The following is a 230,686-nucleotide window of genomic DNA, read 5'->3' as shown; positions in this document are numbered from 1 at the left end:
ATAAATAACTGCTTATTTGATGACCTAAAGATTGGTTTTTGATGTGATGCTACCAAATAAAATTTGAATTTAATATAATAATTAGCTAATTCAATTTGTGTCTTATAGTGGGTATTTCGCCAAAAGTGGGGAAGAACCACATTCACCGAAACGTACAACTAAGATTACCGATTCAAATTGAAAACGAACTATTTTGACATCCTGTTACGATAGAAGTCTTATAAATTCCTATACTCATTAGGTGTATACCCAACACGATTTTTAAATAAGCGGCTAAAGTGTTGTGGATATTTGAAACCCAACTCAAACGCGATTTCATTAATGGTCTTGCTGCTATCAAAAATCTTATTTTTTGCAATCTCAATGATTTTGTTCTGAATATACTCTTGCGCAGATTTGCCAGTTTCTTTTTTTACCAGATCACCAAAATAGTTAGCAGATAAATGAACTTCATCTGCAAAGTAGCCTACAGAAGGCAGACCGATGCTATAGGGTTTTTCGGATGCGAAATAGCTATTCAGTAATTCCTCAAATTTTTGCAGTATTCCCCTATTGGCATTTTCCCTAGTGATAAACTGACGATCATAAAATCTCTCACAATAATTCAGAAAAAGCTCAATATTGGATGCAATTAACTTTTTACTATGCTTATCAACCGACTGGCTTAATTCATATTCAATTTTAGAGAAGCAATCAAAGACAATTTTCCGCTCTTTTTCAGATAGATGCAATGCCTCACTTGTGTTATAGCTAAAAAAGCTATACTCATCCAGGCTCTTGGCCAGAGGTGTGCCTACTATTAGATCTGGATGAAAGACCAATCCATGCCCCATCGGCTGATAAAAATCAACTTTATTTTCTACATCTATAACTTGTCCAGGGGAAATAAATACCAATGTTCCTTTATCATAATCGTAGTAGTTACAGCCATACTTTAAATCACCGCAATGTACTTCTTTAAGGAAAATGCAGTAAAGTCCGAAAGTCATCCGGGAACCGGTTCTTTCCTTCGCTTTTGAGAAATCAATAACACTCACCAGTGGATGTAAAGTTTCGTGGTTATTAAACGCATTGTACTCGCTTACCGTGTCAAAATTATAGGCCTTTTCCATAGCTATTGCTTTTTTGTTAATACAAAACTAACTATTCTAGTATAACAAAAACGGCAGACACGCACCAATCAGTAACATTGGTAGTAATATCCGTAATCGGTATACCAATTCACTCCATATCAAAGCTGAACTTTGTACCATTAAAAGTGTTGTATAGACATTGAGCAAATTTAATAAGAAATGAAAACAGTTAAATTGAACAACGGATTAGAAATGCCAATCTTGGGATTTGGCGTTTTTCAAATACCCGATGCGGCAGAATGTGAAAGGGCCGTTATTGATGCCATTGATACAGGCTACAGACTAATTGATACAGCAGCATCGTACTTAAACGAAGCAGCTGTAGGTAGCGCCTTAAAAAATAGTGGGATTATCAGAGAAGAATTGTTTATCACCACCAAACTCTGGGTACAGGATACAGGTTACGAAAAGACAAAAGCAGCATTTCAAAGGTCTCTTGAAAGGATGCAATTGGATTACCTGGATCTCTATCTCATTCATCAGCCCTACGGTGATATTTTTGGCTCATGGAGCGCTATGCAGGAATTATATCAGGAAGGAAAAGTTAGAGCAATTGGTGTAGCCAATTTCCAACCAGATCGAATGATGGACTTGATCATAAACAGCGGCTTCACTCCTGCCGTTAATCAGATTGAAACCCATCCTTTTCATCAACAGGTAGAGAATCAAAGATTTCTGGAGGAGAATAATGTGCAAATTCAATCATGGGGGCCTTTCGCAGAAGGTAAAAACAACATATTCCACAATGAGGTATTATCAGACATAGCTGCAAAACACAGTAAATCGGTAGCACAGGTCATTCTAAATTGGTTAACCCAAAGAGGTGTAGTTGCTATTCCCAAATCTGTTCGCAAAGAAAGGATGGCTGAAAACTTCGATATTTTTGATTTTGAACTCTCTGAGCAGGATATGCAATCCATCGCAGCTTTAGACGCCAACGCAAGCTTGTTTTTTAACCATAGAGATCCCGCAATGGTAAAATGGTTGAGCGAAAGAAAATTAGCTATATAACCCCAAGCAGCGATTAATAAAAACAGAAAATCTATACCTAAAATAAATAAGATGATACCAAAAAGAATATTAGGAAACAGTGGCCTGGAAGTATCAGCCCTTGGATTAGGCTGCATGGGATTAAGTTTTGGCTATGGTCCCGCAGCAAATAAACATGAAGCCATAGAGTTAATAAGAACTGCATTTGATGATGGAGTAACCTTTTTTGATACGGCAGAATGTTACGGCCCTTTTACCAATGAAGAGTTATTAGGTGAAGCGCTTGCACCCTTTCGGGAACAAGTAGTCATTGCCACCAAATTTGGTTTTCAGGATGGTGATTCAAAGAAAGGATTGGACAGCAGCCCTTCAAGGATAAGAGCTGTGGCAGAAGCATCCATGAAAAGACTGAAAACCGACTACATTGATCTCTTTTATCAGCATCGTGTTGACCCCAACATACCTATTGAAGAAGTTGCCGGAACTATTCAGGATTTGATAAAAGAAGGTAAAGTCAAACATTGGGGTTTATCGGAAGCAGGCGTAGAAACCATTCACAAAGCACATACCGTACAACCAGTTGCTGCATTACAGAGCGAGTATTCTTTATTCTTTCGGGAAACGGAAAAGGAGATCATACCTACATTGGAAGAACTAGGAATAGGCTTTGTACCATTCAGTCCATTAGGAAAGGGCTTTTTAACGGGAGCCATTGATGAAACAACAAAATTTGAAGCTACGGACTTCAGAAATATTGTTCCCCGCTTTTCGGAAGAAAACAGAAAAGCAAATCAGGCTTTGGTAGACTTGTTGAAATCTATCGCTATTGACAAAGATGCAACACCTGCACAGATCGCCCTAGCCTGGTTACTGGCACAAAAACCCTGGATTGTACCAATTCCTGGAACGACAAAAATACATCGCTTGCATGAAAACATCGGAGCCGCAACCATTTCGTTGTCTCCAGGCGATGTGCAACAAATCGACACGGCTGCATCAAAGATTTCCATACAAGGAGCGAGATATCCCGAAGCGTTACAAAATAGAGTAGGAAAATAAAATTATTTGAAATGAACAGGAAACTAATAAGATATATAGGCACATTAACATTATTATTGGCTACTTCAATATCGCTTAAAGCCCAGAACAGAGCACAGCCTTTAGCTATCGCTGAGCAAGGCAGTTTTGCCATAGGGGGAACAAAAACTACCGTACCGGGCAGCTTTAATTTGGATAGTGCATTGAAACCACAAGGCCAGACCTTTCATGGGGATCATGCTTATGCCTTTTATCAAATTCCAGTAAAAGCCCGTAAATACCCCCTTGTATTCCTGCATGGCGCCGGACAGTCTAAAAAAACATGGGAAACTACCCCTGACGGACGAGAAGGATTTCAGAATATTTTTCTTCGCAGAAGATTCCCTGTTTATCTGCTTGACCAGCCAAGGCGTGGTGAAGCGGGTAAAAGTTCCGTTGCAGCAACCATTAACCCTGCTGCTGACGAGCAGTTTTGGTTCAGCCAATTTAGGATCGGAAATTATCCTGACTACTTTCCAGGTGTTCAGTTTCCTAAAGATACTCCTTCATTAGAACAGTTTTATCGGCAAATGACTCCGAATACTGGCACATTTGATGGAAATGTGATCTCGGATGCCATCTCTCAACTGTTTAACAAAATTGGTGAAGGTATATTGATTACCCATTCCCAGGGAGGAGGACCTGGTTGGTCTACGGTCATCAAAAATAACAAAGTTAAAGCGGTTGTAGCTTATGAGCCTTACAGCGGCTTCATGTTCCCAGAAGGAGAACTACCTGCGCCGATAAAATCAGCAGGTCTTTTTGGAGAGTTGAAAGGCATGGAAATACCGCTGTCTGACTTCAATAAACTGACTAAAATACCCATTGTCATTTATTATGGAGATAATATCGCAAAAGAAGCTACTAAAATATGGAATAAAGATCACTGGCGTTCAGGACTTGAAATGGCGAAGATCTGGGCATCAACTATCAACAAACATGGGGGTGATGCAAAGGTGATACACCTGCCAGAAATCGGCATCAAAGGTAACACACACTTCCCGTTTTCTGACCTGAACAATATCCAGGTAGCTGACCAGCTCTCGAAATGGTTAAAGGAAAAAGGTTTGGATGAGTAATATTGGTAGCAATACCCGTAATACATCTACCATAAAATCCTTTTGTTCTTTGGAACTTTGCATAGCTAAAAGAAAGATATGAAACGGTTAAGGATATATGGCATACAGGTAATTACGCTTTTATTGATGATCACCTCGTGTTCAAGGGCTGGAGAACCAACAAAAGTAAAAGAAGAGCTACCGATAGATAAAGGTGACTTACTTAAAGATAAAAAAGTACTGATTGTCTATCTGTCACGCACAAAAAACACCAAAGCCGTTGCGGAGATCATCCATAAAAAAGTTGGTGGTAGCTTAGTGGCATTGGAACTGGTAACACCCTATCCGGAGCATTATCAGACAACGGTGGATCAGGTAGCTGCAGAAAATGCGAAAGGTTATTTACCACAGCTAAAAACAAGGATAGACAGTATAGAAAAGTACGATGTTGTCTTTATCGGTTTTCCTACCTGGGGAATGCAGTTGCCGCCTCCCATGAAAAGCTTCTTGAATAAATATGATCTAAGCGGAAAAATAGTAGTCCCCTTTAATACCAATGCTGGTTATGGCATTGGCAGCAGCTTTGAAACCATAAAAGAATTATGCGCAAACAGCAAAGTACTTGAAGGATTTTCAACAAAAGGTGGCGTGGAAAGAGACGGCATTTTATTCGTAATGGAAAACGAAAAAGAAACGCAGGTACAACTTGAAATACAAAACTGGTTGAAGAAAATAGGTCTAATTAGTTTATAAATCATAACAAAATGAAAAAAGCAATCTATTTTACAATTTTATTATTTGCTGTAGTTACAACTCAAGTAACTGCACAAGAACAAAGTATTTTTCCATTAGGAGAAAAGGCAAAAAACGTAAATCATACCGGAGACGTATGGCTTAGTGAATTAAATAAACCAGACGATGCCATCAATTCCCAAATATCCCTTGCCGTGTTTGCGCCTAACGCCAAACTCAACTGGCATACCCATTCAGGCGGACAGATATTGCTGATTACTGACGGTATCGGTTATTATCAGGAAAAAGGGAAGACTGTACAGATCGTACAGAAAGGAGATGTTGTAAAATGCCTGCCGAATGTAGAACATTGGCATGGATCAACCGCTAATAACGGTGTTACTTATTTAGCAGTCTCGCCAAAAAGTAAAACGACCTGGCTGCATCCTGTTACAGATGAGGAATATCAGAAATTGGAAAAACCAGCTGTATATGCCATGAACATTGAAAAGGAGCTTAAAGATCTCTCCAAGCAAAAATGGAACTGGATGGCCGACAAAAACACAAGTGAGCTTAGTAAACTCTTCCATGAAAAATCTGTGTTTGTTCATATGGGGGGATCATGGGGAAAACAACGTGAAATAGATGTGATTAAAAGTGGAGGTATCTGGTATAAGAAAGCCGATATCCACGATGTTTCTGTGAATGTAATTGGAAACACAGCTGTCCTGTTGAACAGGATTACACTTTTGGCAGTAGTAGGTGGTAATGAAGTCACCAATCCATTTATGGTTACTGAAGTTTATAAAAAAGAGAACAACAACTGGCAACTGGCATCCATGTCCTTCACGAAATTAGTAACGCCATAATAAACGGATATGATGATCAAAAAATTAATGAAGTCGATATTATTTATAATGACAATGATTATTGCAACCTCTGCAAATGCCCAAACTGGTACTAGTCAAAATTTAAGCGCAAAACAACAAGCTCTGGTACGCATTTCGGCGGTCACAGCAAAAGGTGACCTGTCAAAATTAAAAATTGAGTTAAATGCTGGCCTGGAAGCGGGTTTGACTATCAACCAGATTCGCGAGACTATCGTTCATCTGTATGCTTATGCGGGTTTTCCCCGCAGCATTCGGGGATTGCAGACCCTTATGACCGTAGTGGATGAACGCAAAGCCAAAAGTATTAATGATGAAAAAGGTGCAGAAGCCTCCCCTATCAATGACGGGCATAGCAAATACGAAAGAGGTAAGGCGATATTGGAAGAATTAACAGGTACATCAGAAACAGGATCGAAAACAGGATATGCAGCGTTCGCCCCTGAAATAGAGGTCTTTCTCAAAGAACATCTTTTTGCTGATATTTTTGAACGTGATGTGTTGACCTATACGGAAAGAGAGTTGGTAACTATTTCGGTACTCAGCAGCATTGGTGGTGTGGAACCTATGCTACGTTCGCATTTGAACATCTGTTTGAATGTTGGTCTATCCCCAAGTCAATTACAACAATTCGTAGGTCTGATAAGCTCAAGCATTGGTAAAGAAGAGGCGAAATCAGCACAGGCGATATTGGATGAAGTTCTGAAAAGTAGAAAGTAAAATATTAAAACTATGAAAAAGCTAACATCAATTATTGCATTAGCAATGTCAGTAGCGGCTACAGATGTTGTAGATGCGCAATCTACTCATAAGGGAAAACAACAAAATCCCTATACCCTGGTGTATGAAGGAGCTATTACTAAAAATGAAAAAGGAAAAGTAAATATTCATCCGGTGAAGTATAAACTGAATGGGATTGAAATTGCGGCGAATGTTTATACACCTGCAAATTACGATGCTTCAAAGAAATATCCGGCAGTAGCAGTCGCACACCCTAACGGTGGTATAAAAGAACAGACAGCTGGACTATATGCACAACGTTTGGCAGAGGAAGGCTACATAACCATTGCTGCCGATGCGGCATATCAGGGAGCAAGCGGCGGTGAGCCACGTCATACGGATAAACCTGCAAGCCGTATCGAAGATATTCATGGTATGGCTGACTTTATCATACAGTATGCAGGGGTTGATGCGAACCGCTTAGGTGTTTTAGGTATTTGTGGTGGTGGCGGTTATACTTTAAAAGCAGCACAGAGCGACAAACGTTTTAAAGCAGTCGCAACCTTGAGTATGTTTAATTCAGGTGAGGTAAGACGTAATGGCTTTCAGAATTCCCAATTAAATACTATTCAAGAACGTTTAAAACAAGCTTCAGACGCACGTGTGCAGGAAGCCGCAGGAGACAAAATAATTTATGCTGGTGTAGCGAGCATTACAGATGCAGAAATCGCTAAAACCACAACAGATTTGTATCGGGAAGGATACGAGTACTACTATAGAAGTCACGCACACCCAAATTCGACCTTTCTGTATACCATGAGCAGCCTGTTAGACTTGATGACTTGGGATGCAGCCACAAATATGGATTTAATCAATCAGCCTCTCCTGATGATGGCCGGTAGCAAGGCGGACACAAAATACATGACAGATGAAGCGTTCCCTAAAGCAACCAATGCAAAAAACAAAGAATTATTTCTGATTGAGGGAGCTACACATATACAGACCTATTGGAAGCCTGAATATGTGTCACAAGTTGTGTATAAATTGCTTAGTTTTTATCAAAAAAACCTTTAAAATCAAGATGATGAATATTAAACACACAACTATACTACTTCTTATAGGAGCAGCTTCATTATCATGTAATGAGCAAAATAAGTCGACACTTATCTCTCCATCCGAATCACAAGAATCAACTGTATTTGCAAAAGGAAAACAGGTAACTAATGATAACTTTACCGGAACCGTATGGTTGGAAAACTTAATTCAAGCTGACAGCCTTAACCAGAATTCTATAGGGAGCGTTACTTTTGAACCAGGAGCCAGAAGCAAATGGCATACCCATCCGGCAGGTCAAATATTATTAGCAATAGATGGTATTGGTTACTATCAGGAAAAGGGACAACCAAAGAAAATACTTCGTAAAGGCGATGCTGTAAAATGTCCGCCAGACGTTCCTCATTGGCATGGAGCAAGTTCAGACACCAAATTTATTCAGGTAGCGATAACAGGAAGGGAAAAAGGCGAAACTAAATGGCTAGAAGAGGTAACCGACAAGGAATATGAAAGTGAACCCAGCATTTAATAAATAAGACACAAAAATAGCACATTGTTCGCGTTAACCAGAGATGAAAGTTTTTTCACTTGGCCAGCCCCTCAATACAACAATTATATCTAAAAAAACAGGGTGCAGAATAGGGCATAAAAACCTTGATATATTATGGTTTTCTTTGATATGGTTTAATATGAAATAAACGAAAAAACCCTCTAAACTGTTACATTTAAAGGGTTTTTAATAGACTTTATGTCTTTGTTTCGTCGGGGTGGCAGGATTCGAACCTACGACCTCCTGCTCCCAAAGCAGGCGCGATACCGGGCTACGCTACACCCCGAACTGGTATCTTCTTTTTTACTGGTCATTATAAAACTACCTTTCCAGGTAATTTGTGTCGGGGTGGCAGGATTCGAACCTACGACCTCCTGCTCCCAAAGCAGGCGCGATACCGGGCTACGCTACACCCCGAACTGGTATCTTCTTTTCCCTTTTTCGAAGGGCTGCAAAGGAACGATAATTAAACTACATATCCTATTTTGCAAATCACTATTTCAGCGGAGAGGGCGGGATTCGAACCCGCGGTACCGTTGCCAGTACGACAGTTTAGCAAACTGTTCCTTTCGGCCACTCAGGCACCTCTCCTTTTCAATTCTTTTTAGAAAAACGCTCCTGTTTTTCGGGATTGCAAATATAGTAACTTCATCCATTGATCCAAAAAAAATTTACACATTTTGTAGGTAATCTATACGCACATGATAGATGCTCATAAGCATCGTCTTGAAGATCAGCTTTATAGTTTCTAAATCTTTTAAAGTAATATCGCAGTTATCTAATTGATTTTGTTCCAATTTATAGTTAATGATCCTTTCGACAAGATCATTTATGCTTTGAGCATCCGGATTTTTCAGGCTTCTTGAGGCCGCTTCGACCGAATCTGCGAGCATTAATACCCCCGTTTCCTTAGAAAAAGGGATCGGACCAGGGTATCGGAAGATGTTTTCATCCACAAATTTCTCCGGAGAATTCTTTAAAAAACTCTGATAAAAATAATCGACCCTGGTATTTCCATGGTGCGTTCTGATAAAGTCGATCACACTTTCCGGTAATTGATGCCTCCGCGTGATTTCAATTCCTTTATGGACATGTTTGATGATGATCTGAGCACTTTGCTCATAAGGCAGCTTATCATGCGGGCTAAGCGCAGTATTTTGATTCTCTATAAAGTATTGAGGATTCTCAATTTTACCAATGTCATGATACAAGGCACCCGCTCTTACCAGTAAGGAGTTCCCCCCTATTTTAAAGATCGCTGCTTCCGCCAGGTTTGCCACCTGTAAGGAATGCTGGAAAGTACCCGGTGCTTTAAAAGCAAGCTCTCTTAAGAGTTTATTATTGGTATTCGTCAATTCGATCAGTGCAACATCGGAAGTGATGCCGAACAACCTTTCAAAAGCATAGATCAACGGATAAGCCAGTAAGGACAACAGCACACTAATGATGAAAGGAATAAAATTAATCCACTCAATCTGATTGAACGACCCTTCCCTCAACAACCCAATCCCCACGAAGGACACAAAGTAGGCCGACAATATGAATAAAGCCGACAACAATAACTGTTCTCTTTTGATCAGGTTTCTGATGCTGTAAATCGCCACCATCCCGGAAGTGATCTGATAAAACACGAATTCAAAACTGTTTGGCACAAAGAACCCGGCAATCAGGATCACTAACAAATGCAGGTAAAGCGCCAGTCGGGTATCAAATAAAATCCTGATGATGATCGGAACGATACAAAAAGGAATATAATAGATGCTCGGCAGGTTCAGTTTAATCGCCCAGGTCAGACAAAGCAACATTGTGGTGATCACCAGCAATAATAAAGACAGTTGCCTGTTGTCGGCAAAGATGTCTTTCCTGAATAGTTTTAAGAAGAACATCAGTAAGCTGACGATAAAACCAACCAGTAGTATTTGTCCGAAGTAAACCAGTTTACTATCTCCGATAGTCTTGGTCTGCGCTTCGTAAGCTTCTTTAAAAGAAAGCAGTTTTTGGTAGATCTCATCATCCACCACATTATCCTTGGCAATGATCAGTTCTCCTTTCTGCACCATCCCCCTGGTGGTAGAGAGGCTGCTTACCGTATTGTTCTGCACAATGGTGGTCAGCTTTTCATCAAAAGTAATATTGGGGGTCAAATGATCTTCCACGAGGTTCACAATCATTTCTTTTACTTTCAGATTGATGGAATTGTAGTTTTTCTGAAAGTACTCCAGTGCCGATGGTACCGTAAACACATCCTGGGTACTCAAGTTCCTGCTGATGTTATTGGTCATCAAAGCAAAATCATAATACTTATTCCCTTTTTGATGTTTGGCATTCATTGCGATGATCCCCCGGGTATAAATGGCTTCCAGCAATTTAAAAGAAGAACTCTTATATCCTGCTTTTTCATTCTCTGGAAAAGTATTGGTTTTCCATTTCACATCAAATTCATTCAGATAAGCCTCCTCTACAGAATGGATCATCTCTTTATTCATCTTATAAATAGGAAGTACATTGTTCAGTGCGTCCTTTTTATCTGTAGTGACCTGCGGAGTGGTTTTGAGAATAGCAAAATTAAAAGGAGACACCAGGTCTTTATTCTTCCATATCTCTCCCTTTTCAAATTCATATCTGAACCGGGGCTGTTTTGGTAGAAACACCGTTATGATCAATACCGACAACACCATCATGATGTATTTGATGTTTGATGAATACTTACGGTAAAGCACCCTATGGGAATTCTTCTTGATTTTAGCCAAAATGATAATGATTGATTTCATTCAAAAATAATACAATTTTTCCTTTAATCAGGTTTCCCTTGTTTATCTCCATAATTATTCAGTACTTTATGATATCAAATCAATATCATTATGTATCAGGAAAAAATTATCACTCCCCCATCTGGCTACTTAACTTTCGTATTATTCCTGGCCTTGTTAGGCGGTGGAATTTTCGCATTAGCCACAGAACATTTTGCCATCGGAGCCATCGCTCTGGGCCTGAATTTCATCCTGGTACTCCCAGGACTCATCATCAATAACCCCAATGAATCCAAAGTGCTCACCCTTTTCGGGAAGTATGTAGGTACCGTGAAGACAGACGGTTTTTTCTGGGTAAACCCACTGACCGTTAAAAAGAAGGTTTCCCTTAAAGCAAGAAACCTGAACGGACATCAGATCAAAGTAAATGATAAACTGGGAAACCCAATCGAAATTGCTGCTGTAGTGGTATGGCAGGTTCAGGAAACGGCAAAAGCGATGTTTGCAGTAGAAGATTACCATCAATACGTAAACATACAAAGTGAAGCTGCTGTCAGACACCTGGCCAATATCTTTCCTTACGACAATTTTGAGGATGAAGAAGCAACCATTACACTGAAAGATGGTGCAGAGAAAGTAAGCAGCCTTCTGGAAGCAGAATTAAGCGAAAGGTTATCAAGAGCCGGAATTGAAGTGGTGGAAGCCAGAATTTCACACCTTGCCTATGCTCAGGAAATTGCCAGTGCCATGTTACAACGCCAACAGGCTACCGCAGTGATTGCTGCACGTAAACTCATTGTAGAAGGTGCAGTAGGTATGGTAGAGATGGCTCTGGAAAGATTATCCGAAAAAAACATCGTGGAACTGGACGAAGAGCGTAAAGCAGCAATGGTGAGCAACTTGCTTGTGGTCCTTTGCGGCGACCGCAATGTACAACCGGTAGTCAATACCGGAACGCTATACAACTAAATCAATAAAAAGGATTACCAATAAAGATATGTCTGAGAAAGATAAAAAGGCTTTTGTGCTGAGAATCAACCCCGCCCTGCTCAAAGAAATTGAGAGTTGGGCCGGGGATGAGTTCAGAAGCACTAACGGACAGATAGAATACCTGTTAAGTGAAGCCCTGAAATTGAAAAGAAAACGACGGGTAAACAAAAATGATACAGAGGGAGAATGTTAAAAACAACCGACTTTAACCAGCAGATGCCAGTAATTACTTAACTTTGCTTTTAACCAAAATTAAATGACATCAATGAGAGAAGTAGTTATCGTATCTGCCGTTAGAACCCCAATAGGAAGTTTTGGTGGTTCATTATCAGGTTTTTCGGCTACCCAACTGGGTGGTTTAGCAATTAAAGCCGCTGTAGAAAAAGCGGGCATCGCCCCTGCTGACGTTCAGGAAGTTTATATGGGCAATGTATTGTCTGCTAATATTGGTCAGGCCCCGGCAACACAAGCCGCAAAATTTGCCGGTTTACCGGATGTTCCCTCAACTACCATCAATAAAGTCTGTGCTTCGGGAACTAAAGCCATCATGCTGGCTGCACAAAGCATCGCCCTCGGACAAAACGACATTATCGTTGCCGGAGGTATGGAAAGCATGAGCAATGTTCCTTACTATTTAGATAAAGCAAGAAACGGATATCGTTTAGGTCATGGTCAGATTACCGACGGATTGATCAAAGACGGTCTTTGGGATGTATATAACGATTACCACATGGGTTCTGCCGCAGAGCTATGTGCTGCAGACTGCAACATCAGCCGCGAAGATCAGGATGCATTCGCTATCAGTTCTTATAAAAAATCGCAGGCTGCTCAGACAGAAGGCAAATTCGATTCCGAAATTATTGCCGTTGAAGTAAAAGACCGCAAAGGCGAAATCACCCTGATCAATAAAGATGAAGAGCCTTTCGCTGTTAAATTTGATAAAATTCCAGGCTTAAAACCTGTTTTCAAAAAAGACGGAACAGTAACCGCAGCCAATGCTTCTACTTTAAATGATGGCGCTGCAGCACTGGTTTTAATGAGCGCTGATAAAGCAAAAGAACTTGGATTAAAGCCATTGGCGAGAATCCTTTCTTATGCGGATGCACAACAGGCACCGGAATGGTTTACTACCGCTCCTGCAAAAGCAATTCCATTGGCCCTGCAAAGAGCAGGTAAAAAGATCACTGACGTTGATTATTTTGAGATTAATGAAGCTTTCTCTGTCGTTTCTCTTGCCAACAACAAATTATTGGAACTGGACGAAAACAAAGTGAATGTAAATGGAGGTGCCGTTTCTCTTGGTCACCCTCTGGGTGCTTCAGGTGCTAGAATCGTGGTGACCTTACTGGCTGTTTTAGCTCAGAATAATGGCAGCATCGGTGTAGCAGGAATATGTAATGGCGGTGGTGGTGCCAGCGCAATCGTTATCGAAAAATTAAACTAAATGGTGAAGGCTTCAAAACCTTTCCTGTTTGTCACGATCTTATGCTGCGCAATGACTACCGTCTATGCGCAGCATAGTTTTAACCTGACCAATATCCCGGGAATGACCAAATATCAGGATTCCCTTGTCAGCCTTGGTGACCGCGTTCAAAACGCAGAAAACAATACAGAACGCTTTGCATTAAATGCACAGTTCATTAAAACACTGGTCAACGCTCTGAAGACTCCCTCTTCCGCTGGTTTCCCTTTCGATTCCTTAAAAAGAATCTCCATACTCCCATCTCCCGATAAAACTTTCCGCATCTTCTCCTGGTCCCTTCCCCTGGATGATGGAACTTATCGCTTTTTTGGTGCCATACAAATGGCCACAAAAGATGGTAAACTAAAACTGTACCCCCTGATTGATGGTACGGAAAACCTGAAGGACCCCAATGCCATCACCAGCAACAAAAACTGGTATGGTGCCAATTATTATGAAATCGTCCCGGTCACATCCGGTGGCAAAACGCCTTACTATGTCCTGATCGGCTGGAAAGGAAACAGCGCCAAAACCTCCAAAAAACTGATCGATGTGCTCTCCTTTGAAAAGGGAGAACCTGTATTCGGAAAAGCCATTTTCGATCAGAAACAAAACCCCGGAAAAAACAGAATGATCTTTGAATACAATAAACTGAATTCGATGACCATCACTATGGAAAAAAGTATGAATATGATCGTTTTTGATCATCTTGCTCCTTTTAATCCGGAAATGAAAGGAAATTTTGAATATTATGCATCCGACCTCAGTTTTGATGGGTATAAAATCACTGGCGGAAAATTAAAACTCGTTGAGAATGTGGAACTAAAGAATGCTCCAAATGATAAGGATGAGTTCTACGTAGACCCTAAAAATAAAAAGATACAACCTATTAAGAAGCTTTAAACAATGATTACGGAGATTTAATCTATGCTAAAAGTTTGTGAGTTTGAGTCCGTGTGCCTATCTTGCGCGATGGTTTACTGCAAGAACACACAAAAATCCTACCGAAACATTCCCCTACCACCATATTTATTAATAAGAACTAACTGAACCTTTCTATAAATTATTACACAAAAAAACCAACACATGAATGCACAAAATTTGGACTCTCCAAATAACTTTTTTGAGAGTAAAGTACTAGGACATCCGGCGGGGCTGTTTGTTCTATTCTTTACAGAGATGTGGGAAAGATTTTCCTACTATGGGATGCGGGCATTGCTGGTGCTTTTTCTGACCTCTTCCATTATCGGAGACAATCCGGGATGGGGATGGCCACGAGCTCATGCATTGGCAATCTACGGTTCTTACACTGGTCTTGCCTACCTGACTCCAATCTTGGGTGGATACATTGCCGATAGAATCATCGGATACCGCTGGGCAGTTATTGTAGGCGCAGTCCTGATGACCCTGGGCCATTTGTCTATGGCCATCGAAATAGACCATATCTTTATGTATTTAGGCCTTTGCCTATTGGTACTTGGTAACGGTTTCTTCAAGCCTAACATGACCTCTATCATCGCTCAGATGTACAAACAACACCCGGAGAAAAAAGATGGTGCATACACCATTTTCTATATGGGTGTAAACTCAGGCGCCTTCTTAGGAATGCTATTGTGCGGATACATCGGAGAAAGTAAAGACTGGGGATGGGCTTATGGCTTCGGATTAGCAGGTATCTTTATGTTTATAGGAATGCTTCAGTTCTACTTTACACAAGGCATCTTCGGAAATATCGGACTGAAACCAGTTGAGAATAAGGAAGAAGAAGTTTCTGACAACCTGGAAGAATCCACAAGAAACCCATTCTCTAAGTTCGATCTGTTACTGATCGGCCTGATTTCAGTGATCGGCTTATCATGGATCATCAATGATCCGGTGTCTAAAATTACACACCTGAACCTGTTCGACTTCAAAGTAGGCAGCCTGGATGGCAGTAACTTTATGATCATGATCGCCTTAGTGCTCTTCCTGTTTATATTGGTAAAAAGGATTTCTCAGTATACCCCTGTATTAAGGGATAAAATGATTGCAGTAATCATCCTCGCCTTCATCACGATCTTCTTCTGGGCCTCTTTTGAGCAGGCAGGTGGATCGATGACGATCTTCGCAAAGGATTATACGCAACGCTTATTAACGGGTGATTCCAAAATCATTTTCAACGTAGTAAATACGCTGATCACCGTTATTCCACTAGTGATCATCTCTTACGTTTTATTGAAACTCTTCGCTAAAACTTTCGGTAAATATTCTATTGGTAATATCATCTTGGCCTGCGGATTCATCATCATCTGGGTGATCGTAATCTACATGCTTAAAAACCAATACAGCGAAGTGAAATCTGAAGTTCCTGCCACCTGGTTCGGAATCTTAAATTCACTGTTCATCATCAGCTGTGCACCATTGGTATCCAAAATCTGGGAAAGTAAATACAACCCTTCTGCAACCTATAAAAATGGTTTCGGAATGATCCTGTTGGGTATTGGATTTGCTGCCTTAGCATATGGTTCAAGCACCATCCCTCAGGGAGCAGCGGTAGCTTCAGTAAGCATGGCCTGGTTGGTCCTTGCCTATTTCTTCCACACCATGGGCGAACTATTTATCTCTCCGGTAGGTTTATCTTATGTAAGTAAGCTTGTTCCAGGCAGAATGATCGCCATCATGTTCGGAATCTGGTATTTAGCCATCGCCATCGGTAATAAAATTGCAGGTACAATGGGTGGTATGATCGATGAGATCACCTCTAAATACTCCATGACGACCTTCTTCCTGATCTTCACCTTCATCCCAATCGGATTAGGTCTGATCATCATGATGCTGACTCCGGTTCTAAAAAAATTAATGCACGGTGTAAAATAACAAAATCAAGCCTTTGGAACAATCCAAAGGCTTTTTTTGCTCAACAGATAAACTATAATTTAAGATATGCCAGAAAATCTTAGCCTCGAACAAATCCAGAATTTTAAAGGCAAATACCCCCGACAACTTTGGTACCTGTTCTTCTCTGAAATGTGGGAACGCTTCTGCTTCTACGGAATGCGTGGAATGCTTACCTATTTCATGGTCAGCCAATTGACCATGACTGATGAAAATGCCAACTTACAATACGGTGCCACACAAGCATTCGTTTATGCATTCACCTTTATAGGTGGTCTCTTTGCAGATAAAATCCTTGGTTTCAGAAAATCCCTTTTCTGGGGAGGTATATTAATGATCATCGGAAGTGCCATCTTATCTTATGACCCCCATCAGTTCTTTTTCCTTGGAATCAGCTTTACGGTAGTGGGAACGGGCTTCTTCAAGCCGAACATCTCTACCATGGTTGGTGCATTGTATAAAGGCAATGACCCTCGTCGTGATGCAGGCTTCTCTTTGTTCTATGCAGGTATCAATATCGGAGGTTTACTTGGAGGATATGCTTGTATTACCTTAGGAAAAACCTATTCATGGCACCTGGCTTTCGGCCTTGCCGGAATCGTAATGACGATCAGCTTACTGACCTTCATCTTCACTAAAAAGAGCCTTGGCCCTATCGGCCTTTCTCCATTTGAAGGGGATGATGTTCAGGAAACTTTAGCAGATGGCATCGATGGAAAAACAGCATCAGCACCGGTGACCATCACCAGCAAAGCTATTGGTAAAAAATGGTATGATTATGCAGTTTATGCAGGCTCATTGGCAATCATCCCGGTGATCATGATCATGGTAGCGAAAACTCAGTATACAGACTGGTTTATGTACATTATCGGTCCCGCAACCTTGGTTTACATCATTTATGAAATGACCAAATACACCTGGGCAGAAAGCAAAAAATTAATTGCAGCCATCATTTTCATCCTGTTCTCCATCGTATTCTGGGGCATCTATGAACAAAGCGGAGGCTCTATGGCCCTCTTTGCAGCAAGAAACCTGGACAACAAACTTCTTGGCGTAATTACCCTGGATCCAAACGGAGTAAACAACTCTGCAAACTCTTTCTTCGTAATCATCTTTGCCTTCGTTTTCAGTCTGGTATGGATCGGACTGGCAAAGAAAAAGATCGAACCAAATACCGTAGTGAAATTCGGATTAGGCTTCCTATTCCTGGCAGGAGGTTTCTTTATCTTGTACAGCACGAGATTCTTTGCAAATGCAAAGGGTATCGCTTCTCTGGATGCATTCACTTTGTCTTACCTGGTGATTACCTTCGGTGAGCTTTGCCTCTCTCCTATCGGTTTATCCATCATGACGAAATTATCTCCTGTAAAACTTCAGGGTGTAATGATGGGAATGTGGTTCCTGGCCGCGGCCTATGGTCAGTATGTAGCAGGTATTCTGGGCGCAAGTATGGCAAAAGCCGGTGAGAATGATACCACCGTACAAAAGCTGATCACCTTCACAGATGGTTACAAGCAGCTTGCATTATATGCATTAATCGCCGGAGTTTTACTGATTGTTATCTCACCACTGGTGAAAAAACTGATGCAAGAGGTCAATTAATCCGGTTAAATGATGTTTTAACATAAATTAACCCTCAGTATATGTGATATACTGAGGGTTTTTCGTTTAGAATCCATAATTTCGCTAACTAATTTATTTTACGTGTCAGATAGTCTAATTATAATACCAACTTACAACGAGAAAGAGAATATTGAAAAAATCGTCAGAAAGGTTTTTTCCTTGCCCTATTTCTTCGAAATATTAATTATTGATGATGGATCCCCTGACGGAACTGCCGACATTGTAAAAAAACTGCAACAGGAATACCCAGCGCTACACCTGGAACAACGCACAGGTAAACTTGGACTGGGAACAGCTTATATTCATGGTTTCAGATGGGCACTGGCACGCCCTCAATATGAATATATCTTTGAAATGGATGCCGATTTTTCACACAATCCGGATGACCTGATCCGTCTCCGTGAAGCCTGTGTAAATGGTGCAGACCTGGCCATAGGATCACGCTACGTTAACGGAGTAAATGTGGTAAACTGGCCAATGAACCGGGTACTGATGTCGTACTTCGCCTCCATGTATGTCCGCATCATTACCAGAATCAATATCCAGGATGCCACAGCAGGTTTTAAATGTTACCGCAAACAGGTACTTGCAACCATTCCTCTGGATAAGATCAAGTTCGTCGGCTATGCCTTCCAGATCGAAATGAAGTTCACCGCAATCAAATATGGCTTCAAAGTAGTAGAAGTTCCAATCATCTTTACCGACCGCACAGAAGGTACCTCAAAAATGAGCACAAGGATTTTCAGAGAAGCTTTTATCGGAGTGATTCAAATGAAAGTATGGAGCTGGTTCAGAAAGTACAACAGGTAACACCATTTTTGAAATATGTACTATCTCTGAGGTAAACACTACTCCCCCTTTGGAGGCTTACCGTCCCTCATCATCGTACCAAAATCCCAGTCTTTAGCCATCGCAGAAACAATCCTCACGATTCTTTTTGTTCTGGTAGGTTCTGTTTTTGCAGAGTTTAACCAGTTGATATACCAGTTTTGATGGGACTTTGGAAGTTTCAGGAAGCTTTTTAATAACTCGGGCTCATCGTCGGATAAACAAAGTTCCAGGTCCTCGGGGATCTCTATTTTGAAAGTCGTGTCTTCTTCAACGATCACCTCAACAACCCCGCCCTTTTCCTTTTTTAGCTTTTTACGTAATGTAGCGTTTAAGGAAATGATAAAATCGCCTTCTCCCATAGGAACAAGCGAAAGGCCTTCAACAGGAACCTGGTCCAGTTTTCCTTTCACTCTATAGCTCTTTTTGCAGTTTGCCTTGATTTCATTGGCGATAACGGAAGGGATAAAAATATAGGTCCAACCCGTTTTTTCGCCCATTTCTGCGAAACGCTCTATTTCTGCTTTGAAAGTTACCATAACAATAAAGGTAAAAAATGTTCGCTCTTAAAAAAAGAGGTGTTTTGTTCTGGCTGGAACCTTTGCCTGAAGGGGCAAAATTCCTAGGCCATCACATTAACACCTCTTTTTTTAAAATATTGCTCCTTTGCGGGGAGGCTAAAGCAGGATGTCGAAGCAAGGAGTGTTGAGCAGGATGATTGAGCAGGATGTCGAAACAGGGAGTATTAAGCAGGATTATTAAGCAGGATATCGAAAACAGCGCGTGTTAAGCAGAATGATTGAGCAGGATGTCGAAACAGGGAGTATTAAGCAGGATGTTAAAGCAAGACCCAAAGAGATTTTTCTTTAGGTCTTAATATTTTAGGCTTTAGAACTTTTCTTCAATGCCGAGGCCGAACAAAGCGAAGTCGTATTTCACAGGGTCAATTGGATCGAATTCCGATAGATGAGCAGTTAGTTCTACTGCAGTTTGCCAATCGGTTTGTTTTCTGTTGATCAATCCGAGTTTGCGCGCTACGCGATCTACATGGACATCGCAGGGACAGATCAAATCGGCAGGTTTAATGGTATTCCAGACACCGAAATCAACTCCTTTATTGTCCTTTCTTACCATCCAGCGTAAGAACATATTCAGGCGTTTACAGGTGGATTTTTGTAAGGGGGAAGAAACATGTTTGATGGTTCTTCTCGGGAAATCAGGAAGGCTGAAGAAGTACGATCTGAAATGGTTCAGGGCACGCTCCGTAGCTGGGACTTTCTTTAACTCGGATTGCAGACAGGCAGAAGAAGCGTATTGTTTTGACGTTGAGGAATCTTCTACCAGGTATTCTTCTCTGAAGATAGAATCCGGGGCCAGGAAGGCATCTTCAAGGGTATCGGATTGCTCGTAATGATGCTTGAAGAAAGATACGAAATACAACAGATCAGTATCATTGAAGGTCCGGTGCTTGAAGTTCAATAAGCGCTTCAGGTCGTCATCACTATGGTTTAGCATGAAGTCGTAAGGCTCATTATCCATACGCTGGAAGAGCTCTGTACATTTGTTGATGATCGTCTTGCGTTGCCCCCAAGCTAAAATTGCCGCAAAGAATGCGGCAATTTCAACGTCTTGTTTTTTAGAAAAACGATGTGGAATGCAAATCGGATCATTGGTGATGAAATTGGGCCGGTTGTATTGTTCAACTTTGTGGTCCAAAAAATCTTTAAGTTCCAGGAATTCCAATGTTTCTTATTTTAAAGCTTGTTCTAAATCTGCAATTAAATCATCGATATCTTCTACACCTACACTTAAGCGTAAAAGATTGTCTGTAACACCTACTTTTTCACGCTCTTCTTTTGGGATAGAACCGTGGGTCATGCTCACAGGGTGATTGATTAAAGATTCCACACCACCTAATGATTCAGCAAGTGTAAACACTTTGAATGAAGAAGCAACTCTGAATGTTTCCTGAAGATCAGCATCCTTCAAAGTGATGGAAACCATACCGCCAAATCCACGCATCTGCTTTTTAGCAATGTCATGGTTAGGATGATCTTCAAAACCAGGCCAGTAAATCTTATCTACTTTTGGATGGCTCTTAAGGAATCGTGCAACCTTCTCGCCGTTTTCACAGTGCGCTTTCATTCTCAGGTGAAGGGTCTTAATTCCTCTCAGTACCAGAAAGGCATCCTGAGGTCCCGGAGTAGCTCCACAAGCATTATAGATAAACCAAAGGTCTTTGTATAACTGATCATCATTTACCAATAAAGCACCCATTACGACATCAGAGTGACCTCCAATGTATTTTGTTACCGAATGCATCACGATATCAGCACCCAGATCCATAGGGTTTTGAAGGTAAGGAGAAGCAAAAGTATTGTCTACCGTAAGGATGAGTTTACGCTCTTTAGTGATTTTAGCAATCCCTTCGATGTCAATGATCTGCATCGTTGGATTTGTAGGGGTTTCAATCCATACCAACTTGGTTTTATCATTGATATATGGCAGCATGTTCTCTGGTTTTGATAAATCCAGGAAATGGAATTTAATGCCATACTTAGCGTATACTTTAGTGAAGATGCGGTAAGAACCTCCATAAAGATCATTACCTGTGATCACCTCATCTCCAGGCTGTAATAACCTTAGAACCGTATCCGTAGCACCCATTCCACTTGAAAAGGCCAAACCATGTTTTGCATTTTCCAAAGCAGCAAGGCAAGCCTCTAAGGCCTTACGCGTAGGATTCGTACCTCTCGAATATTCGAATCCCTGATGATCACCAGGAGATTTCTGCCAATAGGTAGAGGTTTGATATATGGGAGTCATTACTGCTCCGGTAGAAGGGTCAGGTTCCTGACCGGCATGTATTGCTTTTGTTGCGAACTTCATATGTTATTATTTTGCTCCATTTCTGCTTTAAACTGATATCCAAGGTGCTTGCCTGTAGGATATCCGCTTGCTGCCAGCATGGACTGTTTTTGATTTAAAGTTACTTCTTTTATTTGCGCAAATGGAGGAATCAGAAGATCCGAATCCAAACAGAACAAAATTGACCGTTCTATGATGTCTGTCAGCTTTTCGTCTGTCACCAGATTATTGGCAATATCCTGATACAGGAAATCCAATGCACCCTCTCCTTCTACCATAAAGTGTTTGTCTTTATTGATGAGGATACGTGCAATCAGGGATCCCTGATCTGCCAGACGGTTGTACTTAATGGAGTCAGCCAGGAAATTATGGATATAAATAACGCCACAATAACTCAAGGAAGGATCATCCTTAATGTATTTCGTCTGAAATATCGAATGGGTAGGTTCAAAGTTAAAAATATTGCTGTGCATAGATACCATCAGCATATCCCCGGAGAATTTAAGTTGAGCTTCAAACTTATTGTTCTCTTTATAATCAATTTCTACAGAAGTATCTTTTACACCATAATCGTGTTTCAATTTCCCTGCAGTCTTCGACAATTGCTTTTTTAACAACTCAAAAATCTCCGTTGTATTCCTGTAAATCGACTGTTTTAAAGAAGCTTTACATTCAAATTCTTTAAGTATTTTACCGTAATTTTCAGTATCCATTAATGCTGGTTTTTATTTACAACACATTATGCTGCATAAACAAATAGTTAATAAGCCCTGGCGAATAACACCCTTTGCTTAGATGGTTTGCCAGAATAAATACAAACACCATCTTCAAGCTTATTGTTTAAAGGAACACACCTGATGGTTGCCTTTGTCTCTTCTTTAATCTTCTGCTCTGTTTCAGGTGTTCCATCCCAATGCGCAGAAATGAATCCGGCTTTGCCATCCAACAATTCCTTAAACTCATCGTAAGAATTGGCATCTGTAGTATGTTCATCTCTGAAGGCAGACGCTTTATTGTAAATGTTCTCCTGAATCTCTTCCAGTAACTGAGCAATATGAATGTCCAGACCTTCCTGAATTACAGTTTGTTTCTCTCTTGTATCCCTGCGGGCAAGTTCAACAGTACCATTTTCCAGATCTCTTCCACCAATAGCCAAACGAACGGGCACACCTTTCAATTCGTATTCTGCAAATTTGAAGCCCGGACGTTGCGTGTCCCGATCATCGTATTTTACAGAAATACCCAGCTTCTTTAACTTCGGCATCAACTCATCCACAAATGCGGAAATCTTTTGCAATTCCTCATCACCTTTGTAAATCGGAACGATCACCACCTGAATAGGCGCCAGTTTCGGAGGCAATACCAACCCCGCATCATCACTGTGTGCCATAATCAAAGCACCCATTAAACGGGTAGAAACACCCCATGAAGTTGCCCATACATGCTCAATCTTTCCTTCTTTATTGGTGAACTTCACATCAAATGCTTTCGCAAAGTTCTGACCAAGGAAATGTGATGTTCCTGCCTGTAAAGCTTTCCCATCCTGCATCAAAGCCTCAATACAATAAGTTTCTAAAGCACCTGCAAAACGCTCATTTGCTGTTTTCATTCCTTTAACTACCGGAACGGCCATCCAGTTTTCTGCGAAATCTGCATAGACATCCAGCATTCTTTCTGTTTCTTCAACGGCTTCCTGCGCAGTAGAATGCGCAGTATGCCCTTCCTGCCAAAGGAATTCTGTGGTACGAAGAAATAAACGCGTACGCATTTCCCAACGCACAACGTTAGCCCATTGGTTGATCAGTAAAGGAAGGTCACGGTAAGATTGGATCCAGCCTTTGTAAGTGTTCCAGATGATGGTCTCGGATGTTGGTCTTACGATCAGTTCCTCTTCCAGTTTCGCAGTTTCATCTACGACAATATTGCCGTTTCCATCATTTTTAAGACGATAATGTGTCACAACTGCACATTCTGTCGCAAAGCCCTCCACATGGGAAGCTTCCTTCGAAAAATATGACTTAGGAATGAATAAAGGAAAGTAAGCGTTACTATGGCCTGTATCTTTAAATTTTTGGTCTAAAACAGCCTGTATCTTCTCCCAAATGGAGTATCCATAGGGTTTTATCACCATACACCCCTTTACAGAAGAATGTTCTGCAAGGTCTGCCTTTATAACAATGTCGTTATACCACTGGGAATAATCTTCGTTTTTACTTGTAATACCTTTGCTCATAACTATTTGGAACGTTTTTTGTGTAAGTTTGCTTGTAATGTAGGCTACAAATTTATAAATTTATACCTACAAAAAACGTGCACACACAAAGAAAACATATAGTTATGAAACCTAACCATTTATTCACCAGTATGCTGGCCCTGACAACAATTGTTGTTGCGTCCTGCTCTGCGCCAAGATATGCGCAGCAAAGCACTAATGAGGATGATGTTTACAACTCTACTGCTAAGGCGCAGATCTATACGCCTCAGGAGCGGCCGAGACAACAGGCATCTCAGAACAACTATGATCAATACGATCAAAGCGACGAATATTATGGCACCAGTGATCCTTATTATGATATGGATTACTCTTCCCGCATCAATAGATTCTCATACTCCAGTCCATGGAGATCATACTACGATCCTTATTTCGACAACTATTACGGATATGGTAACGGTTATGGCTACAATGGCTTTTCATTGGGCTTAAGCTTTGGTTCTTTATGGAACTCTCCATATTATGGATGGGGCAACTATTATTCACCGTTCGGTTATAATCCATGGGGATGGAATAACTATTATGGTGGTGGCTTTGGTGGAGGTTACTATGGCGGTGGCTATTACGGTGGCGGATACTACGGCGGAGGTTATTACGGTGGAACTTATACCGGCAGAACAACCAATGTACCCAGACCGTCTATCGGCAGAGAAGATGGCACCAGAACTTACCGTGGCGGATATAGCGGCCGTACCGGATCAGGTGCAGTCAGAAGTGACATGGATGGCAACGTAATCTCCCGCAGAACGAGGTCAGAAATGTACAATCCAAATGAGCGGACCAGCAGAGGATCAAGAGTTGATAACTCAGGTTCATCACGTGGAGAAAGAACATCAAGATCGGATGGCTACAGGCCAGAACCTCAAAGCAGACCTTCAAGAACAGAAGGATACAGACCGGAACCTCAAAGCAGACCATCATATACTCCACCACCAAGCAGAAGTGGTAGTGAAGGTGGTGGTGGCAGATCATCAGGCGGCGGTAACGGCGGCGGTGGTGGTGGTGGCGGAAGGTCATCACGCGCAGGCAGAGGCTAATTAAGAATCCCGATATTTAGGATATCGGGATTCATTTCCAAAATTCTATTTAACATACTAAATGAAAAAAATTATACTATCTGTAATAGCTACAGTAGCTACTACAGGGTCTTTATATGCTCAATACACTCCCGATGCCTTAAAATTCTCCCAAACCAATTATGGTAGCACGGCAAGATTTAAAGCAATGGGCGGTGCACAAATTGGAGTTGGTGGCGACATGAGCTCTCTGGGTGCTAACCCTGCCGGATTAGGCCTATTCACGAAGTCTGAATTCAGCCTTACTCCCGAATTCAATATCATCAAAGGGAATGCAGACTATCTGAATCAAAATACGAAAACCTCCAAAAATCAATTAAACCTGAATAATGTCGGGGCAGTTTTCTATAGTCCAACCTTTAAACCTAAAGGACAGGATGCACAAAAAGGACTCATCAGCGCTGTGTTTGGAGTAGGTTACAACAGGAACAATGATTTCACGGCAAATCTTGGTGCAAACGGAACGAATAAAGTCAATTCAATTGGAGATTTTTTTGCTGAAGAAGCCAACTATTTCAATAGAGCACCGAATAACCTCCCGAAAGGCAATATTGAAACCATGGCCTACGACAATTATGTAATCGGTTATGACAATACTGTCCCTGCTAACGGTTACTATAATGCCTCAAGAAATAATCAGAACGTATTGACCAACAGCAACCAACAAACTCAATCTGAATTGAGATCAGGATCTACATCAGAAATAAATGTTGCAGGAGCTTTAAACATTTCGAATCAGGTTTATATTGGTGCAAGTCTGGGCTTTGTAAGCACACGTTATGTGAACACGAAAGAATTTACGGAATCCGGCTTCAATGTTGATCAGAATTCTAAGTATGACTTATCTATGAGAACGAATCAGGAAACCAAAGGTTCCGGATTTAACGGACGTATCGGGGTAATTTTCAGACCAATCAGTAGTTTCCGTGTTGGTGCAACTTTCCAAACACCAACCTGGTTGTTTGTAGACGACAATACATCAGTAGTCTTAGATACCAGATATCCAAGTGGTCCTAACGCTGGCGTTTTCACAAACACGCCTAGCCAGTACCCTATGACATACAGACTCCGTACTCCTCTGAAAGGTTCTCTTGGAGCCAGCTATGTAATTGCAAACAAAGCAATTATTTCTGCAGATGTTGATTATACAGATTATTCTTCAATGCATTTCTCTATAGATCAGGATAACAATCAGTCTGTTATTGACAAACAAAATGCTGACATTAAAAAGAACTATACAGAAGCCGTTAATTACAGAATTGGGGCTGAATATAAAGTTGATAATGCATTTAGTTTAAGAGCAGGTTATGCCAATAACGGCAGTCCTATAAAAGATGATAAAAAATCTTATTTCGCAACGAAAATGTATTCAGGAGGTTTAGGGTATCGGGTAGGTGATTATTATATCGACGCAACTTATCAGCGAGTAGAAAGTAATACAGATATAGGAGCCTATACCTTAAATGATTTTTCAGAACCAGTAGCAAATATTGCAGTTGCCAGAAACAATGTGTTCTTAACTTTTGGCGTAAGATTCTAAAGATTTAGAACTCCTGTATTCAGCTACAACTTAGCCAAAAACACTTAAACAAAATAGCCGTATCACTCAGACAGTGATACGGCTATTTTGTTTATATACTATTTTATATAGTCCTGATTTACCTGAACAACGCTGAAAACCGTTCTTCAATATTCTTCTCTACTTCTGCATCTTTAATCAGTTCCGGCGCATGGTGAGGCTTTTTACGCGCGTCAATAATCACCGGACCAGTACAGCCCCAATGTTTGTTCTCTGTAAAAGCACCAATCCCATGGATATCTGAAGCAGGGTTACTTCTCGTAAAAGTAATCCATACCAGGTTATTTATATTTTCTGCAGCAAAGGCACTGTCATCGCATAACACGATTAAGGCAAAGCCATCAAGGTTCTGAGTCAACAGATGTTGATTTAATACTTCCATATCCTCGCTTGCTTGTCTTTGGTCCTGATAGGTTCCAGACTGGATGGTTAACACCCCTGGAATGGCAACACGAACCCCATTAAATGGTTCAGGAAGACTAAATCCGACAGGTAACTCATCTGACAATGTTCTCCGTTTTTCTCCTGCAGCAGCAAACACTACCTTAGAACCACTATTCAATCCATCACCACTATAATCTAAGGTATCAATCGTCGTATTGGTATGGAAATGCAGGTCAGTACGAAAATCTATCCTCGAAAGGATATGCTGCATAAACTTCGAAATGTCATGTGTATCCAGACTTTCATCGTCTTCCCTGGCTGCAATAAACAGGTATTTTGCCAGGCTCAATTGGTTCTTACCGAGAATATGATTTGCGATGGTCAGGATCTCCTGTGGCCTCCGCTCTTTAAGGAAAGGAGTATACCGTTCACTTCCAATCGCGAACAACAAAGGATGTACCCCTGCTGCATCTACTGCATTCAATTCCTTTAATCCATGAATTTCTTTTGGCAATGCCGATCCTGCAATTTCATGAATCAATGCACCAAAGCTGGTATCCTCCTGAGGAGGCCTTCCAACCACGGTAAAAGACCAGATGGCATCTTTCCGATGGTACACATTGTGCACTTTCATCAATGGAAAAGGATGCGTTAAACTATAATAGCCTAAATGGTCACCAAAAGGGCCTTCAGGTTTATTCTCTTGCGGATAAACAGTTCCAGTGATCACAAAATCAGCATCTGCAGAAATACAGAATCCTTCCTCATCATAAAAATACCTGAATCTTCTGTTACCCAAAGCACCGGCAAAAGTCATTTCGGACAATCCTTCCGGCAAGGGCATCACTGCAGCCAGAGGATGAGAGGGAGGGCCTCCTACAAAAATGCTCACCTTTAAAGGTTGTCCCTTTGCATTGGCCTTCGATTGATGTACGCCTATCCCCCTGTGGATCTGATAATGAAGTCCGATTTCCTGATCCTTTATATAATCATTACCTGCCAGCTGAATGCGATACATCCCCAGATTGGCATTCATGATCCCCGGTTTATCAATATCTTCGGTATAGACCTGCGGCATGGTAATAAAGGGACCGCCGTCCATAGGCCAGTTTACAATCTGCGGCAACGCACTGATCGTGGTTTTACTGAATGTAGATTTAAAAGTCTGTTTTAAAGGCAGCGCGGTTAAAGCGGTAAAACCTATTCCCGGAAGCTTTAAAGGATTCTTCAGCACTTTCATCGGGTCAGACCTCAGTCCTACCAGCTGTTCCACTTTATCCAGGCTATCCCTGAACATAAATTTAGAACGCTCTAAGGTTCCGAACAGATTAGATACTGCCGGAAAAGAGCTCCCCTTCACCTTCTCAAAAAACAAGGCAGGCCCCTGCTGTTCATATACCCGTAAATGAATTGCGGCCATCTCGAGATATGGATCTACTTCTTCTTTAATTCTGATTAAATGCCCGTGTTTCTCTAAATCGGCAACGCATTCTGCTAAACTTCTATATCCCATGACCTGCCAAAGATATTAAACAATTGTTGTTTGACATAAAGCCTTTAACTAGAAAAGACCATACATAAATGCATGGTCTTTTATCATTGGGGGAAGACGTATTATTTTTTACCGGCAAACGATCTCAGCATCCAGGTATTTTTCTCCTTAAATTGCATAAATCTGTTTACCATATCATTAGAGCCGTCATCACCTGCGGCATCGGTAGCATCTAATAAATCTCTTTCAATCTGTATCAATTGAGACATATCATCCAGAATGGCATCAACCATATCCAGGTCTTTCATTCCAATCGTATCTGCTTCTTTGATCGCTGACTCTTTGATATAATCAGAAAAACGACTATGAGGTGGTTTTCCCAAGGTCAGTACACGCTCGGCAATTTCATCAATAGTTAACTGGGCATTGGTATATAATTCTTCAAATTTGATATGCAGTGTAAAAAAGTTCTGCCCTTTTACATTCCAGTGACAGCCTCTTAATTTCTGGTAATGCATATGATAATTAGCCAGATAGTCGTTCAGCATGTCTACTACAGGTTTTACTTTTTTCTCATTTAAACTGATTTCTTTTGCGTCCATGGTATTTATTTTTTTATTTTGTTGTGATTATAGGGATCACATATATAACAGTAGGGGTTATAAATGGTTTTGAAAATTGTTATTTAGGCGTACAATACCACTTTGGAAAGAGCGTTTAATATTCAAAATTCCCGCTTTCTTTTATTATTCGTATAATTGCTCATTAAATTTAACAGAACATTAATGTATAAATATTATATAGTATCGCTATTTGCAGTGGTTTTAAACCTATCCGCTGCCAATGCCAATACCAACACAAGGGATTCTATAGGTGTAGAAAACCGCAATGGCAAAAAACTAATTGTCCATCAGGTCGTAGCTAAAGACACCTATTATTCTATCGGAAGAAGGTACAGCGTGACCCCAAAAGACATCATGACCTTCAACGACAACAAATTTTTACAAATCGGTGTCATCATTAAAGTACCTACCAACCTTCCTTTTGTGGCTGAACAGGCTCCGGTAAGAACAACTGCCGCTGGTAAAACAACTCCCGGCACTCAAAACAACACCTCTAACAACACTTCCAACAACACAGATCAAACCTTAGAAGGTGGCCTGATCGAACATGCTGTCCAGAAAAAGGAAAACCTGAATATGCTGGCAGAAAAGTATGGCACAACGGTAAATGAAATCAAAAGGGTCAATAACCTGAGAACAATTAACCTTCAGATTGGCCAGTTGTTAAAGATCCCTGCAACAAAATCAGCAGAAGAACAACCCACAGAAACTGCAAGTAATACAAAACCAAATACCACTCCTGTCACATCGCAACAATCTCCGGTTACCGCACAACAGACGCCAGTGATAGAGAACAGAAAAAAGGAAGAAGTACTCGTTCCTATTTTCCCTAAAAAACAACCTGCTACCACAACTACTCCTGCAACACAAACACAAACCCCACCGGCAACCACCTCTGCACCTTCAAATGAAGAACTGCTGGTACATACCGTTGCTTCTAATGAAACCATTTACTCCATTGCCACTACTTATAGAATGACAATGGATCAGCTAAAAACAAAAAACGGATTGATCAATAACTCACTTACTGTGGGTCAGAAATTATTAATCAGAGGACAGTATCCACCAAAACCACTACCTAATGCTCATAATGAAGTAGAAGGTACTGTTGATACTTTAAATTCTATAAAAAATCCTTCGTTGAGGTTACCGGCCAGCAGATATGGCTTAAACCAAATGGACGAAAAAGGAACCGGAATCTGGATCGCTGATCCGGATCTTGACCCTTCAAAAATGCTGGTATTACATCGCTCTGCTCCTATCGGAACAGTCATGAAAATTACCAATCCAATGAGCAACAGATCCACCTTTGCAAAGGTTGTTGGTAAATTTACAGAGAATGAGTCTACAAAAGATGTTATCATTGTAATGACCAAAGCCGTTGCTGATGCATTAGGCGCATTGGACAAAAGATTTTTTTGTAATTTAACGTACGGTGGACAAGACAATGAACAATAAGCCATTTATCATTGGTATTGCGGGGGGAAGTGGTTCCGGTAAAACCTTTTTTTTAAATTGTTTCTTACATCATTTTAAACATGATGAAGTTACCCTGGTTTCTCAGGATGACTATTACATTCCTGTGGGAGAAATGACCCAGGAAGAAAACAAACTATATAATTTTGATTTACCTTCTACCATTGATAACGAGCAGTTCCTGCTTGATATTAAGAAACTGGTAAAAGGTGAAGTGATCTACAAAAAGGAATATAATTTCAATAATCCTTTAGCAGTAACAAAAATTCTGGAGATTAATCCAGCTCCTATTATTATCGTAGAAGGCCTTTTCATTCTGCATTTCGAGGAGATTGCAGCAATGCTCGATCACCGCATATTTGTAGAGGCTGAAGATGCAGTTGCTCTGGCCAGAAGGATCAAACGCGATGGAATGGAACGTGGGTACTCTGAAGAAGATGTAACTTACAAATGGATCAACCATGTGGTTCCGGCATATCATGAATATTTATTGCCTTACAGAGGAGATTGCGACAAGATTATTGTCAACAATTTCGATACACCTGATGACATCATCAAAATCACAGATGAAATCTCTGCTGATTTAAAAGTAAAATACTGTAAACACAAACAGGAATAACATAAAAAGGGACGCAATTGCGTCCCTTTTCTATTTAACAATGAATATTTCTATTTTTAGTCAAAAATCATTTCCGGCACATTGTCATCCGCAAACAGTTTACCTGTAGTGGCCTGTCTGATGTAATCCACGCTCACACCCGGTGCCCTTTCAATCAGTTTAAAACCTCCTTCAGGAAGCACATCCAATACCGCAAGCTCAGTAACGATCTTTTTGATACAATTCACTCCCGTAAGCGGTAAAGTACATTTCGGCAATAACTTACTTTCTCCTGCTTTATTTACATGCTGCATCGCTACAATAATGTTCTTTGCAGAAGCCACAAGATCCATTGCTCCTCCCATTCCTTTCACCATCTTGCCCGGGATCTTCCAGTTCGCAATATCTCCGTTCTCAGACACTTCCATAGCCCCTAAAATAGTAAGGTCTATCTTCTGGCTCCTGATCATGCCAAAGCTCAATGCAGAGTCAAAGATCGAAGATCCTGGTAAAGTCGTAATCGTTTGTTTTCCTGCATTGATCAGATCTGCATCTTCTTCTCCTTCAAAAGGGAATGGCCCCATTCCCAGCAATCCGTTTTCAGATTGCAATACCACGTTGATTCCTGCAGGAATATAATTGGCTACCAATGTAGGAATGCCGATCCCTAAATTCACATAAAATCCGTCTTTGATTTCTTTTGCGATACGCTTCGCAATTCCGTCCTTATCCAACATACTAATAATTTAATAGGATTAATTTTTTGTTCTGACTGTTCGTTGCTCGATTCTTTTCTCATAACCGGCACCTTGAAATATGCGGTGAACGAATACACCGGGCGTATGAATATGATCAGGATCTAATTCTCCTGCTTCCACCAGCTCTTCTACTTCAGCAATGGTGATCTTTCCTGCCATCGCCATTACCGGATTGAAATTCCTGCTCGTCGACCTGAAGATCAGGTTTCCTGCGGTATCTCCTTTCCAGGCTTTAACAATTGCAAAATCAGCATCAAAAGCATATTCCATCAGGTAGTCTTTCCCATTAAAGTTTCGTACTTCCTTTCCTTCGGCCACTTCTGTACCTACTCCAGCCGGAGTAAAAATTGCAGGCATTCCATATCCGGAAGCCATACACCTTGTTGCCAATGTTCCTTGCGGAATCAGCTCTACTTCCAATTCCCCGCTTAGCAACTGACGTTCAAATTCTGCATTTTCACCTACATAGGAAGAGATCATTTTCTTCACCTGACGTTGTTGCAACATCAGCCCGATTCCGAAATCATCTACTCCTGCATTGTTGGATATACATGTTAAATCTTTTACGCCTTTCTTTACCAGAGCGGTAATGCAATTCTCAGGAATACCACAAAGCCCAAAACCGCCGAGCATTAAGGTATTCCCATTCTCGATATCGCTGATGGCTTCATCAGCACCCGAAACTACTTTATTGATCATATATAAGGTTTTGCTACTAAATTATAGTATAAAATGTGTTCCAACAATTTATTTGGCTATTTCTATAATTTTATCGTTATTCCCGGTGCTGCTCGCGATGTAAATCTTCCCGTCAGGCGACTGGCATATGGCTCTCAACCGGCCAAATTCATTAACTAAAAAGTCTTTTGCTTCCGTGATTTTATCGCCTCCTGCACTGAGCTTCAACTGCGTCAGCTTTGAAGCCTTCAGACTCACCAGTAACAAAGAGTTTTTCCATTGGGGGATATAATCCGAATTGTAATAAGAAATGCTCGCAGTGGCGATGGTAGGCGTCCAGGCAAACAATGGTTCCACTACATTATTGATGGCGCAGAAACCCTGCTCTGTTGTTGTATTGCAAAAGCCTTCAACATTAGGCCATCCATAATTCCTTCCTTTTACAATCAGGTTAATCTCGTCATCACTATTTGCGCCATGTTCAGAAGAATAGATCTTATCTCCTACCTGGATTAATCCCTGAGGGTTCCGATGTCCGAAGCTCCATAAAGGACTACCCGCATTGGGATTATCAGCAGGAATACTTCCATCCAGGTTCAAACGAAGGATTTTTCCGGAAAGAGAACCTGTGTTTTGTGCATTAGGGGCATTGCTTGCATCACCGGTACTGATCATCAGCTTCCGGTCAGCGGTAATCAGTAGCCTTGAACCATTGTGAATACTGGCCGCAGGAATCTGATCAATGATCGTTACAGGAGCACTAAGCGCTCCATTTGCATAATTAAAACGGACCACTTTTTCTCTGTAATTGCCACCGGTTGTATAATTATAGACCACATAAACCCATGGATTAGTCGTAAAATCAGGATGTAAAGCCATTCCCAATAAACCACCTTCTCCATTAGAGACTACTTCAGAAATCGTATGTAATAACGTAACTTTTCCCGTCTGAGGATCTACCCTGCTGATCCTTCCCGGCCGTTCAGTCATCCAGATCTGCTGATCCGGACCATAGATCATCTCCCAGGGATGAACCAGACCTGAACTCAATACACGGGTCTTTAATTCCGCATCAGGAAGGGGATTTCCCGTTCCGTCAGATTTACTTTTCTTACAGGCAGAAAAGCTAAGCAGAAGTGCAAAAGCACTGATGATCAAGGTTTTCATAGGACATTGCTTTTTTAATATAACAGCAATGTCCCAAATATGTTTACTTAATTGAAATATACGTAAGTGATGCCATCGCCTCCTCTGTCGGCATGCTCATCCTCTACCCGGTTTACCTGGCTATACTTCTTCAGGTATTCACGGATCAGCTTTCTTAAAATCCCGTCTCCTTTTCCATGGATCAGTTTAATGAAAGGAAAGCCCAGCATGATTGATTTGTCCAGGTATTTCTCCACTTCATGAAGCGCATTATCACCACGCATTCCACGCAGGTCCAGTTCCGCCGTAAAGTTTCCAATCGCTTCAGAGATACTTCCGGTGTAGGAGTTGTTCTGAATGGCTTTTTTAGCTTGTTTGTTGCTGATCTTATACACCCTGTTTTTCTTCAAAACAGAACGTAGATCACCTAAAGCCACCACCAGGTTATCCCGGTTAATTTCTAACACCTGACCAGTAGTTTCGCTGTTATTCAGCTGCACCCAATCGCCCACTTCTATAGGGGTATTCAATGGTACCGCCACTTCAGGTTTCTTTTCTTCTTTGACCTGATTTTGCACCATCACCTTTTGCAGGTTTTGTCGCAATTGCTTGGTCACCGTTTTATCTGCCTGATTTTCCTTGATCTCAGCAATCGTATTTTCTACCAGTTTGTTCGCATTCTTAATGATCGCCTGCGCTTCCAGCTTCGCTTCTTTGATGAGCACTTTCTTGTTCTCATCTAAAAACAGCTTCAGTTTCTCATTTTCAGCAACCAGGTTTTTCACCTTGTTCTGTTGCGTAGACAAATGCAGTTTCGTATCATAAATCTGCTTTTTCTCCCTTTCCAGATCTACCAGTAAACTGTCGATCCTGTTCTGGTTGGTTCCTGTTTTTGCCCTTGCCAGTTCCAGTACTTCCTTTTGAAGTCCGATGTTCTGTGCAATTTCAAAAGCATAAGAACTTCCCGGCTTACCGATTTCCAGGACATAGAGTGGCTTCATCTTATCGTTATCGAATAACATGGACGCGTTTTCCAGTCCGGGGGTATTGCCGGCAAAAAGTTTCAGGTTGGAATAGTGGGTAGTGATTACCCCCCGTACCTTTTTATTGTTCAATACTTCCAGTACCGCTTCCGCCATCGGCCCTCCAAACTGAGGATCAGTACCTGTTCCAAACTCATCGATCAGCACCAGTGTTTTCGGAGAAGCATGTTCTACGAAATAACGCATTTTCGTTAAATGCGCACTATAGGTACTCAAATCACTTTCTATGGATTGATCATCACCGATATCGGCAAAGATGTTTTCAAAAATCCCTACCTCACTTGATTCATGCACAGGAATCAGCAAACCTGATTGTACCATCAGCTGCAATAAACCTACAGTTTTCATACAGACCGACTTTCCTCCCGCATTGGGTCCTGAAACCAAAATAATTCTCAGCTCAGACGTGATGTGCATATTCAATGGCACCACCGTCTTTTTATCGGCCTTAAAGGAAAGGTACAACAAAGGATGACGTGCATTGATCAGTTTTGTTTTAGCCTCCTTGATCAGGACCGGCATATCGGCTTCCACCTCTATCGCAAACAAAGCCTTTGCACGGACAAAATCCAGTTTGGTCAGGAATCCATGATAAGACAACAACAAAGGCGTATAAGGCCTCAGATCAGTGGTCAGTGCAATCAGGATCTTGATGATCTCCCTGCGTTTATCAAATTCCAGATCTCTGAGCTTATTATTTAAAGTAAAGACTTCTTCCGGCTCCATATACACGGTCTGCCCGCTGGCCGACTCATCATGGATGAAACCTTTCATCTTTCTTTTATTTTCTGCCAGGATCGGAATACACATTCTTCCATCCCTGATGGTCAGACTTCCATCTGCCACCCAGTTGTTGCCTACCGCCTGCTTAAAAATGGAATCCATCCGCTTGCGGACATCCTGTTCTGCTTTGGAAATATCGCCGATAATCTGTTGCAACGTAGTTGAAGCATTCGGCTTAATTTTTCCTTTGGGATCAAGAACAGTCTCAATTCTTTTCAGGATATTCTTTTCAACAGGAAGGTGTTCCAGTAAGGCTTCCAGGTTGGGGTAAACTTCTTTTCTTTCTTCAAAAAACCTCAGTACCGAAAATACGGTTTGCAGTGAGGCATACATTTGGTGTAACTCATCTTCTACCAGATACGTTCCTTCTACTTTGATCTTATCAGCAAGGCTTTTAATATCAAAAAAGGTACTGATCTGTAAGGGTTCCTGGTTTTCCAGGATACTTTTAAACTCATTGGTTTGCCGTAAAAACTTATTGATCTGGTCATACTTCGTCATGACCTGCATTTTATCGACCATCTGCTGCCCCATCGGGCTTAAACAGTGTTTATGAATAAGTTGTCTGATCTCATTAAAACCCAAACGCTCTAAACAATTCTCAGGATATAACATACTTATATTAATATTTTATTTGGGTTCTGTATAAACCATCTTTGGTTGAATAATATCTATTTTCGCCTTCGTTGTGGTGTCTTTCAGGAGAAAACGGATTTTGTACTCGGGATTCGCTTTCATCAGTGAATCCGCACTCTTTTTCAGCGCCTGTTCCAGCCTGACTTTGACGTTCGACAAGGAGTCTGATTTTACAATCACATCCTTTTGCCTGCTAAGGTCGGCCACCACGTCTCCATAAATCTGATCCAGTACCTTAGGATTTTTGTAGTAATAAGCCATGCTCTTTGCATACATCGCAGAATCCGTATCGTACTTTTTATAAACGCCCTTATAATACGATGCGGCAACCTTCTTCGCTGAGTCTACACTTGGAATTGAGGATACATAACCATCAACCACATGAATATCACTCAACAATGCCGACATTTGGCCAGGTTGAATGATGTCTTTTGGAATACCGGGTTTGCAGCCTGAAATCAGTAAAAAAAGGAAGACGATATATAGAAAGTTTCTCATTATGCTTAAAACATCATTATTTCTTAGACAAAGTTCGCTAAGGTTCTTAATTTTACCAAAAATACTGATAAATGAGTATAGCAGATAACTTATTAAAATATAAAAACGAATTGGATGCGATCCCGGTGAAATTAATCGCCGTATCTAAATACCAGGAAGCGGCAGCAGTAACAGAAGCTTACGAAGCCGGACAAAGGGTATTTGGAGAGAACATCGTGCAGGAGCTGGTAGACAAGCAGGCGCAATTGCCACAGGATATAGAGTGGCACCTTATTGGTCATTTACAGACCAATAAAGTCAAATACATTGCCCCTTTTATCAGCCTGATCCAATCTGTAGACAGTTTAAAATTGTTATTGGAAATCGATAAACAAGCTGCAAAGAACAAAAGAGTAATCGACTGTTTGCTTCAGATCTATATTGCCGATGAAGATACCAAGTTTGGTCTTGGCTTTGACGAAGCGATCGAACTGTTGCGTTCAGAAGAATTTGCGGCCATGAAAAACGTCAGAATTGTTGGTCTGATGGGAATTGCCAGCAATAATGCCCTGGAAAAACAAACCCTGGATGAATTTACAGAACTGAAAGTTCTTTTTGATGGCATCAAACTGAGCTTCTTCAGAAAAGAAGACAGCTTTAAAGAGATCTCTATGGGCATGTCCGGAGATTATAAACTGGCCATAGAAGCCGGAAGTACCATGGTCCGTGTGGGCAGCAGTATATTTGGTAAAAGAAAAATTAAACACTGGAAAGAAGAAGCCTAATGAATAACATCATCATCAGAGTTGCCAGACAAGAAGATTGCGCCAGACTTTTAGAGCTGATCAATGAACTTGCCCTATATGAAAAAGCACCGGAAGAAGTAACCGTTACCCTGGCCGAGTTTATCGATGCCGGATTCGGTGCTACACCGGTATGGAAAGCCTTTGTGGCCGAAGATGATCAGCAGATCATTGGCTTTGCTTTGTATTACACCAGATATTCCACCTGGAAAGGTTGTCGCCTTTACCTGGAAGATTTCCTGGTTACCGAAAACTATAGAGGTAAAGGGGTAGGAAAAATCCTTTTTGAAACCGTGATGAAAGAAGCTCAGGAGAAAAACTATAACGGGATGACCTGGCAGGTGCTCGACTGGAATGAACCGGCCATCAATTTCTACAATAAATATGCTGCCCAGATTGAAACCGGTTGGTTAAACGCTTCCTTTTCAAAAGAGCAGATTGCAAAATAATCCGCTTTAAAGGCATGACCTTTGTAGGTAGAATGGTTGAAAAAACATAAAAAAGATCAGATGAAAAGACTTGGTGTATTATTGATTTCCTTAAGCGTGATCGCTTGCCAGAGTGAAAAGAAAACCACTGGACAGACAGACAGTACCAATGCCGGCACTACAAGCAGCAGTTTAACTTACAAATACGACAGCCTTCAGGTTTTCAGTAAGACGACTACGGCCATTGATAAAGGGAAAGCCGATACCGCTTATGCAAAAATTGTTTATCCCATATTTTCAAATGAGCAGTTAAACCAGCTGGTAGAGAAAAAAGCCATAGATGCGGCAGGAGATGTAGACAGTGAGAAACCAAAGACGTACAAAGAAATGGCCGCTTCTTTTGTGGAAGGTTTTGACAGCGTCAACGGAGAACCGGATATGGGACAGCCAGGAGCCTGGTTTCTTGACGATCAGACCAAAGTTTTAGTCAGCCAGCCTGATTACCTATGCCTGGAGCACAGCAATGTGAGCTATGCAGGTGGTGCCCATCCAAACAGTGCCATGGTATTCTGGAATTTTGATCCAAAGACCTTAAAAGAAATTACCCTGGAATCGCTGATCAAAGAAGGTGGCCTTCCTGAACTAAACGCCATCGCCGAAAAAATCTTCAGAAAAAATGAGAAGCTCAGTCCTACGGCCAGTCTGAAAGACAGCTATTTTTTCGAAAAAGATACGTTTAGCTTAAACCGCAACTTTACCATCACCAAAGAAGGTTTAAAATTCCTTTACAACCCCTACGAAATTAAAGCTTACGCTTATGGCAGCACTGAACTTCTTATTCCCTTCAGTGAGCTGAAAGCTCTTGCTAAACCTAATACATTACTCAGTCCGACACCATAACTATGCTCGTATTCAAATTTGGAGGCGCTTCTGTTAAAGATGCAGAAGGCGTGATCAATCTTGCGCAAATTGTTAAACGCTATCCCAAAGAAAAACTCCTGATTGTAGTCTCTGCGATGGGAAAAATGACCAATAAGCTCGAAGCCCTCACCCGCGCCTATTTACATGGCGAAGAGGAAGAAACGCATCAGCTTTTTGAAGAAGTAAAAGCTTACCATTTTGGCATTCTGGAAAAGTTATTCCCGGATCACCATCACCCGGTATATAATGATATTGCCAATAGTTTTGTAGAGATCGACTGGCTGATTGAAGAAGAGGCAACCGATGCCCCTGATTATATCTATGACCAGATCGTTTCCATTGGTGAAATCGTATCTACCAAGATTGTGGCCGCTTATCTGAACCTGGATGGCAGCAACACCAAATGGCTGGATGCCAGAAACTTCATTCAGACCGACAACAATTACCGGGAAGGAAATGTGAACTGGGAAAGGACGGAAGAAGAAATTCAGGACAACCTTGCTCCTGTTCTGGAATACCAGATCGGCGTTACACAGGGCTTTATCGGAGGCACAAGTGAAAACTTTACCACCACCTTAGGCCGTGAAGGATCTGATTATTCGGCTGCGATATTTGCATCCTGCCTCAATGCAGAATCACTGACCATCTGGAAAGATGTTCCTGGTGTATTAAATGCAGATCCTAAATGGTTTGATGAAACAGAAAGGATTCCACAACTGTCTTACCACGATGCGATAGAGCTGGCTTATTATGGAGCAACGGTGATTCACCCGAAAACCATTAAGCCAATCCAGAATAAAAACATTCCTTTATACGTACGTTCATTCCTTCATCCTGAAGCCGAAGGAACTGACATTACCGCGGCTGAAAATCAGTTACCTGTCCCTTCTTTTATCTTTAAAGTACAACAGGTCCTGATCTCGATCTTCCCTAAGGATTTCTCCTTCATTATTGAAGAGAACCTGAGCGATATTTTCAGTCTTTTCCATAAGCATAAAGTAAAGATCAATACGATGCTGAACTCTGCCATCAGTTTTTCAGTAAGCATTGATGAGGATGCAGAAAAATTACAAAAACTGATTGAGGAACTTTCTGTTCATTATAAAGTGAAATACAATACCGGTCTTGAACTGGTTACCATCAGGTATTATAACCAGCAAACCATAGATCGTGTAACGGTCAACAAGAACATTTTGCTGGAAGTAAAAAGTAGACATACCTGTCAGATTGTAATGAAAGACCAGGCTACTGCCTCCTAAATTAACAGATATTGAACGATCATATTTTAGATAGCGAAGTACAGCAATACATCAACCATCATTTAAATGACGATGTACATAAAATCGCTATGGCTAAAAGTCCCTTTCCTGAGGTCAGTTCGAAAGAGCTGGCCAATCAGATTGCAGCCAAAAATAAGTCGGTCAGGAAATTACCCGCCTGGTATCATCAGGAGCTCATCTATTACCCTTTGCTGTTGTCTATAGAACAATGTTCTTCAGAAAGCACTGCTGCTTATAAAGCCACATTAGCAACAGGAGAAACACTGATCGACCTGACAGGCGGTTTTGGCGTAGACAGCTTTTATTTTGCCAAAAGGCTGAAATCTGTTACCCATTGTGAGATCAACGAAGAGCTCTCTGCCATTGCGGCTCACAATGCCACTGCATTGAAGCAAACCAACATTCAGTTTCTGGCAACAGATGGCATTGCCCATCTTGAAAACAACGAGCTTCAATTCGACAACATCTATATCGACCCTGCAAGGAGAAGTCAGAGCGGAAAAGTATTTATGTTGAAAGACTGTACGCCGGATGTGGTGCAGCACCTGGACCTGCTCTTATCCAGGGCAAGGAGAGTCATCATCAAAACAGCTCCTCTTCTGGACATCAGTGCGGGCTTAAAAGAGCTTAAAAATGTGACAGAGGTCCATGTAGTCAGCGTTAGAAATGAATGCAAAGAACTGATCTGGATCGTCGAAAGAACAGCTGCTGAAAAAGTAAAGATCGTATGTACCACACTCAATGAAGAAGAAAAGACATTCAGCTTTTTCAAAGGAGAAGAAGATAGCGATGCGGAGATTACCGCAGCTCCTTTACAAAAATACCTGTACGAACCTGATACGGCTTTACTGAAGGGAGGAGCTTTCCAGCTCATTGCTTCCCGTTATCAGCTACAGAAGCTACATTCCCAAACCCAACTGTATACTTCAGACCATATCGTCCCTGAATTTCCGGGCAGAAGGTTCCACATCAACGGCCTTATTTCCGCTACGGAACTGAAAAAAGAAAAAGATCTGAGGGCTAATGTCATTGCCCGGAATTACCAGGATAAAGCAGAGCTTCTGGTAAAAAAGTATAAAATCAAATCAGACAACCACCGTTTCCTGATTTTCACTCAAAGTAAAAAGGACGGATACCTGATCATTGACGCTACGATCGAACAACACTACTAAACCACTAAGCTTCAAAAATTTAACACTTTTTAACATACTTTAACATTTTCAAAAAGCGATACTTTAATGATTTAGTTATTTTTGATTAACCGAAAATCAAAACCTTTAATCATGAAAAACTATCGTCAGCTCAATAACATTGTGGGCTTCCTCCTTTTTGGAATCGCCAGCATGGTCTACTGGCTTACCATGGAACCTACCGTAAGCTTTTGGGATTGCGGGGAGTTCATCTCCGCGAGTTACAGATTGCAGGTCGGCCATCAGCCAGGAGCCCCTTTATTCATGATGATCGGTAAATTATTTTCTGCACTCGCCATGGGCGATACCACGAAAGTTGCCTATTGGATCAACTTCAGTTCTGTTTTATTTAGCGGAGCGACCATCATGTTCCTCTATTGGACCATTACCGCATTGGCTTCCAAACTCTATCCAAAAGAAAAAAGCAAACTGGAAATGCTGGGTATCATTGCTGCAGGTGTAGTTGGTGCACTGGCCTATACTTTTTCAGATACCTTCTGGTTTTCAGCAGTGGAAGCCGAGGTGTATGCCCTCTCTACCCTCTTCACCGCTATCGTTTTCTGGGCGATCCTGAAATGGGAAAGTGATCTTGATAACCGCTGGCTGGTCTTCATTTCCTTCCTTGTTGGTTTATCCATCGGTGCACATTTACTAAGCTTACTGACCATTCCTGCAATTGTACTGGTTTATTATTTCAAAAAAACAAAGCAGGTTACCTGGTTAGGCACCTTAAAAGCATTTGCACTGGCCTGTCTGATTGTAGGAACAGTACAGATCGTGATTGTGCAATACCTCGTGTTATTTGCCGCTAAGTCTGACCTGTTTTTTGTCAATACACTGGGCTTTAGCTTCGGCTATGGAGCGATGGCTTTCGTTCTCCTGCTCATTGCCGCAATTAGTTATGGTATTTATTATTCGGTTCAGCATAAAAAATACAACATGAACCTGAGCCTGCTATGTCTGGCATTTATACTCTTTGGTTTTAGCTCCTATTTTGTCACCCTGATCAGGGCCAATGCCAAACCTAATATCAACCTATCCAATCCTGACAATCCTTTTTCTTTATACAGCTATCTTGGAAGAACCAATTATGGAGAAACTCCGTTGTTGTACGGCAAAACATTCGATGCGCAGCAAACAGACTACAAAGACACCGGAACAGAGTACCGTAAAGGAAAAGACAAATACGAAGTTTCCGGTAAATCCTTTAAAGTAAACTATGATAAAAACCTTCTTTTCCCACGTACCCATAGCGGGAAAGACGGACATGCGGCCTATTACAGGCAATGGCTGGGAATGGGAGAAAATGAATCTCCAACCTTTGCCCAGAACCTGAGTTTCTTCAGTTCTTATCAGGTCGGATTTATGTATATGAGGTATTTCTTATGGAACTTTGTTGGCCGTCAGAATGACATTCAGGGAAATGGAAGCCTAGATGCAGGAAACTGGATCAGCGGGATCAAACCATTGGATGGAATGAGACTGGGCTCACAAACTAATTTACCTGCTTCCATTAAATCCAATGAGGGACATAACGTTTATTATGGCCTGCCCCTGATCTTAGGAATTGCAGGGCTCCTGTTCCTGTATAGAAAGAACAGACAAGCCACTTTAGTGATCGCTACGCTCTTCTTCTTCACCGGACTGGCAATTATCCTCTACCTGAACCAGGATCCCTTACAACCAAGGGAACGTGATTATGCCTATGTTGGTTCCTTTTATGCCTTCTGCATTTTTATCGGCTTTGGGGTATTGGCACTGAAAGAAGCGTTACAACGTTTTGCTCCGGGCAGGTTAAGCCTGATTACAGCTTCCCTTGTCGCATTACTTGCCGTTCCGGTATTAATGGCTACCCAGGGATGGGACGACCATAACCGTTCTGCAAAAACAACAGCCAGAGACTGGGCCCGTAATTACCTGAGCTCATGTGCACCGAATGCCATTCTTTTCACCAATGCAGACAATGACACTTTCGCCCTATGGTATGCCCAGGAAGTAGAAGGAATCCGGACAGATGTCAGGGTGATTTGCATGCAATTTCTAAGTGACGATGATTACATCAATCAATTGAAAAAACAGGTCAACAATTCTGCTCCACTTCCGGTTACGATGCCAAGCGAGAAATATCAAAAAGGAGTCCGGGACTATATCCCTTATGTTGATTATGGATTTACCGACAGTGTAGAATTGAAAGACCTGATGGCCGTTCTGACCTCCGACAATAAAGCAGATAAATTAGAAATGGGCGACGGTTCTTTTGAGAACTTCCTGCCCAGCAAAAAGTTGAAGCTAAGTGTAGATTCTGATCAGCTGGTCAAAACAAAAACCATAAAAGCCGCAGATAAAGAAAAAGCGACTTCCAGTATGGAATGGACAATCGACAAGAAATTTATCGGTAAGGCAGACCTTGCAGTATATGACATCCTGGCCAATAACAACTGGAAAAGACCAATCTATTTTGCCACCTCTTCTACTCAGGACACCTATATGGGGCTGGACAAATACCTTTATATGGAAGGTTATGCTTATCGCCTCCTGCCATTAAAAAGAGACCCGAAAGACACCAGAGACAAATCTCAGGTCACCAATACTGAGGTGATGTACGAGAATGTAATGAACAAAATGGATCTTTCTGGTTTCAATAAAGCCAGTTATCTCGATGAACAAAGTCGGGCGATAGCTTTTGGGACCTGGTCTTCCAATAATACCCTTGCCTCAAACCTCATCAATGAAGGCAAAAATGAAGCAGCCCATGCCCTCATGATGAAAAGCATAAAAGACCTTCCATTAAGGAATTATGAAATAAGGGATACCTTAAACAAATTTGATGCAATCAGCATCCTGTACCATCTAAACGACCATAAACAGGCAAATATATTGGCCAAAGCAACCGTTTCTTTTCTGGATCAGGAGCTGAGTTATATTGCCACCTTAGCCCCGGATATTCAACGTGGCTATATCAGAAATATACAATGGGGCTTGTCTATATTAAATGGACTGGATCAGGAAACGGAGAAAAACAAACAGGCCGAGCTGAATAAAGAGATCAGGACCAAGTTCAAAAACTTCGAAACTATATTCACAAAATCATTAGGATAATCATAGAAAGAAAAGACCCTCCAAAAAAAGGGTCTTTTCTTTTAATTATTTCGACATGAAGGTTATGGACGACGGATTTGTGTAACTTCTGAATAACACTATTTAATCACAATCAAGTCTCCATCCACAAAGCCCGCTGCAATATGTTTCACACTAAAAAGATTTGTAGAAGAAAGCTCTGTAACTAATTCCTTTAAAATTCCCACTACAATTTTTAGAACTTCCTCCCATTCCAAACTGTATGGAACTTCAAAGTTGGGACACTTCCTTTGTTTAGGCTTAAAATCTTCTTCACATGCCCAATCACCATCTTCTTCGTCGTAAGATTTAGAGCCAACAAGCTCAAGACCATATGGCATATAAAGATTGAAACTTAATGCAATAATGTCTGAGGGTAATATTTCTGTTTTGTCAATCTCAATAAGCCAATTCTTAACTACATTTTTCAATGAGTCTATTTGATTTTTTTTCATGTTTATCCTTGTAAATTGTGAACATAGTTACCCCTCCTTATTGTGTATGAATATAATTAATATTTCATCATCACTTAAAGAAATCTATACAACTATTCCCCTGTATAAAGCCGCTCCGCAAGCGCCACATCTATGGTCTCTTCCGGAAGGATCTCCATAAAATATTCCAATTGCCATTGCTGGGTTTTCTTTGCCTGTTTATTGGTGGCCTCGTCCCAGGGGGGATAAACACGGATCGCCCGCTTACCTTCTTTCCTCTTATCACTGAGGACACCATGTTTAATCAGCGCTTCTTTAGGAAATACAAAATGCCCAAAGCACTGTTCTTTTCTTGTGCTCACCAGGAACAGATCAATTTCATCAGATGCCTGATAAGGCTCGATGGGGCCTGTCCCCTTTCTCTTCCAGAGCGTTACAAACTGACCGGTTTTAGTTGGGGTAATTTTGGCTACCCGAAACCGTACCGCTAATCCGTTGATTTTAAATGAACAAGCTCCATACTCGGCGCTTTCAGCTTCCGGAACTACCGGTGTAGTTTCAAAGCCAAGATGATCAAACACCAGTTCTTTAAGGATAAACAAATCAGGAGGTAAAATCATGGCGCGTTAATCTCGCCGCAATCGCGGCCTTGTTAAATAATTAACCCTGCAACAACCAATCAGATTGATGCAGGGTTATCCTATAAATTGAATAAATCTTATTTATTTGGCTGAGGTGTAGTTCTCAGATAAGGTTTGATCACTTTGTGTCCTTTAGGGAATTTAGCAGGAATATCTTCCGTTTTGATACTGTTCATCACTACTACATCATCACCATCTTTCCAGTCGGCAGGCGTGGCAACGCTATAATTTGCAGTCAGCTGAAGCGAATCGATCACCCTCAATACTTCATTGAAATTTCTTCCGGTAGAAGCAGGATAAGTCAGCATCAGTTTCACCTTTTTATCCGGAGAAATGATGAACAAAGAGCGTACAGTTAAAGTTTCTGATGCATTTGGATGAATCATATCATACAGGTCAGCTACTGTTTTATCTTCATCAGCTATGATCGGGAATTCTACATTTGTATTTTGTGTTTCATTGATGTCACTGATCCATCCTTTATGTGATTCTGCAGAATCTACACTCAGCGCAAGGACTTTCACGTTTCTTTTTTCGAACTCACCTTTCAATGCAGCTGTACGACCAAGTTCCGTAGTGCATACCGGTGTATAATCCGCAGGGTGAGAGAATAAAACACCCCAGCTATCTCCTAAGAATTCATAAAAATCGATCTCGCCAATAGAGGTATCTGCTTTAAAGTTGGGAGCTGCGTCCCCTATTCTTAAACTCATAATGTTGTGGTTTTAGGATATAAATATAATATCTACAAATTTAGTATACTTTTTAGAATAATTGCGTCTGTTTTGTAATATCTTCATCATTGTTTCCAAGAAAAGAAATCTCTGCAATCTGACTACCTAAATGCTCATTAAATGCTTTTATGGTATAGTTTGCCAGAATCGGGGTATCTTTCTCATCATGCTGATGCAGGAAGAAATAAACTTTTTCCAGCCCTTTTCCCATCCATATTTTGATCCGCTCTACCCATTCATCAATCCGGGCTTCGTCGGATGCCTTATGCTCCTGTCCGTTCCCTACAAAGCGGATAAAAATCTCAGGGGTGCTCAGTTCCATATGCACACAATCCCTTCTTCCGCTGGCATCAGTAATGACCGCACCTTTATTAAGTTTGGCCAGCATATCAAAAAGGCGGGTCCGGTTTGCTTCATCCGAAAACCATTCCGCATGTCTCAATTCTACAAATACCGAAAGATCTGTGGGCAGGTATTTCAGGAATTCTTCCAGCACCTCTATGTTTTTAGGGCCAAAGTTATCACCCATTTGCAGGAAACAGGGGCCCAGGTATTTTCCAAACTCAGAAATATTGGCCAGGAAAAGATCAGTAGGTTCTTCTGCCCCTTTGAGTCTTTTAATATGACTGATCGTTCTCGAAAACTTAGGACAGAACAAAAATCCGTTGTTCGAATTCTCATCGGCTTTTTCTTTCCATTTGCGGATCAGTTCCTGATTAGGGATGCTATAAAAAACAGCATTCAATTCTATTGAATTGAAGTGTTTTACATATTCGTCCAGAAAATTAGCTTCTTTGGTTTTAGGTGGATAAATCATGTTCACCCATTCCTTTCTCCCCCATTTCGCGCAGCCTACATAAAATTCAGGCTGTTTTGCCGGCTGCTTGCCCTTCAGGGTTTTTGCCGTTTGTTTCCCATCATCGGGTAAGGTGAAATCTACTGTGTGAAGCTCATTGTCGGAAACCTTTCCAAAATCCATATCCTTAGTCTTAAAATAAAATCAGCAATTGTTATCAGTAAAACTATGAAATTTCAGGAATTGTTTAAGGAATTTAACTTCTTTTATCTGTCCCTGCCTGATGGTATCCTCTACTGTCTTTGGGGGCCTCTTTCCTATCTAACATCCCATAATCTCTTGTCACCTGTGCAATTCTCAGCTGATAATCTTTAAAGACATAAGCCCTTCCTTTTGCCTGTGTTTCACGGTGCAACTCCAATGTTCTCCATTCCTGAATGGCTGTTTCGTTTTCCCAAAACGACAAGGACAAGATCTTTTCCGGGTGATAAATACTTTGAAAACGCTCAATAGAAATAAAACCGCTTATTTTTTCCAGTTCAGGTCTGAGTTTCAAGGCGAGGTCCAGATAAGTTTCTTTAAAACCATCAGCGGGAATCACCTCGAATATTACCGCAATAGCATGTGGATTCAAATACTTTCCCTGTGTTTCTGATTTCAGAAAATGAAGTGTTTCTTCATATAACTGATGGCGACTTTTTTCAAGATGCATCACATGCGTCCCTTTCTCAATCACCACATATTTTTTCTGAGGGGCCTGTTCCAGCTTACTAAATAACAGATCCGCATCTGCGGCATCAGGGTATTGATCCCATTCTCCCCTGATGAGCAGAACCGGAGTTTTTATATCGGCAGGTTGATAATATGATCGCCCATGCAACAAGTCCTCCAGATCCTGTAACGGCCCGGAAGGAAAACGTTCTTTCCATAACTCCGCCCAGAGTTGAAATATTTCAGATTCCAGTTGACAAAGCTTCCCTTCAGGCGTTAATATTTTCATTTCTGAGATTCTCTGATCAGCTGTCATTTGCACATAAGCATTTGAAATAACACCTCTCCCGGAAGAGCTACCTTCTCTTTCTGTAACCGGCGCAAACAAGACCAAACGGGCAAGTTTATCAGGGAATTTTGTAGCGTAAAGTGCCGCAACCGAAGCTCCCCAGGAATGACCGATTAAATAAACTTTAGTCTTTCCGCTTCTGCTGAGAATGAAATCAACGGCTTTATCTACATCTTTACAGACCTCAGTTGCCCTTCCCAATGGTTTTCCCGCGCGCTCATCTGTTTTCATTTCCGGGTAGCAGTCTGCATTTCCATAACCCAGGAAATCCAGGGCATAAACCTCATACCCCCTTTCTGTCAGATGGTCCGTCCAGGAGGAGTTGTTCATCCGGAATCCAAAAGACTGGGCAGATGGAAAAGAAGATCCATGCAGCATTAATACGGCATAATCATTGGAAACAACATTAGGGGCTTTGTAGCTCAGCGCAATCTTTAACGGAGCAATATGGCTTTCAGTAAGCAGGATTTCTCCTTCGTTCATTTTTATCATCTCTTTGGTATGATTAGGATTTATAATGAAGCAAAGTTGATAAATCACTACCTTTAACACTTCAATCTACACTTAACTATACCCGTATTCTACACTTAACTACACTCCTAATCAGATGAAACAGGAAATTGGATACATTACCTCATTGATTGGCGATCCTGTCCGGACAAAAATACTCTGGACACTGCTTGATGGCAGAGCCTATACCGCTACAGAACTGGCCCTTTGTGCAGACACTTCCCCACAAAATATAAGTATGCACCTGAGCAAACTCGTGCAGGCAGATTTGCTGGCAGTTGAAAGTCAGGGGAGACATAAATATTATCGGTTTTCCAGACCGGAAGTTGCCTATGCTATAGAAGCGATTGGTAACCTGATTCCTGATGAAAAACACAAAAAGATAACAGGAAATACGAACAATGCAGCGATAAAACATTGCAGAACCTGCTATGACCACCTGGCGGGTAAGGTGGGTGTATTACTTACAGAACAGCTGATTGAACAAAAACTGATTGAACCGGAAGGAGCGGTTTATCTGGTGACAAAGAAAGGGCGATCCTTCTTCTCCGAATTTAACATTGATACAGATGAACTGAAAAAATCGCGCAGAATCTTTGCTAAACCATGTTTAGACTGGACCGAAAGAAAACCTCATCTGGCAGGGGCACTCGGTGCTGCCTTTCTGGAAAAAATGCTGTTATCAGATTATTTCAGAAAGACTAAAGACTCCAGAGCAATAGTAATCACTGCTAAAGGCCGGGAGCAATTGTATGACCGGTTTAAAATCCAGGCATAAAACAAGTACGGAAGTTCATTATCGTGCATTTGTTAATTAACTTTTTTTAACAATCAACCTACTGATATTCAGTTTATTTTAGTGTTATGAAATCAAATATATTTCTTACGCTAACTCTTTTGATTTTTCCATGCATCACCTATGCACAGAAGAAATCTTTCCATCCGGCAGCAACAATCAGCGCCGATTCCGCAAAAAAAAGTATAGTGGAACTATTAGATGAACTGGGTAAAAAGCACCCTGGATTTTATCGGTACACAGATAAGGCTTCCTTTAATCATTACATTGATTCCAGCCTGGCCACGATTCAGGGCCCACAGGATCAACTTAGCTTTTACCACAAACTGAAGCCCTTAATTGCCCGTATCCGCTGCATGCATACCGGGCTTTCCCTTTCAGAGAATTACAGAAATTATCTTGACAAGACAGCCAATATGCTCCCTCTTGATCTTTTCTTTATCGGAGAAAGGGCCTATATCACGGGGAATTATTCGGGAAATCCTGATCTGAGTTTAGGAACAGAGGTTTTAAGCATCAATGGTAAAACCACAGCTGAGATTAAAAAGATCATGTTTGAGAACATCTCATCAGATGGCTTTAACGAAACCCTGAAGTACCAGATGATCAACAACCGCTTTGCAGGAAGTTATCGGTCTATTGTGGAGGTAAATCATCAATTTAAGGTGGTACTGGCTTCCGGTTCGGGTAAAAAGGACCTGATCTTAAATGCGGTTAGAAACGAAGCTATCCCTGTTCCCGAGGTGATGGATTTGAAGAACAAACCCCGGCTTGATTTGACTTACAATGAAGATGCTGCAATTCTCAGGATACACTCATTTGGAGAAACAGACATTAAAGAAGGACGTCAGAATTTCAAAAAATTCATCAGAAAAGCTTTTGAAGAGTTGCAAAACAAACAGATTAAAAATCTGGTGATTGATTTGCGCAACAATACCGGAGGTACTGATGTAAATGCGGCCTACCTCTGTAGCTATTTAATGAATAAACCCTATCGCTATTGGGATCGGATTGAGGTAACAGAACCCTTCGCCCTCAGTATTAAGGGATCGGCTAAAATGGTCTACGGTAAACCCATAAAAAAAGATTCTGTTTACTTGTGGCAAAAATCCCGTCTCAGTTCTGAGTTCGATTTTTTTGAACCACAACAGCCACAGGCCAATCCTTATCAGGGGAAAGTATATGTATTGATCAACGGGACTTGTCTTTCATCCTGTGCCGACCTTGCTGCTGTGCTCCAGTATAACAAAAGAGCCACATTTATTGGTGAAGAAACCGGCGGGGCTTATCAGGGAAACAACAGCGGATTGATCCCGGATACTAAAGTTAGTTTTGACATCAATGTGAACGTTCCACTATTAAAATACATCAATGCAGTAGATCAAACTAAGAATTACGGCCATGGTACTTATCCGGACCTGCCTTATGCGAGAACGATAAACGATATCCTTGAAAAGAAAGATCCAGAAATGGAAATCGCATTGAAAACAATCAGAGAAAAATAGTAGCAGGCCATAGAAGAGACACAAGACTACATACCTAAACCCAAATCGTTTCCCCCTGGCTACCAAAGGCAAAACCCCGAAACGCGTTACAGCATTTCGGGGTTTTCAATTTCTTTCGGGTTTCTTATTTATAAACCAGGTTCTTATTTATAAACTTTGATCATAAATACATAATCCTGAATCTTCTCTAACTGTTTGTTTCTGCTCAGGCCTTGTAAAGAGTTCCTTTTGTTAAAGGCTACTTTTTTACCCAGAGAATCATTAGGAATAGAATTTAAAGCTTCCTGAATGTATTTTGATTTAATGGCAAACGTTGCACCATCAACCTGTTTTTCTTTCGCAGAGATCACTCCGATGATATTTCCCTGATGGTCTAACAAAGGACCACCGCTATTTCCAGGGTTCACAGGAATAGATACCTGATATTGCGTCGTATCTCCGTTATAACCTGTTCTTGAGCTGATATAACCTTCGCCAAAAACCGCATCATCTTTAGGGAAGCCAAGGGTATATACAATCTCTCCCATTCCATTTCCACTTTGTTTTAAGCGGTAAGGCAGGTTAGAAAGCGGATTGAATGATTTATCAATGATTTTTAAGATGGCAAGATCGTATTGAGAATCTGATCTCACTACCTTAGCCTTATAAGAGTCTCCTTTATTGTCCTGAACATATACAGAATCAGCACCATCTACCACATGCAGGTTGGTCAGTAGATAACCGTTTGCAGTTAGAGCGAAGCCTGTTCCACCAAAATTAGCAGGTTTAACATTCTTAGGTGTATTGGCAGTAGTTTTAGAATTCATGATTCTGATCAGGCTGCTTTGAGAGTTCTTGATTTTCGCAAGCTCTCTGCTCACCAGTTCAACATTGCCAATTTGTTTGGTGTTTTGCTGAATTGAGTAAACAGTTACGATCGTTAATAAGATGAAGGAAGCCGCCACAGCGATTGCTGCTTTATTCTTACGCCATAAATTAACAATATAAGAAGGATGAGGTCTTAGCTCTTCGCTCAAGGTTTCTACATCGATCTCTGCATGTGCACGATCCATTTTAGCCTTTAAATCCAATACCTGAGCATAATCTCCTAAAGATTCCAGAAAAACTTTGTGCGCTACCACTTTATGGTCCACAGTGGGATCATTTTTGCGAAGCTGCTCAAATGCTGTTCTTTCTGCTTCGGAAAGTTTATCATTTAAATAATCCTCAATTATACCTTCTAACTCAATCTCGTTTCTCATATCACCTTTAAACTTGAAAAAACAATTTCTTCAACCGCTGCAAACATTTATATTTTTGAGTTTTGGCATTATCCGTATTGGTATAACCAAATTTCTCACATATATCCTGCATGGAGAGGTTGTTGATGTAAAAATCCTGAATAATCGTCTTGCAGGGTTCACCTAAATGAAGGAGGGCATCTTGCATCTTATCAAACTGCTTATCCTTTTCTTCATGCTGCTCCACATCTACCTCTACTGCCATTACATCCTCAAAGTCTGAAATGTTGCTGGTCTTCTTGCTTTGCTGTGAAAGCTTTTTCAACCAGATTCTTCTGCAAACTGAGTATATATAGGTTTTTAGTTTACTGCTCAATTCAAAATTGCCGCCTTTTATTTTATTGTATAAAACGATGATTCCTTCCTGATACACGTCTTTTGCATCATCTTCATCACCGTTATTATTCAGAATAAACTGTAAAACCATCGGGAAATACCCCGTATACAACTTATTTAGCGCATCTTCTGAGTCATTTAGTATCCCTAAAACTACCTCTCTATCTGTTGGAACTGAACTGCTTAACTTATTACTCACCAATTAATACATTTATACGTGAATGGTAACCCAATGATAGCCAAAAAAAAATTACTTTTTTCTTATCCACCACTTAATACAGTATTAACGTCAACAGTAACCCAAAACATCAATAAAAATTATTTTTATTTTTTTTTCAAATTGATGGGTTACCTTTTAATCTTTCCCGTATTAATCAGCAAAATTAATTAATTATTTAAAATAGAATTAAAATGAAAAACGCATTTAAATTTGGCTTTGTAGCTTTAGCAATCTCTTTATCAGTAGCAGCTTGTTCATCAGAAAAAAAAGGTGAATCAACTGATACTACTTTAACTGATTCAGGTGCAGTTACTACTACTGTTGATACTAACGTTGTTGACACTACTGTAAAAGACACTACTGTTAAAACTACTACAGTTGCTGTTGACACTGTAAAAAAATAAGCTGAATAAACTTATAACAAAAAAGGCGCTGGATACTTTCCAGCGCCTTTTTTGTTATACATGCATTTTACATTTCCAGTCTTCAGGCAAATAAAAGCCAGACCAGAAAAAAAATGATTTACGTTCCTAAGCTAATTTTGCTTTTAGCTCCGCATTCTTCTCCCGCTCCAGGTTCAACAAGGAGGTATAAAGTTCTCTGTTCTCTCCATAAACTGTTTTGAGTTCTTTCATGGCTTCTATGAGTACTTCAAGCGGGTTGATATTATTTGTTAACACCCCATTATTAACGTTATTAAAAATACTATCATCAGTAAATGTGTTAAAATAGTTTATTGCGGCTTGTTCGTTGAAATTTTCCAATACCTGGACCGGAATCTTAAGCACTTCCGCAATCGACTTTAGCAGATCTGGTTCTACTATTTCCCGGGATTCTATTAAAGATATCCTTTTCTGACTCCATTCCGGCCCTAACTGATCGGCCAGACCTTCCTGCCGTATACCCAACATTTCCCGAAATCTTTTTACATTTTTCCCCTGATGGGTTTGAGCTGCTGCATCTGTTGTCGTTTTCATGTCCTGTGAATTTTGTGAACTCAAATTTACCGACATGGCACAACGAAAACCATACATTAAAGAATATATATTTCATTTTGGAACACAAAATAAATAAAAAAGCAACCAAAAGAGCGTATTATGTGGTAGCAGCCCTGAGAAAAGCATATACTGATTGGCTGCTTACTTCAACTCAAAGGAATTCCTCCCAGAATAGATATTCAAATCTTCCGGTATACTTTTCCTAAACAAAAAACAGAATGTCCTTTATTAAAGAACTAAATCAACAGCTCCCATTCCGATTTTAATATCGCAAATTGATACTCATTGATCCATTTGTCATTTACAAAGCGATTTTCAATAAAATGTCCTTCCTTTTTAAAACCCAGACCTTCTAATAAGCTGATCATTTCCTTATGGTCTGTGTTTATATTCCAGACCACCCGGTTAACCTTTACTTTTTTAAATAAAAGAGACAGCGTCGAAGACAGAGGTTCCTTTACCCCTACTTGTTCGCCAGGAGAGGAATTCAGCCTGAGTTCTGCAATGCGGGCATCATGCTGACTGAGCGTTAACTCGCAGTCTGCGCTTAGTTTTTGACTAAATTCGTTCTGCAGCAAATGAATAAATTCAGGGATATCTTTAGTTTCCAGCTTGCTATCGTCTGTAATTTCGGCTTTACGGTCTAAGTTCAAAGAGCCCACATGTATGCTATTGGAAATTGCTCTCCCATCCTCTTTAGCAAAAGATATATAAGCTTCCATACGCTCATTTATATTTGGAGAATCGATAGCAATCACATCTTTTCCCTCCCCTCTTTTTGCCCCGATCAGATAGCAAGTGCTATCTTTTAAATCAGGAAAATAAATCACCAGCATCGCACGATCGTTATAATGCGCGCTTCCCGGAATGTCCGATGTTTCCCAGTTAAAAGTGATCTTCTCCTCATTTTGGCTGATGGTTGGATTAATAGCCACAGGAAGCGTTCCCATGCTCAGTAATACTTTGTCATAGTCCAGACTAATGTTTGGATATACTCCCTGAAGCGCATTCTTTTTATTGTAAGAAACGGCTTCATTGTACTCATTTCTATCCGTTCCGGCAACTGCAAGGCGAAATCCTACACGGATCGCATGAATGCAGGGACTGAGGATCTCGTTGACCACTGTCATCTTCTGGCAATTGGCTTTTCTTGCCGGAGTAAGCGGCTTTTCACTTCTACCAATCATTCTGATGACATATTTACCTTTTAAGGTATAACCTACCAGATTGCCCACTTTCCCGTGGAATCCGCCAAATACTCCATTTAATAACTTTCCCATTTTTGATTTTGTTTAATTAACTTATTTAATTGATTAAAAACAAGTTACCCATATTTTATAAATTATCAAAATCAATATGTTTTTCATATCGTAATCATATGAGTTATCCTAAAACAGACAATCTATTAACCCCGGAAACATCATCAAAAGGTCTGGCAGACCAATTATGGACCTATCAACCCCCTGTTATTGGTTAAATGACGGTCAATTGGAGGATAACGGATATAAAACTCATTTAAACCGGATCCAAACAGAATTTTGCTTGCTTATAGCTGGATTCCTAACCCCGGGATCTGGATTTTATTTATTTGTATTGCCACCACAACAAAAAAACGAAACGACTAAAAACAGTAATGGCTGCCTGACCTCTTCCCAATCCCTCTTCCTGATATATTTTAAAATTAATTTCAAATACGCGGGTTACCTTTTAAACATTAGCGTATTAATCTGTAAAATTGATTAATTACCTTAAATTAAATTATAATGAAAAACGCATTTAAACTTGGCTTTGCAGCATTAGCAATCACTTTATCAGTAGCAGCTTGTACAGAAACTAAAACTACTACTGGAACTGACACTACATTAACTGATTCAGGTTCAGTTGTGACAACTGTTGATACTACTGTAAAAGACACTACTAAAAAAGACACTGTTGTTAAAACTACTACTGAAGCAACTAAACCAGCTGCTCACTAGTATTAAATTACACTATACAAAAAAGGCTTTGGAGATATCCAGAGCCTTTTTTTTGTGCCCTGATTTTATTTTACACCCGCTTCAATTCCCTAAAACGGCTAAGAATGCGTAACTTCGCGCCTGTAAACAACCATAATATTCATGAATTTATCTCCACTTCAAGCTATTTCTCCAATAGATGGCCGTTATAGAAACACCACTCAAAGCCTATCTAAATACTTTTCTGAATCTGCCCTGATCAAATATCGGGTATATGTAGAAGTAGAGTATTTCATTTCACTATGTGAAACAGGACTACCGGGATTAGCTCAATTTGATAAAGCCAACTATGGAAAACTTCGCCTGATCCATGAACAATTCAACGATGAGCATGCACAGGAGATCAAAGACACTGAAAAAATCACCAACCACGACGTTAAAGCGGTAGAATACTTCATCAAAAAACAATTTGATGAACTGGGTTTCCAGGACTACAAAGAGTTTATCCATTTTGGATTGACTTCTCAGGACATCAACAACACCGCAATTCCATATACTTTTAAACTGGCCCTTAACGAAGTTTATTATCCGAACATTACCGGATTGATCAGCAGAATTAAAGAACTGGCTACAGACTGGAAAGACATTCCTTTATTGGCACATACCCACGGGCAACCTGCTTCCCCTACTAAACTGGGAAAAGAGTTCCTGGTATTTGCAGAACGTCTGGAAATTCAGTTAAACAACCTTAAAAACATTCCGAACAGCGCCAAGTTTGGTGGTGCTACCGGAAACTTCAATGCCCACCATATTGCTTACCCTTCCATCAACTGGGTAGATTTCTCCAACAACTTCGTAAATGAAGTACTGGGATTAAGCAGGGCACAACACACCACACAAATTGAACATTATGATCAGTTTGCTGCACAATGTGATGCTTTAAAACGAATCAACAATATCATCATTGACCTTGACCGCGACATCTGGGCTTACATCTCTAAAAACTACTTCAAACAAAAGATCAAAGAAGGAGAAGTAGGTTCATCGGCAATGCCACATAAAGTAAACCCGATCGATTTCGAAAATGCAGAAGGAAACGCAGGCGTTGCCAATGCTTTATTTGAATTCTTTGCCGCAAAACTACCGATCTCCCGCTTACAAAGAGACCTTACAGACTCAACAGTATTGAGAAATGTAGGTGTTCCAATGGCTCATACGGTGATCGCCATCGCTTCTACTTTAAGAGGTCTGAACAAACTGTTGTTAAACAATGAAGCCATTGCTGCTGATTTAGAAAACAACTGGGCAGTAGTAGCTGAAGCGATTCAGACGGTATTGAGAAGAGAAGCTTATCCGAATCCTTATGAGGCTTTAAAAGACCTGACACGTACCAATCAGAAGATTACTGCAGAAACAATGGCTACCTTTATTGATGGCCTGGCTGTCAATGATATCATAAAAGCAGAGTTAAAGCAAATTACTCCGTTTAACTACACCGGAGTGTTTTAAGATATAATGACCTAAAACAGACATCGATAGCTTAAATTGCATCTTTGAATTATTTATTTTTGTAAGAAAAAAAGACAATGACGATCAACGTATATACAGAACAAACCCCTAATCCTGCCACCATGAAGTTTATGGTCAATAAGTTATTGATCAATGGCAGTGAAGATTTTGCGACTAAAGAGAGTGCTGAGCATTCCCCTTTTGCGAAGGAACTGTTCAAGTTCAACTTTGTGAACGGTGTGTTTTTTGCAAGTAACTTTGTAACGATTACCAAAACAGAAGATGCAGAATGGCCGGATATCGAACCTCTTTTGAAAGAATTCGTGAAGGGTGCTGTAGAATCAGAATATAAGATCAAAGAAGAAACCAACGAAGCGGCTGCCGCTTTCGAAGGAACTGACATTGAAATTAAAATTCAGCAGATCTTACACGACTATGTACGTCCGGCAGTGGAGCAGGATGGCGGTGCCATCAGCTATAAATCATTTGAAGAAGGTGTCGTTACTGTTGAACTGAGAGGTTCATGCAGTGGATGCCCATCTTCTACCATTACTTTAAAATCAGGTATCCAGAACTTATTACAACGTATGGTTCCTGAAGTGAAAGAAGTGGTATCTGAAGCCTTGTAAAACAAGATCTTCCTTAAATAAAAGAGACCGGCCATTTACAAATGACCGGTCTCTTTTATTTTTGACCTTTTATACACGTAAAATATAGTGGTCTTATGAAATTTACGAAACAGGCTGTTTCATAAATGTTGTGCTCATTAGCTGTTAAAATGCGTCTTCATCGTGGCCAGAATATCCTCATGGATCAATCCGTTGCCGGCCAGTATTTCCCTCGTTTCCAGAAATTCATCGCCACCCGAAAAGTTCATCACATTACCTCCTGCCTGTTGCACCAGGTAAGCACCTGCAGCCACATCCCAGGCATTCAGATTATATTCAAAGAAAGCATCGAACCTGCCACAGGCCACATAAGCTAAATCCGTAGCCGCTGAGCCGATTCTTCTCAATCCGTGACATCTTCTCATCATTTCAGAAAAAAGCTGCATATACTGCGCCTGCTTGTCAAACTGATAATAAGGGAAACCAGTAGCCAATAAACTATCAGATAACGAGGTTCTGGTAGAAACCCGGATCTCTTTATTGTTCAGGTAAGCTGCCCCACCTTTATAGGTAAAGAACATTTCTCCCCTGTTGATCTCATAGACCACTCCGATTACCGGCTGATCATCTTCATAAAGGGCAACACTGATGGCGTAAGTAGGAATACCATGGATAAAATTGGTCGTTCCGTCTAAAGGATCGATGATCCAGTTGAACACTTCTCCCCTGCTGTTGATCGTTTCTTCTTCTGTAGTAAATCCTGCTCCGGGAACCAGTTTGGCTAAATTCCTCACCAATTGCTTCTCCGCTGTTTTATCTACATAGGATACCAGATCGTTCAGTCCTTTGAATTCCACTGCGCTTGCATCAAAATTCATGGACTCTTTGCGGATAAAATTGCCTGTCAGTCGTGTGATGGCAATTACTTTGGAACAGAGTAATTCGTAGTTCAAATCTTGTGTGTATTAATAATTTGCATGCTTTTCTTTATTCTTCACAGAATAGATCACAAGAAGCAGACCAGACAGGAATAAGATACTCGAGATCAATTCCGCCTGTGTGAAACGGATTCCCGCAACATCATATTTGGTATTTACTCTGATCAGTTCCACAAAGAAACGCTCCAGGCCATTCATCATCAGGTAAATCCCGAACATCATGCCCGGTAGTTTAATCTGGTGACGGATCTTCCAAAGAATAAGGAATAAGATAAAGCAGACAATCACCTCATAAATAGGTGTTGGATATACCGGAGCGGCTAACTCATGACAGAATTTGCCGACACATCCCGGAATAGGAATCCCTTCGTTGGCCACATTGTTTGGATAAGTATAAGCCCACATCCAATCAGGCAACCAGCTAAATGGCTTAGGATTAAGATTGGTAATTCCCCAATCCCCATCTCCCGACATATGGCATCCGATCCTTCCGACACTGTAAGCCAGCATCATTCCCGGACCGCCGATATCCAGCATGTGTAATACTTTTACATTGTTCTTTTTTGCGATGTATAACACTGCAGCACCACCGCAGATCAATCCACCGTAAAAGGTAAGTCCGCTGAAAGAAAGCAAACTTCCGATAGGGTCCTGAACAAAGGTATCCCAATGCTCCAGGTTATCGAATATTTTAGCGCCTAAAAAGCCCCATACCGCTGCCCAGACAATCATATTGCCCATCAGCTCATAAGGATGCTGAGTAACTTCTACTGTTTTTGGAGCTGCCAGTTTATGTCTGTTTTTTTCTTTGTGGTCCCAGTAAGCAAAAAGACCGGCAAAGAAAAGTCCGCCAAGCAGACTTCCTTTTGTAGAAAGCAATACCGTTTGAGCATCACTTACAAAAAGTTTATAATTTAATAAAGCATATACCAGTTTATAGCCGATCAGGAAACCAAAGATTCCGTTATAGATCAGTTCAACCGTTGTTGCCGGTTTACCGATCGTGATCAGTTTTTTTATCGGATGTAAGAGGCCTAACGCTTCTTTACGCTTAAATTCCTGGGTAAAGGCCCAGTAACCTGCGATAAAAGCAAGCGCCACAAAAACGCCAAATGTATTAAAAGGAAGGGGTACCTGAACGCCGAAGAGATACTCTATAAAATGAGATACGGTTGGAAACATACGGATAAAAAAAGTTTTATGCGAATATAGGATTAATGCGCTAAAACTTCCCCGGTTTCTGCAACTTCTACCTCTCCATCTGCAGTAAGTTCAATCAATTTCACTGTTTTGATCTCATTTACCATCACCGGGTCATATTTTGCTTTCACTTTCACATAGTTTTTAGTGAAACCATGCATGAACCCATCTTTCTGATCATCTTCAAAAAGCACCTCACCTACCGTACCAATCTGCGACTGGTAAAAGGCTCTGCGTTTTTTATCCGACAGGATGTGCAGCATTTTACTACGGTCTGCCCTGGTACTTCCGGCCACACGGCCTTTCATATCTGCAGCAGCAGTCTGCTCACGTTCAGAATAAGTGAAGACGTGTAGATAAGAAATATCCAGTTCGTTTAAGAACTGATAAGTATCTAAGAAATCTTCATGCGTTTCGCCCGGAAAACCAACGATCACATCTACCCCGATACAGCAATTTGGGATCAATGCTTTTATCGTAGCAACACGTTCGGTATATAGTTCTCTCTGGTAACGTCTTTTCATCAACCCTAAGATCTTATTCGATCCGGATTGCAATGGAATATGGAAATGCGGTACAAATCGTTTAGAATTCGCTACAAACTCAATGATCTCATTGCTGAGCAGGTTCGGTTCTATAGAAGAGATTCTGATCCTTTCAATGCCTTCGACTTCGTCAAGGGCCTTCACCAGATCAAAGAATTTATCTTCCCTGTTTCCATTTCTGATCCCGAAATCGCCAAGGTTTACCCCCGTCAATACGATTTCTTTCACGCCGCTTTCTGCGATTTGTGTCGCGCGGTTCACTACATTTTCTATGGTATCACTACGGCTTCCGCCACGTGCCAGAGGAATGGTGCAATAGGTACAAGGATAATCACAACCGTCCTGAACTTTTAAGAAAGTCCGGGTTCTGTCGCCAATAGAATAAGCGGCAATAAAGTTATGGTTTACTTTCTCAATGTTCTGCTGATGAATTACGGCTTTAGGTTGTTTGGTCAGGTCGGAAATGTATTCTACGATACGGAACTTCTCTGCTGCACCTAATACCATATCAACGCCTTCAATTTCGGCAATCTCCACAGGTTTTAGCTGCGCATAACAGCCCACAATGGTGATATAAGCATTCGGCGAATATTTCAGCGCTTCCTTTACCACCTTGCGGCATTTCTTATCTGCATGTTCAGTTACAGAGCAGGTATTGATCACATATACATCTGCCGCTCCGGTAAAATCCACCACTGAATAACCGGCATCGGTAAATAACCTGCCTATGGTAGAAGTTTCAGAAAAATTTAACTTACAACCCAGTGTATAAAATGCAACCTTCTTCATTAGCCCTGATAAATTTCATTAAGAATTTGCAAAGATAAGTTTTTAGATGGGATTATTCCTCATTCCAGCGGTAACTATCCATGTTAAGCCCTGCCAGGTCGATGACACGGCTAACCACCGTTTGAGCGACCTCTTCGATGCTCTTCGGAAGGCTGTAAAAAGAAGGACTTGCCGGACAAATGATCCCTCCTGCTTCCGTTACCGTCTTCATATTATTGATGTGAATGAGGCTAAAAGGCGTATCACGCACTACAGCGATCAATTTTCTGCGTTCTTTCAGGACCACATCAGCAGCTCTGCTGATCAGGTCATTTGAGATGCCATGGGCGATTCTTCCAAGCGTTCCCATGGAACATGGAATGATAATCATAGTGTCAAATTTTGCGGAGCCCGAAGCAAAGGGGGCATTGAAATCCATTTTTGGATAAAAAGTGAAGGGATAATTGTCGTACTCCTCATTGCCCAGTTCAAAGCGCCAAACCTCCTTCGCATTGTCGGACATCACTACGCCAACCTTTTCAATCTGATCAGACAGCTTCAGCAGGTTATCCAAAAGTAATTTTGCGTAGATCGAGCCGCTGGCTCCGGTGATGGCAACAATGATTTTCTTCTTATTCATAACGCCGGTAAAGGTACGGAACGCCTATCAACAAAAAAGGGTCGAAAATAAATTTCCGACCCTACATCTACCTATGAAAAACATACCCTCGAAAGGGTAAGCCCAAATGTAATTAACTTTTTGATTATATGAAAGTTTAAACACTTTTTTTTGCAAGTCAAATCTCTAAATAAAAGGATTGAAGCAACTTATTTTACAAAATACAAGTTTTTGTTGCTTAACGATGACCAATCTCCCCCCTCTTCTTTGTACTTCAGCATTAATTCGTTGGCTTTTCCGGCCTTTTGTAATGCATAAATTTTAACCGGGTGATATCCTGCTTTCAACCTCACTGTGGTAAAAATTTCTTTACCCGACGCATATCCAAAGTCCGCATCCAGTAATTCTGCCTCATGTAAGCGGACATAAGCCTTGCCTTTCGTCTGAAGAGAGAAAGTGTAAGTTCCGTCCTGAGGCGCTTTGAAGTAAGCTTTATATAAAACCATTCCTTCCGGAGCAGTCAGCGCTGCCGGATTCAGCAACTTTGAGGCTCCCTTTTTCTCCGCTGTTCTTCCTTTTTCGGACACGACATAGGAGAAATTTCCTTTAAAAAACTGCCAGCTTAAACCCGGGCTTATTGCTTTAGAAACTTTGGAAGCCGGAACCGCAGCCTGGTCATAAGGACGTGGCGCTTCTGCATCCACCCTTCTTCCCTGCAACACCTTTTCTTTCATCTCTTTCTGTATCTTTTGATAAGCCGGATCTGTGGCCAGATTTTTCGTTTCTTTTGGATCCGTAACGACATTATAAATTTCAAAGTCATCATCGGCAGATTTAACCTGATAACGTACGCCAACCAAATCGCCCATACGGATCATTTGCATCTGGTCTCTTTTTCTGCCCCTCCTGCTTTCCTCAAAAGATTTAAAATCAGGGGTTCTTCCTCCTTCTTTATATTCTACATAAACCTGTCCTGCTTCCTGTTTGCCTTTTCCTGTTAAGGAAGGCAATAGCGAGACCCCATCTGTTCTTGCCGGAGCAGGAATATTTGCGGCATCGGCAAAAGTAGCCATCCAGTCTGACAACATACTTGGTGCAGCAATGGTCTTTCCTGTGCCGATCCTTGCTGGCCAGGAGGCCAGTGTAGGCATTCTCAAACCTCCCTCCCAAACGTCTCTTTTAATCCCGTCAAAAGGCCCGAAGCTTGCAAAAAACTCAGGACTGAAGGGTACAAAACCTTTTGGAAGATAGGATTCAATGGAAGGCCCGTTATCTGAAGTAAAGATCACCAGGGTATTGTCTGCAATATTCAGGTCTTTAAGCAACTGACTTAAATCGCCGATCGCATCATCAATCCTTCTGTTGGCTGTAGCATAACGTTTATAAGTATCCGGCCAGGCCAGCTCAGGCGTGGCTGCATTCTGATCATCATCATAAGTAGCAGCAGCATAATCCGGGTGTACATATGTGTCAATCTCTCCGGAAGCAGTATTGATCATGCCACCCTTTGTTCCCGTCCATTGCAAGCCACCTTTCAATCCGGCTCCTTTTGGGTAAGCCTGGGTTGGCAATTCCAGGACCGCATGGGGAGCATCATATGCCAGGAACATAAAGAAAGGTTTTTTGGCATCCTTTCCCTGTTCATGGTCTACAATCCATTTTTTGGCATAGGCAGTCCATAAATCTGTAGTATAACATTTGCTCAGGCCTTCGGCAACATTGGTATAATTGTCCCAGATTTGTTTCTTGCCGCGGTATAATCCTTCATAAGGATAATGCTCATGGCCATCTGCATGTCTCATGTAACCAAAGAACTGGTCAAAACCTCTTTTTGAAGGATGTGCCGGCCAGTTGGGTTCCTCTTTTGTTTCGCCCTGTAAACCCCATTTGCCTATGGCTGCAGTCGAATATCCGGCTGCTTTTAACATCGTGGCAATGGTATGGTTGTCTTCGATCTGCTTGTCGAACTGATTATCCCTTACGCTTGCATTTCCCTGATTTACTCCGGTGATAAAAGAAGCCCGGGAAGGCGCACAAACGGGTGCATTGCTGTATTGATTGGTAAATTTAGCACCTGTCGCCGCCATCTGATCCAGGTGTGGGGTCAATTGAAAAGGCAGGTTATCTCCTTTCTTTTGTCGCTGGCTTTGGAAAAAAACGCCAAGATCACCATAGCCAAGATCATCCGTAAGGATGAAAATGATATTTGGGGCAGCAGGTTTAGCAGGCACAGCTTGTGCCAGTGTCCGGGAAGGCAGGAAAGAAATAGGGATCAGAAAGGCCATTACAGAGGCTTTCCAGGTTGTTTGCATCATGGTTTATCAGGTTTGTGTGTTGATAAATCAAAGTTATCAGTTTTTATGAAATAGCCTAGAACCGATAATAATTCAGCGAAATCGGCAATTATTAAGCAATATTGGCAGATTTAAGTGTAATTGTTAAATTACAAGGTATTTATAAAAGATTTTTATACTTTTATCTTTACCTAACCAAATATCATGAAGCCACAACTACTCAAAGTTTCAAACAACCTTGTGAATTCGTTCAGTGCGAGAAGAGATAAGGTTCCTTACATTAATAACCGATGGCATTACCATGCTGAGGTAGAGCTCATTTATTTTAAAAAAGGCAATGGCACTCAGTTTATCGGAGACAGTATTAAACGTTTCAGATCAGGCGATGTAGTCCTTGTAGGCGCACATCTCCCCCATTACTGGAGGTTCGACGACATCTATTTTAATGAAGATGAGAAGAACAATGCCGATGTGGTAGTGGTCCATTTCAATGAAAATTTCTGGGGAAACCATTTTTTAAACCTTCCGGAAAACAAAGCATTGAAGCTGACCCTGGAAAAAGCACAAAGGGGGATTCAAATCCCGGACAAGAACAAAAAAGCCATTGGCGAACTGATCGAGTCTATCTTGCTTTCTGAGGGTTCTAAAAGGATTATCCTATTGATGGAAGCCCTGCTGGCCATTGAAAACTGTACCCCAAACCACCTCCTTTCTTCTATTGGCTTCCGCCATGATTTTGAAGAAATTGAGAACGACAGGATCAATGCCATTTACAATTATTCCCTGGCCAATTTCAAGAGAAAAATCCAGATGGAAGAAATGGCTTCGGTGGCCAATATCAGTCCGAATTCCTTTTGCCGGTATTTTAAATCAAGGACCAGAAAGACCTACACTCAGTTTATCAGTGAAATCAGGGTCGGACATGCTTGCAAACTGCTGATTGAGGACAGCATGAATGTAAAGCAGATCTGTTATGAAAGCGGCTTCCATAATTTCGCCAGTTTTCATAAACACTTTAAAATCATTACCGGGAAAAGCCCATTAACTTATCAAAAGTCTTATTTGCAGAAATAGGCGAACACAAAACAAATACACACAAAACACATTCACAAACGAAACCCACACACAATTCTATGAACAAAAAGACCTTATTGTCTTTTCTGTTTTTGCTGGTGTTCCATCAGGAGAACAAAGCACAGGAAAGCAAATCCCAGGACAAGAACAACGCTAAAAAGATGGAATGGTTTACCGATGCGAAATTGGGAATATTTATCCATTGGGGTATTTACTCCGTAAACGGCATTTCCGAGTCCTGGGCATTTTTCAATAATTACATCAGTCATGATAACTATATGAAACAATTGGATGGCTTCAATGCCGCCAATTATAAACCAGAGGAATGGGTAAAACTCATTAAAGAAAGTGGAGCAAAGTATTCTGTCATTACCACGAAACACCATGATGGGATCTCTTTATGGGACACTAAAGCTCCTAATGCGACCACAACGATCAAACATAGCGCAGCAAAGAAAGACCTCATCAGTCCTTTTGTAAAAGCCTTAAAAGCTTCAGGATTAAAAACAGGACTATATTTCTCCCTGCCAGACTGGAGCTATCCGGATTATGACGGTTTCACAAGAGAACATAAAAGATATAAACTTGGAGAAGAACCGAAACGCTGGAACAAATACCTGAACTATTACCACAAACAACTGGATGAGCTATCTTCCAATTTCAAGCCTGACCTGATCTGGTTTGATGGCGACTGGGAGCATTCGGGTGAAGAATGGCAGGCACAGAAAGTATTAAAAGGACTCCGCAGCTATAATCCAAACATCATCATCAATTCCAGACTCAACGGCCATGGTGATTATGAAACACCAGAACAGGGAATTCCGGTGGTAAAACCAGCAGGAGATTATTGGGAACTATGTTATACCATGAATGATTCATGGGGTTACCAACCATATGATTATAAGTACAAATCCCCGAATATGATCATCAGAACACTGGTAGATTGTATCAGCATGGGCGGTAACCTTTTACTTGATATTGGCCCTAAAGCAGATGGCAGCATTCCGGAGCAACAGGTAAAAATCCTGAAAGGACTTGCCCGCTGGACTCAAAAACATGGAGAAGCCATTTATGGTACCCGTGCAGGACTTCCGGCCGGACATTTCAATGGGAAGACCAGTCTTTCCAAAGACCGCAAAACCTTATATATCTATGCAGACTGGGCTCCATATGATGGCATTTTGCGCCTCAATGGGATCCTTTCTAAGGTTAAATCGGCCAGGGTTGTGGGAAATAACAACAGTGTAGATGTCGATAAAAACGGAGCTAACCTGACTTTAAAGATCAACGCAAACTCCATCGATTCTGATGTTACGGTACTTGCCCTTCAGTTCAATGAACCTTTGAAACTGGAAGAAAAAACAAGCACGACTGTAAAGCTGTCTGACCAGAAAAAAGATCCTGCAATACCACAGATTGTAGCCATTACCAATGCCATACAGGATGGAAACAATCCTTTCTTAAATACAAAACTGGCAGTAGACGGATTAGGATTTGAAGCAGAAAAGAAAAACTTAAACCCAGAGGTTTACAACTGGATCACTAAAAATGCAGAAGGTTTGTTTCAGACAGGAAAAGGATTACCTGAAGGACATTATCAGGGCAATAGCGCCTTATCTGCAGATAAAAAAACGGTCTATCTTTTTGTAGAAGGGAAACCAAGCGGACCAATCGCCTTAAAAGGAATTAAGAACAAAATTGCCAGAATCAGGATTGTAGGAGAAGGAACAATGATGGAACCTGAGATCTATAATAAATTGTACTGGAGTGCGATTCCGGGAATTATTTATATCCCTGTTCCTGAAGAGCGTCTGGACAAAAACCTAACTGTGATCGCCGTTCTTCTGGATGGTCCTTTAGATTTATACAGAGAAAAAGTAGGTGCTATTGAAAGTAATTTATAGCCTTTAGTTTTAATACAAAAAAGCCGGATTGCGATTGCAATCCGGCTTTTTTGTATTGGTAATCGACTATTTTATTGACAATGCGCCACTCTGGTATGAGTAATGGCTATATTTTAGTAGCTCAATTTGAAAGTCGTCATTACTGCACCATGGTCTGATGGATACCAGACTTTATGGGTATCAAGTACTGCAGAACTTACAGGAACCAGCCCCTTTCCTTTATAATAAATATAATCAATCCGATCCTTAAAAGCCTGCTTAAACTGAGGGCTCCAGGTAATCCCCCGATGCTTTAAAGGATCAGGATAGATCACTCTGAAAGAATCTTTAAATCCGGCCTCTTCCATTAACATACCTGTTGGAAAAGGCATGATATGTCCTTTGTTCAAATGTTTGGTTGCCACTGTCCAGTCCAGATGAGAACCTGTATTAAAGTCGCCGCAGAAAATTACAGGGATTTCTTTACTGATATCAGAATTGATAGCTTTCAGAATTTTCTTTAACGTTCCGGCATTTGTCTCTGATTGTTTGTTCATCCAGGAGGCACTGTCTATCGCTACATTTTTCTCCAGGTCATCCCAGTAATCGAAAGGATAATTGAGCCAGTTGGTCACAAATAAAATCCTTTTTCCTGATCCCAGATTCACATGTGCACCACCATTGTAAAAAGACTGCATACCGGTAATCGTTTCTTCAATAGGATAACGGCTCATGATGGAAAGGTTGGTACTGCGCAGGTAGAAATAATAACCCAAAGCATCTGCAATGCGCGCACCGGAGCCATAGGTCTCCTGCATAGAAATTAGATCTGCACCTGAAGCTTTAATGACATCTACAATTCTGGCAGGGCCAACATATTTACCCGTCTCATTCCCTCCATGCCAGATGTTATAATTCATCACTTTTAACTCAGCAGGCACTTTAATTACTTCTGCCTTTTTTGAGGACCCAGCTGTAAAGGAAAGATAGGATTTCATGACCTGTTCGCTGCTCCAGGTAGTGTTGTAGACCTGAAGTTCATCGGCCATGCCATTAAAGGTTTCCCATTCGCTCAGGTCGCCGGAGGATTGACCTCCAACAGTCAGCACAGAACCTTTCGTTAACATACTGCTCAGTTCAGGCGTAAAATAGATGCCCACGTTTTTCCCGTCATAGTACAGCCTCAGCTCTTTTTGCTGCTCGTTAAAAGTAAAAGCAAGCTGATGCCATTTCTCATCATTGATCGCTTGTCTTTGCACAGTAGGGCGGTATTCATATTTACCTTTACCCTGGGCAGCAGCCCAGTACCAGGCTCCTCCTGCCTGCTTTCCCAATTCCCAGATGGTTTCTGTGCTGTCTTTCTTTTCTTTTTTGTTGGACAGGAAAATGTAAGCCTGATCATCTACAGCGGCCGCCTTAACCCAGATCAGTGTGGTCAGTGATCCGGAAACCGGAGTTGATGACAATTCTATTTTCAGCGGTTTTCTTTTTGCCGCAGTGGAACTCAGGTTTAAGGCATATCCTTTGATTCCTGTTGATTTGTCATAACCTGAAGTCCCCTCAAAATGCTCCTGCAGCAACAATGGCTCCTGGGCAGCAGCAACAGTCAGGCTAAATATCAGCGTGCCGGCCAGTATCATTTTTTTCAGGTACAGATAGTTATTCTTCATTCCTATATAATTTCTTTTTGCTATTTAATCAACCACATGGTGGCATTTGTATTATCTCCTTCAGGGTACTGACGGGCAACGGCAGCCTCTGCATTTTCTTTGTTATATTGAAATTCATTCAGAGGGTACAACCAGCGTTTTGGAACTTTACCTCCGTTTAACGTACCTGGGCCCACCCTGAAGGTCGGAATGCCTGTCCGCCGCTGTTCATAAAACGGCTCCCATCCCGAATTCATAAAGAAAGCTAAATATTTTTGCATCAGGATCATCTCCAGACCTTTTGCCGCATCATATTTTACCAACGCGCCATTCAGGTAATCAGTCGTTTTGCTCCCAGTAATTTTATAGAAAGCAAGAGAAGCAGTGATTCCATTGTTATAATGAGTTTCGGCATTACCAGAAGCCCATCCCCTTACGATCCCTTCTGCAATCAGGAATTCCTGCTCTGCATAACCCAATAAAATCATCGGCTCATTTATTGGTGCTTTAAGGTCTACATAACGTCTGGCAATTAAAGAAGATTTTGAGGCAGTACTCTGCTGATCGGCTGGAGACAGTCCTGCATCTACGCCATTATAACTTTCAAAAACACCTGCCGGCTGACCGGCAACAGGATCTGCAATTGAAAACAACCTTGGATCTTTACGTGATTTCAACAGATCTACATAAGATTGCTCTAAAGAAACCAGGGTAGCCACACTCAATGAACCCGCTGTAGGATAGTAATTGCTCACATCAGAGGCATTGTAAACAATTTGTCCATTGTCGGCAAGACCACTCATTAAGGGATACTTCGCGGGGTTACTCAATATGGCATTAAACTGATCTCTGATGTTAATTTTTGTACTTCCCTCCCGTTTAGACAGGTGAATTAAAATCCTCAGACGGAAAGCATTGACCAGCTGTTTCCATTGCTGGATATTTCCTTTGTAAATGATGTCGCCATCAATCTTTCCACTATTGGCCTGCAGCAATTCATTTGCCTGTTCCAGGTCCTGCAGGATTCCCACATACACCTCTTCCTGTGTATCATAGGCTGGTTTATCTACCCCCTGATCCATCATCATGGACTGACGGTATGGAATATCTCCAAAGGTTTCTGTAAGCCTGGAAAAGAGTAAGGCCCGAAAGAATTTACCCAATCCCTGGTAGCTGGCATTCCCCTGCCCGAGTTCCTCCATTTTTTTCACCTGCCTCAGGGTACTATAGCCCCCGAAATCAGCACGGTTCCAGTTGTAGTTAACCGACTCACTCGGACGTTCATAATAGGTCAGGTGTCGTACGGCGTAAGCAGCACTGATCGGATTCGCATTAAACACACTGTCACAAATTCCTGTCAGCAACAATGCCGGAGTGGCATTGGTTGGTTTATTGGGATTATTCAGGTAATGGTCGAACTTTTTACATGCTGTAAACAACAGGATGAAGGAAAGTAACCCTATAAATTTCTTTATGTTCATGATACTTAATCTTAAAATTTCAAATTCAGGTTAAAACCAATATTGCGTGTGGTGGGCTCTGCCAATGATAAACCGGAATAACCATCAGGATCCATGTAAGGCACTTTAGACCAAAGCATCAGGTTACGACCTACCAATGAAAAGCCCATACCTTTAAAAGGTGTTTTCTTTAGCAATGAGGATGGCATCTGATAACTGAGGGTTACTTCCCTTAATTTCACAAAAGTTCTGTCATAAAAATTGGCCTCATCGATCCCATTTGTATAGGTAGCGAATACCCAGTCGATGTAATTTACCGCTGTGGTATTTGGCGCAAAAGTTCTGGTATCACTGGTGATTTTTCCCTGGGCATCGTAAGTAACCTTACCTCCGGTTTGCTGCACGCCACCTGCATAATAAGTCTTTTTACCTGCATAAGCATCATCTCTGTAACCATTAGCGGTAGCAGGATGCATTCCTCCTTCAAACATTTTGGCTTCAAGTCCGTTTCTCATCTTTCCACCGATCCTTCCATCAAAAGAGAAACTCAGTCCGAAGTTGCGGTAAGAAAAACTATTGCCTATCCCAAACTCCCAGTCCGGATTTTCATACCCCATATTGACCCGTTGATTGATGTATTGAGGGATTCCGTTTTCATGAACGATCTGTCCATCCGGTGATCGCTGCCAGGCATAGCCTCTAAAAACATCACTACGCTCACCAACTTTTACCCCTCCTCTGATTTCTGCACCCCCATAGTATTCCAGCACGGTATTGCGTAACCTTGAATAGTTAGCTACCACATTCCAGCTGAAATCTCTTGTTTTTACAGGAGTACCACTAAGCACCAGTTCGATACCTCTTCGTCTGTTTTTATCTCCATTGATCTGATTGGAATTAAATCCTGTAGCTTCTGATAAAGGAATAAGCACCCGGTTATTCACCAGGTCGTAATTAAAATAGGTAAAATCCAGTCCTATTCTGTTCTTCAAAAAGCGAACTTCTGCACCATATTCCTGAGCAATGGTTTTATTGGGCTTAAGTCCTGGAGAAAACAACGTCCCGGGTAATGCCAGAGAAGGTGTTCCGGCCCAGCGCGAACCGATTAAATAACTGGTCAGCGTACTATAAGGCGAAACGTCGGTTGTTGCATTTGTCAATGCTCCTCTAAGTTTTACGAAAGAAACCGCCTCAGGTAATTTAACCATTTCTGAGACAATCAGACTCAAAGATGCAGAAGGATAAAAGTAAGAGTTGTTAGGTGCCTGAAGTGCTGAGGTCCAGTCGTTACGTCCGGTTAAACTCAGTGTCACCATATTTTTATAACTCAGGTCCATGTACCCGTAAACTCCATATACCTGCTTTTCATAAAGTTTATTTGAGGATTTAACGGGATCCCGGGAATTATCAAGGTTATACCATCCAGGCACACTCAACCCTCCGGTAGTTTCTGAAGCCAGTCTACTTTCCTGATCCAGCCTGCTGCTTGCACCGATACTGGCTGTTACATTGAAGTCCTTTAAAAAGGTCTTGGTATAAGTCAGCAATGCATCAGTAATAAACCGCATATTGTTATTTTTATTCAGGTCATAATTCCCGTAAGGAGCTGCACTTGTCCCATAATTGATATAGCTGTAAGGAATTTTATTGTCGGTACCAGCCTGATTATTGGTAATCCCGCTTCTGATCATGAATTTCAGGTCCTTATTGACCTCATATTTCAGGTTGGCCTGAGCCACAATGACATCATTGGTATACGCACGGGTCTTTTCGCCTGCTAAAAACCAGGGATTATTATACCAGCTGTAATTATAAGTCAATTGTTCCAGTCCTTCGCGTCCTGCTTTCCAGTAATTCTTTAAATCTGCGATATTGACCTCAGGGCCCATCCATAAGGAAATATTGTAGATCGGGTTGTCAGGAGAATATTCTGAATTCGGGTAATTAGGGGTGTATTGTTTATTATAGGATAAAGTTGCTTCTGCTTTTAGCTTGTCATTTACTTTAAGGCTCCCCCCAAGACTCAGTGTAGAGGAATTTAGTTTTGTTCCCGGCACCTGTCCTTTTTGATAGACCTGTGATACGGAGATCCGATAATCAGCACGCTCTGTAGTTCCTGCTAAACTTAAATTATGGGTAGTCAGCATACCATTGTCCAGAAAGCCTTTCAGGTTATCCTGGTTTCTCGTGATCCATGGCAGCGGAATCAGCTTACCTGTTTTTGGATCTGTCGGACTATTGTATTGCGGAATTTCGACAAAGCCACTTGCTGTATTGGGATCCCTCTGATTCAACTTAGGCCCCCATACATAACCGTAGGCATCGTTTACGCCACCACCTTTACCATCCACAAAAGCATACTCTCCGTTAAATCCCATCCCATAATCGCTTTGGGTTTTAGGGATCCGAAGAAAGCCTGCCTGAAACTGGGTGCTGGAATTATAGGCCAACTCCACTCCTGCAGCACCACCTTTTCCTTTTTTGGTGGTAATCATGATGGCTCCGTTTTGTGCCAGTGACCCATACAATGCGGAAGAAGCCGTTCCTTTGAGTACGGTTACATTTTCAATATCATCTGCATTCAGGCTCCACATGTCAAATCCTGCAGGTGTAGGAACCCCATCGATCACGATGGTTGTACTCTGTCCCCTTAGTTTAATGTCCGGATTTTCGAACAAGGTACTTTTGGTCTGGATCTGCAAACCTGCAACCTTACCTACCAGGTTATTTGCAATATTAGCCTCTCTGGCCACTTTCAGCGATTCTCCTTTTACTTCCTGTATCGAGTAAGTGACCTGTCTTTTTTCCTTGCTGATGCCCAGGGCAGTCACCACCACTTCATTCATCAGCTGCGCCATTGGTTTTAACACCACATTGAGCTGAGTCTGGTTGTTTACAGCAACATGCTGTTCTGTAAAGCCGATATAACGAAAAATCAAAATCCCATTTGCAGGAGCTTTCAGACTGAATTTTCCATTCACATCTGTCATCGTTCCTGTTTTAGGCCGGTCTTTGACCAATACAGAAACACCAGACAGTACACCAATAGAATCAGTTACGGTTCCGGAAACGGTAATGTCTTCCTGAATGTCCGATACCAGATTTTTTTCGGGAACTGTTGTGGTAATGGTAATCGTTCTGGCTATTTTTTTATAACTCAGTTTTCTGGAAACCAATAGTTCCTGAAGCACTTCATCCAGGGAGGCATTGCTGACCTGGATGGTTACCGGGCCGGACTCTTTGAGGAGCCTGTTGTTGTAAAGAAATTTAACTTTTGTTTGTCTGCCGATCTCCAGCAGCACCTTCTCCAATGGATAGTTCTTCAGGGAAAGGTTGACCTCCTGTCCTTTGCCTGCGGCCCAAAGGCCGGCAGTAAAAAATAAAACCAGGAATAAGGTCAGCTTCATGGTAAGGATAATTTTGTTGACAATTGGGTAATACACAGCACTGCCATATGGCTTTTTGCCATGACGGAAATAATTCATAATTTTGAATAGTTAAGGTTGTTTATTGTTACTCAGCTTTACACATCTTTACGGAGGTGCCGAAATCACCTCCGTTTAATTTAGCTCTGGTCGTCGCTATTTCTTCATAATTGTAGTTTTAGGTTCATATGTTTGGTTATTTAAACTCGATGGTTAATTCCTGCCTGTCAATTTCAAACCTGGCCTTGCAGATAGATTTTAACATCTCCAATACCTCCGACAGCTTGGCGTTTCTATCCACACTTCCTGTATATAGCTCTTTTGGAATGGTTCCTTTATAGTGTAATTTTAATCCGTACCAGTTGGCAACCTCATCCATGATGCGCTCAAAGCGATCATTTTTGAAATAAAAATAGCCATCCTTCCAGGCGGTGATCCGCTCAATATCCGCTTCACGGACCAGGATGGTCTGATCTGATGAATTCATTACCGCCTCTTGTCCCGGAATCAGTTTTACGGACTTGCCCTTTGCTGAAACCAATACCGAACCTTCTGTTAAGGTTGTTTTTATTTGATGATCATTGCCGGAGTTGATGTTAAATTCTGTTCCCAAAGCCTGTACCGTCATTTTCCCGACCTGTACCCTGAATGGTTTCTTTACATTCCGGGCAACCTGAAAGTAGGCCTCTCCTTCCAGAAACACCCTTCTTTCGCTGGCTTCAAAATGGGTAGGAAAACGCAGCACAGAAGATGCATTGATCCAGACCATTGAACCGTCTGGTAAAGTCAGCTGATAACTTCCGGCTTTAGGAACCATCAATGCATTCATCAACGCTTTCTCCGATCCGGTGGATTCCTTATAGGTTAACAAGCCATCTTTCCCCGCAATCACAGTTCCATCTGACTCCCGGACAGTGGTTTGATTTTTATCCAACTGCAGCGATTTGCCATCAGAAAGAATCAGTGTGGCCTTGTTTCCACCAGGCAATACATCATTGCTGTATCCGTACACATTGTCTTTGACGATCTGCGGGTTTGCCACAGCAAACCAGTTCCACCAGACAAAGCCAACCATCAGGAGGGCAGCCGCAGCACCGGTCAACCATGGCCACATTCTTTTCATTTTTCCGGATTGCGGTTCAGGCTGTTCTGTTTCCTTCCTGATGCTTTGCAACAAACGATGCTCTACCCTGTCGGCAAGTTGCCTCAGCTCTTCATCAGGCTCCCTTTTATTGTTCAGCTCAAGCTCAACCTGCTCCATCAATTCCTGCTCTGGATTTTCAGTATCAAAAGCATTTAAAAGTTGTTTTAAATCTTCTTCTGTATACTCATCTTCCAGGTAGGAAAGAAATAATCCGGATATGTTTTTATTCTTTTTCAATCTTTGATTTTATACTTATACGAACAACTCCAAAAAAGTCACTACGCCGATATGCTTTTTTTTTCAGGAATTTTATAATCCGCTGATTAAGAACAAAAGGCAGGAATTAAAATGAGGGCGATAAGGTAAGGCAGATTGGCAGGATTGTCCAGGTGTGATTTTAAATGTTTATTCGCTTTCACCAGATGATTACTTACCGTATTGGTGGATATCTGTAACAGCTGACTGATTTCTTCGTAAGATTTTCCTTCCAGCTTACAGAGTTTAAATACCAACCGGCTTTGTGGTGATAAAGTTTCCAGGGCTTTGGAAAGAAACGCCTGCCGCTGATGGTCGTCCATCATTTCTTCAATATGAGAATAACTGAGGTTCGCATTTAACATGAGGTGCTCCTGATAGGTTTTGTTCCTCGCTGCTTTCCGGAAGAAATCAATAACCATATTGTGGGCAATCCGAAAAAGGTAAGCGCGTAAAGACTGTTCAGGATCTAACTGTTCCCTGTTTTCCCAGATCTTGAGAAACAAATCATGGAGCAAATCTTCCGCTATAGAGGCCGACTTTACCAGACGCAGCAAATTTGGTGCGATCTGAAACTTATACTGATGATATAATGATGCAAAAGCTTGCTCATCCCCCTGCTTTAACCTGGCAACCAGTTCAGCTTCAGAAACTAATGGATCGGTCAGGACCATATTCTTCATTTGTGTTAGCGGCAAATTTATTCCTGTCAGACTTCCCCTCCCCCGGGATGTCGATTAAGCGCATCTTTTCCTTTTCTGAGACAATATATTTGGTTAGATCAGCAAACTGCCTGACCGCAAACATAATAAAAAACAGAAAGGATGGTAGCTATAAATTTACTAAATGTTTATTTAAGCCGCAAAGCTAGGCATCCAGCCGTTAAATCAATGTTAAGAAATAGCTTTGGGAATTTCATTTGGTCTGTTTGCTGCAGGCTTGCTCAGAAAACCTTCAGAAATTTATTTTTATTGATCAAATAAAGATTACTGTAGCATTTACCCAATCATATCCGTTTAAGTATCAACAAAATACAACCAGACATGAAAAAAGTATTACTAGCATTATTCATTACCACTTCGGGCCTGTATCTCTCCTGTAAAAAAGACAAGCCAGATCCGGTTCCATCTGAAATTACCGGTTATTGGAAGCTTACTGAAACCATGGAAGATATTGGAAATGGGAAGGGGAAATACATCAAAGCAACAGGTGAACCGAAATACCTGATCCTGGGAAAAGCTGGTAAAGTAGGAGGCAATGCACTCCAGGAGCAAATATCGAGTTTTAAGGTTCTGGACAGTGCAAGAATAGAATTCAACAATCAAAACGGGAGCAAGCCTATAGTTTTCTGGTACAAAGCTACTGCAGGTAATCTACAACTTAATCCCCCATGCATTGAAGGATGCGGCTTTCGGTTTGTAAAGAAATAACACCTATTTTATGCGATGGTCAGTCATGATTTGACATCATAAGACACCCGAGGGCTGGCCTTCGCTTAAAGATCATAAAGCCACTTATTCAGCTCGCTTTTTATATCTACGCCTTTTTTTTGCGATAGCATAAAATACCAATCTGTAACCGCTTCCCTGTCTTCAGTGTCTAAAGCCATTGGCTTGAGTATAGAGAGGCCCTTCAGCAATTGATCTTTTATTTTCCCTTTATCATTTATTGAGGCACTTTCGCAATACGCTATGTCATTTATAAGGGTATTGGTCAATAAGGAAAATTCATTTTGACTGATGTGCTCTTCATTTAATAGTACGGTGAAGCGGCCGGTTACCTGCTGTTTCATCTCTGCATAGGATGGCTCTTTTGGCTTAACCCATTTCTTTTCATATATCGCTGAAAGTTCCTTTTCGATACCCAGTTTTTTAATCCGGTCAATAGCCCCGTAAACATTTAGAATGGCCAGGTTGCTGTTATTGCTTTTATTTGCATGTTTACGCATTCCGGCAATCAGCATTTCCTTTAACTGCTCTTTCGAAATCAGGGAATCGTTTTTGATTTTGTTTACCGTATTGATCATCTCATCATACTCCGCCGCTGTGATGTCTTTGTCCAGGGCTAACCGCTTTTCTTTCTGTACCTGTGTGATTAAATCGGTCAGTTTATCCCCATCAGTCTGATAGTTTTCAAACCATTGATTCATCATATTGTTGGTATTCAACTGAATGGTCATATCAATTTTTGCAGGATCTCTCATCATCCGCTGACTGGTGATGCTGTGATAAGCAGATTGAATGATTGTAAATACAGATCGGTTGATTTTGATATTCTCAAAACTTTTCACACTCTCCAAAAACAATTGCTCAATCCCTTTGGTATCTATGTCCTGATGCAGCAGATAATGGTCTAAGTCCTCGTTCAGACGCTTACTTAACTGGCTTGCATCCTTCGCGCTGATCAGGTTTTCCTGCTGCAATTTCAACAGTTCATCCGTTATTTTTTTTCCATTCATACTGATGATTTCTGCTGTTTGTGTTACTCCTTTTAAACTGGTACTGTCCTCATTCTGATCTCCGCTGTTCATCTGGCAGGAAGTCAGAATTGCAATTAAAATTACAGGAATGAATTTGAGTTTTATATTCATCAGCATAGGACTATGTTTTGTTTAAAAGCTTACCGCATGGTCTTCCTGATAATCTCCTCCCGACCAGGCTTTTTTGCCCGACCAGTCTTCAGCAGGACTTGTCCAGAAAACATCATTTGCAGGTAATCCCAAAGGTAGGAAACCGACACTACATAAATACAAACTTCCGGTACTGATGTAAGATTCGGCCGCTGCCGGCTGATGTCCGCAGAACCCCAGTTGTAACCATCCGGTTTTACTAAACGTGCCTTTCATTTCGAACTGTCTTTTCATCACCGCTGTGAGTGCAGAGCGAACTTGTGCCGGACTGATCATCTTTGGCAGCTGACGGTTCAGAGCCAGCTGTGCCAATGGCTGAAATGCACCTACACGATAAACCACAGACCTTCCTATTGCCGGATAAGTAGCCTCCGGAGAAATCATGCGCTCCTGACATGCGGCATAGCGCTGCATTCTTTTCAGCATCAACTCATAATCCTCCTGCTTTGCCAATCCCTTATCCTTTAAAACCTTTAAGATATCCACCAGCATTGGCTGGATCACAAAACCGTTATAATAGTCAAAATGAAACTTTTCCCCATCGCCATACCAACCATCACCTTTGTACCATTCTTTATGTTTATCTATGGCATAAGTTACTTTTTCCGGGTTCCAGTTTTCTCCCACCTTTAAGAAAAAAACCTCCACCATTGCCGAGAATAAAAGCCAGTTACTTTGTCCCGGTTTAATCCACGCAATTGACTTAAAGCACATCACCACATAGTTTTTTACCTTTTCAGGAAGTGGTTCCCATAATTGCAATGGCGCCCGCAAAAAAGCATGTGCAAGAAATGCAGCATCTACCAGCAACTGAGATTCCTTACTGTATACAAAATCAGTCCGGTCCGGAGAATCAGGCATCACCAGATTCGCAATGCTCTTTCTCGCCATTTCGGCAAACTCCGCCCTTTTCTTTCCTTCAGCAGTCTCATCCGCAGGCAAGGACAACCATCCCGACAGCCCGGCAAGTGTACGACCCAGAGCTTCGAGATAAGTAACCTCTTCTACCTTCTTCCCGTAATTTGCAGGCTTCTCCAGCGGCATGTTTTTCTTCAGCTCTCCTTTGCTCAGGTTCTTCAATACAGGTTCCGCAATGCGGATCATAAGTTCCACCCAATATTCCCGGTCTGATTTGGCTGGAGCAAAAGTTTCAGGAATGGAGGCAATTGCTTTTCCGGGATTTACAAAGCCAAATAATCCTGCTAAAGGGGCAATCTTAAAAAAGTTTCTTCTTTTCATTCTTGATTAAATTTACAACTCTGTATTGAACCTTTTTATTCCTTTGCCCACTTTTACAGGTTCCGGATACTTACGGCTTGGGAAAGGATCATAATAATAGAGTGCGTCCTGCTCATATAAGGCCAAATGCCCTTTCAGGCGCTGCATAAATTTCTGAAAATCTTTACCTTCTTTTGGAGACCAGGCGGCTTCTGCCAGGGCAGTGATCCTTGGAAAAACCAGGTAATCCAGTCGCTGTTCCGTCTGTACGGTTTCTGTCCACAGGTTGGCCTGAATTCCCAGAATCTGATTTTTATTCCGGGCCTCGGATTGGTATTGATCTGCTGAAAAAGCATATACGTTTTCCAGCGGGTTATAGAGTTTACTCCATTTACGTCCGTAATTGTGGGTGCTGTCCTGTACAAAATCAAAATACAAGGGTAAGCGCGGGCATAAGACCGTTTCATATCCTTTATTGAGCGCTGACTTCAACACTTCCGGCTTGTCGTGTCTCCACCAAAAAATAATGGTTTTATCTTTTGGTAAATCGGCATCCGTCATTTCATCCCAGACCAATAGCTTAGCATTCATGCGGTACAGGGAGTCGGCCATTCGTTTCATGAAATAGGTTTCCACCTCTTTTGTTCCGGCAAGATTTTTATCCGTCATCAGCGCACGGATTTCCGGATCGGTAGCCCATTTTTGATTGCCATAGCTCACCTCATCCCCACCAAGGTGTACCATTGCGGAAGGAAACAGGACATTGGTTTCTTTGAGGATATTGGTCAGGTAAGTATAAGTTCCTTCTTTACCGGGATTAAAAGTAAATTCAGGATGTCCCGGAGCTCCGCCGCCACTAAATTCAGGGTAGGCTTTATTTGCGGCTGTAGCATGTCCGGGCATGTCTATTTCTGGTATTACTGTAATGAACCTTTTTGCCGCATAAGCCACCACTTCTTTCACCTGTTCCTGGGAATAATACTGCACAGGTGCAAATTCATTAACGTAATTACCAGCCCCTCCTACCAGGGCCAGTTTAGGGTATCTTTTGATTTCTAAACGCCATGCAGGCTCATCGGTAAGGTGCCAATGGAGTTTATTTAACTTATAGAAAGCCATCCAATCGATGATAGATTTGAGCTTTTCCATGCCAAAGAAATGTCTGGATTCATCCAGCATAAAACCTCTCCAGCCATAGGCTGGCTGATCTTCCATTTTCCAGCCTTTGAGGTTCAGGGTTCCTTTCGTGTTTTTGCTCTGCCGGATCACCTGTAATAAAGAAGTGGCTCCGTAAAATGCACCGGATGCTTCTCTGGCAGTAATGGTAATTCCATCTTTATTGATGTCCAGGGCATAGGCCCCTTCCGGGCTTTTCTTTTTTGCTGACAGTACAAACCTGATCGCAGGTTGTTTTACAGATTCCTGAGCTTGCAGCCCTAATGTCAGCTGCTGGGTTTTCAGTAATTCTTCCTGCAGGTACTGGGCAATTGGCCTTAGCGCTGCATCATTCAGAACAATTGGGGTATTTGACTGGAGTATAAACTGGCTATCTGTCTTTATTGCCGATACAGGCATTGGAATCACCGGACAATAATCCTGTGCAAACCCCATTCCCGGGCTGAGCAGCAACAATGCTGCAAGCAGGACTTTAGTTTTCAATTTCATCATTTGGTTTAGTTTACTTTGCCTGCCGGTCTTCTGTTGGCACCGATACGTTTGGTCAGGTCATCTCCCAGATCCTGCCTTGCTGCTTCGGCATACCCTTCAATTATTTTAACCATCTCCGGATAACTTGCCTGAACATCATATTGTTCTCCCGGATCATGGGAAAGGTTATATAGCGCCATTTTTACAGGAACATCAGGTTGTGGTCCAGGGTATCCGTTTTTTCCGGCTACTCCAACAGTATAGGTTCTGGAACTATGCGGAAATACCAGTTTCCAGTTTTTATACCGTACGGCTTTCAGGTTATTGACATCATAATAATAGTAAAACACTTCTCTGGGTGCTTTATCCGTCTTTCCGGTAAGCAGGGAAGAGAAATCTATGCCATCAATTTTGTTTTTTGGCAATGCTGCTTTTGCAATGGAAACGATGGTAGGCAGCAAGTCAATATTGACCATCAGGTTAGAGTTGACACTTCCTGCGGCTATTTTTCCCGGCCATCGGATGATACAAGGCACCCTTGTTCCTCCATCCCATGCCGTTCCTTTTCCTTCTCTCAATCCTCCGCTTGAACCCGCGTGATCACCATAGTTTAACCAGGGACCATTGTCGCTGGTAATGATGAGAATGGTATTTTCAGACAGTTTATTTTCATCCAGGCTCTTCATGATCTGACCTACCGACCAATCCAGTTCCATCACCACATCGCCAAACAATCCCTGCTCACTTTTCCCTCTAAACGCAGACGAAGCCGCTAAAGGAACATGAGGCATTGGTTGTGCCAGGTACAGGAAAAAAGGTTCTTTTTTATGGGTACTGATAAAATCAACCGCTTTTTTTGTCAGGGTTCCGGTTAGCTTTCCCTGATCTTCCAGGTTGTCATTATAGGCCACCACCTTATCTCCATCCAGAATAGGCAAACGCGGATACCTTCCCCTGTAAGTACTGGAATCCAGTGCTTTTCCATCGTAACCCACCGGCCACATGTCATGAGAATATGGAAGGCCGTAAAAACTATCAAAACCAAAATGAGTGGGCAGATAAGGTGCTTTTGAACCCAGGTGCCATTTTCCCAGCATCCCGGTTTTATAACCCGCCTTTTTTAATAAGGAGGCAATGGTTTCTTCGGAAGTGTTTAAAGCCGTTTTAGCTTCAGGACTTAAGGCATGGGCAAGGCTCAGCCGGTTTGGATAACATCCGGTAAGCAATGCCGCTCTTGATGGGCTGCACACCGCCTGTGCAGCATTAAAATGAGTGAGCCTCATTCCTTCTTTTGCTGCCTGGTTGAAATTGGGTGTAGGGATTCCACTCATTCCGTAAGGTTCGGTATCTCCGTAACCCATATCATCCATATTGATGATGATGACATTTGGACGGTTATTCTTTTTGTCCTGGGCTTTCAAAGAAAGCGCCAGGGCAAAAAAGCCGATGATCAGTAAAGGTCTTTTCATGCGTTTACCTCCCCATCCATCCGCCATCCACGGTCATTACTGTACCATGCATGTAGTTTGAGGCTTCAGAAGCCAGAAAAACAGTCGGACCTTTAAAGTCTTCCGCTTCCCCCCATCTTCCGGCAGGAATGCGCTCCATAATTGAGCGGCTTCTGTTTTCATCTGCTCTTAAAGCGGTGGTATTGTCGGTAGAAATATATCCCGGTGCAATCGCATTTACATTTACTCCTTTGGAGGCCCATTCATTGGCAAAAGCTTTAGTCAGCTGACCAATTGCGCCTTTACTTGCCGCATATCCGGGAACGGTAATCCCGCCCTGGAAAGTCAGTAATGAAGCGGTAAAGATCACTTTTCCACTTCCTCTAAGGATCATCTCTTTTCCGATTTCCCGGGTCAGGATGAAGGGTGCGGTTTGGTTTACAGCAATCACCTCATCCCAATATTCATCAGAATGTTCCGCAATTGGTTGTCTGAGGATCGTCCCTGCATTGTTCACCAGGATATCAATCACCTGATGTCTTGCTTTTACGGTTTCAATAAAGCTTTTCAAAGAATTGCGGTCGTTGAAATCACATTGATAAGCAGAAAAGTTTCTACCCAGTGCTTTTACAGATTTTTCAACTGCACTGTTTTCCAGTTCCAGACTGGCAGATACACCGATGATGTCTGCTCCTGCTTCTGCAAGGGCTTCGGCCATGGCTTTGCCAATTCCACGTTTACAACCGGTAACCAAGGCTACTTTACCTTTTAAATTGAATAAATTCAGTACTGACATTTGTTATATTTTAAGAATTGAAATTTATTGAACAGTTACTTTTAAAGGCTGTTCCAGTGCTTGTTTAAAATTGTTCAGGTAATCGAACCAGGCTGATGCGCTGGTGATTTCCTGTGCTTTGTTCCATGCTGCGCCATTGTAATATACGACAGCTGTTCCGTTTTTTGTGCTGGTCTGGGTTAACAATTGTTCATTGCTCACTTTCATTTTCAGCTTGGGGTCAGCCACAATGGTACCGACTCCGGTGATGCCATCGGCACCATGCTGAGGCTCCCAGTAGCCCATGATTCCCTGCTGCTCATCCAATAACAGTTTTCCGGGTTCTGCTCTTTTGATAATGCCTACTACTACTGGCAAATCCTCCGTTCCATCGTATTGATAACTGGCTTCTACCCTGTTCAGATGAGAACCGGCATCCAGAGAAATTGTCTTGGTTACTTTTACTGATCTTCCTTCTACATCCCAGTTGTCATAGATCAGCTGAAAAGTAAAGCGCAATGGTCCCTGATCCACAATTTTCCAGTTGCGGTAATTTTTAGGGTAATAGATTTTGTCTTTGATATAAGGGGCAATATCGCCTCCTCCAAGGGTAAGCCCCACATGGTAATAGTCATTGCCATCCCCATGATCTACATGGTACTCTCCTTTTTTGTAACGCTCATTTAAGATCATTCTGGTGGTCCGTTTACCCCAGATATCAACCCCATAAGCCATTTCTTTTGGTGTCGCTTCCAAAGCTTTACCATACATCCTGAAGGCTACTTTATCATTTTCCCAGGCAAAATCATCTTTACGTTCCGGAACATAACGCCCGAAGGTTTTCTGAACGGCTTTAGCCGCTTTTCCAGGAACAACAGACAATTTAACGGAAGCATTTGGTTGTACATCCAGTTGTACCAACAACTGTTGCGGACTTGTTTCTCCTTTGTATTCCAGCTGGAAAGGAACTTCTTTCTGAGCAGCGTTCAGGACTTTAAAATTTCCGGTATCGATGCCCGGGAACTTAGAAAGGATGCTTTTCCATTCTACCGCAGTTACCGCTCCGGTTCTTTTTAGTTTTGAAGTGTTCTGAATGGTGATGGTTGCCTTTCCATTTTTTGTTTGTGCAGACAGCACTACAGGCAAGGCAGAAAATGCACATATAAACAGGATTATCTTCTTCATTGGTTCATACGGTTAAAGGTGATAAGGCTGTTCAGAAATCTTTCCGAACAGCCTTATTAGGTTTTGTTATCTCAATTCAGTGATGGCACAGTGATCCATATCACCATAGTCCAGATTTTCTCCGGCCATTCCCCAGATAAAGGTATAATTGCTCGTTCCTGCTCCGGAATGTACCGACCAGTTTGGCGAAATCACCGCCTGTTCATTTTGCATCCAGATGTGTCTGGTTTCCTGTGGTTGTCCCATAAAATGACACACACTTTGTCCCTGGGGGATTTCGAAATAGAAGTAAACTTCCATCCTGCGGTCGTGGGTATGTGCAGGCATGGTATTCCAGACACTGCCGCTTTTCAGTTCGGTCATCCCCATCTGCAGCTGGCAGGTAGGCAATACGCTGTTTACGATCAGTTTATTGATCACCCTGTGGTTGGCTGTTTCTGCCGAACCAAGTTCTACCACCTCAGCCTCTGTTTTGGAAACTTTTTTTGATGGATACGTATGATGTGCCGGAGCGGAGTTGATGTAGAACTTTGCAGGGGTATTGCCATCTGCAGAAGCAAAACTCACTTCTTTAGTTCCCTTACCAATATACAATGCTTCTTTGAAATCGATTTCATAACTGATTCCATCGGCAACGACTGTTCCTTTACCACCAACATTGATGATGCCAAGTTCTCTTCTTTCCAGGAAATAGCTGGCCTTCAGGTTTTCCGGATTGGAAAGCAATACCGTTTCTTTTACCGGCATTACCCCTCCGAAAATATAGCGGTCGTAATGGGTTAACGTCAGGTGGATGGCATCTGCTTCAAAAAGCTTTTCCATCAAAAAATTATCGCGTAAAGCCTGGGTATCTAATTGTTTTCCTTCATTAGGGCTCAGTGCGAACCGGCTTTCAAAATGTGTTTGCATCTTATCTTTTTTATATTGTTAATATTTTGTTCTTCTTTTCCTGATTCAGTTACTCCTTCAGCTGACCAGATTTTGGCAGGTGTTCTTTGTTTAAACGCCTTATGATTTTAAGTACCAGTTTTTATAGCGGTGTAAAGCTTCCAGGAAGTAATAATCTGCATAGGTTAAAGGCACATCGATTTCCGATTTGTGTGGAATTGAACCTACGCTATGCATCAATAGAAAACCACCATTTTCGCCAAGTTTAGCACGATAAGCATCAGAAGAAAGCGAACGGATCATCTTTTCTGCAGCCGCAACATATCCTTTTGCTTCTTTTTTATCCGTGTATTGCGCCAGTTCCAGTAAGGCAGATGCATTTACCGCAGCAGCAGAAGCATCACGTAAAGCGTTTGGAATTTCCGGTGCATCAAAGTCCCAGTAAGGAACCAGGTCTTTCGGCAGGTGTGGATTGCTCAGGATAAATTTAGCGATGTTTTTTGCCTGAGTCAGGTAACGTTTATCTTTTGTAAAGCGGTACATCATGGTATATCCATACAGTCCCCAGCTCTGACCTCTGCTCCATGCAGATTCGTCAGCAGCACCTTGTGCAGTTTGTTTCTTTACCACTTTACCAGTTTTCATGTCATAATCCACTACGTGGTAAGAACTGAAATCCGGACGGAAATGATTTTTCAAAGTCGTGTTTGCATGGGTAATGGCCACCTCTTTGTATTTTTTATCTCCACCATGGTCACTCACCCAGCTCAGCAGCTCCAGGTTCATCATGTTATCGATGATCACTGGTCCACCCCATTTTTTGTTTGCATTCCAGGACTGGATCACTTTTGCTTCAGGACGGTATCTGGTGGTTAGTGAAGCGGCAGCAGTATCAATCGTTGCTTTGTCTTCCGGTTTGTTAAAAAGACGGTATGCATTTCCAAAGCTGCAATACATCATAAAACCAAGGTCATGGTTTCCGGTATAGTGTTTTTCTTTTTCCAGAATTCCCAGGCGGGCATTCGCTTCTTTCAGGGTTTCCTGATCTTTGGTATATTCATAGATATATAAAAGTGTTCCAGGGTAAAAACCACTGCACCACCATTTGGTATCACTTGTCTGAACCTTATTGGTTTTCGCATTATAAGTTTGCGGCATCACATCTGCCGGAACATTTTTAGCCAGCACTTTGTATTGCTGTTCCGCAAATTTAAACTGATCATCGATCAATTGTTTCATTCCAATCTTTCCAGCCTCATTCTGGGCTAACAAAACCATACTGTTCAGCATCAAACAGCTAAAAAAAACTCCAAGCTTTCGCATAATTATTTATTTATTTCAATTTGTATATTAAACACTTTAATCACCTTAACTCCTTTAAGAAGACATCCTTCGGATCAGGTCTACCGGAATGACATAAGGTTTTGCTTTAACCGCTTCACTTTCATGTCCGTTTTTCAGTAAATCCATCAATACTTCCACTATCTTTTTTCCAACCAGATCCGGGTGTTGCTCGATCGTAGATAAAGAAGGCGAAATAATGGAGGTCCGGGGATCATTCGAATAGCCGATCATTTTCAATGTATCGGGAACCGCGATTCCATTCTCTTTTGCAAACTCCAGGGCAGCGATAGCCGAAACATCGTTGGCAGAGAATAAACCATCAGGAACCTGTTCTCCTTCGAACATTCTGCTCATGGCTTCCCTGGCATTTTCGTGGGTTAATTCCTGATGGAACACCCAATCTTCATTGATCGGAAGTTTATGTTGTTCCATCGCCTTCCGGTATCCTGCAGTCCTGTCCTGATACAGGTTGGAGCTTAGTTTTCCGGAGATGTGTGCAATTCTTTTACAGCCTGTTTCAATCAGATGTGTGGTGGCCAGGTAACCTCCTCTGAAATCATCTCCTTTGATAAATGTAGCGTTGTAAGGGCTTAAAGGAACACGATCGTAAAAGATCACCGGAATTCCGCTATCCACCAGTCTGTCGAAATGGCTAAAATCTGTGGTCTGTAAGGTACAGGCTACAATTAGCGCATCTACTCTGGAAGAATATAAGATCTCTGCCAGTTCCTGCTCCATGCTGAGGAGGTCATTGGATTGGCAGATGATGAGGTTATAACCATGTTTATGTAAGCTGTTCTGAATCGTTGTGATGACTTCCGCATGGAAGAACATAGAAATACGGGGAACAATCAGTCCGACGGTATTGGTTTTATTGCTCCTTAATCCCGAAGCCATCTGGTTCCTTCTATAGCCGAGCTGAGCCGCCATTTTCAGGATGTCATTTTTCGTTTTCTCTTTGACATGAGGATGGTTATTCAGTGCCCTTGAAATTGTTGCCGGCGAGAGCTTTAAAGCTTCGGCAATGTCAAGAATCGTGTTCTCTTGTGGTTTTTTGTCTTTACTCATTAATAAAATTGAATTTCATTCGAAATTATTTGTTCCATAAAGGTGATGAAGCTATCATCAGCAGATTAAACAAAGGCAAGCTAGTCATTTCTGCAATAAAATGAAAACGTTTTCAGTAATTTAAGGGTGACAATATATCGTCCGTTATTTTGGCAATGTATTAAGCGGAATTGACGACAGGACTTTAAATCCCGCTTCAGTCAATATCAGGGCTGCAAGCGCCGTTCCTGTATTTCAGAATGGTTTTCCTAATTCCATCAAAAACAGCTATCTTCCGCCTTCAATAAGTGTTCTGACGTTATTTTCAGCGGAGAACCTCTTAATTTTACTTTATGAATGTAGGCCTTTTCATCCCTTGTTATATTGACCAGTTTTATCCGAATGCGGCAATTGCCACCTTAAAACTACTTCAGAAATTAGGGGTTAAGGTCAGTTACCCCATTCATCAGACCTGTTGCGGACAGCCGATGGCGAACTCAGGTTTTGAGCACCTCACCACAGGTTGTAATGAGCTTTTCATTAAAAACTTTGCGGAGTTCGATTATATCGTTTCTCCTTCCGGAAGTTGCGTTTTACACGTAAAAGAGCACCTGCACAGTCATGAGGAAGAAGAGAAAGCCCAGGGGGTAAGAAAGAAAGTGTATGAGCTGACAGAATTCCTCACTGATATCTTAAAGGTCGATAAGCTGACTGCGCGCTTCCCTCATAAAGTAGGCGTACATCAAAGCTGTCATGGTCAGCGCGGATTAAAGATGTCGCAGATGACTGAGCTGGTTGCTGAGCCTTTTTCTAAACCAATGCAACTGTTGCAGATGGTGCAGGACCTGGAGCTGGTAGAACTGAGCCGTCCGGATGAATGTTGCGGTTTTGGCGGAACCTTTTGCGTTGCCGAAGAAGCCATCTCTGTAAAAATGGGTAAAGACCGCGTGGCTGACCATGTTAACCATGGCGCACAATACATTACCGCCGCAGACATGTCTTGTCTGATGCATATGGAAGGGATTTTACGTCGTCAGAACAGCCAGGTCAAGGTTTTACATATTGCAGAGATCTTAAATGCAGAAGAAGTTTAAACACCCGAACAGATGAGCACAGGAACAAAAGACCACGCCGGATTAGCCGATATATTTAATGAAGACGAAGCACGTGTAGACTGGCATGATGAAACCCTGTGGTTTGTTCGTGCCAAGCGCGACAAAGCCGCACATACGCTTCCTGAATGGGAAGCCCTGCGGGAAAATGCTTCAAAAATCAAAGACAATGTGCTCTCCAACCTGCACGATTATTTATTGCAGTTTGAAGCAAAAGCCCAACAAAATGGCATTACCGTACATTGGGCTGCCGATGCAAAAGAACATAACGAGATTGTCACCTCCATATTAAAAGCACAAAGTGTAACCAGGATTGTAAAGAGTAAATCCATGCTGACTGAAGAGTGTCACCTGAACGAACACCTTCAGCAAAACGGAATTGAAGTGATCGATACCGACCTTGGCGAGCGCATTGTTCAGCTTGCAGAAGAACCACCGAGTCATATTGTACTTCCCTGCATCCATAAGAAAAAAGAAGAGATTGGCGAGTTGTTCCATGAACACCTGGGTACGCCTCAGGGAGAATCTGATCCTCAGTTTCTGACTGCTGCTGCCAGGGTTCACCTCCGGGAGAAATTCCTGACGCGTAAAGCCGCGATTACCGGTGTAAACTTTGCCATTGCCGAAACCGGAGAATTTGTCGTTTGCACGAACGAAGGGAATGCCGATATGGGTGCACACCTTGCCGATGTACACATTGCCTGTATGGGAATTGAAAAGATCATCCCCAAAAGAAAACATTTAGCGGTATTCCTGAGGTTATTGGCCAGAAGCGCTACCGGGCAACCCATCACCACTTATTCCAGCCATTTCAACAAGCCCAGAGCAGGGCAGGAAATGCACCTGGTATTGGTAGATAACGGACGGACGAAACAACTGGGAAGAGCAGATTTCCGCAATTCCCTGAAGTGTATCCGCTGTGGGGCCTGTATGAATACCTGCCCTGTTTACCGCAGAAGCGGCGGACATAGTTACCATACTGCCATTGCAGGGCCAATCGGCTCTATTCTGGCACCTAACCTCGACATGAAGGAATATGCAGACCTTCCTTTTGCCTCTACCCTTTGCGGCTCCTGCACAAATGTATGCCCGGTAAAGATCAACATTCATGAACAACTCTATAAATGGAGACAGGTGATCGTAAAAGAAGGTTATGCGGACAAGAAGAAGGCAGTAGCTATGAAGGCGATGGAATTTACGTTATCCCATCCTTTCGTTTATAAGAATGCAGGAAAGGCTGGTCGTTGGGTAATTAAACATGCGCCTTTTATGGTGAACAACAACCTTAACCTTTGGTACAAACAACGAGAGATGCCGGAGCCTCCAAAACAGTCTTTCAGCGAATGGTACAAGAAAAATAATAATGAATAGCAGAGCACAGATCCTTTCCCGTATAAAAGAAAACCAACCGGAATTAAGCAGTTTACCTGCTGACTTAACCGCTCCATTGCAATATCCCGACCCGGTAGAGGTATTCAGTACCGTATTGAGCAATATCGGGGGAACTACCGTTCCGGTAAAGAGTTATGAAGAGATACAGCAATATATAAAAACACAATTTGCCGATCAGAAAAGAATCATTTCGACCATACCAGAGCTTTCCGCAGTAACTGAAGCAGGTTGGGAAGGGCAAGATCCGCACAGCTATGAAGATATAGATATTGCCGTCATCAGAGCCCATTTTGGGGTAGCTGAAAATGCAGCGCTATGGGTGACTGAAGAATTGATGCAGCAAAGAGTGATTCCTTTTATTTGTCAGCAGTTAGCAGTGGTGGTTCAGAGGAAAGACATCTGTTCCAATATGCATGAAGCTTATGCGAAGGTAGCTGATGCGGTGTATGGTTTCGGGACTTTTATTGCAGGCCCTTCAAAGACTGCAGATATTGAGCAATCTTTGGTATTGGGTGCACATGGTCCAAAAAATATGACGGTATTTATTCTGGAGATGGCTAAAGATTAGTTCAGCATCAGTTCAGCTCTACCACGACGATCTCATTGCCATATAAATCCAGGCAATGAAGAAAGCGGAAGCTATCACCCAGCATTGGTTTCTTGTTGACGGAAACTTTATTCACGATCAGCTGCTGATAAAGCTCTATGATATCGGAAGTGTAAATCACCATCAGTGGTGCTCCTCCGGTTTGATGACCAACTCTTTGTTGCTGCTCCTCACCTACCGCCTGCATCAACCAGATGCCCAGCGCATGTTCTCCTTTAGTACCTAAATGAAGATACCGTTCTCCCTCTGGCGAAGTGGTATCGGATAAGCGATGAAAGCCAAAGTTCTTTTCATAAAATTTTGCGGCTGCGTCATAGTCATTGACCAAAACAATCATTCTTCCTAAATAATTCTTCATGATATAAAAATAATTATTTATTTATTAACTGCACCCTTAAAATATTCATTTCCATACAAATCAATGGTACATGGCCTGTTATTCAAAACAGCTTCAATCATCCCATTATACCCTCTCCAATAAGGTTCATTAGTCTTTGTCTGGATGATGCTGTCATATTTTAAGGGAAGGATTAAAACACCTTTATCATCCGAAATGCCGTATTTCGGCCCTATTTTCACGATATTAAGGTTTCCTTCAGTCCCATCTAATGTATAAAATTTATCATAGGTAGGTTTCAATATCACCTCCCCGTTTAGTTTCCTGATTCCGGTCTTTTTATTTATCGAATAGATAAAAACCTGATTATTTATATCTATTCGTGGCATATTATCACAAACAATTGGTAAAACAACCTGTGCTTTGGCGTTAAGGACACCCCATTTGTCTTTTAAACTTACATAAAACAAATCTGCCTTAAACGATCCGTCATTGATCGGAATTAGATCATCATAAATTGATGGAATAACTGTTTTCCCCTTGCTGTCGATTACCTTTTGCTTCCCCTTATAAATCACCTTTGCAAATTTCCCTGAAAGCTCAAGAAACTGATACATAGGCTTGACCAATTCATGGCCTGCAGTATTTACAATACCCTTTCTCAGGGTCTTGTCTCTCCCCAAAGAAACGACTGCCAATCCATCATGATTAAAAACACCTATTTCGCTATAAGTAGATTTTGAAAGCGGATTAAGCTGAGCATCTAGTAGTGCAACGCGATCATCACCTCCTTTAAAAGATCGGGTGATGTAGACTCCTCCCATCCCAACCATTTCTATATCATTATAAACCGGGGCCAATCGTGTTTTCCCCAAAGTATCAATTATCCCATATTTGCGTACCTTGCCTTCCAGCACCTGAATCTCTCCAAATTCTGATTGTGCAAACCCCATAGGTTTCTCCAGATAAACATATGGACTAAGGGCTTCCCCTGCTGCGTTAAACAAGGCATATTTATCATCCTGCTTCTTCACAAATAAATCAGGCAGCCGGCTTACACATCCATCATATTTTTCAGCATCATACACAAGATCAAGATTATTGTACCCCTGAAATGCTCCTTCTACCAGGAGAAAACCAAGCAATTTCTTATTTAGTCTTACATAAACAATACTGTCTTTGTAAATCTCAAGCCGGTCATAAATAGCTGGGATTTCCACTCTGCCATTCCGGTCTTTCATGCCATACTTAGTACCATCAATAAAAGAGAAAAAACGATTCTTTAGCCTTTCCGACTTTTTGATGGGTAATCCACGTGTAAATATGCTTTTATCGGGAACTTCATTTCCCATGGTGTCCAGGTAGGATTTTTCTCCATTTTTGATAAAACAAGCATGTTTACCCAACACAGAAGGACTAAAACTCCCCACCAGTTCGTATCTCCGCTCTTTAATCAATTCCTTAAACTTAGGGTCCGCAACATAACCTTTACTATCCGGACTAAAGGGCTGTGCGAAAACAGTAGAAACAGAGGACCATAAAATAGTCAGAATTATCATTAAAGACCAGTTGTACAACATGGTCTTAAAATTAGTGATTTAGTGCTTAGGCTGAACCGGCAAGGTGAAATAAAAATTACTTCCAATACCGGGTTCGCTGTTCAAGCCAATCTTCCCATTATGGCGGGCAATGATGTCTGCACAGAGGTAAAGGCCAATACCAAAACCGGAAGCATTTTTTACCTGCAGATCATCAATCCGATAAAAACGATCGAAAATCTTTAACGTGTGGTTGTTGTCTATTCCAATTCCATGGTCTATTACAGAAACCAACACTTCCTGATTTTGCAGTTTGGCCGAGACTTCCACTTTTCCTCCCTGAGGAGAATATTTAATGGCATTACTGATGAGGTTATCCATCACCTGGGTGATCTTATGGCGGTCGGCCATGATGAGCGGCAGTTCTTCAGCATCAAACGATACCGGATGGTTTTTCTCCTGAAACAAATAATCGCTTGCCACATCCTGAATGATCTGGTTCAGGTCGATCAGTTCCTTTGTCAGCTCGGTCTTATTGGATTCAATTTTAGACAAATCAAGAAAGCTATAGACCAGTTTCGTCATTTTATTGATCTGTCCTTCAATTCTCGTCCCAATGCTATTTACAAATACAGGATCGGACACTCCTTTTCCTGTTTTGAGTAGCTGAGCATAAGCCTTTAGGGAAGTCAGCGGCGTTTTTAACTCATGACTGGCGATGGCAATAAAGTCATTTTTTTGCATCTCCTCATGTTTACTTTCCGTGATGTCCATTACTGTCCCCAGCATCCTTAGTGGCGTACCTTCCTTACTAAACAACACTTTTCCCATCACTTTAATCCAGTAGATGACCTTGTCCGGACGAATGATCCTGGCCTGATAGTTATATTTCCCTGAGATCAGCGCGGTCTGAAAAGCGATTTCTACCGCTCCTGTATCTTCAGGATGGATGACAGCACGCAGTTGTTCATGACTGAGGTTTGTGACTCCGGGATAACCAAACAAATCGGCCAGACTGGAAGAATAAATAATCTCACGGGTTTGAAGGTTCAGGTCCCAGCTTCCAATCCCGGTAGCTTCAGAGGCAAGACGAAGTCTTTCTTCTGCATTTTCAATATCTTTTCTGGCGATCACCTGTTCGGTTACTTCGTTTGCCAGGGAAAGCATTCCGGTAATTTCCTTCTTTGGGCCATATACAGGTTCCAGATTCAGGTCAAAATAATAGGTTTCCATCACCCCGTTGCGGTCGTACGTGACCGGGGATTCCTTACTTAAATAAGGCACACCGGTATTGACCACCTGACTATAGATTTCCCTGTACCCTGCTTCCTGGAGCGAGGGAATTAACTCAAATATAGAATGCCCAAGCACCTCTTCAGGTGCTCCTTTGTTCCACATCTTACAAATGGCTTCGTTTGCATATTCAATGATGAAATCATCTTTTGAATACAAGGCCATCCCCATTGGCGCTTTCAGAAACATTTTATTGAGGCGTTGCTGCTGCAATACCAGATTCTCTTCGGAAGTAGCCGCCATTTCTTTGAGCATCACCTGAGCGGTTACATTGGTGGTTGTATTTACGATGTAACAGACCTTGCCTGCGGCGTTGAAAACAGGCTGATTGGAATTTGACCAGTAGAAAGGCTCCATTCTGCCTGTTTCACTGGAATAGATGTCGTATTTATAAATTGGGAGGTCTACTTTCTTTTTTGTCTTCATGACCTCGGTAATGGCCTTCAGTGCGCGTTCCTTTCCCGAGGGGTCCTTTGTATTGTCCGGAAAAACGTCAAACAGGTTTTGTCCAAGCAACTCCGCCCTGCTTTTCATGGAAATTTCTATAAACCGGTCACTCACCGCGAGAATGGTGTAATGTGGCGCATTGGCCTTAATCACAACAGATTGAGGGGAGTCCTTGAAAAAAGACTGAAACATTTCTCCTTTGTATAGAGAATCGTCCAGATCTTCTGAGTAAGCATTGTTCATATCTGTTGAAATTAACCTTTAGTCCAGATCAGGTGATGTACAATTTTTATGCCCAAAATCAGATCAATTTTATGATAATTAATCTGTCCATCGTTAACAATATCGTAATGTGGAGCTTAAAACGGGATAACATCACAAACCTACTTTTGTCGGATTGGAACCACCATATATTTTACAAAATAAGCCACATTTCCTTACCTGAAAAAAACCGTTCTATGAAAAGAAACATACTATTTGGTTTAATGTTAGCAGCCCTGATCAGCTGTAAAAAAGACAACGTACAAATACCGGTAGAGACGCCTGAAATCATTGTCAACGAAGATCCGAAAACCTTTGCCGAGATTGGCAGCATCGACATCGGTGATGAAGGTGCAGCAGAAATTACTGCCTTTGACCCGATCACCAACCGTTTATTTGTGGTGAACAATACCACAGGCAACAACAGGATAGATGTGATCGATTTCAAAGACCCAACAAAGATGACAAAGCTGAGTAGCATCAGCATCACTCCTTATGGTGGTCTGGTGAACAGTTTAAGTGTTCATGATGGAAAATTAGCAGCAGCCATTGAGTCGGTCAACAAAACTGATAATGGTAAAGTCGTTGTCTTTAAAACCAGTGATTACAGTGAAATTAAAGTGATTACCGTAGGTGCGTTACCAGATATGATCACCTTTTCTCCTGATGGCAAATACCTGTTAACTGCCAATGAAGGTGAACCAAGTCAAGATTATACTACAGACCCTGTTGGAACGATTTCCATCATTTCGGTGACTGAAAACTATGCAGTCAACACGATTGACTTTGGTGCTTTTGCCGGAAAGAAAGATGAACTTGCAAAAAAAGGATTCAGGATTTTTGGCCCGGGCAAAGATTTCTTAAAAGATATAGAACCAGAATACATTACCATTTCTGAAGATTCCAAGACGGCTTGGGTAACGCTGCAGGAAAACAATGCGATTGCTAAAATCAATATTGCAGCTAAAACCATTACCGATATCTTCCCATTAGGGTTCAAGGATTACAATGTGGCTGGAAATGAGATTGATCCCAGCGACAAAGACAATGCTAAAGTTTTAGGAAAATGGCCGGTAAAAGGCATGTATCAACCAGATGCTATTGCCTTATTGGAATCCGGTGGCACCCCCTATCTGTTTACAGCAAATGAAGGTGATGCCAGAGAGTATACGGGAGTAGGAGGCTATGTTGAAGCGAAAAGAATTAAAGATAAAGATATCAAATTAGACCCGACCGTATTCCCTACCGCAAGCATATTACAGAAAGACGAGCAGCTTGGAAGGCTAAACATCACACCGACTTTGGGAGATACCGATGGAGACGGTGATTACGATGAGCTTTACTCATTTGGTGCACGTTCATTCAGTGTGTGGAATGGCAATACCGGTGCTCAGGTTTACGATAGTAAAAATGAGCTTGAGCTCAAAGCCATAGCTGAAAATCTGTATGATGACCTAAGAAGCGACGACAAAGGGGTAGAACCGGAAGGAATTGCAATTGGAACTGTAGGAAATAAAAAACTGGCTTTCGTAGGAATGGAACGGGCTACTTCCCTGGCTACTTATGATGTCAGCAATCCTGCTGCACCTGTCTTTCTTCAGATATTAAAAACCGGTGTAGAACCCGAAGGAGTTCTTTTCATCTCCCCTAAAAACAGTCCGACAAAAAAGAGCCTGTTAATTGTCAGCAGTGAAAAAGATGGCGTAGTCAAAGTCTACACGCCTAAAACGATATAAAAAACACCATGATATAAGGTTGAAAACACGACCTATATTCAATTAAACCGTTGCGATGACCATTCATTGCAACGGTTTTTATTTTACATCCAAACTCCAGAATTCCTTCAAAATTGGCAGGCATCTTTACGCTATAAAACTTCCTTATAGAAAAATGCTACCTATGATGATTAAAATAAAGCACCTCCTTGTCCTATTGATTTTTCTTCCATTTGCGTCCTGGTCTCAGGTTCATACTGTGACTCTTTCAGGGACAATTAAAGATGCTAAAAGTAAAACCACTATTCCTTTTGTAAACGTCTTATTAAAAAATGCAAAAGACAGCAGTTTTGTAGCCGGAGGACTGAGCAATGACCATGGTCTTTTCAGTATGGAAGGCATAAAAAGCGGAAATTACTTATTAGCCATCTCTTATGTTGGCTACACCACCAGAATACAACCGGTACTATTGGGCAACCTCAGTAATTTTCAGGACCTTGGAATTATAGAACTTCAGGAAGATGCAAAAGCATTGAAAGAGGTGGTCATTAGTGGCCAGCAACAAGATGGACTGAATGCAAAGATGGACAAAAAAAGCTTTTCTGTTGCCGCAAATATCAGTCAGGCGGGAGGCTCGGTGTTACAGGCGATGAAAAACCTGCCAGGGGTAACCACTACTTCTGATGGAAAACTGGAACTCAGAGGAAGTGATAAAGTCGCCATATTGATAGATGGAAAACAAAGCGCCATCACTGGTTTTGGCGGACAAACCAGCTTAGACAACATTCCGGCATCCGCCATTGAACGTATTGAAATCATCAACAACCCATCTGCAAAATTTGATGCCAATGGCAATGCCGGAATCATCAATATCATTTATAAGAAAAATAAACAGGAAGGTTTTAATGGAAAAATCGGCTTATCTGCAGGTTTAGGCGCATTGTGGCAAAGGAAAGAGAACCTGCCTGGAATTCGTCCACAATACCAGGGTACACCAAAACTCAACCCTTCGTTATCGCTCAATTACCGAAAAAATAAGGTCAACACCTTTTTCCAGGGAGATTGGCTCTACACACAAACACTAAACAGAAATGAGTTTGCAGAAAGAACCTACGACAATGGGGAGCAGATTCAACAACAGGTAAAAAGAAACCGCATCACCACTTTTGCGACTGCAAAAACAGGGATGGACTGGACTATCAATGCAAACAATACCTTCAATGTATCGGCATTGTTTAACAGAGAAAAGATCACCGACCGTGGGGATATCCCCTATTTTAACAGCCTCAACATGGAACGCCTGAGGTTATGGCAATTTCTGGAGGATGAAGTGAAATATACAGCAACTGCTTCAGCAAACTATTCGCATCATTTTGAACAACCTGGTCATCAGTTAAATGCCAGCTTCAATTATACCTTTCACAGAGAGGATGAAAAATACTTCTTTACCAATATCATGCCTTCTTTTACCGGGGAAGATTCCTTTAAGCTCCTTTCTGATGAAAGGGTTTCAGACCTGAATGTGGATTATGTACGTCCTTTAAAATACGGCCGGATTGAAGGAGGCCTGAAGTTCCGCAGCAGAAGCATTCCTGTAAACATGCAGTTCTTTCCAGGCTTAAATTCGCCTTTAGATGTCAATGCCGGAGGTTGGGCAGATTATAAAGAAACGATCCCTGCACTTTACGGAAATTATGTTTTCGAGAGCAATAAATTTGAACTGGAGGCCGGATTAAGGCTCGAATATGTTAAAGTAGATTATAAAGTGAATCCTGGTCACAACACCTACAAAAGCGACGGTTATGAATACACCAAACCCTATCCTAATTTACGCCTCGCCTATAAACTGGATGAAAGGAATAAGTTTTCTGTCTTTTATAATTACCGTATAGACAGACCTAATGAAGTAGACATCCGGATATTTCCGAAATACGATGAACCGGAGCTGATCAAAGTAGGAAACCCAGCCCTTCGCCCTCAGTTTACGAGCAGTTTCGAACTTGGATATAAAAACAATTGGGACAAAGGTAATTTATACACCGCATTGTACCACCGGATTACAGATGGAACCATTACCAGAATTGCCACTCAGGCACCCGGGAGCACCCTTCTCTATAATATATTTCAAAATGCCGGACGCAGCTACAATTCGGGACTGGAATTGATTTTTCAACAGAAACTGACAGACTGGCTTTCCCTGAATACCAATGCCAATATATATCAGAATACGATTAATGCTTTCAGCGTAGAGAATAAATACCCGGTTTCTGTTGCATATTCAGCGCCCAGGCAGCAATTGATTTCCGGAAATCTAAAGGTTAACGGGGCATTTAAGCTGCCACAGAAATTTGAGGCACAACTTACCGGGATCTATTTAGCACCGGATATTATTCCTCAAGGCAAAATCGACTCCCGCTTTTCTCTTGATATGGGAATAAAGAAAGACATTCAGAAAGGCGCTGGCGAACTGTTTTTAAATGCAACGGATGTTCTAAACACCCTTCGAATCAGTAAAAGGATTACTGGCAATGGCTTTCAGCTGAAAAGTACAGACTATTTGGAAACACAGGTGTTCCGCCTCGGGTACAGTTACAAATTTTAATGCAGTAACTAATTTTGATATGGTTACAAATTTTGAGAGCAGAACATTTAGCCACTGATACCTGATTCTTTTTTTGAACCCGGCTCTCTCAACAGAAACCAATGAACCATTTCTTCTTTGATGATTTTCTGATAGAAGCCAAGACGCTCCAAAGTTTTTGTTGAGCCTTCATTTACATGCATACAGCGGGCGGTTATAACCTTTACCTGCTGTTGCTTAAATGCCCATTTGATCATTCCTTCCCCTGCTTCAACGGCATAACCTTTACGCCTTGCAGAATCGACAATCCCATAACCAAGGTCTACCGCTCCTTCTCCGTCTGGTTTTCCTTTAAAGCCGATATCTCCTATGATTTCCTTGCTGCCTTTTTCAACAATAAGCCAGGATTCGAAGCCCGAGGGCTCGTCCACTAATTCAAGATTATTTACAATTCTTGGCAGCGTTTCCATCATATCTGCATCAGGCCATCCCTTTCCAGGTTTTAGTCCCATACCAGATAAGATTGTGTATTGCTGATTTAATATTTCTTGCGCAATAGGAATGGTAAATGGAATTAAAAAAAGGCGGTCGGTTGTTATCTTCTTGATTTTCATGGCAATAAAAACTCAATATTAAGCATATTTTTCTTCCTTAAACTATAGAAACAAAAGCTTATTTACAAATAAAAATATTTAGCATATCAATTGCAGGAGATTTTTGCCAATTTTGGGCCTCAACACAATACCATAAAGAATTTAGGAATGACCGCTGAACTGAGCTCAGGAACGCTCTTGAGAACAATTAAAAATCAATAAAAAGGATAGATATACTAATGAAAATTTTTGCAGAAACAGATCGGATCATCATGAGGGAACTGCTGATGTCTGACAGCCAGAAGATGTTTGAAATGGATTCAGATCCTGAAGTTCATTTATACTTAGGAAACAAACCTTATACACAACTGTCGCAAAGTGAAGAAAACATCAGGTTCATCAGACAGCAATATGAGGATAATGGAATTGGCAGATGGGCAGTTATTGATAAAGAAAGTAATGAATTTCTGGGTTGGAGTGGTTTAAAATTCATCACCACAACAACCAACAACCGGGTTCATTTTTATGAAGTGGGTTACCGTTTTCTCAAACAACACTGGGGAAAAGGATATGCAACAGAAACTGCAAAAGCATCTTTAAAATATGCCTTTGAAACGCTCAACCTGAGCCATGTATATGCGATGGCACATGGAGAAAATGCAGGTTCAAGGCATGCATTGCAAAAGTCAGGACTTATAATCACGGAACATTTTGACCACGAAGGGATCAAATGTGATTGGTTTGAAATCTCTAAAGAAAACTGGTTAAAACAACAAAATGAAGGATAATACCACCACCATTATTGCTGCAGCCCAATCCATTTCTATAAGGGGTGATGTAGCGGCCAATACCAGAACACACCTGCAAATGATTGAGCGTGCAGCGCAACATCAGGCCGCATTGATCTGCTTCCCGGAATTGTCATTAACAGGATATGAAATGGACCTGGCTGAGGAGCTGGCGTTTACCTTAGGGGATGAACGTTTGAATGTTTTCTCCCAGGCTGCAAAAGAACAGGGCATCATTATCCTCATTGGCGCTCCTGCAAGATCAGCGACCGGCTTACACATTGGTTCTTTCCTTTTTTATCCTGATGGAAAAACAGATCTGTATACCAAACAGTTTCTTCATCTGGGTTCTGAAGATGTCTTTTTCAGTGCAGAGACAGCGCAGAGAGACGTGATCGTTCATTTGAACGAAGAAAGTATATTTTGTGCCATCTGTGCTGATCTGACCCATCATGAACATGCAGCCAAGGCTTCTGCCAGCAAGAGCAGCGTTTATTTTCCCAGTGCATTGATCAGTAAGAATGGCTATGCGACGGATGCCGCTTTCTTACAAAGTTATGCTTCAGAATTTCAGCTAACAGTGATCCTGTCTAATTATGGCGCTCCATCCGGAGGCTATGATGCTGCCGGCCGAAGCGCGATCTGGTCTGCTGATGGCACACTGCTCCATGAGATAGACGGGGCTGGTGAAGCCTTACTGATCGCCACAAAAGAAAATGGTTCCTGGTCTGCCAGAACAGAAAACTAAATTTCCAGAACAGATCTTAAAATTCCCTCAGGGTCTGTTCCATGGAATCAATTGCCATCAAAACATCGTTTTCGGTAGTTCTCCAGTTGACAAACGCAGCCCTGACCGCCTGTTTCCCACGATAAACAGTTGGTGTCATAAATACAATTCCTTTTGCATTTAAAGCGCTCAGGAACTCAAACACCTGCTCCTCTTCTTTGAGGGTAAAACAAACCGTATTTAACCTCACCGGAGCTAAAAGTTCAAAAACGTCACTTTTTTCTATAAATGCCGCCAGTTCCATTGCCCTGGCAATGCAGCCTTCCACAATGTCCTGATACCCTTTAGTGCCATAGGCCTTCAGAGAAAACCAGGCAGGTAGCGCCTTTAAGCGTCTGGAATTTTCAGGCAGGAAATTCAGGTAATTAAAATTTTCCAGCGGATCGCCAAGATAAGGGGCATTCGAATTTTGAAAACTCTCCATCTGTAGTAAACGATGTTCCTTTTTAACCAGGAAAAAGGCATTTTCATAAGGAACATTTAACCATTTATGACAATCGATGGTGATGCTGTCTGCCTGCTCCCATCCTTTCAGCAAATGGCTATAGGCCGGAGCACAGGCGGCAAAAGCACCAAAAGCCGCATCCATATGCCACCAGAAATTGTATTTTTCTTTTAACTTCAGAATACCCTCAAAATCATCAAAGTCAACGGTATTTACGGTACCTCCGCTGGAGATCAGGATAAAGGGAGCCCCATTTAATTCCAGGATTTGTTTTTCCAGGTCCTGCAGATCCATGGCTTCCCTGTTGCCTGGCATCACCTTTACCTTAATGAGGTTCTGACTGCCGAATCCTAATAAAGCGAGTGATTTTACCGATGAAGAATGCGGTGTTGCCGATAAGACTTTCAACTTTCCTGAAATTCCTTCTTTGGCAATATCATAGCCATTTTGTTTCCCTAACCATTGCCGGGCGACAGCCAGACAGGTAAAGTTCGACATCGTTGCACCCGTTACAAAACCACCAAGATAAGCATCATCAGGAAGTCCCAGCAATTGCAGCAAGAGGCGAACTGTTTCCAGTTCAATAATTGCAGAAATGTCACCTTGTCCTTTAATGGTCTGGGTATTCTGGTCGTACACTGTAGCCAGCCAATCTCCCACAATTGCTGCCGGAGTAGATCCACCCGTCACAAAACCCCAATAACGCGGTCCGGTTGAGGCCACGATGATCTGGTCAAAACGGGATTTAAATTCTGCAAGTGCGTGGATTGCACCCGTTCCCTGTTCTTCCAGATGTTGGTATGCGATCTCCTGATTACTAATGCTGGTTGGTCTGTTGTTAATCCCGGTTAGAAACTCAAGTCCTTCGGCCTTTACCTGATTCAAGATCAGGTCCAGCTCATTCAGGTCTTTTTTTAATAGCTCATTCATGTGATCTCTTTGATTAATTGAACACACAAATTTTCAATAATAAACCTGCATAAAAGCAATGCAGATTTATTTATTATGAGGGTAACAGTTGGATATTTCTAATTAAAAGACATCGTCTACGACGATCACTTCGTTCTTTAGAATTTTGGAAATCGGACAGGATTGTGCGATTTTCAGCAACCTGTCTTTTTGTTCTGATTCCATTGGCTGATTGAAAAAGATGGCCCTTTCAATCGTGGTCACTAGTTTTCCATTTTCGATTCTCTGGAAAAGGTTGGCCTTAACAGTGATTTCAGGAATTGTCCATTCCTTGCGGGCGATGTACATACGGAGGGTGGCCAGGGTACAACTCGCCAAAGAAGACAAGAGTAAAGTATAAGGATCAGGACCAAGGTCCTGTCCGCCTAAACTTACCGGCTCATCAGAAAGTAATGTACCATTTCTCCATGTGATCGTGGTCTGGTATTTTACCTCAGCAATGCTGGCAACTAAAGGTTCGGTCAGAATATATTTTTTTTCCATTTTTTATCAGGAGGGTCTGTTTGATTTCTTTTATTTATTTCTGTGATACTCGGGATCAAGCTGTTTGCGGTATTCCGGATGTTTTTTGATAAATCCGGAAACAAAAGGGCAATAAACCATGACCAGCTTATGCTGATCTTCAGCATATTGAAAAGCAAATCTTGCCAGTGCAGAGGCAATGCCTTTTCCCTCCATTTCTTTGGGCACCGTCGTATGCATCATTGCAATATCTTTTTTATACAAGCGATAAGAAAGCACCGCTATCTCCCCATCTAAGGCTACTTCAAACTGAAGCTTCTCCTTGTTATGCTTTACTTCGTAAGATTCAGACATCTCTGTTTATTTAAAGTGTTAAACCTCTTAATGAGGTTTAACACTTGCATCTACAATTCTATTCCAATCCGGATGACGTTTCAGATATGCCGCAACCAGCGGACATAAAGGAATAAGTGTATATCCGTTTTCTTCGATATAGTTCAGGGTTTTCTCGATCACTGCTGTTGCGGCACCTTTGCCCTGCAATTCTTCAGGAGCTTCGGTATGGATCAGCCAGATCTTTTTATCGTGCTCTTTATAGTCGATAAATGTGGTATACTCACCCACCTTAAGTTCAAAACGTTTAGCTTCCTGGTTCTTAACCAGGGGAAGCGCTACATATTCCTCATTCATATCTTTAAATATTTAATTGTTAATCTGCTAGTTCACCAAATTTACCCATATTGAAATCAACGATAGCCTGACTGATTTCTTCTTCTGTGTTCATTACAAACGGACCATAACTTACGATAGGCTCGTTCAAAGGTTCTCCGCTCAATACCAAGATAACACTTTTCTGATTGGCTTTAATGTGGACCTCTTCTCCTTCATTTCTGAACAATACAAAGCTGTGTTCTCCGGCCATCTCGCCATTGACTTCCACACTTCCGTTGACCACCAATAATGCGGTATTGTGTCCGGCCTGGATGCTGGTGCTTACTTCCCCACCTTCATTCAACTTAATGTCGAACAAATTCACCGGGCTATACGTTTGTGCAGGTCCTGCAACGCCATTAAAGTTTCCGGCAATGACATTCACTACTCCGGCACCATCTGCCAATTCTATTTTACCCATTCCTGCGGCAGTCAATTCCTGATAATGTGGCGCTGTAGATTTATCTTTTTTAGGAAGATTTACCCATAACTGCACCATTTCAAAAGGACCACCTTTTTTCGAGAAGGCTTCTTCATGGTATTCTTTGTGCAAGATTCCATTTCCTGCAGTCATCCATTGTACATCGCCGGAATTGATGATTCCTGAACTTCCTGTACTGTCGTGATGGGCAACGGTTCCTTTATAAGCGATCGTTACGGTTTCAAAACCTTTATGTGGATGGACACCTACTCCCCTCATGTGATTTGAAGGACCGAAATCGTATTCCGGATTAAAGTCCAAAAGTAAAAACGGACTTATTCTCTCCTGAGGAATGCCTGCTCCGGGGATATAATTAAATACCCTGAATCCATCACCAACCATATGCGGTCTGCCAGAATTTGTCACGATTTTTTCAATTAACTTTTTCATGTTGTTTCTCCTTGTTTTTTAAGCAATCATTCTCAACTTCTGCTGGTATTTATGGGTTTTTCTTAGTCAACCTTTCTTAACCAGTTGTTGTTTGAATTATTGTATACAAAGATACCTACCCCTTTATTCCCCCACATTGATATAGGATAAGAAGTGAGGCGAAAAAACTTAATCAAGGTTAAGAAATGAATATGTTTTCAGTCAACCTCAAACTTTAATCCCGGATTAACATCCTTTTAATGACAGGAGCGTTTATTTACAACCTAAACAAAGCATCCATCCTATGATCTTAAAATCTTTAAGCCAGCTCTCCATTCCTTTTCATACAAAACACTAAAACGCTTAAGCAGACCATTTTAATTACCTATCTTAATATTTAAATCAAACCTTTAATTTATTATGAAAATCACATCCCTAAAAGTCCAGTTAATCCTGGCAGCAACCATTTCCTTTACCGCTTGTAAGAAGCAGGACACTGAAAACTCCCAGCTCACGTTAAAGTCGGAGAAATCCATCATGGCCCTTCCTACGGTCAACAACTTCACGATGAGCAACTGGATGGGTGCTTTATCCAATGACCTCAACCTTGCCCAGCTTTCTATTCCCGGCACCCATGATTCAGGAGCCAGAAACGAACCTATTTCAGGAACTGCAAAAACACAGAATCTAAGTATTGCAGAACAGCTTACTGCTGGTGTGCGGTATCTGGACATCCGCTGCAGACACATTGGCAATGGCTTTACCATTCACCATGGTGCCATCTATCAGAACTTAAATTTTGATGATGTCCTGAATGCCTGTATCAGCTTTCTGAATAACAATCCTACAGAAACGATCATTATGAGTGTAAAAGAAGAGCATACACCAACTGACAATACCCGTAGTTTCGAACAAACCTTTGATGCTTATGTAGCGCAGAATGCTTCGAAATGGGATTTAGGGAATGGCATTTCGACCTTAGGATCTGTTCGTGGCAAGATCAAATTATTGAGAAGATTCAGTGCAGGAACGACAAAAGGAATTGATGCTACGAACTGGGCAGACAATACTACTTTTGAGATCAACAATCCTGCTGCAAATCTAAAAATTCAGGATTATTATAAAGTAGAAGACCTGAATGCCAAATGGACAAAGGTAGAATCGCTTTTAAATGAGGCAAAAAACAGCACGGAGAACAGGTTATATGTAAACTATGGCAGTGGTTACAAACCGGGGATTTTTGGAATCCCGAACATCAATACGGTAGCCAATTCCATTAACCCGAAGATCAATACTTATTTCACTGGTGCTGCTCATGGAAGATATGGAATCATCCCATTGGATTTCATTGATGCCACCAAAAGCCAGTTGATTGTGAATACCAATTTTTAAAAGACAATCTTTAACCTAAAAAGCGTCTTTCCTGGATCAAGGAAGGCGCTTTTACAAATAATTAGACTTCCTCTGCTTCCAGGTACCCGAATTTCCCGGCGGCGGCATCGGCATAAGCCTGTTCAATTTCCTCTTCGCTATTCATGACAAATGGCCCCTTGTGAACTGCCGGTTCATTTAAAGGCTTGCCATTCAACACTAAAAATTTAGCATCTTCGATCGCCAGGATATCTACCGTCTCTCCCTCATTCCCGAACAATACAAACTGCTCTTTTCCTGCTTCCACATCGTTCAGCTTCAGTTTGCCTTCTAATATAAAGATCCCCATGTTATAGTCTGAGGGGCAATCTATTTTCATCCCTCCCTTTTTATTCAAAGTCACATCAAACAGGTTCATCGGGCTGTAAGTATGTATCTGGCTTTCGGTACCCTGATAATTTCCTGCGATTACCCTGACTTCTCCATTTTCCAGTATTATCTTTTTAATCTCATTCTTCAGCAGGGTCTGATAATTAGGTTCCACAAATTTACTTGCTTTAGGCAAGATCGTCCAGACCTGGATCATTTGCAGATTGCCTCCTTTACGGGAAAATTCTTCTTCAAAATATTCCTTATGAAGGATCCCTTTTCCGGCAGTCATCCATTGTACATCTCCGGGACCAACAATTCCACTATGTCCGACACTGTCTGCATGGGCAACTGCACCCTGGTACACTAAAGTAACCGGCTCTATCCCACGATGCGGGTGAACATTTACTCCGCGCTTTTTCTCAGTTGGCTCATACCAGGTTTCCGGTTGGTAATCGATCATGTAAAAAGGGCTCATTTTATCACCCAGGTCATTGCCATTAGGGAAGATGTTAATGACTTTAAAGCCATCTCCTACCGCATGGTTATAATTACTGCTGTAAACACCTGCTATTTTCTTCTTCATCGGGGTTGTATCTAACAAAGCCCGACAGGATTGAAGCGCTGCCGGGCCAGGTAATTAAAGTTAAACTATTCTGATTTATCGTACGAGAACTGGATCCCTGCGGTACCACCTGTTTCGATAAATAATTTCATAAATCCGGGAACGGTTTCTGATCTTGCCCAATCTCGCTGTAATTCACAGAACAACTGCGCTACACTTACCGGTTGTGCACCTGCCTGCTCCATCCTCCTCAATGCAGCATCATGGGCTGCCAATGAAGTTCCACCAACGGCATCAACCACCGGATAAACCTCATAACCTTCTTTCAAGGCATCCAACGTTGGGAAAGAAAGACAGGCTTCGGTCCATAAAGCAGTCATGATCAGTTTCTTTCTGCCTGTATTTTTTACGGCTTCGAGAAATTCTGCATCTTCCCAGGCGTTGATCGTGGTACGGTCATAAGATGGGATTCCTGTCATCTCTTTACGCAACTGAGGAATGGTTTCGAAATTTAAACCTGTTTTCACATTGACCGTGGAAAGGATAATTGGCAAGTTATACAGCTTTGCCATTTTTGCTACACCGACAATGTTGTTAACCAATAACTGTCTGTCCATTGAAGCAATTGAATTCACCTGAACCGGCTGATAATCGATAATGATTAACGCTGCATTTTCCGGTGTTAAAAGGTGATCATTTTTTTGATCTCTGATAGGTAAGCTACTCATGATATTTGTTTTTAATCCAGGACAAATTTATCCGGTAAAAACATCATAAAAAATAACGTAGATTAAGCAAAATAGTTAATGCAGGTTAAGAGATCAGGGCTTAAGCTCCGGTTCAGAGTGGAGCATTTTACTCAGGAATTCGGGAGTAACGCCGATATAAGCAGCCACCTGTTTTTGAGAAAGACAATCCACCAGTGTGGGGTATCTCAGACAGAATTTTTCGTAACGTTCTTTGGCCGTCAAACGGAGGTTTTCCATGGCACGGGTCTGGTAAGAAACCAGTGATTTTTCTGCCAGAATCCTGAAGTAATAATTGAATTTAGGGACTTCTTTATACAGTCTTTCCAGATTGGTTTTTGAAATGAGGAGTAACTCTGAATCGAAAAGGGCATCAATGTACAAATGACCGGGCTCCTGGGTAATCAGGCTGTACATGTCGCCCATCCACCATCCTTCAGGCGCAAACTGCTGGATATACTGGAACCCATTTTCATCCAGGTTATAACTCCTCAGGCATCCGGAGGTGACGAACATCCCGAAACGGTTGACCTCCCCTTCCAATAACAGGTATTGCTTTTTTCGTACTTTCTTTGGCTGGATAAAAGAAAGAAAAAGTGCGGTTTCTTCTTCATCAAGATGGATGTGCTTTGCGATACTGTCTAAAAGGAGGTTATGGTTCATAAGAAGGGAGATGTGTAAACAAGCTGAATTGTGTAAACATCACGAAGATAAAACTTCTGCCCATTTAAAGCAAAAGGCTTTGAGTGCTGAATCCCCAAACGATTCAGCACCCAAAGCCTGATGAAGCAAGAAGATCTTGTTTTATTCTCCTTTACCTACGCTTACCGCCTTTTGGTAACTTTCGATAAGTGATTGATATGGAGGCATTACTTTTGAATAAGCGGAAGCAAATTCCAATGCGTCTGCACGGTTCCATGTTTTCTGAATTTCACCCAATACTGCTACTGTGCTGATAGGCACCACATCTGCCAGCGCCAAACGTGCGATTGTGGTCTGTGAAGACATCAGGCTCATATCACCTGAAGCATCAGTTACCGCAAATACCTCAAATCCTTCTGCCTTAGCAGAGATGGAAGGAAATGCCACACACACGCTGGTTAAGACACCTGCAATAATCAGTTTCTTTTTACCTGATTTTCGAACTGCATCTGCAAAGGCCGGGGTATCCCAGGCATTGATCTCGCCATTGCGCGGAATATATACCGCATGAGGAGCCAGTTCATGAATTTCAGGCATCAGGGGACCATTCGGTCCTTTAGGTTCCGAAGCAGTTGTAAATACCGGAATATTTTCAATCGCAGCTACTTTTGCAAGAGCGGCTACATTGTTACGCAATGCGGTCACGTCAATATCTTTAACGGTTTGGAATAAGCCACTTTGGTGGTCGATCAGGAGGATTGCTACCTCATTAGAATTGATCCTTGTTAATACTGCCATAATATTTAAATTTTAGTTTTTTTCAATGGGATAAAGGTAGGAGGCCCATTAAAGCCAAACAATGGAGTAGATTAAGGCAAAAGGTTAATGTAGGTTAAGAAGTTTATGATGATCCTGGTATTGTTGCTTCTGGTAGCTCAAGGGGCTCATCCCTTTCCGCTCTTTGAAATGGCGGTGAAAGCTTGCGAGATTGGAAAAGCCACTTTCATAGCTCACCTGCTTGACACTCAAATCCCCCTTTTCTAAAAGCTGACAAGCATGTTTCAACCGGGCCCCGATCAGAAAGCGCATATAGGTAAGTCCGGTTTCTGCTTTAAAATACCGGCAAAAAGAATTCGGGCTGATGTTGGCAATCCTTGCCATTTCTTCTATTTCTATCTTCCTCCTGAAATTGGCCAGGATATAATCACAGATGATATGGATCGGTTTGTTTCTTGTCCCTGAGGTAACCTGAACCAATGCTGCAGGACAAATCAGATTCTTTTCCTTATACAGATCACCAATATATAACAGCACATCCATCAGCAACAGGATTCTTGCAGCGCCCTTCACATGGACAATACGGTTCATCAGGTAACCAATATATCTGTTGGTACTGTCCTTTAGAAAAACGCCCCTTTTTGATTTTTCAAATAAGGTTCTCAGGACTATATTTTCGGGTAGAAAGAGAAATTCTGTACCCCAGAAATTTTCAGCAAAATGAATGACAAATACCTCTACATTCCCTCCTTCATTTCCGCTGAGGTAAGGTTCATCAAACTGACACTGGTGAGCTAAGCCGGGACCAATCAGCAGTACATCGCCCTCTGCAAATCTTTGCTCCTGATCCCCGATGATCCACTTCCCTTTCCCCTGCTTAATGTAGACCAATTCGGACTCCAGGTGGTAATGCAAAAAGTTATTGATGGTTGCGGAACGGTCGAATCGCACATGAAATGAGCTCACGAAGTTATCCGCCAACCTGATTAATTGTGGCTTCATTCTTAATAGGAGATTTAAAAACAACCGGAAAAAGGTAACAAACCTATTACACAGCATATTAGAACAGACCCCAATAATCATCAAATTGCCTACAAGAATTCAAAATAGTCTTCCAGCCCTGTAAAACACAGCAAATAAGTATACTTTATATACATAAGCATATACAATACTTACATAATTGCTGTTCAGCAATGGAGGATTATGGGCATTAACTATATTCAGCTAATCAATTACCTAATCATCCCATTCATGAAAACAAACTATTTATTCAAATCAGGAGCAATCGTCCTGGCCGTATTAATGAGCACAGCTGTAGTGATCAGCTGCAAAAAGAGCACAAACAATTCAGAAACTCCTGCAGAAAATGCATCCGTTTTGAGCAAAGACGAACAAATCAGCATTGCCAAAGCCGGCTTTTCTCCAACCGGAGCTTACAAGGCTGATGGTGGTTATATCGTTGAAGGCGATATCTTCCTGAAACCTGCAGACCTGGCCAGTCATGCCGCGCTCATCAAAGAACTGGCTTCTGGTAAGCCACGTACAGAGCAATACAAAACCACCTATCAGGTAACAGGATTACCAAGGGTATTAAAAATAAAAGTAAATGCAGGAGCGGCACAAAAAGTATTTACGGATGCCACCAAAGAGGCCATTAAGAGATACAATGACCTTGGATTGAAATTAACACTTAATTTACTGGACTCTGGTTCTGTAACTGTAGAAGATATCCTGATCAAAGGAGAAACATTCAGTAATCCTGATGTTTTGGGTCAATCAGCAGGATTCCCTGATGCCAATGGAAATCCCGCTACTCCGATTAAACTAAGCAATACACATTACAATAAGGATTTCACCAATAATAACCTGCTGGCAACCGTTGTTGCCCATGAAATCGGACATGCCATCGGATTCAGACATACCGATTATGCAGACAGAAGTTATAGCTGTGGTTTAAGTCCATGGGATGCCTTCTTAAAGTCATTGGGCATAGAGGTTGGCAATGAAGGAGATGGAGGCGTAGGTGCCATTCATATTCCCGGAACGCCTGTGGGTGGAGAACCGGGATCCTGGATGCTGGCTTGTTCTGATGGCACTAATCGTCCTTTCACGGCAAGCGATATCGTAGCGATCAAAGCTTTATATCCAAAAACCAACTAATTCTGAATTCAAGCTATTTGTTGTTCCTTCAGCAAAGAAGGTGTTGCTCCTGTTCATCCGATCTACCCATGGAAGAACTGCGTGGCAGCACCTTCTTTGTATTTAAAATGACCTGTTACTCTCTGAGTGTACTCAGGTCGGTTGCAGGCTGCGGTAAATTCAGTGCATTGATTTCATCATAAACGGAAGCATTGACGGTAAATCCCCAGGATTTAAAGAAGGAAACCAGATTTGTATTGCTCAGTTTACTCGCATTGATCATGAAAAGACGTTTCTCTTCGTCATCATTGGCTACAGTGATGGTATTCTCCCGGTAATATTTATGCACTTTAATAAAGAAGGCATCCCCAAAGGCCAGGTACAATTGCTGAAAAAGACCTAAACGGGTGATCAGACTGGTACTGCTGGCCTCATAAATCCTGGTCGCAGCCGGCTTTGCTAAAAAAGTGTTTACATCATTCCATTGTGCCGTACTCAACCCCGGCGCGCCTGGTTGAACAACCCTTCTGGCTGCCAGGGTATAAATGTTCGGCATCACCTCCCCTACAACGGAGTTCCAGGTCCATTGGTGCATTTGATGCTGATGTCCGAATTCATGCCAGACACCCCAGCCATTGGTCTGAAGATCTGAAACTTTCAGAATTCTGGTGATTGAGGCCGTCACGATCCGGATTCTATAGGAAGTCGCATCCATATAGCCAGAAGTTCTTTCCGTAACCATAATTTTTAATTTCCGGGAGGCATGAGTTGTGGAGCTGTTGTCCATTCCGCTAAAATCATCCTCCGCTTTTAAAGCAGTATCAATTAAGCGTAAAGCCTGATCCTGGTCTTCATTTTTAAATTCTAAAGCTTTTGCTTTAGAAACCACAAGAAAGGCACGGTTTGCGACCAATATTGCATTTTTTGAAGTCGTATCGGTATCAGTAGCCAATGCATCCAGCCATTCCTGATGAGTGGTTTTTCCAAGTTCATAAAAAGGCATTCCAAGATGACCGCTGTTAAAGGTAATTTTCACCTTTCCACCTGAAGGGCTGGCAGAAGCATACTTGATGTATAGTTCCCCTGCATTAGTCGGGCTGATGGAATTACTACCTGCCTGAAGGTTATAAGTGGTTACCGTTCCCCGGTCGTAAGAGCCCACCATAAGCTGAGGTACTGCTGATGAAGCATTCAGCACTTCAACATTGATGGACAATACCATACCGCTTTTTACCCTTAAACCTACCGGGTCAAAATCTGCTGCTTTTAAAGAAGTCTTCAGCCTGCTTTGCTCGGCTTCTGTAGTTGGCTTTTCATTAAAGGTCCATTCCGTCTGGGGGTTTAAGACAGATGAAACTCCCGAAGTTTTTAAACCAGAAAGTTTAGGGTTAGTTTTTTCATCGTCAACTGCTGCTGCTTTCTTACAGGAAAGTAGCGTTCCAATTAAAATGACCATTGCCAGTAAGGCTGAGGTCCATACATTTTTTTTCATGTTCAGGGTTGATTTGGTTAATAAATTGTTTGGTTAATTGTTTACCTAAGCTATCAGATCAGGAAATAAAAAAGGATGAAAATTATAACGGAAAGGGTAGAGAAATCAAAAGACATCGTATTTTAGTAAAAAAGATTTACATGAAACGATTAGGACTTATCGGGGGAACCAGCTGGCTGTCTACAGTGGAGTATTACACCCTCATCAATCAGGGGATTAACGAAAAACTGGGAGGTTTAAATTTCTCTGAATGTATGATCTACTCCTTTAATTTTGCAGACATCAAGAAAAATATTGATGCTGGTGATTGGGAAACGATTTTTCAAATGTTCCAAAAAGCCTGTGATGCTTTAACCACATCCGGAGCGGAGGCTATCGTCTTATGTGCAGCTACCCCACACCATATTGCCGACAGGCTTCAAAAAGAAATCCATCTACCGATCCTTCATCTGGCTACTGCAACAGCGATTGAAATCCAAAAACAGGGCTTAAGCAAGGTCGCTTTACTGGGAACCAGATTCACTATGGAATTTGATTTCTTCAGAAAAAAGCTTGCAGATCAGGGTATTGAAACCATGATCCCAAATGAAGAAGACCGGACTTATATCCATGCCTCGATTTTCGACGAACTGGGCCATGGGGTGTTTAAAGCAGAAACAAAAGCACGTTATTTATCCATTATCGATGGATTAATTAAAGATGGTGCTGAAGGGATCATACTTGGCTGTACAGAAATCCCCTTACTCCTGAAACCGGAAGACATCCCTGTGCCTTCATTTGATACCGTAAAATTACACACTCAGGCCGCCATAGACTTTTCCCTTTCCTAGATGAACACCATTCCACATTTCTGCAGGTATTATATTTTATATATTTTACTTCCTTTATTGTTTTTTGGCTGTAGCCCAAGGATCGGTGCTGATGCCATACTTCGGGTTGGAACGACCGGGGATTATCCGCCACTAACCAGTTATGACACGTTATCCGGCAAATTTGAGGGAGAAGATATTGACATGGCATTACGTCTGGGCAAACATCTGGGTAAAAAAGTAGTGTTTGTAAAGACCACATGGAAGGCGCTCAGCGAAGATTTATTAGCTCACAAATTTGACCTCGCTATAGGTAGGATTTCTATTAATGCGACCAGGGAGAAATTGTTCAACTTCTCAACTCCCCTCCTGCTGGACCGTAAAGTAGCCGTTTTCCGTCTATCAGATCAATCCAGATTTACAGATTTTAAGACCATAGACCAGCCGGGCGTCAGGGTGATTGAAAACATTGGAGGAACGAATGAAACTTTTGCGAAACAACACCTTCAGCATGCAGCTCTGCAGGTGATCCCTGACAATCAACAGGTTTTTAAAGCGCTATTGAATAAAACTGCAGATGTCATGTTTACAGATGAAACAGAGGCGAAGTATCAGCAGGCTAAACATCCGGAGCTTTCCTGGCTCCGGATGGATGAAAGTATCAGCCCTGCTTATGCAAAAGCAATTATGTATCCTAAGAAAGATACCTTGCTGCTGCAAAAAGTTAACCTATGGCTAAGGAAACCATAGGTTAATTCACCTACCTGTCGCAGTAGCAATCGCCATTTGGCCCACAATATCCACTACCCAGGCCATCTGGTCCCTTACAAGACTGATTACATCCTGCATCTCCTTCTGTCCAGCAGATTTTAGGTCCATTCCCTCCTGTTACAGCTTTCATTTCTGCTCTGTTCAATTTCTTAACATTTAATGATTTTTCCATGTTTTAAGTTTTAATACGGTTAAGTTTTGTTTGAATTCAATTTACAATTTAAATTTTATCAAAAGAAAAATCCAGGCTGTTATTTATTATTCCTTAATTTAGATCAAAATAACCATCCAGATGTTTTTTCAGTTTAAAGATCAATTGCCACACCTGGCAAAGCATTGGGAAGCCTTAATGGCGATGCATCAGCGTATTGAGGTGCCTGCAAGAACGGTTCTTTTGGCAGAAGGAGACATTTCAAAGAAGATCTTTCTGATTGAAAAGGGATGTTTAAGGGTTTGGTTTAACAACAATGGCAGAGATACCACTTTTCAGTTTTTTTTTGAAAATGAAGGACTCTCCTCCCTGGAGAGTTTCCGGAAAAGCACTCCCGGCATGTTTACCATAGAAACCATAGAACCCTGTATGCTTCGTGTGCTTCAAAAGAAGGATTTTGATGAGATGATGAAAGAAGTTAATCAGGACGCCGCGGTATTGAAGGAAATGACGGACCTCATGCTGGAAAGACAACTGCATTATATGAAAGAGTTTCTCTCTTTTATCCGTGATACTCCGCAGCAGCGTTATTTAAACCTGCTTAAACAAAAGCCGCAGCTCATTCAACGGGTACCTCAACATTATATCGCCTCCTATCTGGGGATCACTCCCGTTCACCTGAGCAGAATTAAAAATAAGATACTCAAAGAAAAACGAGTTTGATTTGATAACATATGTTATCGTCTGTCGCTTTGTTGCCCTGTACATTTGTAAAAAAAAAGAAGATGAAAGCAGCAATATTATACGCCTATGGCGAAACGCCAAAATACGGGGAATTTACGGATCCGGTTCCTCAAAATCCAGATCAATTGTTGATAACAGTAAAGGCAGCTGCTGTAAAAAACCTGGATAAGGGAATCGCCAGTGGCCTACATTATTCCAGCAATACGACTTCCTTTGAACCGGCAGTTGTTGGTGTAGATGGGGTTGGTGTGTTGGAAGATGGCAGCAGGGTTTATGCTGCAGGCATACAGGGCATGATTTCAGAAAAAGCACTGATCAATAAAAACAGGTTCGTCAGGTTACCTGATCAGCTGGATGAGGTAACCGCAGCAGCACTACCGAATGCCGTTCTTGGTGCAGCAGCAGCCTTGCGTTACCGTGCAGCCGTTAAAGCGGGTGATACGGTACTGATCAATGGAGCTACAGGAGTAACGGGACGGATTGCAGTCCAGATTGCAAAACACTATGGTGCAAAAAAAGTAATCGTCACGGGCAGAAATGCAGCTTCACTGGAAACACTTAAATCTCTTGGTGCTGATGAGGTCATTTCCCTGAAACAGGGAGATGATGAAATCCTTCAGTGTATCCGGCAGATACACCAGCAGACTCCTATTGATGCAGTGATAGATTACCTCTGGGGCCATCCGGCAGAATTGATCCTTCAGGCATTGGGAGGAAAAGGAAAATTTACGCATAAGATCCGTTTTGTGACAGTTGGTGGAATGGCCGGGGATACGATTCAGTTGTCGTCGGCTACACTTAGAAGCTCGGATATAGAACTGATTGGTTCCGGAATCGGAAGCCTTTCGGAAGAGGTGATGCAAAAACTTTTTAAAGAGGTATTGCCGGAAATGTTTCTGCTTGCCGCCGCAGGCAAGTTAAAAATAGATACCATAACCGCTCCTCTCCAGGACATTGAAACCGCCTGGAATCAGGATATTGATGGCGGAAAAAGATTGGTGATTGTCATTTAAAACTTCAAAATAAAAACTGGTGTGCCGGCCAAAGCACACCTGTAATGTTAATCCAATATCGCGCTAAGCGAATTGGATTTCCCGGTTAAGAAACCCGGAGATCAGATCCGGACGGAAAGAACGTTGAAATAAGTATATTGCATTTCATTCTTCCTGTTATGAAAAGATTCTTCAGCTTCCTTTTCCTGGCTCTGATCTCCTCTGCAGCCCTTGCCCAGGTCAACTCGTTTGAAATTGACAGTAGTAAATTCAATAAAAAGCTCATGCAGCAGCTGGATACGATACTTAAAGATGATCAGACCTTTCGGATAAAATGGATGGACATGATCAAAGCAAAAGCCAGTCCCACTGCAGTTGACAGCGTCAAGGCAATAGCAAGACAACAGGATGCCAAAAATCTGATTAAGGTAAAAGACATTATTGCGAATCACGGATGGCTTGGGCCACAAGATGTAGGGATGAATGCCAGTCAGGGGTTATTTCTGGTCATTCAACATGCCGACCTGGCTACCCAGCAGGAATACCTTCCTATCGTCAGAAAAGCAGAGAAAGATGGAAAAACCTTATCCAGCAACCTGGCCATTCTGGAGGATAGAATTGCCATGCGTACAGGAAATAAGCAGTCTTATGGAAGCCAGGGCTTTAAGGACAAAAAAACCGGCAGCTCCTATATCTATCCCATTATTGATCCGGACAGACTGGACAGCCGGCGTAAGGCGATGGGCATGCCTCCTATGAAATCCTATGTGCCCGACTGGGATCTGGAAAAATATAAAATTTTATTGCCGGAGATTGAGAAAATAGTGAAAGATCAGGGGATCAGATAAATACCTTAAAAACAAAACCTCCCCGCCAAAATCACTTAATCATTAGACAATATGATAAAATAAAATACCTTCTAAAATCCGTTCTTTGAATGGACCAATAATTTTACGAAGAAACCAGATGTCCACCATGGAAGCAAATATGAAGGTCAATCCTAATGACCAGCAACTGTTATGGATAAAAGTTAAAGAGGGCGATGAGACTGCGCTGTTTAGTCTTTATAAGCAGTTATACAATTCATTATTTAATTATGGCTTTCTCATTTTTAAAGAGCGGGAGAATGTAGAAGATGCTATTAACCAGGTTTTTCTCGAATTATGGGAGAACAAAGACAAGCTGAAGTCTGTCACAAACGTAAAAAGTTATTTATTTACCTACCTGAGGCGCAAGCTCGCTAAGGAAAGGGCCCTTGTGGTGAGAGAGAAATTGCCAACGGTAGAGTTGTACGAAGCCTCCATTATGGATTACATCGTCCAATTACAATTGGAAGAGGAAATAAAAGAAAACATCACTCAGGCCATCAATAAATTAACGGAAAGACAGAAGCAACTGATCATGCTCCGCTTTTATGAAAACCTGGATTATACCGAGATCTCTGAAAAAACAGGATTAGCCACCCAGTCCATATATAACAACATCCATCAGGCCATAAAATTTTTAAGAGCGGACCTGAAGATCCCCACCTATCTCCTCCTCCTCCTGTTGAGGGGATAATTTCATCATACCTGAATTCAAGGCAATACTACCGGCATTCTGCCAGTTGAATTGACCACGACCACTTGAATCCATTCAAAAACCAGCCAAATAAAAAAATATTCTAACTGATTATCAGATACTTAAAATATTGTTTCAAAAAAAACGAGTAGAATTTAGCTGGGATCAGCACTATAAGATACTAAACCTTGCATCAGAACTGAATGAACAAACCTAAACTGACCATAGAAGGGTTGCTAACCGACCCCTTCTTCATTGACTATTGCTTAAATGACAAAGAAACTGAGGATACCAATCCCTGGAAGCACTACGTTCCGGACCATCTTCAGGACAAGGAACGATATGACCAGGCAAAAAGCTATGTGCTGCTCCTGACAGGTAAAATTCCTGAGGAAATGATAGACTCAAGACTGGCTGAATTTAAGTTGTTATTTCAACAGAGAAAAGATAGAAAAGATCCGAAACTCCAGCTTAAAACAAAATTACGCAGATCCCTTTTTGTGAAGATGAGCGTTGCAGCATCAATCCTCCTGATGTCTGCAACCGCCATCTTTTTTTACCTGAACCAACGGAAAAAGGTTTTTAAATTCAGTGACATTCGTGGCGAAACCGTATACGCTCCCCAGAAACAAAGAAAAACCCTGGTATTAGCAGATGGTACAGAAGCCATTTTATATCCGGGAAGCAGGTTGATCATTCCAGAAAATTTCAATGCAGAAGACCGCAGGATAGGCATCGTCGGACAGGTTTACCTTAACGTAGCCCCTCAACCAGGCAAACCTTTCATTGCTTATTCCAAACACACCAGGACCATTGCACTGGGAACGTCATTTTATGTACGTGATTTCGAAAACAGTAAGGAGTCATCCGTATTACTCATGACCGGAAAAGTAAAGGTAACAGAGCCAAAACATGGGGCGAGTCAAATCCTGGAACCTGGAACATCGGTGGTATTGAACCATCAATCCTTAGCCTTAACTAGGAAAATCTTTCCCCTTAAGGAAATGGAAGAACTGAGCCAATCCAGACTAAACTTCGAAAATGCCGATATGCCTACCATCATCAGCAAACTGGAATTATACTATGGCGTTGAATTCGACCTGAGCCAGTGTAACTGCGACTTTAAAAAGATTACCGGCGATTATTCTGATGAGTCACTATCTGCTATTCTGGGAACCATCAGCTTCATCAACCAGCTGAACTGGAAAATACAGGGACAAAAAATCATGTTCGAACCCCGCACTAAATAAACCTAAACCAAGCTAACCAAATCAATAAATTCTATGAGAAAAAAAAATCTCCCCTATCAAAGCGTTTTTTTTACTTTTTTGACGTTGAACATTGTGCTGCTCTGTACCTCCCTCATGATCAGCGCATCTGCTCAGGCAAACACCACAAAAAAAGACCCGACTTATACCATCGGATTTAAAAACGAACCCATCCTGAAAGTATTTAACTGGATAGAGCGTGCTTCAGGTTACCGTTTCTCTTACAACAAAACTGACATTAAAGCCGTTAGGCCTATCCTGATCGAGGAAAAGCAACGGAGCATGGTACAACTACTCACTGAATTGAGTTCCAAATCCGGACTGGATTTCAGGATCTCCAGCGGGCTGATCGCCGTATCCCCCAAGGAAAATCCAGTTTCCAGCCCGGTCTCCCCACCGCAAACCATCAAAAAGTTAAAAACAGATACCGTCATTCAGGGACAGGTATTGGATACTTTAAAAAAGCCATTGGTCAGTGTTTCCGTTTATGTAAAAGGAAAATCCAATATCGGCACAAGTACCGATCAGAATGGCCGGTATTCTATAAAAGTACCACAAAATGCCACACTGGTTTTCAAAATGGTGGGTTTTATCGCAGTAGAAGAACCAGCCAGCAGGCCTACCATTAACGTGATCCTGAGAGAAGAGCAAGGCGGCCTGGATGAGGTTGTGGTTACCGCTTTCGGAAAGAAACAACGGAAGGAAGCCGTAGTAGGTTCTGTAACTTCCATTACCGCCAAGGAGTTGAAAATCCCTTCCAGTAATTTAACCACTGCACTGGCCGGACGTATTGCGGGTGTAGTTGCTTATCAGAGAAGTGGTGAACCAGGAGCAGACAATGCGAATTTCTTTGTCCGCGGGGTAACTACCTTTGGAAACGGCAGCGGCAGTCCGCTGATCCTGATCGACAACATAGAACTGACCACCACAGACCTTGCCAGGTTACAACCTGATGATATCGAATCCTTTTCCGTATTAAAAGATGCGAGTGCCACTGCCCTTTATGGAGCCAGGGGTGCAAACGGGGTAATTTTTATCACCACAAAACAAGGAAAACAAGGAACCGCGCAGTTTACTGTAAGGCTGGAGAATTCCATTTCCACAGCTACTCAAAATATTGAGATTGCCGATCCCGTGACCCATATGCAGCTTTATACCGAAGCTCAGCTCACCAGGGATCCATTGGCAAAACTCTTATACCAGCAAAACAAAATTGACCATACCATTGCCGGCGACAATCCGGTCATCTACCCTGCTACCAACTGGACTGATCTTTTATTCAATAAACGGACTTCCAACCAAAGGGGAAACCTCAGTGTAAGAGGCGGAGGAAAGGTTGCTCAGTTTTACGTTGCCGGCAGCTACAATAAAGACAATGGAACGTTAAAAGTAGACGAGCGCAACAACTTCAACACCAATGTAAAACTCAGCACCTACCAGTTGCGTTCCAATGTGAACATGCAACTTGGCCCGCAGACAGAATTGGTGGTGAGGTTCTCCGGTTATTTCGACGATTATAATGGTCCGATTGATGGTGGTTCTGCCATCTACACCAAAGCCTTAAGGACCAGTCCGACGCTTTTTGCACCTTATTATGCACCCGATGCAGCAAATATAGCCTCGCAACACATCCTCTTTGGAAATTACCGCTCAGGAACGAATTTTTATCTGAACCCTTATGCCGACCTGTTAAGAGGATACAAAGATTATTCACAAAGCAGGATGCTGGCACAACTGGAGCTGAACCAAAAGTTAAGTGCCATTACGGAAGGATTGAATTTCAGAAGTTTAATCAGCACCAACCGCTATTCCTTTTTTGATGTACGCCGTGCATACGGTCCGTATTTTTATGGCATTTCTACCTATGATAAGTTCAGCGACCAATATACCTTGCAATGGCAGAATGAAACCGAGGGGCCCGCAGCCTATGAAGACATCAGGTCTGTCTCCGGAGGGAAAAGAGATGCCAATACCAACCTGTATGCTCAGGCGGCGCTGGATTACAACCGCTTTTTTGGAAGCAAACATAATGTAGGTGGCGCCCTGATCTTCACAATGCAGCAGAGCCTTTCGCCAGGTAACGATTGGGATGATGTCCAGGTTTCCCTGCCCCGCCGCAACATCGGCTTATCCGGAAGGGCATCTTATGCTTATGACAACCGCTATTTTGCAGAATTCAACTTTGGATATAACGGTTCAGAAAGGTTTTACAGCGATCAGCAGTTTGGATTCTTCCCCACTTTCGGACTGGGATGGGTGGTTTCAAATGAATCCTTCTGGAAAGCCAAATTCATCAATAAATTAAAGATCAGGGGTTCCTATGGGCTTGTGGGTAATGACAGGATTGGAAGAGATGAAGACCGTTTCTTTTACCTTAGCCGTGTAAACCTGGCCAATGGTGGCCGTGGGGCCAACTTTGGGTACGACAATGCCACTTATAAACCAGGCGTATCTATCAGCCGGTATCCCAACCTGGACATCACCTGGGAAAAATCTTACCAAAGCAATATTGCCATAGAACTAAGTTTGTTTAACAAACTGAACTTCATCGGAGAATTCTATCAGAAACATACCAAAAACATCCTGCAGGAAAGGTCCTCGATCCCGACTACCATGGGCTTGTCTACCGGTATTCTTGCCAATGTTGGCGAGGCCAAATCCAAGGGTGTTGACCTGAGTCTTGACTATACAGAAAACCTGAGCAATGACGTGTGGTTTTCTGTGAGGGGGAGTTTTACTTTTGCCAGAGGCGAGTACTCTAAATTTGAGGAACCCGCTTACAATGAGAAATACCTGTTGCATCCGGGACAATCCATTTCCCAGGCTTATGGTTATATCGCTGAACGCCTCTTCATCGATGAAAAAGACGTACAGAATTCACCAAAACAAACTTTTGGAATTTATCAGGCCGGCGACATTAAATACAGAGACATCAATGGTGATGGTCAAATCACCACCCTCGACCGCGTACCGATCGGAAATCCGACCACCCCGGAAATCACCTATGGAGGTGGGATCTCTGCAGGTTATAAAAACTTTGATTTTTCTGTGTTCTTGCAGGGCTTAGCCAGGGAATCTTTCTTTATCAATACTGCAGCCACCGCTCCTTTTGTCAACTATGACAATCCATGGGATCAAATAAACGGCGGACGGACTGGCGAAAATGCCTTGATTAAAGCGTATGCCGATAGTCATTGGTCTGAAGAAAACAGGAACATCTACGCCCTTTGGCCAAGACTTTCCGTTGTCCCTGTTGAAAACAACAACCAAACCAGTACCTGGTTTATGCGCAATGGAAGTTTTCTCCGGGTAAAATCTGTGGAAGTCGGATATACCCTTCCTAAAGGCCTGAGCAAAAGAATCAAAGCAGAAGTTTTCCGGGTTTATTTCAGCGGGCTGAACCTTTTTCAGTTCAGCAAATTCAAACTCTGGGATCCTGAGATGGGAACGAGTGGCATGGGATACCCACTTCAAAAAGTATTCAACTTTGGCCTAAATGTTAACTTCTAATTCTATTAAAAGATGAAAAAATACCTGAACATATTGATTTTCACCCTTCTTCTTCTGAATAGTGGATGTAAGAAATATCTTAATGTTGCCCCGGACAATATTGGAACTATAGATTATGCTTTCCGCATGCGCACTGAAGCAGAAAAATATCTGTTCACCTGCTACAATAATCTTCCTTCCTTTGGAAATACAGATAGTGACCCGGGTTTTCTGGGCGGTGATGAGTTTGCCGTACAGTATCCAAGTTCTATATATTTCGGTGTAGGATTGTACAGAATCGCAAGGGGGGAGCAAAGTGTCTCCAACCCACAGGCAAACTACTGGGATTCCGGAAATGGAGGAAAACCTTATTTCCAGGCGATCCGGGAGTGCAACCTCTTTTTAGAAAATGTGGGTAAGGTACCCGACCTTTCTGATGCTGAAGAAGCACGCTGGACTGCCGAAGTAAAACTGCTTAAAGCTTATTATCATTTCTACCTGATGCGGATGTACGGCCCTGTTCCGATTATCCGTGTGAACCTGCCGATCTCTGCTCCTATTGAAGCGGTACGCGTTTCCAGAGCACCTATAGATTCTGTGTCGAATTACATTATCAGCCTGATCGATGAATCTGTTCCCAGCCTTCCGGCTCAAATCATGAATACGACCTCCGAGTTGGGCCGCCTCACCAAACCAATTGCCCTGGCGATTAAAGCGCAGGTTTTGATGACCATTGCCAGTCCGCTGTTTAATGGAAACCCCAGCTATGCAAATTTCAAAAACAAAGATGGTTTAGCACTCTTTCCTCCAGCCTACAGCCAGGAAAAATGGAAAAAAGCAGCCGATGCTTGTCGCCTGGCCATTGAATCTGCAGAGTCTGTAGGAGCAAAACTTCATTATTACATCCCTCTTTCCAATGAAACGGCTTCAGATTCTACAAAAATCACGTTAAATGTAAGAACAGCCATTACCGAAAAGTGGAATTCCGAAATCATCTGGGGAGGAACAAACGCCATGGTTCATGGAACGCAGGCATTAGCACAGGCCAGGATTACTTCAGGAGATGAGGGCAGCATTCCTACCCCACCAGCCAACAATGAGAGTATCAGGTCTATTCTGAGCCCTCCGATTCACATTGCCGAGATGTTTTACAGCAATAACGGCGTTCCTATAGAAGAAGATAAAAATTACGACTATTCCAATCGTTTAACCAAGATCAGGACCGTCACCGATGCCTACCGCTTTTACCTGAAAAAAGATTATCAGACGGTTCAATTAAACTTTGACCGTGAACCCCGGTTTTATGCAGATTTAGGTTTTGATGGAGGAATCTGGTATGGACAAGGGCTTTTCAACGATACCAAGACCTGGTTCATTAAGGCCAAAGCCGGCCAGTTTGGCGCAAGGCTTGGTGCCTCTTTATACTCTGTAACCGGGTACTGGGCTAAGAAGCTGGTGAATTACAGAAATGACTTTGGCAGTAATTCTACGGGCTATAATGTAACCGCCTACCCCTTTCCGATCATCAGGCTTTCAGAGCTTTATTTACTCTATGCGGAAGCGCTCAATGAGCAAAACGGTCCTGCTGAATCCTATAAATGGATCGACCTGGTTAGGAAAAGAGCCGGATTGAAAGGTGTGCAGGAAAGTTGGGCCACTGCGGCCAAGAATCCTTCCAAGCCAAATTCAAAAGAAGGTTTCCGGGAAATTGTACAAAGGGAGCAAATGATTGAACTCGTGTTTGAGGGCAAGCGTTTCTGGAGCCTGAGAAGATGGAAAAAGGCAGAACAATACTTAAATATTCCAATCAGAGGATGGGACCTGGATCAGTCTGAAGCAATAGACTATTACCGCGTGAAATCCATATTTACGCCAACGTTTATCTCCAGAGACTACTTATGGCCGATAGCGGAAGGCACAATTGTATCCAATCCAAACCTGGTACAAAATCCAGGTTGGTAATCATGATCCCCTTTTCAACCTAAAAAAATATAAAGAGATGAAACAAACGTATAGTTTTCTGATTTTAATCCTGGGAATTATGGCATTTTGGAGTTGCTCCAAAACAGATATGAACACTCAGGGTCCCATAGAAAAAGATGGCACCAAACCAGGTGCTGTGAGCAATGTAAAAGTAGAGAATACACCTGGTGGTGCGGTCATCACCTATTCACTTCCTGCCGACGAAGACCTGCAATATGTTCTTGCAGAATATGCGATCAACAGTACCACGACCAGACAGGCCAAAACTTCCCGTTTTAACGATACGATCCGGGTAGATGGTTTTATTAAAGCCGGCGAATATGATGTTAGATTGTATGCGGTTGACAGAAGTGAAAACAGGTCTGATGAAACCGTGGTAAAAGTAAAGCCCAGTACTCCACCCTATCGCAAAATTGCCAGTTCACTCACCTTAAACAATGATTTTGGTGGAGTAAACGTGACTTTCGAGAATCCTGGTGAGGATAAGATTGCCCTGGTAATTCTTTCCAAAAACACCAATGGGGAACTCGAACCTATAGAAACCTTTTATACCCAGACCAAACAAGGGTCCTTTTCTGCAAGGGGGTATGATCCGGTAAAAAGGCTGTTTGGCGTTTATATTAAGGACAGGTTTAACAATACCTCAGATACTTTATTAAAAGAAATGAGCCCTTTTCTGGAGAAAAAGCTGGATAAATCGAAATTCAGGCAATACATTCTTCCAAATGATCAGCCTTCTGCTTACGACTGGGAAATGCGCTATATGTGGGACGATAAAACCGGGGAACCGGGCTTCCATACCCTGCAAGGTGCAGCCCCCTCCCCTCACCGTTTCACCTTTGATCTGGGGGCAGTCGCTAAACTCAGCCGCTTTAAGATCTTGCAAAGGATCGATGGTGGATGGCAATATCAGCACGGCAACCCACAAATTTTCAATCTTTATGGCAGCGCAGTGATTCCCAACAGTTCCGGATCATGGGATGGCTGGATAAAACTGGGTTCCTTCCTGTCAAAAAAACCATCAGGTCTTCCTTTGGGGCAAACCACAAATGAAGATATCGTTTATGCCAGAGGTTCAGACGGGCTTGGAGAAGAATTCCTCATTCCTATTGCAGCACCTGCGATCAGGTATATTCGTTTCGAGCAAATCAAGAACTGGGGAAATACTGATTTCTTCCATGCATTGGAAATCACTTTCTGGGGAAATACACAATAAATAAAAATCATTATGTTTAGAAAAACTATAAACAACCTATCGCCCATTTTCCTTTTATTTTGTGGCATTCTCCTCTCCTCCTGTCAGAAGTCAGATGATTATAAAAAATACCTCGCAGATGGGGAAAAAGTATATCCTGACAAGGCCACTCAGGTGAAAACCTTCCCGGGTAAGGGCCGCATCCTGTTTCACTGGCCAAGAGGTATAGATGCAAGGGTCCGTACTTACCGTATTTTATGGAATAATAAATCTGATTCTGCTTCTTTTGATGCCACAGGGTTTAAGCTTGGTGATACTATAAAACACCTGCTTACAGGCCTTCCTGAAAGCAGTTATTCCTTTATCATCTATAGTATTGATGATAAAGGAAATAAATCTGTTCCTTCTGAGGTACGCACGGTAAATATCTATGGCGACAGGTATCAGTCATTGCTGATGAACAGGCCGGTTAAATCGAGTAACTTTTCAAAAACGGAAAAGAAACTAACGATAGAATGGAACAGCGCGGATTCGGTTAACATCGGGACGGAAGTGTCTTATACCAATGCCTCGGGCCAGCCTGTTACCCTAAATGTTGCTGCGGATGAGAATACCACTGTTGTCATGCCAAAGAGTGGAACTTATCTATATTATCAATCCACTTATGCACCTCTAAAAACAGCCATTGACAATTTCAAAACCCTGACCAGAGATTCCATTCTTGTAGATGATAAACCTGGTATTTACACCGCAACCGGAGAAAAGAAAAATTACAATGCAGATGGTACTTATGTAGATTCCAGTCCTATTGCACTGGATAAACAACTGGAACAAACTGCAACACCGGGAACCTATGTATTTGACGACATCGCCAACCTGGGCAATAACCCGGATACAAAGGTATTCCTGAAGTTAAACGCGGACCAGAGCATTACGGTATCAGGATACATTTCTCTTACCGGTCCGGTGGTTGATCATCCAACGGCAGGAAAAAGCTTTTATGACCCGCTGACCGGAAAATTCGTCCTCAGGTACAAGTATACCAATACCAATGGGACTTACCGTTTGATCGAAGAAACCTGGATCCCTAAATAGATTTTGATGCCGGGATTACTTATCCTACATCAAGATCCGGCCGGGTGATCTTCCTTACATTTGTATTACACCATTGATTCTGATGGCTTAACAGAAAAGCCATCAGAATCAATTTTAAAAACCTGTAATATGGAATTAGGAATAGATAGTTTTGCAGCGAAATTTAATATAGATGGGCCGGATGCCATCAGTGATGCTCAGGCCATTGGACAATTACTGGAAAGAATCGAATATGCCGACCAATCCGGAATTCATGTTTTTGGAATCGGGGAACACCATCGCCGGGAGTTTCTGGATTCTGCGCCCAGCAATATCCTTGCGGCAGCAGCGGGCCGGACAAAAAAAATCCGTTTAACCAGTGCAGTGACAGTTTTGAGTGCAGCAGATCCTGTACGCGTTTTTCAGGATTATGCAACATTAGACCTGATTTCACAAGGCCGGGCAGAAATGGTGGTAGGCAGAGGTTCATTTACTGATGCTTTTCCACTGTTTGGTTATAAACTTCAGGATTATGATCACGTATTTACAGAAAAACTGGACTTGTTGCTGCAAATCCGTGACCACGAAAAAGTGAGCTGGTCGGGGCAATTCAGACCTTCATTAGTCAACCAGCCGATCTACCCAAGGCCAATGCAGGAGAAGTTACCGATATGGTTGGGTGTTGGAGGAACACCTCAGTCTTTTGCCCGTGCAGGGATGCTTGGATTGCCATTGATGGTGGCCATTATTGGCGGACAGACACATCAGTTCCGTCCACTGGTAGACTTATACCGTAAAGCAGGAAAAGAAGCCGGATTTAGCGAAGATCAGTTAAAGGTGGGCATTCATTCTTTAGGTTATGTAGCAGAGGACAGTCAGCAGGCACAGGATGAATTCTATCCTGGTTACGCCAAATCTATGACTGAAATAGGAAAAGAGCGGGGATGGCCGGCAATGACCAGGGATAGGTTTGAATCGCAGTTAGGTCCTCAAGGTGCACTTTTGGTTGGTGGTCCTGAAGAAATAGCGGAAAAAATCAGGAGGCATTCGGATTCATTGGGTGGTGTTTCCAGGTTTACTTTCCAAATGGATACCGGAAACTTATCTCATGAACAACAGTTAAAATCTATCCATCTGATTGGGACGGCCGTTGCCCCATTGTTAAAAAAATAATCAGGAATTACTGAAAACATCTTTATCTGAACTGTAGTCGGGCCATTTTTTGACCTGACTACAGTTTAAAATTTAAGGCAGCACCTGATCAGTCATTTTTTGACTGGTCATTTTTGATCAGTCGTTCTTAATGGGCAAAAGAATGGAGAATGAAGTTCCGCTCTTTCCGTCGCTTTCGACCTCAATACTGCCATCATGCAGCTCTACAATTTGCTTGGTCAGGTACATCCCTAGGCCTGTAGTAGGTTCACCTGCTGTTCCCCGTCTTTTGGCACGTGTAAATTTATCGAAAATCTGCTCCTGAATATTTTCAGGGATCCCAATTCCATTGTCCTTGACCACTAGTTTCAGCATGTTGTCTTTAACGACAGTAGACAATTCAATTTTCCCATTGTTATTGGTAAACTTGATGCTGTTTGAAATCAGGTTATATATCGCCCTTTTAAATTTAGGCCGGTCCATCTTGACCGATTTACCAAATTTAAAATCCGTTTGAAGGATCAGTTCTTTCTTTTCAAACTCTGTAGAAAGACCAGCAGCACATTCCTCCACCAGTTCATCAAAATTCTCTTCAGAATAATTGACCATCTCTTCAAATGTCTGCTCAGTAAGCAGGATGTCTTCAATTATTTTCTGAGCGAAATCACAGCTTTGGTTTAAATAATCCACCAATTGTTTGTTTTCGACCAGGATCAGGTTATCCTGCAGCATATCTCCCAGCATCTTTATAGAGGCAATCGGGCTTCTGAGGTCATGCGCAACCGATTGAAGCGAAAGCTTCTGGCGGTTCAGGTTGGCATGCAGGTGGTTTAGGATATCATGTTGTGATATGGTTCCTAAAAAACTGCCCTGATCATATACCAGCAAAACATCATGTCCGCTAGCTTTCATGACTTCCAGGACTTTACTGATTTTATCTGCTTTCTCGACTGTAGGTTTAGGGCTGAGACAATCCATGATGATGACATGATGTTTCCTCGCCAGGTCTACTGAAGTCAGAACGCCAACTGGTATGTTCTCGTCTAAAATCACCAGGCCATCTGCAATAGCGGTATGGCTTCTTGCAACATGTACCCCCTGGTAACCGTCAATACTCACATAATTGTATTTAATGAGTTGGGCTATATTCATAAATCCGAATCTTTAAAGACAATATCTTTCACAGAAATATTCACTTTGAAATTTACACTGATGAGTTCCCCTTCAGAAATAAAAGGAAACACATTATTTTGGAGAATCTGTATCACTTTCTCCTTTGAGATCTTCGCAAGAATGTTCCTGTGGACGAAAATAGTCTCTATCATACCATCGTTAATATCAATGATTTCGAAACCATTAGGCACCAATAATTCGAACGATTTTGACAGGCCGATTTTTCCCTGAACAGAGTTTTTAGCAAGAACCAGGATATCCTGAAATGGCGGAAGTTTTATTTCTTCAAAACTTAAATTAATATTATAGGTTCTGTCCACTTCATTCATAAAACGATTTTTAAAATATTTATTGTATCAAATATACACTTCTCTACCCAAATATGGGTACTTACACCTGTACAACTACTTTTTCTTTTTCCTATTTATTAACCTCAATCCTAATCTTTTTTATGTTCCGGGCTTCTGTAGATTGAGATAGGAATTAGATTACTTTCGTCTCATCACATTGATAACTGCTAACTTGCAAATAATCAAATTAAAAATAATGACGAAGAAAGAAAGCAAACTTCCTCAACAAACCAATTGCTGACCGATTTGGTCCGGCATAGTTAGCCGACATTTGTTTTTAGAGAAAAGGCAAATTTTGACAGTCCGCTGTATCTAATCTACCAGCTTATAACCCTGACCCCGTACATTTAAAATTTGTACAACAGCATCTTGTTGAAGATATTTACGTAATCTGGTAATGTAAACATCCATTGTACGTGAATGAAACAGGCTATCGTCTCCCCAAATCTTTAAAAGAGCGGTACGTCTGTTTAACAATTCATTTTTATTTTCCAGCAGCATTTTTAATAAATCTGCTTCACGCTGAGAAAGATTAATAATAATATTGTCGTAGGAAAGCTCCAGGCGTGTATAATTTAAGCTATAGCGGCCTATGGTTGCTGTAGCATTTTCTTTTGAACTCATATCAGTATTTCCCCTGATCGATCTCCTCGTAAGGCTTTTGACGCGTAAAATCAGTTCTTCCATACTAAAAGGCTTTTTCATATAATCATCAGCTCCTATTTCCAGTCCCTTCAACACATCCTCTGTCTGTGTTCTGGCTGTGAGCAAAATTATCGGCGTATTGCTATCCACCTCTCTGATATCTGCCACAAGGGATAGTCCATCTTTCCTCGGCATCATAATATCGACAATACAAATATCCGGTTTATTTAAATTATACATACTCCAGCCTTCCACCCCATTTGCAGCCACCTTCACTTCGAAGCCTCTGGTTTCCAACGTTTCTTTGATCACCAGTGCAAGCACATTCTCATCTTCAACCAGTAACAATCTGATCTTCTCCATGGCTAAAATTTTATGGTAAATGTAGTACCGACATCCGGTTTACTTTCTATACTAATCTCTCCTTTTAAAAGCTGAACAAGTACTTTCACATAATTTAATCCAAGGCCGTATCCTTTTACATTATGCAAATTTCCCATTGGTACCCTGTAAAATTTATCAAAAATAAACGGCAAATGCCTGGACTGGATACCATAGCCATTATCTGCCACCTGAAGTTGCCAGCCATCCCCAAGCGGAAAAATTCTCACCAATATCTTTGCCTGTTCATTTTTCGCATACTTAACAGCGTTATCTATAAGATTGGAAATAATCGTGTCCATCGCGTAAGCTTCGGTAATGACTTCCTCATTTGACAATCTGTACTCATAGGTAATACTACTCCCTTCATTTAAAGAGAATCTATTGATGACTTCCTGAACTAACCTTTTAAGGTTAACATTCTCCAGTCTTGCTACCCTTTCCTGTTTTTCGTACTCATTGATATCCAGGATTCTTTCTACGCTATTCTCCAGTTTATCAAGTACTGTAATGTTCATCTTCAAATACCGTTGTGTCTTTTCAAGATCGGTTACTTCACCAAATTTATCCAGTGCTTCATGGGTTGATTTTAATATAGCGATTGGTGTCCTCAACTCATGGGTCATGTTGTTAATGAAATCGTTTTTAATGTTATCTAATTTTTTCTGACGTAAAATCACATACAGCATGTACCAGAGACTTCCGGCAGTGAGGAGAATTAAGACCAGTGAAATAAGGATTGGGCTAAGCGTTTGCAGCAACAGGTAACGTCCTCTGTTTATAAAAGAGCCCTGTATCATCGTATTGTTTTCTGAAAACCCCACCTGACCAACAACCTGAGCTTTTTCCGCTTTTTTCGAAGCTCTAACAAAAGAAAGGCTGAAATCCACATCAATATTAGATTTTGCCAGTTCTTTTCTATATTTTTTTTGAAGGACCTCTAAATTAACGGTTTGGTTTCTGGATTTGGAAATCAGACGTGACAGTAGAAAGAGCATATCTTTGTCCATATTATCAGCATTGATGTGCTTTTGTTGTACCTGGCCCTCCTCTATTCTTTTGTTCAATGCCTCCATGGCTTTTTTCTTTACCGCTTCTATCTGCTTTTTTTTTAGTTCCAGACAAGGACCACAATTTCCACTGGAGTCTACTGTTGAAATGGAGACTTCAGTAGCTGATATGATGGAACTGGATATGCCAGCATGCTGTAATTGATAATCGTCAATGCTGCGCTGTAAAATAATCGAAGCATTTTTATTGAAATTGTCTTCATTTACCTTATATGCACTATACATCCAAAAGAATTGAAATGAGATAATACCACTACAGGTTAGCAATGCAATAAAGAGAATAAAAGAGAGTTTCCTTTTCATTTAAAACGACAAAGAGCTGAAAAATAGCCCCTTTCCAAATCAAAGGTAAATGAATTACTCCTGGCCAGTGCATGAATTAACACTCCTTAACATTAATTAAGAATCCTTTAACTGACACAGAGCCCCGGGAGGATAACTTTGTATCATAAACAGATCAATATGAAAAAAGCATTTTTAATAGCATTCATTCTAATGAGCTCATATTCATTTGCTCAAATTATAAAAGAGCATGTACAATGGAGCTACAGTGTAAAAAAAATCAACAAAACAGAAGCCATAATTACGATTACTGCAATGATGGATAATGGCTGGCATATTTATTCCCAAAAACTAAAAGAAGGAGGGCCAATAAAAACATCTTTTAATTTTCAGGCCTCTCCTCAATATGATCTTATCGGTGAAACTATAGAATCAGCGCCACAAATAGAATATGATTCCATTTTTAAGATGGACATTGGCTTTTTTGAAGGAATCGCGACATTTCAGCAAAAGGTCAAACTAAAAACACAAGACCCTATTTCTGTTAAATGTAAACTGGAGTACAGTCCATGTAGTAAAAGTGTATGTCTTATTCCAGCTACCGAGGAACTCGACATTCTATTAGACTAACTATTGCCCATAAATCCGGAGATCACAGGCGATGTCAATTCTAAATTTCTTGTTGGCATCGCCTGATCTTATCCCTTCTTATTTCTAAAAGCAAGTATTTCTGCTCCGTTGGCTTCGGCCCAGCCAATGATGCCAGACAACTGTTGCATCAGGCTGTGGCCCAGTTCAGTCAATTCATAATCCACCCTTGGTGGCACTTCAGCATGAACTGTTCTTTTGATAAAGCCGTCTCCTTCCAGATTTCTCAAAGTTACGGTCAGCATCCGGTGGGAAATGCCATCAATCTTATGGATCAATTCGCTGAATCTCAGCTTTCCGTAAGCACCCAATGCATAAATAGATAAGATGCTCCACTTATCGCTGATTCTGGCAATGACATCCCCTACCGGACAAATCTCATTGGCTATCGTATTGGCATTGTTAAAAATTTCCTGTAACTTTCTATCACCCTTAAGCTCCTCATTCCCAGCAATAGTTACACCGCTGTTCCTGAGTAATGTTGCTGTACCTTCTTGTTTATCCATTAGTTACCTCTTAATATTGTATTACTAAAAGTAACTATTGAAAGTAAAATCCCAAATAAAATGGCAAATAAAATTTTAATCACAGGCGCTACAGGCGCAATTGGAAAAGCATTGATCAAAGACCTTCAGGCAAAAGGCATCCCCTTTCTTGCTGGCACCAGAAATGTGGAAGAGTCAAAAGAAAAACTTGGATTATCAGATGAACTGGTTCAGTTCTCTTTTGATGATCCTGCTACTTTTGAAGCGGCAACAAGCGGTGTAGATAAGGTATTCCTTCTTGGTCCTTCTATGGTTCTGGAAATGGACCAGTTAATAACCCCCTTTCTGGACTTCCTGAAGTCAAAAGGAATCCTGAAGGTAGTTTATTTATCCGCATTAAAATCGGAACATATGGGTCCTGATATGTCTTTTCATTTAAAGACCGAAGCAAGACTGGCAAAAGAAGGCTTTGATTACACTATTTTAAAGGCCACTTTCTTTGCGCAGAATTTTAAGAATTACGAATGGGACAACATTACACAAAGAGGAATTACTTTTGCAACCGCAGGAGATGGTAAAGTCAGTTTTATCGATGTAGCAGATATTGCTGCAGTAGCAGCAACAGTATTAACTATGGAAGGCCACAGTAAAAAAACCTATGAACTTACCGGTCCGGAAACCCTATCTTATGCAGATGCCGCAGTTATCCTTTCTGAAGTTACCGGCAAAACCATTGTTTACCCGCAACCAAGTCCTGAACAATATATAGCTGTACTTAAAGAGGCAGGTGCACCGGATTTTGTAGCAGTTTACATGAACTCGGTATATTCTGTGATCGCAAATCATCATGTCGGCTTTACGACTAATGATGTGGAGCAGGTAACAGGAAGAAAACCAAATACGTTAAAATCTGTCATCAGTCATGATTTTGCATAGTAGCTGCATTCAATAAATAAAGCAATGAACTAAAAAAAGCGTCCATCTGATTTGAATTCAGATGGACGCTTTTATTTCCATATCTTTATTTACTCTTAACCTGAATTCTATGAAAACGCTGCTTAAATTCACCCTCCTGCTTCTTGTATTTTCATCCTGTCAGTCCACTCAGAAACTCTTTGATAAAGGAGAATATGGTAAAGCCTATTATGCGGCCGTCAATGACCTGAAGAAAAACCCTTCAGATGCCAATGCGCAAAGGATCCTTCCCATCGCTTATCAGGAAGCAGCTACAAAATATGAGCAAGACGTCACAACGGCAAAAAACAGCAATGCTAAAAAAGGGCAAATGCTTGATCTGGTATACAATGGTTATGAGGCCCTGCAGAAAATGTATGATGCGGCAACAGACCTGAAAGAAGGGAGTACGACTTTCCGCCCGAGGAATTACCATAAGGAATTAGAAGGGGCTGCATTAGCAGCAGCAGATGCAAGGTACAACAGGGGAATCGCTTTGCTACAGCGCAACGACAGGCTCAGCGCCAGAAAAGCTTATGATAACCTAAAAATTGCTGACACTTATGTTCCCGGTTATAAAGATGTTATTGTTAAAAAGAAGGAGGCTTATGAAGCTGCCATCACAAATGTGGTGGTGAACAAACTTGATCAGCGCTTTGGTTATTATGCCATTAACGGGAATTTCTTTGAAAGCGACATTTTATGGAACCTCAATTCTATTGGGGAACGCAGCTACTATCAGTTTTATGGCATGTCATATGGACAGCAAAATGACCTCAGGGTAGATCAGTTTATGGACATCAATATGTACGATATCTGGTTCAGCAACCTGGCCACCAATACTTACTCTTACAATGTATCAAAAAAGGTTCCTGTAAAAAGTGATAAAATGGCTGGTTCACAAAGCAGCAAAACAATTACCGCTACCGTATATGTAACCAGAAGAATTATCAACTCAAGAGCGATAATGGATTACCGGATTACAGATGCACATACACAAAAACTGATTGCTTCAAACCGTATTCCTGCGCAGTATACCTGGGAAAGTCTTACGGGCAGGTATACTGGTGATGTGAATGCACTCAGTGGAAGAGACATGGCCATCATCAATGGAGTGGCCAATAACAGACCGAGTTATGATGACTTATACCGGGAACTGACACGACAGATCATGAGTCAGTTTAATTTCGCAATGCGGGATATCTATCGCTAAGGCCAGGTCTCGTTAAGGCAAATTATATAATATTTTACGCGTCTCTGTTACCGGAATATCGACATCATCGTGATTTTGAAGCATAATGATGGTTTTATCCTGATCCAGATGTCGTTCAAAATAAGTGATGTAACCGGCCCAGCCTCCGTCATGCGAAACAATCTTACCATAGACTTTGTGCTCTTCTATGTTCCAGCCAAATCCATAATTGGTGGCCGTTCCCGTTCTGGTCTGATAGGAGCTGAAAATCTTCTCTTTATCTTCTGGGCCAATCAGTTGATTGGTGTATAATGCCCTATCCCATTTAAGCAGGTCTTCCAGACTGGAGTTTACCATTCCATCTCCCACAATTCCGTCCAGGTAACGGGTATAGTAATCTTTCCCCATCTGGTCGGGAAGAAACAGGCCTTTTACCGTATCTGTTTCATAGCCCTTCGCATAATTCCTGATTACCTGTGGCTGGTACCTGCTTCTGTATACCAGGGTATTTTTCATCTTCAGCGGGCTGAAGATATGTTTCTTTAAAAAGCCACCAAAAGATTCTTTTGAAACCCGTTCAATGATGGTTCCCAGTAAAGCATATCCGGTATTGCTGTACTCATACTTTTCATTGGGTTCAAAGTCTGCTTTGGGCTTAAGTTGCTGAAAGATATTGATGATATCCTCGTTAACCGCGATCCTTGATTTATCCCATTTCTTTTCGAAAAAGTCCATATAATCCGGAAGGCCACTGGTATGGTTCAATAAATTGAGAATAGTGATCCCTTTATAGGAGCTCAACTCAGGAATATATTTAGCCAACGGGTCATCATATTTTAGTTTCCCTTGCTTTTCGAGTAGTACAATTCCCATCGCAGTGAATTGTTTGGAAACTGAGGCCAGTTCAAATATGGCATTGTTATTTATTTTCCGGCCGGTTTCCTGATCAGCCAGGCCAAAGGATTGCTCATAAATGATCTCGCCCTTCTCGGCGATCAGGACGTTGCCATTGAACTTTTTATCTTTAAACAGGCTGGAATATAAACTATCAAATCTGTTGGTTTTCTGAGCAAAGCTGAGATTCAAAGAAAGCATAAGGGGAAAAAGTATTAATCTTTTCATTTGGGGAAGTAAAAGTGGGTACGCGACCAAACGCACCCACAACCTAAACTACCATAGCGACCAAGCCATGATATTTCCTTTATAATTCAATTATGATCCGGAGGAACACAATAGTTTATTCATTTAAATAATCAGAGACAATAAATAATGACGAAAGTAATACTTATTCTTTAAATAATCCTCATTATAACCTCATGAAAAACAATTATAAATAGTAAAAAAGATGATGGAAACGAAGTTGATCCGTTTTCTGATGCTAATTCATGTAATATTAACGCAACACAACACCTAACTGGTGCCAACTTTAACTAAGTTTATATAAAAAAAATGAATAGGCTATTATTTACCATCTTCTTATTTCTCCCAATGGCGATGAATGCTCAACAAAAAAACAATCCGGTAAAATTCTTTAGTTCCCCAGCTGTTGCACCTGTAAAAGGCTATTCGCAGGCTGTTGAAATCGACCTGGGTAGTAGTAAAATGATTCTTTTATCGGGACAGGTGCCACTTGATGTCGATAGAAAAATTGTAGGTATTGGCGACATGGGCTTACAAACGGCACAGGTATTTGAGAACATCAAAAAAATTATTGAAGAGGCTGGTGGCACAATGGATGATCTCATAAAAACAGTGATCTATACCACTGACATCTCACAAATCCCTAAGTTCCGTGAAGCCAGAGACAAATACATTAATTTAAAGCAACCACCCATCAGCACTTTAGTAGAAGTAAAAAAACTTTTCCGTGAAGAGGTATTGATCGAGATTGAAGCAACTGCTGTGATCAAAAAATAGCATTCTGATCAGGACATCGGGTAAAGCGGACTCCTTTCAGCCCAGTTGAATTGCTCCGGCAGTTCTACATTGCAAAATTCGATATGGATAACCCTTCTTTTGCTGTTGTTTATTGTTCTGCCAGAACTGTGCAACAGTAAAGGTTTCATGATCATAATTGCCCCTGCAGGCACTTTACAAATTGCTTCTCTTTCCACCGACCAGTTGATATCATCTGGTTTGTATATTCCCTTAAGCTGAGATCCCGGAATCACTTTAAGCGCTCCGTTATTTTCATCCGCATGGTCCAGGTGAATACGAACGGTATAAATATTTTTCAATAAATCTAATGGGGGCTGAACTGCAAACTGGCCTTGTTTTACCGTCCAGTTTTGATAGCCTTCTACAGCTTCTTTTCGGTCAACAGAGATCGTCAGGTCCTGATGATAAGCTACAAACCAGTTGGACTGCTCCGGCTTATCAAAGTAAATTGATTTCACTACAAAATAGTCCTTTCCGAATAGTTGTCTGATGATCTGATTAAAACGCTCATTGAAGATCACTTCATTCGCTTCGGGTAGTTCTTTCAGAAATTGCCTGATGGCAAATAAATCAGCTGATTTACGAAAGGTACTTCCGGAAGCATCTGCGCTTTCAATAATATGGAGCATTGCGGAGATATGATCATCCGAAAACACCGATTCAATGATGGTGAAGCCATCCTCTTCAATTTGTTGCTTATGAAAATCCTGATTCAACATAGACAGCGAATATAACAGATAAAGGATCATTGTTCGCAGAATCCTGCGATAAAAAGAGAATTAATTGTAACTTTGTTGCATTAATGAAAAGCATGCAGAAATATCTCAGAGACATTCTCCCTCAAACGGGGGCGATTTTTCTGTTGCTTATTTTTCTGAGCACCTCCTTTATTCCGGTCTTACATCATCATGAAAATTCATTCCATCAATTTCATAAGAATAAGAAGGAATACAGATACACCAGTGAGAAACAAGTTTCAACGTTTTATGCTCAATGTAAGATCTGTGAACTGATCAAACACCAATCTACAGACCTTGATCATCATCCCTCACTGATTTTCAGTTTCATTCCCTGCCCTTTACCAATAACAAAGGCATTCCTTACTACCCAGGCTACTTCCAGCTTTATACTGAAATGCAGTAATAAAGGTCCCCCTCTACTGCAGGCTTAATTTTCTCATTCCTGAATTCTTTCCATTGTCCTTCCGGGCAGTGTATTTCCATATATGCTAATTTTTAAAAGAATATGCTTCAAGCCATCTCTTTATCCAAACATTACCAGTCGCAGGTAGCACTGGACAACCTTAACCTGGAAGTTAAAGCCGGGGAAATCTTTTGCCTTCTGGGCCAGAATGGCGCAGGTAAAACCACCACTATTAACCTTTTTCTGGGATTTACAGAAGCCAGTTCCGGAAAAGCGCTCATCAACAATAAAGAAGTACAATCCGGATCTTCGGAGACCAGAAAAGACCTTGCTTATATTCCTGAAGTGGTGATGCTTTACGGCAATCTGACAGCCATAGAGAACCTCGATTATTTCAGTATGCTTGCTGGTTTCAGTTACGACAAGGAAAGTCTGTCGGCTTTTCTTTCTCAATGCGGCCTGCAAAGTACCGCTCATCACAAAGCCCTTGCAGGTTTCAGTAAAGGCATGCGTCAAAAGGTAGGCATTGCGATTGCCCTGGCAAAAAATGCTGCTGTGATCCTTATGGACGAACCGACCAGTGGCCTTGATCCTAAAGCTACCGACGAGTTTACCGAACTCGTCAAAGAACTGGGCAGAAAAGGAAAATCAGTCCTGATGGCTACCCATGATATTTTTAATGCCGTTAACATTGGCACTCATATCGGGATTATGCGTCAGGGCAAACTGATACATACCCTCAAAGCAGCAGACATCAATGCTAATGATCTTCAGAAATTATACTTAGAAACCATTTAAATGACCCTTAGTTACATAAGACCAGTTCTAACGCTACTCCTACTCTTTCTTTTTTCAGTTTCTATTCAGGCACAAACAAAGGTTTCCGGAACGCTGATGGATCAGAAACAACGTCCCCTAAAAAATGTGACCTTGAAATTCAAAAGTGGAAAGGATATTCTCCATACATCCAGTGATTCCAGTGGCCATTTTCTACTTGTTTTGCCTAAGGCGGGCAATTATCTGGTACGGGCAACTGCAGTTGGATTTATTCCCTTCCAGAGGGAATATCAGATTCCCGGGAAGCCGGAGTTTCTGATAGATACCATCATCTTGTCGTCATCCAATGAAGAACTTCAAACTGTTGAAGTGATTGGTACAAGTAAGAAAAAATATTATGGTGACTACTCCTTTTCTGCTACTAAAATTGCTTCTTTAAATAAGGATATCCCACAGGCAATCGCTTCAGTTTCCAAGGAACTCATTGCCGACAGGCAGGCATTTGCACTCGCCGATGCGGTAAAGAATGTACCTGGCGTAACTCAAAACAGTTATTACAACCAGTTTGCCATCCGCGGAATCAATCAGAACGAAGAAGGAGCAATTATCAATGGCATGCGGACCAGACAACATTATTTCCTGCAGCCCTTAACGAATAATCTGGAGCGCATTGAAGTGATCAAAGGTCCGGCCAGTGCTTCTTTTTCCAGTGTGGATCCTGGTGGAACCATTAACCTGGTGACCAAGAAACCGCTCAGTGAAGACCGGAAGCAGATCAGCATTTCGGCGGGGAGTTTCAGTACCATCCGTGGCGCTCTGGATTTTACCGGACCACTAAACAAGGAGAAATCCTTATTGTACCGCCTCAATGTAGGATATGAAGACAGCAAGAGCTTCCGGGACCTTCAGTTTAAAAAGGCTTACCTGATTTCTCCTTCATTCTCTTATATCCCGAATGAGAAAACCAGTCTGAATGTAGAACTTGTTTTAAACAAGAACAAGACTAGGTTAGACCGCGGACAGACTATTTTTGGGGCCATTGCTGGTCAGACAGACCTTCAAAGCACCCCCATTACCTTCAGCATGGGGGCCAGCAATGACAAGTACAATACCCAGGATGTCATGTTAATGAGCAACCTGTCCCATGCTTTTACCAAAGACCTGGTTTTTAACATTACTTATATGAAGCAGACCTGGGATGAAGATCTTCAGGAACACCGGACCACCAATGCTTATGGTGTAGATGAAGCCGGAAAAGCCATTCCTACAGTTGCCGGATTAAGGGCTATTCAGAGACAGCAAAGCTGGAATACCGATAACATCAGCGCTTATTTCAATATTAATGCAGCTACAGGTCCATTACACCATAAGCTGGTAGTCGGCTATGACCTGATCAATGTGCAGCGATACAGGGGTGGTGCAGACAACTCGGCCGGAGGCTACCGGTTAAAAAATGGACGTGATACCTCAAAGTATGACCCCTTAAAAAAAGACCGTTACTTATTCCAGACCGTTGATGACATTACCCGTCCTATACCCAATGTTGCACATTTTAATCTGGCCAAACCTGCGTACACACTTCGGAACTTAAGCGAGTATATATTCACTCAAAATGAAATCCCTCCTGCCTATTCTGTGGTAAACGGGGTCTATCTGCAGGATCAGGTTAAATATGAAAAACTCACACTTTTGCTGGGCTTAAGACAGGAATGGTACGAAGATTACAGCAATTACCAACTCAGCAATGAGAAAAGGATCTCCAGACATAAATTGCTGCCAAGATTGGGCATCACTTATGAGTTGAATTCAAACATCAACCTTTATGGAACTTATCTGCAAGGTTATCAGCCACAGGGCAACACTTCAAATCTGGTGATCATTCCTCCACCTGCCGGAACAAATTACAAACCTTTGGAAAGCGACCTCAAAGAAATTGGTGCAAAATCAGAATGGATGAACCGAAGCTTAATGGTTAACGTTTCCATTTTTGAGATCAACCAGAAAAACCTGTTAATGAGTGCAAATGATCCCGTTGATTTAAACCTGCTCATAGAACGTGGCGCACAACGAAGCCGCGGAATTGAACTCGAAGCTTCTGGTTTCCTACTGCCCAACTGGCAATTTAATGCGGGTTACAGTTATGTGGATGCCATCATCACGGACGATAACAACCCCATCCTAAAAGGCCAGCGGGTACAGAATACCCCTCAGCATAGCGGAAGCATCTGGACCAGGTATGACCTGAATGACAACCGTACTTTTAAAGGTATTGGAATCGGTGCAGGCATTCAATACAGCGGAAATAAACTGCCATGGTACACCAGGGATTTCAGTTTACCAGCCTATACCCTTTTAGATGCAGCCCTGTATTATTCACCACCTAAATCCAGGGTTCAGCTGGCCATGAATGTCAATAATGTATTAAATACGACCTATTGGGTAGGCGCACAGAGTTACCTGAGGTTATTTCCCGGAACTCCCAGAAATGTAATGTTCAATGCGACTTACCGGTTTTAACAATTAGAAACAAAAAAATGAAGACCATATTTATCATCGCCAGAAGAACCTGGAAAACTGCTTTCAGCAACAGAGCCACCATTGCGCTCACTCTGATTCTGGGTATCGCTTTATGCCTGGCCACCTTTATTGGCTGGCAGAATTTTAAAATTCAAAACAGTCAGCGGTTAAAATATAAAGAACTGGTACGGGAGAAATGGCTCGAAAAACCAGATAAACACCCCCACCGGATGGCTCATTACGGATACCTTGCTTTCCGGGATAAGCATGAATTGAGCTTCTTCGACTTTGGGATAGAAAGTTTTGCCGGAGTTTCTATTTTTCTGGAAGCACACAAGCAGAATACGGTAAACTTTAGTGAAGCAGGTTTCTCCAATGGGATGCTTCGCTTTGGAGAAATGAGTGTAGCAATGGTTTTGCAATTGCTGGTGCCCCTGCTGATCTTTTTCCTGGGCTATCATAGTATTTCTGCGGAACGGGAAGCAGGGACACTTAAAATCATTTTATGTCAGGGAGTGAGCTGGCGACAGCTCCTTTCAGGCAAAACACTTGGTATTATCGCCGTGAGTTTCAGCTTATTTATTCCTGTTATTCTCTTAACGGTATTGCTATGGGCCATGCTCAGCAATTGGCAGGTCAGTATGGATGCCTCCTTACGTTTGGTTTTTCTGGTGCTGAGCTATGCCGTTTACTTCATCATCTGTGCAGGTATTTCAGTTCTTGTTTCTGCTTTTCACAGCAGTTCAAAATCAGCTTTAACCATCTTACTTGTACTATGGGTTTTCTTTGCCATTGTGATGCCCAGAATTACGCAGGCATTGGGTGTCATCTTATATCCATCACCATCAAAAATGGAGTTTTCCGCAGCGATTGCATCAGATTTGCACAAAGAAGGCGATAGCCATGATCCTGATGACCCGCATTATGCAAAGATAAAGGCCGATGTATTAAAAAAATATAAGGTCGATGATGTCAAAAAACTGCCTTTCAATTACGGAGGTTATGTCATGGCCGAAGGCGAAAAAATCTCTGCAGGGATTTACAACCAGCATCAGCGGGAGCTCAACAAGACCTTTGAACAACAAAACAGTTTTACGGTTGCAGCAAGCTACCTGAACCCTTTCCTGGCCATTAAAAATTTATCCATGGCCCTGACCGCTGCTGATTTCAAAACCTATATGGATTTTCAGAATCAGGCAGAAGCCTACCGTTATGGTCTGGCGCAACGCATGAACAAATTACAGATCGAGAAGATCAGCAATACAGCTCCAGGAGAAAAAGAAAAACCATTGTCCATCAGCCGTTCCAACTGGGCAGAACAACCAGATTTCCAATACACCTTCCAACCAGTGAGCAGCGTAATTTCCAATCACTTCTGGAGCATACTTTCTCTTTTGTGCTGGTTCTCCGGAGTGCTGATCTTTCTGAATATTTCATCAAAATGGGTAAAAACAATATAACAGAAGCACATGAATCAAAGCATATATCTATTAGAATTTAAGCTGTTTTTCAGAAACAAAGCAGCCATGGCCGGTATTCTGATCTTGCTGATCAGTGGATTTGCAGGACTTTACTTCGGAGAGAAATTTATCCGGCAACAGGACATTGTGATCGAAAAGGCCAGCCAGACACAGGAAAAAAATACCGGTACAAATCTCAAACACTTTGGTAAAGACCCCGGTTTATTCCTCTACCACAATAAGTTTTCTATGGTGAATGTTCCCGACCGCTGGGCAGCTTTTGCCAACGGACAAAGGGACATCAATCCTTACCTCATTTCGGTCAGCATGCTGGCAGTAGAAGGACAGATTTATGATACCGACCTTGTCAACCCTTCTACGCTGTTACTGGGAAATATGGACCTTGCTTTTGTGTTCATATTTTTATTTCCGCTGGTGATCATTGCCTTCTGTTACAACCTGCTTTCTGCTGATCAGGAATCTGGTGTCTGGGCCATTCTCAAGTCGCAGTCCGGAGCACTTTCCGCACTGATATGGCGCAAATTTTCCGTCAGGATCATCTCTGTTTTTACAGTAGCGATGGTGTTAATGACCAGTGCCATCTTTTACCTTAAACTTCCTTTAGACGGTCGTTTGCTGCTGATTTTAACCTTACTCAGCCTTTACCTGCTGTTCTGGTTTTCCTTATCCTTTTGGGTCATTTCCCGCGGCAAGTCGTCAAACTACAATGCAGTATTGCTGATTTCTTTCTGGGTGGTCCTGAACATCATTTCTCCGGCCATTCTGAACGTTTGGTTAACCCAGCAATATCCCGTTCCGGAAGCACTGGAAACACTCGTTAAGCAAAGAGAAGGATATCATGAAAAATGGGACCTTGATAAAAGTAAGACCATGGATAAGTTTTATGCCCACTATCCTCAATTTAAGCAATACCCTTTTCCTTCTGAGCTCAGCTTTAGCTGGTACTGGTATTATGCCATGCAGCAGATGGGAGATGATGAGGCTTCGGCAGGTGCCAGATCAATGGCAGAAAAACTAAATAAACGGCATGATTTTACGAACCTGACGGCCTTATTCTTACCGGGAATACAAACACAACTGAGGCTCAATGAGCTGGCCGGTTCCGATCTGGAAAACCACTTGAAGTTCCAGCAGGCAATAAAGGCTTACCATGAGCAAATCCGTTTGTATTTTTATCCGGTTGTCTTTAAAGAAGAGACCCTGGCAAACGTAGCCTGGGACGAGTTCAAGGTTGCACAATACAAAGGACATACTACAGGTTATGTATGGCAGAACCTGGCATCGGTTTTCATTTTATCGCTGTTATTCAGCATTCTGGCAGTGTATAACTTCAAGAGGAAAACTTCTCTTTTTTGATGATGATCTTTGGATTTATCCCTGAAGCAAGGCTTTTCAGGGATAAATTCGCTTTTATTTTATAAATTAACATTATGGTAACCGTTGATACCCTAATATTGACCGATTAAAATAGAATTATGAATTCATCTCGCAGACACTTCATTAAGAACATCTCTTTTGCAACCGCTTTACTTGTTGGTGGAGGTGTTAAATTTCTAAGCGCATCCGAAGTCAATGAATTACAAGCAGAAGTGAAACTTCGTTTTGTTGTTGCTTCAGATGGTCACTATGGACAAGCAAAAACTTCCTTCGATGAGTTTTTCGCTACCATCACCAGTCAGATCAACCAGTTTCACCAGCAAAGCCCGCTTGATTTTTGTGTCATCAATGGGGATATTATCCATGATGATAAGACTTTGCTGCCCACAGCAAAACAAAAGATTGATCAATTGACCATGCCCTATTATGTAACCAGGGGAAATCATGATAAAGTGACTCCCGAATATTGGGAAAGCATCTGGAAAACGCCCTTGAATCATGATGTGGTGGTTAAGAAAAATGCCATATTGCTGGGCGATACTTCCAATGAGAAAGGAGAATATTTGTCGCCGGATTTAAAATGGCTGGAAGCAAAGCTGGAAGAACATAAAAAACTGCGTCATACCTTTATTTTCCTTCATATCCCACAAGCAAAATGGACTGCCAACGCAATTGATACTCCTGCTTTTTTCGAATTACTCAAGAAGTATCCTAATGTAAAAGCTGTTTTTCATGGGCATGAACATGATCAGGATGGTGTTAAAATGAAGGATAACATTCCTTATTTATTTGACAGCCATTTTGGTGGCAACTGGGGAACGGCTTACAAAGGTTTCCGCGTGGTGGAATTGCTAAAAGACAATTCGATGCTCACTTACCTGATGAACCCTACAGAAAAAATAAACCAGAACACTTTTTAAGTGTATTTTTATAGCAAAAACCAAACAAATGGCCTTACCGAATATTTTCAGTCAACCTGTTTCCGATGGCATCATTCAGCGGATAAATACACTCCATTCTGCAAGTCCGGCACAATGGGGTAAAATGAATGTTTCACAGATGCTTGCGCATTGCAGTGTAACTTACGAACTGGTCTATGAGCAGGATAAACATCCCAAACCAGGTGCATTTATGAAGTTCATTCTGAAAATGCTGGCGAAGAATAAGGTAGTTGGCGAAGCGCCTTTCAAACAAGGTGGCCCCACTGCTCCGGCCTTTATTATAAAGGGCGACAAAGATTTCGAGGCGGAGAAAGCCCGTTTGATCAGTTTCATCCAAAAGACCCAGCAATTGGGTGAAGATCAGTTTGATGGAAAAGAATCCCATTCGTTCGGAATACTGAATAAAACAGAGTGGAACAACATGTTTTATAAGCACCTCAATCATCACTTAACACAGTTTGGTGCTTAAAAAAATGCCTGGAATCATCAATATTTGTGAAGAAAGGTTAATCATCCGGGATTTAAACGAGACCGATCTCCTCTTTGTTCATGGTCTGCATTCTATTGCTGAAGTTCAGCAATATGCAACAATGGACCTTCCCGAATCAATTGCAGATTCAGCGGATTACCTGAACATATATATTGAGCAACAAAATATTTCCCCGAGAAAGGAATACGGCTTTTGCATCACTTTAGCCGATCAGACCAGAGTTGGTCTGATCGGTTTAAGCAATCATTCCAGGAAGTTTCAGAATGCAGAATTGTGGTTTAAGTTATCTCCTGAATATTGGGGAAAGGGATACGCAGCTGAAGCCATATCCGCATTGTTTAAATTTGGTTTTAAGCAATTGTTATTACATAGGATTGAAGCGGGTGTATCCACAGAAAACAAGCCATCTATCCGTGTTTTAGAAAAGACAGGAATGAAAAGAGAAGGACTACGCAGGAAAATCCTTCCCATAAGAGGCGAATGGAAAGACAATTACCATTATGCCATATTGGAAGAAGAGTTCCATGTATAGAAGTTCTTCTCATAAACGGCTTCTCTTTTAATGTAAATACCGGGGATCTATCTGTTTTCCAATACAGGCGAAAATAGTTTTCCTACAATCCCGGACATCAGGCACACAACTACAAGACAATCAGCACTCTCTTTATTAACCAATAACTTAACTTGTTACCAGCAGGTTATAAATACCTATTTATTTTATATAACCTTTGGCATCAACTTTGTAAATAGAGATTTTCTCTTTGATGAAAAAGAACATATTTTAACAAACTCTATTATTATTATTTCAATCTTAAACGCTTAATCATTCCATTATGAACAACTACAAATACTTTGAACAAGAAGGCAACAAGTACCACCTGAAAACACAATTCGTTTTTATCGGATTTATTGGCGGCCTTTTTTTGCTGGGCGGACTTGCATTGATCTTTACTAAAGGGGCTACCGACAAAGCCAATATGTGGATAGGCATTGGTATGGCGGTATTAGGCGCGATGTCTTTACTACGTCTGACGGCAAAAACTACCATAGATATGCAATCCAATCAGATTCTGATGAAAAAGAATTTCCTTGCTTCTGAAGTTGCATACAGCCTTGAAAACTTCGAAACTTTCCTTGTTTCGAGTACAGTATCCCTATTTGGATTAACGATGAATGGTGCTGGATGTATGGTACTCAACATCAATGGAAAAGAAAAAATCCTGGTCCTTAACCATTCTATTTTTACCGTAAAGCCATTGAACAATATGGTTAATGAAGCTTTACAGATCATGAAGCTTGAAGATTAATTATGGCACTCTATAATTTAGAAATCTCAGGTAACCGGATGAGTTTTCAGCCTAACCTGAGCATGTTCACTAAGATCAGAATATTCTTATTTGTGATTTTTTTATCCTTTGCTGTCGTTCCTTTTTTACCGATAGGGTTTGATGTAAAACGGATCATTTATCTTATTGCGGCTGGTATGTGCTGTTATGTGGTTTACGACTTTGTGTTCGTTGCTAAAGTGACCATGATTTTTGATAAAAATACCCGTAAAGTCTATAAGAAAATACCGGGTCTCTTTACCAAGACCCTCATGAATTTCGAAGAGGTAAGATTGGTGAATGACACCAGTTACGGAACATTAATGTATACCATTGGTGCCAAGACCAGTCGTTTTGTAAAAAATTACCCTATTAGTGAGGATTTTTCAGACAATAAGAAAGGAATAAAAAAACAGGAAGAGTTCGAAGCTGTGATTTTGAATCCCCTATTGGAGTTCATTAAGTAGCGGCAACTCGAAGGAGAAAGTTGATCCCACACCGGGTGTACTGTCTACCCAGATTTTACCCTGATGACGGCCGATGATTTCCTTACTGATATAAAGCCCGATACCTAAGCCTGATGCATTGCCATTAGGCTTTTTTATTTGATAAAATCTTGAAAATATCTCTTCCTGCTCCGGCAACGCTATTCCTGGTCCGAAATCCTGTACAGAAAGCTGAACCTTCCGGCTTTCATTTACGACCCGGATGAGGACTTTTCTGGCATTTGGTGCATACCTGATCGCATTGGAAATCAGATTAATGATTACCTGTTCAATCCGTTGCCTGTCGGCATAAATACTCAGGGGCAACACCTCCTGATCCAGAACGATGTCGTGCGACAAGTGATTCTGCTGCATCACCTCAATGATTTCATTTAACAGGCCACTGAGGTCAAAACTGGTAAAGGTATAGGGTAGTTTACCAGTCTGAATTTTCGTCACATCCAAAAGATCCGCAATCAGCGAAGTCAGTTTCCCCACCTGATTTCTTGCTTTTGAAACCAGCATTTTATCTTTGTCGTCCAGCAATAATGAACGTTGTACCAATTGTAAAAAGGCATCAATACTCGTGACCGGCGTTTTCAGCTCATGACTCGCCATTCCAATAAACTCATCCTTTTTAGCATTCATGGCCTGGATATCATTGTATAGTTTTTGCAACTGGGCTTCCGACTCCTTCTGCAGACTAATATCCCTTGCAATTTTAGATGCCCCAATGATACGGCCATTGCGGTCCCTTATTGGTGATACTGTAAGCGAAATAGGGATGCTACTTCCATTTTTAGTAATACGAATGGTTTCAAAATGTTCAATGGGCCTGTTATTCCGGACCCGCTCGATGATCAGCTGCTCTTCATCCAAACGATCTTTTGGAATCAATATAGAAATGTGCTTTCCCAGCATTTCCTCTTCCGTATAACCAAATAGCTTTTCTGCACCATGGTTCCAGCTCATGATGATCCCCTCCAGTGTTTTACTAACGATGGCATCTTCCGAAAACTCTATGATTGCGGCCAGCATGGCCTGTCTCTTCTCTCCTTGTCTTTGTTCGGTAATGTCCTGCAGGGTATTTACGGCTCCCTTAAGTACTCCGGACGCATCAAACAGTGGAACCGGGCTTGGCAGGATATTTCTCTTTGTCCCATCCGGACACAGGATGATGATCTCCTCATCTTCCACCGGCTGTCCCTCTTTGAGGGTACGGGCCATGGGACAGCTATCGAGCACCATGGGTGTTCCATCCGGATGGAAAATCTTCCAGGAGCCACACCAGAGTTCTTTTCCAAGTTCCGGCTCCCTACCCCATAATTTTACAGCAGCCTTATTAAAGAAAGTCACATATCCCAAATGATCGCAGGTATAAATTGCTACCGGCAAGCCGTCTAGCAATTCAATAGGTAACAAGCCGGGTAACTGAGCGGAGGGGTTTGTGATCATCTTATGATTGCAGTCGATTTAGGTCTAAAGTAATGGTATAAACACTATTTTTTCAAAAATGTTTATCAATTAGGTTATTTACACAAATTTTCAGCCATCGGGAAAACTAAAAGAAAAAAATGCCTGCAATTATCCCTGATATTTATTCTGAATACTAAATTTGAATATAATCTATAAAAATATGAAAAAGTATAAAGTCCTTTTATTGCTCTGTTTTTTAGTTGTTTGCGGGAGCACTTTTGGACAAAGTCAGGCCAATAAAAGCTGGCCAGGATTTTGGGCGAAATTTAGTACGGCCGTCAACAAAAAGGATACTCAAAGCCTGAGGAAAGTGATGTCTGACGATTTCTTTGATGGTGGTGGCGGCGGCACTGCAGATCAATGGTTAACGTCTATGCAAACCAACAACTCCTGGACCTTTTATAAGCCTATAGTCGCCAAAGGCACTAAAGTAGGAAAATGTGATGTTCCCTGCCGTTCTACGAAAGATGGTTATTTATTGTTTGAATACAGAAAAGGAAAATGGTTGTGGGTTGGTCTTGGCGGTGAAGGGCAGGATTAATCTTTAAAATACAAACAGCGCCCGATTTTTCAATTCCGGGCGCTGTCATTAATTAATGGAAGACTACTTCTGTTTAATTGAAATTTCTGTACTCTCCTGTAATGTATTCCTTTCCTGATTTGTCATAAGAAGCGACCTTAATGGTCACATTGGTCCCTGTTCTAATCACCTCATTGATCACCAAATACGGAGTTTTGATGCTTTTGGCGAATTTATCCGTACTAGCCCAGGTATTTGCGTCCCTCTCATAAAAAGGAATAAAATATAAAGCGTTATGTCCTTGTCTTGCTACCGGATAATCTTCATAATCATCACTAATCGTCCCTTTGCTATAATTAACATAAGCGTAAAAAAGATAAAACTTATCAAATACATTTGCGGAGGCATTGCTATAAAATGGATCGCCATTCAATTGCCACGAATTCAAAACGCCGTCAAAACCGGGACCAAAATGAGAACCTATACTTACCTTTTCCCCTGTAGGAATATAATTGAGTGTTAACACACTATTCGTACTTATAACATTAGCTCTTGCTTCTGTTTTTTTTAGATCTAACAAAAGTGCATCATCTGCCCATTTCCAGTTTTCAGGCCTTTTAAATAATGTATAGATCGGACCTCCCTCCTTTTTGTAAGCTTCACCACTTTTTAGACATTGGATCTTAATACTCTCAGCACCCACTGATAAGACTTTGAATACATAGTCTGTCACATCTCCATATTTTCTATCCATTCTCATCAATGAAGAAACCGCAGAACCTCCGGAAAAGTTAAGCAACACACCTGAAACGCCCTTGTTTATTAGATAAGTAGATTGATTACTAACAGCACTTCCATAAACACTCCTCATTTTTACCATATTTTTAATAGTATCAAATTGCATAACAACAGGGACATAAGCCGTTTCTGCAAGCGTACTTTTGACCATCATTACCCACCCGTTTGCTGATTTACCTAAGGTCTGTTTCAGATCCGCTTCCATTTGCTTTTCCGTACCAACCAATTCCTCCACCGTCGTGGTAATGTTATCTTTTTCACAGGACACAAACAGCACCATCAGCAGCGCTAAAAAGCCTGATATTTTCAGTATATTTTTCATATCTATAAAGATTAAAATGACTATTTTTTGTAAACCAGATCATAAACTATGCTTTGCAGTTTATGCAAATCCATTCCTTTATCCAGGTAAAATTTATTGACCAGGTTATATTTCCTTTTTAACTTTTCATTAGAATTGATCAGCGTGAGCGCATCATTCTTTGGAAATCTCGTGAGGTGTTCTACTGTGGTTGCAAAATCCTCTTCCGGTGCAAACCCGCCATACTTCCTAAAAAACCCATCCGTTACTGCTTGAGGTTCTGTTTTGGTATTCCATGCCTCTTTATAATAAGTTCCTATAGAGATCCGGTCAAAAATCTCCCCTCTGCCATATTTTACATCCTGATTATGTGCATGTTCATGCCATAAGGTCACCACATGATCATGTACCGCTGCTTTATTTGACAAATCCAGGTTATTGACTCCACCCATTCCCAAACGATAGAATTGACCGTTAAAACCAGCTCCTGCAGCAATATCTGTATTGGTAGGATGGCCATGATAATATCCTCCCATCAGGATAAATTCTATTGGTGTTTCTCTCTTGAAATAATCAGGGAAATTTTTCTTTAAAGGTTCGAGCCATAACGTTTTCATCACCTTTCTCGTATAAGCCAGGGCTTTATCATAAGTAGGAGGATAATAAAAATCATTGGGTCTGATCACCTGAGGGGTGTACTCGTATACAATTTTCACCCCATAATCCCTATAAATCGTATCACACAGGGAATCCAGCGCATTCCATTTTTCTTTCGGTTTATTGATGATTGCAAAATAATCCAGATTCTCCTTTTCCAGGGTAACTTTATCTTCTTTACTACAAGAAAGGAAACTGCTGATGCCTGCTAAAATCAATAAGGTATATATAAATAGCTTTTTCATGTTATCTGGGATTTAATTGATTTTCTAAAACCGGATTTCCAATTCTTGCATTCACCGGAATCTGTAATGCAGATCTTTTATCATCTTTAACAAGGGTGGCATCAATCACACTGGAATTTTGATCCATCTTATGCTCCACAGTGAGGCCGAGACGTTTGATGTCATACCACCTCAATCCTTCAGACAAGAATTCAATGCGACGCTCCTTATAAATTTCTATCAGCAATTGCGCATTACTCATCCCCGCGGTATTTAAGGGACTATACTTCTCCAAACGTACTTTTCTTAGATCTTCCAGATCAAGGATTGCATTGGCAGGATTGGGAGCAGTTCCTCTAAGGTTTGCTTCTGCGCGGCTTAGCAAAACTTCTTCCATATTAAAATACACATACCTGGAAGTCTGCCATCCTGTATTGTTTTTAATAATGTAAGTAGACTTATCAATCACCGTACCTGCATTAGCCGTAATCTTGTTCCTGAAATCATTGTCTGTTAATTGCGCTACAACGTCCGGTGCCAGATAAAATCCACCCCAATTGTTCCCTATCGGATGATGCACATATTCGGACTGCACGGCCATAATAATATTTGGATGAGAAGAAGGATCATTAAATTGTTGTGCATAGAAAGCCCAGCCCGACTTCAACAAGACATCATAGTCTGTTTTAAGGCTTCTCAATACCCTTCCTTTTTGTCCGATTGCCTTATCCGCATACTGCACAGTTTTTTCAAAATCATTTTTGTACAAACTAAGCCTGGTGGCAAATGCATAAGCCGCCCCCATAGAAAAGCGATAAGGATTGGTAGGAACAGCGGCCGGATTTTTTTCATAGATGTCAATTGCTTTATACAAATCTGCTTCTACCTGATCATAAACTTCTTTTACAGTCGATCTGGAATAGGTCGGCCTGTTTTCCTTGTTCACTTCAAGAATCAGTGGTACTGCCATGTCCGTTGCATAAGTAGAGGGGTTGTAATGCATCCCAAAAATATTGGTCAGGATGAAGTAGCAATATGACCTTATCAATAGGGCTTCCGCCATCACAACCTGCTTTTCAGCAGTTCCTCCACCACCTGTAAGCACCCCTTCTATCACCAGGTTTGCCATATAGATTTTATTGTATAAATGAGTGTAGGCCGTTGCCGGAGAAGTGTAGTTTAAAGTATATTGGTAATCATCCTTATACATATACATTGGAATATACAACGGCTTCCAGGCATCCTGCATTAAATTCGGCACCAGCTTATAATTGTCCGTCAAAACCTCATTAAACAAGTCGTAACGAGTTGGGTATGATTTTTTAACAATACCAGCGTAATCTTCTATATTTTTGAGTTCCAACCTGTTGTCGAATGGCTCATTCAGAAACTTTTTACAAGAGGTCAGTGTGGCAGTGCACATCAAAAACAAGAGTGCACTAAATAAATACTTTTTCATAGTTATATAATTAAAAACCAACGCTTAAACGGAATGAATAGGTTCTTGGATTGGGTAAGTTTACCCCGGTGATATAGGTATCAGGGTCAACGCCCCTTAACCTTTTACTTCCCCAAAAAGCAATGTTATTAGCAGAAACAGAGAAACGGGCGCTTTTAAATGCCGGTATTCCTGACAGCATCTTCGGACTTAAGCTATAGCTCAACATCAGCTCGCTTAACCTGAAATGACTCGCATCAACTACACGTTCCGTACTTCTGTTATAGGCTACATCATCTATCGCAAAAAATGTAGAAATGTAACTTTGCTGTACCGTAGTCAATAGTCCCGGAATGTTGGTTTGAGACTCATTGCCTGGTGTTCGCCACATGTAATTCAGATCTGCACTTTTGGAAGTATTATCATCATAACTCAGTTTAGCTATCGGATCCTTGAAAACTTTATGCCCTAAAGCATAGGTCACAAAAGCTCTGAATTCTAATCGTTTATACGAAAAATTTGCAGAAAAAGATCCTGTGGTTGTGGGTGTTCTTGATCCCATATACTGAATCAACGACCGGTTTCTTTCAGAAGGAAGAATATCCTTTACCACTTTATCTCCATTAAAGAAAGTGGGTCTTCCCAGTTCATTCAAGCCTGCGAATCTGAAGGCGTACAAGCCTTCCAATGGATAACCATTTAATCCGTATCCAATTGGTCTGGTAATGGTGGTTAAATTGATCGAAGCCAGTTCACCATCAACAATTTTGTTTTTAACATATCCAAAGATCAGGTTAAAACCTAACCTGAAATCCTGGCTTTTCAGTACATTCCGGATACCGATAGTAATGTCCAGACCTTTGTTTTTCATACTGGCCCAATTGATTTGTTTGGTGGTAAATCCTTCTTCCAGTGAAGTATTAAAGCCGGTAATCAAATCTTTATTATTTCTGTTATAGAATTCTATTGATCCCGAAACATTGTTATCAAACAAGCCAAAATCCAATCCAAGATTGGTGACATAATCACGTTCCCAATTCAGATTAAACAATTCCGGAGAAGTAATATTTACACCAATATCATTATTCTGAGTATCATAGCGAACCAGATTGGCATAATTGGCATTTAACATTGGTGAGATCTGAAAAGTATTTCCACGTAATGCATAACTCGTTCTCAGCTTCAATGCACTTATCGTCTTACTGACATTACTGTTTTTAAAGAAGCTTTCCTGATCTACATTCCAGGAGAAACCAAAGGAGTAGTTTGGTAAAAATTTGGTACGTACGTTTTTACCAAAGATATTGCTGCCATCCAAACGTCCGGCCACTTCCAGGTTATACCTTGAATCAAAGCTATATTGATGAGCCATGTACATACCTACCACATTTTCACGGTTAAATCCTTCAATGTGCAGCAGTTCATTTTCATTCACCGCCCTGACATAGGCCAGCCTTGAAGGAGAAGTTGTACGACCTCCATATTCCAGAAATCCGTAGGCTTTATTGTGCTCATTATTTGTTTCGTCAGAACGAACCTCCATACCAACCAATGAATTCAGGGAATGTTTATTCCAGGTATTATTATAGGTAAGCTGATTTCTTACATTGTAAAACTCGCTGGTAGAATTGTTCGTTGTTCTGATTCCGCCAACAGGCAAAATGGTTGCCTTGATGGCATTCGGATCATTTGGATCCAGATACAACAGGTTATTTGCATCTCTTAAGCTGTTGTTATAATCTACCCGATAAGCATTTGCCAGGTTTGACCTTTCTGTTGCTGTTTGCGACCTGTTGTTTACCGTAGCACGTATCGAGCCTGTAAACTCATAAGTCAGGTGGGGCGTAATTTTAACTGTTGGTTTTATCATCAAACGGAATTCCTGAGCCTTTAATACGGCAAAATTTTCCTTTAGCTCCTGAACAATATTAAATGGAGCCAGGTTATTTAAATAAAATTTCGGGCTTCCATCCTCGTTATAAGGATACATTGCCCTACTCGTATTGGCGGCATAAGAACCGGGATTAATTTCAAATGTTCTGGAGATGTCTCCATAAGTAGTAGTGGCATTCTGAGTTCCCGGTGTATTCTGATCCCTGCGTACATAATTGGCATTAATGTCAATACTCAGGGCTTTACCAATGTTCAATACCTGTCTGAAATCCGTCGTATACCGGGTATTTTTGAAACCCATAGACTGCCCGTTATCATTCACATAACTTCCGGATATATAATAAGTACTTTTCTCACTTCCTCCGGAAAATGATAAATTATGCTCCTGTACCAGGTTATTTTTGAACAGCACATCAAACCAATTCGTATTCATTGTGGCCGACTTATCCAGTTCCTGATAAGACTGGGCCAATGTAGTCTCTCTTAAACCATACCTTCTGAATGCTTCTGTTAAAGAACCTGTTCTGGCCGGCCAATTGGCGTTTGAGAAATACCCCGCATCATAAAGACGTTTGTATAAATTCATTTCCTCTGCCGAATTCATCAGGTTATAGTTATTGATGTTTGGTTTGAGGCCGATGTTAAAAGCAACATTATAATTAATGCTCATTTTTCCCGCAACGCCTTTTTTGGTGGTAATCGAAACCACACCATTTGCAGCACGTGTTCCGTACAATGAAGTTGCAGCACCATCTTTTAAAATGGAGATGTCTTCGATATCCTGCGCATTTAATCCGGCGATGGCAGATCCCAATAATGCGGCCGCATCTCCCGAGTACAGCTGACTGGCACTGATATTTGAAGGAGAAGAAATCGGAATTCCGTTTAATACATATAAAGGTTCCTGATTGGCGGAAATAGAAGCATTTCCACGGATTCTGATCTTCGGAGAAGTACCAAAGGTTCCGGATACGTTCTGTACCGCTACCCCTGCTGCTGCACCCTGCAACATTCTGGAAACGTCAATATAGCCTGTCCTGTCGAACACCTGTTTATCGATCTGCACCACCGATCCTGTGAATTTTCTTTTGTCGATCTTCTGGAAACCGGTAATTACAATCTCATCCAGTTTCTGATCATTGTTCTGCAAGACCACTTTCATTACATTACTGCTGGCAGGCAATTCTCTTGATACATAACCTACATAGCTGAATACCAGTGTTACATTTTCCTGAGCAACTTTCAGGTTAAAATCGCCATTATTGTCTGTGATTGCGTAATTTTTAGTCCCCTTTTCTGTCACTGTAGCACCAGGCAACGGAAGTCCTTTTTCATCAACGATCCGTCCTTTTACAACGATCACCGCCAGCACGGCAGCATCTTTCGTGCCTGCAGACTCCTCTTTTGGAAGAATAAATACCGTTTTATTCTTGATGACATAAGTCAGCTTTTTTGCGGCTAGCAGTCTGTTTAATGCTACTTCCAAAGGAACATTTACCAGGTTTACTTCAGTACGGCTTTCCGCATTTACCTTTTCAGGCTGCCACATGACATCATAAGCGGTTTGCTTTCTGATCTCTGAAAAAAACTCCTTTAAGGTAATATTACTTTTTTTAAGGGTTACATTCTGAGAAAATCCCGCTGCGCTGACCTGCATCATAACGGCCACTGTGAGTATGAAAACTAATCGCATAACTAGCAGAATTTTAGGGACGTACTTTCTCCGTACGTCCAATTTGGTCATAGAAATTTTATACATTTGTTTGGTTTTGGTTAACAGTTGATATTAGAGCAAATTGTATTGGCGAGGTACCAGAACCCGGCCAGTTGTGTTAGTAGCACTACTGGCCTTCGTTCTTTTTACCCTGAGTAATTATTTAGTCACGATGATCCTCCTTCCTTCCAGGGTAAACCGGACTTCTTTACTTAACTCCAGGATCTCGAGGATTTTTGAAACACTGGAATACCGGGATACCGTCCCGCTAAACGTCAGATTTTCCAACCTTGAATCCTTATATACCACTTCTAAATCATACCACCTGGATATATTGCGCATGATGCTGCGTAAATCTTTTTGATCAAATCTGAAATATCCCTCTTTCCAGGAAACCGCTTCCTCCACATCCACCTGTTTCAGCAATATTGAGCCTGACTTCAGCAATGAAGACTGTTCACCGGGTTTAAGAATGATATCTTTATTTATTTTCACTGAACCTTCGAGCAGGGTTGTTTTAATGTTACTTTCATCATTGTAAGCGTTCACATTAAAATGAGTTCCAAGCACTTCTACTTCCTGTTCCTTACTGACCACCACAAAAGCGTGTTCTTTATCCTTTTTCACTTCAAAATATCCCTCACCATCCAACTCTACCCTTCTTTGGGCCAAGCCTGAAAATGTAGAAGGAAATTTCAAAGAAGAGGCGGCGTTTAACCATACACTTGTTCCATCAGGGAGTAACAACCTATATTGTTCTCCATTTGCGGTAGAAAGTGTATTCATCTGATCAGCCGGGCCAGTCTGCTGGTCTTTGATTTCATATACCAGCTGCCCGTCCGCCATTTTTGTGATCACAACACCGGATTCTTTAGCGAGTTCACCATTCAGGGCATTAGAAAGCAATATTTTTTTCCCGTTGGCTAAAGTCAGGGTGGCTGTATTCTTTCCCGGGGCAATGTCATTCGCCTGGGCTATGGATGCATCTGTTTGAGGAGTGTCGTAAACAGTCAGATACAAGAGCGTGCTCAGGCCAATGATCATTGCCGCAGCAGCAGTAAAACGCAGCCATTTCCAATGTTTAACCACTGGTACTGACTTCAGCTGCTCCATTGCTAAAATCTCCTGAAGACCGTTTTCTTTTTTCGCCAACAGGTTTTTTGGATAATCAATGTCAGTATTTTTCTGCGCATTCTGAACATACCAGGATTCCAGCATTCCCTTTTCCTCCGGGCCAGCCTTACCATCCAGGTATTTCTTGATTAATTGTTGTACCTCTTTATCCGTCATGTTAAAGCCAATAAGGGTTTTATAACACTATGGAACTTCAGGTGGGCCTATAGGGGACAAGGTTAAAAAAAATATTTTATGATGGCTCCGGATCCGGCACCTTGTGCTGTTAATGAAGTAAATACAGCATGATGAAAAGCAAAGAATAGGGATCTTCTACCTTCAGCCTCAGTACCTTCAGGGCTCTTTTCACCTGTTCCCTAACCGTACTTTCTGAAATCTCCAGTTGCATGGCGATTTCTTTATGGGACAGATGTTCCTTACGACTAAGGTTAAATATTTCGCGCATCCGGGGAGGCATTCTGTCAATCTCCGATTCAATGGTATTCAGGAGCTCTTTATACCTCAGTTCTTCATCTACATGGTAATTCCCTTCCTCAATAAAAGCGGCAATATCTTTAAAATAGTTTACCTGTATTTTTTGATGACGGATCAGATTAAAGACTTTATTGCGGGCTGCTGTGTACAGATAAGAAGAAAGAGCGCAGTTGAAATCAAGAATAGGCGCACGTTGCCAAATCCAGGTAAAAATTTCCTGAACAACATCTCCTGCGAGATCTTCGTCTTTTACCATTCGCTGAACGTGAAGAAACAGCAATGGCCAGTAACGGTTGTAGATTTCGGTGAAAGCAGCATGATCACCATTCTTCACCAGCTCGACAAGCTCGTCATCAATTCGTTTGCTGTATGCTCCCATCTAGTTGTATCCCAGACTGCAACATACAGAAATTTTACATTAAAATAAAGATGGGTTAACAGAAATAATCTTTTTGAAATCGATTACTTTCTTAAACGGATATATTAAAACAGTGTAGATTAATCTATTTTATCGTTCTTATTTCTTTGATAAAGCTACTTTTAAACCAAGTAAAATGAAGACAATGCCAGTTGTTTTATTCATGATTGCCTCTGCCTTCTTGTTCCTGTTAAAAAGTGCAGCCACTTTACTGCCTAACAGGGCCAGTATTGTACACCAAACCAGGGTAATAAAAAAGATAATAGAGCCCAATAACAGATATGGTATCGGATTATTGATCGAAGAAGCGTTGATAAACTGCGGTAAGAAAGCCAGAAAGAAGATCGCAATCTTAGGGTTTAACACATCACTTAAAAATGCAGTAAACAACATTTTACTGTTTTTTACCGGTTTTGTCTGGCCAGATGTAATTTCAGTCCCTGCTGTTTTTGAGGTAAGGGATTTATAACCGATATAGATCAGGTAAGCTGCACCCAGATATTTAATCAGGCTATAGGCGAATGCAGATTTTGCCAGAATCAGGGACAATCCAAAGGTGGCTGCACAAGTATGCACCAGTAAGCCTAAGCTAACGCCAATTGCAGAATACAAACCTGCTGTTTTTCCCTGAGAAATACTCCGTGTTAACACCATGATCGTGTCTATTCCCGGGGTAATGACTACTATGACTGCAGCAAGAATAAATGCCGCCAGATTTTCCACACCGTACATAATCGTATTTTTAAGCTAAAATAATAATTCTAACGGCAATTATTGGAACTATCTAAAGATAATGACCAGTATTTTCTTTAACTGTTAAACTGTCTGAGGTGATGATCGGTATGTTTATAAACTAAGATTCCAACCTGATCCCTCGTCAATTTTCCAAAAAAAGAATGTACGATATCAGTGCATGGTGCATTTGGATACTCTTCCAGCAAGGCGATCCACTTTTCTCTTTCAGTAGCTACATCTCCATGATTTACTTTCACCTTGAGTTCAGAAAGTGTGGGCACATTTTTCTTGATGGGACTTTCGTTCTGAGTAAATTCTTTTAAAGCCATTTTACCAAACAAACGCCCCAGGAACGCACGGTTATACCTGTTCTTTCCTAACATCATTTCTTCATAGACCGTACAATGCTTTAACATCTGATAGATGTTCATTTTCCCCCATTGGGCGATACTATTTTCATTAAGCGTATTAATCCGTCCTATTAAGCTTGCCCTGGTAGTGTGATCAAATATTGATTTCATCTTTTCTGGATTAGTTTAACCCTATTTGAACACAATACTTTTTCGCACAGGTAAGGGTTAAACAAATGTAACCTCAATATCAGAAACAAATGGGGCGCATTATTGCCATTTAAAGGTGTGATCCCGGACAAACACTTTTATTTCTTTTCTATTCAACACCTCAATCCTCCTCAAGACTTACAGTACGTTATTAAATAAATAAATTTAACAAGAGATCAATTATTATGATATTTTTGCGTCAAAATAAATAAAAAACCATAAATATGAAATCAAAATTTACCATTTTAATCCTAATGCTGGCAGTTCTTACATCCTGCAAAAAAACCACTAATGTTGATGTTAAACTTTCTACCAGCGGAGGACTTACTTACAAACTTACTGATGATGCCGGCAAAGGTCTACCAAACGTAAAGGTCTTTTTATTTGATCGTGCAGACAATTATACAAATACGAACATCCTTTTGGACACCCGTCTGACAGATCAAAATGGTCAGGTTGACTTTGGAGCCCTGAATCCAAACAACTACACGCTTGTTGCGGATTCACCAAAAGTGAACAATGTTGCCTATATGATTCAGGAATATGTTCAGGTAACCACAGGTGCAGTTAAGCAAAAAGAGGTTAAAGTAACCGATTTTTCAGGAAAATTTAATATGACCGTTAAGTCCTACAACAATAATCAACCCTTAAAAAATATTGGTGTAATCCTGATTCCATCAAATAGGTTCAATTACTCCTCATCAACAACTGCCAATTTAAAAGTTGCAGAATTTTCAGGACTAACGAACGAAGCTGGTGTAATCACGTTCAAGATTCCTTCCAACAAACATTACAGTGTATATCTTTATAATTCAGTTACAAATGCTTCCTATAATCAGAATAACAGTGCACATGTACAAAAAGATGCTACTGCCAGCTATTCTGCGACTATCTATCAACCATAAACACGCTTATTTCTTTATAAGAATATGAAATGTAAAACCATACTTCTACTCGGGTTATCGATACTGGTACTCTCTTGTAAGAAGATTACAAATGTTAAGGTGACTGATGCTGTCAGTACGGGAAATCTGAGTTACAAAATTGTTGATGATTCGGGAAATGGCTTAGCTGGTGTTAAGGTTTCACTTTACGACAGCAGGATTAGTTACAGTACAAGCACTCCGAATCCTAACGCATTGGTTGATTCCATAAGAACCAATCAGGAGGGAATCGCCTATTTTTCGAATCTGTTACCTAAAAGTTATCTGGTAACAGCGGATTCTCCTGTTGTCAATAAGATTAAATACCGCACCGATGAATTCATTCAGATTGTTGCCGATACCAGGAAAGAAAAGACCATTCAAGCCAGCTCATTTTCAGGGCTTTTAAACATCAGACTGATCTCTGAAAATGATCGCAGGACTCCTTTAAAGAACCTGGGTGTAGTAGCTTATCCACTCAAAAGTGTTCAGCCTAATTCAGATAATGTCACCAATATTATAAAAGCAGCTCCTCTTAAAGGCCTGACTGATGAAAACGGATTTGTATCGATTAAAGTTCCGTCGAATATTGCGTTCGGTCTCATCATATACAATCCGAACAATGGTAATCTTGGCTATGGATATGGCCCTGTTGGCGTTGAAAAAGACAAGACAAACGAGCTTCAGTTATACTCTTTTGCTTTTTAATCATTCTTCATTACCCTGATCAGAAATTAGCGATGAAAACGTAAAGCCAGCCAGCTCTACCGCATGTGGATTTTAAGAACTATATGCAGTAGAGCTGTATTGCCGGTCATCTCCATATCTGACATAAATAATCATTTTGTAATGACCAGATTAGCAAAATCCCCTTTCAAACCAGTGGTCCATAAGCCAATCACTCCTTTCTTTATCGTATTTAAGCGTTTAACACTTAGTGATACTTCCGAAGAATGGTTTACATATACCTGAACCTCATCTGCTTTAACCAGAATCCGGGCATGGAACCAGTCGCTGGCCAAAGGAACGGGTTTTGTTGCGTTCTCATATACCAATGGCTGCTCCTCTCTAAGTCTGTGCCATGGAAAAGCGGGCTCGCTCACATATTGAACGGTATGTTTTCGTCTTAAGCTATCCTCCGATTGGAAATTGAAAGGACGGAAATATACCGCTTCATAGGAAATACTGTCCTTCCCCAGAGCAATGCCCAGAAAGCTCTCCTGAAATACATCTTTTCCTCTGAGGTCCACTTCAATTGTTCCTGTTGAGAATTCCAGATCTTTGATCCAGACAATTCCATTCAGAGACAATCCCTGTTGTTTATCTTTTACCACAGGAGTGACACTTTGTTTAGCTTTGAAGCTCAGTTTCTTTTGTTTTAACGCTTTTCCCAGGTCATATCGGATTTGTTGCTGAGCCGAACAGGCTGTGCCTGTATAAGTCAATAGAATAAATAAGATTTTAAAATAATAATTGCTGTTCATATCTGCTGATTTTTAACTTTATCTAAAACTGGTAAAATCGCCTTTAATAAAGGATTCAACGAGTGTTCAAATTGGTTCAATTTCATTCATACCCTCATATGAAGCAGAAGTAGCTTAATTTTAAAAAAAATGGAAGAAGAGAAAAGACAGCTACAACAATGCAGACAGCACATAGAACAATTGTTAAATTGGGGGAACAGCGACAATTGGCGGGCAGAAGAATATGAAGAACTCAGTCAGAAAATATTCGATAAAACTCAGGTACAACTGAGTGTTTCTACCCTTAAAAGAATTTGGGGAAAAGTGAAATACACCAGCTTTCCTTCACTCGTTACGCTGAATGCCCTGGCCCGTTTTGCAGATTACAATAGCTGGCGGGAATTCAAACTCAGCCAGATCTCTCCGGATCTACCTGTTCAGTCGGTTGGCGTACCACAGGAACAAATAAAACTAAATCCGATGTGGATGATTGCTGCTGCACTTATTTCCTGCCTGCTCCTGCTCTGGGTATCCGCTCGGGAAGGCAAATTATCCGCTCAGGAAGGTAATAAGGAATTGGCAAAATCCAGCAGCTTCAGCAGCAGAAAAGTATCTGACGATTTACCCAACTCAGTGGTGTTTAATTACCATACCAATGCTTCAATTAAAGATTCGGTTTACATCCGCCAATCCTGGGATCCGAAACGGACAAAACAGGTATCCGCCAGCGACAGTATCCATACTTCTATCTATTACCATCCCGGTTACTTCCTTGCTAAACTGATCGTGAATCATTCCATTCTAAAAGAAATACCGGTGTTCATAAAAACAAAAGGCTGGAAAGGTATTATTGACAGAAGTCCGATTCCTGTTTATCTATCAGCATCCGAAATCAGACCTCAGGGTACAATGGGAATCACAGGTGCCTTATTGCAACAGAAAACAGGATCACCTGTATTTAACGGGACCTGGGTTAAATTTTCAAACATTAAAGAATATCCCGGAATTGATGGCGGAAACTTCAGTTTAACGACCACCCTCAGAAATACCTCTACACCGGAACAGTCAGTTTGCCGCAAAGTAAAAGTAGTGATCCTGGGAATCGGAAAGGCCATTGTGATTCCTTTGAGCCATAAAGGGTGTACTGCTGACATCGGGCTGCTGGCTGTGGAAGACTGGATCGAGGGAAAAACCGCAGATCTGAGTAGTTTTGGTTGCGATTTCAATCAATTTCAGCAGTTAAGGTGTGAGCTTAAAGATAAAACACTTCGTGTATATCTCAACGGCAAACAGGTTTTCAGCAAAGCACAAACACACAGTTTAGGGAGGATTGTTGGCCTCCGCCTGGAATTTGAAGGAAGTGGCCAGGTAAAGGACCTGAAACTGGAAAGCCCTGGAACAAAACCTTTTGATGAACATTTTTAGATTTAGATTGTTGTCTACTAGCCAAACAGGTCATTTAATCTTTTTTCATATGAATACTCAGGAAGTAGCAAACAAATTGGTTCAACTTTGCCGTGAAGGTAAAAACGAAGAAGCCATCAATGAGCTTTATCACGATCGTATTGTCAGCAGGGAACCCCAGGGCGCTCACATGGAGCTGACAGAAGGTAAAAAAGCCGTTCTGGACAAAACTCAGCAATGGCTGAATAGTCTGGAGGAAATACACAGCTCAACCATATCGGATCCGGTTGTAGGCGAGAACTTCTTTTCTTGTGTAATGGATATTGATGCTACCTACAAAAAATACGGCAGAATGCCCATGAGTGAGGTTTGCGTTTATGAAGTACAGGATGGTAAGATCGTGTCCGATCAGTTCTTTTATAAAACCAGCTGATCAGTTTTTCAGAAGAGTTTTGCGGCCGTTTGATAATTTCTTTATCAGACGGCCTTTTTGTTTGAAATGAAAAGCTTTTATTTATCTTCGAATTAGATTTACGGCGTTTAGCTATCCGCGGTAATATAAGCTCCCTATATGAATAAATTTAAGCAATCAGCAATCGTTTTATTTTGTCTGGCAAATCTGACTTTAGCTTGTACCTCCGGTCAGAAGAAACAGGAAAAAATTCCTAAACAAAATACCCCGATCTCTAAACCACTGGAAACCGTAATCAAAACCGATAGCCTCAGCACTCCACAACAAACAGTTGATGAACTGATCAGCCTGTTCCAACAGACTCCTTCTTTTGCCGCCCTTGACTCGGTTGAGTATGCCATACAACTCAAACTTCCCGGGCTTCCACTAGAACAACGGTATCAATTATTAGAGCAGTGGCAAACTGCACTGAGCCCTCACATTAATGATCTGGACTTCCGCCAAACTAAGCTTCTGATCCTTTTTGATCAGTTTGAGATTGCATCGATTGATGGTGAGAATGCCTTTAAACGCAGAAAAAGAGTGGAAGCTAAATTCCAGACGAAATTGAATCCTGAGCAAAAGCAAGTCTTCCAGCAACTTATCGATCACCACATTGAAATTATAAATGAAGAAGAGAAAGGAGCTGTTTTTCACCTTAGTCCCAGTTACTGGAAATCCCTGTTTGCCTCACATTTGTTAAAGGATGACCGCAAGTTTTGGGATCAGACCGCAGTGGAAAATGATCCTGTAATTGATTATGATGCCGGATTGGCAATAGACAGGGTAACCCTGGGCGACTGGGCTTTTTACTGGGAGCAGTTCCTGAAGGATTATCCTAAGAGCTATTACAAAAAGATGGCACAATTAAATTACCAGGATTACCTGAACCACCTTTTAGTTGGATTAGAAAACACCCCCACAACGGAAGATGATTCGAACAAACTCTTACCAGATGTAGCCACAGATTTTGAAAAGATCATCAGGCGTCATCCGGGCAGCAATGTTGCCCTTTCCATTGGCGCTTTCAGAAAGACTTTACAGGAATCAAAAGATAAACTGAACCTTTCTAACCTGAGTAAAATATCAATCAGATCCAGCAGCAGATAACGATCTTTTTATTTATCTCCGGAGTTCTTTTGCTGCGCTTGCTTTGTTGAAAAAAACAAAACCATCATAGCCATCCAATATCGATTCCGGAGTAAAACTAAAATTTCCATCTCCCAAAAACCTGGATCCGATAACTCTCAAGCGGTTATTTTTCCTGAAAAACTGCTTAAAGAATTTATTGTCAGCAATTTCAGTAAGATCTAACAGAAAATCTTTAGGCTTACAATCTTTAAAATAGTACTCTATAGAATTTACATTTTCTGATGATGCGAACAGGCGTTCCTGAAAGCCGGGTTTCGTAGATTTAGGATCAAAAATTCTAACCCAGCCCTCATCAAAAGCAAAAGCAAGGTTATAATAATCATTTTTCAATTCTTTTTTCAAATGAGATCCCATTGGCAATCTATAGGGGCGTTTGCTATTGGCAAGATGTGCATTATGTGCCCATACTATCGCCTTTCCGTTTTCCCTCCTGTTTTTTTTCAGCCAAAGTACATTTTCCGCCATGTATTGATCTCTTATATCACTCCTTAGCTGGGCGGAACTATTTAGCCATATTACAGACTGTTCCATCAGTCTTGTAATAAACGTAAACTCCGGATCTGATTGCTTTAGCGCTAATGAAGTTAAACCGGAAACCATTTCCTTAAGAATCACTTGTTCAGCTTTACTAAAACCGAAAGCACCCGTTCTCGTAAAACCGTTTTTGATCGTGATCAGACCATTATGGATTTTCTGATCATTTTTCCCACCATCAGGAAGTATCTGAACTAACTTATCAGCAATGCCCTCCGCATCCTGCATGTCTATTCCAAGAATAGCAACCCGGTCTTTGAGGTCATGTTCTTGATTATATGCTGCAATCCATTCAAACATCCGATAAACCTCATCAGTCTTATAAATGCCGAACAATCCCGACTTTTTAAACCCCTTCAATAGGTCTATCTGCTTTGACTGACGAAAAAGAGTATCAATATTTAAGAGTCCACAGTAACCCGTTTCCATAAAAACAGTTTTAAAATCACCTTGTTTGATGAGCCTTTTTATGATCTCCGATTTACCTTCAAAAATACTCCCCGTTCCATGAGTTGATTCACCTAACCCAACCAGAGCTTTATTCTTTAAAAGATCAATAACCGCTGAATAGTCCCTTACCGAGTCTACTCCTGATGCAATTGGCTTAATGTATTTATTCAGGGAATCAACCGCTATCTGTTTATCCTGCTGTGCAAAAACAGCAGTATTTACCATGCTCATCATCAGGAAAGAGAAGACAAGCCCTTTTATTTTGACCATAAAGTTTAAATAAATTCTATTCTCTGCAATATAGAATAATTTACAGAATCAACAGAAAAATCCAACTTATTCCGAAGGCGTTCGTTTTACACCGACAAACCGGACTACAGCCCCTTTTCCGATGTGGTGTATTCCTTCGTTCAACTCGATTTCCTGTTCTCCGAGTATCAATAAGTCGTAATCTTCAAAGTCAGCGAGGATTTCTTCCTTAGAGAACAGCATATCCAGCTCTTTTGGCCCCCCTACTTTGGGATTGAGCCTGGTTAGCGCTAAATGATCTTTACAGAAGGCTTCTAAAATCACTACTCCTCCCGGTTTTAAATAGTTGCTTAATTTTTTATGAAAGGAGGATTTCTTTTCAGCCGAAAAATGAGCATATATCAATCCTATGGCATCAAAAGATTCCTTTTCAAACGCCAGCTCCTCCAAATCCCCAACAATATAACTGATGCTGACCTCCTTTTCTTTTGCCAGCTGTAGCGCCTTTGTTTTCCCTTCTGCGCTGAGATCAAAAGCAGTAACTTTCCAACCAGCTTCAGCCGCAAATACCCCATTACGGCCTTCTCCATCGGCCGGCATCAAAACAGATCCGGCTTCAAATTTCCGTAGCCATTCTTCAAAAAAAAGATTAGGACCTTTCCCATAAACGTAGTCCTCTACTTTGTACTCATTATCCCATTTATTCTTGTACGCTTCATCCCAGGATTTATTCATATCTGTCTATTTAAAATTTTATAAAAACATTAACGCCTCAGTTTCTTCAACAAAAGTAATCCAGGGGGAAAAGAAAAGAATAGGACAAAAATCCAGTTGTATAGGATTTATCTAAAATTATGTCGGAACTCTTCGGGCGAAGATCCGGTATGCTTTTTAAAGAACCTGATAAAATAAGAAACATCTTCATATCCCAGATGGTGGGCAATCTGATTGACCTGTCCTGATGTTGCCAGAAGGTACCTTTTAGATTCCAGTATCAGGTATTCATTGATCAGCACCAGGCAGGTTTTACCCAGTGTAGTTTTCGCAATTGCATTTAGCTGATAAGTGGAAAGGTTTAACATTTCTGCATACTCAGACACTTGTTTATGGCTAAAAACATGTATTTCCAAAAGCTCCAGGAATTTCTCCAGTTGCTCCTGCATATAAAGGTTCGCATGTGCTGCCGGACGGTTGTCTTGCTGTCGGAGCAGCCCGATAAAGAAAAGCTCCAGATTCGCTTTAATCGCCTCCTGATATCTTTCTTTTTTGTCTGAATGCTCCAAAAAGATATCATTCAAAACGCCATACAGTTTCTGAAAGCTGTCAGCAGGAAACTGATAATGATTAAAATGACTTGCCTTTCTCAATAACTGGCCGGAAGTTTTGTCCTGGGGAAAATAAAACTCATCTCTGAAGGAAATCAAATACCCCTTACTCCCCTCCTTTAATCCTATTTTATGTACCTGTCCGGGGCGCATAAAGAAAACAGAATGATCTGAAATTGTGTAAGGATTGAAATCTATGTCATGGAAACCAGCACCTTTTTCCAATGCAAGGATATAAAAGAAATCATGCCGGTGCAGTTCCTCCAGCATGTCTTTCCCATCCAATAGCTCCGTAATCTTCCGGATGTTAAATTTTCCGGATAATGCAGGCTCTGTACGTGTTACATACAGTTGCCTGATGGGGATGGTCTCCATTTAGCTCAGCTTCCAGTCGGGTCTTTCAAAGTGGCAGGTATATCCGTATGGGTTCTTTTGCAAATAATCCTGATGCTCAGCCTCTGCATTCCAGAAATCACTTGCCGGAACAACTTCTGTTACAATTTGCCCGGGCCATACACCAGATGCTTCCATTTCTGCGATTAAAGCATTCGCGGTTTCCTGCTGCGTTTCATCTGTATAGAAAATAGCAGAACGGTAAGAGCTGCCGATATCGTTTCCCTGTCTGTTTCTTGTGGTTGGATTATGAATCATGAAGAAATATTCCAGGAGTGCACGATAGGATAAAATTGAGGGATCAAACACAACCTCTATTCCTTCAGCATGTGTTCCATGGTTCCGGTAAGTTGCATTGGGTACATCACCTCCGGTATATCCAACCACCGTTGAAATTACGCCGGGATAATGTCTGATCAGTTCTTCAACTCCCCAAAAGCAACCGCCTGCAAGAATGGCTTTTTCAGTATTCATATAGCTTTCCATTTTAATTGAATAAAGGTACGTTGCTCATCCGGAAATGACAAGCCATAAGCTGTAATGCGTTTGTCATAGATCATTTACAGGGACAGGCGGTAGGCCCTCAGGCTCATCCCCCTATGGGTTTTAAAAAATTTATTGATATGGCTTTCGTCCGAAAAACCAAACTCCTCAGCGATTTCCCTGATTCTGACGTCACTGAATTTTAAACGGTGTTCGATCAAACGGATGCGGTAAGCGGAAATGTAATCCTGCAAGGTTTCCCCACATTGGTTCCTGAAGTAAGTGCCCAGGTATGTTTCAGAAATTCCAAACTTTTTGGCCATAACTGATACTTTCAATTTTTGAGGATTGTGAATATTTTCCTGAACATAGTCGATGATCTCCAGTATTTTCTTATCGCCATTTGGTTTCAGTCCCCGGGGTTTTGTTTTTATAAGATTTCTGGCAGCAATTACAATAATCGCATTCACAAAATGCCTTTTCAAATCTTCCAGATACAGATCCTGTTGTTGTATGGTTTGCAGCAAAGACTGCATGAGCGATTGTATCAGGAGGCGATCTGCTTCATTTTGAAGTATCGAACCGGATAAATGTGAGGCGTAAAACAACAAACATTCCATATGGTCAATGCTTTTCCACTGGTATTCTTTAATGTATCCTTTATCAAAGCGAATCACCAGGAAGGAAGATTCCCCCTGTAAATCATAGCTATGGGCATCATTGGGTGTAATCAGAAACAGATCCCCCGGCTCAAATAGCACTTTGTTTCCGTTTACCAGCTGGCTTCCTGTTCCGGAAAGCACATACACAAATTCAAAGAAGTTGAACTGTCTGTCTCTCAACGGACATACGGCTACCTGCTCATGATAAACTTCCAGCGACTGATATATATTCTCTTGTCCCATAAGACAAAACTACCGTTTTATACTAAAATTATACCTGTATATCACATATTATACAGTTTAATTTTGCTACTCATTAAAGAAGTTCAATCCATGGAAAACACATTATCACACCGCATAGATGAGGGACTGCTCAAAGCCATGTCAGCAAGTGAATGGTCCAAAATCCCATATGAGGCATTGCTGCAGCATAACCCCGTTCAGATACGTGAAGAAGAATCGAAATTATCAGCACAGGAAGTTGCTCCTGAGTTCCCTGCTGAGCTTGTTGTAGAAAACTTAGAGATTCCTTCTCAGGAAATCGGGATCAATATCAGGATTAGGGTGTACCGGCATAAAAACGGACTTCCGCAACCTGTTCTACTTTATTTTCATGGTGGCGCCTTTATTTTCGGAAATCCGGAGCAATATGATTTTATGCTTTGCGGCCTGGCTGCAGATGCCAGCTTAACCATTGTATCTGTTGATTACAGACTGGCACCGGAACATCCTTTTCCGGCAGCGCTGAACGACGGCTATCAGGTTTTGAAATGGCTTGCTGAAAACGCGAAATCAATTTCAGGCCGGAAAGACCAGATCATCATTGGCGGCAGTAGTGCAGGTGCTACCATCGCGATGTCTGTTGCTCATTTGGCAAGGGATCTGGGATTCCCTGAAATATGCCATCAGTACCTGCTTTATCCCCCTACAGATCACAGGCTTCAGACCGCTTCGATGGCTGAATTTGCTCATGCCCCAATGCATACCAGGAATTCAGCTTACCATATGTGGAGACATTATCTGGGAAAACACCATGATCATCCCCCAAAATATGCGGTGCCCCTGCAACAATCCAACTTTGATCAACTACCGGCGGCAACGATCGTCGTTTGTGAACTAGACCCTTTAAAAGATGAAGCCATCGCCTATTCTGCGAAACTCAGGGAAGCCGGCATAGATGCCCATCTGATCGAAATTAAAGGCGCTGTCCATGCTTTCGATTTCTTCCCCTGTGAATTGTCTGACACTTTTTACAAACAACAGGTTAACCTCTTAAAGAAAATTATAAAAAAACAATAAACGCATGAAAAACATCCTCGTCATCAATGGTCATCCTGATGCAGAAAGCTTTAATAAGCAGATTTCAAAAACATATATTCAAACCTTAGAAAATGCCGGAGCAGCACTCAGGTCTATTGATATCAGAAATTTAGATTTCAATCCCAATCTCCAATACGGTTACCGGAAGCGCACAGAACTGGAACCGGATTTACTTCAGGCACTTAAAGATATCCATTGGAGTGACCATCTGGTCTGGGTCTATCCAACATGGTGGCTCAGTATGCCTGCATTGATGAAAGGCTTTATTGACCGGGTATTTCTGCCCGGAATCACCTTCAGGACCATAGAAAAAGGAAAAAGCGAAGGTCTTTTGAAAGGAAAATCGGCAAGAATTATCACTACAGCAGATATGACAAGGCCGGAATATGAAGAGATCTACCGGTCAAGCGGTCTCGTTCAGTTCAAAACCGGAATATTGGAATATTGTGGCATAAGCCCTGTAGAAACAACCTATATAGGGCCTGTTTATGATTTAAATGAAAAATCCAAAAAAGAATGGCTCGAAGAAATTTCTTCCCTGGCCATTAAAGACTTGTCGTAATCACCCCTTTAAAATGTCTTTTTCACACATCACCAAACTACCCCGGGCTCTGTAGATTTGCTTCTACTAAACTCAAAGTATATGAAAATGTATCTATCAATTTTATGTTTAACGTTCTTATCGGCATCCTCTGCCCTCTTTGCTCAACAAGCCAAACCAGGCAAGGGCTATGCTTCAGTGAACGGTATCCAAATGTATTATGAAATCAGTGGTAAAGGCGAACCATTGGTATTACTTCATGGCGGGCTCGGCTCTACAGGAATGTTCAATTCAATTTTGCCTGCACTTATTGCGGACCGACAAGTAATTGCAGTAGATCTTTATGGACACGGACGTACTGCACTGGTAAATCGTCCTATGACCATGAAAGACATGGCAAATGATGTATCCGGACTGCTTCAGAAACTTGGATTAAAAAAAGCAGATATCCTTGGCTATTCTATGGGCGGTGGAGTGGCTTTACAACTGGCCTTCCAGCATCCGGATATGGTTCGTAAACTCGTGATTGTATCAGCAGGATTTGCAAGGGAGGGATATTTTCCGGAGATCCTCGCCATGCAGGAACAGATGAATGCAGGCACAGCGGAATTTCTTAAGAAAACACCAATTTACCAGTCTTATGTCTCTATTGCTCCCCGGCCTGATGATTTTTCATCATTGATAACAGCTACCAGTGAAATGATACGAAAGCCTTATGATTGGTCTGAAGACGTAAAAAAACTCCGTATGCCTGTGCTACTGATATATGGTGATGCCGATATGATCAGGACTGAGCACATGGTCCAGTTCTATCATTTATTAGGTGGGGGTCTGAAGGATGCTGGCTGGAACCGGGAGCATATGTCTCAAAACCGATTGGCGATCTTACCTAACCTTACTCACTATGAAGTGTTCCAGGCCCCTGAGACAGTAAAAGCAGTCACGCAATTTTTAAAATGATGAACAGCTTTTTTTAATGCCCGGAAGACTACAATGAGTCTACTCCTCATAAATAGACCTCCGTTATCCTCCATTTTCTAAGAAAATGGAGGTATTATTGACAGATCATCTAATCAATTATGATTATAACTATTCATCAAAAGAAACTGTCAATAGGTGATCAATACGATATTGCCTTAAATGGAGCGCCAAAGTATACTGCGTCCAGAGCAGTACTCCAATGGCTGGCAGAGATTTTCGTCTTTGATGTTTCGTCTAAACAGCAACAGCTTAAAATCAATCGCCGGTTCCAATGGTTCAATGCGAAGTATGAGATTTCTTCTGGCCATAGCCAATGTTTTTTTAAAACCATTTCCTATCTGAAATCTCATTATCAATGTCAATGCGCTGGGGATACATATGATATCTACGCCCATCGTGGCAGGAAATATTCCATCTTTAAAAATAACCGTCAGGTGGCTTACTGGGAACATGCCCTATTCACCTGGCTGGAAGGGGATCAATACCGGATTACCGCAGATGATGACAGTTGTGCGGAGCTACTGATCGCCTTTTGCCTGATCATAGACAATTATGTTTATGGCAACCATGGAGAAAGCTTACTGACCATAAACTGGGGATATTTTGGACTGGAGGCAAAACCATTTGATCCTGCCTGGGAACATCTTAAGCTTGACTAAAAGATCCTGTTCTAATCTGTAAATTCAATCCAGTCCTTTTGGATATAAACTACCCCTTTCATTCCATCATCATTATTTACGCTTATTTCTGCAAACTGATCCCCATTTGACCTCAGCTTTAACTTAAGCCCATTCATTTCACTTGTTTCATAATAGGCACCATATGGACATTTGTAAGGGTTTTCCTTTACATCACTGGTAAAAATGGACAATAGAAACATTTTTTTTGAATTGGTATCTGGTCTTTCATAACCAAAAATCCTATGATCGGACCTCATTTGTGCAGTCAGCCAAATGGTACTATCCTTCCTCGAAACCCTGGCTCTGTTCATCTGAGCGGAATCAATTGTTTCAATCGATCCTGTCGTTTTCGTTGAGCTGCTGTCAACTTTAAGTGCCGGAGTTTCTGTCCTGGTTTGCACAGTAGCCACACTATCGGTAACCCCTCTGTTTACTTTGGCCTGAGCGGATTTCTTTTCATCATTACAGCTTGCAAAAAGCAATAAGACAAACATTGCTGTCAATCGTATTTTCATCTTTGATCTTTATCATCATAAACCTACGAAGTTTTCTGCTATCGCCTGCCTAAAAAAATGAATCAGGCAGAAATCAATAATCACCATGCCGGATCTGACTTGGCAAATAACCATAATGACGTTTGAAGGCATTGGTAAAATGTTGCTGGTGACGGTAACCTGCTGCAATAGATGCCTCACTAACCGTACTCCCGGAAAGGATCAGCCCCCGTGCGTGATCCAACCTTACTTTAGTCAGATGACCAAAAAGTGTATCACCAAATAAACGCTTGAACTCTTTTTTTAGCTTAAAATCATTTATTCCGGCAATCTGAGAGAGCTGTAATATCGTTTTCGGCTGGTGCAGGTTTTCAGCAATCAGCTCTTTCACATAATACAATTTATCTATATCCGAAGGGTTTAGGCTTGCTCTTTTTTCTTCCTCCCCTGTACATTGACTCAGCTGCATCAATAGCAGTTCCGTCACCTTACACTCCAGTAATACCTTTTTCATCAAACCCTGGTAGGGGCAATTTCTGATGTCCTGAATCAGGTTACGCATCTGCATATTGATGGGCATGGGTTTTGAGGAAAGAAGTTGGGCTGAGTTGTTGCTAATTGCTTTTCCAAAATGCAGGAGTACATCCAGATTCCCTGAAAACACCCGGTTTAAGAAATCAAAGGTGAGTTTTATCTCTAATGTTGACCGGTTTCTGTGATAGCTTAAGCGTCCTTTAACCTCCGGAAGATAAAAAAGCTGATGATGATTTCCGCAGATCTCCACATCAGGAATAGCACCAATACCACTTTCAAAAAGAGAATATCCTTCCAATTCAAACTGCATTTTCAGAAAAGGGAAATCATGCTGCACATCTATCTGATAAGCTTCCTTCAATTCAACATGCCGTTCCTCTATATGGATACCCTGTAAAAAAGTACTGCGAACCCGCTCCTTAAAACACGCACAATCCACAGACCGGCCAGTTTCTTCGATCCCTCCTTCTGCGTTAAACCCATCAGGGTACTTTACAATATGACACCGTTCTGCAAACGTGCTGCTTTTAAAAATACTTTTCATCCCAAATTCGGCGATAATACTCCCATTAGCGTTAACTCCCGGTGCAAATTACAAATAAATTTGCAGCAATTTATAATAAGTCTAAATAGTAATCTATATGAAAAGACCCTTACTTATACAGATCAGGCCACTCTTCTTTACACTGAGCCTGGTCTTTCTCTTTCTCCACCCCATATCTTTGTTTGCACAAAAAACCGGCTCCGTAAATGGCAGCATTAAAACAAATGACCAAGAGGCCCTGCCTTATGCTACTGTAACGCTAAAGGATACGCGTTTTGGAAGTATGGCCAATGAAAGGGGTGATTTTAAATTTGATGCGCCATCCGGGACTTACATTCTGACTGTTACCTATGCCGGTTATGTCACTACAGAAAAAAAGATAACAGTGGTTAATGGCCAAAGTACAGATGCGGGGGTGCTGATCGTGAATTCAGCAGCCAACCAACTCAGGGAGGTTGTGGTTGCGGATATCCAGAAGAATAAATATTCAAAGAAAAATACCAGCACCGTTGCCCGGATGCCGCTCTCTGATTTAGAGAATCCACAAGCTTACAGTGTAGTAGGCAAGGATTTCATGCAGGAACTCGTCGCTACAGACTTCAACTCTGCAGTAATGAGCGTACCTGGCGCAGTGGTAAACAATGGAATCAATGATAGTGGAAACGACATTACCCTAAGGGGCTTTATCACCAATGCAACCTTCAGAAATGGCTTAGCAGTTAGCCCGAGAACACAGAGCGACATTGTTAATGTTGAGCGGGTTGAAGTACTGAAAGGTCCTTCAGCTACACTTTTTGGAGGCGCTATGTCTACTTACGGAGGCGCTGTCAATACGGTTACAAAAAAGCCTTTTGAAAGTTTTCGTGGAGAAGTAGGTTACACCACAGGAAGCTGGGGAATGAACAGGTTAACGGCGGATATCAATACCCCACTGAATAAAGACCGGACTGCCCTGCTTCGTTTTAATGCTGCCGGCTTTACCCAAAACAGCTTTCAGGATGCAGGATTCAATAAAGGAGCTGCATTTGCACTCAGCATGTCTTTCAAAACCAGCGAGCGGACCACGGTTCGTTTCGATGCAGATTATTATGCACCAAACAAAACATTAAATGCTTATGTCAGAAATTCAAACATCCTAACCGTAGGTTCAATTGCGGAACTGCCCGGAATCCATGACCGTACATTTACCAGTAATGACCTCGGGACAAAAAGGACCACCTTAAATGCGATGGCAGAGATCGAGCATAAGATCTCTGATCACTGGACTTCCAGAACCTCCTATCAACATACAGAATCAGGAGAAAAGGGATCGATCTTCCTCGTACTGAGTTACCTGAATAACACACAGATTTCCAGGGGGATCAGACCATTTGATGTATTTGAACTGACATCAGATAATATTCAGCAGAATTTCGTAGGTGATTTTAAAATCGGCCAGCTTAGAAACAGATTGGTAGTAGGAGGAGATTATCTGTACCGCAAGACTTACAATCAATATGCTACATTCAATACAGGTACTGTTGCTGCCCCACGTTACAGTGTATTTATGCCTTATGATGAGGTCACTCTGAATGCAACTTCTCCATCGCAGTCGATCAGCAGAAGTACCATTACACAAAAGGACAATGCACTCAGGTCATCAACAACAGCCCAGGCAGATATGAATTTCAGTTTTAGTGCTTATGCTTCAAATGCGATCAACCTCACCGACTGGATCATCGCCATGGCCGGCTTACGTGTAGACCGTTATGAAGTAAAAAGAAGTTTAAATAATGGTGTGGCACTTAGCAATAATTACACTCAGGTCCAGTATTCACCAAAATTCGGCCTGGTCATTCAGCCGATCAAAGATGTACTCACCCTGTTTGGAAATTATTCCAATGGATTCACCAATAACCAACCAGGTTTAGGTGCCAATCAGGAAATTGTCCAGTGGAAACCAACTCAGGCTTTTCAAACTGAAGGGGGTATTAAGGCTGAATTGTTTGAGGGCAGGTTCAGCACTACGATCAGTTATTATGACATCAAGGTTAAAGATGTGCTGAATAACCTTCCTGATGGCACACAGGAACAAAACGGCAATCAACGCAGTAAGGGTTTCGAAGCCGAATTCATCGCCAATCCCATCGAAGGACTCAATCTGATTACCGGTTATGCTTATAATGACAACCGTTATACCAATTACATCTCCGGAAAGAATAATTATACCGGAAACCGTGCCCCATGGGTGCCTGAGCATACCTTTAACTTCTGGGCAAGCTATAAGCTCCTTTCGGGAAAAGCCAAAGGTCTGGGGCTGGGTGCAGGTGCAAATTATGCCGCTAAAGCCTATCTGGATCAGGCAAACAAAGCCATCGTTCCTGCTTTTACTACGATTGGAACCACATTATTCTACGACCAGCCAAAATATCGTGTTGCATTAAAAGTGAATAACCTGGCCAATAAAACCTCTTGGAATTTCTATGGACAGCCGCAAAATCCGCGTCAGTTCGTCGCCAATGTTTCTTACAAATTCTAAAAAACACCAATGCGCTCTTATTGCCGGAATCAAACAGATTGATTCCGGCTTTTACACCTAAAACCATACTGATGAAAAAAGGGAATAAAACTACCTTCGGAAAAGTGATTGCCTGGATCCACCTCTGGCCTAGCCTGGTATCTGCTTTGATCTTAATATTTGTCTGTCTCACCGGAACCATCATTGTTTATTGCGATGAGATTATAGATCTGGTCAACAAAGATGTATTATATGTAAAGGAAATAAAGGACAGTAAAATTCCGATAGACCGGATTCTCGCTAATTTTAAAGAGGAGTTTCCGGAACGGAAAAACCCGGGATACATGATCCTCTATAAGGACCCCTCAAGAAGCATCAAATTCAACTCATTTGACAAAGACAAGGGACTCCGCTTCGTTTATATGGATCCTTATACCGGAAAAGTATTAAAAGATGATGGGACGATACACTTCTTCTATGTTATGGCTCACCTGCACTCCTCCCTCCTCTGGCATGGCGTTGGCGATTGGATTGTAGCGATAGCGACCATTATTTTCCTTCTGGAACTGATTACCGGATTGGTGTTATGGTGGCCCAATAAATGGACTAAAACCACCCGGAACCAAAGCTTCAAAGTAAAATGGAATGCGAAATTTAAAAGACTGAATTATGACCTTCACAATGTATTGGGCTTTTATGCCTTTGCCATTTGCATGGTATTAACAGTTACCGGACTAATCATTTCCTTTAAACCACTAGCACAACTTACCGTAGGCAGCTTTGGTGGGGCCACCGATCATTCCTGGGAAAAACAGTTGCCTCAGTTTCAACCCGAAAATGAAGCGGTAGAGTTGAATTCGGCAGTCAGAAGGTACTTCCAGAAGATACCCAATGCCGAAGCTGCTCAAGTGAGCACCTTCAGAATGGATAGTTCCGGTTATTATGCAATTAACTTCGCCAAACGTATAGGTTTGAAAAGTGCAGAAGACAGTCAGCCTGTTTTTATTGACAAATATACCGGCAAGGATGCCAGCGTAGACAATTCTGCTCTGTTACATGAAAAGATAGAAAACACTTACTGGGCTTTACATATGGGGACCTGGATGGGCTGGTTAGGCAAGCTCATCACCTTTACCGGAGGCCTGATTGCCACCAGTTTACCGATTACCGGTTTTTACATCTGGTGGGGACGCCGAAAAAAAACGAGACCAGCTTCTGTAAACAAAACGCCTCAGAAAACATTAAAGATCGCCTGATATGCACATAAAAATATGCTTTACCTAAAGGACATGATCAAGTTAAACTTTATCCTCCTTTTTCTAAACTCCAGTACTAAGCTCTGAATACATCCCTTACCCGGAAATTCCGAAGAATTTTGTCCTGAAAGAGTTTTTTGGCCATAAATACAAAAAACTTAAACGACTGAAATACAGGCGTTTTAAATAAAAAAAACCAGATAACTTTTAAAATTCCCTAAACAAACCATAAATTAAACTGTTATAAACAATCAACAACAATCATTAATTAAAGGAATCATGCCAGAAGGAACAGTAAAATTTTTCAATGAAACAAAAGGATTTGGTTTTATCGTACCCGATAACGGGGATGCTGAAATATTTGTACACGTTTCAGGACTAAGCTCTCCCGTTAGAGAGAACGACAAAGTCACCTATGAGGTTGAAAACGGGAAAAAAGGACTTAACGCAACAAACGTAAAAAAAGTCTAATCAAAAAAACACGTTAAAGCAACCCTATTTGGGCTGCTTTAACCTGAAACCCAGCCATCTTGCTATTTTAACAATCTTTCCAGTACTTTCTTCCCTCCATTATTATTTGGATTTAACTCCACGGATTTTCGGTACATCTGGATGGCCTCCTGCTTATTTCCATATTTTAAAAGCGCCTCACCATAGCTATCATAAGCATTCCAGCTATCAGGATAAAGTAAGGTAATCAGCTTAAAAATTTCAACTGCTTCTCTCATTTGTTTGTTGCTTAACATACGGTATGCCCAATCATTTAAATCCGCTTCTGAAGGATTAAAGCTTGTATTTTTCTTTTTCAATTCATTATACGCCAGCAAAGTATTTTCAAACCCTTGTCCTTTCAGCTTCATTCTTAATGCGGAAATTGGATCATAAGCAGGTATTTCCGGATGGTAGAAACCGGCAATTTCATCGATAAAATCTTCGGGATAAGCACCCGCTAAATTTGTCAACACCACAATCGCCAGGTCATCATCCGGGTAGACAAAGAAAGCGGATCTTCCTCCTCCGGTAGCAATTACAGCACGATGCTTTTGACGCGGCTTTGCCATCCAGCCCAATGCCCATTGCGTGGCTTTACCATTATTATAGCTTCCGGTGGTCCAAAGGGTATTTATGGCATCCCTGGTTTTTAGAAGTGCTCCTTTTTGTAAAGCAATGATCCAGTTTGCCAGGTCTTCGGCAGTGCTGTTGAGTCCGGAAGCAGTGCGCCTGAACAAAGGAAACTCCGCATAATTATTGATCAGTTTATCTTCTTTTAATCTTTGCCCATCTATAAATGAAACATATTTATAAGTCTGGGTCATATGGGGAATGACATCTCTGGAATCTGCAAAAACCGTTCTTTTCATCTTCGCCACATTGAATTGCCTTTCCCTGAAAAATGCGTCAAATGGCTGACCACTGAACTTATCAATGAGCTTACCCAATAAAGCATAATTGGTCTGGTTGTAGCTAAATTGTTCGCCAGTTTTAGACTCCATGGGCATCGTTTTGACTTTCGCCCATAATGCCTCTTCATTTGCAAACCCGGTAAGCCCGTTAGTTGCAGGATTTAATAAGTTGAGCAAGTTGGGTAAACCTGAAACATGGGTTAATAACTGCTTTATTTTTATAGGCTGCCAATTGACAGGTAAGCTGTCTAAATAATGCGAAATGGGCGCATTGAGGTCTATTTTACCCTCCTCTGCCAACTGCATTATTGCGACTCCCGTAAAAGCCTTAGTGCAGGAGTTGATGGCAAAGATACTTTGATTTTTTACGGGGATTGAATCCTGAAGATTGCCAATCCCGTAAGATTTTAGCAGAACGATTTTTCCTTTGCTGACCACAGCAACCTGAAGTCCGGGGATCCTTCTTTCTTTCATTTCCTGTTTCAGGAAAGATTCCAATTGCTTTTCCTGTGCGGATAGCCGGAATATAGCTCCAGTCATTAAAAGAAACAATATTAACGCAGTCTTGACATATTTTTTGCTGTGGTTCTCCATTTACGTCGGGTTTAGATTTCAGACAGTAATTAAATCCTTGTGTTTAATCAGGTTCCAATTTCGGTGTTCTCTCATAAGACGGACAACACATCAAATAGTGACATATGGGTTATGATCTTAATTTCTGGAAATATAAAAAAGGGATCTACCCCGATAACCAGGAGGTCTATGAAAAAGGTTCTAATGGAGAAATAATTGAAGGACTGGAAGAATTGCCCATAGACCAGATCCGGCAGGAGATTGCTGATGAATTCCGGGAAATGGAAGAACTATAATTCTTCCGCTATTGCTCTGCAGGGTCTTTCGCAGTCAGCCTTTTCGCTTTTTCAAAATCAGCGTCTGCCAATACTGTTTTACCCATTCGCTTATAAACTTCAGCGCGGCCCTGATAAGCTTCCTGATATTCGGGATCAAGTAATACCGCTTTGGTAAAATCATCAAGTGCCAGCTGATTTTTATTCAACTCCATATATGCTTTTCCCCGTCCGCGGTAATATCTGGGCAACTTTGGTTTTAAAGAAATGGCCTTTGTAAAATCATCAACAGCCAATTGATACTGCTTATTTTTGTAATAAACTGCTCCACGGTTATATACCGCATCCTCCAATCCAGGTTCTAATTCAATTACTTTTCCAAAGTCTTTAATTGCAGCTTCATAATTATCTTTGCTATAGTAGGCTGCAGCACGGGCCTGATAAGCCTGGTTATTCTTCGGGTCAAGTAAGATCACTTTTGTGAGGTCTTCAATCCCGGCATCGTAATTATTCCGGATGACATTGATCGTCCCCCGCCCCAGATAGGCAGCGACATTTTTATCTCCCGCCAATTGAATGGCTTTATTGAAATCAGCAAATGCGGAATCCAGCTCTTTACTTAAAAAATAGATGTTCCCCCGAAAGCTATAACAGGTATGACAATCCGGATTTCGGGAAATGACTGAAGAAAGATCATTTATTGCTTTTTTGGGTTCATTTAACGCGGCATAGGCCGAAGCCCTGAGATGATAATAAGAATCCACCTGCCGCGGCTTCAATTCAATGGCCAGGTTCAGCGTCTGCACGGCATTTTCATAATCCCGGCTGGCATAATAAGCCGAAGCGAGACTATAATAAATCGTGTCGGCAGGATTTGACTTTATTGCTGCTGAAAACATCTTTATAGCTTCCGCATAATTTCCCTTCTCATATTCTTTAATACCTGTTGAATAAACTTCGGTTGATTTTCCAGTTACAGAGGCCTGATTCTGGGCAAAAACAGGCCATGTGATCATTGTTCCTATAAATAGCAGAGTTCCTGTTAGCAGTTTCCTTTTCATTACCTCAATAACGTTGTTCTACTCCTAAATAGTTTCTGCGTTAAGATTGTTTTACCAAATGCTCATCTTTCGATTTCCTGTAACAGGATCTCCCAGATTTTAGCTCTTGATTTCTCCTGAAAGACACCAAAATGTCCTATTTGCTTCATCCCAAAATCTTGAGGACTTAAATGCAGTCTTTTCACCGTTGCCCCACTGTATTTTCCGGTTAACCATTCTACATTTTTCACAGGCGCAAAATGGTCATCTTCAATACTGATTGAGGTTAATGGCGTAGCTATCTGCTCATAATACAAGTCCTTTTCATCGAGATCACCAAAAAGATAATCAGGGTCCATACACCATTTGCACCACTGTTTCGCTACGTTTTTAGGCAGATTTTCCATACCTGTAACTTTCTTGGAAGGCAGATAACCGAAGAGGTTGATCAGCACTGGAAAAACAATATTCCAGTTGGCCCACATTCTGTACCTGATGAAACCAGTCCAGAATTTCCAATAACCTGTCTGAGCCGCTACCAGAATCACTTTCGAGACCTTAAGGGCAGATACCGACAAGCCAATGAGTTGTCCGCCGATGCTATGTCCCAACAAATTGATTTTTGACGTCGGGTAATGTATTTTCACATATTTTAATACCGCCTCCAGATCTGTTCTACCCCAATCAGCAGCGTTACTGTTGTTCCTTTTGATGGCCTCTTGTAAAGAATGTCCGATTCCTGAATAGTCAAATGTGATTACGGTGATCCCACTGGCAGAAACAAATTCTGAAAAACGCTTATAATAAGATTGTTTTACTCCTGTAGCAGAAGAGATGACCAACACAGTATGGCTATCCTTCGCTTCAAAAATGGTTGCAGTAATGAAATGTTCTTTGTCTGTTTTAATTTGAAACATACTCATATCCGGGGTTCTTTATTAAGGCTCACACTAAATATTTACAGGCCTGGCAATTGCCTGTAAAATAAAGGTATAAGAATTACGTTCATCAAACAACCGGAAGGAATTTAATGAAAACTTCCCGGAAGAAAGCTTTTTTATATATTTAGCAAAAAAACTGTGAAGATATTATCCCTGATATTGACCTTAATTATCACTGGCATGAGTTTCCTGCCATGTGAGGATGAGCAGGTCAGTCTCTTATCTTCATCAGGATCAGTCATCAGCAAATCAGATGCTCATGATCAGGGCGACTCATTAAAAGACCTCTGTTCTCCATTTTGTATTTGTGCCTGTTGCAATATGATGGCCGTTGTAAAAGAAGGCTCAACCTCTTTGAACGTTCCATTCAAACAAGGCCGGACAAATCCGGATAGTTATTCAGAAGGCATTATCCATGCAAACTATTCCATCTGGCAACCGCCGAAATTCAGTTAATCCACATTAAACAGTTATTGTTTACCCATCCTTCGGGATGAATGCTCGTCTCCTACTATTGGATTTGAGCAACTCTTCCATTCATCAGTTTACAGCTGTTTTTCAGCTCAAAACTATAAATGGATATTCCATCTATTTAGTCATTAATCCGCCGGTGATGATTGCGCCGTAAATCATTAAAATGAAAAATTACTTCTTTTTCGCATCAATGTTCTTGATGCTATATACTTCCACCCTATTTGGTCAGGAAATACCTGTAGTTCCTTCTGCCAAAACAGATACCTTGAATCAAATCCAACTGCGATCAGGACAAGAGTTCAAAAACTCCATTCGTCTTACTGCTACGATCATCCCAACCGTTGCATTGGCTTATGGTTTTGTCAAACTGAATAACAATGCACTCACCAATCTCGATGAACAGGCAAAACGTGAATTCTACAGCGAGCATCCCCACCGCAAATTCAGGGTTGATGATTACCTGCAATTCGCACCCGGAGCAGCGGTATTTGCTTTAAATGGCCTGGGGATTAAAGGAAAAAACAGTCTCCTTGATCAAAGTGGAGTTTACCTGCTCTCCAATATCATCCTGAATACGACTACTCAAAGCCTGAAAAGAATCACCAATGTAACCCGCCCTGATGGCACATCCAATGCTTTTCCTTCCGGTCATGCCGCAGAAGCATTTGCTTCGGCAGAATTTCTCCGGCAAGAATATGGGGATATCTCTGTCTGGTATAGCATTTCGGGTTATTCTGCGGCTTTTGCAGTCGGTTATTTAAGAATGTACAACAACAAACATTGGCTTAGCGATGTCATTGCAGGGGCCGGACTTGGCGTATTGTCTACACAAGCTTCGTATTGGTTATATCCTAAAATCAAGCGGCTGTTTTCGTCCAAATCCAATAACAACACCCTTATCATGCCCTCCTATAACCGTGGCAACATCGGTCTGGGGATGGTAAAAACATTTTAACCTCTTTTTCCCATTTTTGGATTCATTCCGGAAATGGGAAATCTTTGGTGATCACAAAATGCATTTATCATTAAGTTTCTTTTGATCAAAAACTTTATTTATGTACGTTAGTATCACCAAACAAAATGTCCTACAAACACCATAATGATCAGGAACTAACAGATTTACTCAAGTCCGGTGACGGCCTGGCGTATGCTGAAATTTACCAGCGCTACCATGCAGCCTTATACATCCACGCTTTTAAAAGGCTTCAGCTAAGGGAAGAATGCAGGGACCTGGTGCATGAACTGTTCACCACCTTATGGATCAGGCGTCAGGAAATCACGTTTAAAACCACGCTATCCGGCTACCTTTATACCGCCATCAGGAATAGAATATTCGACCTTCTTGCCAGAAAAAAGCTCAAAACATCCTATACCCAGTCTATCCAGCAATTTGCAGAAACCGGGATCGTCACTACCGATCACCTGGCCCGTCAAAATCAGCTCACAGCCATCATAGATCAGGAAATCGCCAACCTTCCCGAACGCACCCGCCAGATCTTTGAACTGAGCAGGAAGAAATTTCTCAGTCATCAGGAAATTGCCAAAGAGCTCAACCTTTCCGAGCAAACCGTAAAAACGACAGTAAACAACGCCTTAAGGGTGCTACGCATTAAGTTTGGTTCTATGATGTTTCTCTCCCTATAATTTTTTTTAAATTCCTTTACCCCCAGGCCCATTCTGCTTCGTCTTTAACCCTTGAATGCGGAAGGTACGCTCCTTCCCCCGCTAAAAATGATGCAACAAGAGGAAATAGACAAGCTTTTACAGAAAAAACAGGCAGGCAACTGCAACCCTGAAGAAATCGCTTTTTTAGAAAGCTGGTATGCGCAATGGAACAAAGATCTTCCCCTGGGCTTAACCGCAGAAGAATTACATGAAGACCTGCTTGCTATTAAAAACAGGACCAGTACCCTTCCTGCTCCAGCCAAATCAAGAAAACTAAACCAGGGTTTATGGATGGCAGCATCGCTGTTCCTCATCCTGAGTACCGGGCTTTACTTTTACCTGCAGCAACAAAATTCCCCTTACAATTTAGCCCGTCATGACATTGAGCCCGGCAGCAATAAAGCTACAGTAACCCTGGCAAATGGTCAAAAGATTGATTTAAGCAGCCTTAAAGGTGGCGTAATGATTGACAAATCCGGTCTGGAATATAACGACGGCACCAACATCAGCGAAATTGCTGCCGATAAAGGAATCCCACAGCAGCTTACCTTATCTACACCCAATGGAGGCCAATACCACATCACACTTTCTGATGGAACCCGGGTGTGGTTAAATGCTGCATCCTCATTGAAATTTCCCTCCAGCTTTGCCGGCCTTAAAGAACGCCGGGTTGAGCTAATTGGCGAAGCCTATTTTGAAGTAAGCCATCAGGCAAAACAGCCTTTCCGTGTTCAGACCGCCGGACAAATCGCAGAAGACCTGGGCACTTCCTTTAACATCAATAGCTATGCTGATGAACCAACCGGCAAAACTACGCTCATTGAAGGAAGTATGCAGATTCAAAGCTTAAAAGCACCACAGGATAAACAACCAACTTTGTTAAAACCTGGCCAGCAGGCCGCGATGAGCGCTACAGGTGCAATCAGTTTACGTCTGGTCAATACCGAAGAAGCATTGGGCTGGAAAAACGACAATTTCATCTTCGATGGAGAGGATTTGAAATCTGCCATGCGCAAGATTGCTCGATGGTACAATATAGAAGTCATTTATGAACCCGGTGCCAAAGCCAGTTCAACGCTTATTCTGGATGGACTCGTTTCCAGAAAAAGCAAACTGTCTGAAGTGCTGAAATGGATAGAAACCATAGGTGGTGTTCGTTTCAAGATAGAAGGAAGGAGGGTCACTGTGACGGAATAACTACTTCACCTCCATGCCAAATCACCAGGGGTGCTGCAAACACCCCCGATAATTACCTGGCATCAGTTAATAAAAATATCAACCGAAACTTGCAGTTGCCAAACAATTGAACCTGAGCGGCCGCTGCACAACCAAATATAACAAAATGTATAGATTTTATGCCAGCAAACCCGGTATAACAGACCGTTATATCCGTAAAATATGGATGATTATGCGCCTAACCACCATCGTGCTCCTCTTCACGCTAATGCAGGTCAGTGCGGCTACCTTCGGGCAACGCATTACCCTTAATGAACATCGGGTCTCTTTAAAAAGTGCATTGGAAAAGATCCATGATCAAAGTGGATATAATTTTCTGTTCGACAGAAAGGTCCTCAATGGAATCAAACCCATTACCATTTCTTTAAAAAATGAAGAACTGGAAAATGCAGTAAAGAAGATCCTTGCCGATCTGCCGCTAACCTATGTCATCGATGGAAAAACCATTCTGATCAAAGAAAAGGAAAGCTCAATCCTGGATAAGGCCGTAGACAAACTGGTCGACATTTTCAGCGATCAGGAAATCCGGGGTAAGGTAACCGATTCAAAAGGCAATCCCATTCCCGGTGCAACGGTATCCGTCAAGGGCAAGAAAAAGGCAACCTCTACGGATTCCAATGGAAACTTTAAAATTCAGGCTGATAAAAACGAAGTCCTGGTGGTCCAGATCGTCGGTTTTGTGACCAAAGAAACCCCGGTAAATGACCAGACCGAGCTCAACATTGTGCTTACAGAAGATGACAAAGCCCTGGAGGAAGTAGTGGTTGTAGGTTATGGTAAACAGAAAAAAGTAACCGTTACAGGGGCAGTAAGCACGATCAACATGACGGATATGCAAACGCCTAACCGCTCCCTCTCCAATTCGCTGGCCGGTAAAGTTGCCGGAGTCATCTCTATGCAGAGAAGCGGGGAACCAGGATATGACAACGCTTCCTTCACCATCAGGGGTATTGGTACTTTCACCGGAAATACAGACCCTCTGATCATTATTGACGGTGTACAGCGTGATGATGTAAACAGTTCTTTTGGAGGTTCCTACAACAATATAGACCCTGAAGACATACAAAGTATTTCCTTGCTTAAAGACGCTTCGGCCACAGCGGTATATGGTGCCAGGGGCGCCAACGGTGTCCTGATCATTAACACCAAAAGAGGTGTGGCCGGCAAACCACAAATTTCCATAAAAACGGAAGCTTCCATGTCCGGGCTGACCAAAATGCCAAAAATGCTGGATGGTGTTTCCTGGATGAGGCTGTACAATGAAGCCACTGTTAACGATGGCAATCTGCCCGTATATTCCGAAGAAGTGATTCAAAAAACAGCCAGCGGACTGGATCCTTACCTCTACCCAAATGTAAACTGGTTAAAATCAGTCTATAAAGACTGGGCACCCGGTTTCAATAGCAATTTAAATGTCAGTGGTGGATCTCAGAGTGTAAGGTATTATGTTTCCGCCTCTTTTTACAACCAGGACGGTAGTTATAAGGTCACCAAACAAAACAACTATAATCCAAACCTAAACTTTAAAAGATATGATTTCAGGACCAACCTGGATATCGACCTAAGCCCAACGACCCTCTTATCCATGAACCTGGATGCCATGCTGGTGAGCAGCAGATACCCTGGTTTACCCGCAAAAGATATCTGGTACAATGCCTATCTGACCCCACCCGTTGCTTTTCCAATAAAATATCCGGACGGATCATGGGCCGGCCCTTTTAATAATGGAGGCTCCAATCCGCTCAATGAAATCCAGAATTCCGGTTATGCCACAGAATTCCGGCCAACCATACAGTCCATCTTCTCTATCAACCAGAAATTAGACCGCCTTACGGAAGGGCTAAGTGCCATGGCCAGGTTTTCCTTTGACTCCTACAGTGAAAACAACAACAGGAGAACAGGAAGAAACAATCTTTTTCTGGCCAGTGGAAGAGATGCAGAAGGCAACCTGATCTTAAACCAATCCAGAATCGGAGACCAGTTTCTGGGTTACTCTCAATATTCTAATGCGGAGAAAAAGATGTACCTGGAAACCAATATCAATTACGACCGCAGTTTTGGTGAACATCATTTTGGAGGCTTGTTTTTATACAACATGCGCTCAAGAGTTGTGAGTTCTGCGGGTGATGTGATCTCCTCCATCCCCTATAAAAATCAGGGTATGGCTTTCAGAATCACTTATGCTTATGCAGACCGTTACATGCTGGAATTTAATGCAGGATATACCGGTTCAGAAAACTTTGAGCCTGGTAAAAGATTTGGGTTTTTCCCCTCAGTTTCTGCTGGCTGGGTGATCTCCAAAGAACCTTTTTTCAATAAACTATCTTCCAGCATGAACCTGTTGAAAATCAGAGGATCTCATGGGATCGTAGGAAATGACCAGATCGGAAGTGATAAAGGAGTGAAAAGATTCCCTTATCTGAGTCAGTATGGTCCGGGCCGCTCCATAGGTTTAGGCTTTAACGGCAGCCTCTTCAATGGTGTTACAGAAAGTGTTTTTGGCGTAGAAAACCTGACCTGGGAAAAAGCCATTAAAGACAATATCGGTATAGAAATCGGGTTGTTTAATAAACTAAACATCACGATAGACCTTTACAAGGAAAGAAGAAAGAACATTCTGATTTCCCGCGGCTCCCTCTCCGGAATCCTTGGGGTAAGCGGAACCGTATTCGCCAATTTAGGCGAAATGAACAATCAGGGGGTAGATGCCAATGTAGAGTATACCCAAAACATAGGAAAAGTATCCCTTCGTTTGTATGGTAACTTTACCTATAATACCAATAAAATCATCGAAAGGGATGAACCTAAACAACTTTATGCCTATCAGCAAGCCACCGGACAGAAATATGGAGATAACCTCATGTATATCGCTGAGGGCCTGTTTACCTCTCCCGAACAAATTGCCGCCAGCCCGGGTCAGTTTGGCACCAATCTAAAACCGGGTGACATCAAATACAAAGATGTGAACGGAGATGGGGTGATCAACAGCTTCGACAGGGTATACACCGGCAAATCAGATGTTCCTTCCTTCCTCTACGGATCGGGTTTTAGCGTAGGTTATAAAGGTATAGACCTCTCCCTTTTCTTTCAGGGCATTTCTAATGTAACTTTTATGGCCAATGGTTCTGCTGTAACCGGCGCAGGAGCAGATGGTGCAGGTATTGTGCCTTTTACCGGCATGGGGCAATATCCTTCGGGAATGCTGGCCAATCTTGAAAACAGGTGGACCACTGAAAACCCAAGACAGGATACCGACTATCCCCGGTTAGGGATTTCCAATCAGAACAGCAATAACTATCAGCCAAGTACCTGGTGGTCTAAAGATGGCAGCTTTATCCGTTTAAAACAAGCCACTTTAGGGTACAGATTTTCAGATGATTTACTGAAAAAGGCCTCAATAAAGTCAGTATATCTTTACCTGACCGGCCAGAACCTGCTTACTTTTTCCAAGTTTAAGATATGGGATCCGGAGCTAGGTGCCAAAGCAATCGGTTACCCACCATTAAGAACATTTGCACTGGGACTGAAAGTTGCATTTTAACAATTGATCAATTACAAGATTTAAAAATATTCTGATGAAACCTAAATATACATTCATTATCGCAGCAGGATCCTTGTTTTTAGCAAGTATCTTATGGTCCTGCAAACACCTGGATGAAAAACCGGATAACCTCCTGACCTCAGAAATCCTCTGGAGCAACCGGGCAAATGCAGAGTCCTATCTCTACAATATCTACGGTGCTGTACTGGAAATTGATTTTGCACATATGGGCATTAGCGATGAGGCCTCTGTTTCTATCCCTGGCGTGCCCCTCAGACAAATGGTGGTGGGAAACTGGAGCCCGGTAAATGCCCATTACGACCATTGGGACAACTACTATACCGGTATCCGCTCTTCCTTTATTTTTGAAGAAAATGTAGATAAAGTACCGGAATCCCAGCTCAGCTCCACTTTAAAAGCCCAGTACAAAGCAGAATCCAAATTTTTAAGAGGCTGGTTCTACTGGCAGCTGATCAAACAATACGGACCGATCGTAAAGTTAACCCATGCCCTCGCCTTAAATGACGATTTCAATAAATATCCGCGCAACACATTTGACGAATGCAAAGACTATGTGAACCAGTTAATGGACGAAGCAGCGGTTAACCTTCCGGTAAGCTGGGCCTCTTCCAGCAATTACGGACGGCCATCCAAAGGCGCTTGTCTTGCCGTTAAATCTCAATTGGCACTTTGGGCTGCCAGCCCGCTGTGGAATGGAAATCCTGCATTCAGTTCTTTTAAAAATCAGGACGGGACTGCACTCGCTCCCAGCTCATTTGATCCAAACAAATGGAAAATTGCGGCAGATGCAGCAAAAGCAGTGATCGACCTCAATGCTTATAAATTGTTTACCAATCTGGATAACAACGGAACCAAGTTTGATCCTTACCTCTCCGTTCGGGATCTGTTCCTCACCAACTGGAACAGCGAAATCCTCTTCTCCAGAAACTCATGGAACTATTGGGGCTATACCAAAGCATCCTCGCCTAATCCAGGCGGCATCAATCTCTACAATGCCACCCAAAATATCGTAGATGCGTTTTATATGAAAAACGGCCGCAGCATTGACGATCCTATGTCTGAATATAAGGAAACAGGTTTTGCAGAAAACAACAGTGATCAGAGCTGGGCACATAAAAAAGGCCAATGGAACATGTATGCCAATCGCGAGCCCCGTTTTTATGCTTATATCCAGTATAACGGCAAACCGGTATTGCCTGCCCCTACCCTGGACGACAAGAACTACTATTCTTCAGCGGGTAATGTAGATGGTACCGGTCGGGTAGAATTCTATTATTCGGGTAAAGCCGGAGCCAAAGCTACCGGGATCACCAATACCATTACCGGCTACAACTTTCTGAAAAACATAAGCCCTGCCGATAACATCAGGCAGGATGCTACCAATTACCGGCCATTCATCCTCATGCGTTATGCAGAAATCCTGCTCAACTATGCAGAGGCCCTGAATGAATACTCCCCTTCCAACCCGGATGTGGTCAGTACGCTTAACCTGGTCAGAGCCAGGGCAGGATTGCCGGGCATCGAAACCGTATACCCTGAGGCCGTTGGAAACAAAGAGCTCATGAGAAAGTACATTTTGAAAGAAAGACAGGTAGAACTGTGTTTTGAAGGAGACAGGTACTATACTCTTATCAGAAGGTTAACGCTTGGCGCAACAGAGAACCAAACCCTCTATTCCATGAATGTAAATGAAGATGATGGCGGTCAGGGCTTTGCTTTTACCCGCTATTACAACCGTACACTTTTCCAGAAAAGACTCTTTGAAAATAAAATGTACCTCTTCCCTATTTCTCAATACCAGATGGACCGCGACAGGGCCCTGGTACAAAATCCAGGTTGGTAACCGCAAGCATTTATGTATTTAAAAAAGCATTCCATGAAACCATTCATCAACATAAAGACAGCACACATCCAGCTCTTAAGGGGTACTGTCTGCCTTTTGCTCCTCCTTACAGGATGTAAAAAGGACAAAGAAGCTTCCTATAATTCTTCCTCTCCAATCACCATTTCAGACTTCATTCCGAAAAAAGGCGGAGGAGGTACAGAAGTACTCATTACCGGAACCAACTTTACTTCCGACCTTACTAAAATTTCAGTAACCTTAAATGGTTTGTCCCTTAAAGTTATCGGTGCCAGTGCCACGCAAATCATGGCTGTGGTCCCGAAAAAATCGGCATCAGGGCCAATAAAAGTAAAGATAGAAAACGGAGAAGGCAGCAGTCAGACCAATTTCAACTATGAGTATACACGGACCGTGACTACCCTTGCAGGCTCAGGCAATGCGGGCTTTTCCAATGGCAAGGGAACGGATGCTTCCTTTAACTTTGCCGGTCAGAACTGGTACAGGAGTTCCGGTATCGTGGTAGACGACAATCTCAATGTCTATGTTGCAGATCCCGGCAACCACTGCATCCGGAAAATCGATCCAGACGGAAACGTCACAACCTTAGCAGGAAATCCTGCCCTTGGAGGTTATGCAGATGGAAAAGGTACTGCGGCAAACTTTTCTTTGCCCTACGACCTGGCCATTGATGGTCAGGGAAATCTGTACTGTGTAGATCCGGGCAACTGGGACATCAGGAAGATCACACCAGATGGACAGGCCACCACCTGGGGCTTCGGCAGTCAGGCACCATGGAGCATTGCCTTTGATAAAAGCAGTGGTAAGCTTTTCTATGCCAGCTGTTCCAATCCCGGAAATATTTATCAGATAGATGCTCAGGGCAACAACAAAGAAATCATCTCTGGTCTTATTTACCCGGCAGGGATTAAGTTTGACCAAACAGGCAATTTATTCATCTCCGTACATGGCGATCAGGTGATCAGAAAATTCAGCGCAGGGACCTGGCAAGGCAGCATTGTTGCCGGTCAGCTGAACAAGGTTGGCTATGTAAACGGACTGGCAACTTCCGCACAATTCGCCTATCCCTGGGGGCTCGCCATAGACAACAACAACAATCTCTATCTTGCAGGTAACGGTACCGGTGGTGGAAGCACCAGCAACCCTGACCAAAGTATCCGGTTCATTCAGGCAAATACCTACCAGGTGAGCACATTTGCAGGAAGCAATAACGCAGGTTATACAGATGGCATTGGCCAGGCAGCTTCTTTTAGCGCGCCAGGCGGAGTTGCAGTAGATAAAAATGGAACTGTGTATGTCCTCGACAAAAACAACAACAGGATCAGGAAGATCGTTTCCGAATAATTGAAGACTTAATTCTTATCAGCATATGAGACCATTCGCTTTATTAAGCCTGGTTTTAGCGGTACAAGCACTCGCTTGTACTGCTAAAACCTTTGCCACTATTATCCAAACCCAACAAAAACCCCATAAATATTACGTGTCCCTTACTGGTTCAGATACCAATAACGGCAGTATTAATGCCCCATTCCAAACCATTAACACCGCATTAAATCACGCTGTGCCGGGAGATCAGGTGCTAGTCAGAGGCGGCACCTATCATCAGGAAGTTAAATTCCCCAAATCGGGCGAACCAGGCAAATACATCAGCCTGCAGGCTTATCCGGGAGAAAAACCAGTTATTGATGGCAGCAATATCACCGTTACGGGATGGCAGGCCCTGGTTACGATCAATAATGTCAGCTATGTAACCATAGATGGGTTTGACATTTGTAACCTCCACAGTTTTGCTGTGAATACCGATCCTCAGGGCATGGCGATTATCGGCAGCGGACAGCACATCACTGTTAAAAACTGCAATATCTACAACATCAAAAACAACACCACACTGGCGCAGGGACGAAGCGGGCATGCCATCCTCGCCATTGGAACCGGCAATACCCCCATCTCAAACCTCTTGATTACCGGATGTACCGTTCATGATACGCAAACCGGAACCAGTGAAAATGTAACCCTGGCTGGGAATATAGATGGATTCATCTTCAGTCATAATAAAGTGTATGATACTGAGAACATTGGTGTCATTGTAGCTGGTGGTGACGGCCTCAATCCCAAAGGAGCCGTAGCCACAAATTTTGCCCGCAATGGCGTCATCAACGATAATATTTTCCACCACAACACCATGACCAAAACACCGGAAACATGGGGAGCCAACAGGTTTGGCGCCATCTCTATTTATGTTTGTGGTGGTGCCAACACCCTGATCGAAAGCAACATTGTTTATGAGAGCGACAGAGGAATTGGCCTGGTGAGCGAAAGCAATATCTATCCTACAAGAACCACAGTTGTAAAAAACAACCTCGTTTACAACTGTTACAGAGCTGGTATTTATATGGGCGATTACCTCAATTACACCATTTCCGGAACTAAAAACTGTGCCGTGCTGAACAATACTTTATTTCAAAACAACCGTGTTGCAGGTGCATTCGGAGAAATTGAAGGAGAACTCAGACTCACCGAACATTGCGACAGTAATGTGATCAGATACAACCGCGTCTATGCCGGCCCTAAAGACCTGTTAGTTCATAAATATACCTTAACGGGAAGTCATAACCTCATAGACCATAACAGCTACTTTAGCATCGGCAAACCGCAATGGATCTGGAACAGCACCAATGACAGCCCAATTACCGACTTCCTGATCTGGAAAAAAACCAGCGGTCAGGATGCCAACTCTACCTTAAAAATAGTTAGTCCTAAGTTTTATGATAACCTCAGCAAAAAATGGAAAAAATCCCTACCATCAAAGATATAGCCAGGCGACTAAAGATTGATCCTTCCACGGTATCCAGAGCACTTCGCGGACACCCCAGCATAGGCCTGGTTACCACAATGAGGGTCAATAAAATCGCCAAGGAGCTAAACTATCATCCCAATCAGAATGCAGTATTCCTTAAACAGGGCAAAACCTTTACCATTGGTGTGGTCCTTCCTGATATCGGAGAAGCTTTTTACTGTTCCATTCTCAGTAAGATAGAGCGCTATTCGCACAACAGGAATTACAATATAATTTTTGGTCAGTCATTTGAAAAACCGGAACGGGAAAGACAAATCCTGGACAACATGAAGAACCTCAGAGTAGATGGGGTTCTGATTGCAGTGAGTAAACCTACAGTACCTTCTGAGCAGATTGAACAACTCAGAAGGTACAATATTCCTGTCGTCATTTTAGACAACAGGGATAGGGTTAATGATCAGTCCTACCAGGTTATTGAACACCTGTTTTCCATTTTAGAATTTCAGCAGTTACCTGATCTAAAGGCTTAACCGGGCTATCTTTTTTGAGCTCCATATTTTGTTCTACCCATGCACGTTCCCACCAAAAAAAGTCGGGAGCCTGCGTGGGCTTCCCCTGCAAGGTGCTTTGTAAATGACTGAGGTACATCTCCCAGCGAACCAGGTAATAGTCTTTCATTAAGCCTCCCCATTCTTTGTAGGCATATTCATGCAGGTTATCTTCTGCCGGAATGTTTTCCCCCCAATAGGTGATCAGCATCATTGCATTTTTGATGTTGAGCTTTTTCTCTTCTGCCGTCTTTCCTAAACTTAAGGCCTGGGTTTTGTAAGTGTTTAAGCGGTAATAAGGATGTGCAGACAACAGGTCATCTGTCAGACGGATCAGGTCCAGAAACCGAGCAGATACTTTGCTAAACTGTTCCGTGTTTTTCTCGTTGTAGGCCTTTACCATCGCTTCAAAGACCTCTTCCCCATCATTGGCCAGCACTTGTCTTAACACATTGATCAGGTCAATCTGATAAGTATCGGAGTTTTTAAATTCAGGTGCTGCTTTTGCAAACTCCATGGCCGCTGCTTTAAATTTTGCCAGGTCATAAGTCCTTACACGGGTTCCCCAGCGGGAGGCTGGTTTGGAATCCAACGCAGGGCGGATACAAAACACCGATTCGCTTGCCCCCTCCTGGTAACCTGGAATACTTTGATAAATGGTCTCCAGAAATCCCTGCCAGGCCAGATCAATATGGGAATTTGAACTTCCATAACGATATTTAGCATAGCCGCTGAGCCATTCTTTCACATCCACATGGTCTTTTCTCCAGCCCAGCTCCAACATCAGATCGTATACCGGAGGATTGTTATTGAGTCCTTCGGGCATGATCCCTACTCCTTTTAACACGTCCTTATACGGCCCTGTTCTGATCCGGTCTACCTCATCTGCAAAGCGTTGTAATTTACCATACAAACCTGGTCTTTCGCCGAAGTTGTTCACTACACCCCAGATAAAGGGTGTGGAATCATAGCCCTTTCTTTTCTCCCAGTTATTGGTGAACTCGCCAAAGAGTTCCTGTACCAACACATGTGATTTATCCAGGCCATCCAGCATTTGCTGTTTGGGATTATCCTGCCAGCCTTGCAGTACCCATGTTGCTCCTGGAAAGCCCTTTTGCATTTCAGTTTGAATAGATTTACCAGCTGCCTTTAAGTCAATGCCTTCTGTAATACCACCTTCATGGAAGGGATCTCCGGCAAAAAAACGAATATTTTTGCCATATGCTTTTTGTAATTCCTTATAATAAATCCCTGCTATTCTGGAAAATTCCGGACGGTCAGGAACCAGAATATCCGGACGCTTAAATGCTCCCCAGGTTTTCTGATCAATGATCTGCGCTTTGCTCTTTTCTTTTAAAGACCCTGGCACCATCCCATAGAACCCCTGCAATACCGGCTCTATCCCCAGTTCTTTCATCCGTGCCATCATCTTTTGCTGTAAGGCTTTTCGACCGTCAATCTGACTTTGGGGCATCGGACCTCCCCAGCTTTGTATATTGCCCATCAGCCACCATGCCGTATAGGCCGGGCCAACTAAAAAATCATTGACTTCCTGATCAGAATATCCAATTTGTTTCAGTGTATTTTGCCACACGGCTTCCATTCCATTTACCGTGAGCATCAGGTTTACCCCATTTAAAGCCATCCAGTCCAGCTCATGCTCCCAGTCTTTCCAATCGTAAAAACTCATGGTATAGTTATAGGTGCAATAGTTTAAGGCATAACGGTATCTGGCCGGAGCCTCCACACGCACTTTCTCTTTAACTACAGGAATTGGAGATACCGGGGCAAGGTTATCTCCCATATGCGACATAGAGCGGTTACAATAGTATTTTAAATACCAGTTCAATCCCACTGCTGCCGCATTTGGCCCGGAAGCACTGATGACCAGTTTGTTTCCTGAACTTTGCAATTCAAACAGATCTTTCTGATCACTTTTCAGCCGCTTAAACACCACCTGATCTGCCAGCCAGGGCGTTCTTCGTTTCAAGAGTTCCTGTACCGGCTTAAATTGCTGCGCCAAAAGGTTCAGGGGGACTAAAAACAACAGCAAACAGCTAAATTTTCGCATAAAATATTTTGATTTTCTACTTTAAAAAGACCGAAACTAATTAAAATATCCGGTAAAAAAACCAGCACAAAAGCCCTTTAAGGGCATCAAAAATCACACAATCGATTGTTCTGTATGCTGCAATCGTTTGCGTAATTTTTCCCTATTTTATTTCTTGTTTTTTTGCTTAGCATTGTAATAAATGTTCTTGTTTTCACCATCCCTCTTTATATGAAGAAGCAACTGATTGGTTTATTATTTTTGGTACTGTCTGCATCTTACTTTCAACCTGCTGTTGCCCAACAAGAGCAGGATGCCCCTTTTAAGATTGGCACAGCATCCTTTCTCTTAAATGGTAAACCCTATGTGATCCGTTGTGGTGAATTACACTTTGCCAGAATCCCTAAAGCCTACTGGAGACAGCGTTTAAAAATGGTCAAAGCCGTTGGTTTGAATACCGTTTGCGCTTATCTGTTCTGGAACTTCCATGAAACCACTCCCGGAAAATTCAATTGGGAAGGACAGGCCGATGCGGCCGAGTTTTGCAAGATCGCACAGGAGGAAGGATTGTATGTGATCCTGCGTCCTGGTCCCTATTCCTGTGCCGAATGGGAGTTTGGCGGTTTCCCATGGTGGCTGCTGCAAAAGAAAGACCTTAAATTGCGGACTCAGGATCCTTATTATATGGACCGCAGTCGCCAGTATTTAAAAGAAGTTGGCCGGGTGTTGAGCTCTTTACAAATCACACATGGCGGTCCGATCCTGATGGTACAGGTAGAGAACGAATACGGAAGCTATGGTACAGATAAAGATTACCTGTTAAAGCTCAGGGATTACCTGAAAGAAGCCAATTTTAATGTTCCATTTTTCACCTGTGATGGCGTAGTCCAGCTAAAAAACGATGTCCAGAAAGACCTTTTTGCGGTGGTGAATTTTGGAAGTAATCCGGAAGCAGGTTTCAAAGCCTTACGTGAAGTACAACCCGAAGGTCCTTTAATGTGCGGCGAATATTACCCCGGATGGTTTGATTCCTGGGGCAATGCCCACCATACCGGTTCCAGCGACCGTATGGTCAAAGAGCTCGACTGGATGCTGGAACAGAAAGCCTCTTTCAGCATTTACATGATTCATGGAGGAACTTCTTTCGGTTTATGGGCAGGTGCCAATTGCCAGCCCTATTTGCCCGAAACCTCCAGCTATGATTACGATGCCCCGATCAGTGAAAACGGATCGGCTAATCCTAAATTTTACGCCTTACGGGACATGCTCAAAAAGCACCTTCAGCCCGGAGAACACCTGCCAGATGTACCTGCTGGAATTCCAGTACAAAAGATCGCAGCATTTAACCTGACTTCCGTGGCCCCTGTACTGTCGCAATTGGGTAAACCTGTACTCTCCGATACCACCCTGTATATGGAAGACCTGGGACAAGGATATGGAATGATGGCCTATGAAACCACACTCCCTGCCGGAGCAAAAAGCACACTGGATTTCACAGAAGTCCATGACTATGCTGAAGTATATCTGGACCAGAAACTTATTGGTGTATTAAACAGAATGAAAAATGAGCATAGCATCAGCCTTCCTGCACTGTCAAAAAACACCAGGCTCCGTGTATTGGTAGAAGCCATGGGCCGTGTGAACTATGGTGATTACATGCACGACCGTAAGGGATTACAAGGTGAGGTTTACCGCATTTCCAACATCGGAAAATTGCAACTTAGAGGATGGAAACACTATTCCATTCCCCTGGGAGAAGGCAATCCGGCTTTCAAATATCAACCTGTTGCAACAGCCGGAAAACTCAACGAACCGGCATTTTACAAAGGCAGCTTTAACGCTAAAAACAACAATGATTTTTACCTGGATATGCGCTGGTTTAAAAAAGGTGTGGTCTGGATCAATGGACATTGCCTTGGCCGCTACTGGAACATTGGCCCTACCCAAACCATGTATGTTCCCGGAGTATGGTTAAATGCAGGAAAGAACGAAGTGGTGGTCCTTGACCTTCACCGTCCCCTTGCCCCACGTTTACAAGGCCTGGAAAAACCTATTCTGGATAGCCTCACGGAACTCAAGGCCATCAGCAGTAACCATCGTAAAGCTGGCCAACAGTTTGGCAACAATGCAGGCAGCCTGATCTATAGCGGAACAATGGAAAATTCTGCCAAATGGCAGAACTTCAATTTCCCTTTGAAGAGCGGCAGATACATTGCCATTGAAGCATTAAACAACTTTGCAGAAGATGCCTATACTTCCATTGCAGAGTTAGAATTACTGGACGAAAACGGCAAACAAATTCCAAGGAATTTATGGAAGGTGATATATGTAGACAGCGAGGAGCTGAAAAGCCAGGATGGTAAATCTGAGAATGTTTTTGACCTGCAATACACCAGCATCTGGCACAGCCAGTGGAAAGACAACAGCCCTAAACATCCTCATCAGATCGTGATTGATTTAGGTGCACAAATCAATATCAGCGGGATTAAGGTATTGCCCCGCCAGGATATGGAAACAGGGAGAATTAAAGACTTCAGGCTTTATCTGACAAACAAACCGTTTAAAGGATTATAACTTGATGCTGAGCAATTGAAAGTATTATTTTAAATGAGTAAGCTATATTTACATTTTCAATACTCATCCCGAAGAATAAGAACCTATGAAAAACATCACCTTAATTGCCTTACTCCTTTTAGTTCTTGGCTGTAAAAAGAACAATAAAGATATCGAAAGTCCCCCTGCAATAGTCACAACAGAACTTTCCTTTGACAATGACAATAATTCAAAACTCATGTTTCAGGATGGAGAGTCTATGGCCCTGCTGACTTCCGAAGCACGCAGGTATGAAATTGCTAAAGTTCTGAGGGTGAAAGCTGTAAATGAGACCACTATTGAAGTGGCTAATTTTGCGCCGGTTGACATTGAAGATGCCACGATTCTGCTGAGCATTGAAGGATCATCAAAACCAATCAGACTTTTTAAAATAAAGAAAATCAGGGCACATGCTGTACAGGAAATAAAGTACCCTTTTATTGATGGCAGTTCCAAATTTCTGGATGTAGACAATACTCCTGTTGACTTATCGCAGTACAAAACAAGCGGGCTGCCCCTAAATAAAGTAAGTTTCGACTTTACAGGAGAAACAGAACTGATTATGAAATTGAAAAAATTAGCGAAATTAAAATGGAAAGTAAAATACCATGATTTCGATCCAAATGATAACCCGGCCGACAATTGGAAAGAAAACATTGATGCCAAAGATGTAAGAAGGTTTTCAGGATTTATCATTAACCTCGCCTACCTGCTTCAGGCAAATGAAACCAGGGTTTCATATGTTGCTGAACCCATTACCGGAAATGATGGACTGACCTTCCTTAGCACAGCTGAGAAAGAAACTGCATTCCAGAAAATGATCGATATCCCACAATTCAACTGCGGAGTTGTGGTTAATGTTTCCGGTCTTGGTGGTGGTTATACATTCGGTGTAGCCAATCATGTACTTAATGATTACCTGAACAAGGATGTATGTTTCATCGCGATTCATGAGGTGAGTCATATGATAGGTTATAATCATGATTCCACCATGACCTACCCGAAAAACGGACAGGGCGCTACCGAAGCCTGCTCAAGAATTTACAAGCAAATGCTGTCTGCCAATGAGTTTCCCATTAAAAAAGCAGCCTATTATAAACAAAGCGACTTATAGATCATAAGTCCGATAATTCTTTTTCAAGATTCCCGATGATCTCCCTTTTCTCCTGATCATCGGGTTGATCAAATAACAACTGTTCAATACATTCCCATATATCTTCTATTTTTCTTCTTATGATATAGAAGTTGAGCGCATCCTCATCTACTGTATATCCCTTGTGAACTTTTTGGTAGCTAACCATAACCTGTTCGAAATAAGGCTCTTCTACTAACCCAAAAAGATCTGCCTCGGCTGGTGCCATCTTCAATCCTTCCCAATCCAATAGAACAAGCTGTTTCTCCGTTTGCATCATATTCCAGTTGTGAAGGTCCGTATGACATAATACAAAAGGTAAATCCTTCGATTTCAGAACCGATACCAGAGCAGTCAGTTGTTTCAGCCGCAATTTCAATGTCTCAAAATGTCCGATTAATATGCTTTCCAGTTCTGCATCCTTAACTTCCGTTTCAAGAAATGAAGCTAGCTGATCTGCAAAGTCCATTTGGAAATCTTCTTTTATCACGCTTGTAGGATATGGAATTTGTTCTGCGGAGATATGAAAATCACTTATAATTTCAGAGAGGTTATGTACCTGTTGATTCGTTAGCTGATTTTCTCCTATCGTAAGACCATCAATGTATTCAAACAAAATATAGATGTAATTTTCATCTTCACATTTACTTTTTCCATCCGAAGTAAGAATAGGTTCTACAATCCTATCCTTTAATATCTTTTTTCCCAGCCACACTACGATTGGAATATAAACGTCCACCATCATCGTCCATTTTGGAGTAGATGCCCGTTTTTTCTCATAGACCTTAAGAAACAAGGAAATGCCTTCAGCCGATTTCACGATATAAGCCAGTGATGCCCATCCACCCTGAGTTTGCTTAATCTCTATTGCGTCAATCCCATAATGCCGGAGTAGAACTGTATGGTAATCTTTAGGTATTGGGTGTTCCATCTTTTTAAATTTATGCTATTGCAAATTCCCATGATTTGACAATTTCAAATATCAATCAAATCACGACGAATATCTATTCATGTATCCCGGAAATTGATTTTATGTTTATTGCCAGAGAATAAATACATAAGTTAGTACCAATAGTCTGATTGCAAAAATAAATTTCCTGAATATTTCTCTTTGATGAAGCAGCAATTGCCCAGAATGCGAATAATGAAAAATCGTTGAAGAAAACCTCATCTGTTTCTTCAAAAGCTTGCTATTTTTACGCTTGAAATAAATTAACAGACAGGGTTTGCGACAACTCAAATAACTAATACCTCATTAATGAATATAAGAATTGTATTTTCTTTATTTTTTGTTTTATCGCTGCTAATGGTCATGTCCTGCAAGCAAAAAGGGCAAACTAAAACTGATCAGAAAACTGAGCTTAATCCTGCTCCTAAAAAAGATTACCTGGCCATTGCCATTTCTCTGGATACCTTATCCCGCGCTGAATATAAAAAGCGCATTAACGAGGAAGAACGTCTGCTCCGCTCTGCTTCAGATGCCTATAGCAAGGCATTTTATCATTACTTCAAAGGTAAAAAATACGCAACGGAAAAGCAGTTGGATAGCGCCCGGATCACCTATGAGAAAATGGCCGGAGTTCAACCCGGAGATGAAACAGACCTGCTCAAAAACTATGAGCTGCTTGACCTGAGCACCAATTATGGTGTGACTGTGGAATTTTCGGTAATGAACAAAATACTTGCGCTTCTGAAAAAGGCTGAGGAGTCTGAGAGCAGGATCACTTACCACCTTTACGACTTGTTGGCCAAAGCCTATTTTCAGAACGACAATAATAAAGCGTCCCTAAAATATGCAGAAAGCTATTACAATAGTCATCCTTACAAGTCTCATCCACAAATCAAACAAAGATATTACGACATCTCCTATCTCCTGGCTTACAGAATGAAGGACTACGATAAAATGATGTCTTACAATGTGATGGCCCGTGACCTCGCTTTAACACTGCATGACAGTCTCGCCATCGCCCGTACTTATGACAATGAAGCGCAGATCTACGACAGACAAGGACAAGCGGAAAAAGCACTCGCCTCCAGCAGAGCCTACGTCAATTACCTGAAAAAAACCAACAACCTCAACGACATCGCTTACAGTAATCTTGCCACCAGCTTTATTCGAAACAAGATGATGGATTCTGCTATTTATTACTTTAAGAAAGCGATTGTACTCGCCGAAAAAAATCCAAAAGGGAGGAAAAAACCGGCTTATTTCAACGGACTTATAGACGCATACAAGGCAAAAGGAGCATATGCTGAGGCACTGAATGCTGCAGAATCTGCTTATCAGCTACAAATCCGGGACCTTTTAGAGAGGGACGCCGTAAAAGTGGCAGAAATACATGAAAAATATGATACAGAAAAGAAAGACAGGAAACTCAATGATCTAAAAAAGCAGAATGAACTCAGTGAAAAGATTATCCTTCAACAAAGGTGGACCATGGGCCTGGCTTTGCTCGTTTTTGTCGGGCTGTTGTTATTTTTCTATATTTTACACCGGCAATACCGCTTAAAAGAAAAGAACACGCTGTTACAGTCGGAAAACAAAAGGCTAAACATCGAGCAAAAGCTACTGCAGGTTCAGTTAAACCCGCACTTCATTTTTAATTCCATCGCCAATCTCCAAAGTTTAGTTGCAACAGGCGACAGAGATGAAGCAGGACGTTACCTAACCGTTTTCTCCGGACTTCTAAGAAACGTTTTAGAACAAAACCGTAAAGATTTCATCAGTCTGGAAGAAGAAATCGCATCGCTAGATAACTATCTTTTGCTACAACAAATGCGCTTTCCCGGTCTTTTTGATTATCAGATCAACGTTGATGAAAACACCTATACCCCGGACATTCTCATCCCTCCTATGCTGATACAACCATTTGTTGAAAATGCCATAGAACATGGCTTCAGAAATATTGACTACAAAGGGCTTTTGTCTATATCATTCCATATTGAAGATGGCGTCATGAACATCAAGGTAGATGACGATGGAACAGGACTGATCAATAAGGAACCCCCCAGCCCTAAGAAACAGTCGCTGGCAAGTATTATCCTTAAAGAAAGGTTAGACCTGCTTTTCACCTCCACAGGTCAGGAAGCCAAATATGAGATTGAAGATAAAAAACACAAAAAGGAACATGGTGTAACCGTACACATCATCATCCCTGAAATAAAAGAATAAACCTGAAAACTGACATATATGAAACTTTACATTCTTGAAGACGAAACACGTATCCTGGAACATCTATTACATATCCTGAACAAAATCTCTTACATACAAGTGATCGGATCATCAGCAGAAGTGGCAAAAGCTTCCAAAGAAATACCGGAACTAAAACCCGATCTGATCCTGGCAGACATCCGGTTAAAAGATGGCGACAGCTTTCGTTTGTTTGATGAACTGGGAGCTGAAGATTTTCAGGTCATCTTTCTTACTGCATATGATCAGTACGCCATCCAGGCGTTAAATATGGGTTCCTTTGGCTACCTGCTAAAGCCAATAGATGAAAAAGCGCTGACCACCATGCTGGACAAATGTTTTCATCACCGTAAACAGGAAGCCTTTGACCGGCAGCAACTCGCCGTTGCCAGAGACCAGTATCTGGCACAAGGCATAGGCGCAAGCAAACGTATTGCATTGAAAAGCCTTGAATATATAGAGATTGTACCTATGGAAGACATCATCTATTGTAAAAGTGACCGTGGATATACCACGTTCTACCTGAACAATAAACGTGAGATCCTGGTATCTAAAGGCTTGAAAGAATACGAAAGCTTACTGACTCCCTTCGGTTTCTTACGCTGTCATCAGTCCTACATGGTGAATTTTCAATATGTGATCAAATATTATAGAGAAGGTTATTTACAAATGCAGACTAAGGAACAGATTCCGGTTTCCAGCCGGAAAAAAGAAGAAGTGCTCCGGTATCTGGAAAATATCGCCTAGTAGGCCGGACCCATTACTTTTCTTTTTTGATATCATGTAATCTTCTTGTGTTAGGAAGATAGGTTACCGTGTAGGTATTGCTGTCGGCTGCAGGCAGTTTATAGGAGTCTGTTCCCGAATCAGCACTGAAGAAACTAATCGTGTCTTTCTCTGCGGTTACAAACGTGTATACACTTTTTGTACTTCCAAAGCTCCTGGCACCTGCATATCGAACTCCGTGTCTCAGGTATTTTACATGTTTTACTACGGAAAATTCGCCCTTCATAAAAAGGTCGGTATCTTTAATGTCCGACCAGCATAACACTGTCAAAACAAGCGGAATCCCTATAAGAACAGCAATAATTCTGAGGAAACCGTGCTTATGTTCAAAGAATGGCAATCCTTTTCGTTCTCTTTTTCCTCCATAATTCAGAATTCTAAAGGCACCAATAGAAGAGGCCAGCCAAAAGCAACCAAAGGGGAAATAGATATGCGCTGTGCCCGTTGTTGGAAGAGCTGTGTTATACCGCATTTGCAGAAAATAAAAAACAAAACATACGAACACGTATGATAACAAGCCAAGTATGGCATAAGTGATGAGGTGCCGTTTTATTCCTTTTCCCATATTCCATAACAATATCATTATTTTTTATTTGTCAGCGTATATCATCCTAACTATCCGAAATAGTTTTTCAGCCGCAACCTCTTTTTTAAAACCGACGTAGTGGTAAAAGCACTTATTGTTGTCTCCATACAAAAGAGCTTGTTCTTAACCAGCGCTTAGCAAATTAAAGCACCAATAAAATGAAAACAAAACATTGCCTTAAAACACTTGTACTAATCCTAACGATTGTAAGCACCAGCTCCTGTAAAAAGGGTTACATCCCTATTCCGTCTCCGCCATCAGCCAAAAACAGCGAGTATCAACGGATTATCAATCAATTTATAGCGGCTGGTGCTACTGGTGTCAGCATGACGGTCATCTCTCCACAAGGTACATGGAATGGTGCCGGAGGCCTGGCTGATGTACAGAACAAGATTGCCATGACCCCTAATCATACCTTGCGGATTGGAAGTATTACCAAAATGTTTACCACAGCTACCATTTTAAAATTGCAGGAAGAAGGCCTGTTAAACATAAAAGATAAAATCAACAAATACATTTCCAGGGAAATTACTGATCATATCGCAAATGCGAATGAAGTAACTATAGAACAATGTCTGAACCATACTGCGGGAATCAAGGAATACCTGAATGAGGAAGAAGTAAGGAATGGCATTTTAACCGGAAAAATCATCAAATCCTCACCTGAGCGCAACCTTCAGTTTATCTATGGAAAACCAGCCTCATTTCCTGCGGGAAAAGGCTCCTCCTATTCCAACAGTAATTATTTGTTGCTTGCTTTAGTCATCAGACAAGTAACCGGCAAGCCAGCCTACCAGGTGGTCTCAGAAAAAATCATTAACCCATTGGGGCTGAGAAATACATTTGCAAGTACTACGCTCCCGGCTACAATGACCAAATGCTATCTCAGAGAAAAAGACAAAGAAGGTGAGCTGCAGGAGGTAACAGATTTAGACAACAATGCAATCGGTGGGCCAGATGCTATAGATGGAGGTATGATTGCAACCTCGCAGGATGTGGCCACATTCCTGGCAGCAATGCTTACAGGCAAAATTCTTTCACAGGAATCCATTCGGATCATGGAAAGCTTTGGCCCGAAACCCATAGACCCTGCGGATGCTTTCGAGAACCCGGATCTGGCCTATTACAAAGAATACGGACTGGGATTGATGAAACTACATACCGATAAAGGCGTCGCGATGGGACATGATGGCCATGTTTATGGATTTATAGGAAAAGCTTATTATCTTCCGGAACAAAAAGTAACTGTGGTGATCTTACTGAATTACTATTCACCCGATCCAAATTCTAAAGTAATGAAGATCCTGAATGTGAAAGAAACATTTAACCTTTTGTTTTAAAGGCGGACAGTCATTGATTTTATTCTTCGTCTTCATCCTCCTCAAAATCTTCGTCCTCATCAGAGGTATAAGACCAGTCTATATCAAGGTTGTCTAATATTTTATCAAACCGCTCACGGTTACTGGTTCCTACAAAAGCAGCAGTGCAGTTTTTCTGTTCATCAAAGCTAAGGCTGATGACTTCATAAAAATCGTCTGTATAAACGCGTTGCCTTTCCGAACTAATTTCCTTCACTTCCTGCCAGTTTTGTCTGACGTAATCTACAACTGTTCCATCAATCTCAGTTAAAGCGTTTGCATTGTGCTTCAGTGCGCCGAGGGTTCCGTTATAAACCGCCATCAGCAGGAAAAAATCTTCAGTTGTCGGAGCTTCCATTACCCAATCCGGATCTTCGTCCGTACCGTAATTTCCCCAAACCGGAGGATCGGGAAGTTTTAAATCCTCTTCTTTAATTCCCCAATAGGCCACCACCTGGTTTTCTTCATAAAAGACCAGATAACGGTCGTCTGAAAAACCGAATTCCTCATCTGGTTCCAGAAGCCTGTTATAGACATAATTCAGGTTCTCCTCTTTTCCTAAAGTCAGGTAATAGTTTTTAAGTTTCTCGGGAAGCTGCACATGGAGCCTGGCTTCAAGTTCAGCAATTTCCTTATCTGAAAAACCATAATTCTGATTTTCAGATAAGGAATATAATCGTTTTATCTTCTGCAAATTAGTCATTAATCTTCGTCGTCAAGGCGTACTGTTTCTTGTATTCCATGATATTCTGTTTAAAAGTAAATGTCTGTAATATCTCCTTTTAAAACAACAGATATTACAGACCTCTGGTATCATCATCCCTCTACCGGAGTTTTTCTCGAAGCATTAAAAGGAATCCATGCACTCAACAAGATGATCGTTGCAATTCCGGCAACCATCCCCGTGCCTTTGGCCGTAAATGCACAAAGTACATATAACAAGAGGGCAATAAAACCCAATGAAAATGAGATGACCTGCAAGCCGAATTTGTTCTGCCTTTTGATTTCCGCTGCCTCTTTTTCGTCAACAACAATCACCTTCGCATTCCTTGCAGCCTTACGTACCTGCAATTGCAGGTATTCTGAACTCACCTTGCCTTTCGAAGCTGCATACAGTTCATAAGCCAGTAACAACAGGAAAGGAAGCAATACACCCAGCATCATTTCATTTCCACGACTTAGCTTATAATCCAGCACCAATGGCAGCACGATCTTAAAGATCAGATTCACCACCAAGCTGATCATGGTAATCCAAATCGTTGCTTTACCCGTAATGCGTTTCGAAAACAAAGCCCATATTGGCGGCGCAAGTAAGGGACCACCGGTAATCGCTCCGACACTCAGTGTAAATTCCACAATTCCACCGATATAAGGTACAATCAGTGCAATCAAAATCATCCCGAAACCAAAACACCAGGATGATGTACGGGCGATCTTCATGAGCTTTTCATCAGATGCTCCCGGGTTGATCGTGCCTTTATAAACATCATTTGTAAATACCGCTGAAACAACATTTAAAGCGGTATTTGCAGAAGCAGAGGTAGAAAAATACATCCCTGTCAGGATCAGGCCCATCAGCCCTGCCGGAAGTACCTGTTTACAAACCATCAGATAAGCATTTTCCGTTTCCAGACCAGTTAAGCCAGGATTGATCGTCTGATAGATCATTGGCGGAAGCATCCATAGAACCGGACTTACAATATACAGTCCTGCAAAAAGGAAGGCTACTTTGGACGCAGATTTTGGCGTGTCCACACTCGTATAACGTTGTACAAAAGTCCAGTTTCCACCAATATAAAAGATATGGTAAAGTGCAAAAGCAATGATAAAACCCCAGGTATACTCACCATTAACGACATTAAAAAAGTTATCGGGAACCCTTGATACAAAGGAATGTACCCCTCCTGCTTCTGTAAAAGCCAATGGAATAATGAGCAATACGGCAGTGGTCAGGATCACAAACTGCAAGATATCAGTCACCATTACTGCCCATAAACCACCAACGGCAGTATAGGCAATCATAAATATCCCCAATACCAGGGTAACAGGGATCAGCGGGAATTCTAATGAGGCACCAACCAGTTTAGATACAGAATACAATACTGAACCTTTAATAAACAGCGACACCAACATAAAAATATAGATAAAGCTTTTTTGAACATTATCACCAAGTCTGTCCTTAATAAATTCGGCGGCGGTCAGGTTTCCTGTTCCTTTCCATTTAGGGGCAATGTATAATCCCGTTACCAATCCTCCGATACACATTGTCCATTGAATCGTCACGGCCACCCAGCCATATTTATAAGCAATAGATCCCCAGGCGACAAATGTACCGGCCGAGAAAAAACTCATAAACAGAGATAGGCCCCCGATAAACCAGGGTACGGCCTCACCACCGGCAAAAAATGACTTAAGGTTTCGTCCTGTACGTGAAAACAGTAAACCTATAATCATAATGAATACTGAAAATACAACGATAACTGTGGTGTCTATTACTGAGTTCATATGGTTTCTTTATTATACTATAAATCCTTAACTGTTTTTGCTGCCACGCTCCTTAAATAGGCAGCAAATTCTGCAGGAACCTGCTTTGGCACATATTGTAGTTTTTCTGGTGATTCCTTAAATAACAACGCATACCAGATTAAAGAACCCAGGTATCTGCCTGCTTCATTGGCATGATTAGGATCAAATACCAGGGCCTTATCTTTCCAGTAATATCCCATGTTTATGGAATTGGTCTGGATAGGAAGATTTGGGAATACCGGATGATCATAGTCAAAATTCATATCTTTCGTAAAGCGGAATTCTTTGCCAGTAGCTACCGCATTAAAGGCATCCCCCACAGGGATGATGTCTACCTTCAATTGCTTCGCTACGGTATGATAGGCAGCCCTTGATTTCTGCCACATTTCTTCCTGAGTTTTGGCCAGTTGTTCAGGAGCAACGCGACCGAATTTCTTTGCATCCGAACGGTATGCCCATCCCTGGTGTAAAAGGATCTTTGCATTTGGCTGCAATGATTTAATGTAATTGTAAAGCTTTTGGGCATAAGGGCTATAACTGTCCACATCTGCCGATAAATAAGAGAACTGCTGCATCGTCACCACATCCCAGGTACCAGCAGATAAAAGCATACGCAATGATTTTCCTTTGTAAGGTTTCCCCTTAGGATCTTCAGGATTGGCCTCTGCAGCTTCTGCATATTCCCAGTGTTGCTGTAAAGAATGACCACCAAGTTCAGCTCTGCCTACTACCAATTGCTGATCATTTTCTTTTACAAAATTGGGTAGATAGGCCGTTGCATTTTGCGAAAAACTGTTGCCAATGATAAACAATCGTAAAGCTTTCGCAGCGCCCTGTCCGAATGAAACATGGCTGATCAGCAAAAAAGAGATCAATAAGGCTTTTTTTAGGTATTTCATTTTATGTGTATTATAATTTTAATCTTTAATATTTTCCATCCCAGGGTCTGAGTATCAATTCTGATCTTCCGGTGTTATTTTTTATCAACTTCAAATAAAACATCGACCTGCAGGACATCTTTGCTTCCTTTATGCTTCAATTTCAAGCTGATGGAAGCCGGTTTAGCCGGATCAATCTTACTGAAAGACCATTCAAAGGGATAGCCTACACGCTTAACCACACTGGCAGCATCTTCATTTAACTCCATCTCTGCCTCCGCCCCTGCTAAAGGCGGTGTGCTCAGGTAGGCATAAATGGAATCCCAACCAAAAGGCGAGCGGATCCTAAATGCATGGAGCTTGCCCCATGGTGCGCCTATGTTGATCTCCTGCATCCCATTTTTAACCGGCAACAGCACTTTCTCAGCTACCGTTTGCTGAAGCGGGAAGGAATAAGCCGTTAAGCCTTTTCCAGCAATCACAGATTTCATTTTCTTTCCGGAAAACACCGCATTTTCTGGTTTAGCTGATGATCCGTTATAAAATTTAACCCCATTATTTTTAACCGCCACCTGATCCGGGTCCAGTCCGATTTCAAATTGCTGTTCCTGCTCGGCTTCGTTGAGCATCACCAGCCAAAAACGGTCGTCAGATATGCCTGTAATATAATTAATCGCTGGATTATCAATATGAACGAGGCCTTTCTTTAGCCAAAGTTTTACACGGCTATCGTCAAAAATAGTTCCTTTGCCAGCTCCATAAATGCGGTTGTTAAACCAGACAAAGCCCTCTTGTTTCCCCCATGGGAAACTGATTTTACCTTTAGACCTTTGAATGGACTCTGTAACCAGAAAGTCCAGTGTAAAAGCCAGGTGTGGCGAAATGTGGTGGTAATAAATAGAATTGATATCCGGTCCTTTATAGGGATAATCTGCCCGGTAAGTAAGGTCGGTAAAACCTGTAGCATAATAACCCGGATAGTTGGAAAAACGACCTATGATGGAGTTCCTCGCATAGATTTCAAAAATATCCTTGTTGCTTTCTGCGGATAAGCGGAGCAAATGTGGCGCCCAGGTTGACATAAATATATGACGCACATTTTTATTGGGAAGAAAGAAGGTAACCGGTTGTTCCAGTCCCAGCCCTACAGGTGAGATCAGCGATTGAGCGACTTCTTTTTCTTTGACATCCCCGTCTATACGTGGAAATCCCAAGCGGAATTTCTCTCCTTCTTTCCACCATAAATTGGTATTGCCTTCATAACGCCCTCCTTCATGAATCAGCTGTTTTTGATTTTGAACAGCCGGATAAGAACGGATACCCGCCATGGTGAAGAATGAGGCATATTTAGCTGCATCTAAAAAGAGTTTGTCTTTATTCAATTCATACAGGTCCATCAGATCCCACCAATACGGGTAAAATGAAGTATTGTAAAATGGCTGTGCGGTTAATACCTGTGTCTTTTGCCCATACACCTCTTTCTGTACAAATTCCTTTGCATGTAAAACCGCTTTATCCAGCCATTGTTTATCTTTTGTGAGGCGGTAGGCCGCTAATTCCTGCGTCCATGCCGGAAGGTTTACGCTATAGCCCGATAATTTTCGTGGTTGCTGATCCGGCATCCCTACCTGAACCAGCCAGGGGTTCTTTTGTTCCAGCAGTTGGTTTAGGGCGTCAAAATAAGCCGTGTTAAACTGCACATTTTTATAGGGATCCAGCACCAATGAGGCCTCTTTGAGGTTGTAGGGTGCCCCCGCAGCCTTAGCCCACCTGAACGCACTCCTTGATAAAGTATATTCTATGGTTGGTAAAGCACGGCTGAGGTAAAGTTCTTCATCCCTGCCCATGATCGCTGCAGAGATCACCGCCAGCGGGGCCGACTGAGCCACTGTTGGTGCGATTTTCGGATCTGCTTCTATGTCGTAAAAACCCTTCAATTGCGCGTTCCATCCCGAAGCATTGTCGTTTTTGATCAGATCAATCATATTAAACGCAGCATTGGTTAAAGAGCTGGAATCCTGCGATCGATAATCTTTTACCTGATAAATCGCATTGGAGATGTATTCCAATGCACCGTTCCAGTTTTCGGGTACTGCTCCAAGGTTGAATGTTCTTTTTAAGGATTGGCCTGCACGCAGTTTAGAATCCTCCAAGCCCAGAACAGGCGCAAATGCAACAGGTTGAATCTTGTTAAACGCATTCTTAAGAGAGAAACCAATCCTGGAGGTATTGTCTTTGCCCCAGTCTAATGGGAAATCAGCCAAAGAACCCGTTACAAAGAAACTCAACTGCCTGTTATTTTGGCCAACCTCCACGATGGCCAGGGGCTGGGGAGTCATTGCCCCTGGAATCATGATCGGGTCTGTTGGCAAACGCTTATAATTAAACATCGGGGGAAGTTGTACGTTTTTAACTTCCTGCTCAGGAACATCCTGAAAGGCCGAAACCACAAAGCTGTAAAAGCCTGCTTCTTTGGCTGAATATTCTAAACTCAATTCATAATGTGATGCTCCGGGTTTAAGTCTCCATACTCCCTTTACTTCCTGACCTTTATCGGTCAGATAAGTGACCAGGAGCTCTTCAGGAGAAACCTGTTTCACCGCTACAGGGCGACAGGCGGATAGTTCGCCCGCCAGGAAAGGATTATTCGCTCCCTTCTGGTCCATAGGCTTATAGGTTTTACCCTTAACCACAAACTCTGTAAAGCTGGAAGAATTCTTCCATGAGGCAAAGTAGGCCCCAAATTCTATTTTAGGTTTTTTAGTGTTCAACAGGAAGATCCGGTTTTCTTCTACCTGTGCTTTCATTGTTGCCCATCGTTTATCCTGAAAGATAGCCGTGGTTGCAACAATCCGGTGCTTTCCCGTTTTATCGTCCACTACTTCTTCAAAACTCAATTTTAGCTGATCATTAGATAGCGTGCCGAGCACTTTTTCCTTTTTTGTAAAAGAAGCGGCTTCGCTGATCGTTAACATTGCCGGAGTTTCCTTCACCTGAACGGGTTTTATGGCGTAGGCAGAAAGAGCCCCGCTTTGCTTATTCGGATTCAAAGCCTCATCAGTGGTAAACAACAAAGCATCACAGCGCACAAAATACTTGCTCGTATTTTTTAACCTCAACACATTTTCGCCAGCATCAAGATCAACCCGGCCCACCTTTTCCCATGCATATCCTTCGCCAAGATGAGCGCCAGACTCCTGGCTCATATCCTGGTCATTTACAGACAACAGGTACCTTCTCGTTCCAGGTTTATTATCCGCATAATCTCTGGATCTGGTCCAGACAAAAAAGTTGCCTTTTGTTTTAACCGAGATCACCGTAAGGGCATCGGGAATCTCATCTTTAGACGCCGCCGCAAATAAAGCGCCTTTGCCGGAAACATTTGTTCCCGCCTCTTTGCTAAATACCCATCCTGCCGGAAACTGGAAATCCTCGGCCTCCAAAAAATAAGTACTTTGCCCATATGTTTTCCCGGAGGTAAATACACAAAAGCTCCACACCAAACACCATATTATCTTTTTCAATAGCATACTTCAATAACTTTTAAGCCAAAAGGGGCCAATTCAATGTTTTGCGAATTAGAATTACTGCTCAGTACCGTTCGCTTACCATTTGCTTCTATAACAGCAAGTTCTTTTGACTCGCCTCCCGGAAAACCAGGAATTTTTCCCGGATTCAGCAATACCTGCGTCTTCAAAGCATGCTCAGAATTGTTCATCAGCACGACAAAACACTTGCGTTTATCGGCACTCAATGCGGTCACATACTCTACATAAGGGCTTTCGGCTATAACCAATCCCTCTGTTAACATCAAAGATGCAGCTGTGCCATAGACCTTACCCGGAGCAAAGCCATAAGTCTGATGCGGGCCTACTTTAGGGGTAATGAAACCTCTTGGAAATGAGATCTGCCCTTGCGAGCGAAGGTTTGTTTCTGAAAGCAGGTAGTCCATGATCCAGCCAATCTGCCACCAGGCATGGTGGGGAAATGGGCCTGCTCCCTTATCCATCGCATCCCAATAATAGGAAGCAACTCCTGTTTTCTGATCCACAAAAGCATCTCTGCCCCATGCTGCAGCTCTGGACATGGTTAGAAACAAGGAATCTTTGGTGATGGAGAACATCCTTAAAAACATTCCCGCATGACTGGCCAGTAGAATCGGCCCGTGATGATTCGCAGATCCAAGGATTCCTCCATGCTCAAAACTTAATCCCGCCTGACTGATTTCCCAGTCTGCTCTTTTAACCCCGTTTACCTGTTTTTCCTGTAAAGAAGGAATTGGATGGGTATAAACAGAAGCGGTGTAAATTTTCGCCGCAGCAATTGCAGCGTTTTGATATTTGAGGTCTTTCGCGACTTCATAAAGATCCAATAAAGCTTGTACACTCTGTGCTGTAGCAAAATCGGGTGCAAATCTGGTATCTCCACAGACTCCGATAAAAGATCCTTTATTTATCGCCTGCTCAATATACCAGTCGGCCCCTTTTTTGGCAGCTTCCAGGTACTTTTGATCTCCCAGTAATTTATAGGCGATAAATAAACCATAAAATGTAGGTCTCAGGTCTAAAATATCCTTAAACATGGCCTCATTGGTTTTATTGTCATAGGCTACCTCCCAGCTTCCGTCGGCTTTCATCCAGGACAATAATTTTTCCGCGGCCAGCTTCAGCTCTGCACGCAGATTTGCATCCTCAGGGTTAAACAGCAGCATGTTTCCAATGTCCATCATCAGGTAATAGGTACTTCCGATAGGCTCGGTATAAGGCCCCCACTCTTCCGTAAATTTCCTGCTGTTTTGCAAAAAGTATTGTCCTTCAGCAGCGCCATAGAAAAAATCTTTCTCTGAATGCTGTTGCGCAAGTTTGAAGTTCCGGGCATAAGGAAGGCGGTTATTGATCAGCTTCTGATTGCCCGTTAATCTGGCCAGCATCCACATCGCTCCATAGTCGGAGTTTTTAATCGCATCTTTTTCCGAACCGTACACTCCGCCCAGGTATTTCTGAGCACCGATTTCCAGGTTTTTGTAGGGCGATACCTGCCACATGGAGAGGCTATCGTCAACCACATAGTTTGCCATCCTCAATACCCGGTTGGTAAGAGAGGAGGCGGTTTTCTTTAGGGACAGCACCTCTTTAAACCGGTAAATATCATTCGCGGCATGTTTCATCACCGCAAACCAATCGGCAGCCTGTATCGTATAGCGGAAAGAGAAACTAAGCGAATCATTTTTTGCCAGATAAGATTTCCCCTCTCCCAATACCGGGTGGTATACTGTTGGCATCATATTGCCTTTTCTGTTCAGTACAGAGAGGCCAAGGTTCCAGCTTCCCTGAGTTTTTAGATCAGATGCCCAGGGATCCCTTCCTGTTCCAGGTTCAGGAATTACCGCTAAGGTGATGTTCTGGCTGTTTTGCACCAAAGGAGATAATGTTGAAGCCGTACGCTCCCTTACCATTACCGGCACATCAGGTATCCCCTGCCCGTAGGCATAGGCATTGATAAAATTGGTATTTAACTGATTTCCCTGGAAAATTCCCGGAACAGTAGCCCATTTAAAATTACTTTTATCAAAAAGGACCAGTTCAGGCGAAGCAATGGAATAATAACCAGCTTGTTTGGCCTTTAGTTTTACGGTCACTTTGAGGTCGTTCGGATGCTGTGCATCAAATTCCCATGCAGAGCTTAATGAAAACAGCGCATGTTCTTTCTGCAAGATCAGCTGATTCTTTATTTCCTTTTTCCTGTCCGGATAAAATTCAATTGCTTTTCCGGACTTATTCAATTGTACTGAAGAAGTGGCCTGCTTCCAGATCGGGATAATATAACGGTAAATAGATTCAGGGAATTCGCTTCCCTTCGCTGTAGCCTCTTTCATGGATAGCGTATCTGCAGCATACAGGACAGAAAACTCCCCTGAAGTTTTTGCCGATAAATCCATCCATGATCCTTTGTTAAGGACCGATATTTTATTCAGGTGATATCCTCTCTTAGAATTTACCCACTCTAAATTCAATTGACCATTAGAAAGCGAAGGCCCATTGGACTGCGCACAAACGGAGAACGGGAAAAGGAATATCAACCATCTTAATCTACCAACCATAATTTTGTTCTATAAGCTTATTAACCGTTAATTCTGTTGTAGGGATTGGGAAAAACACGTCTCTCTCTGTTGTATTTTTACCTGCATTTGCAGCGTATTTGTAAGCAGTGGGAGCTGTAGACGTGATGCTTGCCCCTAAATCGTTCATTGTTTTTACGTAGATGCCCCATCTGATCAGGTCATGCTTACGGATCCCTTCAAAACACAATTCTCTTAAACGTTCGTCCTGAATGGTCGCTAAAAACTGAGTTTTGTTCTGACCTGCCGGGATATCACAAATGGCATTCGCAGCGCCCAAAGGCTTATTAAATGCCCTTCTTCTCACATTATTGATCGCATCGTATGCAGCGGGTGTTGGACCGCCATTTACTTCGTTCTCTGCTTCTGCCTTCATCAGCAATACATCTGAATAACGGATCACAGGGAAATTGGTGGAAGTAAAGCTACGCGCTTTGGATCCGGTTTCGTACTCTCTTCTCCATTTACCCGGATTACGGTCGTAGATCTGTGCAGCTGTAAAATTAGACTTTATGGTATTGCCGCCAGAGGCTACAAAGCGGTACGGTGCAATGCTCCAGTTTCTTCTTGCGGTATCTGCAGTACCAAAAAGCTGATAGAGTTTAGCCGTGATCTTCATTGCCCCTCCGGAAAAGCCAATGGCTTCGCTTGGACACTCAATGCCATTCTCTACACCCATGGAGCCTGCCAAGTCTACGGTTCCTACTTTATTGCCATACATCCCTACTTCCCAGATGCACTCTTTCTTTTCATTGATGTCCTGGGTATGGTTGATGAAAATCTGTTTGTAATTCGGGTTCAGGGAATGTTTATTCGACAAGATCACTTTGTCTGCATATTCCAACGCATCTTTATAGCGGGCTGCATCATTTAATGGTGCTCCTGCCATCTTCAGAAAAACCCTTGCCAGGATGGCCTGCACTCCTGTTTTGGAAATGCGTTCGTTATAAGAGAAATAATCGATATCATTCACCAGTTTTTCGGCTTGTTGCATATCATTTACAACTGAGGCATAAACCTGCGCTAATGGAGCACGGGGAAGATAAGGATCATTAGGCGATTGTGTGGATGTTAGTTTTAAGGGAACCGGTCCAAACATGTCTGCAAGCAGGTAATAATAATAGCCTCTTAAAAATAAGGTTTCTCCTTTGATGGCATCCCGCTGTTTCAGATCCATATTCACCCCATCCACCTGTTCTAATAATAAATTTGCACGGTTTACTCCTTCATATAATACTTCCCAAAGCCTTCCAATATCCAGATGACTGGCATCCATCACCATGACGCGGATGTTGTTAATTGAAATGCTTTTAAAGAATGCTTCATCACTCACCACAAAATAGCTATACAATCCACGTCCATACATCCGTCCGTTAGGATCAATTAATCTATTATACACTCCGTTCAGGCCATTTTTAAGGTCTTCCTCTGTGTTATAATAAGTATCTGGTGTTACAAAATCAGGATCTTTATTCAGCAGTTTTGAACAGGAAAGCATCATGATGCTCATCAGCAGTAATAATATTTTCGTTTTCATATCTCTTTAATTTTTAAACCAGTTTAAAAGTTAGCATTCAATCCTATCGTGATCGATCGTGGTCTTGGATATGGAGACCAGTCGAATCCCGGAGTCAGGGCAGTGTGTCTGGTCGAAACTTCCGGATCAAGACCAGAATATTTGGTCCAGGTGATGAGGTTTTGAGCTGACAAAGAAAACCGCAGACTTCTCATTTTTAACGATTTCATCAATGATTTAGGTAAATTATAACCAAGTGACACCGTTTTTAACCTGATAAAAGAGCCATCTTCGATGGTACGGGAAGAATAATATGCCGGGCCTTGTCCGCCTGCACGGTACAGATCATTGGTTTGATTTTCCGGAGTCCATCTGTTTGCAAAAGATTCAAACATATTTAATAAGTTTCTCTGGGTTGGATCTCCGCCTTCAAACTCGATACGGTTGGCATTTAAGATATCGTTGCCATAACTCCATTGCAAGAAAATGTTCAGGTCGAAATTAGCGTAGCTGAAGTTGTTGCTAAAACCACCGATATGAACAGGATTTGGATCTCCGATCACAGTACGGTCATTGTCATCAATCTGATTATCACCGTTAAGGTCCTTAAACTTGATGTCGCCGGGAAGAATGTTGGCACGTGGATTCCCATTGTTCGGCACATTGGCTTTCAATACATAAGAACCATTTGGCTGAACATCAAAATCACTATACTGATAAACACCATCGAACTTCATTCCATAAAACTGAGCAATTGGTTTTCCCGGAACAGCGATGTATGGGAAGGCATTGTTAAAATTTCCCCAGGTTACTCTCGAAAGCAGGTTTGGTTCATCGTCGTTCAGGGCCAGCACCTTGTTGCGGTTAAATGCGATATTGAAACTGGAACTCCAGGAGAACTTCTCCCCTTGAATGTTATTCGTGGTGATGCTCAGCTCAATACCACTGTTTGAAACCTTTCCTACATTTTTAAATGCAGATAAATAGCCCATACTAGGTGCCAGGGTGGCATTCAGCAAAAGGTCATGCGTTTTTTTATGGTAATAATCAGCGGTTACTGAGATGCGGTTTTTAAAGAAGCTCAGGTCTATCCCGACATTGGATTGTACGGTGGTTTCCCATTTCAGCTTTGTGTTTCCAAGATTCACCGGTACGATTCCTTTCCCCGGAACATTTCCTGAAGGATATCCGGTTGCAGGCAACATTTTCAAAGCAGTAAGTGCGGCATAATCGTCCACGCGGTTGTTACCGGTATGTCCGTATCCGACCCTGAGTTTTCCCTCACTTAAAAAGCTCAGTTTCTTCATAAATGGTTCGTCTGTAAAGCGCCAGGCAAATGCTCCTGAAGGGAAAGATGCCCATCTGTTGTCTTTAGGGAATCTGGACGAACCATCAGCCCGGAAGGAAACCGTAAATAAGTACTTAGATTTATAATTGTAATCGATCCTTCCCAGATAAGAAAGCAAACCGTTCCTAAGGTCTGATACAGGAGCTACGACCAATTGTCCCTCTCCTAATCCATTCATGCCCAATGCTTCGTTCGGGATCAGAATAGAAGAAAAGCCATTCGAATATTTCCGTACATCCTGCATGGTTAAACCTGCAAGTACCTTTAAGGAATGTCCTCCTTTAAATTTGGTCTGATAGGTCAACGTATTTTCATTTAAAAGATCCGTGATCTCGGTATTCTCGATCGAACCATTTACTTTGTTATTGTTATTAGGGTTCCCCAGACGGGAAGACGAATTATTGAAAATCTCCCGTCTGATGTTTGCCTTGTTGAGTCCTCCGGTAATTCTTAAGGACAGGTTTTTTAGTATTTTATAATCCAGATAGGAATTGAGCACCAGGTTATTATTGAACACTGGTTTATACTCATTTTGTGCGGCCAGGAGCGGATTAATCCGGTAATCGGCAGTCGCGCTTAAGTCCGGATCGTATAGCTCATCGATCATATTGGCATCGAAATCAATATTTCCGGTTACCGGACGAAAGCCCCAGGCGCTGTACATTAAACTGGCAGTAGGACTGGTTTGAGACTCTGCCACCACGGTTCCAAATTTCTTTGAAGCGATATAGTTTAGGTTTACTCCTGCTTTCAGTTTTGTGTTGATCGTCTGATCTAAGACAATGCGTCCCTGATAGCGACGGAATCCACTATTTATAATGATGCCTGGTTGTTCCAGCAGTGATCCGGAAATGGCATATTTTGTTTGCTCGGTACCTCCACGTAAGGAAAGGCTATGATTCTGAACATAGGCATTGCGAAAAATCTCATCCTGCCAGTTGATCCCTTTACGGTCTCTGTAACTTTCCAGCGTTAGCCCGTCTTTAAGGTAAATATCTCCATATTTAACGGAGTCTGTTTCTAACTGATATTTAACAAACTCATAAGGGCTTAACACTTTTTGCTGTTTGATGATAGAATTGATTCCTGCCCAGCCATCATAGCTGAGTTGAGGAGCACCGACTTTCCCTTTTTTGGTGGTAATCAAGACCACTCCGTTTGCTCCCCTTGCTCCATAAATCGCCGTTGCAGAAGCGTCTTTCAATACTTCAATAGACTCAATTTCTTCGTTGTTGATGCTATTGGCAGCTGCTGCTTCTGAAGGAAAACCATCTATTACGTATAAAGGTGAATTATCCTGTGTCACTGAATTGGCTCCCCTAACGATGATATTCAATTCATTTCCCGGTTGCCCATCGGTAGAAGAAACCTGTACTCCGGCAATCCTACCCGCCAGGGCTTCGGTAAAAGTCCCCACAGGCGCTTTGTTCATGTCTTTCATGTTTGCCGAACCTACAGAACCGGTCAGGTCCCGCTTAGGGATACTACCGTATCCAATTACTACCACCTCATTTAGTCCTTTGGGATCTTCATTCAGGGTAACATTGTATGTACTTCCTGCAGCTAAAGTGGTCTCTCTGGTCAAAAAACCGATATAAGAGAACACCAGAATTCCCTTCCCACCAGGAACGCCAATTTTATAGACGCCATTGTTATCGGAGGAAACCACCGTTGTTTTTCCCTTTAACTGGATGCTCACACCAATAAGGGGTTTTCCTTCCTGATCAGATACCTTTCCGGTAATCAATTTGACAGGTAAAGCAGTCTGTCCGTAAAGCAATTGCAGGGACATACAGAGGACCATTGATAACAATAGTCTTGTTCCAAAAATCGGGTAAATTTTTCTCATGCACTTAGTTTATATTTGGTTAGTTGGTTCAGTACAACCAGATCCGGGGTTGTGTCTTCCCCAGATCTGTTGGCGGTTTAGGCCGAAAATAGCAAAACAAGGTTATCAAAATGCTTTGCTCAGGTTAATAATACCTAACTATAACATCGTATTGCAAACAATGCTGCCGGTATCTCTGCCGATGGGTGCTCAAATTGCAAAGTCAATTCATCGGTTAATATGGTTTCTTTTAGTTCAATGATATTGATGGACTGGTAGTTGTCTTTTTTAACGAAAAGTTCGTTTCCGTTCCCGTCTGTGATTGTATAATTTCTAATACAGAAGGGCATTGTTCTTTCAGGATGGGTCATCAGGACCGATTCCATGGGATGATCGTAATCGGTATCAAAACAAAGCTCAATCCTGTTGATGCTGGTTTGATTGTCCCACTTTAAACTGATCTTAGGATTTTGATCGGTGATGGAGGACACCCAGGCATTGGGTTCGTTAACAGGTCTGCCGATTCCATTTTTTAGTTGCTCAACTACAAAAGGGTTTAATGGCGGATCTATTTTTAAAGCGATGTTATGACCTTCAGGCCTGCGTTGAGGACACCAGAATTCAAATTCATCTACACCGATGTCTTCTGTTGGTTTCTGGCTGCCAAAATTTGAAACAGCTTTGTTTACGGAATTGAACACAGACAATACGCCAGTGATGCGGGTATTGGAAAAACCGAGTTTAACCGCAGGGTTTTTTCTGAAACAAAGGTATACATAGGCGTTTTCGTTCAGCTTGCTGCCAAAAGTTGTGCTCAGTACCTGCGTGCCTGTTTTTACAGGGATTTGTTGAATTTCCAGTAATTCATCAGGGCTGAAGTTTCCGGATTTAGTGCTGATTCTGAGTTCTACCTGTAGGGTGGTTTCTTCTGATGATTCTAGCGAGAAGGTGAAAGAAGGGACTTTTCCAGCCTGTAAAGGAATCATTTGTCCGGCAGAGATGTCTAGGTTTTTCATGAAACCAAAAGGGATTTCATCGAGGTGCATTTCGCTGGAAGCAGTAATATCTGCCGATTGCGCCAGATCTGCGGCATCGGATATGGTTAGCCCCGGAATGTGCTGACCGCTCTTCATCAGTTCCAGTTGCAGGGATTTCATGATTGCTGTTTCGTTAAGTTCTTTTGGCTTCAACCCGTTTTTCTTTGCAACGAATGCGGCCATCCCAACTGCTTGCCCAAGGTATGCTCCTGTTGCCATCACCCTCGAAGAGGCAAAAGCTACATGGCTTGCACTAATGATCCTGCCGGTAAGGAAAAGGTTTTTGATGTTTCGGCTGTACAGGCATCTGTATGGAATCTGATAAATGCCTTTGCTATGCCATTGGTTGCAACCTGGTTTGTTGCTAAACACTCCATCTGCCGGATGCAGGTCGATAGACCAGCCCCCATAACCGATGGCATCATCATGCTGATGCTGCGAAACAATATCCTGTTGAGTGAGCATGTAATCTCCTTCAAATCTCCGGCTTTCTCTTTTTCCCGGGATACTTCCCACCCATTCCAGCGTCATGGTTTCTGCTTCAGGAAATTCACCGGAGTTTTTAATGTAGTTCCAGACGCCGTATACTACTTTCCAAAGTTCCTGTTTTATGTTTTCACTTTCATGAACGGTATCCATGCGTCCGCCATATTCCAGCCACCAGAGTTTACATCCAAATTCTTTGGCATTGAAACTTTTAAATCTCGGGATCTTTGTGATGTCTTGTAATGCAAATGAAGGTGCAATATATTTGACAGGCTTGCCTGTGTCTTTACTGTAGAAATAAATGCTGTGTCCAAGAAGTTCTCCGTATTCCTGATCCGGGGCAAACTTCTCTCCAAATTCTTCTTTGTTCTCTGCTCCCATTCTAAATGCAGCTCCAGCTAAAAAGCCTAAAATGCCATCGCCTGAAGCATCACAAAACAGATTTGCAGTTAAGATGTATTCGGTTGAGTTCTGACTGCAGAAACATTTTACAGAAGAGATTTCATCGGCATCAGATTTTTCAAGATCATATACCGCTGTATTTAACAGCAGTTTAATATTTGGTTCCTGATATATTTTATCGAGTAGCACGGTATCGAAAATTACGGGATTACCTTCCGGATTGCGTTGCATGTTTTCGAGCAGGATCTCATCAACTACTCCCCCTTCTCTTGCCCAGCGGTTGTTATTTCCCATATGGGAAGTTGCTCCCAGGATCCATAACCGAACTTCACTTGATGAATTGCCACCCAGAACAGGCCTGTCCTGTACCAGAACAACTTTTAGCCCTTTTCTTGCAGCGGTGATGGCACAACATACACCAGATAAACCTCCTCCTACAACAACCAAGTCATAGCCGGCAGATTCTGATTTAACAGCTCTTTTCTTTTGAGATTCTTCCCTTATCATTTAGAAATATATTTGGTATTGGTTTCAAATGTATCCGCTACATGATAATTACGTATTGAAAATGAGGGTAAAATAAATTGGGAGCGCTCCCAATTTTAGGGATCGCTCCCATGAAACAGAAAATATGATATATTTGATGACCATGAAAAATCATCAGATCACCATATTTGACCTGGCAAGGGAGTTAAATATCTCTAAATCGACGGTATCGAGGGTACTGACAGGCCATCCGAATGTACATCCGGATACCAGAAAACGGGTTTTGGACCTGGCGGAGAAACTAGATTATCAACGCAATATGATTGCGATACAACTGGCTACACAACAAAGCAGGACCATTGGGATCATTATACCTGAGATTTTGAGCTCGTACTTCCCTTATGTGATTGCAGCGATACAGGAAGAGGCAAGAAATGAAGGGTATAATGTGATCATTAGTCAATCTAATGAATCGTATGAAACAGAAGTAACAAATGCGAAGGTAATGCTGGATAACCGCGTGGATGGGGTGATTGTATCTATTACTAAAGAAACATTGAACTTCGATCATTTGAAAGTATTTCAGAAAAAGGGAATACCAATTGTGTTTTTTAACAGGGTATGCAATGAGATGGTGGTACCGAAGGTGATTGTGGATGATTATGAAGGGGCATTTGGTGCGGTAGAACATTTGATCTTGTCGGGCAGGAAAAGGATTGCTCATTTATCCGGACCATCTTCTTTGGCGATTAGCGTAAAAAGATTGAATGGTTACCTGGCAGCATTAAAGAAACACAATATCCCGGCAGATCCGGAGCTGATCATATCTTATGATTTTAGTAAGGAAAAAATAGCGATTTATGTGAATCACCTGATTAATCTGAAAAATCCACCTGATGCGATCTTTGCGATCAATGACCCTACTGCAATTGATACGATTCAGATTATTAAAAAGAATGGGTTAAGAGTTCCGGAGGATATTGCTGTGGTTGGTTTTAGTGATGATTATGTTTCTGCGCTGATTGAGCCGCCATTGACGACAGTGGCGCAACCAGTGAGGGAGATTGGGATTACTGCAGCGCAGTTGTTGTTTGACCAGATCAAGAAGGATTCATCGCAATGGAAGACACCTGTTAAGGTGCTTAAGACAAAGTTGATTATTCGAAAATCATCTTAAAAGCGAAAACACTTATTCAGAAATTTTGTCATTCACTGAGATATCAACAGGAATCCTCGTCTCTTTGTTTTCTCCATCAGGCATTTTAAAGTCAATATCAATATAGCCTTTTAGTTTGGTAAACTGACCATTAACCTTGAGTTCAATGCCCAAATTCTGACAAGTAACCTGATCATAATCCCACAAGCTGAGTTTCTGTAAAGATGTGGCTTTTCCATTATCAACGAACTCCAGCTTTACATTTTTCTCATTGATCAGTTCGTAACTTTTAAGAGTATAGGTTGCAAAATCAGAGATATCATCATCTTTACTGACTATTGTTCCTCGATTTTTATTGAATTCATCCAGGTTCTTTTTCGATAATGGATGCCTGGTGATGATCCCAAATACATCCGTAGGCAGTTTTTTAATTTCCGTTATATCCGTTATGCTGGCTTTAGCATTCTTAGTGATTTCATTTAAAAACGCTTTACTTTCGGAATCAGAATAAGGATAATTTGAATTTTGACAAGCAATCATCAGAGGTAGAATAGCAAATAAGAATAAGTAGTTTTTCATTTTGTTACAAGCTGGTAGTGTAGACAAATTTAAGTATTATTTATTTTGAACCAATTTTCATGAGTTCGGCATATATATTATCTAAAAACGCTTGTTGACTGGAGTCTTCCTTGAAATATCGCTGATAAAGTACGCTACAATCATCCACATCGGAAATATTTTTTGTATTAAAAGACCAATCATCTATGTTCCTGACTATAATTCCTATATCATTACTGCAACTTTGCCATAGCTCGGAGAATTTAGTTTTTTTATCCTTAGCCAATACATCAAAGTCCGCATAAACGGTAAATCCACGCATTTCCGAATTAAAGAATTTTGCAATCGAAGTTACGGGAACACCACCCCAATCTATTGTTTCACCAGTCGGAAGGTCTATAGTATTGAGTTTTCCCTCACTCATCATTTTATCTTGTTCTCCCTCCTTGAAAAATTGCCCTTCATAGGTTAATTTTGTTCCTTTCGGCACTAATATCTTTTTAACTATCAATGGCTCTGTAGTGATAAAATAGGGGTAATTTGGTGCAGAATTTCCACCTGTCGGATTCATACTTCCTATACACCCTGTTAAAGAGAATAAGCACAATAAGAAAGAAAAAAGTTTAGAAAATTTCATAGAGGTTATATTTGTGATAAGCAGCTGGGATAGAAGGTCAATTGTGCACCCAAGGTACCAGTTGAAGCTGAAAAAGCAAAAAAGGCGAGAACACTTGGCGAGGTGCTATCGAATAGTTGGTTAATTGATTTACCATCTGAATCAAAACTAATGAACATTTTTATTGTTAAAACTTTGAATTGTTTTGTAAAGGAGTAAAAGGTTATCACCTAAATCGCCTACGTTGCGAATCTCACCATTGAGATCATAATCAATTCGTTTATCTCCTATTTGACGAACACGGTTATTAAGATCATAATCAACTCGATCATCTCCTATTTGGCGAACTCGGTTATTAAGGTCATAATCTATTCGTTTGTCCCCAATTTGACGAACACGGTTATTAAGATCATAATCTATTCGTTTGTCTCCAATTTGACGAACACGGTCATTGAGATCATAGTCAACTCGATCATCTCCTATTTGGCGAACTCGGTTATTAAGATCATAATCTATTCGTTTGTCCCCAATTTGACGAACACGGCCATTGAGATCATAGTCGACCCGATCATCTCCTATTTGGCGAACTCGGTTATTAAGATCATAATCTATTCGTTTGTCCCCAATTTGACGAACACGGCCATTGAGATCATAATCAATTACTAAGCCGTCAATATCACTCAATCGACCGTTCAGGTCATATTTCACTAGTTTACTGCCAATGATGTCAAAACTAGAAACACTTTGATTTTGCAGCTTACCTTTCGAATCTAACTGTACATTCAAGCCTTCCTTTTGAACCATAAAAACATGTGTTTTATCGCTACCAGAAAAGTCAAGCTTAATTGTTTGTGAATAAATACTACCCGAAAAAAGAAAAAAAGAAAATAAAAAAAGGAGGGTTTTCATAAGGATTAACTAAAGTGACTCATTACTGAATAATGAAATACAACTAAATATCTTTAAGCGTTCCGACAAAAACCATACCTAAACTACTTATAGTATCTATAAAAATGTCTAAAAAACAAGCCCTAATTGAGACTTGTAAAGAGGATTTGTGGCCCCAACTGGGTGCTTCCCGAACCATTTGCTGGCTGATTTATGTTTAATCGCTGATTTGGCTAAAAAAAATAGCATACAATTTCTGTCTTAAAATCACAAAGAATTCAAAATGTCTTTTTCAGTAAGGCAATTTACCTTCAAAAATTTGGTTGATTTTTTAGAGATATCATAATATGAATTCACTCCTCTCATATAATGTCCATTTTTTCGTTTTTTTTGCACCTTTGATTAATGAACGCACCACATTTGCTTAGGATCGAATCAATCTACAAAATAAAAATCAGGTAAAATAGTTTTTAGGTTCAGTTCCAGATAGGTTTTGTTGAAATAAAAGCTAAAAAACAAGTTAATTTAATTCTGTTTATAGTTGAGACCTTTTCCCTTTATAAAGTGCACCAAACAATGAATTTAAATAAGAAACAGATGATTTTAGAGGAAATATTTAATGAATTTGATTTGACTGACTCCCCTTTCAATGAAAAGGAATCTCAGCTATTTGATCATTATTTCGAAAAAACACTTATTAAAAGGAATACATTTATTATTCGGGAAGGTGAAGAAGAAAAATATAGTTATTTTATTTACAAAGGAATATTACGCTGTTGGGTCCCAGATCAAAATGGTAATGAACGGACTTTTTGGTTTTGTAAGGAAGGTTCATTTTCTTTATCAAATATTGCATTTACGCTGAAAGAAAAATCAACTTTTAACGTACAAACTCTTGTGGATTGTGAAGTCTATAGAATAGATCATAAGACAGCTAGAGAATTATATGAAGCAATACCTGGTCTAAAAACAGTTTTCGAGAATCTTACTGCCAGATTATTAGATAGACTCCTAAAAAGAAATATTGATTTAATAAAATATGACTCAAAACAATATTATTTAAATATGATAGATGAATTTGGGGTTACGTTAAATTATATACCATTGAAAGATGTTGCTTCTTATTTAGGAATCACACCACAGGCCCTAAGCAGAATTCGAAAACGAATTTTTTAACTTAGGTTCAGCACTTCTTATGTATAAAAGAAGACCTTTGTAATTTAAGATTATGATTAGAGAAATTAATAAAACCGACTATCTACAGCTGGAAAAAATATGGGAAAGTGCAGTATCAAACACACATCATTTCCTGAAAAAAGAAGATTTCTTGTATTACAAAGAACAGTTACCGGTTTATTTTGATCATGTTAAGCTTTTAGGTTTTGAAGATGCAGATAGCTTGATTGGATTTTTGGGGGTTGCTGATGGAAACCTCGAAATGTTGTTCATCCACCATGATTATCGTGGCAAGGGAATAGGTAAAAAATTAGCCGGTTATGCAATAAATCATTTGAAGGTAACCAAGGTAGACGTGAACGAGCAAAATGAACAAGCAGTAGGTTTTTACAAACATATTGGATTTCGGATCTTAGACAGATCCGAGGTGGACGGACAAGGAAAAGAATACCCTATTCTGCATATGGGATTGTGAGAATAAGGATTTATATTTTTAAGTTTTATGATAGAATTGATTACTCCAAAAAGTTTAAACACAGGCGATAAAGTTGCCACGATTTCTATGTCCTGGGGTGCTGCTGGTGAATTGCCACACCGCTACCAGAAAGGAAAAGAGCGTCTGAAACAATTTTTTGACCTGAATGTAGTAGAAACCAAACATGCCTTAAAATCTGCACAATGGATCTACAAAAATCCCGAAGCCCGGGCGAATGATTTAATGGAAGCCTTTTGTGATCCTTCAATCAAAGGAATCATTTCTAACATTGGTGGTGATGATAGTATAAGAATGCTAAAGTATATAGATTTAGAGATCATCAAACAGAATCCTAAAATATTTCTTGGGTTTTCCGACAGCACCATCACACATTTCATCTGTCTTAAAGCCGGCTTAAGCTCGTTTTACGGCACATCGCTATTGGTAGGGTTTGCAGAAAATTATGCAATGCACAATTATCAAGTCAATGATATTAAAAAAACCTTGTTTTCCACCGAAAAAATCGGACAAATCCATCCCAACAAAGAAGGCTGGACAACCGAATTTCTGGATTGGTTCGATGTTTCTTTGCAAGACGTAAAACGAAAGTTAATACCTACAACCGGATGGAATTTCTTAAGAGGAGATTCCATTGTACAGGGGCGCCTGATCGGCGGCTGTATAGAGGTGATGGAAATGCTCAAGGGAACTCATTATTGGCCAGATCCGGAGGTATGGAAAGACAGCATTCTATTCTTTGAAACCTCGGAAGATATGCCTAAACCGGAGTATGTTCGATGGTGGTTAAGAAACTACGCTACCTTAGGAATTCTCTCCAATGTAAAAGGGATTATTTTTGGCAGACCTTACGACAATCTTTACACGGAACAATATGAGATTGAATTGCTAAAAGTGCTCGATGAAGAAGGATTATCCGATTTACCTGTCATTACCCGTATGGATTTCGGTCACACCTGCCCGACTTTCACCCTTCCGTATGGAAGACTGGCCGAAATCAACTGTATAAACAAGACGTTTTCGATATTAGAAAGCGGTGTCGCCTAGAAAAAGTATATTATATCGCATACGGAGATGTCGCCGCCGCAATTGAAACTGCAAATGGCAAAGTGCCATTCCAAGCATGGATGTTGCAAAACCGACAGCTTTGGGAGCCTTTATTGGGGAAGACCTAACAGGTTATTTAAGCTTATCTCTAGTTCTTCTTCAAGAATTTGATTATCCGGCTGAACAATCCTGTACTTTCACTTTGATCAGTTGTATAATTACTTCCTTTAATAACTTTCTCTTTACTATGACTTTCTTCAACCAATTTATTGGCATTTTCGTCTTTATCTATGTGAACTCTATTAATATTTTGATCTAATTCTGCTGTAAGATTTTCAAAACGAGTTTTGGCTTTTTCAAAAACAACAATTTCTTCTTGTGAGCGAGTATCAACATATGAGATTTCGGGGAATGAACCACTTGATAGTTTAACAGATTCACATCCAAAATCATTCATTATTCCAGAATAAATTTTGGATGCCATTTCCGTTTGACCTACGACCTCATAACTCTGTGCAAATTGAAGCATATCCTCTCCTATTTCGTGTCTTTCAAGTAAATTCCCGATTGAGTTACTAATTTGAGCTTTTGCCGCAGCAACGTTTGCTATTGCTTTTATCTCATTTTTATCTTTAAGTAATTCTATAAAAAGCTGCAACTCATTTCTTATTTCCGGATTAACCCTATAAACATCTCCAAGATCGGATAAATAAACTCCCTTGTTCATTGCGGTATCAGCCATTAATCGTATAAATCCCCCCATTTTAAAAACCAAATGAACAAGAACAGAAGTATATACTTTGATTTGCTCGTGACTAATGGTTGAATTACTAAATGCTTTGTATAGATCTAATCCTTCTAAAAATTCTTCTTGGTATTGATTTGCTTCAAAACCGTAATCTTCTTCTTCTATTTTTTCATTGTTTAAAATCCTAAGAATCAAATGATAGATTTTTAATTCACTATTTGAATTATTTAGTTTTTGCTTAAGTTCTTCAAATCTGTTTTCCTTTATTAATTGTTTCATTACAATAGGATTCTTTAAAATCATGTTTCACTTTGTTTATACCAGCTATAAAGCAAGTTTTCATGTATTGGTGCCATACCTGATGAAAATTAGCAATAAATTTTGATAGTATGATCCAACAAAAGGGATTACCTCAGGATATAAAGATAATATTGAATAATTGGTTGCAGAGAAACAAGATACCCCAATTCCGTAAAGACTAAAAGCGAGAAAAGTGAGCTGATTATAGTTACCTTTGATTCAGCAACAGTTGTTGCTACTACAAAAGTACGCTTCAAAGTACAATCCAGAAGGTTTACATACAAAAAAGCCGTTCTTCTTTACAAAAAACGGCTTTTTAAGCTTGGCCCCAACTGGGCGTTTCTCGAACCATTTCCTATCTGATTTGTCTTTAATTAATGATTTGGCTGAAAAGATACCTTGACAATTTTACAGAATGCCAGTAACGCTTCTTTCCACGATTCAAATTATTTTCCTCAGAATCGAAATGCCAATGTCGTCGACACCAACATTTGAATTAGATAGGACAACCACGGCAATTTTCTTTTCCGTATTCAAAATCAAATAGCTTCTGCTTCCACCTGTGCCACCATTGTGCCAGTAATAGCTGGCTCCATCTTCTTGAAATAGATGCCAACCTAAACAGACCACTGGATCCTTGCTGTAAGTAACCTTATGTGTCAGTGTAAAGGAATTAGATAAAGGGACATAATCGCTTTTAATATTCGCTTTTGCATAAAGCAATAAATCATTGACCGTGGAACGGAGAGATCCACACCCCGCAAGCGCATTAAAATCCCAAGGCTGGATTTCATCACCATCAGCATCATAAACCTTAACGAATTGTTTATTTTGCTGAGGTGTTAATCGTTGGGAAGTATTGTGCATATGCAATGGAACAGTTATCAATTTTTTCACAAGTTGTTCATAAGTTTTACCACTTATTCTTTCTAAAATTACCCCTAGTAAACCAGTAGCCAAATTCGAGTATGCGTACACCGTTCCAGGGGCAGTCGTTAATTTACATGTTCTAAGTCCGGCAAAAAGTAGTCTTTCATCGTAATGGATATAGGGATTGGCCGGATTCATTTTATTTGCAAAATTACCAGGAATAGTCGGAAGTCCGGAAGTATGGTTACTCAGGTTTAAAATTGTGATTTTATGAAGTTCGGAATTTGCCGACAGCGAATCCGGCAAGTATTTGATGATTGGATCTATCAGACTAATTTTTCCTTCATTTATATAATGAGCTAATATAGTGGCCGTAAATGTTTTAGTAATCGATCCTATTTCAAATATGGTATTTGCATCTGGAAGTTTGCTGCTCCCTTTACTTGTTTCGCCGTAACC

General features: G+C 41.6%; 201 protein-coding genes and 3 tRNA genes (1 of these 204 only partly in view). 100 read left to right on the top strand and 104 right to left on the bottom strand.

Annotated features, from left to right (window positions below):
* Positions 1-218: 218 nt before the first annotated feature.
* Positions 219-1,112, bottom strand: coding sequence for a helix-turn-helix domain-containing protein (locus tag BUC20_RS14255; protein WP_073231651.1), 894 nt, complete (start codon positions 1,110-1,112; stop codon positions 219-221).
* Between the two features lie 180 nt (positions 1,113-1,292).
* Between BUC20_RS14255 and BUC20_RS14250 the strand changes: the two genes are divergently transcribed.
* The 8 genes from BUC20_RS14250 to BUC20_RS14215 all read left to right on the top strand — a co-directional run bounded on the left by BUC20_RS14250 (position 1,293) and on the right by BUC20_RS14215 (position 8,179).
* Positions 1,293-2,144, top strand: a complete 852-nt coding sequence (locus BUC20_RS14250; RefSeq protein WP_073231650.1) for an aldo/keto reductase — start codon at positions 1,293-1,295, stop codon at positions 2,142-2,144.
* Between the two features lie 51 nt (positions 2,145-2,195).
* The gene (locus tag BUC20_RS14245) at positions 2,196-3,182 is read left to right on the top strand and encodes an aldo/keto reductase (RefSeq protein ID WP_317042782.1); all 987 of its coding nucleotides are present in this window, start codon (positions 2,196-2,198) and stop codon (positions 3,180-3,182) included.
* 11 nt (positions 3,183-3,193) lie between these two features.
* Complete coding sequence (locus BUC20_RS14240; protein WP_073231649.1) at positions 3,194-4,279, top strand: alpha/beta hydrolase; 1,086 nt, start codon at positions 3,194-3,196, stop codon at positions 4,277-4,279.
* 78 nt (positions 4,280-4,357) lie between these two features.
* Positions 4,358-5,011: a flavodoxin gene (locus BUC20_RS14235; RefSeq protein WP_073231648.1), complete on the top strand. Its 654-nt coding sequence runs from the start codon at positions 4,358-4,360 to the stop codon at positions 5,009-5,011.
* 11 nt (positions 5,012-5,022) lie between these two features.
* On the top strand, positions 5,023-5,859 hold the full coding sequence (locus tag BUC20_RS34180; protein WP_073231647.1) for a DUF4440 domain-containing protein: 837 nt from the start codon (positions 5,023-5,025) through the stop codon (positions 5,857-5,859).
* A 9-nt stretch (positions 5,860-5,868) separates the two neighbouring features.
* On the top strand, positions 5,869-6,597 hold the full coding sequence (locus BUC20_RS14225; RefSeq protein ID WP_234994520.1) for a carboxymuconolactone decarboxylase family protein: 729 nt from the start codon (positions 5,869-5,871) through the stop codon (positions 6,595-6,597).
* Positions 6,598-6,609: 12 nt separating this feature from the next.
* Positions 6,610-7,671, top strand: coding sequence for an alpha/beta hydrolase (locus tag BUC20_RS14220; RefSeq protein ID WP_073231646.1), 1,062 nt, complete (start codon positions 6,610-6,612; stop codon positions 7,669-7,671).
* Positions 7,672-7,678: 7 nt separating this feature from the next.
* Entirely contained in the window at positions 7,679-8,179 is a 501-nt protein-coding gene (locus tag BUC20_RS14215) for a cupin domain-containing protein (protein WP_200800942.1), read from the top strand.
* A 233-nt stretch (positions 8,180-8,412) separates the two neighbouring features.
* Here the strand turns inward: BUC20_RS14215 and BUC20_RS14210 are convergent.
* The 4 genes from BUC20_RS14210 to BUC20_RS14195 form a co-directional block, all read right to left on the bottom strand.
* Positions 8,413-8,486, bottom strand: a tRNA-Pro gene (locus tag BUC20_RS14210).
* Positions 8,487-8,543: 57 nt separating this feature from the next.
* Positions 8,544-8,617: transfer RNA gene (locus tag BUC20_RS14205), tRNA-Pro, on the bottom strand.
* Between the two features lie 87 nt (positions 8,618-8,704).
* Positions 8,705-8,791, bottom strand: a tRNA-Ser gene (locus BUC20_RS14200).
* An 80-nt stretch (positions 8,792-8,871) separates the two neighbouring features.
* Positions 8,872-10,971, bottom strand: a complete 2,100-nt coding sequence (locus tag BUC20_RS14195; RefSeq protein WP_143166795.1) for an HD family phosphohydrolase — start codon at positions 10,969-10,971, stop codon at positions 8,872-8,874.
* Between the two features lie 90 nt (positions 10,972-11,061).
* Here BUC20_RS14195 and BUC20_RS14190 point away from each other — a divergent pair, with 90 nt between their 5' ends.
* The 7 genes from BUC20_RS14190 to BUC20_RS14160 all read left to right on the top strand — a co-directional run bounded on the left by BUC20_RS14190 (position 11,062) and on the right by BUC20_RS14160 (position 18,709).
* A complete protein-coding gene (locus tag BUC20_RS14190; RefSeq protein ID WP_073231644.1) occupies positions 11,062-11,919 on the top strand; it encodes an SPFH domain-containing protein in 858 nt (285 codons plus the stop codon).
* 28 nt (positions 11,920-11,947) lie between these two features.
* Positions 11,948-12,133: a type II toxin-antitoxin system antitoxin gene (locus BUC20_RS14185; RefSeq protein ID WP_073231643.1), complete on the top strand. Its 186-nt coding sequence runs from the start codon at positions 11,948-11,950 to the stop codon at positions 12,131-12,133.
* A 72-nt stretch (positions 12,134-12,205) separates the two neighbouring features.
* On the top strand, positions 12,206-13,384 hold the full coding sequence (locus tag BUC20_RS14180) for an acetyl-CoA C-acyltransferase (RefSeq protein WP_073231642.1): 1,179 nt from the start codon (positions 12,206-12,208) through the stop codon (positions 13,382-13,384).
* Entirely contained in the window at positions 13,385-14,305 is a 921-nt protein-coding gene (locus BUC20_RS14175; RefSeq protein ID WP_073231641.1) for a hypothetical protein, read from the top strand. It begins immediately after the preceding gene.
* Between the two features lie 183 nt (positions 14,306-14,488).
* On the top strand, positions 14,489-16,258 hold the full coding sequence (locus tag BUC20_RS14170) for a peptide MFS transporter (protein ID WP_073231640.1): 1,770 nt from the start codon (positions 14,489-14,491) through the stop codon (positions 16,256-16,258).
* A gap of 66 nt (positions 16,259-16,324) precedes the next feature.
* Positions 16,325-17,878, top strand: a complete 1,554-nt coding sequence (locus BUC20_RS14165; RefSeq protein WP_073231639.1) for a peptide MFS transporter — start codon at positions 16,325-16,327, stop codon at positions 17,876-17,878.
* A gap of 102 nt (positions 17,879-17,980) precedes the next feature.
* Entirely contained in the window at positions 17,981-18,709 is a 729-nt protein-coding gene (locus BUC20_RS14160) for a polyprenol monophosphomannose synthase (protein ID WP_073231638.1), read from the top strand.
* Between the two features lie 38 nt (positions 18,710-18,747).
* Here the strand turns inward: BUC20_RS14160 and BUC20_RS14155 are convergent, their stop codons facing one another.
* From BUC20_RS14155 to proS, 5 genes are all read right to left on the bottom strand, one after another.
* A complete protein-coding gene (locus BUC20_RS14155; protein ID WP_073231637.1) occupies positions 18,748-19,266 on the bottom strand; it encodes a YdeI/OmpD-associated family protein in 519 nt (172 codons plus the stop codon).
* Positions 19,267-19,615: 349 nt separating this feature from the next.
* Entirely contained in the window at positions 19,616-20,470 is an 855-nt protein-coding gene (locus BUC20_RS14150; RefSeq protein WP_073231636.1) for a TIGR02757 family protein, read from the bottom strand.
* 6 nt (positions 20,471-20,476) lie between these two features.
* Positions 20,477-21,616 carry a cystathionine gamma-synthase gene (locus BUC20_RS14145; RefSeq protein WP_073231635.1) on the bottom strand — a complete coding sequence of 380 codons (1,140 nt, stop codon included), beginning with the start codon at positions 21,614-21,616 and terminating at the stop codon, positions 20,477-20,479.
* On the bottom strand, positions 21,613-22,308 hold the full coding sequence (locus BUC20_RS14140) for a hypothetical protein (protein WP_073231634.1): 696 nt from the start codon (positions 22,306-22,308) through the stop codon (positions 21,613-21,615). The genes BUC20_RS14145 and BUC20_RS14140 overlap by 4 nt, the downstream gene beginning before the upstream one ends.
* Positions 22,309-22,355: 47 nt before the next feature.
* Complete coding sequence (proS, locus tag BUC20_RS14135; RefSeq protein WP_073231633.1) at positions 22,356-23,828, bottom strand: proline--tRNA ligase; 1,473 nt, start codon at positions 23,826-23,828, stop codon at positions 22,356-22,358.
* Positions 23,829-23,932: 104 nt separating this feature from the next.
* Here proS and BUC20_RS14130 point away from each other — a divergent pair, with 104 nt between their 5' ends.
* Positions 23,933-24,904: a hypothetical protein gene (locus BUC20_RS14130; RefSeq protein WP_143166794.1), complete on the top strand. Its 972-nt coding sequence runs from the start codon at positions 23,933-23,935 to the stop codon at positions 24,902-24,904.
* Positions 24,905-24,965: 61 nt separating this feature from the next.
* Positions 24,966-26,483, top strand: coding sequence for an OmpP1/FadL family transporter (locus BUC20_RS14125; protein ID WP_084528864.1), 1,518 nt, complete (start codon positions 24,966-24,968; stop codon positions 26,481-26,483).
* A 118-nt stretch (positions 26,484-26,601) separates the two neighbouring features.
* Here the strand turns inward: BUC20_RS14125 and BUC20_RS14120 are convergent, their stop codons facing one another.
* Together BUC20_RS14120 and BUC20_RS14115 are read right to left on the bottom strand one after the other, a co-directional pair.
* Positions 26,602-28,419 carry a UbiD family decarboxylase gene (locus BUC20_RS14120; RefSeq protein ID WP_073231630.1) on the bottom strand — a complete coding sequence of 606 codons (1,818 nt, stop codon included), beginning with the start codon at positions 28,417-28,419 and terminating at the stop codon, positions 26,602-26,604.
* 101 nt (positions 28,420-28,520) lie between these two features.
* Positions 28,521-29,000, bottom strand: a complete 480-nt coding sequence (locus tag BUC20_RS14115; protein ID WP_073231629.1) for a Dps family protein — start codon at positions 28,998-29,000, stop codon at positions 28,521-28,523.
* A gap of 183 nt (positions 29,001-29,183) precedes the next feature.
* Between BUC20_RS14115 and BUC20_RS14110 the strand changes: the two genes are divergently transcribed.
* Together BUC20_RS14110 and BUC20_RS14105 are read left to right on the top strand one after the other, a co-directional pair.
* Positions 29,184-30,479, top strand: a complete 1,296-nt coding sequence (locus tag BUC20_RS14110; RefSeq protein WP_073231628.1) for a LysM peptidoglycan-binding domain-containing protein — start codon at positions 29,184-29,186, stop codon at positions 30,477-30,479.
* On the top strand, positions 30,469-31,116 hold the full coding sequence (locus BUC20_RS14105; RefSeq protein WP_073231627.1) for a uridine kinase family protein: 648 nt from the start codon (positions 30,469-30,471) through the stop codon (positions 31,114-31,116). Before BUC20_RS14110 ends, BUC20_RS14105 begins: the two co-directional genes overlap by 11 nt.
* Before the next feature lie 56 nt (positions 31,117-31,172).
* On the opposite strand, the gene BUC20_RS14100 is transcribed toward BUC20_RS14105, so the two are convergent.
* Genes BUC20_RS14100 through BUC20_RS14080 form a run of 5 tightly spaced genes read right to left on the bottom strand, consistent with a single transcriptional unit; the run spans position 31,173 to position 36,637 of the window.
* Entirely contained in the window at positions 31,173-31,832 is a 660-nt protein-coding gene (locus tag BUC20_RS14100) for a CoA transferase subunit B (RefSeq protein ID WP_073231626.1), read from the bottom strand.
* Positions 31,833-31,850: 18 nt separating this feature from the next.
* On the bottom strand, positions 31,851-32,552 hold the full coding sequence (locus BUC20_RS14095; RefSeq protein ID WP_069380508.1) for a CoA transferase subunit A: 702 nt from the start codon (positions 32,550-32,552) through the stop codon (positions 31,851-31,853).
* Positions 32,553-32,600: 48 nt separating this feature from the next.
* A complete protein-coding gene (locus tag BUC20_RS14090; RefSeq protein ID WP_073231625.1) occupies positions 32,601-33,698 on the bottom strand; it encodes a PQQ-dependent sugar dehydrogenase in 1,098 nt (365 codons plus the stop codon).
* Positions 33,699-33,745: 47 nt separating this feature from the next.
* Complete coding sequence (locus BUC20_RS14085) at positions 33,746-36,118, bottom strand: endonuclease MutS2 (RefSeq protein ID WP_073231624.1); 2,373 nt, start codon at positions 36,116-36,118, stop codon at positions 33,746-33,748.
* Positions 36,119-36,133: 15 nt separating this feature from the next.
* Complete coding sequence (locus BUC20_RS14080; RefSeq protein WP_073231623.1) at positions 36,134-36,637, bottom strand: DUF4296 domain-containing protein; 504 nt, start codon at positions 36,635-36,637, stop codon at positions 36,134-36,136.
* 71 nt (positions 36,638-36,708) lie between these two features.
* On the opposite strand from BUC20_RS14080, the gene BUC20_RS14075 reads away from it, so the two are divergent.
* From BUC20_RS14075 to BUC20_RS14050, 6 genes are all read left to right on the top strand, one after another.
* Complete coding sequence (locus BUC20_RS14075; RefSeq protein ID WP_073231622.1) at positions 36,709-37,401, top strand: YggS family pyridoxal phosphate-dependent enzyme; 693 nt, start codon at positions 36,709-36,711, stop codon at positions 37,399-37,401.
* Positions 37,401-37,868: a GNAT family N-acetyltransferase gene (locus tag BUC20_RS14070; RefSeq protein ID WP_073231621.1), complete on the top strand. Its 468-nt coding sequence runs from the start codon at positions 37,401-37,403 to the stop codon at positions 37,866-37,868. The genes BUC20_RS14075 and BUC20_RS14070 overlap by 1 nt, the downstream gene beginning before the upstream one ends.
* A 60-nt stretch (positions 37,869-37,928) precedes the next feature.
* Positions 37,929-38,747, top strand: coding sequence for an RsiV family protein (locus tag BUC20_RS14065; RefSeq protein WP_073231848.1), 819 nt, complete (start codon positions 37,929-37,931; stop codon positions 38,745-38,747).
* Between the two features lie 2 nt (positions 38,748-38,749).
* The gene (locus BUC20_RS14060; RefSeq protein ID WP_073231620.1) at positions 38,750-40,027 is read left to right on the top strand and encodes an aspartate kinase; all 1,278 of its coding nucleotides are present in this window, start codon (positions 38,750-38,752) and stop codon (positions 40,025-40,027) included.
* 11 nt (positions 40,028-40,038) lie between these two features.
* On the top strand, positions 40,039-41,220 hold the full coding sequence (locus tag BUC20_RS14055; RefSeq protein WP_073231619.1) for a THUMP-like domain-containing protein: 1,182 nt from the start codon (positions 40,039-40,041) through the stop codon (positions 41,218-41,220).
* Positions 41,221-41,331: 111 nt separating this feature from the next.
* Positions 41,332-44,337, top strand: a complete 3,006-nt coding sequence (locus BUC20_RS14050; protein ID WP_073231618.1) for a glycosyltransferase family 117 protein — start codon at positions 41,332-41,334, stop codon at positions 44,335-44,337.
* Positions 44,338-44,435: 98 nt separating this feature from the next.
* Here BUC20_RS14050 and BUC20_RS14045 read toward each other — a convergent pair whose 3' ends face one another.
* The 5 genes from BUC20_RS14045 to BUC20_RS33575 all read right to left on the bottom strand — a co-directional run bounded on the left by BUC20_RS14045 (position 44,436) and on the right by BUC20_RS33575 (position 48,503).
* Positions 44,436-44,810, bottom strand: a complete 375-nt coding sequence (locus BUC20_RS14045) for a hypothetical protein (protein WP_143166793.1) — start codon at positions 44,808-44,810, stop codon at positions 44,436-44,438.
* A 92-nt stretch (positions 44,811-44,902) separates the two neighbouring features.
* Positions 44,903-45,409 (bottom strand): MepB family protein, encoded by a 507-nt coding sequence (locus tag BUC20_RS14040; protein ID WP_073231616.1) that lies wholly within the window; start codon positions 45,407-45,409, stop codon positions 44,903-44,905.
* Between the two features lie 98 nt (positions 45,410-45,507).
* Positions 45,508-46,143, bottom strand: coding sequence for a peroxiredoxin (locus BUC20_RS14035; RefSeq protein ID WP_073231615.1), 636 nt, complete (start codon positions 46,141-46,143; stop codon positions 45,508-45,510).
* A gap of 52 nt (positions 46,144-46,195) precedes the next feature.
* Entirely contained in the window at positions 46,196-47,143 is a 948-nt protein-coding gene (locus tag BUC20_RS14030; RefSeq protein WP_073231614.1) for a DUF72 domain-containing protein, read from the bottom strand.
* A 73-nt stretch (positions 47,144-47,216) separates the two neighbouring features.
* Positions 47,217-48,503 (bottom strand): alpha/beta fold hydrolase, encoded by a 1,287-nt coding sequence (locus BUC20_RS33575; protein ID WP_159441102.1) that lies wholly within the window; start codon positions 48,501-48,503, stop codon positions 47,217-47,219.
* Positions 48,504-48,627: 124 nt separating this feature from the next.
* Here BUC20_RS33575 and BUC20_RS14015 point away from each other — a divergent pair, with 124 nt between their 5' ends.
* Positions 48,628-49,308, top strand: coding sequence for an ArsR/SmtB family transcription factor (locus BUC20_RS14015; protein WP_073231613.1), 681 nt, complete (start codon positions 48,628-48,630; stop codon positions 49,306-49,308).
* Between the two features lie 86 nt (positions 49,309-49,394).
* Entirely contained in the window at positions 49,395-50,831 is a 1,437-nt protein-coding gene (locus tag BUC20_RS14010) for a S41 family peptidase (protein ID WP_073231612.1), read from the top strand.
* 143 nt (positions 50,832-50,974) lie between these two features.
* On the opposite strand, the gene BUC20_RS14005 is transcribed toward BUC20_RS14010, so the two are convergent.
* Complete coding sequence (locus BUC20_RS14005; protein WP_073231611.1) at positions 50,975-52,072, bottom strand: S1C family serine protease; 1,098 nt, start codon at positions 52,070-52,072, stop codon at positions 50,975-50,977.
* A 7-nt stretch (positions 52,073-52,079) separates the two neighbouring features.
* The gene (locus BUC20_RS14000) at positions 52,080-52,646 is read right to left on the bottom strand and encodes an RNA polymerase sigma factor (RefSeq protein ID WP_073231846.1); all 567 of its coding nucleotides are present in this window, start codon (positions 52,644-52,646) and stop codon (positions 52,080-52,082) included.
* Positions 52,647-52,858: 212 nt separating this feature from the next.
* Here BUC20_RS14000 and BUC20_RS13995 point away from each other — a divergent pair, with 212 nt between their 5' ends.
* A complete protein-coding gene (locus BUC20_RS13995; RefSeq protein WP_073231610.1) occupies positions 52,859-53,071 on the top strand; it encodes a hypothetical protein in 213 nt (70 codons plus the stop codon).
* Positions 53,072-53,197: 126 nt separating this feature from the next.
* On the opposite strand, the gene BUC20_RS13990 is transcribed toward BUC20_RS13995, so the two are convergent.
* Together BUC20_RS13990 and BUC20_RS13985 are read right to left on the bottom strand one after the other, a co-directional pair.
* Positions 53,198-53,644: a helix-turn-helix domain-containing protein gene (locus BUC20_RS13990; protein ID WP_073231845.1), complete on the bottom strand. Its 447-nt coding sequence runs from the start codon at positions 53,642-53,644 to the stop codon at positions 53,198-53,200.
* Between the two features lie 257 nt (positions 53,645-53,901).
* Positions 53,902-54,945, bottom strand: a complete 1,044-nt coding sequence (locus BUC20_RS13985) for a GNAT family N-acetyltransferase (protein ID WP_073231609.1) — start codon at positions 54,943-54,945, stop codon at positions 53,902-53,904.
* A 483-nt stretch (positions 54,946-55,428) separates the two neighbouring features.
* Here BUC20_RS13985 and BUC20_RS13980 point away from each other — a divergent pair, with 483 nt between their 5' ends.
* From BUC20_RS13980 to BUC20_RS13970, 3 genes are all read left to right on the top strand, one after another.
* Positions 55,429-55,641 (top strand): hypothetical protein, encoded by a 213-nt coding sequence (locus BUC20_RS13980; RefSeq protein WP_073231608.1) that lies wholly within the window; start codon positions 55,429-55,431, stop codon positions 55,639-55,641.
* Between the two features lie 141 nt (positions 55,642-55,782).
* Positions 55,783-57,129, top strand: coding sequence for an adenylosuccinate lyase (gene purB / locus BUC20_RS13975; protein WP_073231607.1), 1,347 nt, complete (start codon positions 55,783-55,785; stop codon positions 57,127-57,129).
* 77 nt (positions 57,130-57,206) lie between these two features.
* Positions 57,207-57,758 carry a NifU family protein gene (locus BUC20_RS13970; RefSeq protein ID WP_073231606.1) on the top strand — a complete coding sequence of 184 codons (552 nt, stop codon included), beginning with the start codon at positions 57,207-57,209 and terminating at the stop codon, positions 57,756-57,758.
* A 137-nt stretch (positions 57,759-57,895) separates the two neighbouring features.
* Here BUC20_RS13970 and BUC20_RS13965 read toward each other — a convergent pair whose 3' ends face one another.
* The 5 genes from BUC20_RS13965 to BUC20_RS13945 all read right to left on the bottom strand — a co-directional run bounded on the left by BUC20_RS13965 (position 57,896) and on the right by BUC20_RS13945 (position 64,122).
* Entirely contained in the window at positions 57,896-58,690 is a 795-nt protein-coding gene (locus tag BUC20_RS13965) for an inositol monophosphatase family protein (RefSeq protein ID WP_073231605.1), read from the bottom strand.
* A 12-nt stretch (positions 58,691-58,702) separates the two neighbouring features.
* On the bottom strand, positions 58,703-59,857 hold the full coding sequence (locus BUC20_RS13960; protein WP_073231604.1) for a prolipoprotein diacylglyceryl transferase: 1,155 nt from the start codon (positions 59,855-59,857) through the stop codon (positions 58,703-58,705).
* Positions 59,858-59,889: 32 nt separating this feature from the next.
* Entirely contained in the window at positions 59,890-61,209 is a 1,320-nt protein-coding gene (mtaB, locus tag BUC20_RS13955) for a tRNA (N(6)-L-threonylcarbamoyladenosine(37)-C(2))-methylthiotransferase MtaB (RefSeq protein WP_073231603.1), read from the bottom strand.
* A gap of 52 nt (positions 61,210-61,261) precedes the next feature.
* Positions 61,262-61,828, bottom strand: a complete 567-nt coding sequence (locus BUC20_RS13950; protein WP_073231602.1) for a UbiX family flavin prenyltransferase — start codon at positions 61,826-61,828, stop codon at positions 61,262-61,264.
* Between the two features lie 188 nt (positions 61,829-62,016).
* Entirely contained in the window at positions 62,017-64,122 is a 2,106-nt protein-coding gene (locus BUC20_RS13945; RefSeq protein ID WP_073231601.1) for a sulfatase-like hydrolase/transferase, read from the bottom strand.
* A gap of 183 nt (positions 64,123-64,305) precedes the next feature.
* On the opposite strand from BUC20_RS13945, the gene BUC20_RS13940 reads away from it, so the two are divergent.
* Both BUC20_RS13940 and BUC20_RS13935 read left to right on the top strand, forming a co-directional pair.
* Positions 64,306-65,175 (top strand): AraC family transcriptional regulator, encoded by an 870-nt coding sequence (locus tag BUC20_RS13940; protein ID WP_073231600.1) that lies wholly within the window; start codon positions 64,306-64,308, stop codon positions 65,173-65,175.
* 59 nt (positions 65,176-65,234) lie between these two features.
* The gene (locus tag BUC20_RS13935) at positions 65,235-67,079 is read left to right on the top strand and encodes an alpha-L-fucosidase (protein WP_073231599.1); all 1,845 of its coding nucleotides are present in this window, start codon (positions 65,235-65,237) and stop codon (positions 67,077-67,079) included.
* Between the two features lie 113 nt (positions 67,080-67,192).
* Here the strand turns inward: BUC20_RS13935 and BUC20_RS33570 are convergent, their stop codons facing one another.
* The 5 genes from BUC20_RS33570 to BUC20_RS13905 all read right to left on the bottom strand — a co-directional run bounded on the left by BUC20_RS33570 (position 67,193) and on the right by BUC20_RS13905 (position 75,674).
* Positions 67,193-68,728 carry an endonuclease/exonuclease/phosphatase family protein gene (locus BUC20_RS33570; RefSeq protein WP_084528861.1) on the bottom strand — a complete coding sequence of 512 codons (1,536 nt, stop codon included), beginning with the start codon at positions 68,726-68,728 and terminating at the stop codon, positions 67,193-67,195.
* Between the two features lie 20 nt (positions 68,729-68,748).
* A complete protein-coding gene (locus tag BUC20_RS13920; protein WP_073231598.1) occupies positions 68,749-70,188 on the bottom strand; it encodes a SusD/RagB family nutrient-binding outer membrane lipoprotein in 1,440 nt (479 codons plus the stop codon).
* Positions 70,189-70,199: 11 nt separating this feature from the next.
* Positions 70,200-73,652, bottom strand: coding sequence for a SusC/RagA family TonB-linked outer membrane protein (locus BUC20_RS13915; protein ID WP_084528859.1), 3,453 nt, complete (start codon positions 73,650-73,652; stop codon positions 70,200-70,202).
* Positions 73,653-73,788: 136 nt separating this feature from the next.
* Positions 73,789-74,973: a FecR family protein gene (locus BUC20_RS13910; RefSeq protein ID WP_073231597.1), complete on the bottom strand. Its 1,185-nt coding sequence runs from the start codon at positions 74,971-74,973 to the stop codon at positions 73,789-73,791.
* 86 nt (positions 74,974-75,059) lie between these two features.
* On the bottom strand, positions 75,060-75,674 hold the full coding sequence (locus tag BUC20_RS13905) for an RNA polymerase sigma factor (RefSeq protein ID WP_143166792.1): 615 nt from the start codon (positions 75,672-75,674) through the stop codon (positions 75,060-75,062).
* A gap of 360 nt (positions 75,675-76,034) precedes the next feature.
* On the opposite strand from BUC20_RS13905, the gene BUC20_RS13900 reads away from it, so the two are divergent.
* Positions 76,035-76,421 (top strand): hypothetical protein, encoded by a 387-nt coding sequence (locus BUC20_RS13900; RefSeq protein ID WP_073231595.1) that lies wholly within the window; start codon positions 76,035-76,037, stop codon positions 76,419-76,421.
* 65 nt (positions 76,422-76,486) lie between these two features.
* Here the strand turns inward: BUC20_RS13900 and BUC20_RS13895 are convergent, their stop codons facing one another.
* The 9 genes from BUC20_RS13895 to BUC20_RS13855 form a co-directional block, all read right to left on the bottom strand.
* Positions 76,487-77,581: a hypothetical protein gene (locus BUC20_RS13895; RefSeq protein ID WP_143166791.1), complete on the bottom strand. Its 1,095-nt coding sequence runs from the start codon at positions 77,579-77,581 to the stop codon at positions 76,487-76,489.
* 21 nt (positions 77,582-77,602) lie between these two features.
* Positions 77,603-78,859, bottom strand: coding sequence for a DUF2264 domain-containing protein (locus BUC20_RS13890; protein WP_073231593.1), 1,257 nt, complete (start codon positions 78,857-78,859; stop codon positions 77,603-77,605).
* A gap of 12 nt (positions 78,860-78,871) precedes the next feature.
* Positions 78,872-80,506 (bottom strand): beta-N-acetylhexosaminidase, encoded by a 1,635-nt coding sequence (locus BUC20_RS13885; RefSeq protein ID WP_234994519.1) that lies wholly within the window; start codon positions 80,504-80,506, stop codon positions 78,872-78,874.
* 5 nt (positions 80,507-80,511) lie between these two features.
* The gene (locus BUC20_RS13880; RefSeq protein ID WP_073231842.1) at positions 80,512-81,954 is read right to left on the bottom strand and encodes a sulfatase family protein; all 1,443 of its coding nucleotides are present in this window, start codon (positions 81,952-81,954) and stop codon (positions 80,512-80,514) included.
* 4 nt (positions 81,955-81,958) lie between these two features.
* A complete protein-coding gene (locus tag BUC20_RS13875) occupies positions 81,959-82,729 on the bottom strand; it encodes an SDR family NAD(P)-dependent oxidoreductase (protein ID WP_073231591.1) in 771 nt (256 codons plus the stop codon).
* Between the two features lie 24 nt (positions 82,730-82,753).
* Complete coding sequence (locus BUC20_RS13870) at positions 82,754-83,893, bottom strand: DUF4861 family protein (protein WP_073231590.1); 1,140 nt, start codon at positions 83,891-83,893, stop codon at positions 82,754-82,756.
* A gap of 66 nt (positions 83,894-83,959) precedes the next feature.
* Complete coding sequence (kduI, locus tag BUC20_RS13865; protein WP_073231589.1) at positions 83,960-84,802, bottom strand: 5-dehydro-4-deoxy-D-glucuronate isomerase; 843 nt, start codon at positions 84,800-84,802, stop codon at positions 83,960-83,962.
* Positions 84,803-84,901: 99 nt separating this feature from the next.
* On the bottom strand, positions 84,902-86,104 hold the full coding sequence (locus BUC20_RS13860; RefSeq protein WP_143166790.1) for a glycoside hydrolase family 88 protein: 1,203 nt from the start codon (positions 86,102-86,104) through the stop codon (positions 84,902-84,904).
* A gap of 54 nt (positions 86,105-86,158) precedes the next feature.
* The gene (locus BUC20_RS13855; RefSeq protein WP_073231587.1) at positions 86,159-87,193 is read right to left on the bottom strand and encodes a LacI family DNA-binding transcriptional regulator; all 1,035 of its coding nucleotides are present in this window, start codon (positions 87,191-87,193) and stop codon (positions 86,159-86,161) included.
* A 332-nt stretch (positions 87,194-87,525) separates the two neighbouring features.
* Between BUC20_RS13855 and BUC20_RS13850 the strand changes: the two genes are divergently transcribed.
* Genes BUC20_RS13850 through BUC20_RS13840 form a run of 3 tightly spaced genes read left to right on the top strand, consistent with a single transcriptional unit; the run spans position 87,526 to position 90,244 of the window.
* Positions 87,526-88,266: a (Fe-S)-binding protein gene (locus BUC20_RS13850; protein ID WP_073231586.1), complete on the top strand. Its 741-nt coding sequence runs from the start codon at positions 87,526-87,528 to the stop codon at positions 88,264-88,266.
* Positions 88,267-88,278: 12 nt separating this feature from the next.
* Entirely contained in the window at positions 88,279-89,655 is a 1,377-nt protein-coding gene (locus tag BUC20_RS13845; protein ID WP_073231585.1) for a lactate utilization protein B, read from the top strand.
* Positions 89,648-90,244, top strand: coding sequence for a LutC/YkgG family protein (locus BUC20_RS13840; protein ID WP_073231584.1), 597 nt, complete (start codon positions 89,648-89,650; stop codon positions 90,242-90,244). Before BUC20_RS13845 ends, BUC20_RS13840 begins: the two co-directional genes overlap by 8 nt.
* A gap of 7 nt (positions 90,245-90,251) precedes the next feature.
* Here the strand turns inward: BUC20_RS13840 and BUC20_RS13835 are convergent, their stop codons facing one another.
* From BUC20_RS13835 to BUC20_RS13825, 3 genes are read right to left on the bottom strand one after another with little or no spacing between them, the layout of a single operon-like run.
* Positions 90,252-90,641, bottom strand: a complete 390-nt coding sequence (locus tag BUC20_RS13835; RefSeq protein ID WP_073231583.1) for a VOC family protein — start codon at positions 90,639-90,641, stop codon at positions 90,252-90,254.
* Between the two features lie 17 nt (positions 90,642-90,658).
* Complete coding sequence (locus BUC20_RS13830; RefSeq protein WP_073231582.1) at positions 90,659-92,179, bottom strand: WG repeat-containing protein; 1,521 nt, start codon at positions 92,177-92,179, stop codon at positions 90,659-90,661.
* Positions 92,180-92,218: 39 nt separating this feature from the next.
* A complete protein-coding gene (locus BUC20_RS13825) occupies positions 92,219-94,141 on the bottom strand; it encodes a PAS domain-containing sensor histidine kinase (RefSeq protein ID WP_073231581.1) in 1,923 nt (640 codons plus the stop codon).
* Between the two features lie 215 nt (positions 94,142-94,356).
* On the opposite strand from BUC20_RS13825, the gene BUC20_RS13820 reads away from it, so the two are divergent.
* Both BUC20_RS13820 and BUC20_RS13815 read left to right on the top strand, forming a co-directional pair.
* Positions 94,357-95,895, top strand: coding sequence for a choice-of-anchor I family protein (locus BUC20_RS13820; RefSeq protein WP_073231841.1), 1,539 nt, complete (start codon positions 94,357-94,359; stop codon positions 95,893-95,895).
* A 163-nt stretch (positions 95,896-96,058) separates the two neighbouring features.
* A complete protein-coding gene (locus BUC20_RS13815) occupies positions 96,059-98,476 on the top strand; it encodes a TonB-dependent receptor (RefSeq protein ID WP_073231580.1) in 2,418 nt (805 codons plus the stop codon).
* Between the two features lie 47 nt (positions 98,477-98,523).
* Here the strand turns inward: BUC20_RS13815 and BUC20_RS13810 are convergent, their stop codons facing one another.
* Positions 98,524-98,967: a GNAT family N-acetyltransferase gene (locus tag BUC20_RS13810; protein WP_200800941.1), complete on the bottom strand. Its 444-nt coding sequence runs from the start codon at positions 98,965-98,967 to the stop codon at positions 98,524-98,526.
* Positions 98,968-99,287: 320 nt separating this feature from the next.
* Here BUC20_RS13810 and BUC20_RS13805 point away from each other — a divergent pair, with 320 nt between their 5' ends.
* Complete coding sequence (locus BUC20_RS13805; RefSeq protein ID WP_073231578.1) at positions 99,288-99,836, top strand: GNAT family N-acetyltransferase; 549 nt, start codon at positions 99,288-99,290, stop codon at positions 99,834-99,836.
* Positions 99,826-100,584 carry a carbon-nitrogen hydrolase family protein gene (locus tag BUC20_RS13800; protein WP_073231577.1) on the top strand — a complete coding sequence of 253 codons (759 nt, stop codon included), beginning with the start codon at positions 99,826-99,828 and terminating at the stop codon, positions 100,582-100,584. Before BUC20_RS13805 ends, BUC20_RS13800 begins: the two co-directional genes overlap by 11 nt.
* Before the next feature lie 16 nt (positions 100,585-100,600).
* Here the strand turns inward: BUC20_RS13800 and BUC20_RS13795 are convergent, their stop codons facing one another.
* From BUC20_RS13795 to BUC20_RS13775, 5 genes are all read right to left on the bottom strand, one after another.
* Positions 100,601-101,998 (bottom strand): pyridoxal phosphate-dependent decarboxylase family protein, encoded by a 1,398-nt coding sequence (locus BUC20_RS13795; protein WP_073231576.1) that lies wholly within the window; start codon positions 101,996-101,998, stop codon positions 100,601-100,603.
* A gap of 102 nt (positions 101,999-102,100) precedes the next feature.
* Positions 102,101-102,520: an OsmC family protein gene (locus BUC20_RS13790; RefSeq protein WP_073231575.1), complete on the bottom strand. Its 420-nt coding sequence runs from the start codon at positions 102,518-102,520 to the stop codon at positions 102,101-102,103.
* 30 nt (positions 102,521-102,550) lie between these two features.
* Positions 102,551-102,853 (bottom strand): GNAT family N-acetyltransferase, encoded by a 303-nt coding sequence (locus tag BUC20_RS13785; protein WP_073231574.1) that lies wholly within the window; start codon positions 102,851-102,853, stop codon positions 102,551-102,553.
* A 27-nt stretch (positions 102,854-102,880) separates the two neighbouring features.
* Complete coding sequence (locus BUC20_RS13780; RefSeq protein ID WP_073231573.1) at positions 102,881-103,189, bottom strand: GNAT family N-acetyltransferase; 309 nt, start codon at positions 103,187-103,189, stop codon at positions 102,881-102,883.
* 19 nt (positions 103,190-103,208) lie between these two features.
* Positions 103,209-104,081 (bottom strand): pirin family protein, encoded by an 873-nt coding sequence (locus tag BUC20_RS13775; RefSeq protein ID WP_073231572.1) that lies wholly within the window; start codon positions 104,079-104,081, stop codon positions 103,209-103,211.
* A 399-nt stretch (positions 104,082-104,480) separates the two neighbouring features.
* On the opposite strand from BUC20_RS13775, the gene BUC20_RS13770 reads away from it, so the two are divergent.
* Entirely contained in the window at positions 104,481-105,452 is a 972-nt protein-coding gene (locus tag BUC20_RS13770) for a phosphatidylinositol-specific phospholipase C (RefSeq protein ID WP_073231571.1), read from the top strand.
* A gap of 61 nt (positions 105,453-105,513) precedes the next feature.
* On the opposite strand, the gene BUC20_RS13765 is transcribed toward BUC20_RS13770, so the two are convergent.
* From BUC20_RS13765 to BUC20_RS13745, 5 genes are all read right to left on the bottom strand, one after another.
* Positions 105,514-106,386 carry a pirin family protein gene (locus tag BUC20_RS13765; RefSeq protein WP_073231570.1) on the bottom strand — a complete coding sequence of 291 codons (873 nt, stop codon included), beginning with the start codon at positions 106,384-106,386 and terminating at the stop codon, positions 105,514-105,516.
* Between the two features lie 65 nt (positions 106,387-106,451).
* Positions 106,452-107,093 carry a hydrolase gene (locus BUC20_RS13760; protein WP_073231569.1) on the bottom strand — a complete coding sequence of 214 codons (642 nt, stop codon included), beginning with the start codon at positions 107,091-107,093 and terminating at the stop codon, positions 106,452-106,454.
* Between the two features lie 93 nt (positions 107,094-107,186).
* On the bottom strand, positions 107,187-107,774 hold the full coding sequence (locus tag BUC20_RS13755) for a Crp/Fnr family transcriptional regulator (protein WP_073231568.1): 588 nt from the start codon (positions 107,772-107,774) through the stop codon (positions 107,187-107,189).
* Between the two features lie 141 nt (positions 107,775-107,915).
* Complete coding sequence (locus BUC20_RS13750) at positions 107,916-108,551, bottom strand: isochorismatase family protein (RefSeq protein WP_073231567.1); 636 nt, start codon at positions 108,549-108,551, stop codon at positions 107,916-107,918.
* An 84-nt stretch (positions 108,552-108,635) separates the two neighbouring features.
* Positions 108,636-109,532 carry a helix-turn-helix domain-containing protein gene (locus BUC20_RS13745; protein ID WP_073231566.1) on the bottom strand — a complete coding sequence of 299 codons (897 nt, stop codon included), beginning with the start codon at positions 109,530-109,532 and terminating at the stop codon, positions 108,636-108,638.
* A 249-nt stretch (positions 109,533-109,781) separates the two neighbouring features.
* Here BUC20_RS13745 and BUC20_RS13740 point away from each other — a divergent pair, with 249 nt between their 5' ends.
* Positions 109,782-110,690 carry a M57 family metalloprotease gene (locus BUC20_RS13740; RefSeq protein WP_073231840.1) on the top strand — a complete coding sequence of 303 codons (909 nt, stop codon included), beginning with the start codon at positions 109,782-109,784 and terminating at the stop codon, positions 110,688-110,690.
* Positions 110,691-110,805: 115 nt separating this feature from the next.
* Here BUC20_RS13740 and BUC20_RS13735 read toward each other — a convergent pair whose 3' ends face one another.
* Entirely contained in the window at positions 110,806-112,161 is a 1,356-nt protein-coding gene (locus BUC20_RS13735) for a M60 family metallopeptidase (RefSeq protein ID WP_073231565.1), read from the bottom strand.
* Positions 112,162-112,301: 140 nt separating this feature from the next.
* Here BUC20_RS13735 and BUC20_RS13730 point away from each other — a divergent pair, with 140 nt between their 5' ends.
* Together BUC20_RS13730 and BUC20_RS13725 are read left to right on the top strand one after the other, a co-directional pair.
* The gene (locus tag BUC20_RS13730) at positions 112,302-112,991 is read left to right on the top strand and encodes an aspartate/glutamate racemase family protein (protein ID WP_073231839.1); all 690 of its coding nucleotides are present in this window, start codon (positions 112,302-112,304) and stop codon (positions 112,989-112,991) included.
* Positions 112,992-113,720 carry a transporter substrate-binding domain-containing protein gene (locus BUC20_RS13725; protein WP_073231564.1) on the top strand — a complete coding sequence of 243 codons (729 nt, stop codon included), beginning with the start codon at positions 112,992-112,994 and terminating at the stop codon, positions 113,718-113,720.
* 10 nt (positions 113,721-113,730) lie between these two features.
* Here BUC20_RS13725 and BUC20_RS33695 read toward each other — a convergent pair whose 3' ends face one another.
* A complete protein-coding gene (locus tag BUC20_RS33695; RefSeq protein ID WP_143166789.1) occupies positions 113,731-113,913 on the bottom strand; it encodes a bacteriocin-like protein in 183 nt (60 codons plus the stop codon).
* A 120-nt stretch (positions 113,914-114,033) separates the two neighbouring features.
* Between BUC20_RS33695 and BUC20_RS13720 the strand changes: the two genes are divergently transcribed.
* From BUC20_RS13720 to BUC20_RS13675, 10 genes are all read left to right on the top strand, one after another.
* The gene (locus tag BUC20_RS13720; protein ID WP_073231563.1) at positions 114,034-114,615 is read left to right on the top strand and encodes a Crp/Fnr family transcriptional regulator; all 582 of its coding nucleotides are present in this window, start codon (positions 114,034-114,036) and stop codon (positions 114,613-114,615) included.
* A gap of 62 nt (positions 114,616-114,677) precedes the next feature.
* Positions 114,678-115,649: a quinone oxidoreductase family protein gene (locus BUC20_RS13715; RefSeq protein ID WP_073231562.1), complete on the top strand. Its 972-nt coding sequence runs from the start codon at positions 114,678-114,680 to the stop codon at positions 115,647-115,649.
* A gap of 158 nt (positions 115,650-115,807) precedes the next feature.
* A complete protein-coding gene (locus tag BUC20_RS13710) occupies positions 115,808-116,476 on the top strand; it encodes a DUF6624 domain-containing protein (protein ID WP_073231561.1) in 669 nt (222 codons plus the stop codon).
* Positions 116,477-116,603: 127 nt separating this feature from the next.
* Complete coding sequence (locus tag BUC20_RS13705; protein ID WP_159441101.1) at positions 116,604-117,188, top strand: RNA polymerase sigma factor; 585 nt, start codon at positions 116,604-116,606, stop codon at positions 117,186-117,188.
* Positions 117,189-117,391: 203 nt separating this feature from the next.
* Positions 117,392-118,438, top strand: coding sequence for a FecR family protein (locus tag BUC20_RS13700; protein WP_073231559.1), 1,047 nt, complete (start codon positions 117,392-117,394; stop codon positions 118,436-118,438).
* A gap of 33 nt (positions 118,439-118,471) precedes the next feature.
* The gene (locus tag BUC20_RS13695) at positions 118,472-121,966 is read left to right on the top strand and encodes a SusC/RagA family TonB-linked outer membrane protein (RefSeq protein ID WP_073231558.1); all 3,495 of its coding nucleotides are present in this window, start codon (positions 118,472-118,474) and stop codon (positions 121,964-121,966) included.
* Between the two features lie 12 nt (positions 121,967-121,978).
* The gene (locus BUC20_RS13690) at positions 121,979-123,907 is read left to right on the top strand and encodes a RagB/SusD family nutrient uptake outer membrane protein (protein WP_073231557.1); all 1,929 of its coding nucleotides are present in this window, start codon (positions 121,979-121,981) and stop codon (positions 123,905-123,907) included.
* Positions 123,908-123,944: 37 nt separating this feature from the next.
* Positions 123,945-125,144: a DUF5000 domain-containing lipoprotein gene (locus BUC20_RS13685; RefSeq protein ID WP_073231838.1), complete on the top strand. Its 1,200-nt coding sequence runs from the start codon at positions 123,945-123,947 to the stop codon at positions 125,142-125,144.
* 12 nt (positions 125,145-125,156) lie between these two features.
* The gene (locus BUC20_RS13680) at positions 125,157-126,218 is read left to right on the top strand and encodes a DUF4998 domain-containing protein (RefSeq protein ID WP_073231556.1); all 1,062 of its coding nucleotides are present in this window, start codon (positions 125,157-125,159) and stop codon (positions 126,216-126,218) included.
* Between the two features lie 129 nt (positions 126,219-126,347).
* A complete protein-coding gene (locus tag BUC20_RS13675; protein ID WP_073231555.1) occupies positions 126,348-127,370 on the top strand; it encodes an LLM class flavin-dependent oxidoreductase in 1,023 nt (340 codons plus the stop codon).
* A 117-nt stretch (positions 127,371-127,487) separates the two neighbouring features.
* Here BUC20_RS13675 and BUC20_RS13670 read toward each other — a convergent pair whose 3' ends face one another.
* From BUC20_RS13670 to BUC20_RS13655, 4 genes are all read right to left on the bottom strand, one after another.
* Complete coding sequence (locus BUC20_RS13670) at positions 127,488-128,501, bottom strand: ATP-binding protein (RefSeq protein WP_073231554.1); 1,014 nt, start codon at positions 128,499-128,501, stop codon at positions 127,488-127,490.
* On the bottom strand, positions 128,498-128,851 hold the full coding sequence (locus BUC20_RS13665) for a hypothetical protein (protein WP_073231553.1): 354 nt from the start codon (positions 128,849-128,851) through the stop codon (positions 128,498-128,500). The genes BUC20_RS13670 and BUC20_RS13665 overlap by 4 nt, the downstream gene beginning before the upstream one ends.
* 333 nt (positions 128,852-129,184) lie before the next feature.
* Complete coding sequence (locus BUC20_RS13660) at positions 129,185-129,880, bottom strand: response regulator transcription factor (protein WP_073231552.1); 696 nt, start codon at positions 129,878-129,880, stop codon at positions 129,185-129,187.
* A 2-nt stretch (positions 129,881-129,882) separates the two neighbouring features.
* Positions 129,883-131,271: a sensor histidine kinase gene (locus BUC20_RS13655; protein WP_084528849.1), complete on the bottom strand. Its 1,389-nt coding sequence runs from the start codon at positions 131,269-131,271 to the stop codon at positions 129,883-129,885.
* Positions 131,272-131,430: 159 nt separating this feature from the next.
* On the opposite strand from BUC20_RS13655, the gene BUC20_RS13650 reads away from it, so the two are divergent.
* Complete coding sequence (locus BUC20_RS13650) at positions 131,431-131,880, top strand: protein-disulfide reductase DsbD domain-containing protein (protein WP_073231550.1); 450 nt, start codon at positions 131,431-131,433, stop codon at positions 131,878-131,880.
* Positions 131,881-131,948: 68 nt separating this feature from the next.
* Here the strand turns inward: BUC20_RS13650 and BUC20_RS13645 are convergent, their stop codons facing one another.
* Entirely contained in the window at positions 131,949-132,404 is a 456-nt protein-coding gene (locus BUC20_RS13645) for a winged helix-turn-helix transcriptional regulator (protein ID WP_084528847.1), read from the bottom strand.
* A 60-nt stretch (positions 132,405-132,464) separates the two neighbouring features.
* On the opposite strand from BUC20_RS13645, the gene BUC20_RS13640 reads away from it, so the two are divergent.
* Both BUC20_RS13640 and BUC20_RS13635 read left to right on the top strand, forming a co-directional pair.
* Entirely contained in the window at positions 132,465-133,319 is an 855-nt protein-coding gene (locus BUC20_RS13640) for an SDR family oxidoreductase (protein WP_073231549.1), read from the top strand.
* Between the two features lie 109 nt (positions 133,320-133,428).
* A complete protein-coding gene (locus BUC20_RS13635; RefSeq protein ID WP_143166787.1) occupies positions 133,429-134,550 on the top strand; it encodes a hypothetical protein in 1,122 nt (373 codons plus the stop codon).
* 12 nt (positions 134,551-134,562) lie between these two features.
* On the opposite strand, the gene BUC20_RS13630 is transcribed toward BUC20_RS13635, so the two are convergent.
* The gene (locus BUC20_RS13630; RefSeq protein ID WP_073231547.1) at positions 134,563-135,651 is read right to left on the bottom strand and encodes a serine hydrolase domain-containing protein; all 1,089 of its coding nucleotides are present in this window, start codon (positions 135,649-135,651) and stop codon (positions 134,563-134,565) included.
* 327 nt (positions 135,652-135,978) lie between these two features.
* Between BUC20_RS13630 and BUC20_RS13625 the strand changes: the two genes are divergently transcribed.
* Positions 135,979-136,446, top strand: coding sequence for a RidA family protein (locus BUC20_RS13625; protein WP_200800940.1), 468 nt, complete (start codon positions 135,979-135,981; stop codon positions 136,444-136,446).
* Between the two features lie 8 nt (positions 136,447-136,454).
* Here the strand turns inward: BUC20_RS13625 and BUC20_RS13620 are convergent, their stop codons facing one another.
* Complete coding sequence (locus tag BUC20_RS13620) at positions 136,455-137,186, bottom strand: phytanoyl-CoA dioxygenase family protein (RefSeq protein ID WP_073231836.1); 732 nt, start codon at positions 137,184-137,186, stop codon at positions 136,455-136,457.
* A gap of 526 nt (positions 137,187-137,712) precedes the next feature.
* On the opposite strand from BUC20_RS13620, the gene BUC20_RS13610 reads away from it, so the two are divergent.
* From BUC20_RS13610 to BUC20_RS13570, 9 genes are all read left to right on the top strand, one after another.
* A complete protein-coding gene (locus BUC20_RS13610; protein ID WP_073231544.1) occupies positions 137,713-138,408 on the top strand; it encodes an ABC transporter ATP-binding protein in 696 nt (231 codons plus the stop codon).
* Entirely contained in the window at positions 138,409-140,904 is a 2,496-nt protein-coding gene (locus BUC20_RS13605) for a TonB-dependent siderophore receptor (RefSeq protein WP_073231543.1), read from the top strand.
* A gap of 17 nt (positions 140,905-140,921) precedes the next feature.
* Positions 140,922-142,364: a DUF3526 domain-containing protein gene (locus BUC20_RS13600; protein WP_073231542.1), complete on the top strand. Its 1,443-nt coding sequence runs from the start codon at positions 140,922-140,924 to the stop codon at positions 142,362-142,364.
* A 9-nt stretch (positions 142,365-142,373) separates the two neighbouring features.
* Entirely contained in the window at positions 142,374-143,741 is a 1,368-nt protein-coding gene (locus BUC20_RS13595; RefSeq protein ID WP_084528845.1) for a DUF3526 domain-containing protein, read from the top strand.
* Positions 143,742-143,860: 119 nt separating this feature from the next.
* Positions 143,861-144,682, top strand: a complete 822-nt coding sequence (locus BUC20_RS13590; RefSeq protein WP_073231541.1) for a metallophosphoesterase family protein — start codon at positions 143,861-143,863, stop codon at positions 144,680-144,682.
* 28 nt (positions 144,683-144,710) lie between these two features.
* Positions 144,711-145,172: a DUF1569 domain-containing protein gene (locus BUC20_RS13585; RefSeq protein WP_073231540.1), complete on the top strand. Its 462-nt coding sequence runs from the start codon at positions 144,711-144,713 to the stop codon at positions 145,170-145,172.
* Positions 145,173-145,176: 4 nt separating this feature from the next.
* Positions 145,177-145,725 (top strand): GNAT family N-acetyltransferase, encoded by a 549-nt coding sequence (locus tag BUC20_RS13580; RefSeq protein ID WP_073231834.1) that lies wholly within the window; start codon positions 145,177-145,179, stop codon positions 145,723-145,725.
* Between the two features lie 301 nt (positions 145,726-146,026).
* Positions 146,027-146,500, top strand: a complete 474-nt coding sequence (locus BUC20_RS13575) for a hypothetical protein (RefSeq protein ID WP_073231539.1) — start codon at positions 146,027-146,029, stop codon at positions 146,498-146,500.
* Positions 146,501-146,502: 2 nt separating this feature from the next.
* Positions 146,503-146,985, top strand: coding sequence for a hypothetical protein (locus BUC20_RS13570; RefSeq protein ID WP_073231538.1), 483 nt, complete (start codon positions 146,503-146,505; stop codon positions 146,983-146,985).
* Here the strand turns inward: BUC20_RS13570 and BUC20_RS13565 are convergent.
* Complete coding sequence (locus BUC20_RS13565) at positions 146,965-148,458, bottom strand: sensor histidine kinase (protein ID WP_073231537.1); 1,494 nt, start codon at positions 148,456-148,458, stop codon at positions 146,965-146,967. The genes BUC20_RS13570 and BUC20_RS13565 overlap by 21 nt on opposite strands.
* A gap of 181 nt (positions 148,459-148,639) precedes the next feature.
* Here BUC20_RS13565 and BUC20_RS13560 point away from each other — a divergent pair, with 181 nt between their 5' ends.
* Positions 148,640-149,020, top strand: a complete 381-nt coding sequence (locus BUC20_RS13560) for a hypothetical protein (protein WP_073231536.1) — start codon at positions 148,640-148,642, stop codon at positions 149,018-149,020.
* A 73-nt stretch (positions 149,021-149,093) separates the two neighbouring features.
* Here BUC20_RS13560 and BUC20_RS13555 read toward each other — a convergent pair whose 3' ends face one another.
* The 8 genes from BUC20_RS13555 to BUC20_RS13520 form a co-directional block, all read right to left on the bottom strand.
* Complete coding sequence (locus tag BUC20_RS13555) at positions 149,094-150,119, bottom strand: DUF4302 domain-containing protein (RefSeq protein WP_073231535.1); 1,026 nt, start codon at positions 150,117-150,119, stop codon at positions 149,094-149,096.
* A 20-nt stretch (positions 150,120-150,139) separates the two neighbouring features.
* Positions 150,140-151,000 (bottom strand): substrate import-associated zinc metallohydrolase lipoprotein, encoded by an 861-nt coding sequence (locus BUC20_RS13550; RefSeq protein ID WP_073231534.1) that lies wholly within the window; start codon positions 150,998-151,000, stop codon positions 150,140-150,142.
* Between the two features lies 1 nt (position 151,001).
* Positions 151,002-152,438: a RagB/SusD family nutrient uptake outer membrane protein gene (locus BUC20_RS13545; RefSeq protein WP_073231533.1), complete on the bottom strand. Its 1,437-nt coding sequence runs from the start codon at positions 152,436-152,438 to the stop codon at positions 151,002-151,004.
* Positions 152,439-152,448: 10 nt separating this feature from the next.
* Positions 152,449-156,003, bottom strand: a complete 3,555-nt coding sequence (locus BUC20_RS13540) for a SusC/RagA family TonB-linked outer membrane protein (protein ID WP_159441100.1) — start codon at positions 156,001-156,003, stop codon at positions 152,449-152,451.
* Between the two features lie 180 nt (positions 156,004-156,183).
* Positions 156,184-157,314: a FecR family protein gene (locus BUC20_RS13535; RefSeq protein WP_073231531.1), complete on the bottom strand. Its 1,131-nt coding sequence runs from the start codon at positions 157,312-157,314 to the stop codon at positions 156,184-156,186.
* 109 nt (positions 157,315-157,423) lie between these two features.
* On the bottom strand, positions 157,424-158,011 hold the full coding sequence (locus BUC20_RS13530) for an RNA polymerase sigma factor (RefSeq protein ID WP_073231530.1): 588 nt from the start codon (positions 158,009-158,011) through the stop codon (positions 157,424-157,426).
* A 138-nt stretch (positions 158,012-158,149) separates the two neighbouring features.
* Positions 158,150-158,782 (bottom strand): LysE family translocator, encoded by a 633-nt coding sequence (locus BUC20_RS13525; RefSeq protein WP_073231529.1) that lies wholly within the window; start codon positions 158,780-158,782, stop codon positions 158,150-158,152.
* Between the two features lie 77 nt (positions 158,783-158,859).
* The gene (locus tag BUC20_RS13520) at positions 158,860-159,306 is read right to left on the bottom strand and encodes a DUF1569 domain-containing protein (protein ID WP_073231528.1); all 447 of its coding nucleotides are present in this window, start codon (positions 159,304-159,306) and stop codon (positions 158,860-158,862) included.
* Between the two features lie 263 nt (positions 159,307-159,569).
* On the opposite strand from BUC20_RS13520, the gene BUC20_RS13515 reads away from it, so the two are divergent.
* The gene (locus tag BUC20_RS13515; RefSeq protein WP_073231527.1) at positions 159,570-160,250 is read left to right on the top strand and encodes a hypothetical protein; all 681 of its coding nucleotides are present in this window, start codon (positions 159,570-159,572) and stop codon (positions 160,248-160,250) included.
* 24 nt (positions 160,251-160,274) lie between these two features.
* Entirely contained in the window at positions 160,275-160,976 is a 702-nt protein-coding gene (locus tag BUC20_RS13510) for a carboxypeptidase-like regulatory domain-containing protein (protein WP_073231526.1), read from the top strand.
* Positions 160,977-161,107: 131 nt separating this feature from the next.
* Here the strand turns inward: BUC20_RS13510 and BUC20_RS13505 are convergent, their stop codons facing one another.
* Positions 161,108-161,752, bottom strand: coding sequence for a hypothetical protein (locus BUC20_RS13505; RefSeq protein ID WP_073231525.1), 645 nt, complete (start codon positions 161,750-161,752; stop codon positions 161,108-161,110).
* 129 nt (positions 161,753-161,881) lie between these two features.
* Here BUC20_RS13505 and BUC20_RS13500 point away from each other — a divergent pair, with 129 nt between their 5' ends.
* The 3 genes from BUC20_RS13500 (at position 161,882) to BUC20_RS13490 (ending at position 164,696) form a co-directional block, all read left to right on the top strand.
* A complete protein-coding gene (locus BUC20_RS13500) occupies positions 161,882-163,156 on the top strand; it encodes a hypothetical protein (RefSeq protein ID WP_073231524.1) in 1,275 nt (424 codons plus the stop codon).
* 49 nt (positions 163,157-163,205) lie between these two features.
* Positions 163,206-163,568, top strand: a complete 363-nt coding sequence (locus tag BUC20_RS13495) for a nuclear transport factor 2 family protein (RefSeq protein WP_073231523.1) — start codon at positions 163,206-163,208, stop codon at positions 163,566-163,568.
* 138 nt (positions 163,569-163,706) lie between these two features.
* On the top strand, positions 163,707-164,696 hold the full coding sequence (locus BUC20_RS13490; RefSeq protein ID WP_073231522.1) for a hypothetical protein: 990 nt from the start codon (positions 163,707-163,709) through the stop codon (positions 164,694-164,696).
* Between the two features lie 12 nt (positions 164,697-164,708).
* Here BUC20_RS13490 and BUC20_RS13485 read toward each other — a convergent pair whose 3' ends face one another.
* From BUC20_RS13485 to BUC20_RS13465, 5 genes are all read right to left on the bottom strand, one after another.
* Positions 164,709-165,992, bottom strand: coding sequence for an erythromycin esterase family protein (locus BUC20_RS13485; RefSeq protein ID WP_073231521.1), 1,284 nt, complete (start codon positions 165,990-165,992; stop codon positions 164,709-164,711).
* 66 nt (positions 165,993-166,058) lie between these two features.
* Positions 166,059-166,706, bottom strand: coding sequence for a class I SAM-dependent methyltransferase (locus BUC20_RS13480; RefSeq protein ID WP_073231520.1), 648 nt, complete (start codon positions 166,704-166,706; stop codon positions 166,059-166,061).
* Positions 166,707-166,813: 107 nt separating this feature from the next.
* On the bottom strand, positions 166,814-167,671 hold the full coding sequence (locus BUC20_RS13475; protein ID WP_073231519.1) for a helix-turn-helix domain-containing protein: 858 nt from the start codon (positions 167,669-167,671) through the stop codon (positions 166,814-166,816).
* The gene (gene msrA / locus BUC20_RS13470; RefSeq protein ID WP_073231833.1) at positions 167,672-168,163 is read right to left on the bottom strand and encodes a peptide-methionine (S)-S-oxide reductase MsrA; all 492 of its coding nucleotides are present in this window, start codon (positions 168,161-168,163) and stop codon (positions 167,672-167,674) included.
* Between the two features lie 86 nt (positions 168,164-168,249).
* Positions 168,250-169,077, bottom strand: coding sequence for a helix-turn-helix transcriptional regulator (locus BUC20_RS13465; RefSeq protein WP_073231518.1), 828 nt, complete (start codon positions 169,075-169,077; stop codon positions 168,250-168,252).
* Positions 169,078-169,167: 90 nt separating this feature from the next.
* On the opposite strand from BUC20_RS13465, the gene BUC20_RS13460 reads away from it, so the two are divergent.
* The 4 genes from BUC20_RS13460 (at position 169,168) to BUC20_RS13445 (ending at position 172,335) form a co-directional block, all read left to right on the top strand.
* On the top strand, positions 169,168-170,133 hold the full coding sequence (locus tag BUC20_RS13460; protein ID WP_073231517.1) for an alpha/beta hydrolase: 966 nt from the start codon (positions 169,168-169,170) through the stop codon (positions 170,131-170,133).
* A 4-nt stretch (positions 170,134-170,137) separates the two neighbouring features.
* The gene (locus BUC20_RS13455; protein ID WP_073231516.1) at positions 170,138-170,716 is read left to right on the top strand and encodes an NAD(P)H-dependent oxidoreductase; all 579 of its coding nucleotides are present in this window, start codon (positions 170,138-170,140) and stop codon (positions 170,714-170,716) included.
* A gap of 81 nt (positions 170,717-170,797) precedes the next feature.
* Positions 170,798-171,655, top strand: a complete 858-nt coding sequence (locus tag BUC20_RS13450; RefSeq protein WP_073231515.1) for an alpha/beta fold hydrolase — start codon at positions 170,798-170,800, stop codon at positions 171,653-171,655.
* Positions 171,656-171,774: 119 nt separating this feature from the next.
* Positions 171,775-172,335 (top strand): LURP-one-related family protein, encoded by a 561-nt coding sequence (locus BUC20_RS13445; RefSeq protein ID WP_073231514.1) that lies wholly within the window; start codon positions 171,775-171,777, stop codon positions 172,333-172,335.
* An 11-nt stretch (positions 172,336-172,346) separates the two neighbouring features.
* On the opposite strand, the gene BUC20_RS13440 is transcribed toward BUC20_RS13445, so the two are convergent.
* Complete coding sequence (locus BUC20_RS13440) at positions 172,347-172,871, bottom strand: hypothetical protein (RefSeq protein ID WP_143166786.1); 525 nt, start codon at positions 172,869-172,871, stop codon at positions 172,347-172,349.
* A 73-nt stretch (positions 172,872-172,944) separates the two neighbouring features.
* Positions 172,945-173,928 (bottom strand): helix-turn-helix transcriptional regulator, encoded by a 984-nt coding sequence (locus BUC20_RS13435; protein ID WP_073231512.1) that lies wholly within the window; start codon positions 173,926-173,928, stop codon positions 172,945-172,947.
* 97 nt (positions 173,929-174,025) lie between these two features.
* Between BUC20_RS13435 and BUC20_RS13430 the strand changes: the two genes are divergently transcribed.
* The 3 genes from BUC20_RS13430 (at position 174,026) to BUC20_RS13420 (ending at position 178,152) form a co-directional block, all read left to right on the top strand.
* Positions 174,026-176,446: a TonB-dependent receptor gene (locus BUC20_RS13430; protein WP_073231511.1), complete on the top strand. Its 2,421-nt coding sequence runs from the start codon at positions 174,026-174,028 to the stop codon at positions 176,444-176,446.
* Between the two features lie 71 nt (positions 176,447-176,517).
* Positions 176,518-177,681, top strand: a complete 1,164-nt coding sequence (locus tag BUC20_RS13425) for a PepSY-associated TM helix domain-containing protein (protein ID WP_073231832.1) — start codon at positions 176,518-176,520, stop codon at positions 177,679-177,681.
* A 279-nt stretch (positions 177,682-177,960) separates the two neighbouring features.
* A complete protein-coding gene (locus BUC20_RS13420) occupies positions 177,961-178,152 on the top strand; it encodes a cold-shock protein (protein WP_073231510.1) in 192 nt (63 codons plus the stop codon).
* 62 nt (positions 178,153-178,214) lie between these two features.
* On the opposite strand, the gene BUC20_RS13415 is transcribed toward BUC20_RS13420, so the two are convergent.
* The gene (locus BUC20_RS13415; protein WP_073231831.1) at positions 178,215-179,624 is read right to left on the bottom strand and encodes a serine hydrolase; all 1,410 of its coding nucleotides are present in this window, start codon (positions 179,622-179,624) and stop codon (positions 178,215-178,217) included.
* 158 nt (positions 179,625-179,782) lie between these two features.
* Between BUC20_RS13415 and BUC20_RS33905 the strand changes: the two genes are divergently transcribed.
* Positions 179,783-179,953, top strand: coding sequence for a hypothetical protein (locus tag BUC20_RS33905; protein ID WP_159441099.1), 171 nt, complete (start codon positions 179,783-179,785; stop codon positions 179,951-179,953).
* 8 nt (positions 179,954-179,961) lie between these two features.
* Here the strand turns inward: BUC20_RS33905 and BUC20_RS13410 are convergent, their stop codons facing one another.
* Both BUC20_RS13410 and BUC20_RS13405 read right to left on the bottom strand, forming a co-directional pair.
* Entirely contained in the window at positions 179,962-180,993 is a 1,032-nt protein-coding gene (locus BUC20_RS13410) for a tetratricopeptide repeat protein (RefSeq protein WP_084528834.1), read from the bottom strand.
* Between the two features lie 62 nt (positions 180,994-181,055).
* Positions 181,056-181,895: an alpha/beta hydrolase family protein gene (locus BUC20_RS13405; RefSeq protein ID WP_084528832.1), complete on the bottom strand. Its 840-nt coding sequence runs from the start codon at positions 181,893-181,895 to the stop codon at positions 181,056-181,058.
* A 156-nt stretch (positions 181,896-182,051) separates the two neighbouring features.
* Between BUC20_RS13405 and BUC20_RS33690 the strand changes: the two genes are divergently transcribed.
* From BUC20_RS33690 to BUC20_RS13365, 9 genes are all read left to right on the top strand, one after another.
* Positions 182,052-182,369, top strand: coding sequence for a DUF6660 family protein (locus BUC20_RS33690; RefSeq protein WP_143166785.1), 318 nt, complete (start codon positions 182,052-182,054; stop codon positions 182,367-182,369).
* Positions 182,370-182,550: 181 nt separating this feature from the next.
* Positions 182,551-183,342 carry a phosphatase PAP2 family protein gene (locus tag BUC20_RS13400; protein ID WP_084528830.1) on the top strand — a complete coding sequence of 264 codons (792 nt, stop codon included), beginning with the start codon at positions 182,551-182,553 and terminating at the stop codon, positions 183,340-183,342.
* Between the two features lie 125 nt (positions 183,343-183,467).
* On the top strand, positions 183,468-184,031 hold the full coding sequence (locus tag BUC20_RS13395; RefSeq protein WP_073231507.1) for an RNA polymerase sigma-70 factor: 564 nt from the start codon (positions 183,468-183,470) through the stop codon (positions 184,029-184,031).
* Between the two features lie 87 nt (positions 184,032-184,118).
* A complete protein-coding gene (locus BUC20_RS13390; protein WP_143166784.1) occupies positions 184,119-185,249 on the top strand; it encodes a FecR family protein in 1,131 nt (376 codons plus the stop codon).
* A 145-nt stretch (positions 185,250-185,394) separates the two neighbouring features.
* Complete coding sequence (locus tag BUC20_RS13385; protein ID WP_084528826.1) at positions 185,395-188,829, top strand: TonB-dependent receptor; 3,435 nt, start codon at positions 185,395-185,397, stop codon at positions 188,827-188,829.
* Positions 188,830-188,863: 34 nt separating this feature from the next.
* Positions 188,864-190,693, top strand: coding sequence for a RagB/SusD family nutrient uptake outer membrane protein (locus BUC20_RS13380; RefSeq protein WP_073231506.1), 1,830 nt, complete (start codon positions 188,864-188,866; stop codon positions 190,691-190,693).
* Between the two features lie 33 nt (positions 190,694-190,726).
* On the top strand, positions 190,727-192,055 hold the full coding sequence (locus BUC20_RS13375; protein ID WP_073231505.1) for an IPT/TIG domain-containing protein: 1,329 nt from the start codon (positions 190,727-190,729) through the stop codon (positions 192,053-192,055).
* A gap of 25 nt (positions 192,056-192,080) precedes the next feature.
* Positions 192,081-193,526 carry a DUF1565 domain-containing protein gene (locus BUC20_RS13370; RefSeq protein ID WP_073231504.1) on the top strand — a complete coding sequence of 482 codons (1,446 nt, stop codon included), beginning with the start codon at positions 192,081-192,083 and terminating at the stop codon, positions 193,524-193,526.
* On the top strand, positions 193,496-194,038 hold the full coding sequence (locus BUC20_RS13365; protein ID WP_073231503.1) for a LacI family DNA-binding transcriptional regulator: 543 nt from the start codon (positions 193,496-193,498) through the stop codon (positions 194,036-194,038). Before BUC20_RS13370 ends, BUC20_RS13365 begins: the two co-directional genes overlap by 31 nt.
* Here BUC20_RS13365 and BUC20_RS13360 read toward each other — a convergent pair.
* On the bottom strand, positions 193,980-196,127 hold the full coding sequence (locus tag BUC20_RS13360; RefSeq protein WP_073231502.1) for an alpha-N-acetylglucosaminidase: 2,148 nt from the start codon (positions 196,125-196,127) through the stop codon (positions 193,980-193,982). The two genes, BUC20_RS13365 and BUC20_RS13360, sit on opposite strands and share 59 nt — an antisense overlap.
* Positions 196,128-196,337: 210 nt before the next feature.
* Here BUC20_RS13360 and BUC20_RS13355 point away from each other — a divergent pair, with 210 nt between their 5' ends.
* Both BUC20_RS13355 and BUC20_RS13350 read left to right on the top strand, forming a co-directional pair.
* Complete coding sequence (locus BUC20_RS13355; RefSeq protein ID WP_073231501.1) at positions 196,338-198,680, top strand: beta-galactosidase; 2,343 nt, start codon at positions 196,338-196,340, stop codon at positions 198,678-198,680.
* 85 nt (positions 198,681-198,765) lie between these two features.
* A complete protein-coding gene (locus tag BUC20_RS13350) occupies positions 198,766-199,812 on the top strand; it encodes a hypothetical protein (protein WP_073231500.1) in 1,047 nt (348 codons plus the stop codon).
* A 1-nt stretch (position 199,813) separates the two neighbouring features.
* Here the strand turns inward: BUC20_RS13350 and BUC20_RS13345 are convergent, their stop codons facing one another.
* Positions 199,814-200,761 (bottom strand): phosphotransferase, encoded by a 948-nt coding sequence (locus BUC20_RS13345; RefSeq protein ID WP_073231499.1) that lies wholly within the window; start codon positions 200,759-200,761, stop codon positions 199,814-199,816.
* A gap of 327 nt (positions 200,762-201,088) precedes the next feature.
* Between BUC20_RS13345 and BUC20_RS13340 the strand changes: the two genes are divergently transcribed.
* Together BUC20_RS13340 and BUC20_RS13335 are read left to right on the top strand one after the other, a co-directional pair.
* On the top strand, positions 201,089-203,002 hold the full coding sequence (locus tag BUC20_RS13340; protein WP_073231498.1) for a histidine kinase: 1,914 nt from the start codon (positions 201,089-201,091) through the stop codon (positions 203,000-203,002).
* A gap of 18 nt (positions 203,003-203,020) precedes the next feature.
* On the top strand, positions 203,021-203,767 hold the full coding sequence (locus BUC20_RS13335; protein WP_073231497.1) for a LytR/AlgR family response regulator transcription factor: 747 nt from the start codon (positions 203,021-203,023) through the stop codon (positions 203,765-203,767).
* Positions 203,768-203,780: 13 nt separating this feature from the next.
* Here the strand turns inward: BUC20_RS13335 and BUC20_RS13330 are convergent, their stop codons facing one another.
* A complete protein-coding gene (locus tag BUC20_RS13330) occupies positions 203,781-204,278 on the bottom strand; it encodes a hypothetical protein (protein ID WP_143166783.1) in 498 nt (165 codons plus the stop codon).
* 272 nt (positions 204,279-204,550) lie between these two features.
* On the opposite strand from BUC20_RS13330, the gene BUC20_RS13325 reads away from it, so the two are divergent.
* On the top strand, positions 204,551-205,732 hold the full coding sequence (locus BUC20_RS13325; protein ID WP_073231495.1) for a serine hydrolase domain-containing protein: 1,182 nt from the start codon (positions 204,551-204,553) through the stop codon (positions 205,730-205,732).
* Positions 205,733-205,751: 19 nt separating this feature from the next.
* On the opposite strand, the gene BUC20_RS13320 is transcribed toward BUC20_RS13325, so the two are convergent.
* From BUC20_RS13320 to BUC20_RS13285, 8 genes are all read right to left on the bottom strand, one after another.
* A complete protein-coding gene (locus BUC20_RS13320) occupies positions 205,752-206,444 on the bottom strand; it encodes an SMI1/KNR4 family protein (RefSeq protein WP_073231827.1) in 693 nt (230 codons plus the stop codon).
* Positions 206,445-206,566: 122 nt separating this feature from the next.
* Positions 206,567-208,255 (bottom strand): sodium:solute symporter family protein, encoded by a 1,689-nt coding sequence (locus BUC20_RS13315; RefSeq protein WP_073231494.1) that lies wholly within the window; start codon positions 208,253-208,255, stop codon positions 206,567-206,569.
* 17 nt (positions 208,256-208,272) lie between these two features.
* On the bottom strand, positions 208,273-209,175 hold the full coding sequence (locus tag BUC20_RS13310; RefSeq protein WP_073231493.1) for a DUF4886 domain-containing protein: 903 nt from the start codon (positions 209,173-209,175) through the stop codon (positions 208,273-208,275).
* A 74-nt stretch (positions 209,176-209,249) separates the two neighbouring features.
* Positions 209,250-212,678: a hypothetical protein gene (locus tag BUC20_RS13305; protein WP_200800939.1), complete on the bottom strand. Its 3,429-nt coding sequence runs from the start codon at positions 212,676-212,678 to the stop codon at positions 209,250-209,252.
* On the bottom strand, positions 212,675-215,254 hold the full coding sequence (locus tag BUC20_RS13300; protein ID WP_073231491.1) for a glycoside hydrolase family protein: 2,580 nt from the start codon (positions 215,252-215,254) through the stop codon (positions 212,675-212,677). Before BUC20_RS13300 ends, BUC20_RS13305 begins: the two co-directional genes overlap by 4 nt.
* On the bottom strand, positions 215,244-216,809 hold the full coding sequence (locus BUC20_RS13295; RefSeq protein WP_073231490.1) for a RagB/SusD family nutrient uptake outer membrane protein: 1,566 nt from the start codon (positions 216,807-216,809) through the stop codon (positions 215,244-215,246). The genes BUC20_RS13300 and BUC20_RS13295 overlap by 11 nt, the downstream gene beginning before the upstream one ends.
* 23 nt (positions 216,810-216,832) lie before the next feature.
* A complete protein-coding gene (locus BUC20_RS13290; protein ID WP_084528820.1) occupies positions 216,833-219,985 on the bottom strand; it encodes a SusC/RagA family TonB-linked outer membrane protein in 3,153 nt (1,050 codons plus the stop codon).
* A 134-nt stretch (positions 219,986-220,119) separates the two neighbouring features.
* Complete coding sequence (locus BUC20_RS13285; protein WP_073231488.1) at positions 220,120-222,396, bottom strand: FAD-dependent oxidoreductase; 2,277 nt, start codon at positions 222,394-222,396, stop codon at positions 220,120-220,122.
* Positions 222,397-222,538: 142 nt separating this feature from the next.
* On the opposite strand from BUC20_RS13285, the gene BUC20_RS13280 reads away from it, so the two are divergent.
* Entirely contained in the window at positions 222,539-223,552 is a 1,014-nt protein-coding gene (locus BUC20_RS13280) for a LacI family DNA-binding transcriptional regulator (RefSeq protein WP_073231487.1), read from the top strand.
* A gap of 12 nt (positions 223,553-223,564) precedes the next feature.
* Here BUC20_RS13280 and BUC20_RS13275 read toward each other — a convergent pair whose 3' ends face one another.
* The 3 genes from BUC20_RS13275 to BUC20_RS13265 all read right to left on the bottom strand — a co-directional run bounded on the left by BUC20_RS13275 (position 223,565) and on the right by BUC20_RS13265 (position 225,614).
* Positions 223,565-224,110, bottom strand: a complete 546-nt coding sequence (locus BUC20_RS13275) for a hypothetical protein (protein ID WP_073231486.1) — start codon at positions 224,108-224,110, stop codon at positions 223,565-223,567.
* Between the two features lie 40 nt (positions 224,111-224,150).
* Positions 224,151-224,726 carry a hypothetical protein gene (locus BUC20_RS13270; RefSeq protein ID WP_073231485.1) on the bottom strand — a complete coding sequence of 192 codons (576 nt, stop codon included), beginning with the start codon at positions 224,724-224,726 and terminating at the stop codon, positions 224,151-224,153.
* Between the two features lie 147 nt (positions 224,727-224,873).
* Positions 224,874-225,614, bottom strand: a complete 741-nt coding sequence (locus tag BUC20_RS13265; protein WP_073231484.1) for a hypothetical protein — start codon at positions 225,612-225,614, stop codon at positions 224,874-224,876.
* A gap of 555 nt (positions 225,615-226,169) precedes the next feature.
* Here BUC20_RS13265 and BUC20_RS13260 point away from each other — a divergent pair.
* From BUC20_RS13260 to BUC20_RS13250, 3 genes are read left to right on the top strand one after another with little or no spacing between them, the layout of a single operon-like run.
* On the top strand, positions 226,170-226,769 hold the full coding sequence (locus BUC20_RS13260) for a Crp/Fnr family transcriptional regulator (protein WP_200800938.1): 600 nt from the start codon (positions 226,170-226,172) through the stop codon (positions 226,767-226,769).
* A 52-nt stretch (positions 226,770-226,821) separates the two neighbouring features.
* Positions 226,822-227,244 carry a GNAT family N-acetyltransferase gene (locus BUC20_RS13255; protein ID WP_073231483.1) on the top strand — a complete coding sequence of 141 codons (423 nt, stop codon included), beginning with the start codon at positions 226,822-226,824 and terminating at the stop codon, positions 227,242-227,244.
* 27 nt (positions 227,245-227,271) lie between these two features.
* Entirely contained in the window at positions 227,272-228,309 is a 1,038-nt protein-coding gene (locus BUC20_RS13250) for a S66 family peptidase (RefSeq protein WP_073231482.1), read from the top strand.
* Between the two features lie 148 nt (positions 228,310-228,457).
* Here BUC20_RS13250 and BUC20_RS13245 read toward each other — a convergent pair whose 3' ends face one another.
* Positions 228,458-229,360, bottom strand: a complete 903-nt coding sequence (locus BUC20_RS13245) for a hypothetical protein (RefSeq protein ID WP_073231481.1) — start codon at positions 229,358-229,360, stop codon at positions 228,458-228,460.
* Positions 229,361-229,798: 438 nt separating this feature from the next.
* Positions 229,799-230,686: the 3' portion of a serine hydrolase gene (locus BUC20_RS13240; RefSeq protein ID WP_084528818.1), read on the bottom strand. Its footprint extends 543 nt past the window's final position; only the last 888 of its 1,431 coding nucleotides appear in the window; its start codon lies off the right edge, out of view — the gene reads right to left on this strand; it ends in the stop codon at positions 229,799-229,801.

Origin of the sequence: Pedobacter caeni (assembly GCF_900129215.1) — a bacterium.
Classification (GTDB): Bacteria; Bacteroidota; Bacteroidia; order Sphingobacteriales; family Sphingobacteriaceae; genus Pedobacter; species Pedobacter caeni.
Note: the sequence above shows the minus strand (reverse complement) of the source record. Positions and strands in the feature narration are given on the sequence as shown.

Excerpts from the sequence above, each read along its gene's own strand:
- BUC20_RS14255 (WP_073231651.1), bottom strand. The coding sequence starts at position 1,112 with ATGGAAAAGGCCTATAATTTTGACACGGTAAGCGAGTACAATGCGTTT.
- BUC20_RS14250 (WP_073231650.1), top strand. The coding sequence starts at position 1,293 with ATGAAAACAGTTAAATTGAACAACGGATTAGAAATGCCAATCTTGGGA.
- BUC20_RS14245 (WP_317042782.1), top strand. The coding sequence starts at position 2,196 with ATGATACCAAAAAGAATATTAGGAAACAGTGGCCTGGAAGTATCAGCC.
- BUC20_RS14240 (WP_073231649.1), top strand. The coding sequence starts at position 3,194 with ATGAACAGGAAACTAATAAGATATATAGGCACATTAACATTATTATTG.
- BUC20_RS14235 (WP_073231648.1), top strand. The coding sequence starts at position 4,358 with ATGAAACGGTTAAGGATATATGGCATACAGGTAATTACGCTTTTATTG.
- BUC20_RS34180 (WP_073231647.1), top strand. The coding sequence starts at position 5,023 with ATGAAAAAAGCAATCTATTTTACAATTTTATTATTTGCTGTAGTTACA.
- BUC20_RS14225 (WP_234994520.1), top strand. The coding sequence starts at position 5,869 with ATGATGATCAAAAAATTAATGAAGTCGATATTATTTATAATGACAATG.
- BUC20_RS14220 (WP_073231646.1), top strand. The coding sequence starts at position 6,610 with ATGAAAAAGCTAACATCAATTATTGCATTAGCAATGTCAGTAGCGGCT.
- BUC20_RS14215 (WP_200800942.1), top strand. The coding sequence starts at position 7,679 with ATGATGAATATTAAACACACAACTATACTACTTCTTATAGGAGCAGCT.
- BUC20_RS14195 (WP_143166795.1), bottom strand. The coding sequence starts at position 10,971 with ATGAAATCAATCATTATCATTTTGGCTAAAATCAAGAAGAATTCCCAT.
- BUC20_RS14190 (WP_073231644.1), top strand. The coding sequence starts at position 11,062 with ATGTATCAGGAAAAAATTATCACTCCCCCATCTGGCTACTTAACTTTC.
- BUC20_RS14185 (WP_073231643.1), top strand. The coding sequence starts at position 11,948 with ATGTCTGAGAAAGATAAAAAGGCTTTTGTGCTGAGAATCAACCCCGCC.
- BUC20_RS14180 (WP_073231642.1), top strand. The coding sequence starts at position 12,206 with ATGAGAGAAGTAGTTATCGTATCTGCCGTTAGAACCCCAATAGGAAGT.
- BUC20_RS14175 (WP_073231641.1), top strand. The coding sequence starts at position 13,385 with ATGGTGAAGGCTTCAAAACCTTTCCTGTTTGTCACGATCTTATGCTGC.
- BUC20_RS14170 (WP_073231640.1), top strand. The coding sequence starts at position 14,489 with ATGAATGCACAAAATTTGGACTCTCCAAATAACTTTTTTGAGAGTAAA.
- BUC20_RS14165 (WP_073231639.1), top strand. The coding sequence starts at position 16,325 with ATGCCAGAAAATCTTAGCCTCGAACAAATCCAGAATTTTAAAGGCAAA.
- BUC20_RS14155 (WP_073231637.1), bottom strand. The coding sequence starts at position 19,266 with ATGGTAACTTTCAAAGCAGAAATAGAGCGTTTCGCAGAAATGGGCGAA.
- BUC20_RS14145 (WP_073231635.1), bottom strand. The coding sequence starts at position 21,616 with ATGAAGTTCGCAACAAAAGCAATACATGCCGGTCAGGAACCTGACCCT.
- BUC20_RS14140 (WP_073231634.1), bottom strand. The coding sequence starts at position 22,308 with ATGGATACTGAAAATTACGGTAAAATACTTAAAGAATTTGAATGTAAA.
- proS (WP_073231633.1), bottom strand. The coding sequence starts at position 23,828 with ATGAGCAAAGGTATTACAAGTAAAAACGAAGATTATTCCCAGTGGTAT.
- BUC20_RS14130 (WP_143166794.1), top strand. The coding sequence starts at position 23,933 with ATGAAACCTAACCATTTATTCACCAGTATGCTGGCCCTGACAACAATT.
- BUC20_RS14125 (WP_084528864.1), top strand. The coding sequence starts at position 24,966 with ATGAAAAAAATTATACTATCTGTAATAGCTACAGTAGCTACTACAGGG.
- BUC20_RS14120 (WP_073231630.1), bottom strand. The coding sequence starts at position 28,419 with ATGGGATATAGAAGTTTAGCAGAATGCGTTGCCGATTTAGAGAAACAC.
- BUC20_RS14115 (WP_073231629.1), bottom strand. The coding sequence starts at position 29,000 with ATGGACGCAAAAGAAATCAGTTTAAATGAGAAAAAAGTAAAACCTGTA.
- BUC20_RS14110 (WP_073231628.1), top strand. The coding sequence starts at position 29,184 with ATGTATAAATATTATATAGTATCGCTATTTGCAGTGGTTTTAAACCTA.
- BUC20_RS14105 (WP_073231627.1), top strand. The coding sequence starts at position 30,469 with ATGAACAATAAGCCATTTATCATTGGTATTGCGGGGGGAAGTGGTTCC.
- BUC20_RS14100 (WP_073231626.1), bottom strand. The coding sequence starts at position 31,832 with ATGTTGGATAAGGACGGAATTGCGAAGCGTATCGCAAAAGAAATCAAA.
- BUC20_RS14095 (WP_069380508.1), bottom strand. The coding sequence starts at position 32,552 with ATGATCAATAAAGTAGTTTCGGGTGCTGATGAAGCCATCAGCGATATC.
- BUC20_RS14090 (WP_073231625.1), bottom strand. The coding sequence starts at position 33,698 with ATGAAAACCTTGATCATCAGTGCTTTTGCACTTCTGCTTAGCTTTTCT.
- BUC20_RS14085 (WP_073231624.1), bottom strand. The coding sequence starts at position 36,118 with ATGTTATATCCTGAGAATTGTTTAGAGCGTTTGGGTTTTAATGAGATC.
- BUC20_RS14080 (WP_073231623.1), bottom strand. The coding sequence starts at position 36,637 with ATGAGAAACTTTCTATATATCGTCTTCCTTTTTTTACTGATTTCAGGC.
- BUC20_RS14075 (WP_073231622.1), top strand. The coding sequence starts at position 36,709 with ATGAGTATAGCAGATAACTTATTAAAATATAAAAACGAATTGGATGCG.
- BUC20_RS14070 (WP_073231621.1), top strand. The coding sequence starts at position 37,401 with ATGAATAACATCATCATCAGAGTTGCCAGACAAGAAGATTGCGCCAGA.
- BUC20_RS14065 (WP_073231848.1), top strand. The coding sequence starts at position 37,929 with ATGAAAAGACTTGGTGTATTATTGATTTCCTTAAGCGTGATCGCTTGC.
- BUC20_RS14060 (WP_073231620.1), top strand. The coding sequence starts at position 38,750 with ATGCTCGTATTCAAATTTGGAGGCGCTTCTGTTAAAGATGCAGAAGGC.
- BUC20_RS14050 (WP_073231618.1), top strand. The coding sequence starts at position 41,332 with ATGAAAAACTATCGTCAGCTCAATAACATTGTGGGCTTCCTCCTTTTT.
- BUC20_RS14045 (WP_143166793.1), bottom strand. The coding sequence starts at position 44,810 with ATGAAAAAAAATCAAATAGACTCATTGAAAAATGTAGTTAAGAATTGG.
- BUC20_RS14040 (WP_073231616.1), bottom strand. The coding sequence starts at position 45,409 with ATGATTTTACCTCCTGATTTGTTTATCCTTAAAGAACTGGTGTTTGAT.
- BUC20_RS14035 (WP_073231615.1), bottom strand. The coding sequence starts at position 46,143 with ATGAGTTTAAGAATAGGGGACGCAGCTCCCAACTTTAAAGCAGATACC.
- BUC20_RS14030 (WP_073231614.1), bottom strand. The coding sequence starts at position 47,143 with ATGGATTTTGGAAAGGTTTCCGACAATGAGCTTCACACAGTAGATTTC.
- BUC20_RS33575 (WP_159441102.1), bottom strand. The coding sequence starts at position 48,503 with ATGAACGAAGGAGAAATCCTGCTTACTGAAAGCCATATTGCTCCGTTA.
- BUC20_RS14015 (WP_073231613.1), top strand. The coding sequence starts at position 48,628 with ATGAAACAGGAAATTGGATACATTACCTCATTGATTGGCGATCCTGTC.
- BUC20_RS14010 (WP_073231612.1), top strand. The coding sequence starts at position 49,395 with ATGAAATCAAATATATTTCTTACGCTAACTCTTTTGATTTTTCCATGC.
- BUC20_RS14005 (WP_073231611.1), bottom strand. The coding sequence starts at position 52,072 with ATGAGAAACGAGATTGAGTTAGAAGGTATAATTGAGGATTATTTAAAT.
- BUC20_RS13995 (WP_073231610.1), top strand. The coding sequence starts at position 52,859 with ATGAAAAACGCATTTAAATTTGGCTTTGTAGCTTTAGCAATCTCTTTA.
- BUC20_RS13990 (WP_073231845.1), bottom strand. The coding sequence starts at position 53,644 with ATGAAAACGACAACAGATGCAGCAGCTCAAACCCATCAGGGGAAAAAT.
- BUC20_RS13985 (WP_073231609.1), bottom strand. The coding sequence starts at position 54,945 with ATGGGAAAGTTATTAAATGGAGTATTTGGCGGATTCCACGGGAAAGTG.
- BUC20_RS13980 (WP_073231608.1), top strand. The coding sequence starts at position 55,429 with ATGAAAAACGCATTTAAACTTGGCTTTGCAGCATTAGCAATCACTTTA.
- purB (WP_073231607.1), top strand. The coding sequence starts at position 55,783 with ATGAATTTATCTCCACTTCAAGCTATTTCTCCAATAGATGGCCGTTAT.
- BUC20_RS13970 (WP_073231606.1), top strand. The coding sequence starts at position 57,207 with ATGACGATCAACGTATATACAGAACAAACCCCTAATCCTGCCACCATG.
- BUC20_RS13960 (WP_073231604.1), bottom strand. The coding sequence starts at position 59,857 with ATGTTTCCAACCGTATCTCATTTTATAGAGTATCTCTTCGGCGTTCAG.
- mtaB (WP_073231603.1), bottom strand. The coding sequence starts at position 61,209 with ATGAAGAAGGTTGCATTTTATACACTGGGTTGTAAGTTAAATTTTTCT.
- BUC20_RS13950 (WP_073231602.1), bottom strand. The coding sequence starts at position 61,828 with ATGAATAAGAAGAAAATCATTGTTGCCATCACCGGAGCCAGCGGCTCG.
- BUC20_RS13945 (WP_073231601.1), bottom strand. The coding sequence starts at position 64,122 with ATGATGCAAACAACCTGGAAAGCCTCTGTAATGGCCTTTCTGATCCCT.
- BUC20_RS13940 (WP_073231600.1), top strand. The coding sequence starts at position 64,306 with ATGAAGCCACAACTACTCAAAGTTTCAAACAACCTTGTGAATTCGTTC.
- BUC20_RS13935 (WP_073231599.1), top strand. The coding sequence starts at position 65,235 with ATGAACAAAAAGACCTTATTGTCTTTTCTGTTTTTGCTGGTGTTCCAT.
- BUC20_RS33570 (WP_084528861.1), bottom strand. The coding sequence starts at position 68,728 with ATGAAGAATAACTATCTGTACCTGAAAAAAATGATACTGGCCGGCACG.
- BUC20_RS13920 (WP_073231598.1), bottom strand. The coding sequence starts at position 70,188 with ATGAACATAAAGAAATTTATAGGGTTACTTTCCTTCATCCTGTTGTTT.
- BUC20_RS13915 (WP_084528859.1), bottom strand. The coding sequence starts at position 73,652 with ATGAATTATTTCCGTCATGGCAAAAAGCCATATGGCAGTGCTGTGTAT.
- BUC20_RS13905 (WP_143166792.1), bottom strand. The coding sequence starts at position 75,674 with ATGAAGAATATGGTCCTGACCGATCCATTAGTTTCTGAAGCTGAACTG.
- BUC20_RS13900 (WP_073231595.1), top strand. The coding sequence starts at position 76,035 with ATGAAAAAAGTATTACTAGCATTATTCATTACCACTTCGGGCCTGTAT.
- BUC20_RS13895 (WP_143166791.1), bottom strand. The coding sequence starts at position 77,581 with ATGAATATAAAACTCAAATTCATTCCTGTAATTTTAATTGCAATTCTG.
- BUC20_RS13890 (WP_073231593.1), bottom strand. The coding sequence starts at position 78,859 with ATGAAAAGAAGAAACTTTTTTAAGATTGCCCCTTTAGCAGGATTATTT.
- BUC20_RS13885 (WP_234994519.1), bottom strand. The coding sequence starts at position 80,506 with ATGATGAAATTGAAAACTAAAGTCCTGCTTGCAGCATTGTTGCTGCTC.
- BUC20_RS13880 (WP_073231842.1), bottom strand. The coding sequence starts at position 81,954 with ATGAAAAGACCTTTACTGATCATCGGCTTTTTTGCCCTGGCGCTTTCT.
- BUC20_RS13875 (WP_073231591.1), bottom strand. The coding sequence starts at position 82,729 with ATGTCAGTACTGAATTTATTCAATTTAAAAGGTAAAGTAGCCTTGGTT.
- BUC20_RS13870 (WP_073231590.1), bottom strand. The coding sequence starts at position 83,893 with ATGAAGAAGATAATCCTGTTTATATGTGCATTTTCTGCCTTGCCTGTA.
- kduI (WP_073231589.1), bottom strand. The coding sequence starts at position 84,802 with ATGCAAACACATTTTGAAAGCCGGTTCGCACTGAGCCCTAATGAAGGA.
- BUC20_RS13860 (WP_143166790.1), bottom strand. The coding sequence starts at position 86,104 with ATGCGAAAGCTTGGAGTTTTTTTTAGCTGTTTGATGCTGAACAGTATG.
- BUC20_RS13855 (WP_073231587.1), bottom strand. The coding sequence starts at position 87,193 with ATGAGTAAAGACAAAAAACCACAAGAGAACACGATTCTTGACATTGCC.
- BUC20_RS13850 (WP_073231586.1), top strand. The coding sequence starts at position 87,526 with ATGAATGTAGGCCTTTTCATCCCTTGTTATATTGACCAGTTTTATCCG.
- BUC20_RS13845 (WP_073231585.1), top strand. The coding sequence starts at position 88,279 with ATGAGCACAGGAACAAAAGACCACGCCGGATTAGCCGATATATTTAAT.
- BUC20_RS13840 (WP_073231584.1), top strand. The coding sequence starts at position 89,648 with ATGAATAGCAGAGCACAGATCCTTTCCCGTATAAAAGAAAACCAACCG.
- BUC20_RS13835 (WP_073231583.1), bottom strand. The coding sequence starts at position 90,641 with ATGAAGAATTATTTAGGAAGAATGATTGTTTTGGTCAATGACTATGAC.
- BUC20_RS13830 (WP_073231582.1), bottom strand. The coding sequence starts at position 92,179 with ATGATAATTCTGACTATTTTATGGTCCTCTGTTTCTACTGTTTTCGCA.
- BUC20_RS13825 (WP_073231581.1), bottom strand. The coding sequence starts at position 94,141 with ATGAACAATGCTTACTCAGAAGATCTGGACGATTCTCTATACAAAGGA.
- BUC20_RS13820 (WP_073231841.1), top strand. The coding sequence starts at position 94,357 with ATGAAAAGAAACATACTATTTGGTTTAATGTTAGCAGCCCTGATCAGC.
- BUC20_RS13815 (WP_073231580.1), top strand. The coding sequence starts at position 96,059 with ATGATGATTAAAATAAAGCACCTCCTTGTCCTATTGATTTTTCTTCCA.
- BUC20_RS13810 (WP_200800941.1), bottom strand. The coding sequence starts at position 98,967 with ATGGGACTAAAACCTGGAAAGGGATGGCCTGATGCAGATATGATGGAA.
- BUC20_RS13805 (WP_073231578.1), top strand. The coding sequence starts at position 99,288 with ATGAAAATTTTTGCAGAAACAGATCGGATCATCATGAGGGAACTGCTG.
- BUC20_RS13800 (WP_073231577.1), top strand. The coding sequence starts at position 99,826 with ATGAAGGATAATACCACCACCATTATTGCTGCAGCCCAATCCATTTCT.
- BUC20_RS13795 (WP_073231576.1), bottom strand. The coding sequence starts at position 101,998 with ATGAATGAGCTATTAAAAAAAGACCTGAATGAGCTGGACCTGATCTTG.
- BUC20_RS13790 (WP_073231575.1), bottom strand. The coding sequence starts at position 102,520 with ATGGAAAAAAAATATATTCTGACCGAACCTTTAGTTGCCAGCATTGCT.
- BUC20_RS13785 (WP_073231574.1), bottom strand. The coding sequence starts at position 102,853 with ATGTCTGAATCTTACGAAGTAAAGCATAACAAGGAGAAGCTTCAGTTT.
- BUC20_RS13780 (WP_073231573.1), bottom strand. The coding sequence starts at position 103,189 with ATGAATGAGGAATATGTAGCGCTTCCCCTGGTTAAGAACCAGGAAGCT.
- BUC20_RS13775 (WP_073231572.1), bottom strand. The coding sequence starts at position 104,081 with ATGAAAAAGTTAATTGAAAAAATCGTGACAAATTCTGGCAGACCGCAT.
- BUC20_RS13770 (WP_073231571.1), top strand. The coding sequence starts at position 104,481 with ATGAAAATCACATCCCTAAAAGTCCAGTTAATCCTGGCAGCAACCATT.
- BUC20_RS13765 (WP_073231570.1), bottom strand. The coding sequence starts at position 106,386 with ATGAAGAAGAAAATAGCAGGTGTTTACAGCAGTAATTATAACCATGCG.
- BUC20_RS13760 (WP_073231569.1), bottom strand. The coding sequence starts at position 107,093 with ATGAGTAGCTTACCTATCAGAGATCAAAAAAATGATCACCTTTTAACA.
- BUC20_RS13755 (WP_073231568.1), bottom strand. The coding sequence starts at position 107,774 with ATGAACCATAACCTCCTTTTAGACAGTATCGCAAAGCACATCCATCTT.
- BUC20_RS13750 (WP_073231567.1), bottom strand. The coding sequence starts at position 108,551 with ATGGCAGTATTAACAAGGATCAATTCTAATGAGGTAGCAATCCTCCTG.
- BUC20_RS13745 (WP_073231566.1), bottom strand. The coding sequence starts at position 109,532 with ATGAAGCCACAATTAATCAGGTTGGCGGATAACTTCGTGAGCTCATTT.
- BUC20_RS13740 (WP_073231840.1), top strand. The coding sequence starts at position 109,782 with ATGAAAACAAACTATTTATTCAAATCAGGAGCAATCGTCCTGGCCGTA.
- BUC20_RS13735 (WP_073231565.1), bottom strand. The coding sequence starts at position 112,161 with ATGAAAAAAAATGTATGGACCTCAGCCTTACTGGCAATGGTCATTTTA.
- BUC20_RS13730 (WP_073231839.1), top strand. The coding sequence starts at position 112,302 with ATGAAACGATTAGGACTTATCGGGGGAACCAGCTGGCTGTCTACAGTG.
- BUC20_RS13725 (WP_073231564.1), top strand. The coding sequence starts at position 112,992 with ATGAACACCATTCCACATTTCTGCAGGTATTATATTTTATATATTTTA.
- BUC20_RS33695 (WP_143166789.1), bottom strand. The coding sequence starts at position 113,913 with ATGGAAAAATCATTAAATGTTAAGAAATTGAACAGAGCAGAAATGAAA.
- BUC20_RS13720 (WP_073231563.1), top strand. The coding sequence starts at position 114,034 with ATGTTTTTTCAGTTTAAAGATCAATTGCCACACCTGGCAAAGCATTGG.
- BUC20_RS13715 (WP_073231562.1), top strand. The coding sequence starts at position 114,678 with ATGAAAGCAGCAATATTATACGCCTATGGCGAAACGCCAAAATACGGG.
- BUC20_RS13710 (WP_073231561.1), top strand. The coding sequence starts at position 115,808 with ATGAAAAGATTCTTCAGCTTCCTTTTCCTGGCTCTGATCTCCTCTGCA.
- BUC20_RS13705 (WP_159441101.1), top strand. The coding sequence starts at position 116,604 with ATGGAAGCAAATATGAAGGTCAATCCTAATGACCAGCAACTGTTATGG.
- BUC20_RS13700 (WP_073231559.1), top strand. The coding sequence starts at position 117,392 with ATGAACAAACCTAAACTGACCATAGAAGGGTTGCTAACCGACCCCTTC.
- BUC20_RS13695 (WP_073231558.1), top strand. The coding sequence starts at position 118,472 with ATGAGAAAAAAAAATCTCCCCTATCAAAGCGTTTTTTTTACTTTTTTG.
- BUC20_RS13690 (WP_073231557.1), top strand. The coding sequence starts at position 121,979 with ATGAAAAAATACCTGAACATATTGATTTTCACCCTTCTTCTTCTGAAT.
- BUC20_RS13685 (WP_073231838.1), top strand. The coding sequence starts at position 123,945 with ATGAAACAAACGTATAGTTTTCTGATTTTAATCCTGGGAATTATGGCA.
- BUC20_RS13680 (WP_073231556.1), top strand. The coding sequence starts at position 125,157 with ATGTTTAGAAAAACTATAAACAACCTATCGCCCATTTTCCTTTTATTT.
- BUC20_RS13675 (WP_073231555.1), top strand. The coding sequence starts at position 126,348 with ATGGAATTAGGAATAGATAGTTTTGCAGCGAAATTTAATATAGATGGG.
- BUC20_RS13670 (WP_073231554.1), bottom strand. The coding sequence starts at position 128,501 with ATGAATATAGCCCAACTCATTAAATACAATTATGTGAGTATTGACGGT.
- BUC20_RS13665 (WP_073231553.1), bottom strand. The coding sequence starts at position 128,851 with ATGAATGAAGTGGACAGAACCTATAATATTAATTTAAGTTTTGAAGAA.
- BUC20_RS13660 (WP_073231552.1), bottom strand. The coding sequence starts at position 129,880 with ATGGAGAAGATCAGATTGTTACTGGTTGAAGATGAGAATGTGCTTGCA.
- BUC20_RS13655 (WP_084528849.1), bottom strand. The coding sequence starts at position 131,271 with ATGAAAAGGAAACTCTCTTTTATTCTCTTTATTGCATTGCTAACCTGT.
- BUC20_RS13650 (WP_073231550.1), top strand. The coding sequence starts at position 131,431 with ATGAAAAAAGCATTTTTAATAGCATTCATTCTAATGAGCTCATATTCA.
- BUC20_RS13645 (WP_084528847.1), bottom strand. The coding sequence starts at position 132,404 with ATGGATAAACAAGAAGGTACAGCAACATTACTCAGGAACAGCGGTGTA.
- BUC20_RS13640 (WP_073231549.1), top strand. The coding sequence starts at position 132,465 with ATGGCAAATAAAATTTTAATCACAGGCGCTACAGGCGCAATTGGAAAA.
- BUC20_RS13635 (WP_143166787.1), top strand. The coding sequence starts at position 133,429 with ATGAAAACGCTGCTTAAATTCACCCTCCTGCTTCTTGTATTTTCATCC.
- BUC20_RS13630 (WP_073231547.1), bottom strand. The coding sequence starts at position 135,651 with ATGAAAAGATTAATACTTTTTCCCCTTATGCTTTCTTTGAATCTCAGC.
- BUC20_RS13625 (WP_200800940.1), top strand. The coding sequence starts at position 135,979 with ATGAATAGGCTATTATTTACCATCTTCTTATTTCTCCCAATGGCGATG.
- BUC20_RS13620 (WP_073231836.1), bottom strand. The coding sequence starts at position 137,186 with ATGTTGAATCAGGATTTTCATAAGCAACAAATTGAAGAGGATGGCTTC.
- BUC20_RS13610 (WP_073231544.1), top strand. The coding sequence starts at position 137,713 with ATGCTTCAAGCCATCTCTTTATCCAAACATTACCAGTCGCAGGTAGCA.
- BUC20_RS13605 (WP_073231543.1), top strand. The coding sequence starts at position 138,409 with ATGACCCTTAGTTACATAAGACCAGTTCTAACGCTACTCCTACTCTTT.
- BUC20_RS13600 (WP_073231542.1), top strand. The coding sequence starts at position 140,922 with ATGAAGACCATATTTATCATCGCCAGAAGAACCTGGAAAACTGCTTTC.
- BUC20_RS13595 (WP_084528845.1), top strand. The coding sequence starts at position 142,374 with ATGAATCAAAGCATATATCTATTAGAATTTAAGCTGTTTTTCAGAAAC.
- BUC20_RS13590 (WP_073231541.1), top strand. The coding sequence starts at position 143,861 with ATGAATTCATCTCGCAGACACTTCATTAAGAACATCTCTTTTGCAACC.
- BUC20_RS13585 (WP_073231540.1), top strand. The coding sequence starts at position 144,711 with ATGGCCTTACCGAATATTTTCAGTCAACCTGTTTCCGATGGCATCATT.
- BUC20_RS13580 (WP_073231834.1), top strand. The coding sequence starts at position 145,177 with ATGCCTGGAATCATCAATATTTGTGAAGAAAGGTTAATCATCCGGGAT.
- BUC20_RS13575 (WP_073231539.1), top strand. The coding sequence starts at position 146,027 with ATGAACAACTACAAATACTTTGAACAAGAAGGCAACAAGTACCACCTG.
- BUC20_RS13570 (WP_073231538.1), top strand. The coding sequence starts at position 146,503 with ATGGCACTCTATAATTTAGAAATCTCAGGTAACCGGATGAGTTTTCAG.
- BUC20_RS13565 (WP_073231537.1), bottom strand. The coding sequence starts at position 148,458 with ATGATCACAAACCCCTCCGCTCAGTTACCCGGCTTGTTACCTATTGAA.
- BUC20_RS13560 (WP_073231536.1), top strand. The coding sequence starts at position 148,640 with ATGAAAAAGTATAAAGTCCTTTTATTGCTCTGTTTTTTAGTTGTTTGC.
- BUC20_RS13555 (WP_073231535.1), bottom strand. The coding sequence starts at position 150,119 with ATGAAAAATATACTGAAAATATCAGGCTTTTTAGCGCTGCTGATGGTG.
- BUC20_RS13550 (WP_073231534.1), bottom strand. The coding sequence starts at position 151,000 with ATGAAAAAGCTATTTATATATACCTTATTGATTTTAGCAGGCATCAGC.
- BUC20_RS13545 (WP_073231533.1), bottom strand. The coding sequence starts at position 152,438 with ATGAAAAAGTATTTATTTAGTGCACTCTTGTTTTTGATGTGCACTGCC.
- BUC20_RS13540 (WP_159441100.1), bottom strand. The coding sequence starts at position 156,003 with ATGCGATTAGTTTTCATACTCACAGTGGCCGTTATGATGCAGGTCAGC.
- BUC20_RS13535 (WP_073231531.1), bottom strand. The coding sequence starts at position 157,314 with ATGACGGATAAAGAGGTACAACAATTAATCAAGAAATACCTGGATGGT.
- BUC20_RS13530 (WP_073231530.1), bottom strand. The coding sequence starts at position 158,011 with ATGGGAGCATACAGCAAACGAATTGATGACGAGCTTGTCGAGCTGGTG.
- BUC20_RS13525 (WP_073231529.1), bottom strand. The coding sequence starts at position 158,782 with ATGTACGGTGTGGAAAATCTGGCGGCATTTATTCTTGCTGCAGTCATA.
- BUC20_RS13520 (WP_073231528.1), bottom strand. The coding sequence starts at position 159,306 with ATGAAATCAATATTTGATCACACTACCAGGGCAAGCTTAATAGGACGG.
- BUC20_RS13515 (WP_073231527.1), top strand. The coding sequence starts at position 159,570 with ATGAAATCAAAATTTACCATTTTAATCCTAATGCTGGCAGTTCTTACA.
- BUC20_RS13510 (WP_073231526.1), top strand. The coding sequence starts at position 160,275 with ATGAAATGTAAAACCATACTTCTACTCGGGTTATCGATACTGGTACTC.
- BUC20_RS13505 (WP_073231525.1), bottom strand. The coding sequence starts at position 161,752 with ATGAACAGCAATTATTATTTTAAAATCTTATTTATTCTATTGACTTAT.
- BUC20_RS13500 (WP_073231524.1), top strand. The coding sequence starts at position 161,882 with ATGGAAGAAGAGAAAAGACAGCTACAACAATGCAGACAGCACATAGAA.
- BUC20_RS13495 (WP_073231523.1), top strand. The coding sequence starts at position 163,206 with ATGAATACTCAGGAAGTAGCAAACAAATTGGTTCAACTTTGCCGTGAA.
- BUC20_RS13490 (WP_073231522.1), top strand. The coding sequence starts at position 163,707 with ATGAATAAATTTAAGCAATCAGCAATCGTTTTATTTTGTCTGGCAAAT.
- BUC20_RS13485 (WP_073231521.1), bottom strand. The coding sequence starts at position 165,992 with ATGGTCAAAATAAAAGGGCTTGTCTTCTCTTTCCTGATGATGAGCATG.
- BUC20_RS13480 (WP_073231520.1), bottom strand. The coding sequence starts at position 166,706 with ATGAATAAATCCTGGGATGAAGCGTACAAGAATAAATGGGATAATGAG.
- BUC20_RS13475 (WP_073231519.1), bottom strand. The coding sequence starts at position 167,671 with ATGGAGACCATCCCCATCAGGCAACTGTATGTAACACGTACAGAGCCT.
- msrA (WP_073231833.1), bottom strand. The coding sequence starts at position 168,163 with ATGAATACTGAAAAAGCCATTCTTGCAGGCGGTTGCTTTTGGGGAGTT.
- BUC20_RS13465 (WP_073231518.1), bottom strand. The coding sequence starts at position 169,077 with ATGGGACAAGAGAATATATATCAGTCGCTGGAAGTTTATCATGAGCAG.
- BUC20_RS13460 (WP_073231517.1), top strand. The coding sequence starts at position 169,168 with ATGGAAAACACATTATCACACCGCATAGATGAGGGACTGCTCAAAGCC.
- BUC20_RS13455 (WP_073231516.1), top strand. The coding sequence starts at position 170,138 with ATGAAAAACATCCTCGTCATCAATGGTCATCCTGATGCAGAAAGCTTT.
- BUC20_RS13450 (WP_073231515.1), top strand. The coding sequence starts at position 170,798 with ATGAAAATGTATCTATCAATTTTATGTTTAACGTTCTTATCGGCATCC.
- BUC20_RS13445 (WP_073231514.1), top strand. The coding sequence starts at position 171,775 with ATGATTATAACTATTCATCAAAAGAAACTGTCAATAGGTGATCAATAC.
- BUC20_RS13440 (WP_143166786.1), bottom strand. The coding sequence starts at position 172,871 with ATGAAAATACGATTGACAGCAATGTTTGTCTTATTGCTTTTTGCAAGC.
- BUC20_RS13435 (WP_073231512.1), bottom strand. The coding sequence starts at position 173,928 with ATGAAAAGTATTTTTAAAAGCAGCACGTTTGCAGAACGGTGTCATATT.
- BUC20_RS13430 (WP_073231511.1), top strand. The coding sequence starts at position 174,026 with ATGAAAAGACCCTTACTTATACAGATCAGGCCACTCTTCTTTACACTG.
- BUC20_RS13425 (WP_073231832.1), top strand. The coding sequence starts at position 176,518 with ATGAAAAAAGGGAATAAAACTACCTTCGGAAAAGTGATTGCCTGGATC.
- BUC20_RS13420 (WP_073231510.1), top strand. The coding sequence starts at position 177,961 with ATGCCAGAAGGAACAGTAAAATTTTTCAATGAAACAAAAGGATTTGGT.
- BUC20_RS13415 (WP_073231831.1), bottom strand. The coding sequence starts at position 179,624 with ATGACTGGAGCTATATTCCGGCTATCCGCACAGGAAAAGCAATTGGAA.
- BUC20_RS33905 (WP_159441099.1), top strand. The coding sequence starts at position 179,783 with ATGGGTTATGATCTTAATTTCTGGAAATATAAAAAAGGGATCTACCCC.
- BUC20_RS13410 (WP_084528834.1), bottom strand. The coding sequence starts at position 180,993 with ATGAAAAGGAAACTGCTAACAGGAACTCTGCTATTTATAGGAACAATG.
- BUC20_RS13405 (WP_084528832.1), bottom strand. The coding sequence starts at position 181,895 with ATGAGTATGTTTCAAATTAAAACAGACAAAGAACATTTCATTACTGCA.
- BUC20_RS13400 (WP_084528830.1), top strand. The coding sequence starts at position 182,551 with ATGAAAAATTACTTCTTTTTCGCATCAATGTTCTTGATGCTATATACT.
- BUC20_RS13395 (WP_073231507.1), top strand. The coding sequence starts at position 183,468 with ATGTCCTACAAACACCATAATGATCAGGAACTAACAGATTTACTCAAG.
- BUC20_RS13390 (WP_143166784.1), top strand. The coding sequence starts at position 184,119 with ATGATGCAACAAGAGGAAATAGACAAGCTTTTACAGAAAAAACAGGCA.
- BUC20_RS13385 (WP_084528826.1), top strand. The coding sequence starts at position 185,395 with ATGTATAGATTTTATGCCAGCAAACCCGGTATAACAGACCGTTATATC.
- BUC20_RS13380 (WP_073231506.1), top strand. The coding sequence starts at position 188,864 with ATGAAACCTAAATATACATTCATTATCGCAGCAGGATCCTTGTTTTTA.
- BUC20_RS13375 (WP_073231505.1), top strand. The coding sequence starts at position 190,727 with ATGAAACCATTCATCAACATAAAGACAGCACACATCCAGCTCTTAAGG.
- BUC20_RS13370 (WP_073231504.1), top strand. The coding sequence starts at position 192,081 with ATGAGACCATTCGCTTTATTAAGCCTGGTTTTAGCGGTACAAGCACTC.
- BUC20_RS13365 (WP_073231503.1), top strand. The coding sequence starts at position 193,496 with ATGGAAAAAATCCCTACCATCAAAGATATAGCCAGGCGACTAAAGATT.
- BUC20_RS13360 (WP_073231502.1), bottom strand. The coding sequence starts at position 196,127 with ATGCGAAAATTTAGCTGTTTGCTGTTGTTTTTAGTCCCCCTGAACCTT.
- BUC20_RS13355 (WP_073231501.1), top strand. The coding sequence starts at position 196,338 with ATGAAGAAGCAACTGATTGGTTTATTATTTTTGGTACTGTCTGCATCT.
- BUC20_RS13350 (WP_073231500.1), top strand. The coding sequence starts at position 198,766 with ATGAAAAACATCACCTTAATTGCCTTACTCCTTTTAGTTCTTGGCTGT.
- BUC20_RS13345 (WP_073231499.1), bottom strand. The coding sequence starts at position 200,761 with ATGGAACACCCAATACCTAAAGATTACCATACAGTTCTACTCCGGCAT.
- BUC20_RS13340 (WP_073231498.1), top strand. The coding sequence starts at position 201,089 with ATGAATATAAGAATTGTATTTTCTTTATTTTTTGTTTTATCGCTGCTA.
- BUC20_RS13335 (WP_073231497.1), top strand. The coding sequence starts at position 203,021 with ATGAAACTTTACATTCTTGAAGACGAAACACGTATCCTGGAACATCTA.
- BUC20_RS13330 (WP_143166783.1), bottom strand. The coding sequence starts at position 204,278 with ATGCGGTATAACACAGCTCTTCCAACAACGGGCACAGCGCATATCTAT.
- BUC20_RS13325 (WP_073231495.1), top strand. The coding sequence starts at position 204,551 with ATGAAAACAAAACATTGCCTTAAAACACTTGTACTAATCCTAACGATT.
- BUC20_RS13315 (WP_073231494.1), bottom strand. The coding sequence starts at position 208,255 with ATGAACTCAGTAATAGACACCACAGTTATCGTTGTATTTTCAGTATTC.
- BUC20_RS13310 (WP_073231493.1), bottom strand. The coding sequence starts at position 209,175 with ATGAAATACCTAAAAAAAGCCTTATTGATCTCTTTTTTGCTGATCAGC.
- BUC20_RS13300 (WP_073231491.1), bottom strand. The coding sequence starts at position 215,254 with ATGGTTGGTAGATTAAGATGGTTGATATTCCTTTTCCCGTTCTCCGTT.
- BUC20_RS13295 (WP_073231490.1), bottom strand. The coding sequence starts at position 216,809 with ATGAAAACGAAAATATTATTACTGCTGATGAGCATCATGATGCTTTCC.
- BUC20_RS13290 (WP_084528820.1), bottom strand. The coding sequence starts at position 219,985 with ATGAGAAAAATTTACCCGATTTTTGGAACAAGACTATTGTTATCAATG.
- BUC20_RS13285 (WP_073231488.1), bottom strand. The coding sequence starts at position 222,396 with ATGATAAGGGAAGAATCTCAAAAGAAAAGAGCTGTTAAATCAGAATCT.
- BUC20_RS13280 (WP_073231487.1), top strand. The coding sequence starts at position 222,539 with ATGAAAAATCATCAGATCACCATATTTGACCTGGCAAGGGAGTTAAAT.
- BUC20_RS13275 (WP_073231486.1), bottom strand. The coding sequence starts at position 224,110 with ATGAAAAACTACTTATTCTTATTTGCTATTCTACCTCTGATGATTGCT.
- BUC20_RS13270 (WP_073231485.1), bottom strand. The coding sequence starts at position 224,726 with ATGAAATTTTCTAAACTTTTTTCTTTCTTATTGTGCTTATTCTCTTTA.
- BUC20_RS13265 (WP_073231484.1), bottom strand. The coding sequence starts at position 225,614 with ATGAAAACCCTCCTTTTTTTATTTTCTTTTTTTCTTTTTTCGGGTAGT.
- BUC20_RS13260 (WP_200800938.1), top strand. The coding sequence starts at position 226,170 with ATGAATTTAAATAAGAAACAGATGATTTTAGAGGAAATATTTAATGAA.
- BUC20_RS13255 (WP_073231483.1), top strand. The coding sequence starts at position 226,822 with ATGATTAGAGAAATTAATAAAACCGACTATCTACAGCTGGAAAAAATA.
- BUC20_RS13250 (WP_073231482.1), top strand. The coding sequence starts at position 227,272 with ATGATAGAATTGATTACTCCAAAAAGTTTAAACACAGGCGATAAAGTT.
- BUC20_RS13245 (WP_073231481.1), bottom strand. The coding sequence starts at position 229,360 with ATGATTTTAAAGAATCCTATTGTAATGAAACAATTAATAAAGGAAAAC.